The 230,686-nt window shown below is 51.9% G+C and carries 211 protein-coding genes, 6 tRNA genes, 2 other RNA genes and 1 other annotated feature (1 of these 220 cut by a window edge); of the genes, 88 read left to right on the top strand and 131 right to left on the bottom strand.

Translation table 11 applies throughout. From position 1 onward, the window contains the following. Window positions 1-1,653, top strand: the 3' portion of a protein-coding gene (mutS, locus tag BGL48_RS15370) for a DNA mismatch repair protein MutS (RefSeq protein WP_425589745.1). The gene continues 951 nt to the left of window position 1, outside the view; the window shows 1,653 of its 2,604 coding nt (coding positions 952-2,604); its start codon lies beyond the left edge, outside the window; its stop codon occupies window positions 1,651-1,653. Window positions 1,654-1,789: 136 nt separating this feature from the next. On the opposite strand, the gene rpoS is transcribed toward mutS, so the two are convergent. The 13 genes from rpoS to rlmD all read right to left on the bottom strand — a co-directional run bounded on the left by rpoS (window position 1,790) and on the right by rlmD (window position 15,568). Further along, window positions 1,790-2,764, bottom strand: a complete 975-nt coding sequence (gene rpoS, locus BGL48_RS15365) for an RNA polymerase sigma factor RpoS (protein ID WP_046074104.1) — start codon at window positions 2,762-2,764, stop codon at window positions 1,790-1,792. Window positions 2,765-2,865: 101 nt separating this feature from the next. Continuing rightward, window positions 2,866-3,768: a peptidoglycan DD-metalloendopeptidase family protein gene (locus tag BGL48_RS15360; protein ID WP_069363469.1), complete on the bottom strand. Its 903-nt coding sequence runs from the start codon at window positions 3,766-3,768 to the stop codon at window positions 2,866-2,868. Between the two features lie 34 nt (window positions 3,769-3,802). After that, window positions 3,803-4,423, bottom strand: coding sequence for a protein-L-isoaspartate(D-aspartate) O-methyltransferase (locus tag BGL48_RS15355; protein ID WP_069363468.1), 621 nt, complete (start codon window positions 4,421-4,423; stop codon window positions 3,803-3,805). An 85-nt stretch (window positions 4,424-4,508) separates the two neighbouring features. Continuing rightward, entirely contained in the window at window positions 4,509-5,246 is a 738-nt protein-coding gene (surE, locus tag BGL48_RS15350) for a 5'/3'-nucleotidase SurE (RefSeq protein ID WP_069363467.1), read from the bottom strand. Beyond that, window positions 5,230-6,264, bottom strand: a complete 1,035-nt coding sequence (truD, locus tag BGL48_RS15345; RefSeq protein WP_069363466.1) for a tRNA pseudouridine(13) synthase TruD — start codon at window positions 6,262-6,264, stop codon at window positions 5,230-5,232. The genes surE and truD overlap by 17 nt, the downstream gene beginning before the upstream one ends. Then, window positions 6,261-6,743: a 2-C-methyl-D-erythritol 2,4-cyclodiphosphate synthase gene (gene ispF / locus BGL48_RS15340; RefSeq protein WP_069363465.1), complete on the bottom strand. Its 483-nt coding sequence runs from the start codon at window positions 6,741-6,743 to the stop codon at window positions 6,261-6,263. The genes truD and ispF overlap by 4 nt, the downstream gene beginning before the upstream one ends. Further along, the gene (ispD, locus tag BGL48_RS15335; protein WP_069363464.1) at window positions 6,740-7,456 is read right to left on the bottom strand and encodes a 2-C-methyl-D-erythritol 4-phosphate cytidylyltransferase; all 717 of its coding nucleotides are present in this window, start codon (window positions 7,454-7,456) and stop codon (window positions 6,740-6,742) included. The genes ispF and ispD overlap by 4 nt, the downstream gene beginning before the upstream one ends. A 41-nt stretch (window positions 7,457-7,497) precedes the next feature. Continuing rightward, window positions 7,498-7,776 (bottom strand): cell division protein FtsB, encoded by a 279-nt coding sequence (ftsB, locus tag BGL48_RS15330; RefSeq protein WP_046074097.1) that lies wholly within the window; start codon window positions 7,774-7,776, stop codon window positions 7,498-7,500. A 158-nt stretch (window positions 7,777-7,934) separates the two neighbouring features. Beyond that, the gene (eno, locus tag BGL48_RS15325; RefSeq protein WP_069363463.1) at window positions 7,935-9,233 is read right to left on the bottom strand and encodes a phosphopyruvate hydratase; all 1,299 of its coding nucleotides are present in this window, start codon (window positions 9,231-9,233) and stop codon (window positions 7,935-7,937) included. 76 nt (window positions 9,234-9,309) lie between these two features. Further along, complete coding sequence (locus BGL48_RS15320; protein ID WP_069363462.1) at window positions 9,310-10,944, bottom strand: CTP synthase; 1,635 nt, start codon at window positions 10,942-10,944, stop codon at window positions 9,310-9,312. 151 nt (window positions 10,945-11,095) lie between these two features. Further along, on the bottom strand, window positions 11,096-11,893 hold the full coding sequence (gene mazG / locus BGL48_RS15315; RefSeq protein WP_069363461.1) for a nucleoside triphosphate pyrophosphohydrolase: 798 nt from the start codon (window positions 11,891-11,893) through the stop codon (window positions 11,096-11,098). 50 nt (window positions 11,894-11,943) lie between these two features. After that, window positions 11,944-14,160, bottom strand: coding sequence for a GTP diphosphokinase (gene relA, locus BGL48_RS15310; RefSeq protein ID WP_069363460.1), 2,217 nt, complete (start codon window positions 14,158-14,160; stop codon window positions 11,944-11,946). 82 nt (window positions 14,161-14,242) lie between these two features. Next, window positions 14,243-15,568, bottom strand: a complete 1,326-nt coding sequence (gene rlmD, locus BGL48_RS15305) for a 23S rRNA (uracil(1939)-C(5))-methyltransferase RlmD (protein ID WP_069363459.1) — start codon at window positions 15,566-15,568, stop codon at window positions 14,243-14,245. Between the two features lie 146 nt (window positions 15,569-15,714). On the opposite strand from rlmD, the gene barA reads away from it, so the two are divergent. After that, window positions 15,715-18,480, top strand: coding sequence for a two-component sensor histidine kinase BarA (gene barA / locus BGL48_RS15300; RefSeq protein ID WP_069363458.1), 2,766 nt, complete (start codon window positions 15,715-15,717; stop codon window positions 18,478-18,480). A gap of 85 nt (window positions 18,481-18,565) precedes the next feature. Here the strand turns inward: barA and acpS are convergent, their stop codons facing one another. From acpS to rpoE, 11 genes are all read right to left on the bottom strand, one after another. Further along, entirely contained in the window at window positions 18,566-18,946 is a 381-nt protein-coding gene (gene acpS, locus BGL48_RS15295) for a holo-ACP synthase (protein ID WP_069363457.1), read from the bottom strand. Further along, window positions 18,947-19,678, bottom strand: a complete 732-nt coding sequence (pdxJ, locus tag BGL48_RS15290) for a pyridoxine 5'-phosphate synthase (protein ID WP_069363456.1) — start codon at window positions 19,676-19,678, stop codon at window positions 18,947-18,949. It abuts the gene before it with no gap. Between the two features lie 2 nt (window positions 19,679-19,680). Then, entirely contained in the window at window positions 19,681-20,376 is a 696-nt protein-coding gene (gene recO, locus BGL48_RS15285) for a DNA repair protein RecO (RefSeq protein ID WP_069363455.1), read from the bottom strand. A 40-nt stretch (window positions 20,377-20,416) separates the two neighbouring features. After that, window positions 20,417-21,322 carry a GTPase Era gene (era, locus tag BGL48_RS15280; protein WP_069363454.1) on the bottom strand — a complete coding sequence of 302 codons (906 nt, stop codon included), beginning with the start codon at window positions 21,320-21,322 and terminating at the stop codon, window positions 20,417-20,419. Continuing rightward, a complete protein-coding gene (gene rnc / locus BGL48_RS15275) occupies window positions 21,322-21,993 on the bottom strand; it encodes a ribonuclease III (protein ID WP_069363572.1) in 672 nt (223 codons plus the stop codon). The genes era and rnc overlap by 1 nt, the downstream gene beginning before the upstream one ends. A gap of 12 nt (window positions 21,994-22,005) precedes the next feature. Then, window positions 22,006-22,902, bottom strand: a complete 897-nt coding sequence (gene lepB / locus BGL48_RS15270) for a signal peptidase I (RefSeq protein WP_069363453.1) — start codon at window positions 22,900-22,902, stop codon at window positions 22,006-22,008. A gap of 14 nt (window positions 22,903-22,916) precedes the next feature. Further along, the gene (gene lepA, locus BGL48_RS15265) at window positions 22,917-24,713 is read right to left on the bottom strand and encodes a translation elongation factor 4 (RefSeq protein ID WP_069363452.1); all 1,797 of its coding nucleotides are present in this window, start codon (window positions 24,711-24,713) and stop codon (window positions 22,917-22,919) included. A gap of 78 nt (window positions 24,714-24,791) precedes the next feature. Then, window positions 24,792-25,289, bottom strand: coding sequence for a SoxR reducing system RseC family protein (locus BGL48_RS15260; RefSeq protein ID WP_069363451.1), 498 nt, complete (start codon window positions 25,287-25,289; stop codon window positions 24,792-24,794). Then, on the bottom strand, window positions 25,286-26,269 hold the full coding sequence (gene rseB, locus BGL48_RS15255) for a sigma-E factor regulatory protein RseB (protein ID WP_069363450.1): 984 nt from the start codon (window positions 26,267-26,269) through the stop codon (window positions 25,286-25,288). Before rseB ends, BGL48_RS15260 begins: the two co-directional genes overlap by 4 nt. After that, complete coding sequence (locus BGL48_RS15250) at window positions 26,266-26,898, bottom strand: RseA family anti-sigma factor (RefSeq protein ID WP_069363449.1); 633 nt, start codon at window positions 26,896-26,898, stop codon at window positions 26,266-26,268. Before BGL48_RS15250 ends, rseB begins: the two co-directional genes overlap by 4 nt. A gap of 32 nt (window positions 26,899-26,930) precedes the next feature. Further along, on the bottom strand, window positions 26,931-27,512 hold the full coding sequence (gene rpoE, locus BGL48_RS15245; RefSeq protein WP_046074081.1) for an RNA polymerase sigma factor RpoE: 582 nt from the start codon (window positions 27,510-27,512) through the stop codon (window positions 26,931-26,933). A gap of 332 nt (window positions 27,513-27,844) precedes the next feature. Between rpoE and nadB the strand changes: the two genes are divergently transcribed. Continuing rightward, complete coding sequence (gene nadB / locus BGL48_RS15240) at window positions 27,845-29,461, top strand: L-aspartate oxidase (protein ID WP_069363448.1); 1,617 nt, start codon at window positions 27,845-27,847, stop codon at window positions 29,459-29,461. Between the two features lie 78 nt (window positions 29,462-29,539). Here nadB and BGL48_RS15235 read toward each other — a convergent pair whose 3' ends face one another. The 3 genes from BGL48_RS15235 to BGL48_RS15225 all read right to left on the bottom strand — a co-directional run bounded on the left by BGL48_RS15235 (window position 29,540) and on the right by BGL48_RS15225 (window position 32,122). Beyond that, window positions 29,540-31,372 (bottom strand): methyl-accepting chemotaxis protein, encoded by a 1,833-nt coding sequence (locus BGL48_RS15235; protein ID WP_069363447.1) that lies wholly within the window; start codon window positions 31,370-31,372, stop codon window positions 29,540-29,542. Between the two features lie 107 nt (window positions 31,373-31,479). Next, entirely contained in the window at window positions 31,480-31,806 is a 327-nt protein-coding gene (locus BGL48_RS15230; protein WP_069363446.1) for a hypothetical protein, read from the bottom strand. Between the two features lie 52 nt (window positions 31,807-31,858). Then, on the bottom strand, window positions 31,859-32,122 hold the full coding sequence (locus tag BGL48_RS15225) for a succinate dehydrogenase assembly factor 2 (RefSeq protein ID WP_069363445.1): 264 nt from the start codon (window positions 32,120-32,122) through the stop codon (window positions 31,859-31,861). Window positions 32,123-32,338: 216 nt separating this feature from the next. Here BGL48_RS15225 and ygfZ point away from each other — a divergent pair, with 216 nt between their 5' ends. The 5 genes from ygfZ to BGL48_RS15200 all read left to right on the top strand — a co-directional run bounded on the left by ygfZ (window position 32,339) and on the right by BGL48_RS15200 (window position 35,703). Further along, window positions 32,339-33,316, top strand: a complete 978-nt coding sequence (ygfZ, locus tag BGL48_RS15220) for a tRNA-modifying protein YgfZ (protein WP_069363444.1) — start codon at window positions 32,339-32,341, stop codon at window positions 33,314-33,316. A gap of 3 nt (window positions 33,317-33,319) precedes the next feature. After that, window positions 33,320-33,811, top strand: a complete 492-nt coding sequence (locus BGL48_RS15215) for an aminoacyl-tRNA deacylase (protein WP_069363443.1) — start codon at window positions 33,320-33,322, stop codon at window positions 33,809-33,811. Between the two features lie 20 nt (window positions 33,812-33,831). Next, a complete protein-coding gene (locus BGL48_RS15210; RefSeq protein WP_069363442.1) occupies window positions 33,832-34,803 on the top strand; it encodes a LysR family transcriptional regulator in 972 nt (323 codons plus the stop codon). Continuing rightward, a complete protein-coding gene (locus BGL48_RS15205) occupies window positions 34,803-35,339 on the top strand; it encodes a GNAT family N-acetyltransferase (RefSeq protein WP_069363441.1) in 537 nt (178 codons plus the stop codon). Before BGL48_RS15210 ends, BGL48_RS15205 begins: the two co-directional genes overlap by 1 nt. A gap of 118 nt (window positions 35,340-35,457) precedes the next feature. Beyond that, window positions 35,458-35,703 (top strand): DUF1107 domain-containing protein, encoded by a 246-nt coding sequence (locus BGL48_RS15200; RefSeq protein ID WP_069363440.1) that lies wholly within the window; start codon window positions 35,458-35,460, stop codon window positions 35,701-35,703. Between the two features lie 98 nt (window positions 35,704-35,801). On the opposite strand, the gene gcvH is transcribed toward BGL48_RS15200, so the two are convergent. The 4 genes from gcvH to BGL48_RS15180 form a co-directional block, all read right to left on the bottom strand. After that, window positions 35,802-36,191 (bottom strand): glycine cleavage system protein GcvH, encoded by a 390-nt coding sequence (gene gcvH, locus BGL48_RS15195; protein WP_321166657.1) that lies wholly within the window; start codon window positions 36,189-36,191, stop codon window positions 35,802-35,804. Between the two features lie 162 nt (window positions 36,192-36,353). After that, window positions 36,354-37,586: an FAD-dependent 2-octaprenylphenol hydroxylase gene (locus BGL48_RS15190; RefSeq protein ID WP_069363439.1), complete on the bottom strand. Its 1,233-nt coding sequence runs from the start codon at window positions 37,584-37,586 to the stop codon at window positions 36,354-36,356. Beyond that, window positions 37,583-38,773: a 2-octaprenyl-6-methoxyphenyl hydroxylase gene (gene ubiH, locus BGL48_RS15185; RefSeq protein WP_069363438.1), complete on the bottom strand. Its 1,191-nt coding sequence runs from the start codon at window positions 38,771-38,773 to the stop codon at window positions 37,583-37,585. The genes BGL48_RS15190 and ubiH overlap by 4 nt, the downstream gene beginning before the upstream one ends. A gap of 56 nt (window positions 38,774-38,829) precedes the next feature. Further along, the gene (locus BGL48_RS15180) at window positions 38,830-39,405 is read right to left on the bottom strand and encodes a UPF0149 family protein (RefSeq protein WP_069363437.1); all 576 of its coding nucleotides are present in this window, start codon (window positions 39,403-39,405) and stop codon (window positions 38,830-38,832) included. Window positions 39,406-39,888: 483 nt separating this feature from the next. On the opposite strand from BGL48_RS15180, the gene zapA reads away from it, so the two are divergent. The 5 genes from zapA (at window position 39,889) to serA (ending at window position 43,316) form a co-directional block, all read left to right on the top strand. Further along, window positions 39,889-40,194, top strand: coding sequence for a cell division protein ZapA (gene zapA / locus BGL48_RS15175; protein ID WP_046074068.1), 306 nt, complete (start codon window positions 39,889-39,891; stop codon window positions 40,192-40,194). Window positions 40,195-40,197: 3 nt separating this feature from the next. Continuing rightward, window positions 40,198-40,380, top strand: a non-coding RNA gene (gene ssrS, locus BGL48_RS15170) — 6S RNA. 33 nt (window positions 40,381-40,413) lie between these two features. Continuing rightward, the gene (locus BGL48_RS15165; protein WP_069363436.1) at window positions 40,414-41,013 is read left to right on the top strand and encodes a 5-formyltetrahydrofolate cyclo-ligase; all 600 of its coding nucleotides are present in this window, start codon (window positions 40,414-40,416) and stop codon (window positions 41,011-41,013) included. A 56-nt stretch (window positions 41,014-41,069) separates the two neighbouring features. Further along, window positions 41,070-41,729, top strand: coding sequence for a ribose-5-phosphate isomerase RpiA (gene rpiA, locus BGL48_RS15160; protein WP_069363435.1), 660 nt, complete (start codon window positions 41,070-41,072; stop codon window positions 41,727-41,729). 354 nt (window positions 41,730-42,083) lie between these two features. Then, entirely contained in the window at window positions 42,084-43,316 is a 1,233-nt protein-coding gene (gene serA, locus BGL48_RS15150; RefSeq protein WP_069363433.1) for a phosphoglycerate dehydrogenase, read from the top strand. A 69-nt stretch (window positions 43,317-43,385) separates the two neighbouring features. Here serA and yaaA read toward each other — a convergent pair whose 3' ends face one another. Together yaaA and BGL48_RS15140 are read right to left on the bottom strand one after the other, a co-directional pair. After that, window positions 43,386-44,159 carry a peroxide stress protein YaaA gene (gene yaaA / locus BGL48_RS15145; protein ID WP_069363432.1) on the bottom strand — a complete coding sequence of 258 codons (774 nt, stop codon included), beginning with the start codon at window positions 44,157-44,159 and terminating at the stop codon, window positions 43,386-43,388. Window positions 44,160-44,252: 93 nt separating this feature from the next. Beyond that, entirely contained in the window at window positions 44,253-45,677 is a 1,425-nt protein-coding gene (locus BGL48_RS15140; RefSeq protein ID WP_069363431.1) for an alanine/glycine:cation symporter family protein, read from the bottom strand. A gap of 242 nt (window positions 45,678-45,919) precedes the next feature. On the opposite strand from BGL48_RS15140, the gene BGL48_RS15135 reads away from it, so the two are divergent. After that, on the top strand, window positions 45,920-46,099 hold the full coding sequence (locus tag BGL48_RS15135; protein ID WP_046074061.1) for a DUF3545 family protein: 180 nt from the start codon (window positions 45,920-45,922) through the stop codon (window positions 46,097-46,099). 71 nt (window positions 46,100-46,170) lie between these two features. Here the strand turns inward: BGL48_RS15135 and ung are convergent, their stop codons facing one another. Then, on the bottom strand, window positions 46,171-46,854 hold the full coding sequence (ung, locus tag BGL48_RS15130) for a uracil-DNA glycosylase (RefSeq protein ID WP_069363430.1): 684 nt from the start codon (window positions 46,852-46,854) through the stop codon (window positions 46,171-46,173). A 586-nt stretch (window positions 46,855-47,440) separates the two neighbouring features. On the opposite strand from ung, the gene grcA reads away from it, so the two are divergent. After that, window positions 47,441-47,818: an autonomous glycyl radical cofactor GrcA gene (gene grcA / locus BGL48_RS15125; RefSeq protein WP_046074059.1), complete on the top strand. Its 378-nt coding sequence runs from the start codon at window positions 47,441-47,443 to the stop codon at window positions 47,816-47,818. A 95-nt stretch (window positions 47,819-47,913) separates the two neighbouring features. Here the strand turns inward: grcA and thrC are convergent, their stop codons facing one another. The 3 genes from thrC to thrA all read right to left on the bottom strand — a co-directional run bounded on the left by thrC (window position 47,914) and on the right by thrA (window position 52,639). After that, window positions 47,914-49,197: a threonine synthase gene (gene thrC, locus BGL48_RS15120; RefSeq protein ID WP_069363429.1), complete on the bottom strand. Its 1,284-nt coding sequence runs from the start codon at window positions 49,195-49,197 to the stop codon at window positions 47,914-47,916. Then, window positions 49,194-50,153: a homoserine kinase gene (thrB, locus tag BGL48_RS15115; RefSeq protein WP_069363428.1), complete on the bottom strand. Its 960-nt coding sequence runs from the start codon at window positions 50,151-50,153 to the stop codon at window positions 49,194-49,196. Before thrB ends, thrC begins: the two co-directional genes overlap by 4 nt. Window positions 50,154-50,155: 2 nt before the next feature. Next, complete coding sequence (gene thrA, locus BGL48_RS15110) at window positions 50,156-52,639, bottom strand: bifunctional aspartate kinase/homoserine dehydrogenase I (protein WP_255377424.1); 2,484 nt, start codon at window positions 52,637-52,639, stop codon at window positions 50,156-50,158. Next, window positions 52,639-52,755, bottom strand: a sequence feature (Thr leader region). (Overlaps the previous gene by 1 nt.) A gap of 165 nt (window positions 52,756-52,920) precedes the next feature. Between thrA and aceK the strand changes: the two genes are divergently transcribed. Together aceK and BGL48_RS15100 are read left to right on the top strand one after the other, a co-directional pair. Next, window positions 52,921-54,660: a bifunctional isocitrate dehydrogenase kinase/phosphatase gene (gene aceK / locus BGL48_RS15105; RefSeq protein WP_069363426.1), complete on the top strand. Its 1,740-nt coding sequence runs from the start codon at window positions 52,921-52,923 to the stop codon at window positions 54,658-54,660. Window positions 54,661-54,907: 247 nt separating this feature from the next. Beyond that, window positions 54,908-55,381 carry a hypothetical protein gene (locus BGL48_RS15100; protein WP_083238621.1) on the top strand — a complete coding sequence of 158 codons (474 nt, stop codon included), beginning with the start codon at window positions 54,908-54,910 and terminating at the stop codon, window positions 55,379-55,381. 13 nt (window positions 55,382-55,394) lie between these two features. On the opposite strand, the gene BGL48_RS15095 is transcribed toward BGL48_RS15100, so the two are convergent. Continuing rightward, entirely contained in the window at window positions 55,395-55,877 is a 483-nt protein-coding gene (locus BGL48_RS15095; protein WP_069363425.1) for a putative 4-hydroxy-4-methyl-2-oxoglutarate aldolase, read from the bottom strand. A 34-nt stretch (window positions 55,878-55,911) separates the two neighbouring features. Then, window positions 55,912-56,334 carry a DUF3293 domain-containing protein gene (locus BGL48_RS15090; protein ID WP_069363424.1) on the bottom strand — a complete coding sequence of 141 codons (423 nt, stop codon included), beginning with the start codon at window positions 56,332-56,334 and terminating at the stop codon, window positions 55,912-55,914. A gap of 434 nt (window positions 56,335-56,768) precedes the next feature. Here BGL48_RS15090 and arcA (BGL48_RS15085) point away from each other — a divergent pair, with 434 nt between their 5' ends. Continuing rightward, window positions 56,769-57,488, top strand: a complete 720-nt coding sequence (arcA, locus tag BGL48_RS15085) for a two-component system response regulator ArcA (RefSeq protein WP_069363423.1) — start codon at window positions 56,769-56,771, stop codon at window positions 57,486-57,488. A gap of 118 nt (window positions 57,489-57,606) precedes the next feature. Here arcA (BGL48_RS15085) and arcB read toward each other — a convergent pair whose 3' ends face one another. Together arcB and BGL48_RS15075 are read right to left on the bottom strand one after the other, a co-directional pair. Continuing rightward, window positions 57,607-59,961 carry an aerobic respiration two-component sensor histidine kinase ArcB gene (gene arcB, locus BGL48_RS15080; protein ID WP_069363422.1) on the bottom strand — a complete coding sequence of 785 codons (2,355 nt, stop codon included), beginning with the start codon at window positions 59,959-59,961 and terminating at the stop codon, window positions 57,607-57,609. A gap of 9 nt (window positions 59,962-59,970) precedes the next feature. Next, on the bottom strand, window positions 59,971-61,764 hold the full coding sequence (locus BGL48_RS15075; RefSeq protein ID WP_069363421.1) for a GGDEF domain-containing protein: 1,794 nt from the start codon (window positions 61,762-61,764) through the stop codon (window positions 59,971-59,973). Between the two features lie 614 nt (window positions 61,765-62,378). Here BGL48_RS15075 and gltB point away from each other — a divergent pair. From gltB to BGL48_RS15040, 7 genes are all read left to right on the top strand, one after another. Continuing rightward, window positions 62,379-66,845, top strand: a complete 4,467-nt coding sequence (gene gltB / locus BGL48_RS15070; protein WP_069363420.1) for a glutamate synthase large subunit — start codon at window positions 62,379-62,381, stop codon at window positions 66,843-66,845. A gap of 12 nt (window positions 66,846-66,857) precedes the next feature. Beyond that, window positions 66,858-68,270 carry an FAD-dependent oxidoreductase gene (locus BGL48_RS15065; protein WP_069363419.1) on the top strand — a complete coding sequence of 471 codons (1,413 nt, stop codon included), beginning with the start codon at window positions 66,858-66,860 and terminating at the stop codon, window positions 68,268-68,270. A gap of 129 nt (window positions 68,271-68,399) precedes the next feature. Next, a complete protein-coding gene (gene mtnN / locus BGL48_RS15060) occupies window positions 68,400-69,095 on the top strand; it encodes a 5'-methylthioadenosine/S-adenosylhomocysteine nucleosidase (RefSeq protein ID WP_069363570.1) in 696 nt (231 codons plus the stop codon). Window positions 69,096-69,107: 12 nt separating this feature from the next. Further along, window positions 69,108-70,067, top strand: coding sequence for a cobalamin biosynthesis protein (locus BGL48_RS15055; RefSeq protein ID WP_069363418.1), 960 nt, complete (start codon window positions 69,108-69,110; stop codon window positions 70,065-70,067). A 12-nt stretch (window positions 70,068-70,079) separates the two neighbouring features. Then, the gene (gene btuF / locus BGL48_RS15050; protein WP_077649202.1) at window positions 70,080-70,928 is read left to right on the top strand and encodes a vitamin B12 ABC transporter substrate-binding protein BtuF; all 849 of its coding nucleotides are present in this window, start codon (window positions 70,080-70,082) and stop codon (window positions 70,926-70,928) included. 20 nt (window positions 70,929-70,948) lie between these two features. Continuing rightward, the gene (locus BGL48_RS15045) at window positions 70,949-71,560 is read left to right on the top strand and encodes a TRIC cation channel family protein (protein ID WP_069363568.1); all 612 of its coding nucleotides are present in this window, start codon (window positions 70,949-70,951) and stop codon (window positions 71,558-71,560) included. Between the two features lie 105 nt (window positions 71,561-71,665). After that, window positions 71,666-72,229 (top strand): flavodoxin family protein, encoded by a 564-nt coding sequence (locus BGL48_RS15040; protein ID WP_069363417.1) that lies wholly within the window; start codon window positions 71,666-71,668, stop codon window positions 72,227-72,229. A gap of 113 nt (window positions 72,230-72,342) precedes the next feature. Here the strand turns inward: BGL48_RS15040 and tyrS are convergent, their stop codons facing one another. Next, window positions 72,343-73,530 (bottom strand): tyrosine--tRNA ligase, encoded by a 1,188-nt coding sequence (gene tyrS, locus BGL48_RS15035; protein ID WP_069363416.1) that lies wholly within the window; start codon window positions 73,528-73,530, stop codon window positions 72,343-72,345. A 244-nt stretch (window positions 73,531-73,774) separates the two neighbouring features. Here tyrS and BGL48_RS15030 point away from each other — a divergent pair, with 244 nt between their 5' ends. Then, window positions 73,775-75,097 carry a peptidoglycan DD-metalloendopeptidase family protein gene (locus tag BGL48_RS15030; RefSeq protein ID WP_069363415.1) on the top strand — a complete coding sequence of 441 codons (1,323 nt, stop codon included), beginning with the start codon at window positions 73,775-73,777 and terminating at the stop codon, window positions 75,095-75,097. Window positions 75,098-75,171: 74 nt separating this feature from the next. Here the strand turns inward: BGL48_RS15030 and erpA are convergent, their stop codons facing one another. After that, on the bottom strand, window positions 75,172-75,513 hold the full coding sequence (gene erpA, locus BGL48_RS15025) for an iron-sulfur cluster insertion protein ErpA (RefSeq protein ID WP_021022145.1): 342 nt from the start codon (window positions 75,511-75,513) through the stop codon (window positions 75,172-75,174). Window positions 75,514-75,726: 213 nt separating this feature from the next. On the opposite strand from erpA, the gene hemL reads away from it, so the two are divergent. Further along, window positions 75,727-77,019 (top strand): glutamate-1-semialdehyde 2,1-aminomutase, encoded by a 1,293-nt coding sequence (gene hemL / locus BGL48_RS15020; RefSeq protein WP_069363414.1) that lies wholly within the window; start codon window positions 75,727-75,729, stop codon window positions 77,017-77,019. A 120-nt stretch (window positions 77,020-77,139) separates the two neighbouring features. Here hemL and glsB read toward each other — a convergent pair whose 3' ends face one another. Then, window positions 77,140-78,060: a glutaminase B gene (glsB, locus tag BGL48_RS15015; protein ID WP_069363413.1), complete on the bottom strand. Its 921-nt coding sequence runs from the start codon at window positions 78,058-78,060 to the stop codon at window positions 77,140-77,142. Window positions 78,061-78,149: 89 nt separating this feature from the next. After that, window positions 78,150-78,866 (bottom strand): tRNA (guanosine(46)-N7)-methyltransferase TrmB, encoded by a 717-nt coding sequence (gene trmB, locus BGL48_RS15010; RefSeq protein ID WP_069363412.1) that lies wholly within the window; start codon window positions 78,864-78,866, stop codon window positions 78,150-78,152. A gap of 201 nt (window positions 78,867-79,067) precedes the next feature. On the opposite strand from trmB, the gene mutY reads away from it, so the two are divergent. The 7 genes from mutY (at window position 79,068) to BGL48_RS14975 (ending at window position 82,158) form a co-directional block, all read left to right on the top strand. Then, the gene (mutY, locus tag BGL48_RS15005) at window positions 79,068-80,156 is read left to right on the top strand and encodes an A/G-specific adenine glycosylase (protein WP_069363411.1); all 1,089 of its coding nucleotides are present in this window, start codon (window positions 79,068-79,070) and stop codon (window positions 80,154-80,156) included. Further along, entirely contained in the window at window positions 80,153-80,425 is a 273-nt protein-coding gene (locus tag BGL48_RS15000) for an oxidative damage protection protein (RefSeq protein ID WP_046074030.1), read from the top strand. The genes mutY and BGL48_RS15000 overlap by 4 nt, the downstream gene beginning before the upstream one ends. 100 nt (window positions 80,426-80,525) lie before the next feature. Further along, window positions 80,526-81,668, top strand: a complete 1,143-nt coding sequence (gene mltC, locus BGL48_RS14995) for a membrane-bound lytic murein transglycosylase MltC (protein ID WP_069363410.1) — start codon at window positions 80,526-80,528, stop codon at window positions 81,666-81,668. Between the two features lie 135 nt (window positions 81,669-81,803). Next, a tRNA-Phe gene (locus tag BGL48_RS14990) sits at window positions 81,804-81,879 on the top strand. A 45-nt stretch (window positions 81,880-81,924) separates the two neighbouring features. Further along, a tRNA-Thr gene (locus BGL48_RS14985) sits at window positions 81,925-82,000 on the top strand. Window positions 82,001-82,002: 2 nt separating this feature from the next. After that, a tRNA-Phe gene (locus BGL48_RS14980) sits at window positions 82,003-82,078 on the top strand. Between the two features lie 4 nt (window positions 82,079-82,082). Next, window positions 82,083-82,158 (top strand) — tRNA-Asn (locus tag BGL48_RS14975). A 96-nt stretch (window positions 82,159-82,254) separates the two neighbouring features. Here BGL48_RS14975 and BGL48_RS14970 read toward each other — a convergent pair. From BGL48_RS14970 to BGL48_RS14930, 9 genes are read right to left on the bottom strand one after another with little or no spacing between them, the layout of a single operon-like run. Further along, window positions 82,255-83,307 carry a protein-glutamate methylesterase/protein-glutamine glutaminase gene (locus BGL48_RS14970; protein WP_069363409.1) on the bottom strand — a complete coding sequence of 351 codons (1,053 nt, stop codon included), beginning with the start codon at window positions 83,305-83,307 and terminating at the stop codon, window positions 82,255-82,257. After that, window positions 83,307-83,954 (bottom strand): chemotaxis protein CheD, encoded by a 648-nt coding sequence (locus BGL48_RS14965; RefSeq protein ID WP_069363408.1) that lies wholly within the window; start codon window positions 83,952-83,954, stop codon window positions 83,307-83,309. The genes BGL48_RS14970 and BGL48_RS14965 overlap by 1 nt, the downstream gene beginning before the upstream one ends. Window position 83,955: 1 nt before the next feature. After that, window positions 83,956-84,798 carry a CheR family methyltransferase gene (locus BGL48_RS14960; protein ID WP_069363407.1) on the bottom strand — a complete coding sequence of 281 codons (843 nt, stop codon included), beginning with the start codon at window positions 84,796-84,798 and terminating at the stop codon, window positions 83,956-83,958. A gap of 2 nt (window positions 84,799-84,800) precedes the next feature. After that, window positions 84,801-87,194: a methyl-accepting chemotaxis protein gene (locus tag BGL48_RS14955; protein ID WP_069363406.1), complete on the bottom strand. Its 2,394-nt coding sequence runs from the start codon at window positions 87,192-87,194 to the stop codon at window positions 84,801-84,803. A 3-nt stretch (window positions 87,195-87,197) separates the two neighbouring features. Then, window positions 87,198-87,668 carry a chemotaxis protein CheW gene (locus BGL48_RS14950; RefSeq protein WP_069363405.1) on the bottom strand — a complete coding sequence of 157 codons (471 nt, stop codon included), beginning with the start codon at window positions 87,666-87,668 and terminating at the stop codon, window positions 87,198-87,200. A gap of 8 nt (window positions 87,669-87,676) precedes the next feature. Next, window positions 87,677-88,174 (bottom strand): chemotaxis protein CheW, encoded by a 498-nt coding sequence (locus BGL48_RS14945; RefSeq protein WP_069363404.1) that lies wholly within the window; start codon window positions 88,172-88,174, stop codon window positions 87,677-87,679. Between the two features lie 9 nt (window positions 88,175-88,183). Then, window positions 88,184-90,283: a chemotaxis protein CheA gene (locus tag BGL48_RS14940; RefSeq protein WP_069363403.1), complete on the bottom strand. Its 2,100-nt coding sequence runs from the start codon at window positions 90,281-90,283 to the stop codon at window positions 88,184-88,186. A gap of 21 nt (window positions 90,284-90,304) precedes the next feature. Then, window positions 90,305-90,664, bottom strand: coding sequence for a response regulator (locus tag BGL48_RS14935; protein WP_069363402.1), 360 nt, complete (start codon window positions 90,662-90,664; stop codon window positions 90,305-90,307). A 22-nt stretch (window positions 90,665-90,686) separates the two neighbouring features. After that, entirely contained in the window at window positions 90,687-90,944 is a 258-nt protein-coding gene (locus BGL48_RS14930) for an STAS domain-containing protein (protein ID WP_069363401.1), read from the bottom strand. A gap of 363 nt (window positions 90,945-91,307) precedes the next feature. On the opposite strand from BGL48_RS14930, the gene BGL48_RS14925 reads away from it, so the two are divergent. Continuing rightward, window positions 91,308-91,383, top strand: a tRNA-Phe gene (locus BGL48_RS14925). A 485-nt stretch (window positions 91,384-91,868) separates the two neighbouring features. Next, complete coding sequence (locus BGL48_RS14920; protein WP_069363400.1) at window positions 91,869-93,131, top strand: HD-GYP domain-containing protein; 1,263 nt, start codon at window positions 91,869-91,871, stop codon at window positions 93,129-93,131. An 11-nt stretch (window positions 93,132-93,142) separates the two neighbouring features. On the opposite strand, the gene panC is transcribed toward BGL48_RS14920, so the two are convergent. The 8 genes from panC to thpR form a co-directional block, all read right to left on the bottom strand. After that, a complete protein-coding gene (gene panC / locus BGL48_RS14915) occupies window positions 93,143-94,036 on the bottom strand; it encodes a pantoate--beta-alanine ligase (RefSeq protein WP_069363399.1) in 894 nt (297 codons plus the stop codon). Window positions 94,037-94,047: 11 nt separating this feature from the next. After that, window positions 94,048-94,842: a 3-methyl-2-oxobutanoate hydroxymethyltransferase gene (gene panB / locus BGL48_RS14910; protein WP_069363398.1), complete on the bottom strand. Its 795-nt coding sequence runs from the start codon at window positions 94,840-94,842 to the stop codon at window positions 94,048-94,050. 35 nt (window positions 94,843-94,877) lie between these two features. Beyond that, window positions 94,878-95,369, bottom strand: coding sequence for a 2-amino-4-hydroxy-6-hydroxymethyldihydropteridine diphosphokinase (folK, locus tag BGL48_RS14905; protein ID WP_069363397.1), 492 nt, complete (start codon window positions 95,367-95,369; stop codon window positions 94,878-94,880). Then, window positions 95,366-96,730 carry a polynucleotide adenylyltransferase PcnB gene (gene pcnB, locus BGL48_RS14900; protein WP_069363567.1) on the bottom strand — a complete coding sequence of 455 codons (1,365 nt, stop codon included), beginning with the start codon at window positions 96,728-96,730 and terminating at the stop codon, window positions 95,366-95,368. The genes folK (BGL48_RS14905) and pcnB overlap by 4 nt, the downstream gene beginning before the upstream one ends. A gap of 103 nt (window positions 96,731-96,833) precedes the next feature. Further along, a complete protein-coding gene (gluQRS, locus tag BGL48_RS14895) occupies window positions 96,834-97,718 on the bottom strand; it encodes a tRNA glutamyl-Q(34) synthetase GluQRS (RefSeq protein ID WP_069363396.1) in 885 nt (294 codons plus the stop codon). 186 nt (window positions 97,719-97,904) lie between these two features. Further along, the gene (dksA, locus tag BGL48_RS14890) at window positions 97,905-98,354 is read right to left on the bottom strand and encodes an RNA polymerase-binding protein DksA (RefSeq protein ID WP_046074011.1); all 450 of its coding nucleotides are present in this window, start codon (window positions 98,352-98,354) and stop codon (window positions 97,905-97,907) included. A 123-nt stretch (window positions 98,355-98,477) separates the two neighbouring features. Further along, window positions 98,478-99,200, bottom strand: a complete 723-nt coding sequence (gene sfsA, locus BGL48_RS14885) for a DNA/RNA nuclease SfsA (RefSeq protein WP_069363395.1) — start codon at window positions 99,198-99,200, stop codon at window positions 98,478-98,480. A gap of 19 nt (window positions 99,201-99,219) precedes the next feature. Then, on the bottom strand, window positions 99,220-99,771 hold the full coding sequence (thpR, locus tag BGL48_RS14880; protein WP_069363394.1) for an RNA 2',3'-cyclic phosphodiesterase: 552 nt from the start codon (window positions 99,769-99,771) through the stop codon (window positions 99,220-99,222). 65 nt (window positions 99,772-99,836) lie between these two features. On the opposite strand from thpR, the gene hrpB reads away from it, so the two are divergent. Both hrpB and mrcB read left to right on the top strand, forming a co-directional pair. After that, window positions 99,837-102,290, top strand: coding sequence for an ATP-dependent helicase HrpB (gene hrpB / locus BGL48_RS14875; protein WP_069363393.1), 2,454 nt, complete (start codon window positions 99,837-99,839; stop codon window positions 102,288-102,290). 8 nt (window positions 102,291-102,298) lie between these two features. Further along, window positions 102,299-104,638: a penicillin-binding protein 1B gene (gene mrcB, locus BGL48_RS14870; RefSeq protein ID WP_069363392.1), complete on the top strand. Its 2,340-nt coding sequence runs from the start codon at window positions 102,299-102,301 to the stop codon at window positions 104,636-104,638. Window positions 104,639-104,751: 113 nt separating this feature from the next. Here mrcB and BGL48_RS14865 read toward each other — a convergent pair whose 3' ends face one another. The 4 genes from BGL48_RS14865 to BGL48_RS14850 form a co-directional block, all read right to left on the bottom strand. After that, complete coding sequence (locus BGL48_RS14865) at window positions 104,752-105,522, bottom strand: ABC transporter permease (protein WP_069363391.1); 771 nt, start codon at window positions 105,520-105,522, stop codon at window positions 104,752-104,754. Further along, window positions 105,519-106,442, bottom strand: coding sequence for an ABC transporter ATP-binding protein (locus BGL48_RS14860; protein WP_069363390.1), 924 nt, complete (start codon window positions 106,440-106,442; stop codon window positions 105,519-105,521). The genes BGL48_RS14865 and BGL48_RS14860 overlap by 4 nt, the downstream gene beginning before the upstream one ends. 14 nt (window positions 106,443-106,456) lie before the next feature. Further along, on the bottom strand, window positions 106,457-108,109 hold the full coding sequence (locus BGL48_RS14855; protein ID WP_069363389.1) for a SulP family inorganic anion transporter: 1,653 nt from the start codon (window positions 108,107-108,109) through the stop codon (window positions 106,457-106,459). 341 nt (window positions 108,110-108,450) lie between these two features. Beyond that, the gene (locus BGL48_RS14850) at window positions 108,451-110,106 is read right to left on the bottom strand and encodes a SulP family inorganic anion transporter (RefSeq protein WP_069363388.1); all 1,656 of its coding nucleotides are present in this window, start codon (window positions 110,104-110,106) and stop codon (window positions 108,451-108,453) included. Window positions 110,107-110,319: 213 nt separating this feature from the next. Here BGL48_RS14850 and can point away from each other — a divergent pair, with 213 nt between their 5' ends. From can to secF, 4 genes are all read left to right on the top strand, one after another. Further along, window positions 110,320-110,994: a carbonate dehydratase gene (gene can / locus BGL48_RS14845; RefSeq protein WP_069363387.1), complete on the top strand. Its 675-nt coding sequence runs from the start codon at window positions 110,320-110,322 to the stop codon at window positions 110,992-110,994. Window positions 110,995-111,051: 57 nt separating this feature from the next. After that, the gene (locus BGL48_RS14840) at window positions 111,052-111,462 is read left to right on the top strand and encodes a hypothetical protein (protein ID WP_131825415.1); all 411 of its coding nucleotides are present in this window, start codon (window positions 111,052-111,054) and stop codon (window positions 111,460-111,462) included. Between the two features lie 107 nt (window positions 111,463-111,569). Next, a complete protein-coding gene (gene secD, locus BGL48_RS14835) occupies window positions 111,570-113,348 on the top strand; it encodes a protein translocase subunit SecD (protein WP_069363385.1) in 1,779 nt (592 codons plus the stop codon). An 11-nt stretch (window positions 113,349-113,359) separates the two neighbouring features. Beyond that, window positions 113,360-114,256, top strand: coding sequence for a protein translocase subunit SecF (secF, locus tag BGL48_RS14830; RefSeq protein WP_069363384.1), 897 nt, complete (start codon window positions 113,360-113,362; stop codon window positions 114,254-114,256). A 117-nt stretch (window positions 114,257-114,373) separates the two neighbouring features. Here secF and hpt read toward each other — a convergent pair whose 3' ends face one another. Then, window positions 114,374-114,904 (bottom strand): hypoxanthine phosphoribosyltransferase, encoded by a 531-nt coding sequence (hpt, locus tag BGL48_RS14825; RefSeq protein ID WP_069363383.1) that lies wholly within the window; start codon window positions 114,902-114,904, stop codon window positions 114,374-114,376. Window positions 114,905-115,251: 347 nt separating this feature from the next. Here hpt and BGL48_RS14820 point away from each other — a divergent pair, with 347 nt between their 5' ends. Continuing rightward, window positions 115,252-115,857 (top strand): TetR/AcrR family transcriptional regulator, encoded by a 606-nt coding sequence (locus BGL48_RS14820; protein ID WP_069363382.1) that lies wholly within the window; start codon window positions 115,252-115,254, stop codon window positions 115,855-115,857. A gap of 59 nt (window positions 115,858-115,916) precedes the next feature. Here the strand turns inward: BGL48_RS14820 and BGL48_RS14815 are convergent, their stop codons facing one another. From BGL48_RS14815 to BGL48_RS14790, 6 genes are all read right to left on the bottom strand, one after another. Then, window positions 115,917-116,963 carry an ABC transporter ATP-binding protein gene (locus tag BGL48_RS14815; RefSeq protein WP_069363381.1) on the bottom strand — a complete coding sequence of 349 codons (1,047 nt, stop codon included), beginning with the start codon at window positions 116,961-116,963 and terminating at the stop codon, window positions 115,917-115,919. After that, a complete protein-coding gene (locus BGL48_RS14810; RefSeq protein ID WP_069363380.1) occupies window positions 116,960-118,591 on the bottom strand; it encodes an ABC transporter permease in 1,632 nt (543 codons plus the stop codon). The genes BGL48_RS14815 and BGL48_RS14810 overlap by 4 nt, the downstream gene beginning before the upstream one ends. A gap of 63 nt (window positions 118,592-118,654) precedes the next feature. Further along, complete coding sequence (locus BGL48_RS14805) at window positions 118,655-119,671, bottom strand: Fe(3+) ABC transporter substrate-binding protein (protein ID WP_069363379.1); 1,017 nt, start codon at window positions 119,669-119,671, stop codon at window positions 118,655-118,657. A gap of 163 nt (window positions 119,672-119,834) precedes the next feature. Further along, window positions 119,835-121,064 (bottom strand): ammonium transporter, encoded by a 1,230-nt coding sequence (locus tag BGL48_RS14800; RefSeq protein WP_069363378.1) that lies wholly within the window; start codon window positions 121,062-121,064, stop codon window positions 119,835-119,837. Window positions 121,065-121,082: 18 nt separating this feature from the next. Further along, window positions 121,083-121,421, bottom strand: a complete 339-nt coding sequence (locus BGL48_RS14795; protein ID WP_069363377.1) for a P-II family nitrogen regulator — start codon at window positions 121,419-121,421, stop codon at window positions 121,083-121,085. 304 nt (window positions 121,422-121,725) lie between these two features. Continuing rightward, window positions 121,726-122,109, bottom strand: coding sequence for a YacL family protein (locus BGL48_RS14790; protein ID WP_069363376.1), 384 nt, complete (start codon window positions 122,107-122,109; stop codon window positions 121,726-121,728). A gap of 126 nt (window positions 122,110-122,235) precedes the next feature. Here BGL48_RS14790 and BGL48_RS14785 point away from each other — a divergent pair, with 126 nt between their 5' ends. Next, complete coding sequence (locus BGL48_RS14785; protein WP_069363375.1) at window positions 122,236-123,375, top strand: glycerate kinase; 1,140 nt, start codon at window positions 122,236-122,238, stop codon at window positions 123,373-123,375. An 81-nt stretch (window positions 123,376-123,456) separates the two neighbouring features. Here the strand turns inward: BGL48_RS14785 and acnB are convergent, their stop codons facing one another. Then, window positions 123,457-126,054, bottom strand: coding sequence for a bifunctional aconitate hydratase 2/2-methylisocitrate dehydratase (gene acnB, locus BGL48_RS14780; protein WP_069363374.1), 2,598 nt, complete (start codon window positions 126,052-126,054; stop codon window positions 123,457-123,459). Between the two features lie 554 nt (window positions 126,055-126,608). On the opposite strand from acnB, the gene BGL48_RS14775 reads away from it, so the two are divergent. Further along, entirely contained in the window at window positions 126,609-128,522 is a 1,914-nt protein-coding gene (locus BGL48_RS14775) for a methyl-accepting chemotaxis protein (protein ID WP_069363373.1), read from the top strand. Between the two features lie 133 nt (window positions 128,523-128,655). Here BGL48_RS14775 and lpdA read toward each other — a convergent pair whose 3' ends face one another. From lpdA to BGL48_RS14740, 7 genes are all read right to left on the bottom strand, one after another. Next, window positions 128,656-130,080, bottom strand: coding sequence for a dihydrolipoyl dehydrogenase (lpdA, locus tag BGL48_RS14770; RefSeq protein WP_069363372.1), 1,425 nt, complete (start codon window positions 130,078-130,080; stop codon window positions 128,656-128,658). A 186-nt stretch (window positions 130,081-130,266) separates the two neighbouring features. Beyond that, window positions 130,267-132,147, bottom strand: a complete 1,881-nt coding sequence (aceF, locus tag BGL48_RS14765; RefSeq protein ID WP_069363371.1) for a pyruvate dehydrogenase complex dihydrolipoyllysine-residue acetyltransferase — start codon at window positions 132,145-132,147, stop codon at window positions 130,267-130,269. A 12-nt stretch (window positions 132,148-132,159) separates the two neighbouring features. Further along, window positions 132,160-134,826, bottom strand: a complete 2,667-nt coding sequence (aceE, locus tag BGL48_RS14760) for a pyruvate dehydrogenase (acetyl-transferring), homodimeric type (protein WP_069363370.1) — start codon at window positions 134,824-134,826, stop codon at window positions 132,160-132,162. 89 nt (window positions 134,827-134,915) lie between these two features. Further along, window positions 134,916-135,689 carry a pyruvate dehydrogenase complex transcriptional repressor PdhR gene (pdhR, locus tag BGL48_RS14755; RefSeq protein ID WP_069363369.1) on the bottom strand — a complete coding sequence of 258 codons (774 nt, stop codon included), beginning with the start codon at window positions 135,687-135,689 and terminating at the stop codon, window positions 134,916-134,918. 236 nt (window positions 135,690-135,925) lie between these two features. Next, window positions 135,926-136,474 carry a 1,6-anhydro-N-acetylmuramyl-L-alanine amidase AmpD gene (gene ampD / locus BGL48_RS14750; protein ID WP_069363368.1) on the bottom strand — a complete coding sequence of 183 codons (549 nt, stop codon included), beginning with the start codon at window positions 136,472-136,474 and terminating at the stop codon, window positions 135,926-135,928. A 24-nt stretch (window positions 136,475-136,498) separates the two neighbouring features. Further along, a complete protein-coding gene (locus tag BGL48_RS14745; protein WP_069363367.1) occupies window positions 136,499-137,803 on the bottom strand; it encodes a diguanylate cyclase domain-containing protein in 1,305 nt (434 codons plus the stop codon). Then, entirely contained in the window at window positions 137,800-138,795 is a 996-nt protein-coding gene (locus BGL48_RS14740) for an ABC transporter substrate-binding protein (protein ID WP_077659064.1), read from the bottom strand. The genes BGL48_RS14745 and BGL48_RS14740 overlap by 4 nt, the downstream gene beginning before the upstream one ends. 160 nt (window positions 138,796-138,955) lie before the next feature. Between BGL48_RS14740 and nadC the strand changes: the two genes are divergently transcribed. The 8 genes from nadC (at window position 138,956) to yacG (ending at window position 145,980) form a co-directional block, all read left to right on the top strand. Then, complete coding sequence (gene nadC / locus BGL48_RS14735; protein WP_141698105.1) at window positions 138,956-139,861, top strand: carboxylating nicotinate-nucleotide diphosphorylase; 906 nt, start codon at window positions 138,956-138,958, stop codon at window positions 139,859-139,861. Window positions 139,862-140,108: 247 nt separating this feature from the next. Next, window positions 140,109-140,525 (top strand): pilin, encoded by a 417-nt coding sequence (locus BGL48_RS14730; protein ID WP_069363366.1) that lies wholly within the window; start codon window positions 140,109-140,111, stop codon window positions 140,523-140,525. 25 nt (window positions 140,526-140,550) lie between these two features. Then, window positions 140,551-142,233, top strand: a complete 1,683-nt coding sequence (gene pilB, locus BGL48_RS14725; protein WP_077520856.1) for a type IV-A pilus assembly ATPase PilB — start codon at window positions 140,551-140,553, stop codon at window positions 142,231-142,233. A gap of 9 nt (window positions 142,234-142,242) precedes the next feature. Further along, complete coding sequence (locus tag BGL48_RS14720; protein WP_069363365.1) at window positions 142,243-143,457, top strand: type II secretion system F family protein; 1,215 nt, start codon at window positions 142,243-142,245, stop codon at window positions 143,455-143,457. Window positions 143,458-143,521: 64 nt separating this feature from the next. Beyond that, window positions 143,522-144,391 (top strand): prepilin peptidase, encoded by an 870-nt coding sequence (locus tag BGL48_RS14715; protein WP_069363364.1) that lies wholly within the window; start codon window positions 143,522-143,524, stop codon window positions 144,389-144,391. After that, window positions 144,391-145,005 (top strand): dephospho-CoA kinase, encoded by a 615-nt coding sequence (gene coaE / locus BGL48_RS14710; RefSeq protein WP_069363363.1) that lies wholly within the window; start codon window positions 144,391-144,393, stop codon window positions 145,003-145,005. Before BGL48_RS14715 ends, coaE begins: the two co-directional genes overlap by 1 nt. Window positions 145,006-145,028: 23 nt before the next feature. After that, entirely contained in the window at window positions 145,029-145,769 is a 741-nt protein-coding gene (gene zapD, locus BGL48_RS14705; RefSeq protein ID WP_069363362.1) for a cell division protein ZapD, read from the top strand. A gap of 10 nt (window positions 145,770-145,779) precedes the next feature. Next, entirely contained in the window at window positions 145,780-145,980 is a 201-nt protein-coding gene (yacG, locus tag BGL48_RS14700) for a DNA gyrase inhibitor YacG (RefSeq protein WP_069363361.1), read from the top strand. A gap of 42 nt (window positions 145,981-146,022) precedes the next feature. On the opposite strand, the gene mutT is transcribed toward yacG, so the two are convergent. Together mutT and secA are read right to left on the bottom strand one after the other, a co-directional pair. Continuing rightward, entirely contained in the window at window positions 146,023-146,418 is a 396-nt protein-coding gene (gene mutT / locus BGL48_RS14695) for an 8-oxo-dGTP diphosphatase MutT (RefSeq protein WP_069363360.1), read from the bottom strand. A gap of 62 nt (window positions 146,419-146,480) precedes the next feature. Next, window positions 146,481-149,213, bottom strand: coding sequence for a preprotein translocase subunit SecA (secA, locus tag BGL48_RS14690; RefSeq protein WP_069363359.1), 2,733 nt, complete (start codon window positions 149,211-149,213; stop codon window positions 146,481-146,483). Between the two features lie 484 nt (window positions 149,214-149,697). Here secA and BGL48_RS14685 point away from each other — a divergent pair, with 484 nt between their 5' ends. Then, window positions 149,698-150,156, top strand: coding sequence for a DUF721 domain-containing protein (locus tag BGL48_RS14685; protein ID WP_069363358.1), 459 nt, complete (start codon window positions 149,698-149,700; stop codon window positions 150,154-150,156). A gap of 105 nt (window positions 150,157-150,261) precedes the next feature. Here BGL48_RS14685 and lpxC read toward each other — a convergent pair whose 3' ends face one another. The 17 genes from lpxC to rsmI form a co-directional block, all read right to left on the bottom strand. Further along, window positions 150,262-151,179 (bottom strand): UDP-3-O-acyl-N-acetylglucosamine deacetylase, encoded by a 918-nt coding sequence (gene lpxC, locus BGL48_RS14680; protein ID WP_069363357.1) that lies wholly within the window; start codon window positions 151,177-151,179, stop codon window positions 150,262-150,264. Between the two features lie 117 nt (window positions 151,180-151,296). After that, the gene (gene ftsZ / locus BGL48_RS14675) at window positions 151,297-152,472 is read right to left on the bottom strand and encodes a cell division protein FtsZ (protein WP_046073972.1); all 1,176 of its coding nucleotides are present in this window, start codon (window positions 152,470-152,472) and stop codon (window positions 151,297-151,299) included. 33 nt (window positions 152,473-152,505) lie between these two features. Continuing rightward, a complete protein-coding gene (gene ftsA / locus BGL48_RS14670) occupies window positions 152,506-153,762 on the bottom strand; it encodes a cell division protein FtsA (protein ID WP_046073971.1) in 1,257 nt (418 codons plus the stop codon). Window positions 153,763-153,773: 11 nt separating this feature from the next. Continuing rightward, window positions 153,774-154,550, bottom strand: coding sequence for a cell division protein FtsQ/DivIB (locus tag BGL48_RS14665; RefSeq protein WP_069363356.1), 777 nt, complete (start codon window positions 154,548-154,550; stop codon window positions 153,774-153,776). Window positions 154,551-154,767: 217 nt separating this feature from the next. Beyond that, window positions 154,768-156,225 carry a UDP-N-acetylmuramate--L-alanine ligase gene (murC, locus tag BGL48_RS14660; protein WP_069363355.1) on the bottom strand — a complete coding sequence of 486 codons (1,458 nt, stop codon included), beginning with the start codon at window positions 156,223-156,225 and terminating at the stop codon, window positions 154,768-154,770. A 10-nt stretch (window positions 156,226-156,235) separates the two neighbouring features. Then, window positions 156,236-157,300 (bottom strand): undecaprenyldiphospho-muramoylpentapeptide beta-N-acetylglucosaminyltransferase, encoded by a 1,065-nt coding sequence (gene murG / locus BGL48_RS14655; protein ID WP_369801986.1) that lies wholly within the window; start codon window positions 157,298-157,300, stop codon window positions 156,236-156,238. Then, window positions 157,290-158,495, bottom strand: a complete 1,206-nt coding sequence (gene ftsW, locus BGL48_RS14650) for a cell division protein FtsW (protein WP_069363353.1) — start codon at window positions 158,493-158,495, stop codon at window positions 157,290-157,292. Before ftsW ends, murG begins: the two co-directional genes overlap by 11 nt. Continuing rightward, the gene (gene murD / locus BGL48_RS14645) at window positions 158,492-159,844 is read right to left on the bottom strand and encodes a UDP-N-acetylmuramoyl-L-alanine--D-glutamate ligase (RefSeq protein WP_069363352.1); all 1,353 of its coding nucleotides are present in this window, start codon (window positions 159,842-159,844) and stop codon (window positions 158,492-158,494) included. The genes ftsW and murD overlap by 4 nt, the downstream gene beginning before the upstream one ends. A 2-nt stretch (window positions 159,845-159,846) precedes the next feature. Next, entirely contained in the window at window positions 159,847-160,929 is a 1,083-nt protein-coding gene (mraY, locus tag BGL48_RS14640) for a phospho-N-acetylmuramoyl-pentapeptide-transferase (protein WP_046073965.1), read from the bottom strand. Then, the gene (locus BGL48_RS14635) at window positions 160,929-162,296 is read right to left on the bottom strand and encodes a UDP-N-acetylmuramoyl-tripeptide--D-alanyl-D-alanine ligase (protein WP_069363351.1); all 1,368 of its coding nucleotides are present in this window, start codon (window positions 162,294-162,296) and stop codon (window positions 160,929-160,931) included. The genes mraY and BGL48_RS14635 overlap by 1 nt, the downstream gene beginning before the upstream one ends. Continuing rightward, on the bottom strand, window positions 162,293-163,759 hold the full coding sequence (gene murE, locus BGL48_RS14630; RefSeq protein WP_069363350.1) for a UDP-N-acetylmuramoyl-L-alanyl-D-glutamate--2,6-diaminopimelate ligase: 1,467 nt from the start codon (window positions 163,757-163,759) through the stop codon (window positions 162,293-162,295). Before murE ends, BGL48_RS14635 begins: the two co-directional genes overlap by 4 nt. Next, window positions 163,752-165,518, bottom strand: a complete 1,767-nt coding sequence (locus BGL48_RS14625) for a penicillin-binding transpeptidase domain-containing protein (RefSeq protein WP_069363349.1) — start codon at window positions 165,516-165,518, stop codon at window positions 163,752-163,754. Before BGL48_RS14625 ends, murE begins: the two co-directional genes overlap by 8 nt. Then, window positions 165,515-165,844: a cell division protein FtsL gene (gene ftsL / locus BGL48_RS14620; RefSeq protein WP_069363348.1), complete on the bottom strand. Its 330-nt coding sequence runs from the start codon at window positions 165,842-165,844 to the stop codon at window positions 165,515-165,517. The genes BGL48_RS14625 and ftsL overlap by 4 nt, the downstream gene beginning before the upstream one ends. A gap of 3 nt (window positions 165,845-165,847) precedes the next feature. Beyond that, complete coding sequence (gene rsmH, locus BGL48_RS14615) at window positions 165,848-166,798, bottom strand: 16S rRNA (cytosine(1402)-N(4))-methyltransferase RsmH (RefSeq protein WP_069363347.1); 951 nt, start codon at window positions 166,796-166,798, stop codon at window positions 165,848-165,850. A 16-nt stretch (window positions 166,799-166,814) separates the two neighbouring features. Further along, window positions 166,815-167,273 (bottom strand): division/cell wall cluster transcriptional repressor MraZ, encoded by a 459-nt coding sequence (mraZ, locus tag BGL48_RS14610; protein WP_069363346.1) that lies wholly within the window; start codon window positions 167,271-167,273, stop codon window positions 166,815-166,817. 252 nt (window positions 167,274-167,525) lie between these two features. After that, window positions 167,526-167,906, bottom strand: an RNA gene (rnpB, locus tag BGL48_RS14605) — RNase P RNA component class A. Between the two features lie 54 nt (window positions 167,907-167,960). Further along, on the bottom strand, window positions 167,961-168,818 hold the full coding sequence (gene rsmI / locus BGL48_RS14600) for a 16S rRNA (cytidine(1402)-2'-O)-methyltransferase (protein WP_069363345.1): 858 nt from the start codon (window positions 168,816-168,818) through the stop codon (window positions 167,961-167,963). 61 nt (window positions 168,819-168,879) lie between these two features. Between rsmI and BGL48_RS14595 the strand changes: the two genes are divergently transcribed. The 5 genes from BGL48_RS14595 to BGL48_RS14570 all read left to right on the top strand — a co-directional run bounded on the left by BGL48_RS14595 (window position 168,880) and on the right by BGL48_RS14570 (window position 174,520). Further along, on the top strand, window positions 168,880-170,730 hold the full coding sequence (locus tag BGL48_RS14595; RefSeq protein ID WP_255377422.1) for a penicillin-binding protein activator: 1,851 nt from the start codon (window positions 168,880-168,882) through the stop codon (window positions 170,728-170,730). After that, window positions 170,727-171,092 (top strand): YraN family protein, encoded by a 366-nt coding sequence (locus BGL48_RS14590; protein ID WP_069363343.1) that lies wholly within the window; start codon window positions 170,727-170,729, stop codon window positions 171,090-171,092. Before BGL48_RS14595 ends, BGL48_RS14590 begins: the two co-directional genes overlap by 4 nt. A gap of 3 nt (window positions 171,093-171,095) precedes the next feature. Continuing rightward, complete coding sequence (locus BGL48_RS14585) at window positions 171,096-171,686, top strand: phosphoheptose isomerase (protein ID WP_046073955.1); 591 nt, start codon at window positions 171,096-171,098, stop codon at window positions 171,684-171,686. 3 nt (window positions 171,687-171,689) lie between these two features. Beyond that, window positions 171,690-172,238 (top strand): BON domain-containing protein, encoded by a 549-nt coding sequence (locus BGL48_RS14580; protein WP_069363342.1) that lies wholly within the window; start codon window positions 171,690-171,692, stop codon window positions 172,236-172,238. A 329-nt stretch (window positions 172,239-172,567) separates the two neighbouring features. Further along, on the top strand, window positions 172,568-174,520 hold the full coding sequence (locus tag BGL48_RS14570) for a TonB-dependent receptor domain-containing protein (protein WP_069363340.1): 1,953 nt from the start codon (window positions 172,568-172,570) through the stop codon (window positions 174,518-174,520). Window positions 174,521-174,626: 106 nt separating this feature from the next. Here the strand turns inward: BGL48_RS14570 and lptG are convergent, their stop codons facing one another. Next, on the bottom strand, window positions 174,627-175,700 hold the full coding sequence (lptG, locus tag BGL48_RS14565) for an LPS export ABC transporter permease LptG (RefSeq protein ID WP_069363339.1): 1,074 nt from the start codon (window positions 175,698-175,700) through the stop codon (window positions 174,627-174,629). Continuing rightward, window positions 175,700-176,800: an LPS export ABC transporter permease LptF gene (gene lptF, locus BGL48_RS14560; RefSeq protein WP_069363338.1), complete on the bottom strand. Its 1,101-nt coding sequence runs from the start codon at window positions 176,798-176,800 to the stop codon at window positions 175,700-175,702. Before lptF ends, lptG begins: the two co-directional genes overlap by 1 nt. A gap of 191 nt (window positions 176,801-176,991) precedes the next feature. Here lptF and pepA point away from each other — a divergent pair, with 191 nt between their 5' ends. The 4 genes from pepA (at window position 176,992) to BGL48_RS14540 (ending at window position 182,671) form a co-directional block, all read left to right on the top strand. Then, complete coding sequence (gene pepA / locus BGL48_RS14555; protein WP_069363337.1) at window positions 176,992-178,503, top strand: leucyl aminopeptidase; 1,512 nt, start codon at window positions 176,992-176,994, stop codon at window positions 178,501-178,503. 147 nt (window positions 178,504-178,650) lie between these two features. Next, window positions 178,651-179,181 carry a DNA polymerase III subunit chi gene (locus tag BGL48_RS14550; RefSeq protein ID WP_083238619.1) on the top strand — a complete coding sequence of 177 codons (531 nt, stop codon included), beginning with the start codon at window positions 178,651-178,653 and terminating at the stop codon, window positions 179,179-179,181. Window positions 179,182-179,199: 18 nt separating this feature from the next. Then, window positions 179,200-182,058, top strand: a complete 2,859-nt coding sequence (locus tag BGL48_RS14545; RefSeq protein WP_069363336.1) for a valine--tRNA ligase — start codon at window positions 179,200-179,202, stop codon at window positions 182,056-182,058. A 229-nt stretch (window positions 182,059-182,287) separates the two neighbouring features. Further along, window positions 182,288-182,671 carry a DUF2061 domain-containing protein gene (locus tag BGL48_RS14540; protein ID WP_069363335.1) on the top strand — a complete coding sequence of 128 codons (384 nt, stop codon included), beginning with the start codon at window positions 182,288-182,290 and terminating at the stop codon, window positions 182,669-182,671. A 52-nt stretch (window positions 182,672-182,723) separates the two neighbouring features. On the opposite strand, the gene rraB is transcribed toward BGL48_RS14540, so the two are convergent. After that, a complete protein-coding gene (rraB, locus tag BGL48_RS14535) occupies window positions 182,724-183,104 on the bottom strand; it encodes a ribonuclease E inhibitor RraB (protein WP_069363334.1) in 381 nt (126 codons plus the stop codon). A 327-nt stretch (window positions 183,105-183,431) separates the two neighbouring features. Here rraB and arcA (BGL48_RS14530) point away from each other — a divergent pair, with 327 nt between their 5' ends. Both arcA (BGL48_RS14530) and BGL48_RS14525 read left to right on the top strand, forming a co-directional pair. After that, on the top strand, window positions 183,432-184,652 hold the full coding sequence (gene arcA, locus BGL48_RS14530; RefSeq protein ID WP_069363333.1) for an arginine deiminase: 1,221 nt from the start codon (window positions 183,432-183,434) through the stop codon (window positions 184,650-184,652). A 377-nt stretch (window positions 184,653-185,029) separates the two neighbouring features. Further along, window positions 185,030-186,178, top strand: a complete 1,149-nt coding sequence (locus BGL48_RS14525) for a DUF3103 family protein (RefSeq protein WP_069363332.1) — start codon at window positions 185,030-185,032, stop codon at window positions 186,176-186,178. A 69-nt stretch (window positions 186,179-186,247) separates the two neighbouring features. Here BGL48_RS14525 and BGL48_RS14520 read toward each other — a convergent pair whose 3' ends face one another. From BGL48_RS14520 to BGL48_RS14500, 5 genes are all read right to left on the bottom strand, one after another. Next, window positions 186,248-187,579 carry an ATP-binding protein gene (locus BGL48_RS14520; protein ID WP_069363331.1) on the bottom strand — a complete coding sequence of 444 codons (1,332 nt, stop codon included), beginning with the start codon at window positions 187,577-187,579 and terminating at the stop codon, window positions 186,248-186,250. A 709-nt stretch (window positions 187,580-188,288) separates the two neighbouring features. Then, window positions 188,289-189,695: a HipA domain-containing protein gene (locus tag BGL48_RS14515; RefSeq protein WP_069363330.1), complete on the bottom strand. Its 1,407-nt coding sequence runs from the start codon at window positions 189,693-189,695 to the stop codon at window positions 188,289-188,291. Next, window positions 189,688-190,023, bottom strand: a complete 336-nt coding sequence (locus BGL48_RS14510) for a helix-turn-helix domain-containing protein (RefSeq protein WP_069363329.1) — start codon at window positions 190,021-190,023, stop codon at window positions 189,688-189,690. Before BGL48_RS14510 ends, BGL48_RS14515 begins: the two co-directional genes overlap by 8 nt. Before the next feature lie 331 nt (window positions 190,024-190,354). Next, window positions 190,355-190,430, bottom strand: a tRNA-Ile gene (locus BGL48_RS14505). Window positions 190,431-190,584: 154 nt separating this feature from the next. Beyond that, window positions 190,585-190,803, bottom strand: coding sequence for a hypothetical protein (locus tag BGL48_RS14500; RefSeq protein ID WP_131825349.1), 219 nt, complete (start codon window positions 190,801-190,803; stop codon window positions 190,585-190,587). A 320-nt stretch (window positions 190,804-191,123) separates the two neighbouring features. Here BGL48_RS14500 and argF point away from each other — a divergent pair, with 320 nt between their 5' ends. From argF to pyrI, 3 genes are all read left to right on the top strand, one after another. After that, a complete protein-coding gene (gene argF, locus BGL48_RS14495; protein WP_069363328.1) occupies window positions 191,124-192,131 on the top strand; it encodes an ornithine carbamoyltransferase in 1,008 nt (335 codons plus the stop codon). 214 nt (window positions 192,132-192,345) lie between these two features. After that, on the top strand, window positions 192,346-193,290 hold the full coding sequence (gene pyrB / locus BGL48_RS14490) for an aspartate carbamoyltransferase (protein ID WP_069363327.1): 945 nt from the start codon (window positions 192,346-192,348) through the stop codon (window positions 193,288-193,290). Further along, window positions 193,287-193,754 (top strand): aspartate carbamoyltransferase regulatory subunit, encoded by a 468-nt coding sequence (pyrI, locus tag BGL48_RS14485; protein ID WP_069363326.1) that lies wholly within the window; start codon window positions 193,287-193,289, stop codon window positions 193,752-193,754. The genes pyrB and pyrI overlap by 4 nt, the downstream gene beginning before the upstream one ends. A gap of 140 nt (window positions 193,755-193,894) precedes the next feature. On the opposite strand, the gene sspB is transcribed toward pyrI, so the two are convergent. The 8 genes from sspB to zapE form a co-directional block, all read right to left on the bottom strand. Further along, window positions 193,895-194,422, bottom strand: coding sequence for a ClpXP protease specificity-enhancing factor (sspB, locus tag BGL48_RS14480; RefSeq protein WP_069363325.1), 528 nt, complete (start codon window positions 194,420-194,422; stop codon window positions 193,895-193,897). Continuing rightward, window positions 194,422-195,060 carry a stringent starvation protein SspA gene (gene sspA, locus BGL48_RS14475; RefSeq protein WP_046073932.1) on the bottom strand — a complete coding sequence of 213 codons (639 nt, stop codon included), beginning with the start codon at window positions 195,058-195,060 and terminating at the stop codon, window positions 194,422-194,424. Before sspA ends, sspB begins: the two co-directional genes overlap by 1 nt. An 87-nt stretch (window positions 195,061-195,147) precedes the next feature. Continuing rightward, window positions 195,148-195,885: a cytochrome c1 gene (locus BGL48_RS14470; RefSeq protein ID WP_069363324.1), complete on the bottom strand. Its 738-nt coding sequence runs from the start codon at window positions 195,883-195,885 to the stop codon at window positions 195,148-195,150. Then, window positions 195,882-197,150: a cytochrome b gene (locus BGL48_RS14465; RefSeq protein ID WP_069363323.1), complete on the bottom strand. Its 1,269-nt coding sequence runs from the start codon at window positions 197,148-197,150 to the stop codon at window positions 195,882-195,884. Before BGL48_RS14465 ends, BGL48_RS14470 begins: the two co-directional genes overlap by 4 nt. Beyond that, window positions 197,150-197,740 carry a ubiquinol-cytochrome c reductase iron-sulfur subunit gene (gene petA, locus BGL48_RS14460; protein WP_046073929.1) on the bottom strand — a complete coding sequence of 197 codons (591 nt, stop codon included), beginning with the start codon at window positions 197,738-197,740 and terminating at the stop codon, window positions 197,150-197,152. The genes BGL48_RS14465 and petA overlap by 1 nt, the downstream gene beginning before the upstream one ends. 379 nt (window positions 197,741-198,119) lie before the next feature. After that, the gene (rpsI, locus tag BGL48_RS14455) at window positions 198,120-198,509 is read right to left on the bottom strand and encodes a 30S ribosomal protein S9 (protein WP_069363322.1); all 390 of its coding nucleotides are present in this window, start codon (window positions 198,507-198,509) and stop codon (window positions 198,120-198,122) included. Window positions 198,510-198,522: 13 nt separating this feature from the next. Then, window positions 198,523-198,951, bottom strand: coding sequence for a 50S ribosomal protein L13 (gene rplM / locus BGL48_RS14450; protein ID WP_046073927.1), 429 nt, complete (start codon window positions 198,949-198,951; stop codon window positions 198,523-198,525). A 277-nt stretch (window positions 198,952-199,228) separates the two neighbouring features. Next, window positions 199,229-200,335: a cell division protein ZapE gene (gene zapE / locus BGL48_RS14445; RefSeq protein ID WP_069363321.1), complete on the bottom strand. Its 1,107-nt coding sequence runs from the start codon at window positions 200,333-200,335 to the stop codon at window positions 199,229-199,231. Window positions 200,336-200,611: 276 nt separating this feature from the next. On the opposite strand from zapE, the gene zapG reads away from it, so the two are divergent. The 3 genes from zapG (at window position 200,612) to degS (ending at window position 203,673) form a co-directional block, all read left to right on the top strand. After that, window positions 200,612-201,019, top strand: coding sequence for a Z-ring associated protein ZapG (gene zapG / locus BGL48_RS14440; RefSeq protein WP_069363320.1), 408 nt, complete (start codon window positions 200,612-200,614; stop codon window positions 201,017-201,019). Window positions 201,020-201,090: 71 nt separating this feature from the next. Then, complete coding sequence (locus BGL48_RS14435) at window positions 201,091-202,455, top strand: Do family serine endopeptidase (protein ID WP_106407507.1); 1,365 nt, start codon at window positions 201,091-201,093, stop codon at window positions 202,453-202,455. Window positions 202,456-202,602: 147 nt separating this feature from the next. Further along, the gene (degS, locus tag BGL48_RS14430; RefSeq protein WP_069363318.1) at window positions 202,603-203,673 is read left to right on the top strand and encodes an outer membrane-stress sensor serine endopeptidase DegS; all 1,071 of its coding nucleotides are present in this window, start codon (window positions 202,603-202,605) and stop codon (window positions 203,671-203,673) included. Between the two features lie 84 nt (window positions 203,674-203,757). On the opposite strand, the gene murA is transcribed toward degS, so the two are convergent. From murA to mlaF, 7 genes are read right to left on the bottom strand one after another with little or no spacing between them, the layout of a single operon-like run. Further along, window positions 203,758-205,017, bottom strand: a complete 1,260-nt coding sequence (murA, locus tag BGL48_RS14425) for a UDP-N-acetylglucosamine 1-carboxyvinyltransferase (protein ID WP_069363317.1) — start codon at window positions 205,015-205,017, stop codon at window positions 203,758-203,760. Window positions 205,018-205,026: 9 nt separating this feature from the next. Continuing rightward, the gene (gene ibaG / locus BGL48_RS14420) at window positions 205,027-205,296 is read right to left on the bottom strand and encodes a BolA family iron metabolism protein IbaG (protein ID WP_069363316.1); all 270 of its coding nucleotides are present in this window, start codon (window positions 205,294-205,296) and stop codon (window positions 205,027-205,029) included. Window positions 205,297-205,298: 2 nt separating this feature from the next. After that, complete coding sequence (locus tag BGL48_RS14415; RefSeq protein ID WP_069363315.1) at window positions 205,299-205,613, bottom strand: STAS domain-containing protein; 315 nt, start codon at window positions 205,611-205,613, stop codon at window positions 205,299-205,301. Next, window positions 205,610-206,284: a phospholipid-binding protein MlaC gene (gene mlaC / locus BGL48_RS14410; RefSeq protein WP_069363314.1), complete on the bottom strand. Its 675-nt coding sequence runs from the start codon at window positions 206,282-206,284 to the stop codon at window positions 205,610-205,612. Before mlaC ends, BGL48_RS14415 begins: the two co-directional genes overlap by 4 nt. Window positions 206,285-206,289: 5 nt before the next feature. Next, complete coding sequence (gene mlaD / locus BGL48_RS14405) at window positions 206,290-206,769, bottom strand: outer membrane lipid asymmetry maintenance protein MlaD (protein WP_069363313.1); 480 nt, start codon at window positions 206,767-206,769, stop codon at window positions 206,290-206,292. A 2-nt stretch (window positions 206,770-206,771) separates the two neighbouring features. After that, on the bottom strand, window positions 206,772-207,551 hold the full coding sequence (gene mlaE / locus BGL48_RS14400) for a lipid asymmetry maintenance ABC transporter permease subunit MlaE (protein ID WP_369801985.1): 780 nt from the start codon (window positions 207,549-207,551) through the stop codon (window positions 206,772-206,774). After that, a complete protein-coding gene (gene mlaF, locus BGL48_RS14395) occupies window positions 207,551-208,348 on the bottom strand; it encodes a phospholipid ABC transporter ATP-binding protein MlaF (RefSeq protein ID WP_069363311.1) in 798 nt (265 codons plus the stop codon). The genes mlaE and mlaF overlap by 1 nt, the downstream gene beginning before the upstream one ends. 460 nt (window positions 208,349-208,808) lie before the next feature. On the opposite strand from mlaF, the gene BGL48_RS14390 reads away from it, so the two are divergent. The 12 genes from BGL48_RS14390 (at window position 208,809) to mgtE (ending at window position 218,185) form a co-directional block, all read left to right on the top strand. Continuing rightward, on the top strand, window positions 208,809-209,771 hold the full coding sequence (locus tag BGL48_RS14390; RefSeq protein ID WP_069363310.1) for a calcium/sodium antiporter: 963 nt from the start codon (window positions 208,809-208,811) through the stop codon (window positions 209,769-209,771). Between the two features lie 12 nt (window positions 209,772-209,783). Then, the gene (locus tag BGL48_RS14385; protein WP_069363309.1) at window positions 209,784-210,758 is read left to right on the top strand and encodes a KpsF/GutQ family sugar-phosphate isomerase; all 975 of its coding nucleotides are present in this window, start codon (window positions 209,784-209,786) and stop codon (window positions 210,756-210,758) included. After that, a complete protein-coding gene (gene kdsC / locus BGL48_RS14380) occupies window positions 210,758-211,318 on the top strand; it encodes a 3-deoxy-manno-octulosonate-8-phosphatase KdsC (protein WP_069363308.1) in 561 nt (186 codons plus the stop codon). The genes BGL48_RS14385 and kdsC overlap by 1 nt, the downstream gene beginning before the upstream one ends. After that, a complete protein-coding gene (gene lptC, locus BGL48_RS14375; protein ID WP_069363307.1) occupies window positions 211,315-211,878 on the top strand; it encodes an LPS export ABC transporter periplasmic protein LptC in 564 nt (187 codons plus the stop codon). The genes kdsC and lptC overlap by 4 nt, the downstream gene beginning before the upstream one ends. After that, window positions 211,859-212,392, top strand: coding sequence for a lipopolysaccharide transport periplasmic protein LptA (gene lptA / locus BGL48_RS14370; RefSeq protein ID WP_046074202.1), 534 nt, complete (start codon window positions 211,859-211,861; stop codon window positions 212,390-212,392). Before lptC ends, lptA begins: the two co-directional genes overlap by 20 nt. 8 nt (window positions 212,393-212,400) lie before the next feature. Continuing rightward, window positions 212,401-213,126: an LPS export ABC transporter ATP-binding protein gene (gene lptB / locus BGL48_RS14365; RefSeq protein WP_046073911.1), complete on the top strand. Its 726-nt coding sequence runs from the start codon at window positions 212,401-212,403 to the stop codon at window positions 213,124-213,126. 172 nt (window positions 213,127-213,298) lie between these two features. Beyond that, window positions 213,299-214,774: an RNA polymerase factor sigma-54 gene (locus BGL48_RS14360; protein ID WP_069363306.1), complete on the top strand. Its 1,476-nt coding sequence runs from the start codon at window positions 213,299-213,301 to the stop codon at window positions 214,772-214,774. Between the two features lie 25 nt (window positions 214,775-214,799). After that, on the top strand, window positions 214,800-215,087 hold the full coding sequence (gene hpf, locus BGL48_RS14355) for a ribosome hibernation promoting factor (protein WP_046073909.1): 288 nt from the start codon (window positions 214,800-214,802) through the stop codon (window positions 215,085-215,087). A gap of 3 nt (window positions 215,088-215,090) precedes the next feature. Next, a complete protein-coding gene (ptsN, locus tag BGL48_RS14350) occupies window positions 215,091-215,534 on the top strand; it encodes a PTS IIA-like nitrogen regulatory protein PtsN (RefSeq protein WP_069363305.1) in 444 nt (147 codons plus the stop codon). A 25-nt stretch (window positions 215,535-215,559) separates the two neighbouring features. After that, window positions 215,560-216,411: an RNase adapter RapZ gene (gene rapZ, locus BGL48_RS14345; protein ID WP_069363304.1), complete on the top strand. Its 852-nt coding sequence runs from the start codon at window positions 215,560-215,562 to the stop codon at window positions 216,409-216,411. Next, a complete protein-coding gene (locus BGL48_RS14340; protein WP_069363303.1) occupies window positions 216,408-216,683 on the top strand; it encodes an HPr family phosphocarrier protein in 276 nt (91 codons plus the stop codon). Before rapZ ends, BGL48_RS14340 begins: the two co-directional genes overlap by 4 nt. Before the next feature lie 134 nt (window positions 216,684-216,817). Beyond that, window positions 216,818-218,185 (top strand): magnesium transporter, encoded by a 1,368-nt coding sequence (gene mgtE, locus BGL48_RS14335; RefSeq protein WP_069363302.1) that lies wholly within the window; start codon window positions 216,818-216,820, stop codon window positions 218,183-218,185. 68 nt (window positions 218,186-218,253) lie between these two features. Here the strand turns inward: mgtE and rpoD are convergent, their stop codons facing one another. The 4 genes from rpoD to rpsU all read right to left on the bottom strand — a co-directional run bounded on the left by rpoD (window position 218,254) and on the right by rpsU (window position 222,713). Continuing rightward, window positions 218,254-220,101 (bottom strand): RNA polymerase sigma factor RpoD, encoded by a 1,848-nt coding sequence (gene rpoD / locus BGL48_RS14330; protein WP_069363301.1) that lies wholly within the window; start codon window positions 220,099-220,101, stop codon window positions 218,254-218,256. A gap of 93 nt (window positions 220,102-220,194) precedes the next feature. Continuing rightward, entirely contained in the window at window positions 220,195-221,946 is a 1,752-nt protein-coding gene (dnaG, locus tag BGL48_RS14325) for a DNA primase (protein WP_069363300.1), read from the bottom strand. Window positions 221,947-222,029: 83 nt separating this feature from the next. Continuing rightward, entirely contained in the window at window positions 222,030-222,473 is a 444-nt protein-coding gene (locus BGL48_RS14320) for a GatB/YqeY domain-containing protein (protein WP_069363299.1), read from the bottom strand. 24 nt (window positions 222,474-222,497) lie between these two features. Beyond that, window positions 222,498-222,713: a 30S ribosomal protein S21 gene (gene rpsU / locus BGL48_RS14315; RefSeq protein ID WP_046073901.1), complete on the bottom strand. Its 216-nt coding sequence runs from the start codon at window positions 222,711-222,713 to the stop codon at window positions 222,498-222,500. A gap of 251 nt (window positions 222,714-222,964) precedes the next feature. Here rpsU and tsaD point away from each other — a divergent pair, with 251 nt between their 5' ends. Further along, complete coding sequence (gene tsaD / locus BGL48_RS14310; protein ID WP_069363298.1) at window positions 222,965-223,990, top strand: tRNA (adenosine(37)-N6)-threonylcarbamoyltransferase complex transferase subunit TsaD; 1,026 nt, start codon at window positions 222,965-222,967, stop codon at window positions 223,988-223,990. An 88-nt stretch (window positions 223,991-224,078) separates the two neighbouring features. Here the strand turns inward: tsaD and plsY are convergent, their stop codons facing one another. Further along, on the bottom strand, window positions 224,079-224,678 hold the full coding sequence (gene plsY, locus BGL48_RS14305; RefSeq protein WP_069363297.1) for a glycerol-3-phosphate 1-O-acyltransferase PlsY: 600 nt from the start codon (window positions 224,676-224,678) through the stop codon (window positions 224,079-224,081). Between the two features lie 170 nt (window positions 224,679-224,848). Between plsY and folB the strand changes: the two genes are divergently transcribed. The 3 genes from folB to BGL48_RS14290 are packed head-to-tail and all read left to right on the top strand — an operon-like array spanning window position 224,849 to window position 226,499. Beyond that, window positions 224,849-225,202, top strand: coding sequence for a dihydroneopterin aldolase (gene folB / locus BGL48_RS14300; protein WP_069363296.1), 354 nt, complete (start codon window positions 224,849-224,851; stop codon window positions 225,200-225,202). Beyond that, complete coding sequence (gene folK / locus BGL48_RS14295) at window positions 225,199-225,696, top strand: 2-amino-4-hydroxy-6-hydroxymethyldihydropteridine diphosphokinase (protein ID WP_069363295.1); 498 nt, start codon at window positions 225,199-225,201, stop codon at window positions 225,694-225,696. Before folB ends, folK (BGL48_RS14295) begins: the two co-directional genes overlap by 4 nt. 5 nt (window positions 225,697-225,701) lie before the next feature. Continuing rightward, window positions 225,702-226,499 carry an undecaprenyl-diphosphate phosphatase gene (locus tag BGL48_RS14290; protein ID WP_069363294.1) on the top strand — a complete coding sequence of 266 codons (798 nt, stop codon included), beginning with the start codon at window positions 225,702-225,704 and terminating at the stop codon, window positions 226,497-226,499. 67 nt (window positions 226,500-226,566) lie between these two features. On the opposite strand, the gene pmbA is transcribed toward BGL48_RS14290, so the two are convergent. Then, the gene (gene pmbA, locus BGL48_RS14285) at window positions 226,567-227,907 is read right to left on the bottom strand and encodes a metalloprotease PmbA (RefSeq protein ID WP_069363293.1); all 1,341 of its coding nucleotides are present in this window, start codon (window positions 227,905-227,907) and stop codon (window positions 226,567-226,569) included. A 128-nt stretch (window positions 227,908-228,035) separates the two neighbouring features. On the opposite strand from pmbA, the gene yjgA reads away from it, so the two are divergent. Next, on the top strand, window positions 228,036-228,563 hold the full coding sequence (gene yjgA, locus BGL48_RS14280) for a ribosome biogenesis factor YjgA (protein ID WP_069363292.1): 528 nt from the start codon (window positions 228,036-228,038) through the stop codon (window positions 228,561-228,563). A 35-nt stretch (window positions 228,564-228,598) separates the two neighbouring features. Here the strand turns inward: yjgA and tldD are convergent, their stop codons facing one another. Together tldD and BGL48_RS14270 are read right to left on the bottom strand one after the other, a co-directional pair. Beyond that, window positions 228,599-230,047 carry a metalloprotease TldD gene (gene tldD / locus BGL48_RS14275; RefSeq protein ID WP_069363291.1) on the bottom strand — a complete coding sequence of 483 codons (1,449 nt, stop codon included), beginning with the start codon at window positions 230,045-230,047 and terminating at the stop codon, window positions 228,599-228,601. A 66-nt stretch (window positions 230,048-230,113) separates the two neighbouring features. After that, window positions 230,114-230,686 (bottom strand): carbon-nitrogen hydrolase family protein (locus tag BGL48_RS14270; RefSeq protein ID WP_069363290.1); only part of this gene is annotated, 573 nt, incomplete at its 5' end.

Here is a 230,686-nt window from a genome sequence, read left to right as displayed (position 1 = left end):
CTCCATCAACCCCTGCGCGACCCTCAAGTGCTCAACCAACGTTTGGATGCGATCGGCGCGCTGCTTGATAGTGGCCTATACACCGAGTTAAGCGCCGCACTCAAACCGGTTGGCGACATCGAGCGCGTACTGGCTCGCTTGGCGATGCGCTCTGCTCGCCCCCGCGATATGGCAAGGCTGCGCACCGCATTGGCGCAGCTGCCTGAGGTACAAACGCTGCTCACCGAGCTAGATCACCGTGCGTTTTGCGATTACCAAACGGCCACCACACCGATGCCAGAGCTGCAAGATTTGCTCACCCGCGCGGTGGTCGAGAACCCGCCGGTAGTGATCCGTGATGGCGGCGTGATTGCGCCAGGGTACAACGCGGAACTGGATGAATGGCGTGACTTATCTGAAGGCGCATCACGCTACTTAGAAGAACTCGAAACCCGCGAGCGCGAGCAATATGGCATCGATACCCTGAAGGTGGGTTATAACCAGGTGCACGGCTTTTACATTCAAATCAGCCGCGCGCAAAGTGACCGAGTACCTGCACATTATATCCGCCGGCAAACGCTTAAAAATGCAGAGCGTTACATTATCCCCGAATTAAAAGAGCACGAAGATAAGGTCTTAAGCTCTCGGTCCAACGCATTAGCGTTAGAGAAACGGTTGTGGGAAGAGTTGTTTGATTTATTACTGCCACATTTGGCCCAACTGCAACATGCCTCTGAGGCATTGTCTGGCCTTGATGTGCTGTGTAATCTTGCTGAACGCGCTGAGACGCTCAATTATCATCGCCCAGTGCTTACCGACAAACCGGGCATCGATATCGAAGCGGGCCGCCACCCAGTGGTTGAGCAAGTCATGAGTGACCCCTTTATCCCTAACCCCATCGCCTTAAGCCCTGCGCGGCGGATGCTGATCATTACCGGGCCGAACATGGGGGGTAAATCCACGTATATGCGTCAGACGGCATTGATCACCTTGCTGAGCCATATTGGTGCGTATGTGCCCGCTGATCGCGCTACCATTGGGCCTGTTGATCGGATTTTTACCCGTATCGGCGCCTCTGACGATCTCGCTTCCGGGCGCTCAACCTTTATGGTGGAAATGACGGAAACCGCCAATATTCTCCATAACGCGACGGCAAACAGCTTGGTGTTAATGGACGAAATTGGCCGCGGCACCAGTACCTACGATGGTTTGTCTTTAGCATGGGCCAGTGCGGAATGGCTGGCAGAAAAAATTCATGCAATGACCTTGTTTGCCACCCATTATTTCGAACTCACCGAACTGCCAGGGCAAATGGAAGGCTTGGTGAATGTGCACCTTGATGCCATGGAGCATGGCGATGACATTGCGTTTATGCACGCTGTGCAAGAAGGCGCAGCCAGTAAGTCTTATGGACTAGCCGTCGCGAGTCTCGCAGGGGTTCCCAAACCGATAATACGGCGTGCTAAGCATAAACTGGCACAACTCGAGCAAAACGGCCAACATACCATTCATGCTGAACAAACGGTCGGTGATCCCGCGCCCGCTCAGCTCGCCTTACTGCCTGAGCCTAGCGAACTGGATAACGCGGTCGATGCCTTAAACCCCGATGAGATGACCCCACGGCAAGCCTTAGACGCCCTCTATGCGCTCAAAGCGTTACAGCAATCTCGCTAATCGACCACGCCATCATCCTGTGAGCCGTCATGCCAGCTTCGCTGGGCAAACAAAAAGGGACAGCCATCGCTGTCCCTTCATTAATATCTATGACTGTGATTCTCGCTCTATGAATGATGCGACATTAACAGGCTGATTATTGCTCTACGTTAAAGAGCGATTCGATGCTCAGCCCTTGATGCGTCAGCATGTCGCGCAGGCGGCGTAACCCTTCCACCTGGATTTGACGTACCCGCTCGCGGGTTAGGCCAATCTCACGTCCCACATCTTCCAGCGTTGATGCTTCATGGCCGAGAAGCCCGAAACGCCGTGACAATACTTCGCGTTGTTTTGGGTTAAGCTCTTGTAGCCACTGGACAATCGACTTTTTCATGTCATCGTCTTGTGTGGTGTACTCTGGGCCGTCTTGCTTCTCATCTGGAATGATGTCTAGCAAAGCTTTTTCCGAATCACCGCCAATGGGATTATCCACGGAGCCAATACGCTCATTGAGACGAAGCATCCGATTCACATCTTCTACCGGCTTATCGAGCTGCGCCGCGATGTCTTCAGCGGTCGGTTCATGGTCAAGCTTTTGTGCCAGCTCGCGCGCGGTTCGCAGGTACACGTTCAGCTCTTTGACGACGTGAATCGGCAGACGAATGGTGCGCGTTTGGTTCATGATGGCACGTTCAATGGTTTGACGAATCCACCAGGTTGCGTAGGTTGAAAAGCGGAAGCCGCGTTCAGGGTCAAACTTCTCCACCGCGCGAATCAAGCCAAGATTTCCTTCTTCGACCAAATCGAGCAGCGCTAAACCACGGTTAGAATAGCGACGTGAAATTTTCACCACCAAGCGAAGGTTACTCTCAATCATACGCTTGCGAGCAACCTCGTCACCGCGCAACGCTCGGCGCGCATAGAGCACTTCTTCTTCAGCGGTAAGCAGCGGTGAAAAGCCAATTTCGCTGAGGTAGAGTTGGGTGGCATCAGAGGCCTTTGAAGTGGCCGCTTGTTGCTGTACTGCCTCTTCGACTTCTTCGAGCACCTCGTCAGCTTGTGCTTCCACGGTGTCGAATTCAACGTCTTGGTTCAAGCCGTCCAGTTTCTTTGCGGTATTTGTTTGGCTCATAGCGCCTCCCTAATGACGTAGCAGCTAAGCAGAACTCATTTCTGCTTATACCGGCCCCGTCACATTGGTGGCTGCGGCGATATCACCTTGGTTACCCTGTGCTACCGCTTTGGCAGATAATGTAACGGATTGACCGATTTTCCTTTGTAGCGAATTTCAAAATGCAACCGAACACTGTTTGCACCAGAACTGCCCATGGAAGCTATTTTCTGCCCCTTTTTGACAGCTTGGCCTTCTGAAACATAAAACGAATCGTTGTGCGCGTACGCACTTAGATAATCATCATTGTGTTTCACTATTATTAACTTACCGTAACCTCGAAGTGCGCTTCCGGCGTAAACGACTTTTCCATCTGCCGCTGCCTGAATGCCCTGTCCTCGTTGTCCAGCAATATCTATGCCCTTATTGCCTCGCTCTGTGCTAGAAAATCGGGACACCATTCGGCCTCTGGATGGCCATTGCCAGCTGATCTGTTGGTTAGATGCGCTAGCGGTCCGCTTGTTAACAGCTTGTTTACTTTTGTCTTTAGGTTGACTGTACCTCGACGATGACCCCGATTCAACGCTTTTTGTGCGTTCACTCGCGGTTTTTGACTTCTTTTTTTCCTCGAATTTGCTAGATTTAGCGCCTTTTCTAGAAGAAGATGCTGCCACGCTCGCGCTTGCAGCTGACGCCGTGGCAGAGGCCACATTTGTCGCGCCTGATGTGGATTGAGCCACATCAGGACGTTGATAGGCGGGCTTCCACAGCGCCAGTGTCTGCCCGGGATAAATGGTATAGGGGGGCTGTAGATTATTGTGTTCGATGATGTCGTCGATATCACGATCCGTGATATAAGCGATATAGTAGAGGGTATCGCCCTTCTTAACTTCGTAATAGCTGCCGCGATAGCTGCCTCTATCGACGCTGGTATAGTCGGGTGTCACGCTGGATACCGGCGCCGGCCCTCGCCAAGAGCAACCAGATATAACCACTAGCAGTGAAAGAAAAAGCGCGATTTTCATCTGTTTTTAAACACAGCTCCATCTCTGAGACAGTTTATGCCAGCTCACCTGCCACCAGGGGAACAAACTTAACCGATTCAACCGTCTCGGTGTGAAAAGTGGTGCCTTGGCGAGTGACGCGCATCAATGTTTGCTCATCATCACCAATCGGAATCAAGATCACGCCGCCGTCATTAAGCTGATCGCACAACGCATCGGGCACGTGCGCCGCGGCTGCCGTTACCATGATCGCATCATAGGGGCCCTTCGACGGCCACCCTTGCCAACCATCTCCATGTTTTGTCGAGACATTATAAATATCTAGCTGCTTTAAGCGCCGTTTGGCTAGCATTTGTAGTGGCTTGATCCGCTCGACAGAATAAACATGATCCACCAAGTTAGCGAGGACCGCCGTTTGATAACCGGATCCGGTGCCAATTTCCAAAATGCGACTATCGCGTCGCAAATTGAGCAATGATGTCATCTTAGCCACGATATAAGGTTGTGAAATAGTTTGTCCCCACCCAATGGGTAACGCATTGTTTCCATAAGCTTGGTGGGTCATGGCTTCAGAGACAAATAAATGCCGAGGCACAGCCTGCATGGCGTTTAGCACATGGGTGTCAGTCACACCTTGTTGCTGCAAAAATTGAATAAGTGATTGCGCTTGACTCAACGTCTGCTTCCTTTATCACTGAGTATAAGTCTATTGAAACGGCCGCCGCCTCAATGCGGCTCACCAACGATGGCGTATCTGCCGCCTACTCGCTTAACCATTGTGAAAACACGCCCAGGGTATCATGCGCGGTTAAGTCTACCTGCAGTGGTGTTATAGAAACGTATTGCGCCGCAATGGCGTGAAAATCGGTTCCTGGTCCTGCATCTTGGGTTTGACCGGGCGCCCCCACCCAGTATATCGGTTTACCCCGTGGATCGCTTTGCTTTATCACATCTTCGGCGTGATGACGGGCGCCAAGGCGTGTCACTTTCCACCCCTCTAGGCTATCGATTGGCACATCGGGCACATTAATATTAATGAGGCGATGACTGGGCGCGGCATGGCGCTGGTTCTTGGCTAAGAATTGTTTCACGACGTGCGCAGCTGTCTCAAAGTGTTGGTGGCCACATAGTGAGACCGCAATAGCCGGCGCGCCCAGGAAAAAGCCCTCTGTCGCCGCGGCCACTGTCCCCGAGTAAAGCACATCATCACCGAGGTTAGCACCATGGTTAATCCCAGTGATCACAAAATCAGGCTCCCAGGGCACCAATTGCCGTAGCGCCAAATGCACCGAGTCTGTGGGGGTCCCCTGAACCGCATAACGCTGCGGTGCGAGTTCGCGCACGCGCAAGGGGTTTTCTAATGTGAGTGAATTTGACGCGCCTGAGCAGTTGCGATCAGGCGCGGCCACCACCACATCTGCAATGGTCGATAACGCCTCGGTCAAGGTTTGGATCCCTTGGGCGTGATAACCGTCGTCGTTACTAATCAATATTCGCATTGTGCTCTCCTTGTGGGGTCGCGACGACTAACTCTCGCATCACCGCGGTGGCAAATGCGCCCGCGGGTAAAAAGAAACGCACGGTTAAGGTGTCAGCATCGTGTGTCCAGGTCATCGCTTGCGGCAGTAAACACAGCACACGACGGTCATGACGCATGCGATTATCACGGATCACGCCTAATAGCTCAGGCTCTTTGTCGACCACCGCTTGCTCAAAGTCCTGTGCTTGCCCCTCGGTGGGTAACGCATTGTCGCCCGTTAAAGGGCCGGTAATGCCAGGCTGATGACGGCCTTCTTGCTCAACCAAGTGGGTTTGCTGTTGTTCATCGAGACATAGGTCGCCGCTCAGGGTAGAGGCAAAGACGCCCGTTTCTATCCGTGCAGACACCACCTGATTAAACAGCAGCGACCGGGCTGCTGAGAGATAAAAGCTGCGCTTGCTCTTGTCACGGACTTTTATTTCTCCACGCCCCCAGGCGCGCGCCATCTCGACATTATTGCCATCACGACCAAAGCGCTGCGCACCAAAGTAATTGGGCACGCCCTGCTTTGCGATAGCCTCTAGCCGCGGCACTAAAGCCTGTGGCGACGCCAGATCGCGAATACAGAGCGTGAACTGATTGCCGGTCAGATCGCCAGGGCGCAATTTATGCTGATGGCGGGCTGTCCATTCAATGCTCACAACGCCTGGGTGGTTTTCGACGAACGCCGCTAAGTCCGGATCCGCTTTGCCTGGCAGGTGAACACTGAACCATTGCTCAGTCACGGCGTGACGATCTTTAAGGCCCGCCCAGCTCACTTGTCGCGAGCTAACCCCACAGGCTTTTGCCAGCTCATTGGCCACGTATTTGGTATTTTCACCACGCTTTTTAATCCGTACTAAAAAGTGCTCGCCTTGACCTGATGGGGTGAAACCTAGGGACTCCGAGACAATAAAATCGTCCGGTGACGCTTTTAAGGTGCCTGGCTGTGTTGGTTGGCCATGTAAGTAAGCCAAGGGCGCGAGTAAGTCTGTCATACGGCCTCTTTGTTTAATAGCACCACCGCCTCACAGGCAATGCCCTCTTTGCGTCCGGTAAAGCCCAAACGCTCAGAGGTGGTGGCTTTGACGTTAACCGCATCTACCGTCACACACAAATCACTGGCGATGGCTTCACGCATGGCGTCGATATGTGGGCCCATTTTCGGCGCTTGGGCGATAATAGTGATATCAGCGTTACCTAATTGATACCCTTTTCGGCGTACTTTGCTGTATACATCGCGAAGAAGCACACGGCTGTCGGCACCTTTCCATTCGTCACTAGTGTCGGGAAAATGTTGACCGATATCGCCCGCCGCTATCGCGCCCAGCAGGGCATCACACAGTGCATGAAGCGCCACATCACCGTCTGAGTGCGCGACCAAACCTTGCGCATAAGGGACACTGACCCCGCCGATAATGACAGGGCCGTCTCCGCCAAATTTGTGTACATCAAACCCATGTCCAATTCGAATCATGATTTGCCTTCTTGTTGTGAAAGGTAAAACTCGGCCAAAAACTTATCCTCAGGGTGGGTGACTTTAATGTTGCTGGCACTGGCAGGGACCAGCACAGGCTTCCCCCCAAGCGCTTCAACGGCAGACGCTTCGTCAGTCACCTGATCTCCTGCCACATTAAGTGCCTGGATTAGCGTTTGGGTTAAAAACATTTGTGGGGTCAATGCATGCCAAAGCGCCTCACGCTCAACAGTGTGAGCCACCTGTCCTTGCGCGTCTGCACGCTTCATGGTGTCTCTAACCGGCGCGGCGAGCAAAGCGCCATCGGGGTGAGATTGCGCCTGTTTAATCAAGGCATCGATATCGGCATGCGACACGCAAGGGCGTGCGGCATCATGCACCATCACCCATTGCGTATTGACCACGTCGAGTCCAGCTTGCACCGACGCGGCACGCGTTGCTCCACCCAAGACCACACGCACATTTGGACGCTCACTCAAGCGAGTGTCCGCAAAGTAGCGATCGTCCGCACCAATGGCGATGATCACGTCAGCCACGGCAGGGTGAGAGAGCAAACGCTCAACGGTATGCTCAATCAGCATTTTGCCGGCGAGAGGGAGGTATTGTTTCGGGCAGCTAGCTTGCATCCTGCTGCCGACACCTGCGGCAGGGACCACGGCGCTTATTCCGGGTTGTAAAGCGGTGTTGTGCTGCAAAGGGGGTTGTTCGACCACAAGTTATCTTCTTTGGTTGTACCGCCAGCAACGGCTGTCAGTTACTGGGATTTATCGACTAATCGGAAAAATGTCTCGTCCGGCTTTATCATGCCCAGCTCATTGCGGGCGCGCTCTTCAATCGCTTCTTGCCCACGCTTCAAATCGGCAATTTCTGCGTACATTTGCTGGTTACGCTTAACGAGTTTTTGGTTGGCTTGTTGCTGTACGGCGACATTGGCTTCAATTTGCCAATAGTCTGTCACGCCATTTTTACCCAGCCACAGTTCATACTGCAGCCACACCAGCGTGAGAAACAGTGCAACCGATAGCAGCCTCATACCTGTACTCCTTCCAACATCGGCTCAGGGTATTCATACCCTGATTGACTAACCGCATAGGCTAGCGGATCCGCTGGCTGGTGTCATGGTTTTCCTAAATGAAAAAAGCCGCCCCGTTAAACGGGACGGCTTTTTGGTAAAAAGTGCTTACGTGCCGATTATTGGCCTTTCACTTCTTTTAGACCATTAAATGGTGCTTTTTCACCCAGCGCGTCTTCAATGCGGATGAGCTGGTTGTACTTAGCCACACGATCAGAACGGCTCATCGAACCGGTTTTGATTTGGCCTGCAGCCGTACCAACCGCCAAGTCAGCGATGGTGGCGTCTTCAGTTTCACCTGAACGGTGAGAGATCACGGCTGTGTAGCCTGCGTCTTTCGCCATCTTGATCGCCGCCAGCGTTTCGGTCAGAGAACCGATTTGGTTGAATTTGATCAAGATAGAGTTCGCAACCCCTTTGTCGATACCCTCTTTAAGGATCTTGGTGTTGGTTACAAACAGATCATCACCGACGAGCTGGAGTTTGTCACCCAGCAGTTCAGTTTGGTGCTTAAAGCCGTCCCAGTCAGACTCGTCGAGGCCATCTTCGATAGACACGATTGGGTATTCTTCAGCCAGTTTCGCCAAGTAGTGGTTAAACTCTTCTGAAGAGAAGGTTTTACCTTCACCCTTCATATTGTAGATGCCTTGCTCTTTGTCATAGAACTCAGACGCCGCACAGTCCATCGCGAGGGTGATATCTTTACCTAGCTCGTAGCCTGCTTGCTCGACCGCTTCTTTAATCGCGGCCAGTGCAGCGGCGTTTGAATCTAGGTTCGGTGCAAAACCACCTTCGTCACCTACGGCTGTGCTTAGGCCTTTGGCCTTCAGTACTTTTGCGAGGTTATGGAATACTTCCGCACCGATGCGCAGTGCTTCTTTCAGGGTTTTCGCACCCACAGGCTGGATCATGAACTCTTGGATATCAACGTTGTTATCCGCGTGCTCACCACCGTTAAGGATGTTCATCATTGGCAGAGGCATTGAGAACTGACCGGCTGTGCCGTTGAGTTCAGCAATGTGCTCAAACAAAGGCATGCCTTTCGCCGCCGCGGCTGCTTTCGCGTTAGCAAGAGACACCGCCAGGATAGCATTCGCACCAAATTTAGATTTGTTGTCAGTGCCGTCGAGATCGATCATCACTTGGTCGATATCGGCTTGGGCTTTCGCATCTTTGCCTTGTAGGGCTTCGGCGATTGGACCGTTAACCGCTTCAATCGCTTTTAGAACGCCTTTACCCATGAAACGTGACTTGTCACCATCACGCAGTTCTAGCGCTTCGCGAGAACCCGTTGATGCACCTGAAGGTGCTGCCGCCATACCGACGAAGCCACCTTCTAGATGGACTTCTGCTTCAACGGTTGGGTTACCGCGTGAATCAATGATTTCACGGCCTAGAACTTTAACGATCTTAGACATTGTGATTCCTCTCGTCTGTCATTGTTTTTAAAAATAAAAGCGGCTGCCCATTTTCAGGCGACCGCTCGAATCTCGTTTATAGCTCACCGCGCTGTTTTTTGCCTGCCGCCGCAACGAATCCGGCAAACAGTGGGTGGCCATCACGTGGTGTCGACGTGAACTCTGGGTGGAACTGGCACGCAACAAACCAAGGGTGCTCAGGGTTTTCAATGATTTCCACCAGCTTTTTATCCGCAGACAGGCCTGAGATTGACAGCCCCGCTTTTTCTAGCTGCGGACGCAATAAGTTGTTGACTTCATAACGGTGGCGATGACGCTCGTGGATTTGCGTGTTGCCATAAAGCTGATGGGCTTTAGAGCCTTCGGCAAGGTGGCAAAGTTGAGCACCAAGGCGCATGGTACCGCCAAGATCAGAGGTTTCACTGCGCTCTTCCACTTTCCCTTCTTCATCGACCCACTCAGTGATCAGTCCCACCACCGGGTATTTGCTCTCTTTGTTAAACTCGGTCGAGTTTGCCCCTTCCATCCCCGCGACATTGCGCGCGTATTCAATCAGAGCGACTTGCATACCGAGGCAGATACCCAAGTAAGGCAGTTTGTTTTCACGGGCATATTGTGCTGCCAGGATTTTACCTTCCACACCTCGGTCACCAAATCCACCGGGTACCAAGATAGCATCCAAATCTTGCAGCAGTTCTGAGCCGCGTGTTTCAAGATCTTGCGAGTCTACATACTTGATGTTGACGGTGAGACGGTTTTTCAACCCACCGTGTTTCAAGGCTTCGTTGACGGACTTATACGCATCCGGCAGCTCGATGTATTTGCCCACCATACCAATGGTCACTTCGCCCATAGGATTGGCTTCTTCGTAGCTAACTTGCTCCCACTCTGACAGGTCAGCTTCCGCCGCTTCAATGCCAAAACGATTACAAACCAGATCATCCAGGCCTTGAGAGCGAATAAGTGATGGGATTTTGTAGATAGAATCTACGTCTTTCATGGTGATCACGGCTTTTTCTGCCACATTACAGAACAGCGCAATTTTCGCGCGCTCATTAGCCGGGATCGGGCGCTCACTACGGCATACCAGCACATCAGGCTGGATACCAATTGAGAGTAGTTCTTTTACCGAATGTTGCGTTGGCTTGGTTTTCACTTCACCTGCTGCCGCCAGATAAGGCACCAAAGTCAGGTGCATAAACATCGCACGCTCGCGGCCAACGTCCACCGTCAGCTGGCGAATCGCTTCCAAAAATGGCAGCGACTCTATATCACCGACGGTACCGCCGATTTCCACAATCGCAATATCGTGACCTTCACCACCGGCGATGATGCGGTCTTTGATTGAATTGGTGATGTGCGGAATCACCTGAATGGTGGCTCCCAGGTAATCTCCACGGCGCTCTTTGCGCAGCACATCCGCATACACACGACCAGAGGTAAAGTTATTACGCTTGGTCATTTTGGTGCGAATAAAGCGCTCATAGTGACCGAGGTCAAGGTCGGTCTCTGCGCCGTCTTCCGTGACGAATACTTCTCCGTGCTGGGTAGGGCTCATTGTCCCTGGATCCACGTTAATATAAGGGTCGAGTTTCATGATGGTGACATTGAGGCCACGCGCTTCAAGAATGGCTGCTAATGAGGCTGCAGCAATACCCTTACCGAGGGAGGATACAACACCGCCCGTAACAAAAATGTAGTTCGTCGTCATGCTAAACCTGAGAGTTGGATTTAGAGGAAATTAATGAAGTTCTGGACGGGATATTATGATACCAGACCCCACTGACTCCCACAATGTGAAAGCTACCACACACCCTGGTGTTTTTAATTGTCACAAATCAATTATGCCAATTACAGGATATTTACTTATTCGCCTTTTTGACGGCCTGCCACGCCGATTCTAGTTCATCTAGCTGACATTGTTGAATATTTTTTTCATTATCACGTAAGTGCTTTTCAACACCACGAAAGCGAGCTTCAAACTTTTGGTTGGCACGGCGCAACGCGTGCTCGGCATCCGTCCCCAGATGGCGCGCCAAATTCACCACCGCGAATAACAAATCCCCGACTTCTTCATCCACACGCGCCTGATCAACAGAGGCTTGCGCCAGTTCTTGCTCAACCTCTGCAATCTCTTCCTGCACTTTATCTATCACAGGAGCCACCGTCGGCCAATCAAAGCCCACTCGTGCACAACGCTTTTGCAATTTGTGCGCTCTTGTTAAAGCGGGTAGTCCTTGAGTCACCCCATCCAGCACACTTTGCGGTTGCATAGAGGCTGCGCTCTCGGCGCGCTCTTGCGCTTTGATGCCTTCCCAGTCTGCAGCCATTAAGGGCTGTCCCTGCGGATCTTTGGGGCCAAAAACATGAGGGTGACGACGGATGAGTTTGTCACAAATGCCACGCACCACATCCTCAAAATCAAATTGGTTTTTTTCCCGCCCCAATTGACTGTAGAACACAATTTGAAAAAGTAAGTCACCTAGCTCATCTTTTAGGTCTGACCAGTTTTCACGCTCAATCGCATCCGCGACTTCATAGGCTTCTTCTAAGGTATGAGGCACGATGGTGTCAGCAGTCTGCGCCCTATCCCACTCACAGCCGTTGTCTGGATCACGTAAGGTGGTCATGATGGTCAGTAATTGCTCGATGGCTGCCATGAAAGAGTTCCTTCTAAAAAAACGCCCTGTCGAGACAGGGCGAGAAATAATTAGCGAAGACGTTTAGCCTCAACCACGTCTTTCACTTGTTCAAGCCGATTAACCACGCGGCTCAGGGTGTCGAGATCGGAGATTTCTAAATCAAAATCCATGATAGACATTTGCTTTTTGTAATCCACGCGACTTTGCATGCCCGCTACGCGTGCTTTCTCATTGCTCAACACGGTATTAATATCTTTCACCAATCCGGTGCGCTCATTAGCAGATAAGCGGATACGCACATGGTATTGGCCAATGTGCCCTTTGCCCCAAACCGTGGCAATAATGCGCTCGGGCGCGTGGTGACTCAGTTCGTTGAGTTGCTCACAGTCAGCGCGGTGCACAGAAATGCCTCGCCCTTGAGTAACAAAACCTTTGATCTCATCACCCGGTAGTGGCTGACAACAACGCGCCAAGTGAGTCATGAGGTTATCGACCCCTTCAACCACCACTGCATCACGGTGTGCCTTGCCCGTATTCGGCTTTTGCTCGCTTTGTTGTAGTTTTTCTAATAGCTGCTGCTCTTCTTCTTCCAAGCTTGGCTTGTTAATCAGGCCATTGATATGGTTAACCACCTGATTAATACGCAAATCACCGCTACCTATCCCAGCGTACAATTCATCTAAGGTATTCACGTTAAAGCGTTTTAGCGCCAAGTTTGCATCTTTACTGGTACCGCCAATCTTTTGCAGCTCGGTATCCAAGATCTCTTTACCCGCGGCAATGTTCTTGTCTTTATCTTGTTTGCGGAACCAGGCATTAATTTTGGCACGTGCCCGGCTGGAATTCACAAAGCCGTGGCTGGGATTTAGCCAATCTCGCGAGGGGTTGGGCTCTTTTTGGGTAATGATCTCTACCTGATCGCCCATTTGAAGGTGATAGGTGAACGGAACAATACGCCCTTCCACTTTGGCACCGATACACCGATGCCCGACCTCGGAGTGAATATGGTAAGCAAAATCCAACGGCGTGGCGCCGCTGGGCAAGTCCACCACATCACCGCGCGGAGTAAAGGCATAGACGCGATCGTCAAACACTTGGCTGCGCAATTCATCGAGCATTTCCCCCGAGTCTGACATTTCTTCTTGCCATGCCAACAGTTTACGCAGCCAGGTAATTTTCTCGTCGTACCCACTGCGACCACTGGCCGCCCCTTCTTTGTACTTCCAGTGTGCCGCAACCCCAAGCTCTGCATCATCGTGCATTTGCTTGGTGCGGATTTGAATTTCTACCGGTTTACCTTCCGGCCCTAACACCACGGTATGGATGGATTGATAACCATTCGGTTTCGGATTAGCGACGTAGTCATCAAACTCTTTGGGTAGATGGCGGAATTTGGTGTGCACCGCCCCCAATGCGGCGTAACAGTCTTGTAACTCTTCAGCGATGATGCGTACTGCACGCACGTCAAACAACTCGTCAAATTGCAGGTTCTTTTTCTGCATTTTGCGCCAAATACTGTAAATGTGTTTAGGGCGGCCATAGACTTGCGCATTAATGTTGGACGCTTCCATCGCCTGCTGCAGATCGTCGACAAAATCAGTGATGTAGTGTTCACGATCAATCCGCCTTTCCGCGAGTTGCTTGGCGATTTGTTTGTAGGTTTGCGCATGCTGGTAACGGAACGCGTAGTCTTCCAACTCCCACTTTAATTGGCCAATCCCTAACCGGTTGGCTAGCGGGGCGTAGATGTTCGCACTTTCTTTTGCCGCTTGTTGGCGAACCGATTCCGAGGCATCTTTCACCTCACGCAAGTAACAGATACGCTCCGCCAGTTTTATTACCACGCAGCGAAAATCTTCCACCATCGACAACAGCATACGCCTAACATTGTCGACCTGAGACGAGGTTGCTTCTGTCTCGGTTTGGGTGTTTAAGTGACGGATAGCGGCCGTCTGTTGCACCCCTTCAATCAGGGAAACGATCGACGTCGAATAGGTGTCAGCAAGGGTCTCTAGGCTGACGAGCTTGGCTTCCACCACGGGAAAGAACAGGGCAGCCAACAAGGTATCGGCATCCATGCTTAAGGTGACGAGAATTTCGATCATCTCTCGGCCACGCCACAATGGTTGGCTAAGATCTGACTCCTCCTCGCTCAATGCTCGGCAGTATTGGTAAGCATCCACCAGCGCTTGGGTGGTCGATGCGTCTTGCCCTAACCGCTTTACCCAAGTGCTGAGTTCAAACGCTTCGTTTTCATGTAGGTGGGCTTCTCGTACCGCAACCATAACCGTTCCTATCCTTATCTCTCAAACTGACCAGAGAGGCGTATCCGTATCGATCGGCCACAAGGGCCACGCTTATTGATGCCTATTTTTTCTTTACCGGCATAAACAAGGCCATCGACTCCATGTGTCCTGTTTGTGGAAACATATCCAACATACCCAGCTTCACTAACTGATAGCCGTTATCGAGCAGTACACGTGCATCACGTGCCAACGTGGCTGGATTACAAGACACATAAACAATATGTGAAGCATTAGATTGTGCCACAAAGTCTATGACACCAGCAGCCCCTGCGCGTGCCGGATCGAGTAAGATTTTGGTAAAATCCTGTTGCACCCACTCACCCATCAGCTGGTCGCTGTTTAAATCGGCTTGATAAAAAGAGGCGTTATCACACTGGTTGGCCGCTGCGTTATCCGCCGCTTGATTAACCATCGCCTGTACGCCTTCAACGCCAACCACTTGGTTAACATGCTGAGCCATCGGCACACTAAAGTTACCCAAGCCACAAAAAAGATCCAACACGCGATCGTCTTGCTCCAGTGCTAACCACTCGCGTGCCTGCGCCACCATTTGTTGATTGACCCTAGCGTTCACCTGAATAAAGTCACTGGGGGCAAATGCCAATTGGCAACCAGCCACTTGATAGTAGGGGGCTGGCCCCGTCAAACGCTCGGCATCCCTATCACCTTGGTGCAAATACAGTGTGCAATCTTGTGCCTGCGCCCATTCCATTAAGGTATGGCGGTCATCACTGTGTAAAACCTTGGTGGTGCGTAGCGACACCACACGCGTATTATCGGCTTCGATAAGATCCAAATGGCCTAAAATTCGGCGACCACGCAAGCTATCTAAACAGGCGCGTAATCCAGCCAAGATGTGATTTAATGGCTCGCTTAACACCGGGCAATGACTGACATCGATAATGGCGCTGCGCTGACGCGCACGAAAGCCCATTGCCAATGCGCCTTTTTTATCAACTTGTAAGCTGATACGCGCACGACGGCGATAATGCCACGGCGCATCCTCTATCGGCGTTGACAGCGTGATCTCATCACCGGCAAATTTTTGCATTAATTCATTCAGCGCTTGCTGCTTGTGCGCCACCTGCCCTTGATGACTCAAGTGCTGCAGGCTGCAACCGCCACATTGCTGATAGAGCGGGCAACCAGGCTCCACGCGCTGCGCCGCATGGCTATCCAACTTAATAAGCTGACCGCGCGCATATTGGCGCTTTTGCTCGGTCAATTGCACCAGGGCTTGCTCGCCGGGCAAGGTGCCTGGGACAAAAACAGGCTTTTTCTGCCAAAAACCGACGCCGTCACCATGATGATCCAGGCGTTTTATCGTCAGTAGTTGATGCTTTTGCTCAACCTTTTTCTTTTTCTCGGGCTTAAAAAAGCGCGCCATGATTTATTCCAGTGTTAAAAGCTTGTCATCAAGCCAGTCAAGAGATCCTGCCAGTGGGAGTTGTGATAGTTCGCTGACTATTTTGTGATTGAATCATGTACACTGGCGGCTAAATGTCGTGATTATTTTCCCATAGTTTATCTAGCATGACCAAATATGGCCTCCGCACCCGTGTCTCCGTTCTGACCATCGCTCCGACCCTCATTGTCGGCTTACTGCTGAGTGCGTTTTTTACCAGCACCCGCTACCAAGACCTCGAGCAACAACTCACTGTCACCGGCTCTGCGATCATTGAGCCGCTGGCGATTGCCAGTGAAGTGGGGTTAAAAAATGATAGTCGTGAAAATGTGCGTCGGTTGATTGGCTTTGCTCACCGCCAACACTCGCAATTTGTGCGCAGTATTGCGGTGTTCGATCGTCGCAATGAGCTGTTTGTCACCTCGAACTATCATCGCGATCTGGCCATGCTCTCGGTTGACAGTGGCCAACCCATCCCCACACAACTGCAGATAAGCCAACAGCAGGATACCTTGATTCTGCGCGCCCCCATTTTGGAGATTGGTCGGTTTACCCCCGGGCTCAATGTTGAGCGCCCGCTGGGCTATATAGCCATGGAGCTGGATTTAAGTTCGGTGCGGTTAAAGCAATACCAAGAGATGATCACTGCACTGGTGATGGTTGCTTTAGGCGGGATATTGTCGTGCTTTTTTGCCTATCGCTTAATTGCGGATGTCACCCACCCGATTGGTAACATGGTGACCTTGGTCGATAGAATTCGGCGCGGCCATCTTGATGTCCGGATTGAAGGTGAGCTACTCGGTGAGTTGGATACCTTGAAAAACGGCATTAATGCGATGGCGATTTCGTTGTCAGAGTACCACTTAGAAATGCAGCAAAGCATTGACCAAGCAACCTGTGATCTGCGCGAAACCCTCGAACAGCTAGAAATTCAAAACGTTGAACTCGATATCGCCAAGAAAAATGCGCAAGAAGCGGCGCGGGTAAAATCAGAATTTTTGGCCAACATGTCTCACGAGCTGCGTACCCCTCTAAACGGGGTGATTGGCTTTACCCGTCAAATGCTCAAAACTGAGCTCAGCAGCAGCCAGCGTGACTACTTGCTCACCATTGAAAAGTCGGCCAACAACCTACTCACCATCATCAATGACATCCTTGATTTCTCTAAGTTAGAAGCAGGTAAATTGCTGCTGGAAAATATTCCCTTTGATGTTCAGGACATGCTTGATGAAGTGATGCGCCTGCTTGCGCCAATGGCACACGAGAAAGGGTTAGAACTTACCCTACGCACCGATGCGCGCATTCCCACCGGAGCTGTGGGCGATCCACTCCGTATTCAACAAGTACTGATAAACCTGATTGGGAATGCCGCCAAGTTTACTGAACGCGGCAATATTGATGTCAGTGTCGATCTCAAGCAACTTCACGATGAAACTGTCGAATTACAGCTCATGGTGAAAGATACCGGTATTGGCATTTCCGAACGCCAGCAAGCACAGCTTTTCCAAGCCTTTAGGCAGGCGGACGCCAGTATCTCACGCCGCTATGGGGGAACCGGCCTTGGCCTGGTGATCACACAGAAGCTGGTCCAGCAAATGGGCGGCGATATTGGCTTTACCAGTCGTCTACACCAAGGCTCAAGTTTCTGGTTTACCCTGCAGCTCACCCAAACCGATTTGCCAGTGTCACAGCCGCTTGACATTGAACCCTTGGTGGGGCGCGACATCGTGATCGTTGAGCCGAATGCGCGTACCCGCGAGATTTTGCGCAAGCGACTGACGCAAGTGGGGCTGAATGTGGACACCGCATCTGGCACCAATGTGCTGACAGACCGTCATTATCACTTTGCCCTGCTCTGTTTCGATGCGGGAAGCATGCCGGATCTGGATGCGATGCAACAAGCGGTACAGGTCTGCGAGCAGCAAGCACAATCCGTGGTGGTGTGTTTGCCTACCACGGAACTAGAAGCCTCTGAGCATCTCTTAAAAGCCGGGGTAAGCGCTTGTATTGCCAAACCTATTCCACAACGTAAGCTGTTGGAGGCATTAATCGGCTCGCCTGACGCCACGCCGCTTCCTCTGCCCAAACCCAGTGCATCACAAAAAGCGCCTTATACGGTGATGACCGTCGATGATAATCCAGCCAACTTAAAACTGATCACTGCCTTGCTCGCCGAACGGGTCGAGAAGGTGATCACCGCAGAAGATGGAGTCAAAGCGGTCGCGCTTGCCCACCAGCAAGCGTTTGACATTATTTTGATGGACATCCAGATGCCAGAAATGGACGGTGTCACCGCCAGCCAAGAAATTCGTAAAGCGGGATTCAATCAACAAACACCGATTATTGCCGTCACCGCCCACGCGATGCCCGGAGAGCGTGAGCGACTGCTCGAGGCGGGAATGGATGATTATCTTACCAAGCCGATTGAAGAAGCCATGCTGGAGAGTACCCTCGCACGCTGGCTGCACCTTGATGACGCGGCTTCTCAAGCGCAGAGCGTGCCATCTCCAAGTCCTTCAGCGAGCCAAGACCAAAGTGCACGACACCTAGATTGGCAACGGGCACTGCATCAAGCAGCAGGGAAAACCGACTTGGCCAAAGAAATGCTCGCCATGCTGCTTGCCTCGTTTGAGTCGGTAAACGAGGCGGTTGAGCAAGCATTGGCGGGAGAGTTAGAGACGGATCCGTTATGGCACGCTATTCACAAGCTCCATGGGAGTTGCGCGTATAGCGGTGTCCCGCAGCTAAAAAGCTTATGTCATGAGCTAGAGACTCAATTAAAAGCCGGGGCGGATATTGCCACCATTGAGCCAGAGCTGTTAGAGCTGCAAGATGAAATTGCGCACATTGAGCAGTTGGCACCACAATACTTGGATGCTTCACAAAACGACTAAAAAAGGATGGCAGTGGGCCCGGAGAGGCCCACCTCAACACACCCAAAGTCACACCGCGTGAAGTGTCACCTTATAGGCAGTAAGATTATGCGCGCTCTAACACCACATGCGCGATAGCATACGCTTTTTCATCGGATAGCGTCAGCCAGTAATGTGCGATACCACGCGCCTGCGCCAGTTCCGCCGCGCGGCCCGAAAAGTGCAATGCCGGCTGGCCCGAAGCCTGATTGGTAATGGTAAAATCGTGAAATGTCACGCCGTTAGCAATACCGGTGCCCAGCGCCTTGGCAGCGGCTTCTTTGGCGGCAAAGCGCTTAGCCAGGAAACGGCCGGGCGCGTGATGGCACGCCAGATTGGCTTGCTCAGACTCGGTCAAGATCCTGGCGGCAAAACGTGGTTGACGCGCGAGCACTCTCTCAACACGCGCAACCTCAACGATGTCTGTGCCAATCCCTGCTATCGCCATTTATCGACGCGCCGCTTCCATGATCGCTTTCATGTCCGCGACGGCTTTTTGCAAACCATCAAACATGGCACGGCCAATGATGGCGTGACCGATATTCAGTTCATGCATTTCTGGCATCGCCGCAATCGGGGTGACATTATGGTAGGTTAAGCCATGACCGGCATTCACTTTGATCCCCAAATCGACCGCATAACTGGCGGCCGCGGAAATTTTCTTCAGCTCGGCTTGGCGATCATTGTCGGTCGCAGCATCGGCATAATGCCCCGTGTGTAGTTCAATAAACGGCGCTCCACACTGGTGAGCGGCTTCAATTTGCTTACGGTCAGCATCGATAAATAAAGACACTTTAATCCCTGCGTCCGTCAATGTTTGGGTCGCCGCTTTGACTTTATCCAGCTGGCCCGCGACATCGAGGCCACCTTCGGTGGTCAGCTCTTCACGTTTTTCAGGCACCAAACAAACAAATTCTGGCTGGGTCTCCAACGCTATCTCGACCATTTCATCGGTGACCGCCATTTCCAAGTTCATCCGGGTTTGCAAGGTTTCTTTGAGCAAACGAACATCACGATCAGTGATGTGGCGGCGATCTTCACGCAAGTGAACCGTGATCCCGGCCGCGCCTGCACGCTCTGCCAACTCAGCAGCATGAACCGGATCCGGATACGCGGTGCCACGCGCATTGCGCACGGTCGCGATGTGGTCAATGTTCACACCCAAGTAGATTTTATCCATGATTATTTCCTTCTAAACAATTCTCTGCTTTTGAGCGGCTTGGGGCCAAGGTAGGGCTTAAGCGCCATACGCGTAAAACGCTTGGCAGCACGTAGCTGTTCGACCGTCTCAAAGTGACGCATCGCTAATGCACGTAGATCGGCCCCCGTAAATTGTCGGTGTTGGCTTTTCATAATCGATGCCACAAAGCCTTGCTGCTCGCGATATAAGTACGTCATGTTATCGTTAATCGGGTCACCGCTGCCAGCACAATGAAGAAAATCAACCCCATAGCCCAATGCTTCTAACACCGCGAGCTCAAAACAACGCAGGGCTGGCTCGGGATTATTGTAGCGAGCCAGCTGGGTCAGTGCGGTCACATAGTCATGAAATAGCGCGGGATAAGGCGTGTGAGGCTCCAATACACGCATTACCAGCTCGTTGAGGTAGAAGCCGGAATACAGGGCATTGCCTGATAACGGCAGGGCGAGACCTGTGGCTTCGGCACTGCGTAAGGTGCGCAGTTCACCACGTCCGCCCCATTTGAGCAATAAAGGGGTAAAAGGCTGCAAGGCCCCTCTTATCGCCGAGCGTGGCCGACGTGCCCCTTTGGCAAGCAGAGTAACGCGCCCCTCGTGCTCAGAAAAGATATCCAAAAGCAGACTGGATTCACTGTAAGGGCGTGTATGCAATACAAAGCCGCGTTGAAACCCGTCCACTCAATCCCTCCTCGCATCGCGACTGGAATCCGTCGATCGCTTAGAGATCGTCAATATAGCCGAGGCTACGCAGGGCACGTTCATCGTCGGCCCAGCCTGACTTCACTTTAACCCAAAGCTCAAGATACACCTTGCGCTCATACAGCTCTTCCATATCTAAACGCGCTTCACGGCCAATGCGCTTGATCTTCTCACCGCCTTTACCAATGACCATTTTCTTTTGGCCATTGCGCTCAACCAAGATCAACCCATTGATATGAAAGCCGTCCGTTTCTGGATTGTAGTCAAAGCGCTCAATTTCGACGGTGACCGAGTAAGGCAGCTCTTCACCGGTAAAGCGCATCAGCTTTTCGCGGATAATTTCGGAGGCCATAAAACGCTGAGAGCGGTCAGTGATGTATTCTTCAGGAAAGTAAAACTCACTTTCCGGTAAAGCATCACGTACCTTCTGCTCAACCACATCGATATTGGTGCCGTGTTTCGCCGACACCGGGATCACGTCAACAAACGCCATCTTCTCCGACAAGGTTTGTAGGTGTGGAAAGAGCTCGGTTTTCTCTTTCACATTATCGACTTTATTAACCAATAAGACCGTTGGCAGACCAGAGCGTGCCAACTTGTTGAGCACCATCTCATCGTCTTTGGTCCAATGGGTGCCATCGACCAAAAATAACACCAGTTCAACATCGGTTAACGAGCTATTCGCCGCGCGGTTCATCAAGCGGTTGATCGCGCGCTTTTCTTCGATATGCAGCCCTGGGGTATCCACGTAGACCGCTTGATAATTATCACGGGTATCGACCCCCATGATGCGGTGACGTGTCGTTTGCGGTTTACGCGAAGTGATCGACAGCTTTTGCCCCACTAAGCGGTTTAGTAATGTTGATTTGCCGACGTTCGGCCGGCCTACAATGGCAATAAAGCCACAGCGCTGTGTATCAGTCATTATGTTAACTTCTGTAACGCGAGTTCTGCAGCCGCTTGCTCTGCCTTGCGACGACTGCTGCCTTTTCCAATCACAGAACACTCCAGTCCTGATACCTGGCACTCTACCGTAAATTCTTGGTTATGTGCCTCGCCGCGCACCTTCATCACCGTGTAGGACGGCAAGGGTTTGCGTTTACCCTGTAGGTGCTCTTGCAATCGGGTTTTCGGATCCTTTTGACTCGCGCCAGGTTCAATGGTCTCGAGACGGTGTTGATACCAATTTAAGATAATGGCTTGTACCCGGTTGATATCACTGTCCAAAAAGATCGCGCCAATCAAGGCTTCTACGGCGTCAGCGAGAATCGAGTCACGACGAAATCCGCCACTTTTAAGTTCTCCTGGGCCAAGTCGCATCACTTCGCCCAGAGAAAACTCGCGCCCAATCTCTGCCAAGGTGTTCCCCCTGACCAAGGTGGCCCGCATGCGGCTCATGTCGCCTTCGTCCACTTTCGGAAAACGGTGGTAAAGATCCTCGGCAATTACAAAGCTCAAAATCGAGTCGCCTAAAAACTCAAGACGCTCATTATGGGTGCCGTTGGCACTGCGGTGCGTTAACGCCAATTCGAGTAACGCAGCGTTGCTAAATTGGTAGCCGATATCACGCTGCAACTTATCTGTTAGTTTTGTCATCATAGTCCAGAATTAATCAATTCCACCAATACGGTTAAAGCGAATGCCTGTCGGTACCCACGATGGTAGCCAGCTATCACTGGAGCGCTCAAATTCAAAGCTGACCCAAATAGCGACGGCTTTGCCCACGAGATTGCGCTCAGGGACAAAGCCCCAGAAGCGACTATCGGCGCTATTATCGCGGTTATCTCCCATCATAAAGTAGTGTCCTTCTGGCACGACCCAGCGGTTGACGCCAGGGCGTGGCTGGTACGCACTCACGCGGTCACGTTTTTTCGGATGGACAAGGATCTGGTGAGACTGTTCACCCAGTTGCTCCTGTGCTTGTACCAAGTTAATGCCCGCTTGAACAAACGCGCTTGGCTGGATGTCGTCAATCGGCACCGGCTGGCACTGGGATTCGCCCTTGGGCTGAATACATAGGCGCTTGTCTTCATACACCACGGTATCGCCGGGCAGCCCCACCGCACGCTTAATATAATCAATATTGGGCTGAGGTGGGTATTTGAACACCACGATATCACCACGCTCTGGTTTGCCGGTTTCGACAATTTCAGTGTGGAAGGCAGGATCGCGTAAGCCATAGGCAAACTTTTCCACCAAGATGAAGTCCCCGACCAATAAGGTAGGCATCATCGAACCGGATGGAATTTGGAACGGCTCATAAATAAACGAGCGCAGCACCAATACCACCGCGATCACTGGAAAAATAGACGCCATATTTTCAACCCAGCTCGGTTGAGGCGCCACTTTAGCGACTTGTTCAGCATCCAGTTCACGCGCTGACACCTTGAGGGTTTCCCCTGCTGTCTGACGACGACGCGGTGCCCAGCGGTATTTATCTAACGCCCAAACAATGCCGGTGACCAAGGTCACCAGCACTAAAATCAAAGAAAACGTATTGGCCATAATGGAGTCCGTCGTTATTTATCTTTGCCCACGTGCAAAATGGCCAAAAAGGCTTCTTGCGGCAGCTCGACATTACCGACCTGCTTCATTCGCTTTTTACCTTCTTTTTGCTTTTGCAGAAGCTTCTTCTTACGACTCACGTCACCACCGTAACACTTCGCGGTCACGTTTTTGCGTAACTGTTTCACCGTCGAACGGGCAATAATATGGTTGCCAATCGACGCTTGGATAGCAATATCAAACTGTTGGCGAGGAATAAACTCTTTCATTTTTTCCACCAACTCGCGACCACGCGGCTGTGCGTGCGCACGGTGAGTGATAATCGCCAGCGCATCGACACGTTCACCGTTAAGGAGGATATCCACCCGCACCATGTCAGAGACTTCATAGCGCTCAAAGTTATAATCTAGCGATGCATAACCGCGCGACGTTGACTTTATCCGGTCAAAGAAATCGAGGACCACTTCAGCCATCGGAATATCATAGGTCAGTGCCACTTGGTTACCGTGATAAACCATATCAACCTGCACACCACGCTTTTCTACACACAGTGAAATGACGTTACCGACAAACTCACTCGGCACCAATATATTACAACGCGAGATCGGCTCACCAATCGCCTCAATATCATTGATTGGTGGCAGTTTGGATGGGCTGTCAACGTAAATGATCTCGCCATCATTTTGGGTCACCTCGTACACCACAGTCGGGGCGGTGGTGATAAGATCGAGGTTATACTCGCGCTCCAACCGCTCTTGGATGATTTCCATGTGCAGCATGCCAAGGAAGCCACAACGGAAACCAAAGCCCAGTGCCGCCGAACTTTCCGGCTCAAAGAACAAAGAAGCATCATTCAGGCTCAGCTTATCCAAAGCATCACGGAAGCTTTCGTAATCATCCGATGAAATCGGGAAAAGTCCGGCATACACTTGCGGCTTCACTTGCTGGAAACCTTCGATGCGTTTTTCACAGCCGTTTTTAGCATGGGTGATTGTATCGCCCACTGGTGCACCGAGGATATCTTTGATCCCGCAGATCACCCAGCCAACTTCACCAGTTTGCAGGCCATTAAGCTCTTTACGCTTAGGCGTGAAAATACCAATGCTGTCCACGTTCCATTCTTGGCCCGTGCTCATGATTTTCACTTTGTCGCCTTTTTTCAGCGAGCCTTCACGAATACGCACCAAAGACACCACGCCCAGGTATTTATCAAACCAGGAGTCAATAATCAGCGCTTGCGTTGGCGCATCAGGATCCCCTTCTGGAGGCGGGATCTGGCGTACAATGTCTTCAAGAACATCATCAACACCCATGCCGGTTTTCGCCGAGCAGCGAGTCGCTTCAATCGCTTCAATACCGACAATGTCCTCAATTTCTTGCGCCACGCGATCAGGATCGGCGGCTGGCAAGTCAATCTTATTCAGAACAGGTACCACTTCCAGGTCCATATCAATGGCGGTGTAGCAGTTGGCGAGCGTCTGTGCCTCAACCCCTTGTCCTGCATCGACCACCAGCAAAGCACCTTCACACGCCTTGAGCGAGCGTGACACCTCATAAGAGAAGTCAACGTGTCCTGGCGTATCGATGAAGTTGAGCTGATACACATTGCCGTCTTTGGCTTTGTAGTTCAGTGTCACACTTTGTGCTTTGATGGTGATACCGCGTTCACGTTCCAGATCCATTGAATCAAGAACTTGATCTGCCATTTCCCGGTCAGTTAGGCCGCCACATACTTGAATCAGTCGGTCAGAAAGCGTCGACTTACCGTGGTCAATATGGGCGATGATCGAAAAGTTACGAATATGCTTCATGTGTTGGTGTGACTTACTCGTTATCAATAAGAATGGGATCCTAAGATCAAGTGAGCGCGATTCTACCGAAAATAGTGGCTAGTCGCTATCCTGCTGTGTGGTATTTATGACGGACAAGTCTGAGACCGGCTCCCCCATCACGCGTAAAAGCAGAGGTTGTTGCTCATCTTGGGTACCGATACGCGGTGCGAGGTAACGGGCGAGCGCCACACCAACCGCGCCCAGCCCTAGACTTAATGCGATCACCCCGCCTTCTCCGCTGCCGGCAAGTGTGGCGAAGAAGAATTGCCCGAGCAATGCCCCTATTAGCATCATCGCCAGAGGGACCATGTAGACCAATAACGCGGAGCGTAACAAGGTCGCTTCACCCAAGCCGATTTCAACTAAGGTGCCGGCTGGCAAGGGTTTTGGCGCGCGCACTTTGAGGTGTTTAACCTTACCCGGAAGGGCTTTGGATACAATACCAGTGCCACATTGGCTTTGTGACTGGCAGCTACCGCAACTGGTTTGCTGCTGGCAGGCCAATGACAACCAACCATCTTGGTAGCTGGTGACTTCTGCCAATGCTTTGATCATGGTTGGACCTCCTGCTCTGACTGACTCGCGGGCATATCAATAATACGGACAGACTCCGCCACCCGTTTAGCGGTTTCAGGAGGAATATCGCCGACCACCGTAATTTCTGCATTGCCACTGGTCACGCTATGCAGTGTGCGCCGACCTTGGCGAACAATTTGCTTACGCACCGAGACATCATCGGCTTTAGCAAGATACACAGAAAAGCTGAATAGGCCATCACTAAACATCTGACTCTCCACCGCGCGCTTGGTCATCATCAAACGGTGGCGATTGCTGTACACAGGCTCAAATCCCTCGGGTAACGCAGTGACCTGCCAATCCAAGTCGGAGCGCTGCGTGGTTTGCGGCAAGGTCAGTACCGGTGGCAGAGCCAGCTCAGCCAGCTTTTGCATTGAGGTACTGATTTGTGACGAGACGACTAACGACAACGCACGATATTGCTCAAGCGGATCGCCATCACGGTCGAGCAAATCCGCTCTAACAGGGAGTTTGCTTTTCTCATCTAACCATAATACGTACGAATAGCGCTCCCCGTCTTTCGGTGTAATTCGAACTACTTGGCAATCCATCCCCGCTTCACGCGCGTGCCCCATAGAAACAAAATCATAATGGTTAGCCAGCACATCGATATCGGCTTGGATAAGCGTAGGCAAAGGCGCAACCATATGATCACTGGCAATGGTGAAAGGGTCGTAGCCGGGTTCAAAATAACTGATTTCACCGCCTCGACGGATCACTTCTCGCGGTGGGCCACTGAGATACATAAGGTGGCCATAAGCATCATCCCCAACTTGAGCATGACGAAAGCGAAGAGGTTCGAGGCTATTTTTACCTACCAAGATGTAGGACACTTCATAATCTAGGGTGTCGCTTGCGGTATCCATTTGATGTAACAAAGCCTCGGCAGAGGGTTCGGCCGAGGCTTGCGCAGACATCAAACTGACCAGCGCAAGCGCACCGATCAGAGTTTTTTTCATTGATTATTACTGCTTGTCGACGGTGCCATTGTCTGATGGTTAGACAGCCTATCCTTATTCAAGCGAAGCTGCAATTCATAGTCTTTGAGCATGGCATTGACGCGGCGACGCTGCTCCATCAACTCGGCCTCAGAAGGCGTGGCACGTAGATCGTCACGACTCAAACTCACGGGTTCAGCCGCCCCTGCAAAAGGAATGGTTTCGAGTACGGGCGGCTGGGTTTGCGTACTGGCCACCGGCGAACTCGCATCAGACTGATTATAGTGCTGCACACCCACGATCACGGCCAACGAGACACACGCGGCAACGCTTACCTGCGTCAGTTGCTGCAGCCACCCTGGTAAGTGGCGACGCGCCTTTTCCGGACGCGGCTGTGACTCGTGCATCGGGTGCACATTATTATCAAGATGATCGCCTTGATAAGCAGGTTCTGCTTCCAGCGCGGACGCTACAGAATCGGCAATGTGCCATTGCAACGAGCTGGGTGCCTCACCACGCATCACATCGCGAATGGTGCTAAAACGCCCCCAAGCCTGTTGCGCGTTATCATCTCGCTCAATCTCGTGGATCACTGACGTATCCACTAATTCGCCATCCAATAACGCTGAAATTTTTTCTCTATCCGTCATTCAAGTCACCGTCATGCAGCCAGTAAAACTCGTTACCGTTTCATCAGTGGCCGGATGCGTTTTTCAACCGCTTCACGCGCTCGGAAAATACGCGACCGCACCGTACCGACTGGACAATCCATTACCTGTGCAATTTCCTCATAACTGAGCCCATCGAGCTCCCGTAAGGTAATTGCGGTTCTTAAGTCGTCAGGCAGTGTTTCTATGGTCGAAAATACCACCTGTCTTAACTCATCTGACAACATCAAGTTTTCAGGGTTCGATATTTCTTTTAAAGACCCCCCACTTTCGTAATTTTCTGCTTCGTCGGCATCAATATCGCTGCCTGGCGGACGTCGTCCTTGCGCCACCAAATGGTTTTTTGCGGTGTTCACAGCAATGCGATACAGCCAAGTATAAAACGCACTCTCGCCCCGAAATCCCGGCAATGCACGATACGCTTTGATAAACGCCTCTTGCGCAATATCTGGGATATCGCCACTGTGTGTACCGACATAGCGGGCGATAAGGTTACATACCTTATTCTGATATTTGACGACTAACAGATTGAAAGCTTGCTTGTCACCATTCTGTACACGTTCTATTAGAACCTGGTCGGTTAGCTGCTCGCCCATTCGAGCGTTTACTCCTTGGTTGATCTTTCCGCCCGATTATCGAAATTCTAGGCCCGACGTTGTCAGAGCGCGGTTAAACCCGCTTGCGAGCTTTCGCACACGATTCGATAATCCAGCCGGCGAAAAGTTCCTCACCATGTTGGTTTTATTATGCGTTGAATCACATTACTGTGACGGAATGGTCAAAGACGGTCTCTTTGACTGAGGGCATTGTCGCCCGAACCATGCCATGGTTGCAAACTTTCACCCAAGCGGTACGGGATTTGATCTTACCGCGCGCAGCTACGTCAAATTGGTGTAACATTGGGTGCGCAGAAAGAGGATTAGGGATCATGACGACCACAACCCAGGAACATCAATGTGACGTGCTAGTTATCGGCAGTGGTGCCGCTGGCTTGTCACTGGCGCTCCGCTTAGCGCCAACCCACAAGGTGATTGTATTGAGCAAAGGCCCGCTCAGTGAAGGGGCCACGCTTTACGCACAGGGCGGTATTGCCGCGGTGTTTGACGAGCAAGACTCGGTCGAGTCTCATGTCGAAGATACCCAAATCGCGGGCGCAGGTATCTGCGATACCCAGGTCGTGGACTTTATTGCTCGCAATGCTAAAGATTGCGTGCAGTGGTTAATTGATGGCGGTGTTCCGTTCGATCAAGAAGATAGCGACGACGACACCCCTCGGTATCATTTAACCCGTGAAGGCGGCCATAGCCATCGCCGTATCTTGCATACCGCCGATGCCACCGGGATGGCCGTGCAAAACTCTCTGCAAGACAATGTCCGTCAGCACCCAAATATCACCCTGCTCGAACGGCACAATGCGCTGGATATCATCACCCGTAAAAAAGTCGGATTGGGTGGCGCTAACCACGTGCTCGGGGCCTACATCTGGAACCGAAACCAAGAAGTGGTTGAGACCGTGCGCACTAACTATGTGGTGCTCGCCACTGGCGGTGCTTCCAAGGTGTATCAATACACCTCTAACCCCGATGTGTCATCCGGTGATGGCATCGCCATGGCATGGCGGGCAGGTTGTCGCGTCGCCAACTTAGAATTCAACCAGTTTCACCCTACGTGCCTGTACCATCCAGACGCGCGCAACTTTTTGCTCACGGAAGCGTTACGCGGTGAAGGCGCACACTTAAAACGCCCAGATGGCTCACGCTTTATGTCAGACTTCGACGCACGCGGCGAGCTTGCCCCGCGTGATGTGGTGGCCCGAGCGATTGACTACGAGATGAAGCGCCTTGGCGCCGACTGCATGTATCTCGACATCAGCCACAAAGACCCTGACTTTGTGATCAAACACTTCCCCACCATTTACGAAAAGCTCAAACAATACGGCATCGATCTGACCAAAGAGCCGATCCCTATTGTCCCTGCCGCCCACTACACCTGTGGTGGCGTGATGGTGGATAAAAACGGCACCACAGACCTGCCCGGCTTATACGCGATTGGGGAAGTGAGCTACACCGGCTTGCATGGTGCCAACCGTATGGCCTCTAACTCGCTGCTAGAGTGTGTGGTGTATGCGTGGTCAGCGGCTGAACATATTAAAGCGCACTCAGACCATATCGAGCCCCATACCGCACTCCCCCCTTGGGATGAGAGTCAGGTCATTTGTTCTGACGAAGAAGTGGTGATCCAGCACAACTGGCATGAGTTACGTCTTTTTATGTGGGATTACATGGGGATTGTGCGCTCAACCAAGCGCTTAGAACGTGCTTTGCGTCGCATTGAGCTACTTAAACAAGAAACGCACGAGTACTACGCTAATTTTCGTGTCTCGAATAACTTGCTCGAATTACGTAATTTACTCCAAGTCGCTGAATTGATGGTGCGTTGTGCCATGCAACGCAAAGAAAGTCGTGGTCTACATTACACCATTGATTATCCTGAGCCTAACGAGCAATCCGGTCCCACCGTGTTAACCCCGGACCAGCCCTGCTAGTGGGTTTCGCGCCGTCTGCTGCTTTAACGATAAAGGCCAGCCTCACGAGGCTGGCCTTTTTACTGGATATCATCGTGGTTATTCGCTTTTAAACTCGCTCACTGCACGCTCAAGGTGCGCCGCTTCTTCGGCCACCTTGTGTGCCGCTTCGCGGTTCTGGTTGGCGCGTTCGGTACTGTTTTGCGCGATATCTTGAATGTTGTGCACGTTTTGGTTGACTTCTTTCGCCACCGAACTTTGTTGCTCGATCGCCGTGGCAATGTGGGTACTCATATCCATAATGTTTTGCATATCGGCCATGATTTGCGATAGCTCTTGCGAGGCCGCTTCCACTTTACCCACAGATGTTTCCCCATCTTCTCGGCTTTGCTCCATACGCTCAGACACCGACTGGGTTTGCTCTTGCAACGAGGTGATAATGCCAGAAATTTCATCGGTCGACTCACGAGTACGGGTCGCTAGCTGGCGCACCTCATCAGCGACCACCGCAAAGCCACGCCCTTGCTCACCGGCGCGCGCCGCTTCAATCGCCGCGTTAAGCGCCAGCAAGTTGGTTTGCTCAGAAATATCTTTAATCACATCTAATACTGAACCGATGGTTTCAGACAGCTTACTTAATTCAAGCACCTCGTTGCTGGTATTACTAAGCGTGTCTGCCAATGTCATGATCATTGCCTTGGTGTCGTCGACCACTTTTTGTCCATTTTCGGCCCGACTTAAACTGGTACGCGCATTCTCCGCGGCCTGATCCGTGTTGCCCGCGATATCGCGAATCGTACTTTCCATCTCATTCATCGCGGTCGCCGCATGGGTGGTTTCATCTAACTGGGTAGACAATGCGGACCCGGTAGCTTCAGTACGCGACTCAACTTGCTCTGCACTGTGGTTAAGCGCTTGTATGGCGCGACTCACGTCGACCACCATAGCCTGGACACTGGCGAGCATCTGATTGACATCTTTAGCCATCAATGAGATCTCATCACGCCCGTTTTCATCTGCTCTCAAGGTCAGATCCCGCTGCTTGGTGATGGCGGCCATTTGCTCACTGAACCGGTAAATACGCTGTTGAATGCCACGGTTCATCCACAAAGAAATCACTGTCATGATCAGTGCCAGTATCAATACCGCCGAGCCAGTAAACGTCACGGTTTGGCGCAATGCTTGCTCGATGGCCTGCTCATACTCTTGGCTTAGCACATCAAACATTTCTTCCACTTGGTGAGTTTTGCCACGAATTTGTCCGAGCAAACCTTTGTCCGCCGCTAACCCCAATGTCTTTTTCTGGGCAACAATTTGGTCCACTTGCGCCTGATGCGCTTGAAACAACGCCAGTAGGTCACCACGAAGGTAATCTTCAAGCTCTTGCATTTGGCTTTGATATTCATCGATGTAGTCAAGGTTACTGCTTTGCACAAACAGTTTGGCATCTGCGGCTAACAGGCGAGCGCTACTCTCCAGCACAATGTCATTTTGGGTCGCTGCCACCATTTTCTTGCTCGCGTTTTGCATTTGTCCGCGGATCCCCTGCTCAGGGGTTAACCCCAATGTTTGGTAGCCCTTACCCAGATCACGAAACCCACTAGCATATCCTTTCATCGCGCTTTTCACTTTATCAATGGTCGCGGTCTCTAACCCCAGAGAGGCACTGCGGGCGTGGAAATCACTCAGCAGCTGATTAAACGCATCAACATTATTATCAAAACGGGAGAGGTATTTAGGATCCATGCGCGCGAGAAAGTCTTTCTCATTGCGGCGTAAGTTGAGCAATATCACCTCAAGATCAGAGACTGTGGTTAGCTGATTGTGCATTTTTTGCAGTCGTGTTTCCGCCTTCCACGCAATCGCCGCCACCGCGAGGAGTGCCAACACCGACAGCAAGGTGAGTGACAAAAGTTTTTGTTTAATATTCATAGCGACCCTACAGCATTATCTGAGCAGAATGGATTTTATCCGTGTCCCTTGAATATCGGTGATAAAGTGAAAAAGTAAAGCCACGCAATCAGTTTGTCACAAATATGTCACGTTATATCCCGACCTTGCTGACAGCAGTGCCGATAAATCAGACGAAAATGATAATCTGGAAGGCCATGACGCCAAATATACACGTATTGCGCATCCACACGAGAGGTCAGCACCAGCAGCCATGGGGTCGCATAAACACAGGATAATTTTCGATACTGTCCATTGGGCATCACAGCCCAAGCGTCAGAGGAAAAGCGAAAAGGCCCCTCGCTACCGATGAGGTGAGCATGGAAAAAGCGCAAGTCTCGCACCGCCCAAAGGGTTAGCACAGCACGAGCACTTAAAGGAAGGGAAACATGCGCCATGGCCAGCCAAGTCACCATCGTTCCCAGCAAAACCAGGCAGACAGTGACATAACGCGGGCACTGTAGGTGACTATGTACGTAACTTACTGCGGTTATAAGCGACGACCTTATCGACAACAGACTTCATCTTGGGGTCGTCAGGTTTACCATGCCCCATCAACCACGCAAACAAATCCGGATCTGCGCTTTCCAAAAATGCGACAAAATCCTGCTTTTCTTGTTCATTTAGCGTGTCGTAGCAGGCTTCAAAATAAGGCATAACCAACACATCCAGCTCTAACATGCCACGACGACATGCCCAACGAATCCGCGCTTTATCCTCGGTGTTAACCATTGCTTACCTCTATCAATGATGTCAGTGCTTGCATACTATCAATGCCGCCATCAGGCGACTACTTTTGCCGGAAAACAAACGGTGAATCTGAGAGCTCTCTAGCGTTAATCAGCAAGACACCGTAATAGCCCTACAATACAAAGGCTGACAAGCTTTATCCTCCCTATTAGTATACGGGACAGAGTCTATATTTTCTCAACAGAGAGCGTGAGTGTTATGAGCGAATGGTATCAAACCGTGGCCTTTGAGCCTGCGGATACACACCCCAGTGACCCACAGCCTGAACTGGCGATAGTTGCTCTTGATAACTGGGCAATCACTAAAGTGAGCGGCGACGATACAAAAAGCTACTTACAAGGTCAGCTCACTTGCGACATTGCCAGCCTTGCAGAGGATAAATCGACCCTTGCCGCTCATTGCGATCCAAAAGGCAAAATCTGGTCGGTGCTGCGTTTTTTCCATTACCAAGACGGGCTCGCCATGGTGCAACCGGCCTCGATTGAAGCCACCCAAGTTCAAGAGGTGAAAAAATACGCCATCTTTTCAAAGATTGCGTTTGAAAAAGTCGATGCCGTACTGCTCGGTGTGATTGGCACGCAGGCAGACAAATGGGTGGCCGATCACTTTGGCCCGCAAGGTGACGTTCGCCAAGGGCAAGCGGGCACCGCCGTATACATTGAACCACACCGCTGGTTACTGGTGGTTGACCCGGCCAACGCCACAGCGCTTATCAATCAAGCCTCTGCGACCTTGCTCACCCATGAGTATTGGGATAAGTGGGATATTGATGCCGCATTACCCCGTATTGAGCAGGCCACCAGCGGCGAATTTATCCCGCAATCGTTAAACCTTCAGGCGCTGGATGCGATCAGCTTCACCAAAGGCTGTTACACCGGTCAAGAAACTGTGGCGCGAGCCAAGTATCGAGGCATGAACAAGCGTGCCATGTACAAACTCAGCGGCCAAGCCAAGCACACACCTGTTGCAGGCGATAAAATCGAACGCGCGGTGGGCGACAATTGGCGTTCAGGCGGGACAGTTATTGCTGGCTATCGCGATGTGAATGGTAATGCGAGCGTGTTAGCCGTACTGCCAAATAACCTGGACGACGACACCGCTTTCCGCCTGGCTGAGTCTCCCTCACATGCATGGCACCGTGAGCCACTCCCCTATTCACTCGAAGACGACGATTGAGCCGTGCACACGGATCCTCATTGGCAAACACCCGTGACTGCCGCACTCGATAGCGCCGATATTCGCTACCAAATACTGTGGCAGTCACGCGCGACCCAATCGATTGAAGACACCGCTGCACAACGGGGGATTGATCCTGCTCAGATGCTTAAAACCATGGTGTTGCGCGATATGGGCGGGCGTTATGCGGTGGCCTGCGTACCAGGCGACCAACAAGTGAGCCCGCCCAAAGTCCGCCAGCTGCTGGGATACCGACGAATGACGCTTGCCAGTGCACAACAAGTGCAAAGCACAACCGGCTACGCGCGTGGCACTGTCGCGCCATTGGGACTGTCACCGGATCTGGCGTTGGTGTTTGATGAGCAGATCTGGCGCTATGAAACGGTCACCATTAGCAGCGGTGATCCTCACGCCGGATTATGGGTGAGAGTGAAAGATCTTCTCGTACTTTGCCAGCCTCTGCGCGGCGACATATGCCGCGTTCAAGACGGTTAGATGTAGGAGTCACGCAACGGATGGCGCAAAAATACTGGCGGAAATACGATCTCAACTTGTTGGTGACCTTTGTCACTTTAATGGAAACCCGCAGTGTGACTGGGGCTGCAGAGCGCCTATCTCTGGGTCAATCAGCCATGAGCCACAGCTTGGCGCGTCTGCGTACGATGCTCGACGATCCCCTTTTTGAGCGGCGCGGACACCAAATGGTGCCCACCGCCCGCGCGCTCGATATCGCCCCTAAAATTGAGGCGCTACTCGACACACTCGCCACGGACGTGCTGACTCCGCCCGCTTTTGAACCTGCCCTTTTTGATGGTCAGATCCGCCTTGGACTCACCGACTACGCGGAGCTTATCTTCGCGCCGGCGTTGTTCGATACCCTCAACCAACAACTTCCTTTAGCACAACTTAGCTTACGGCCAGTCGATCGTCGCCACTGTCTGGATGCGATTAAAAATGATGATGTCGACGCGGTGATCGGCGTGATCCCGGAAAACAGCGATATTCTCGACAGCCAGGTATTATATCGCGAACAACACGTGTGTCTATTTGACCCTCAAAGTACAGGACTGGATGCCCCCATCAGCGTGGCCGATTTTGTCGCCACGCCGCACGCCTTGGTGAGCACTTACGGCCAGCTTTCTAGTCCGATAGATGCGCGTTTAGAAGCGCTAGGCTATCATCGACAAGTGGTGATGGGATCGCAGCGCTTTTTAACCGTAAGGCAGTTGCTAAAAGGGCGACAACTGCTGTGTACCGTGCCAGAGCTTATGGCGCGACTTGATACCTTTAACGATGCTAACCATCTGGCATTTAGCCCACCTCCTATTGATGTCCCAGGGTTTGATATTGGCTTGGCATGGCGACATCAAGCCAGCGGTCACCCCAAAATGCAGTGGCTCATTGGCCAGATAACCACCATTGTCGATAAGCGCGTCGCTTCCCTGAAAGCGTTATCTACCCAGCCTCACGCGCAAGAGGAAACCTAATGAACATCGTCTCTCTGTCGATCCTTAATCCTGCTTACGTTGCTCAACGGGTCAGTGAAACGTTCACGCATAGTGAGGGGGCCGATACCGGCGAAGTTATTCATCACTTAATCGATAAGCTGCTCGGTGAAACGCCTCGTGAAGACTGCCATGGTTGGGGGATGCTTGACGGTGAGCAGTTAGTGGGTGCTGTCTTTTTCTCACGATTGACCTACCCACATACGGACAAGGTTGCACTGCTCTCTCCGATGGCTATCTACCCTGATTATCAGCGCCAAGGACATGGAAAAGCATTAATCAACGCTGGACTCGAACAGCTACGTACATTGGGTTATCAAGCGGTGGTGACCTATGGCGACCCCGCTTTCTACACTCAGCTTGGGTTTCATCCAGCCGATCATATCGAGGTGGTGCCACCCCATACATTAAGCTACCCACACGGTTGGCTGGCGCAATCGCTGATTGATAGCGACTTACCGGCATTAGGCGCGAAACCGTGCTGCGTCGATGCCTTCAACCAAGCGGATTTATGGTAAGGATAAAGTGATTATTTCTTTAGGCAGTGTCATCACGGCGACATAAACCCACTTCACAATCGGTGCCGTTTTCACACCCCTATAGGGTGACAACCACTCACACCAGTAAGAAGAGGTTATGCGCGTTTTTAATCGCTATTCCCCCAAGCTTGTCGCCAAACATGTCACACGATTATTCTCGGGTCGCGTCTATATTGCAGGAAGAGGCCGATTTGATTTTGATAATGGTTGGTTAAAAGCACCGGATCACGCCACCATCTGTCACTACCGAACCGTGAAGGAAGTTAACGGGTTGATTCGAGATGTGTATCAGGACGGGCTTCGAGAGCCAGAACAAGCTGGCTCATTGCCGACCGCTTACTGACTTCGCCGTACCATACAAATAGGGGCTCGTCAGACGGGCCCCTGTTTATTATTTAGATAAAAAGGACAGGCATAGCATACGAGCTTACCCCTAACCCTTTAGTCTGCGTCTTGATCGCCTAACGTTTCTTCATAGCTTTGCGCATCGAGCAGGCTATCGATTTCAGACTCATCTGTCGCTTGAATCTGGAACAACCAACCATCGCCGTATGGGTCGCTGTTAACCAGTTCAGGGGCGCTATCTAACTCTTCATTGACGGCCACGACTTGACCAGAAATGGGCGCATAGATATCCGACGCCGCCTTGACCGACTCTGCAACCGCACAATCGTCACCCGCATCAAAAGTGTCATCTTCATCAGGCAAATCGATAAACACCATATCCCCCAGTAGGGCCTGGGCGTGATCAGAAATGCCAATGGTAAATAGGCCTTCCCCTTCAGGGCGAACCCATTCGTGTGTAGCGGTAAATTTTAATTCAGATGGGATATCACTCATAATCTTGTTCCTTGTTACACCCAATGACAACTCACACCGTCAATCGGTACATTCAACATCTCTCACAACCTGATCGCATGCCGACTCGGCAATGGTCTTTGTGCTATTTAGCATATTCTCTGTTTTTCGCCAATTTCAGCCATCACGCAATCATCAAAAAGTGGTCGTGCGCGTCGTAGGCTTTGCCAGATCAGGCAGGTTCCCCTCCAACCCTAACGCCCGCGCCATAAACGGCTGCTTGGCGCCGGGCAAATGATTGACCGCACGCATGCCCACGCCACGGACGAGCTTTTTCATCGGATTATCGCCTGCGAACAAGCTGCGGAACCCTTGCATCGCCGCAATCATCTGCACCGCTTCCGCTTTACGCCAACGCTCATACTGGCGTAAGCCGGCGTAATGCCCAATATCTTTCCCTTTGTCGGCGAGTGACGTCAGTGTTTGCGCCAAAGCGGCCGCATCGAGCATCCCCAGATTCACCCCTTGCCCAGCCAGAGGATGGATAGTGTGCGCCGCATCACCGACCAGAGCCAGGCGCTGCGCCGCAAAGTGTTGGGCATAACGCATGGTAAGAGGGTAACTGGCGCGTGGGCCTACTACCTCGCACAAGCCGAGTTGCACATCAAACGCAGCGGTTAAGGCACGGTTAAAGGACGCTGAGTCCACCGCGACGTAATCCGTCGCTTGTTCTGGGGGAACAGACCAAACAATTGAACATAAATGCGGGTCTGAAAGTGGCAAGAAAGCAAGGGGGCCGTCCGGTGTAAATACTTGTCGTGCAACGCCCTGATGCGGCTCCGCCGTGCGCACCGTCGCCACCACCGCATGATGACCATAGTCCCGCTGTACCAAAGGGAAGTCGGCTTGCTCACGCACCCAGGATCGCGCTCCATCAGCCCCCACGACCAGTTTCGCCGTCACGCCGTCCCCAGACGCGAGTTGTAACCAGGTTTCGCTCTCTCCTTGCAGCATGGTTTGGCATTGCGCCGGCATCAACACAGTCACATTGTCCTGCGTTTGCACTTTATCGAGCAAAGCCAACTGGATCACACGGTTTTCAACAATATGGCCGAGGTTTTGCTGGCCAAACGCCTGCGCATCAAAATGGATGTCGGCAAAACTGTCTTTCTCCCACACCCGCATCTGTTGGTAACAGGCCGCACGCCGTGAGGCGATGCCCGGCCAGACATCCAGGGTGCGCAGTATGTTTTCACTCGCTCGGCTCAAGGCAGAGACGCGGTTCTCTGGTACGTCGTTTAAGGTCGTTTCCGGCGCTTTACCTTCTATCACCACCACCCGCAAATCCGTGTCGGCTAGAGAGGCGGCAAGTGTGAGCCCCACCATGCCGCCACCGACAATGGCCACATCGGCATTGATCATTTTCATCTCGGTTCTACCCATCCTATGGTGCGTTGCACAAGCGGTTGTTTCATACTCTCTAATGCTGACATTAATCCTAACCCGGCATTACGTGCCCCCGCCAGAAGCGGGCTATCATTGGAAAAGAGGTGAACCAACCCTGATGTCAATGCCACTGTGGCATCTCGGTCTGGTGTTCGTTGTTTGGCGTACGCCATCAATGTTGGCATCGCACCGATATCATCACCACGCGATGCCGCCTCCGTCAGCGTGTGAGCCAACGTCATCACATCTCGCAAACCAAGGTTAAAGCCTTGTCCGGCAATCGGGTGTAGGCTTTGTGCCGCATTCCCCACCACGGCCACACGATGACTCACCGGGCGAACCACTTGGTTGAGCGTCAATGGATACGCATGACGCTCTCCAACGTGCAGCAACTTGCCTAAACGCCAGCCAAACACCTGCTGCAGGCGATGAAGAAACGCATCATCACTCACTTGCATCAGCCCTTGTGCTTGCTCGGCTGTCATACACCACACTAACGAGCAACGCCCTTGCGACATGGGTAACAGCGCCACGGGGCCGGTTTGGGTAAAGCGTTCAAAGGCGTGGCCTTGATGAGGCAGTGCGGTTGATACATTGGCAATCACTGCCACCTGACCAAAATCGTGTTGCTGACGCGGAATATTGAGCTGCTGGCAACAAGACGAGCGCCCACCGTCAGCCGCAATGAGTAGCGAAGCAGTTAGAGATTGTCCCTGCTTTAATCGCACCGTTACCGCCGCCGGCGTTCGCTCAATCGCCATCACGGCATCCGGGCAAAACACATCGATCGCCTCGCGGTGTTGCAACTTTTGGTGAAGCACCGCTCCGGCATCCGCCAACTCGATAACTTGGCCAAGATAAGGCACGCCCTGCGACTGTGCGTCAATATGGGTTTGTCCGGCGTGGCCACGATCAGACACATGAATATGCTGAATCGGCGTGCCAAAGGGGACGAGTGAGTCCCACAGCCCTAAGCTCGCAAAGGCTGCACAACTGCCTTGTGCTAATGCGATACTGCGTGCATCGTAACCTGGATGCTCGCGATGATCGGGCACCATCGCCTCGACCACGGCAATACGCAGTGTGCCGCCACTCAATGTGTCTAAGGCCAGTGCGGCAGTCGCCCCGGCCATTGCGCCGCCTGCGATCACTATGTCATAGGCTTTCATCCCACTCTTTCCTCACCCTGAGTCACTGACGCCTCAATCTGAACGCGTCATTGAGATTAATGCAATGTTTTAGGCGTATCGTCACTGTCCGGACGCGCCCCAAGTTCGGCATGCACCACCATGCTGCACACGCGCACATGTTCGACAACCTGCTCAAGCAACTCTGCTTGCTCTTGCATGTCGCCATCTTCATCGACACCCAGCTGCGCCACGTCTTTAAGATCGCCCAACGCTTCTGTCACATCCTTAGATAAGGTGCGACCTTTGGTTCCGATCAATCCCACACCGGCTAAAAACGCGTTGATCCACTCCACCAGTGCTTCGGCTCGAGCCACGACACCGGATTGCTCGTCGTCAGGGACATAAATCTCTAAATCAAGATCACTGCCGGTAAGCTGTGCTTTTAGCTGGTGATAGCTTTGCATGGCAAGTGTCTTAGACTCTGTTGGCCACCCCATCCCTTGATGGGTGTAATCATAAAGCATGGTTAGCCAGCTACCATCTTCCAGCTCTAGCCCGCCACTGAGCATGCCAGCGATTAAACCGTGCATTTCTGCAGGCGTTACCGCCAAACTATCAGCCCTCAGTGTGTCTGCTGTTGTCGCATAAGCGGGTAAACGGGTATCAGTCACAATCTTGCCCCTTGCTGTGCCATCAAAAATAAGAGGCTTAGTTTAGCATTTCACACCACTGGGCTGAATCACTGCGATTAAAAACGATCTCACGCCGATGCAACGGCCACGCGATACATTGCGTGTTGGGTGGCTGGTTGATAAGCACAGTGTAAAGGCATCAACCAGCCAATCACGATGACAAGGATCAACCCACACCGGCGGGAGGCTTTCCTCTTAGCGAGCCAATTCACAGTTCTGTCTAAAAGCTGAAACACTCAGTGAATGATAGGCACGGCTGCCGTCATATTATCGCCCTTAAAGGGTTGTTATTGTTAGACCTATGCGTCGTTTGAATACCACTTTTTGATTAAATTCGCGGCACCAGTGGCGGAGATGGTTTTCGATGTAGTGTATTCACCAGAATAATTGCTAGAATAGCGCCATATTATTGTGTACTGGGCCCTCGACAAATCGGGCCGTATGAGGAGCCAGCGTGGGACTATGAGCACACAACCGGTTGAAATTAAAATTCTAGATCGTCTTGTTCGCGTCAATTGTCCACCCGGGCAAGAGCAAGCGCTTAAAGATGCAGCAAGCGAGTTCGATCAACGGTTGCATCGGCTGGCTGAGCGCACTAAAGTAAGCAATACAGAACAGCTAATTGCCATTGCCGCTCTCAATGTTTGCCACGAATTAAATGATGCCAAACAGTCATTAGAGACACTGCAAGATCAGGTAACGCAACGGACCGCCCTGATGACATCACAACTCGATAAAGCAATGGCAGCGCAAGGATCGCAAGAATAACCCAATTCCCTGGGGTGTTTGTCAGCGGATCTACGTCCCTGAGCCGATAAGCAAAACTAAGGGTGCGTTGTTATAAGCTACTGAGCAAGCTCGGCATGCACCGAGAAGCCTACGGTTTATACTACCCACCCGCCTTGAACCAGCGGGTTCAAGGGCCATCGATCCCAACGGCACCCCGGGGTCCTCTTCACCACCCTTTGGCTAGCATCAAGGACAGTTATGCAGCCTAGACAACACATACGACACGCCATCCGTGACGCACGTCGTCAGCTCTCTGTTGAGCAACAAACGTTCGCCGCAGAGGCGGTGACCAAACGATTTATCGCGCTGGCTGATGTTGAACAAGCTACAAACGTTGCCCTGTACCTCTCTTTCGATGGCGAGTTAGATACAACACCTGTCATTGAGGCGTGCTGGAGGGCGAACAAAAATGTCTACTTGCCCGTCATTCATCCCTTTAGCCGTGGTCACTTACTGTTTCTCCACTACACCCCGACCACCCCAATGCAGATTAATGGTTATGGGATTGCTGAGCCCCAGCTCAATATTCGCACCTTGATACCGAGTAGAAAACTCGACGTGATTGCCACACCTTTGGTGGCGTTTGACGCTAAAGGACAGCGCCTTGGCATGGGAGGGGGCTACTACGACCGTACACTCGGCTTATGCGCACCGGATGCGGTCGCGGTTGGACTCGCGCACGATTGCCAGCAATGGCCCGCGTTACCGACCGAGCAATGGGATGTGCCTTTACCCCATATTTTGACCCCCAGCCAACATTGGCAATGGCCAACGCGTATTTCGCGACCTAAACCCTGACGCCATCTATTGGCTTCGCTATAATCACGCCCAATCCCCTAGATTCAGGAGTTAGCATGACCCAAGACGAAAAGAAAAAAGCCACGGGCGAAGCCGCGGTGGAATATGTCAAACCCGGCAGCATCATTGGTGTGGGAACGGGGTCGACCGTGGACTACTTTATTGATGCCCTCGAGCCAATTAAAGAGCAAATCAAAGGCGCGGTGTCTAGCTCAGAAGCCTCGACCGAGCGACTAAAAGCCTTGGGCATTGAGGTACTCGACGCCAATGAAGTGGCGAGTTTAGATATCTATGTTGATGGTGCAGATGAGATCAATGCGCGCAATCATATGATTAAAGGCGGTGGTGCTGCCTTGACGCGTGAGAAAATCGTCGCGGCAATCGCAGACAAGTTTGTTTGTATTATCGACGACACCAAACATGTGGATGTGTTGGGTGAGTTTCCACTTCCCGTTGAAGTGATCCCTATGGCACGCTCTTATGTCGCGCGTGAATTGCTCAAACTAGGGGGCGACCCGTGTTACCGTCAAGGTGTGATCACGGACAATGGCAACGTGATCCTCGACGTACACAATATGAAAATCCAAGATCCCAGAGGGTTAGAGGACGCCATCAATGCGATTCCTGGTGTGGTGACGGTTGGCCTGTTTGCCAATCGCGGCGCAGACATCGTGTTAACCGGTACCGACACTGGCGTGAAAAAAGTGGCAAACTGAGTGCATAACACAGCAAATCAAATGCTTACGCCCCACGGGGAATAACAAAAAAAGCCAAACGTTTGCGCTCAATGTAATCAATAAGTTAAAAGCACCTTTTTCAAGGTGCTTTTTTTATGGTCTAGAACGGATAATTCTTACCCCTTATGGGAATTTTTGTTATCTTGGTCACTGTTCTGATACCGGCACATCGCCTGCCCTGCGGTCTTTTGACGTAAAAGATCACGCTAATGACCAGGTCAATCAACCGCCACTCCTCTTCGCCACCCACGCGAGGGAATAAGGTACGATGCGCCCCGGCACTCAGGCGCAACATTGCTACCATTATTGTTTCTAAGGAAGAGAACAGCCCGCATGTCACACTATTCACTGGACAAGAATAAAATCAAAATCCTATTACTCGAAGGCGTCCATCCTACTGCTGTTGAAGCGTTCAAGCAGGCCGGATATACCAACATCGAGTACCACAAAGGTTCACTCACTGGTGAGGATCTCGAACAAGCTATCCAAGATGCACACTTTGTGGGGCTACGCTCTCGCACCCAATTAACGGAAGCTGTCTTTGCAAAAGCGAAGAAGCTGGTCGCGGTTGGCTGCTTTTGTATCGGCACCAACCAAGTCGATCTTGATGCTGCGGCTAAGCGCGGGATCCCCGTTTTTAACGCGCCTTTCTCCAACACCCGCAGTGTCGCAGAGCTGGTTTTAGGTGAGATCCTGCTGCTCCTACGCGGGATCCCCGAAAAGAATGCTAAAGCGCATCGCGGCGAGTGGCAAAAGTCTGCTGACCGCTCTTTTGAAGCGCGCGGTAAGGTACTGGGCATTATTGGCTATGGCCATATCGGTACCCAGCTGAGCATCTTGGCGGAAAACTTAGGGATGCGCGTGTATTACTATGATGTCGACAACAAACTCTCGTTAGGCAACGCGATTCAAGTTAACTCGCTCACAGAGCTGCTTAATCGCAGTGATATTGTCTCGCTCCATGTCCCCGAGACGCCAAGTACGCAGAATATGATTGATGCCGAGGCCTTTGCCCGCATGAAACCAGGGGCAATCTTTATAAATGCCTCACGCGGCACCGTGGTTGATATCGATGCCCTATGCGGGGCGCTAGAAAGCAAGCATTTGGCCGGTGCGGCGATCGATGTTTTCCCGGTTGAGCCAAAAACCAACAAAGACGCATTCAGCTCTCCGCTACAAGCGTTTGATAATGCGCTACTCACACCGCATATCGGTGGCTCAACGCAGGAAGCACAGGAAAATATAGGCTTGGAAGTCGCCAGTAAGTTGGTTAAGTATTCTGACAATGGCTCGACTCTGTCATGCGTCAACTTCCCTGAAGTATCACTGCCAGAGCATCAAGGCCGCTCGCGCTTGCTGCATATACACGCCAACCGTCCCGGGGTGCTGACCAAAATTAACACAACGTTCGCGGACGAAAACGTTAATATCGCGGCACAGTACTTACAAACATCGTCGCAAATTGGTTATGTGGTGATTGATGTCGAAGACAGTGACCATGCCTACAAAGCACTGAAAAAGCTAAAAGCGATCGAAGGCACCATACGCGCGCGGATCCTGCACTGATTCGTGCCAGAAACGAAAAAAGCCCCGACAGGGGCTTTTTGGATGCTTGCTTGTTATCCCTGGCAACACTTATTGCTCGTCGCGCAGAAATACCAACTCGTTGCCTTTTGAGTCCGCTTCACTGAAATAATAGCCTGCCACATTAAACGCTTTAATGTCTGCCACTGAACTCGCGCGCTGATCAATCAAATAACGCGCCATCATGCCACGTGCTTTTTTGGCATAGAAGCTGATCACCTTGTATTGACCGTTTTTATAATCTTTAAACACCGGGGTGATGATGTCGCCGTTAAGCACTTTCTTGTTAACCGCTTTAAAGTATTCATTAGAGGCAAGGTTCACCAATAGCTCACTGCCTTGCGCCGCCAAATCATCATTCAGTGCCTCTGTGATGATATCTCCCCAGAACTGATAGAGGTTATCACCGCGTGGCGTCGACAACTTGGTGCCCATCTCTAAGCGGTAGGGCTGCATCAAGTCGAGCGGCCGCAACAGGCCATACAAGCCGGATAACATACGAAAATGATCTTGAGCCCAATCGAAGTCTTGCTCGGACATTGAATTGGCATCTAGCCCTGTGTACACATCCCCTTTAAAGGCAAGCGCAGCGGGTCGTGCATTATTTGGGGTAAAAGAGGGAGACCATTCAGAAAAACGCACAGCATTAAGACTGGCGATTTTATCACTGACTTTCATCAGCGAGGCAATGTCTGCCGGCGTCAGCTGGCGGCAAACCTCAATCAACGCCTCTGAGTGTTCAGTCAGCTGAGGTTGGGTATAACGGTCTGTCGGCAATGGCGTTTCATAATCCAAGGTTTTTGCAGGAGAAACCACTATCAGCATGTTGCTCGCCCTTTTGTTAAATATCTTTGCTAAGCCTATCATTCCCGTATAAAAAAACCACCGCCCGCCACCGCACATCGCACTGACCGATGGCTAACGTTTGGGGAGTGGCCATGCCTTATCATCAAGCTGACTGTGCAGCTCAGGAAAACGACGACTGTCAAACACAGGCAGTCGCCCCAACGAACGTTGAGTGTGATAATCCTTTGCCAAACGCTTGACGATGCCCGATAACAAAAAAATCGCAATCATGTTTACCAGTGCCATCATCCCCATAGACGCATCCGCGAGGGTCCATACCAGCGGCAGTTCCGCCAGCGCCCCAAACATGACCATGCCTAAGACTAAGGCACGGAAGTACGGCAACGCCGGACGGCAACGCTGATTGATAAACAACAGGTTCGTTTCTGCATACGAATAATTGGCAATAATAGAGGTAAAGGCGAAGAAGAAAATCGCGACGGCCACAAACTGCTCCCCCCAGTCACCCACTTGTGCGCTTAACGCCCGCTGAGTCAACTCGACTCCCGTGATTTCGCCGCCGGGAATGTACTCACCTGATAGCAGAATAATCGCTACGGTAGCGGTGCAGATCACCAAGGTATCGACAAACACGCCGAGCATTTGCACATAGCCTTGCGAAACAGGATGAGGCGGATAAGGCGTCGCCGAAGCGGCGGCATTGGGCGCTGACCCCATGCCAGCTTCATTCGAAAACAAGCCGCGCTTGATGCCTTGAATCATGCCCTGTGCCAAGGTGTAACCCAATGCCCCCGATGCCGCTTCGTGAAGGCCAAATGCGCTCTTTACCACCAGCATGAATACCGCAGGTACCTGCTCAAGATGGGTGACGACCACATACACGGATAACGACAAATACAGGAGTGCCATCACGGGCACAATCACTTCGGCCGTGCGCGCGATTTGGCGTAGCCCGCCATATATGATCAATCCGCTGACCAGCACCAATCCCGCACCAACATAGGCCGGCGGCCATGAAAATGCCACCTGTGCCGCTTGTGAGATAGAGTTAGCTTGCACCGAATTAAACACCAAGCCAAATGCCAGGATCAGCAATATCGAGAAAAGCACGCCCATCCAACGCATGCCTAACCCATATTCCATGTAATAGGCTGGACCACCGCGAAAATAGCCGTCGGGATCCCGCACTTTATACACTTGTGCCAGCGTGCTCTCGGCAAACGCTGTGGCCATGCCGAGGAATGCCATTAGCCACATCCAAAAAATCGCCCCCGGGCCACCCAATGACAGGGCAACCGCCACCCCAGCCATATTGCCCGTCCCAACACGCGCGGCAAGCCCGGTACACAAGGCTTGGAAAGACGAAATACTGCTCCCCTCACGACGTCGACTATGACGCATAATCGAAAACATATGAGAAAAGTGACGAAACTGAATCCCCCCTAATTTTAAGGTAAAAAAGATCCCGCCACCGATGAGCACATAAATGAGCACCGAGCCCCAAATCAAATCATTAATAAAAGTGAGTAGGCTCAATGGACTGTCCCTCGTCGTGATTCAGTAAGGATAATAGCGATGCGGCGCAATCTTCGCGTGAACCACCGCCTAGGTCAATTCAAACCCATCACGGCTGGGGCAACAGTCACTGATTTTAAAAATCAGTGATTGCAGTCTCATAAAAACTTCATCTGACTGCCACAAATGAGAAATACTTCAATTTTACGTTAGGGGGAGCTGTGGTATTTAGAAACTGACCGCAAGGTGAAAAAGAGGTGACTATGGAAAACATTGCCTTTAACGATCTATTCGAGCAAGACAAGCCACAACGCAACGGACGCGCAAAACCAGTCAAACGTAAATGGAGAGAAATTGAAGCGCTGAAAGACAAACAGCGGCTAAAAAAAGAATTGGAAGAAATCGATATTTTTGGCGATTTCTCTCAACTGGACCTCGATTAACTCACCCTCAATATAGGATTGTTAAAAGGTGCTCATCGAGCACCTTTTTTATCCCCCATCAGCGACTTCGCCTACTCCGTCTCGAGATAAGGCTGCCAATCAATGGGCATTTTTCCCTGCGCTTGCAACAGCGCATTGGTTTGTGAAAAGTGCTGACAACCAAAAAAGCCACGATGCGCTGACAGTGGCGACGGATGAGGCGCGGTGAGTACATGATGGCGCTGACGATCAATCGCTTTGCCTTTTTTCTGGGCGTGCGCGCCCCATAATAAGAACACCACGCCTTGGCATTGTTGGTTTACCGCCTCAATGACACGATCCGTGAAGGTTTCCCATCCCAGTTTGGCGTGGGAGTGTGCCTTCCCTTGCTCCACGGTGAGCACGGTATTAAGCAACAACACACCTTGCTCTGCCCAGCTTTTTAAATACCCGTGAGAAGGTGGCGTAAAGCCTTCAATATCGGTGGCAAGCTCTTTGTAGATATTGACCAATGACGGTGGTGTTTTCACGCCTGGACGCACAGAAAAACACAGCCCGTGAGCTTGGTTCGGCCCGTGATACGGGTCTTGGCCCAGAATCACCACCTTGACGTCGCCCAGCTCAGTATAGCGAAAGGCGTTAAACACATCTTCTTTCGGTGGAAAAACCGTCACGCCATTGGCACGTGTTTGTTCAACATAGGCGAGGGTTTCGCGAAAGTAAGCTTGTTGTTTCTCATCAGCCAGCACTTGCTGCCACGTTTGCGCCTGAGTCATGGTTGCTCCTTTTGATCACATTGGCGCTATTCTAACGAGGCAGCTTGGCAAAATCAGTGTGTAGAACGATCTTTTGTTCGTTCGGTATGAGCGTGGTAATGACGCTGACAGCGGCCTTGTACCGCACGGTTGGGGGCCGGTAAGCTCGCACGAGTCATGGTTGGCTTCATCATGGTGCTTTCCTCATCATTATGGATTCATCGTAGACAATGAAATTTTAATGCCAACTTTACAAACGCAATAAAATCATACCATTAGCCAACACCCCGAACAGTATGAGCCGCAAAATGAGCACAAGTGGTGCAAATTTGCCTCTTTTTTGCGCACACACGACGCTTTCTTTTGTAATTTTATTACTACAATTTTCATTAAAGTATTGCGCAAGTGCTAGTCGGGAGGAAGGGCGCGTGCTACAGTAACCGCATTAGATAAATAAAGATTGATATAAGATAAATATCATAACGTTAAGAACACAATAAACTTGATTTAGGTCAATAAAACCCCACTCTAAAAAGGGTATATATAGACACTCAAAATGATGAAATCTTACATCATAAAAAGTCACTATCATAAAAGGGGATAGGCCATGATCACGGGTATTCAAGTAACCTCAGCAGCCAATGATGAACTCGTTAATTCTATTTGGTTGATCGATAAAGACACCGATCAAGCACGCTGTGTCTGTGCCAAACAAGGCTTTGAAGCGGATCAGGAAGTTGCCCTATCTTCTTTGGGTGAATTCGATTACCGCGAAGTGAATATCGAAACACAAGCGGTCAACGAAGGCGGTCAGCACCTTAATGTCAACGTACTCAAGCGTGAGACACTGGAAGACGCGGCTAAGCACCCAGAGAAGTACCCACAGCTAACGATTCGTGTCTCTGGCTATGCGGTACGCTTTAACTCACTGACGCCTGAGCAGCAGCGTGACGTAATCACCCGCACCTTTACCAGCTCCCTATAAGAAGCGGTTCAAGGCAAACCAGAGTGTGTGTCAAATAAAACAGCCCGCAATCGCGGGCTGTTGTTGTATTAATAATCGCGATAACTGGCTAAACCTTAACCATTCACTTCAAGCAGGTAGTCTCGTAGCGTTTGGAAATCAGGCTCTTGCTCGCGTGAAAGCAACGTCATTTGCGCATGCTTCGCCAGCGGCCCAGGTAGAGGAATATCTTTACCGAGGATCGCGTCAACCGATTCTTTAAATTTGGCCGGGTGGGCGGTGCACAAGAAGATCCCCTCTTCCCCTTCTTCAAGCTGCTCCGCCAGCAGCCGGTATGCAATCGCACCATGAGGCTCACACAAGTAACCGGCCTGAGAGAGCGACTTTAAGCTCTCAGCCGTTTCTTCATCATCAGCACGCCCTGAGGCAAGTTCACTCAGCCTCCACTGCTCACGGCGGAAAAGCTCTTCGATACGTGGCCAGTTGTTGGGCTGACTCACATCCATCGCGTTGGACAAGGTGGCGACCGTTTGCTGCGGTGCCCACTCGCCTGAATCGAGATACCGTGGCACCGTATCATTGGCATTGGTACCCGCAATAAAGCGCTTAATCGGCAGTCCCATCGCTTTAGCAAGCAACCCTGCGGTAAGGTTACCAAAGTTACCACTGGGCACCGATATCACCACCTGATCGCGTTTATGCGCAGGGAGCTGCGCCACCGCCTCGAAGTAGTAACAAATCTGGGCCATTAAGCGGCTAATGTTGATGGAATTCGCTGAATTAAGGCCAATGGCCTGACGCAGCTCGCTATCATCAAAGGCTTGCTTGACCATGCTTTGGCAATCATCAAAAGTGCCATTGATCGCGACCGTATGAATATTGCCGCCAAGTGTACAAAAGAGTTTTTCCTGCAGCGGGCTGATTTTGCCTTTCGGGTACAAGATGACCACGTCGATATTATCAATACCGTAGAAGGCGTGGGCAACCGCCGCCCCGGTATCCCCAGATGTCGCCGTGAGGATGGTGATCTTTTTACCATCCGATACCGCTGCCAGCGACTGCGCCATAAAACGGCCACCAAAGTCTTTAAAGGCCAATGTCGGACCATGGAAAAGCTCTAGCGCATGAATATGGTCATCCACTTGTTCAAGTGGCGCAGCAAAGCTAAACGCATTGCTAACCAGTTCACTCACTTGGCTTATTGGCAGTTCATCGCCAATTAATGCGGATAAAATCTTGCTACTGCGCGCCACCAAAGGCATGGCCAGTAATGCCTCGATATCGTCAAAGTAGGGCAAGCTTTCAGGAAAAAATAACCCTTGCCCGCGACCGAGCCCTTGCTGGACAGCTTGCGAGAATGACACAGTTTCACTGTGATCTTTGATGTTGTATAGCTTCATGCCTGACTTCCTATTTCTTTTGCGCCCTGTCCATCAATGCGACATACATGAACAAAGCCATCATTATTTTGTACATAGTGCTCTCGCAACCACTGCGCTAACCGCTCTGCCACCTGTCGATCATCACAAATGCTAAACAGCGTCGGTCCTGACCCCGAGATCCCTGTGGCTAATGCACCACAACTGGCGGCATAGTCGCGAGCGTCCGCAAATCCCGGTAACAGTTTTTGCCGATACGGCTCGGCAATCACGTCGCAAATTAAACTCGCCGCCAATTTAGGCTGTTGTGTGTGGCACGCGTGAATAAAGCCGCCGATATAGCGACCATGAGCGATCACATCTTGCCGACGGTACTGGGCGGGCAAGATGGTACGTGCTTCTGCCGTCGACACCTTGATGCCCGGATAGGCCATCACCCAATACCAGTTTTCAAAGTGCGGCACCGCTTGACTGATCACCCCTTGGCTTTCCAGCATGAGCTGAACGCCACCCAAATAACACGGCGCGACATTGTCATAATGTAAGCTACCGGAAATGGACGCTTCCATCTCTCCCATCAGCGCTAACATGCGGCTCTTATCGAGCGCATGGTCATGAAAGCGATTTAACGCATCGAGCGCGGCGACAATCGAGCATGCACTGGAGCCAAGTCCTGATCCAATCGGCATATTCTTTTCAAGCACCATCGCCACCGGCTTCACCGCCAAGTCACGGGTTTTAAGTACCTCGGCATAAGCCAGGTACGCTTGATAAACGATATTATCCTGCTCGTTCGCAGGTAGCTTATCGATAAATCGGCCTTGGCAGCGCAATGAAAACGCCTGGTTTCCACCGTCTGCCACTTCTACCACATCACCCAATAAACTGCCGTCGATAGGGCTCACCGCTGCCCCCAAGACATCAAACCCGACACTCACGTTACCAATCGATGCGGGTGCATAAACACGGACTGCCATGACTAGACTCCTAACTTCCAACCTAGGGTGCGCATTAAGTCCGCAAACACCCCAGCCGCGGTCACGGCGGTTCCCGCGCCATAGCCTCGCAGCACCAAAGGAATCGGCTGATAATAACGGCTATAGAAGGCCAACGCGTTCTCACCCTCTTTGATTTTATTCATAGGATCATCATCGGATACGGCTTGGATTTTGACAAAGCAACGTCCGTCTTCAATACCACCAATATACCGCAAGACTTTGCCTTCTTTGGCGGCTTCCTCTGACCATTGTTTAAAATAGTCATCGGCTTGCGGCAAACGTGCCATGAAACTTTCGACATCGCCAGATTGATCAAAGCCAGGCGGAAGCGCAGGTTCAACCTCAACATCGTCAAGCTCAAGTTCCATGCCGGCTTCACGTGCCAGAATCAAGAGCTTACGTGCTACGTCCATGCCCGACAGATCGTCACGCGGATCCGGCTCGGTAAAACCGTTTTCACGTGCGACCTGGGTCGCCTCGCTAAAGCTGGCGCCATCATCTAACTTGCCGAAAATGTGGGAAAGCGATCCTGATAAAATCCCAGAAAAGCGTGACAGCTCATCCCCGGCCGCAATCAAGTTTTGTAGATTTTCAATCACCGGTAAACCTGCACCCACCGTGGTCTCATACATAAATTTGCGGTGAGTCGCGCGGGCCGCCTGACGCAACTGGTGATAGTAAGCCATGCTACTGGTATTGGCTTTCTTGTTGGGAGTGATCACGTGAAAGCCTGCACGCAAGAAATCAGCATATTGCTCGGCGACCTGCTGATCGGCGGTGCAATCGATCAACACAGGGTTAATGATGTGATTGCGCTGAACCAGCTGGATCATCCCCGCGAGGCTAAACGTCGATAGGTGGTTGGGAAGTTCATCGCGCCAGCTATTCAAATCAATGCCTTGGCTATTCAGCCACATCCCTTTGCTGTTCGCTAAACCACAGACCCGCATCACAATGCCTTGTTGCTGGAGCTTGGCTTGCTGACGACGGATTTGCTCAATCAGCTCACCGCCCACGCCACCGACACCGACGATAAATACATCCAAGTGATGTTGGCTATTAAATAAGTTTTCATGACAGGCTTTAACCGCTTCAGAGACCCGCTCTGAAGGAACAACCGCAGAGATAGCACGCTCCGATGAACCTTGAGCAATCGCAACGATATTGACGTTTACCTCCGCCAACGAGGTGAAAAAGCGAGAGGCAACACCTTTCGAAGTGCGCATACCATCGCCTACCAAGGAGACAATCGACAAGTTATCCATAAACTCGACAGGCTCGAGCAGACCATCTTTCAGTTCAAGCTCAAAATGGTTACTCAGCACCTTATCGGCTTTTTCTTTGTCCCGGCTTTGAATACAAAAACTGATGCTGTATTCAGAAGAAGATTGGGTAATCAACACAATTGACACCCCCGCCGATGACATCGCACCAAACACGCGTGATGCCATCCCTACCATACCTTTCATACCCGGGCCTGATAGGTTGACCATACTCAGATCGCTTAACGTAGTGATCCCTTTAATGGCCAGCTTATCCTCACCACTGTCTTCGCCAATTAAGGTGCCTTCGGCTTGCGGGTTGGCGGTATTTTTGATTAAACAAGGGATGTGGAAGCGTGCGATGGGCGCAATGGTTTTGGGATGCAATACTTTGGCGCCAAAATAAGACAGCTCCATCGCTTCTTGATAGCTCAATGATTTAAGCAAGCGCGCATCCGGTACGAGGCGAGGATCACAGTTGTAAACACCGTCGACATCCGTCCAAATCTCGCAACACTCGGCACGTACACACGCCGCGAGTACCGCCGCCGAGTAATCAGAGCCATTGCGTCCAAGGGTCACCAGCTCGCCATTTTCGTTTCCCGCCATAAACCCTGGCATCAGGCCAATGTGCTTAGCTGGAACGGGTGATTGTTTGAAACGTTGCGATGAGGCTTCGATGTCTACTTCAGCACTTAGATGGCTCCCGGAAGCGGCAAAGTATGCCACTGGGTCGATATCAAATACCGCATAGCCACGCGCTTCGAGCAACGCATGCATTGCGGCGACTGATAAACGCTCGCCTTTGCTGACCACGCGCGCATAAGTGCTATCGGGACAAAGGCCCAACAAACTCATGCCATGCACATATTGACGAAGTTGGCCGAGACTACGCGTTAATTTATCGAAAAGTGGCTGGGTATCAAGGTTGGGCTGCCGCTCAGCAAGACCATGGAACAAATCGGCGAAAAGCTGCTCGAGCTCTTTAAGCGGCAACTCCGCTTCACCATGTTTGACCGTATTATCGACCACAGAAACGAGAATGTTTGTGACTTTCGCGGGGGCGGATAACACGGCAGATACATCGCTCTGCCCTTGGTTACTGACAATGATATCGGCAGCGCGGCTGAAGCGCTCAGCATCGGCAAGCGACGTGCCACCAAATTTTAAAACTCGCATCCGTTTGGAACCTCTCTCTACGATAAAAAAAAGCCCGTACCTGAGAAGGTACGGGCTTTTTTGGAAATTCTGTGCGTATCAGCCCGCACCAACACACGTTGTGCCAGTAATAATAATGGTGGTTGTGGTGGTCTGGGTGCTGATCGTTAGTTGCATGTGTGTTGCGTTTATCATTTGTTTTGTTTGATTCTCTCTAGGTGTATCGAATCATGTTGCTTAGGTCAACAAAAAAGTGATCCTGATTGCTTTTTCAACAAAACTCTGCGAGCTTGAACAAGGGAGCAACCAGATCGCAAGGAGCGCGAATGACCCAAGAAGCGATGGCTCAGTTAGTCGCCAATACCATTCTACAAGGCTCGGATGCTATGTATGGCCGGTTTCTCGATGTCACCTCCGGTGCGCAAGAGCGCTTTGAGCAACAAGACTGGAAAAGTGTTCAACAAGCGCTTAAAACGCGTATCCAGTTCTATGACCATCATGTTGCCCTTGTCAGTCAGCAGCTAGGTGCCATGCTGGGAAAAGAACATGCCACACGCTCCTTTCTAATGGCAGTCAAAGCCGCTTACGTCACCTTGCTTGATGACTACCCGAGATACGATATCGCCGAGAGCTTTTTTAACTCGGTTTATTGCCGGATCTTTGAACACCGCAACATCCGCCGCGATAAGCTATTCGTGCAAAGCTCCCAAGGGGGACGGATCCCTAAATACCCCACTCCCTTGTTAAGGCGCTTTCAATCGCAAGCAGGCATTTACGCCACTTTAGAGCGGATGCTCGATAGCACGCCGTTTACCCTACCTTGGCGGGATAAAAGTGGCGATCTCAAGCGTATCACCCAAATACTGCAAGCACGGTTTGGTCCGCAGCTTACCATGAGCTTTACCCTCGAGATGGTGCGTCAGCCTTTTTTCCGCAACAAAGGCGCTTACCTTATCGGTCGACTCGATATGGCTAACCAACGTCGACCTTTAGTGCTGCCGCTGGCGATTTCCGAGCAAGGGGAGCTGTACATCGACGCGTGTCTTACCGACAGTGATGATGTCAGCATCGTGTTTGGTTTTGCCCGCTCGTATTTCATGGTGTATGCCCCTGTCCCGGCGGCATTGGTAGACTTTCTTAACCAGTTGATGCCCAATAAAACACCCGCCGAGCTTTACACGGCGATCGGCTGCCAAAAACACGGTAAAACCGAGCTATATCGCGAATTTCTTTACCACCTAGATAACTCAGATGATTTATTTGATATTGCGCCTGGGGTTAAAGGGATGGTGATGTCAGTGTTTACCCTGCCTTCCTATGGGTTCGTGTTTAAAATCATCAAAGACAAATTCGCGCCACAAAAACAAATGACCCACGCCCAAGTCAGGGAAAAATACCGCTTGGTAAAAGAGCACGACCGAGTAGGACGCATGGCCGACACCCAAGAGTATAGCAACTTCATTTTTCCACGAGACCGTTTTAGCGATGCCTTGATTGACGAACTCCTCGAGGTGGCCCCCTCCTGCGTCAACGTCACCGACAACGAAGTGCGCATTCGTCACCTCTACATGGAACGACGGATGATCCCGTTAAATATTTATCTCGAGCAAGCCGAGCCGGACGCCATCACCCAAGCCGTACAAGAATATGGTGACGCGCTTAAAGAACTGGCCGCCGCTAATATCTTTGCTGGCGATATGCTGTTTAAAAACTTTGGCGTCAGTCGTCACAACCGAGTTATTTTCTATGATTATGATGAAATTTCTTACCTCACCGAGGTGAACTTTCGCCGTATTCCGCCGCCTCGCTACCCAGAAGATGAGCTGGCTGCAGAGCCTTGGTACAGTGTGGGCGACAATGACGTGTTCCCGGAAGAATTTCGCACGTTCTTACTGGTTAATCGCACCGTCGCCGACGAGTTTGACCGACTTCATCCAGAGCTGTTCGAAGCCGGTTATTGGCAGCAACTGCAAAGCCAGGTAAAGGCCGGGCATTTTCATGATGTTCGCCCCTACAGCGAAGAAAACCGATTAGGACATACGACGCTCTCAGCAAAAATGGCCTAATCGTTGCTTAGTCATCGTGTATTAACGGCACACGGGAGAGTTACCGTCTTTGTGCGCCAATACAATGGCGAATCGTCAATACATTGACATCTTGGTCTATCGACCCTCTTCGTGAGGCGTGAGGCGTGAGGCGTGAGGCGTGAGGCAAAATTCGGCAGCAGTCTCTATTTTTTGTCTACACTGATCGCAGCGAATCAGCATCTTCGTAAACTGCGCTACGCCTAAAAAGAACAATGAGGCACAAGATTTGAGTATAAAACAATTAGGACTGTTGACCCTCGTCTTGCAAGCTGTGGCAGCACCTGCGTGGGGCCATCCGTTCACTTGGCAAACGCTGCCGACAGGGATGTCTGATCACTTCTTTATTCAGTCTATCCCATCGGCGACACAAGGCTTTGACAGTTGGACCATTCAATCAGGTTATCGTTACCCACTCAGCAATGTGTCTGTTTATATGGGCACGCAACTGAAAAGCGAAAACGATCAACACACCACGCAACAGGGGTTATTAAGTGGGATTGAATACCGTTTTACCGACAAGCTGCGCCTTTCGAGCCAAATTAGCCGTGATAATGACGATACGCTGATCAACCAGTGGGGCGTAAGCAGTCGCTACCAGTTGAGTGAATCGATTGATGTCAATGCCGGGCTCGATGTCGAGTTTCGTCCCGAAAACTCCCCCGAATCGATTTACCAACTCGGGGTTGGATTGCACTTTTAGCTCGCGGCTCAGATTAGCCGGTCAGTGGCTCTGCACACACCACCACGCCATTAGCATCGGCGTATAGGTAATGCCCTGCCATCACTGATACCCCTTCAAGTGCCAACGCCACATCGACCTCACCTTGATCCCGTTTTTGTGTTTTAATTGGGCAGACACCCAAGGCTTTAATGCCAATCGGCAAGGTCGCTAACGTCGCCGCATCGCGAACCGGCCCAGCAATCACCACCCCTGCCCAGCCATTATCTACCGCACTTTGCGCGATAAGATCGCCCAGCAAAGCTCTATCCATCGCACCAGAGCCATCCACCACCAGCACTTGCCCTTCACCGCGGGTTGCCAGCATCGCTTTCACTTTGGAATTATCGTGATGGCAACGTACCGTGCGCACCCGCCCTTCAAAACAGCGCTTGCCACCATAGTCTTGCCACTGCACAGGTAGCCATTGCACCGCTTCTGGGTGGTTATCACATAAGTCCGGCAATTTATCGTCCATGATTCCTTTCTCCTTTTTTCGTCGTGAGGAAAATTTAGCGAGTGGGGGCCGTCAACAAGGATGAAAAACGCACGTTCAGTGATTGCGGTGTAAACGTATCCATCAAAACAGGCAACAACCACAAGCTATCATTCTCTACCCAATAGATAGCATTTTGCTGCCATTGTTGCGCCAATAACATCGCTTCGTGCTTATCTAAAGCAACCGCAAAACCCGGTTCATACCAACTCCCATCTGGCGCACCGCCATTCATTGGCCAATAGCGTATCCCTTGTTGCACCATGGCACTTTCCAGCTGATCATTACGCGATTGATTCTCTTTCTCAGATAAAGGTTGGCTACGCGGGTTAAATGCGGTAAGAATAGCAAATGCGTCGGCATCTGGCGCTTGAGGGGCGTGAAACGCGATCGATTGGTAAGTTTTCCACAATTCTTGCTGGTTATCAGGATCACACATTATTTACACCTGCTTGTGACTCATACTATGCTTAATGACTAATTATGCGCGAATATTCATAAAGTTAAGTTAAAACGCGTCGCTAACTGACACTTAACATGCTTTTGATTGGGGTCAATAAAGGATGAAAAAAATCATCAACCCTTATCCTAATATATTGTTAGCGTGCTGTTAAATGAATACAATTGGCGATAATTAATGGATATCAGAGTGATTGGCTTGGTGGTCAACGAACGCCGCCACGCCCCGTCTTAAGCTGGAACTCACGGTGCGTTGTCTAGCATCGACGAACACTTCTCTATGGATGGCGTACCATATGTTAGTTGCGAGGTTCGCGGTAGACACTCCTCGCATTTTTGTAAATTTTTTTCACAGGCTAGGCGGTCTAGACTGTGAAGAGCAACCGGATTCTATTTAGATATTAGGTATCGCCAATGCAAACCCCGCAAATTCTGATTGTAGAAGATGAACAGGTCACACGTAACACGCTGAAAAGTATCTTTGAAGCGGAAGGTTACAATGTGTTTGAAGCCAGCGATGGCGACGAAATGCATCAAGTCCTGTCTAACCACCATGTTCACCTAGTGATCATGGATATTAACTTGCCAGGCAAAAACGGCTTGCTGCTCGCACGTGAGCTGCGTGAACAAGGCGACATGGCGTTGATGTTCCTCACTGGACGTGACAATGAAGTTGATAAGATCCTCGGACTCGAAATCGGTGCTGATGATTACATTACCAAGCCGTTCAATCCACGCGAACTCACCATCCGTGCGCGTAACCTGCTCACGCGTGCCATGAGCAGTGTCAACGACAGCGACGAAAAGCGTAATGTCGACGTGTATGTCTTTAACGGCTGGACGCTCGACATCAATAGTCGCTCGCTCATTAACCCGGAAGGGGAAACCTTTAAGCTGCCTCGCTCTGAGTTCCGTGCCCTGCTTCACTTCTGTGAAAACCCAGGCAAAATTCAGACGCGTGCCGAGCTGCTGAAGAAAATGACGGGCCGTGAACTAAAACCGCACGATCGTACCGTGGATGTCACGATCCGCCGGATCCGCAAACATTTCGAATCGCACAATGACACACCTGAAATTATTGCGACCATCCATGGTGAAGGTTATCGCTTCTGCGGTGAAATTGAAGAGCAATAACTTGCCTGTTTGAAAACGTGCGGTGAACGCTCCGCAGGATGCAAATAGAGAGCGAAAAGGCGCCTACCCAGCGCCTTTTCTCTTTTTAGACGGGTGAGTGTACCCACCTCAATCCCGGTTACTCTTGCTCATCTAACCAGGCTTTAAGCACATCCAGATCGTGCTGATAACCATCTTTGATTTCATCAATCCAATCAGCAATGTTTTCCCACCAAGCAGGTAATTCGGGGGATTGTGCTTTCTGCGCCACTTTTTGAATATGCTTGAGTCCCACTGATCCCGCGGCACCTTTTATCTTATGCGCCTCAGAAACAATGCCCTCTTGATCTCTTGCCGTCATATTCGAGTCGAGAATGGCGATGTACTCTGGCATGGTTGACTCAAACATTTCAATGCTTTGCTTCACAGGGTCTACCCCTACTAACGCCACGTAACCGGTAAGCATGTCCATATCGAGCAGTCGCTCTGCTTGTTCATTCGCAATAGGACGACTGGGCACAGGATCACTCGCTGTCTCGACATCCGTCATCGTGGTGGATGATAGCGCATGCTGTTCAATCACCTGATTAAGTGCACTCACACTAATGGGTTTACTGATCGCATCGTCCATTCCGTTGGCGAGATAGCTATTTTTATCATTGATAACATTGGCAGTCAGTGCAACTAAAGGAGGCAATTGTACGTACTGCTCACGCCAAGTGGCCGCGATATCAAACCCAGTCATATCGGGCAATTGAATATCGAGCAACGCCAGATCGAACGCGTCAGGCGAGAACACATCTAACGCCGATTGCCCATCACGGGCGACGGTCACCTGATGCCCCAGACTTTCCAGTAAACTGGTGGCAACGGTAACATTGAGTTCAATATCTTCTACCAATAAGATGCGTAGCGTATTCTCCACAGGTGCCAATGCCGGGGTCTCGGCTTCCCCAGGATCGCTCAGTGGTACACGGAGTGTGACCGTAAAGGTACTCCCCTCGCCTTCTTCACTGTCGAGGGTAATATCTCCCCCCATCAAACGTGCTAATTTGCGCGAGACCGCCAAGCCAATCCCTGTACCAACGGCATGCAGGTTTTCTCCCGCCTGTTTGACTTGGTAATACATGGCAAAAATCTTGTCTTGTTCATCCGCGGGGATCCCGATGCCACTGTCTTCGACTTCGAAACATAAGTCGGCATGATCCCCTGTCACGTCAGCGCTGACTGTCACGATCACACAGCCTTGCTTGGTAAATTTGACCGCGTTACCGACGAGGTTCCATAGGATTTGTCGCAGCCGCGTGGTATCAACCGCCACATAGTCAGGCAACTCAGTGACCCGTTCAAGCTCAAAGCGTAAGCCCTTTTGCTCGGCCATTAACTCGGAAATATTGTCGATTTCGGTGACAAATTCATTGAAGTCCACGCTGGTGGGATGCAGAGACAGGCGCTTGCGATCGGATTTATCTAAATCAATGATATCGTTAAAAATATTGCCCAGCGTGATCGCACTGACATAAATCGTCCGCAGATAATTACGTTGCTTATCATCCAGGTTTGACTCCAGCAGCATGCGACTTAGACCAACAATCCCGTTAAGCGGGGTGCGTAATTCATGACTAATGGTGGAAATAAACGCGGTTTTTTCTCGGCTCGCTTTTTCCAGTGCATCTTGGTAACGCTTACGCTCGGTAATTTCTCGCCCAAACCCAAGCAGCCCAAGGTGCCGGCCATCTCGGGCAAAGAAAGGCACTTTGCGTAATTCAAAATAGGCTTTACGCCCGTCTTGATATTCAAGCCATTGCTCATAGGTTATCGACACATTGGCGTCAAACACTTGCTGGTCGGTTTCGACCACTTTTTCAGCAATATCTTCGCGATAAACGTCCCAAGGTGTCAGCCCTTTGAGTGTTTTCTCGTCATAACCGGTTAGCTCTTCCATCGCTCGGTTACAGCCCGAGAACTGGCCATCAGCATTGCGGTAATAAATCAAATCCGGAGACGCATCGATAAAAGAGCGTAGTAACGCGGTTTGCTCTGCTAGCTCAAGCTGTGCTTTTTCACGCTGATAGACTTCGTTTTCTAGATCTTTAATCGCCTGCTGGCGCGCACTTTCTGCTTTCTCTCGCTCTTCAATTTCCGAGTTGAGTTGCTCAATATTTTCGGTCAGTTGGCGGTTGAGGCGCATATCACGCGCGCGCATCTCTTCCAACTTGGAGACCAGTTTTGATAACCGCTGACGAGACTCTTCCAGCTGATCGACCACCACCGACAAAAAGTAGACTGCCCACGGCGTGATCACCAGGCCAAAGAAAACCGAGCGGATGATATCAATATTTTGAACCGTGCCCTCAAGGACTAAGGTGATCCCCACTTGCACCACCACCGCCAGCGCCACAAGCGCTAAAGCCAGTAGCATGCTAAAACGTACAATCCCTAATTTGACCAGTAAGTCGACGTAATATTGGGCAAGGACTTTAAGTTGTTTCATATAGGCTTATTAACCGCCAGGTTCGAAGTGAATAGATTCAGCCACCGAGGCTCGTTGCGTGGTTGATGGGCGTGAATGAGACGCACCTTGCCGCACACTCACACGATTGCGGCCATGTCGTTTGGCTTGATATAACGCGCGATCAGCAAATTGTACCAAGTCACCATAATCTTGTTCCGGCGCTGGGATCATACAGGCCGCCCCCAGGCTCATCGTTAATTGCTGGGTTGATGCCGCATCCAAGTGCTCGATGTTCGCCGCCAATATCGCTTGCCTCGCCCTTTCGGCCACATCCATCGCGCCATTTAGCCCTGTTTGTGGTAAGACAATCGCAAATTCTTCCCCCCCATAGCGGGCAACCATATCCATCGGGCGATGAACGGACGATTTGAGCGCCTTAGCCACTTGCTGTAAGGCCCAGTCACCTTGCTGGTGGCCATAGTGATCGTTGTAAAGCTTAAAATGATCAATATCGCAGAGAATAAACGCAAGCGGTGTCTGCTCTCTGGCGTGTGAGCGCCAGAGTGTGCTTAATTGCTCGTCAAGACTGCGTCGGTTAGCCACTTGCGTGAGACTATCAACAAAGCTGAGAGCTTGCAGTGCCATGATGGCATCGGCTAACTGTTGTTGTGTCTCTTTCCGCTCGGTAATGTCTCGTGCCATCAGCAGCACAGCCGGAGCCAAGGTCACTGGATCTTGAATGCGTGATTTGGTCACCTCATACCAAGTTTGCTCGCCCGAATCGGTTAAAATGACATCTTCATAGGTAATGGTTCCACCCGTTTCCAGCACCTGCTTATCGCGCGCTTTGTGCTGATCAAATATCTCCGGATCCACCACATGTTGCGCGGGAGCATTCTCGAGTGCGTCAATGGTGGTGCCAAGCGCATCCGCATACGCTTGATTGCAAGCAAGGTGGTAATAGTCTTGATCAAAAATGCCGATAGGGTCGACACTGGCTTGGAAAATCGCACTGAGCAAGTTACTTCGCTGCTCCAGCACTTGCTCAACCGAGTGACGTCGTTGTGCTTCTTTTTGTAACCGCTCCTGCATCTGGTGCCAATTGGTCACATCATGGCTGATACTCAATGTGCCTATCACTTCCTGCTTGTCATTTTTTAGCGTCGTAATATTGGTTTCCAACAAGCAGCTTTCATCGTGAGGTTGTGTCGCCCAGGTACGCACGGTTCGCGGCTCAGAGAGCGGTTCACCGGCTTGCCAAAGCACAGCCTCCTGCTCACGTCCTTGCCAGAAACGATCAAAGGCGGCGTTCGTGCCTACCACATTGCCCTCCACATCCTGAAAACAGACAAGCTCCGCCAAGGAATTAATCACGCTTAAAAGCACACCTTGTTCTTGTTGCTGCAGGTGCCATTGCGTGTTGGGTTCAGAGGCAGAAAGTGAAATAAGCCAGGCACGCTTACCACAACAGCGGATCGGCAAGCCAGATAAGGTCACCTCAACCCGCACCCGATTTTCGCCCGGGGCGCTTACCTTGGCTTCAACATTAGAAAACGGCTGAGGCCAGCGCTGCGCCACAATAAAGGCGCGCACCGCTCGCTGCTGCTTTTCATTGGCGGTTTTAAAGCGGTTATGGCTGCCTACCAGTGAAAAAGACGCCACACAAGAAGCGTTGGCGTACAAGATATCACCATCATCGGCCGCGACAATCGCATGCGGCGTGTCTAACCCAGCCATGTACACCCGCCAATCGGATAACGCCAATGTCGATCGACGCGCGCGCCACCCGTAACCGAGCAACATGCCTAACACTAGAACCAAGCTAAAACTAAAAAACCCCATGCCACTCCTGTCTGCCTAATGACTGTCCTTGATCGTATTGACGCAACGCCTCACCGGCGACGTATTCTGCCACAATTTTGATAGAACGCGTGATTGTCCTGTTCACAGCTTTGTGAATATCATTTGTTATTTTATTACATCAATCGACAGTGCTTTTTGCTATGAAAGAGAAGGCATATAACGCACCCTTCTTTATTTCTGCTCAAAGCTAGAATATCTACTCGAATTCACCTTTTATTTAATAATTATTTAACAAAATAGCATAATTGCGAATAGATATTATTTGGCAGAGTTTCGATAAAAAACACAATAATATCATCTGCTTATAATCAAGATATACGTTGATTGCTATGCATAAAGAATGCATATAAAAATTTGACCTTTGCAAGGTTTGCCGTTAATTTGGAAGGTCGCTGAATAGCGCTTTGCCCGTGCACTCTCTGTCAATCCATCGATAAAACAGTGAGTTAGGGAGTAAATGACCGACTTTTCTCGTTAAAAAATCACAACATAACGAGCGCAGAGTCACAAAGCGAAGCTGTTCAGAGTGGTCAGGAGGATCACGACAATAAATGCAATCACTGCGCGTAACGCAGTAGCAAGGGAGAATTGCAATGTCGCTGTACAACCCAATGTTGGAAAAAGATAACTGTGGTTTTGGCCTTATCGCCCATCAAGAGGGGGAGCCCAGCCACAAGCTGGTTCGTACTGCCATCGCTGCACTTGACCGCATGACCCACCGAGGTGGCATCAACTCTGACGGCAAGACAGGCGATGGTTGTGGGCTGCTGCTGCAAAAGCCCGACCGCTTTTTCCGCCTTATTGCTGAGCAAAACCAATGGAAGCTGAGCCGCCTGTATGCGGTCGGCATGATTTTTCTCAGTGCCGATCCGGCAAAAGCCCAACAAGCCAAACAACGCTTCGAGCAAGAAATCAACGCTGAAACACTATCAGTGGTGGGATGGCGGACCGTACCGACCAACCCAGATGTACTCGGAGACATCGCCAAACAGTCTCAGCCTGTCATTGAACAAGTGTTTGTTAATGGTCCAGCAGGCTGGCGCGCACGCGATTTAGAGCGACGCCTGTATATTGCGCGCCGCCGTGCAGAAAAAGCCCTGGCAGACGATGCAGACTTTTATGTCACCAGCCTATCCACACAAACCATTGTTTACAAAGGGTTGTGTATGCCAGCGGATCTACCACGCTTTTACACCGATCTCGCGGATCTGCGCTTAGAGTCATCAATTTGTTTGTTCCACCAGCGTTTTAGTACCAATACCCAGCCACGCTGGCCGCTCGCCCAACCCTTTAGATACCTTGCCCACAACGGCGAGATCAACACCATTGAGGGGAACCGTCAGTGGGCGCGTACCCGTGCATACAAGTTTAACTCCCCTCTGTTGCCTGACTTACATCAAGCCGCCCCGTTTGTGAATGAATCAGGCTCTGATTCCTCAAGCCTCGACAACATGATGGAAGTTTTTCTCGCCGGCGGGATGGACTTATTCCGGGCGATGCGCTTACTGGTGCCGCCCGCATGGCAAAATCATCCAGACATGGATGATGAGCTGCGTGCGTTTTACGACTTTAACTCCATGCATATGGAGCCTTGGGACGGGCCAGCCGGTATTGTCATGTCAGACGGCCGCTATGCCGCCTGTAACCTTGATCGCAATGGCCTGCGTCCAGCGCGCTATGTGGTCACCAAAGATAAGTTTATTACTCTCGCCTCCGAGATTGGGATCTGGGATTACGCGCCTGACGAGGTGTCAGAAAAAGGCCGCGTCGGGCCCGGTGAGCTTTTAGTGATCGACACCCGCGAAGGGAAGATTTGGCACTCGGGTGAAATCGATGATGAGCTAAAAAGCCGTCATCCGTATCGCGAGTGGTTAGATCAACATGTCCGTCGTCTTACCCCATTCGAAAACTTGGATCCTGATACCAGTGAAGGCAGCCGAAACCTTAAAGATGCCCAGCTTAAGACCTATCAAAAGCTGTTTGGGATGTCGAATGAGGAAGTGGACCAGGTCGTCAAAGTGCTGGGCGATATTGGCCAAGAAGCCACTGGCTCCATGGGGGATGATACGCCCATGGCCGTGTTGTCGTCGCGTCCACGCTGTGTCAGCGATTACTTCCGGCAAAAATTTGCCCAGGTGACTAACCCACCGATTGATCCTTTACGTGAAAACCACGTGATGTCTCTGGCCACCTGTATTGGCCGTGAAATGAATGTGTTCTGCGAAACCGATGGCCACGCTGAGCGGGTCGCGTTTAAGTCTCCGGTGCTTTTGTTCTCGGATCTGGTGCAACTGCTCGAGCTAGACGATACCTATTATCGCAACACCATTTTAGATATTAATTACGATCCGAGTGAGAAAGATCTTCACCAAGCCATCCTCGATTTATGCGATCAGGCCGAGCGCTGTGTCCGTGATGGGACGGTTTTGGTGGTGCTTTCTGACCGCAGCATCAATAAAGAGACACTTCCGATCCCTGCCGCCATGGCCGTCGGTGCGGTGCAAAAGCGCTTGGTTAACCAAAACCTGCGCTGTGATGCCAATATCATTATCGAAACCGGCAGCGCCCGTGACCCGCATCAGTTTGCGGTGTTGCTCGGGTTTGGTGCCACGGCGGTTTATCCTTACTTAGCCTATGAAACACTGGCGAATTTGGTCGATATTGGTGCCGTCGATAAGCCTTATCGCGATGTGATGGTCAACTTCCGTAATGGTATCAATAAAGGCCTTTACAAGATCATGTCAAAAATGGGGATTTCAACCATTGCCTCTTACCGTTGCTCACAGCTGTTTGAGGCGGTTGGCTTGCACCAAGATGTGATTGAGCTTTGCTTTAAAGGCGTGGCTAGCCGCATTCAAGGGGCCAACTTTGATGATTTCCAACAAGATTTGATCAACCTATCTCGCCGAGCGTGGATCAAGCGCAAACCGCTTGAGCACGGTGGTTTACTCAAGTATGTCCACGATGGCGAATACCACGCATACAATCCCGATGTGGTCACCAACTTGCAAAGCGCGGTGCGTTCTGGCGAGACCATGGACTACAAGACCTACGCCAACACCGTGAACCAGCGCCCTGTGGCGACCTTGCGCGATTTAATGCAACTGAAAAAAGCGGCCTCACCGCTCGCGCTCGAGCGCGTAGAGCCAGCCACGGAGCTGTTCAAACGGTTTGACTCGGCGGCGATGTCTATCGGTGCCTTAAGCCCGGAAGCGCACGAAGCGCTGGCCATTGCCATGAACCGTCTTGGTGGCCACTCTAACTCGGGCGAAGGGGGGGAAGATCCACGTCGTTTCAATAGCGAGCGCAATTCACGCATCAAACAGATTGCATCGGGGCGCTTTGGCGTCACCCCGCACTATCTGACCAATGCGGATGTGCTGCAAATCAAGGTCGCGCAAGGTGCCAAACCGGGTGAAGGCGGACAACTGCCTGGCCATAAGGTGACAGCAGAAATTGCTAAACTGCGTTTCTCCGTCCCCGGCGTGACCTTGATTTCGCCGCCGCCGCATCATGATATTTACTCGATTGAGGATTTGGCCCAGCTGATCTTCGATTTAAAACAAGTGAACCCACAAGCACTCGTGTCGGTCAAGCTAGTCTCAGAGCCCGGTGTTGGCACCATTGCCACTGGGGTCGCCAAAGCATATGCCGACCTGATTACTATCTCAGGGTATGACGGTGGAACAGGCGCAAGCCCGCTCACCTCGGTGAAATATGCCGGCAGCCCATGGGAGTTGGGTCTCGCTGAAACCCAGCAAGCACTGGTTGAAAACGGCTTACGCCATAAGATCCGTTTACAAGTCGATGGGGGGCTAAAAACCGGTTTAGACATCGTCAAAGCGGCTATCTTAGGCGCAGAAAGCTTTGGCTTTGGGACTGCCCCTATGGTGGCACTTGGCTGTAAATATCTTCGTATTTGCCACCTCAATAACTGTGCCACCGGGGTCGCGACCCAGGATGAAACCTTGCGTAGTGAGCACTTCAAAGGCCTTCCCGAGCAAGTGATGAACTTCTTCAAAGGCCTAGGGGAAGAAGTGCGCGAGCTACTGGCCGAACTGGGCGTGGAAAAGCTCACCGACCTGATTGGCCGTACCGACCTCCTGGAAGCCGTCGATGGCTTTACCGCCAAGCAACTGAAGCTTGATTTGAGCCATATTCTCGATGCGCCGACGCCATGGCCCGGTAAGACCTTGTATTGCAGTGAACCGAATACCCCATTTGATAAAGCCGAGCTGAACCAAGCGCTACTTGGTGAACTGGGTGAAGCCATTGCCGCTAACCACAGTGCCAGCATCTACAAATCGGTTCGTAATACCGACCGTTCAGTCGGTGCCAGCTTGTCTGGCGCAATTGCCAAACGTTACGGCAATACCGGGATGGCTGCCAACCCACTGGATGTGCAGCTGCAAGGGACCGCCGGCCAGTCTCTCGGAGTATGGAATGCCGCGGGGGTGAACATCACCCTTATCGGGGATGCCAACGACTACGTCGGAAAAGGTATGAGCGGCGGACAAATAGTGATCCGCCCGCCTGTCGGCTCAGCATTTGCCAGCCACGAGTCCACCATCATGGGTAACACCTGCTTATACGGTGCGACGGGGGGTAAATTGTTTGCAGCGGGTAAAGCCGGTGAGCGCTTTGCGGTGCGTAACTCTGGCGTCCATGCCATCGTGGAAGGCGCGGGCGACAATGCGTGTGAATACATGACGGGGGGTGTAGTGGCCATTCTCGGTCGCACTGGGGTCAACTTTGGCGCCGGGATGACCGGTGGTTTTGCCTATGTACTGGATGAGCAGGGCGACTTCCATGCCCATATCAATCCTGAATTGGTCGAGGCACTGTCACTTGAGACACTCACTATCCATCAAGAGCATTTACGTGGATTGATTGCGCAACATCTTGAGCTGACCGGCTCGGATCGTGCACAACAGCTGCTGGATGCGTTCGATCATTGGGTTCACCGCTTCTACTTGGTAAAACCCAAGGCGGCAGATGTGAACACGCTGTTAGGCCATCAAAGTCGCAGCGCGACCGAGTTGCGCGTTCAGGCGCAGTAAAAGGAGGGACCCATGAGCCAGAACATCTATCAGTTTATTGATGTACAACGCATTGACCCGCGTAAGAAAGCGATTGAAACGCGCAAAATTGAGTTCGTCGAAATCTACGAACCCTTCACCGAAAAGGAAGTATCAGCACAAGCCGATCGCTGCCTTGATTGCGGTAACCCGTATTGCGAATGGAAGTGTCCGGTACACAACTATATCCCTCAATGGCTGGAACTTGCCAACCAAGGGCGGATAATTGAAGCGGTAGAGTTATCACACCAAACCAATAGCTTGCCCGAGGTATGTGGCCGTGTCTGTCCACAAGACCGTCTGTGCGAGGGTGACTGCACCCTCAACGACGACTTTGGCGCCGTCACCATCGGCAATGTCGAAAAGTACATCACGGACAAAGCCTTTGAAATGGGCTGGAAGCCTGACATGTCACACGTCGAGTGGACAGACAAAAAGGTCGCCGTGATTGGTGCCGGCCCAGCGGGGCTCGCCTGCGCCGATGTGCTGGTCCGCAACGGGGTCAAACCCGTGGTCTTTGACCGCTACCCAGAAATTGGAGGCTTGCTCACTTTTGGCATTCCATCGTTTAAGCTCGAAAAAGATGTGATGCGACATCGCCAGCGCGTCTTTACCGAGATGGGCGTTGAGTTTCGCCTTAACACCGAAGTGGGCAAAGATATTGACATGCAAACCTTGGTTAACGACTACGATGCCGTTTTCTTAGGGGTAGGTACCTACAAGTACATGCGTGCAGGGCTGGCTAATGAAGATGCACCTGGCGTCTTTGATGCCCTGCCCTTCTTAGTCTCCAATACTTACAAGGTGATGGCACTGGATAACGCCCCACCGTTCATCGATATGGCGGGGAAACGTGTCGTGGTGCTTGGAGGGGGAGATACCGCGATGGACTGTGTCCGTACCTCAATTCGCCAACAAGCCGCCAGTGTCACCTGTGCCTACCGTCGGGATGAGGAAAACATGCCTGGCTCGCGCCGTGAGGTGAAAAATGCCCGCGAAGAAGGGGTGAACTTTATGTTCAACCTGCAACCGCTGGGGATTGAAGTTGACGGTAACGGCAATGTGAGTGGGGTTACTGTGGTAAAAACCCAGCTCGGAGCGCCTGATGCCGCGGGTCGCCGCCGCCCAGAGCCGATTGAAGGCAGTGAGCATGTGCTGGAAGCGGATGCGGTGATCATGGCCTTCGGTTTCCAGCCGCACGCAATGGAATGGCTAGAACCCTACGACGTCGCTCTTGATGAGCGCGGGCGAATCCAAGCGCCCGCCAAAGGGGATATCTTGTACCAAACTACGAACCCCAAAATTTTTGCCGGGGGCGATGCGGTGCGCGGCTCCGATTTGGTGGTAACGGCCATTGATGAAGGTCGCAAAGCCGCGGACGGCATCATGGACTACTTAGAAGTATAACGCGAGCGATACACCGTTTGATATCCTTCACGTAGACATCGATGTTATCGATCCAGAAGTGCCTCAAAGGAGGCACTTTTTTATTGCCTCATGTACACTAACGGCATTTACACTAACAGGGTTATCAGCATGAAAATCGGTATTATTGGCGCCATGGAGCAAGAAGTCACTCTACTGCGCGACAAGCTGGAAAATAGCGCCACTCATCAAGAAGGCGGCTGCACCTTTTATACGGGCACTTTGCAAGGCCATGATATCGTGTTACTTCAGTCTGGCATCGGTAAAGTTGCCGCTGCCGTTGGTACCAGTTTGCTGCTATCACAATTCAAGCCCGATTGGGTGATCAACACAGGGTCGGCCGGTGCGTTTGAGCCTTCACTCAATCTGGGTGATGTGGTGGTGTCTTCAAAAGTCTGTTATCACGATGCAGATGCCACTGCATTCGGCTATCAAATGGGACAAGTGCCGCAGCAACCAGCGGTCTTCGAGTCCGATGAAGCGTTAATGCAACTCGCGGAAAAAGCCGTGGACAGCCAAACACATGTGGTGCGTGGCTTGATCTGTACCGCCGATACCTTTGTCCACACCGAGGCCCACCGCCAACATATCCATACCCACTTCCCAGATGCGGTGGCCGCCGAAATGGAAGCGGCAGCGATCGCGCAAGTGTGTGCCCAGTTTGCCACGCCTTTTGTAGTGGTACGTGCTATCTCGGATGTGGTCGCCGAAAAAGAGTCACCCATGACCTTTGAAGAGTTTCTGCCGTTAGCGGCCAAAAGCTCATCGGCCATGGTGGAAAACATGGTCACAATGATCGACGCCTAATCGCACGCCCCCATGGATGATTTGCTCAATCCGCAACAATGGATGATCTACGCCGCCGACCAAGGACGCTTATGGGCATTGTGGTTGGCGGTATTCGTGCACTGGCTACTCCCATTGCCCGGTCAATACTCCCCGTTTCAATACTGGCGGCAGTATGCCGACTTGCTCGCGAGCCAAGTCAACAAAGACACATACCCTAAGCGCCAGCGTAAGCTTGCCGGTGCGCTCGCCTTAATCTTGATGGGTGGCACCCTCGCGATTTTTTTAATCGCCACCCGCGAGCTGGTGTGGTCGCGCCCCCTGTTCGATGCCATATTGCTCTGGCTCGCACTTGATTGGCGACCGATCGATAAGTTTGGCCATACCATCGCCCATGCAATAGACCAACATGACAAAGGCGCAGCGCGCGCGTTGCTCGCCACCCGCGTCAACCGTGAAACCGAGTCTCTGTCATTGATTGGAATAGGGAAAGCGGCAGCGGAAACACTGCTTCTCGGCACGGCGCGACACTGTGTTTGCGTGATATTTTATTATCTGCTGGCAGGCGGCGTAGGTGCCTTGCTGTACACCAGCTTAGTACACCTTCACCGCGTTTGGACCCCAAGCCGCTTAAGCTACTACCCATTTGGCTTGGCCAGTGCCCGCTTATTGAACCTGTTGGATATAGTGCCAATGGGGCTGTTTGCGATGATCGTGGCAATGAGCCGTCAACCGTGGTCACACCTGAAAACCGGCTGGCAGCAGGGCAGACGCTGGCGAACGCTTGGATCAGGTTGGCTACTCGCCTGCGCGGGCAGTCGCTTCCAGCTCTCTCTAGGCGGCCCAGCTGTCTATCAAGGCACCAAGACCTTGAGAACCAAAATTGGCTATGGTGTCACCCCTGCTTGTTATCACCTTTTATTGCTGCGCTTGAAGTTAACCCACAGTGTTTTAATCTGGCTCGGGTTATGCTCTTTGGTTTTAATCGTTTAAGGACACTGATTGATGCCGCGTTTTCGTGCCCTTTTTACCCTTTTTCGCTTGCAAGCTTGGTGGCTTGTCTTGGCGTTAATATGGATGCCTTTTGCACACGCCACCCCGCTGCGAGTGATTAGCCTCGCTCCCCATGCCACCGAGCTAGCTTATGCCGCTGGGCTGGGTCCTAATATGGTCGCCGCCAGTGCTTACAGTGATTATCCGCAGCCAGCGCAATCGCTTGAACGCGTGGCCAACTATCGGGGCGTCAAACTCGAGCGCATTATCGCCCTGCAACCCGATCTTATTTTAGCTTGGCGCGGCGGGAACCCACCCAAACCTCTGGAAGCACTGGCGGAATTAGGCTTTACCATCCGTTACCTCAACCCCAACACGCTCAGTGATATTAGTCAGTTTATTCGCGAGCTTGGCGATTATAGCGAGAGCCCAGACATTGCCACGCGCAATGCCAACGCCTTTGATCAAAAACTGGCGCAATTAAACGCCCAATACCGCGATGCAGAGCCCGTTCCCTACTTTTATTTACTCAGTGACACGCCACTGATGACCGCCAGTAACCGCGCTTGGCCGAGTCAGTTATTTCGCTTGTGTGGCGGGAAAAATATCTTCGCCGATAGCGCCGCCGCCTATCCACAAGTAAACATGGAGCAAGTCATCACACGTACCCCCAAGGTGCTTTTCCACACGGGCGAGCAGCCACCAGACAGTTGGGATTCGATGGCCGACTTGCTGCCTAATACGACGCACCAGTTTACTTGGCCACTTAACCCGGATTGGCTCACTCGCGCGACCCCTCGCGCATTAAACGCGGCCGAGCAAATTTGTACCGCCCTCGATAAAGTCCGTCAGGCGCAATAGGATTTAGCATGACTCAGACCATGATTTTGTATTTATTCGACTTATTCGGTACGGCCGTGTTCGCGATTTCCGGTGTGCTGGTGGCGGGTCGTTTGCGTATGGATCCCTTTGGTGTAGTGGTTCTCGCCTGTGCCACCGCTATAGGCGGCGGGACAGTCCGAGATATGGCAATCGGTGCCACACCGGCATTTTGGATTACCGACACCACCTATATTTGGGTGATATTGGCCACCTGTGTCGCCACTATGCTACTTATTCGTCACCCTCGTCGTCTTCCCTGGTACGTGTTGCCTTGTGCCGATGCCGTTGGGCTGGCGGTCTTTGTGGGTATCGGCGTCGATAAAGCCCTCAGTTATGGCGCATCTCCCTTGGTGGCGGTGATCATGGGCGTGATTACCGCGTGTGGTGGCGGCATTATTCGTGATGTGCTCGCACGCGAAGTGCCTATGGTGCTGAGAACAGAAGTCTATGCCACTGCCTGTATTGCCGGCGGTATCGTTCACACCCTCGCCGTTCAAGTCAGCCCAGGCACTGTCACGGCCTCTATTGTCGGTATGGTCACCACACTATTGATTCGCTTAGCGGCGATCCGCTGGCATTTATCGTTACCGCCGTTCGCACTAGACAGATAACGATAGCAATTATTGTTAAGGTGTAGCGAGATATAGCAGATAGTGGTTGAAGTATGGGCTACACAACCTAAGGTCATGGGTAACAGCCTCAATAAAGGAGCCACAATGATCAGCATTGCCATCATTTATCACTCTGTCAGCGATCATACTCATGCGCTAGCCACTACCATTGCCGAGGGCATTCATGCCGGCGATGCAGAACCTGTGGTTTACCGCATTGATCCTGAGATGATAGAAAACGGACGCTTTGTCGATGATAAGGTGTTTGAAAAGCTTAGAGAGGTCGATGCCATTATTTTTGGTGCCCCCACCTATATGGGTGGACCGAGCGCCCAATTTAAGGCGTTCGCCGACGCGTCTAGCCCAACGTGGGAAAACCAAGACTGGCGAGGAAAGTACGCGGCAGGCTTTACTGTAGGCACCTATCCAGGTGGCGATCAGCCCCAGACACTGCAGTATTTCCAAACTTTAGCCAGCCAGCATGACATGCTGTGGCTAAGCCTTGGTCGTGCCAATATCGGGGTAGAAAACATTAACCCAAGTGGCACAAGCCTTGGGGTGACGTCACACACTCCAGACGATGGCCAACTTAGCGAGGCCTGCCTACAAACAGCGTTTTACCTTGGTCAACACATGGTTCGTGCACTAAAAGGCGTTTGGCATACCTAGTCGCTAAGCACCTGTCCAACTATCGGTGGGGAATGATTGACATAAAAAACCCTCGCGTACATGCGAGGGTTTGATATGTTGGTGCCCGCTTACGGCGCCAGATAGGGTAGAGCTTAGCTGAGCGTCACCCGGGCAAACTTGCGCTTGCCCACTTGGTAAACGGCTTCACCGGCGGCCGGCACCAGCTTGGTATCTTCGACTTTTTCACCATCAATTTTCACCGCGCCTTGGCGAACCATACGCAGTGCATCCGAAGTGGAATTAACCAGCCCAGCTTCTTTTAACAGATTAGCAATCGCCATACCTTGCTCGAAGGTAAAGCTTGGCATCTCATCCGGCATTGCGCCTTTTTGGAAACGATTGACGAACGTTTGTTCAGCGGCATCAGCATCGGCGTCGGAGTGGAAACGCGCGATGATTTCTTTGGCTAGCAAGATCTTAATATCACGCGGGTTTTTCCCGGCTTGTACGTCTTGCTTAAACTGCGCCACCTCCTCAAGTGGGCGGAAAGACAGCAGCTCATAGTAATCCCACATCAGATCGTCAGAAATCGACATGATCTTACCGAACATGTCATCCGGGCGCTCGCTTACACCAATGTAGTTATGTGCTGACTTAGACATCTTTTTCACACCGTCTAATCCAACCAGTAGTGGCATGGTCATCACCACTTGCGGGCTTTGTCCTGCTTGTTTTTGCAGCTCGCGCCCCATCAGCAAGTTGAATTTTTGATCGGTGCCGCCCAACTCAACATCCGCTTCTAGCGCGACGGAGTCGTGCCCTTGAAGCAGTGGGTAGATGAACTCATGGATAGCAATGGCTTGGTTGCTGGTATAGCGCTTTTTAAAGTCATCACGCTCAAGCATGCGAGCCACGGTGGAGCTTGCTGCCAAACGGATCATGCCATCTGTGCCCAGCTCTCCTAGCCATTTCGAGTTGAATTCGATACGCGTTTTCGCCGGATCCAGAATTTTGAACACCTGCTCTTTGTAGGTCTCTGCGTTTTGCAGCACCTGCTCACGCGTCAAAGGCGGACGGGTTGTATTTTTACCACTTGGGTCACCTACCATACCGGTATAGTCGCCAATCAAGAAGATCACTTCGTGGCCAAGCGCTTGAAAAGCTCGCAGCTTATTAAGGATCACTGTGTGACCCAGGTGGATATCGGGTGCGGTGGGATCCGCGCCAAGTTTGATGCGAAGAGGACGATCCTCTTTCAGCTTCGCCACCAGCTCGTCTTCCGGGATTACTTCATCTACGCCACGTTTTAGCTCTGCTAGCGCGGCTTCCAGGCTCGCCATAGTCTCTTGCTCCTACCCAATAGGCAAAAATGTGATAAACCGACATATTACTCGAATAGCGACAGTTTTTGAAACCAGTTAAACTGATAGAGTGTGTACAAGGTGCGCGCAGCGGCTGCCGTCAAAAGATGTATGTGGTCTTTGTGTCAGCCGTGTCAAATCTACTTCAGGGCATCATCCCCAATAAAACCGATTGGGTGTCTGACTGTCATAACTTTATTCGTAGTGATTCAACATAGTCTTCATGCCGTTAAATAAACTCGCAGCCTTACCCAAGTTACATAAACTCGTTATCGGTGCATTAAGCGCATTCATTGTCTTGTTAATGTTGGTACCAGACGGCGCCGATACGCCGCGCCCTAAACCTAATTTCGAACCGGGAAAGCATTACCCTTTACCGGTTGAGGCCGTCTCACTCCTGCCTCCCAAAGATGAGATGCCCGCGCAGTTTAAGCGCAATATCCACTGGCAAACCTATGAAGTACAGCCTGGCGAGAGCATGGCGCTATTGTTTAGCCGTGCGGGGTTAAGCCCCACCACTCTCTATCGTCTCGTCAATGCCGACGAAAGAACGCAAAGTCTCGCTTACTTAAACCCAGGCGATGAAGTACGTCTAGGGGTTGATGATGACGGCGAGCTGGTGCAGCTCATTCAACCACGAGGCAGTAACGAAACCCTGATCGTGAATAAAATTGATGATAGCTATCAATCACGGCTGGAAACCAAGCACGTTGATACGCAGCTAAACTTTGCCCGTGCGACTATCAAGTCAAACTTTTGGCAAGCTGCTTCTGATGCTGGATTAAACCCAAATCAGATCATGCAACTCGCGGGGATTTTTGGCTGGGATGTGGATTTTGCCCTTGATATTCGCAATGGCGATAGCTTTTCAGTGCTGTACGAAGAAGAATTTGTCGAAGGAGAGCATATAGGCAGTGGCAATATCCTCGCCGCCACCTTCACCAACCGAGGGGATACCTTCACGGCAGTACGCGCCAAAAATGGCAAGTACTACACACCGAGCGGCAAGGCGATGAAAAAGGCGTTTTTGCGCTCACCGGTTAACTTCCGCTATGTCAGCTCAAACTTCAACCCACGTCGTTTGCACCCGGTCACTGGCCGTGTGAAGCCGCACCGTGGCACCGATTATGTTGCGCCAGTGGGAACCCCAATCAAAGCCGCCGGGGACGGCGTGGTGATGAAAGCCTCATACAACCGCTTCAACGGCAACTATGTGTTTATCCGCCACAGCTCGACCTATATCACCAAGTATTTGCACCTGACCAAGCGTAAAGTGAAAACCGGTCAGCGCGTCAAACAAGGGGATATTATCGGTACGCTAGGTTCAACAGGGCGGGTGACGGGTGCACACTTGCACTATGAGTTTCTCGTTCACGGTGTCCATAAAAACCCGCGGACGGTAAAACTGCCTGAAGCCAAGTCTCTTCAAGGTGAACAAAAGAAGGCGTTTGTGCGTTTGGCTGAGTCACGCATGGCTCAGTTGAGTAAGTTTAACCAGCTGTTGGCCACAGTTGGCAGCCTTAACCACTATAACCGTGGCGGCTAATCAGCTCTGCGGATCAAAAACGGCGCCTGCAGGCGCCGTTTTTGATTGTCGTCAGCGGTATCGCCACAACACGATTAAACGCTAAATGACGCACCACAACCACAAGTCGTTGTGGCATTAGGGTTATCAATGAAAAAGCGCGATCCTTCAAGGCCCTCGGTGTAGTCGACCTTCCCGCCCATCAGATACTGTAAGCTCATAGGGTCAACCACCAGCATCACGCCGCTTTTCTCGATCTCCATATCTCCTTCGTTGACGTTTTCATCAAAGGTAAAACCATATTGGAAGCCGCTACAGCCACCACCGGTGATATAGACGCGCAACTTCAGGTTGGGGTTTTCTTCTTCCTGAATCAGCGTCTTTACCTTGGTTGCCGCGGCCTCAGAAAACTCTAACGGCAAAGGTGCTTCGCTCATTGTTACCTCACATGCTCTTTGTGCTAATTATTCGATTATCCAATACCTGAGTAAAGTGTTCAAGTATTGCGCGTTTGATCGCAACTGTGATCAGTACGTATTAATTGCCAATCTTGTCTTAACGAAATCATACTCTACCTCGCCAGTGTTCCGTATCTTTGGTTAAAATACGCCAACGCAATTTAGGCCAAGCCTTACCAAACAGGATATGTCATGACCAAATCAGCACAACTTTTTCAACAAGCTCGACGCACCATTCCCGGTGGCGTGAATTCTCCCGTGCGTGCTTTTGCCGGTGTCGGCGGCGACCCTGTCTTCATGGAGCGTGCTGACGGCGCGTACATTTTTGATGCCGACGGCAAAGCTTATATCGATTTTGTTGGCTCTTGGGGGCCGATGATCTTAGGCCATAATCACAGCGCAATCCGCGAAGCCGTGGTGGATGCTGCTCAGCGTGGCCTCAGCTTTGGTGCGCCAACCGAGAGTGAAACAACCTTATCGGAGCTGGTAGCAGAGTTAGTGCCTTCGATGGAAATGGTACGCATGGTGAACTCAGGCACTGAAGCGACCATGAGCGCCATTCGCCTTGCGCGCGGATTTACCAAACGCGATAAGTTCATCAAATTTGAGGGCAACTATCACGGCCATGGCGATTGCTTGCTGGTCAAAGCGGGGTCTGGTGCCCTCACCCTCGGTGAACCCAACTCTCCAGGGGTGCCGGCCGACTTTGCCAAGCACACTCTGACCTGCACCTATAACGACCTAGACTCGGTGCGCCAAACGTTTGAGACCTATCCTGACGAAGTGGCGTGTATCATTGTTGAGCCGGTATCCGGCAACATGAACTGTGTGCCGCCGCAACCCGGCTTCTTACAAGGCCTGCGCGAACTGTGTGATGAGTTCGGTGCCTTACTGATTTTTGATGAGGTCATGACTGGCTTCCGCGTGGCATTAGGTGGCGCGCAAGCTTATTACGACGTCAAACCTGACTTAACCACATTAGGCAAAATTGTCGGTGGTGGTATGCCAGTGGGGGCATTCGGGGGACGTCGTGAGGTAATGGAATACTTGGCTCCGACAGGGCCAGTATACCAAGCGGGAACACTCGCCGGGAATCCCGTCGCCATGGCGGCCGGTCACGCCTGTTTGTCTGAGCTTCGCCAGCCAGGTAACCACGATTACTTGACCCATGTGACCCATCAGCTCGCAGAAGGGTTCAAATCCTTAGCTGACAAACACGGTATTGCGCTGACCACGAACCAAGCAGGCGCGATGTTTGGCTTCTTCTTCACCGAGCAAGAAACCGTCACCTGCTTTAAAGATGTGCAACAGTGTGACACCGAGCGCTTCAAGCGTTTCTTCCACTTGATGCTCGAGCAAGGCGTGTACTTGGCCCCTTCTGCGTTTGAGGCTTGCTTTACCTGCTTAGCGCATGGGCAAAAAGAAATTGATGCCACGCTCGCGGCCGCTGACCATGCTTTCGCCACATTGGCCGCTGACGCCTAGCTACTTGATGTTATCGCGGTATCGCCGTGATGCTAAAAAGCCCCACAGGTGAATGCGGGGCTTTTTGTACTCAAAGGTATTCATATTGCCCTTATCATGGGCGCAATATCGAGGTTTACCCTAAAATATCGAGCGGCCAATTCGAGCCGATAATAGCTCCAACGCAGCCGTTCCCGCTAAGGAATTGCCCGAAGGGTCTAGCTCCGGCGACCAGACGGCAATCGACATCTCACCAGGCACAACGGCAATAATGCCCCCGCCTACCCCGGATTTACCTGGCATGCCTACGCGATAAGCAAATTCACCCGCACCATCGTACAAGCCACAAGTCGCCAATAAGGCGTTCATCTGTTTGCTTTGTGTCGGGCTCAAGATAGCGGTGTCATCACTTAGCGGTGTCCCTTTATTGGCCAAGTAGAAAAACGCCTTTGCCAAGTCGACACAGCTCATCTCTAACGCACAATAATGAAAATAGTTGGTTAATACTGGCACCACATCATTATCAAAATTGCCAAACGCACGCATCAGATAGGCAATCGCTGCATTTCTGTCGCTGTGCAGCATTTCTGAATCCGCCACCGCCTTGTCGTAACACAAATGTGGATTACCCGCGAGGTGACGTACAAATTCAAGCATCCGTTGACGAGGCGCAGACTGGCGCGTGTGTAGCATGTCGCTGACGACCAATGCACCGGCGTTAATAAAGGGGTTACGCGGGATCCCTTGCTCCATCTCAAGCTGGATTAACGAATTAAACGCTTGTCCAGAGGGCTCTTTGCCCACACGCGCCCAGATTTCCTCAGCTTGATAGTTTTGCATCGCCAGTGTCAGGCTCAACACCTTGGAGATCGATTGAATAGAGAATGCCTCATCAGCATCACCGGCACGGATCACATCGCCATCGTTATAACATACTGCGATCCCGAGTTTGTGATTGGCCACATCGGCTAATGCGGGAATATAGTCAGCCACCTTGCCTTGTCCAATTAATGGCCGAACATCGTCAAGAATTTGCTCGAGTAATTGCGCACTGGGTTTCAAGGGCAGCTTCCTTCTACAACATAGGACAAAAAAGCCAACCTCAGGTTGGCTTTAAGTGCGTAACAGATGCTGAGTGACACACGCGTCTTTTAGGCGGTGCGCGTGTATTTGATATCCCAAACACCGTGGCCAAGGCGCTGTCCACGCTGCTCAAATTTAGTCAGAGGACGATCGTCAGGGCGTGGGACATAAAGCCCCTCTTGCGCCACGTTCTGATAGTGAGGCGCGGCTTCCATCACGTCAATCATATGTTCGGCATAGTTTTCCCAATCAGTGGCCATGTGGAATACGCCACCCACTTTCAGCTTGTCACGTACCATTTCAGCAAACGGTAGTTGGACAATGCGGCGCTTATGGTGACGTTTTTTATGCCAAGGATCAGGGAAGAACAGTTGCACGGTGTCGAGGCTGTCTTTTGGCAGCATTTGCTCAAACACCTCGACCGCATCGTGACACATCACACGTAGGTTGGTGACACCGGCTTCGCGCGCGGCCATCAAACAAGCACCTACGCCTGGGGTGTGGACTTCAATACCCACAAAGTTTTTCTCGGGGGCATTTTTAGCCATCTCCACCAAAGAAGCGCCCATACCGAAACCGATTTCCAGCACCACCGGATTGTCGTTGCCAAACACCTGCTGCCAATCCAGTTCGGTCGCCTCGAAGTCAATGCCCATGGTCGGCCAAGATTCGTTGAGCGCTTGCTCTTGGCCTTTGGTTAAACGGCCTTCGCGACGCACAAAGCTGCGTACTTTACGAATAACTTTGCCATCCTCGGTCAGTTCGGTTTTAGTGACTTCAGTCATGATTGAGTGCCTGTGATGCAGTGTTAGTGATGGTGGTGAAAAAGACCATCGATTGTTGGAAATCTAAACGGACTGCGCATTATGCAAAGTTTTCGCCATTGCGCAAGTTGGCCGCACTGATCCTATTAGTGTGCCTGCTCGTTAGTGTACCCTGTGACCTGCCTTTGTGCACGTGTGAGCAAAACAATAAGAGAGAGCACAGTGAGTCAATCTTTTTCCGACGCCATTTTAAACTGGTACGAGCAATATGGCCGTAAAACCCTGCCTTGGCAACAAAACAAAACCCCGTATAAGGTCTGGCTCAGCGAGATCATGCTGCAGCAAACCCAAGTGAGTACGGTGATCCCATACTTTGAGCGCTTTATGACGCGCTTTCCAACAGTCACCGCTCTCGCCAATGCCGAACAAGACGAAGTGTTGCACCTATGGACAGGACTTGGCTATTACGCCCGCGCCCGCAACCTACACAAAGCCGCACAAGTGATCGCCCGCGAGCACAACGGCGTGTTTCCTACCACACTCGAGCAAGTCATGGCGCTACCTGGTGTTGGGCGCTCAACTGCCGGCGCAGTGCTATCGCTATCGCTTAATCAGCCCCACCCTATTTTGGATGGCAACGTCAAACGCACCTTGGCACGCTGCTATGCCGTCGAGGGCTGGCCGGGAAAAAAGCCGGTAGAAAACAAGCTTTGGGAAATCGCTGAGGCACTCACGCCCGCCACGGATACCGATAAATACAACCAAGCGATGATGGATATGGGTGCCATGGTGTGTACTCGCAGCAAGCCTAAGTGCGAGCTTTGCCCGGTCGCAGACCGCTGTGAAGCGCGCGCGCAAGGCCGTCAGCTTGATTTTCCCGGTAAAAAGCCCAAAAAGACTTTGCCCGTAAAGCAAGTCAGCTTTTTACTTATTCAATACCAAGACGATATCTGGTTAGAGCAGCGTCCGCCCAGTGGGCTATGGGGCGGGCTATGGTGCTTACCGGAAGCATCAGAGCAGACACTTGATGTCGATATTGCCGACAAACTACAAGGGGTCAAACCGACTCACACTGAGGTGCTCACCGCGTTTAGACACACATTTAGCCACTTCCACCTAGACATTGTCCCCGTCAAGGTGTGTGTGAATCAGCGACCGCAAATCATCATGGAAGCGAACCAAGGGCTTTGGTATAACTTGTCGCAACCAGCAAAAGTTGGGTTAGCCGCACCCGTGAAAAAGCTGTTAACCTTATTAGAACACGAGCGCCAACAACACCTCACAGGCGATGACAAGGAGCCTAGATTATGAGCCGTACCGTATTTTGCCAACGTCTACAAAAAGAAGCCGACGGGCTAGATTTCCAGCTTTATCCCGGCGAGCTGGGCAAACGCATTTATGACAACATTTCCAAAGAAGCCTGGGCTGAGTGGCAGAAAAAACAGACCATGCTCATCAACGAGAAGAAACTCAACATGATGGATCCTGAGCACCGCAAGGTGATCGAAGAAGAAATGGTCAAGTTTTTATTTGAAGGCCAAGATGTGCACATCGACGGCTATGTGCCACCCGAGGCTTAATTAACGCGGTCCCACCCACACTCGGGCATCGTCAAGGCTACAAAACACCCGCATTGTGTTAGTCTCAGTGCGGGTGTTTTTTATACTAATGCAATAAACGATGACGCGAATACTTTGCTTGTTGGTGTGCTGCTTTAGCACCTTGCTGTCCGGTTGTAGCCGCGAAAGCGTAGAAAAATATGTGGGCGTGGATTACCAAACCACCAATCGGTTTGCCAAAAATCTAGCGCCCATCCCCGGCCAGTTCGAAAAAGACATCGACGCCCTTAATCAACTGATTAGCCAATTTACCGGCAACATTGAGGTGCGCTGGGGCGAAAACCAAGTGTTCGTGTCAGGCAAACGGGATTACGTCAAATACACAGACAATTACAAAAGCCGGGCGCGCATTGATTTTGAACGCGGTGTTATCCGCGTGGAAACCGTCGCCACGGATGCACCGAAGTCCCACCTCAAACAAGCCATTGTCACCACCTTGCTTACGCCAAGAGATCCGGCCTCCGTCGATCTCTATTCTGCGGCGAAAGTGCCGCTTACCGGCCGCCCTTTTCTCGAAGGCCAAGTGGTGGATCATGAAGGAAAAACCATTACTTGGGAGTGGCGCGCCAATCGCTTTGCGAATTACCTGATTGATAAGCGCTTAAAAAAGAAAAAAGTACGTTTTCAAAACATGTATTACGTCACCATTCCCATGGTCAAGGATCATGCCGCCAAGCGCAGCTATCAATATGCCGATATCGTCCGCCGTGCGTCCAAGCGTTATGGCATCTCGGAAAAGCTGATTTATGCGATCATCAAAACCGAAAGCAGTTTTAACCCTTATGCGGTGAGCTGGGCCAATGCCTATGGCCTAATGCAAGTGGTGCCCAAGACGGCCGGACGTGATGTGTTCAAATTAGTCAAAAAACGCAGTGGCCAACCTACCCCCAAGTACCTCTTTGATCCAGAGCGGAATATAGATACTGGCACCGCCTATTTTTATATTCTCAAAAACCGCTACCTTAAAGCCGTGCGCGATCCACTGTCTCTGCACTACAGCATGATTTCAGCCTATAACGGCGGGACAGGCAATGTGCTGCGCACATTTGATACGAATAGACGTCGGGCCATGCAGGATTTAAACAAGCTGCGCCCGAACCAAGTCTATTGGGCACTGACCCATCGCCATCCCTCTTCGGAGTCACGGCGCTACTTACAAAAGGTCACCCGCTATCAAAAAGCGTTTTCTAAACTCCCCCAATAAAGGGTGGTCAGCGCCGATTTTTGCCTGTTTTTGTCGCACTTCGCTGGGTTTTTATTCAAACAATGCGATATCAGCACTTTTTTCAAAAAAACAGTTGACGGTGAGACGGAAAATCCGTTTAATAGCGCCCCGTTGGCCCGGATAGCTCAGTCGGTAGAGCAGGGGATTGAAAATCCCCGTGTCGGTGGTTCGATTCCGCCTCCGGGCACCATATAATGAAATAATGGTGTGACACACAGTATTTCGCGATTTGTGTGCCGGCTTAGCTCAGTTGGTAGAGCAACTGACTTGTAATCAGTAGGTCGCCAGTTCGACTCCGGCAGCCGGCACCATTGCCTCGATAGCTCAGTTGGTAGAGCAGGGGATTGAAAATCCCCGTGTCGGTGGTTCGATTCCGCCTCGAGGCACCATTATTCCCCCATAGTTCAGTTGGTAGAACGCCGGACTGTTAATCCGTATGTCACTGGTTCGAGTCCAGTTGGGGGAGCCACTTTTAAAGAAACGCTAGCCAAAAGGTTAGCGTTTTTTTTGTTTGGCTACCGCCATGCCGTATTACTCGCCCACACTCTAAGTCGCGATAACGCACTTAGTCCCCATAAATGGCCTCTACTAAAAAATTCGCGACTTCCGTTAAACACAGGGTCTTTGCCGCTCCCCCTCGTTCAATTGCCACGCGAGGCATTCCCCATATAACAGAGCTGGCTTGGTCTTGCGCGGCAGTCAGCGCCCCCGCTTGGCGCATTTTCAATAGCCCAGTGGCGCCATCTCTTCCCATTCCGGTCAATATCACGCCAATCGACTGTCTGCCGACAGAGCCTGCGATGGATGAAAACATCACATCTACGGAAGGGCGATGACGCTCAACGGGAGCACTATCGGAGAGCTGACAGTACAAATGTCCTTGCCGGTTGACCACGGTGAGGTGTCGATCGCCGGGCGCGACATACACGCGCCCTTGCGCCAACAGCACTGTGTCTGATGTGACGGCTTCAACTTGCAATCGACATACGCGGTCTAATCGCTCGGCAAAAGGGCCACAAAACGCTGCTTTGATATGCTGTGTGACCACAATGGGTGGCATGTGCTTGGGTAAGCGCTCGAGGATACCACGTAGTGCCTCTGTCCCGCCCGTCGATGCCCCTAGCCCGATCACTTGATAGCCACTACGGTTGAAATGCTGGCGGTCGATGGTGACGTTCGGCGGTTTATTCCAAAGGTTTGTGTGGCCAACACTCGCCTGCGCCGCCATCTTCACTTTGCTGATCAGCTCCTCACGCTCACGGATCATGGCAGTGGCAAGGTTCAATGATGGTTTAGGTACATAATCCACCGCCCCAACCTCCAGTGCTGTCAGGGTGACATCTGCGCCATGCTGGGTCAGGGTCGACACCATGATCACTGGCATCGGTCGTAAACGCATCAGGTTTTTAAGAAACTGGATGCCATCCATTTTGGGCATTTCAACATCGAGCGTGATCACATCCGGGTTAAACTTTTTTATTTTTTCACGCGCCTCGTAAGGATCGGCAGCCAAGCCAACGACCTCTAACTCGCTGTCACTGTCTAAGCATTCCCTGATTAGGGTGCGATAGAGCAAGGAATCATCAACCACCAATACTTTGTAACGATATTGGCTCATCAGAATAGCTCCACGTCTTGCTCATCGGTGCCGTCCTCATAAGACTCTCGCAGCAAGCGCTGATTGTACTGGCTCTCTTCCGCCACCAATTGCTGACTCAGTGACTGGATTTTCTTCACCCAAGCCTTACCCGTGCGAGGATCGAAGAGCACTTGGCGCGGAAAGACCTGTCCAAGATCTTCCGACACCAAAAGAAGCTGCTCATTGGTGACATATTGACGAACAAAGTCGATATTTTTGCGGCCAATGGCAATATTTTGCCTCATAATGTTACCACCACCGAATAACTTCACTCTTAGCCGACTTTTTACCGCCCCTTGTTGAAGCAAAGAATTAATCAGTATTTCCATGGCGTAATTACCGTAACGGGCAGCATGAGACAAATACGGCTCCGCTGTCCAAGCACTCTCTGCCTCTTCGCACTTAAGAGGCAACATAAAATGGTTCATGCCGCCCACTTGGGACTCGGGATCCCAAATACACGCAGCAATACATGAGCCCAAGCCAGTGGCAATCAACTCATCATTAGCGCTGACATAAACATCGCCCGGTTGTAGCTTCACCATGTGCTTGTCGTGCTCAGGACTAAAAAAACGGGTGAGTGTTTTCTCTTGAGCATGCCGGTGTAATTCCAGGGCTTGGCGCATATCACTCCCGTTTACGGTATATGGTGTGACCTAAATTATCGAACTGCTCCGCCATCTTTCCGAGTCCTTCAGAATGGCCGATAAAAAGTACCCCCGCCGGTACTAACTGGTTCCAGAACCGCTCAAGCAGCCGTTGCTGTGTGGCGCGATCAAAATAAATCATCACGTTACGACAAAAAATCGCATCCATCGCTTGCTTATGAGGCCACTCTCCTTTCAGGTTAAGTGGCTCGAAACGGATCGCATCCCGAAGCTGGCGCTTGGCCTTGAATAGATCTTGCTTGACGCCTTTTCCTTTTAAGAACCCGTTTTGCAAATAAATTTCTGGAATCGAGTGGACAGCATCCAAACTGTAAAAGCCTTTGCGAGCCGTATTGAGCACATGGGTGTCTAAATCAGTGGCGAGGATTTGTACATCCCATTGCCTCTCTAACAACCCATGCCCTGCAAGTACAGCGGCAATGGTGTAAGGCTCTTCCCCCGTCGAGCAGCCCGCAGACCAAATCCGAATACGCTTTTGCTTAGCCGCTTGCCAATAGGGGATCAATTCGCGGGCTAAAAACTCGAAATGGTGGCGCTCACGAAAAAACTGGGTTTTATTGGTGGTCAGTGCATTAACAAACGCGACTCGTTCGTCTTTACTCTGCTCAACCAACGCGAAGTAGTCATCAAACGTCGCCATGCCTGTTCTACGTAGGCAACGCACCAGACGGCCGTACACCATATTTTTCTTTTTATCCGCAAGAAAAATTCCCGTCTCATTCGCCATAAACACTTGTACATATTTAAAATGACGCTGACTAAAATCGTAAGCACCAGATGACGCATTCACTGGCGCAGTCATGGTTAAAATTCCTCCCACTCATCGCTGACCTCATCACTCGAAGGCTTTTGATGACTGCTCACTTGGCGAGGCTCGTAGGCGGCTTCTCCATTGCGGTAATATTTCCCTCTTGCCTTGGAAACGGCTTTATTGGCGTGCTTGGGCGCGCTTTTACGTTGAGTGTGAGGAGGATGAAGATCCGCTAACTTTTCAGCATCGATGTCAACTTGAAAGAAACCAACCAGGTTGATTAACTCTGCACCTTCTTCCCGCATCGCCTGACTAGAAGCTGCAGCCTCTTCGACTAAGGCCGCGTTTTGTTGCGTCATTTGATCCATCCGAGCCACGGAACGGGTGATTTCATCAATACCTGTGGCTTGCTCTTGACTTGCCACATTGATCCTATCAATGAGCTGAGAGACCTCAGACACAGAGGCGACAATCTCTCCAAGCATCGCGCCTGAATCATCCACCAGCTTCGAGCCTTGCGCGACTTTTTCCACACTGTCCTTGATTAAGTCTTTGATCTCTTTCGCTGCGCCCGCACTGCGTTGTGCCAAGCTACGCACTTCACCCGCCACAACGGCAAAGCCACGTCCTTGCTCCCCCGCACGCGCCGCTTCCACCGCCGCATTCAAGGCAAGCAAATTGGTCTGGAAGGCGATTTCATCAATCACCCCAATAATATCGGCAATTTTCTTGCTGGCATCATTGATTTCCGCCATCGCTTCAATGGTTTCTTTGACTACATCACCGCCCTTGCTCGCTTTTTCACTGGCCTTACTCGACGCCAAATTCGCCGATGATGCGCTCTCGGCATTTTGCTTTACCGTCGCGGTCATTTGCTCCATGCTCGCCGCAGTTTCTTGTAAGTTAGCTGCCTGCTCTTCGGTGCGCTCACTGAGATCATTATTACCCTCAGCAATTTCGGCTGACGCTGACGCCACCCTTGCCGACGAGTGCGTGATCTTTTCAACCATATTACGAACATTGTTGATCGAGGTATTAATCGCTCGGCTGAGAACGTCAAAGTCGCCTTTGTAGTCTTCCGACATGGTCATTTTCAGGTCGCCTTTAGATACGCCCTGCATGACGCGAATAGACTCGTTCACCGGATCAATAAAGCTATCCAATAATTGATTGATACCGTTGCCGAGTTTCGCCATAGAGCCACGGTATTGACTGGTGTTCATTCTTGCAGTGAGGTTGCCTTCCGCAGCACTCGCAATCAGTCGTTCAACCTGGCGCTGGCCATCCATCTGCTCAGTGATATCTTCCCATTGCAACCCTGGCCCGATGTATTCCCCATCATCGTCATAAAGCGCAATACAACTCAACGCAAATTCGAGTTTCCCCAACGTGATTTCCGCTCGGTAAGGCATACAGTCTGGGTTGGCAATCACAGACTGTTGGTGCGCAGGATTTTTATGGAATTGATCAATACTGGACCCCACCAGCTTATCCACTGAGAAGTTGGGGAAGATTTCACGCATTTCACTCTCACGACTTTTGAATAATTTGGTCACAGCCGGATTGAGGTAACGAATAATGCCGTCTTTGTCGGCCAGCATGACATTGGTGGTCATTCCTTCCACAATGGCAGCAAGCAACGAGTGCTCTGACTCTTTTTTGCGCTTTATCGTGACATCACGCCACTCAATCGTCGTGCCGATATGCTTTCCATGACGGTCGTAGTTGGCGGTAGCATGAAACTCAAAACGCGCCTCTTTAAGGCGGATATCCCGGTTAATGGGCATTTTTTCAGGATTCAGAAAGGTTTCGCGCTGCAGTTGAGGGAATAAATAGTCAATGTATTTGCCAAGAATGTCGTCACGGCTGGCGGCAAAGGCACTATTTTTCGCGCAGAAGGCTTTCTCATACTGTTGGCACAATGTCACTGCCTGCTCATTCACATGCGTGATCTCACCGTGTGCTCCGAGTAAGACAAAGGCACTGTGGGTATGGTCCAGCGCCGCTTTAAGGCGTTTATGTTCTTCGGTTTGGTGGGCACGTGCCGTCACATCACACAGCTCAACACTGTAGCTGTCTCCATCAGCGACTTTACTGGCAGACACGCGCAACTTACCCGCGCCTAACTCAATGGTTTGGACGGATGGTTTGTCGTCGATAAGCTGCTCCCACTGTTGGTAGTCGACTACGTCAGTTGCGAGTATGCGGCTCATGGGTTGACCAACGAGTACCTCACTTTTCGCGATAAAATCCTCGTTGCCACGTTCGCGAATCGCAGCCTGGTAACATTGCAACAGTTGCAACGCACGCCGATTGATTAAGGTGACGTGCAGCTGACTATCAAGCATCACAAGTGCAGCAGGCGAGACATTCAGTGCCGCGAGAAGCTGCACATTCTGTTTGGTCTGTTGGTTGTCTTGCTTTGCTTCCCTTTTAAACCACGCCATATTCTAGTCCTCGTTTGCACTTTCCGGTTGTGCGCTTTGTTGTAACTGATCAAAGTCGAACAACTGCTCCAAATTAATTAATACCAGGTGTCTGTCATTCACCGCCGCAATGCCTTTCATATACCACTCATCCTGATGATGAAGCCCCGGAGGATCCTTAATTTGCTGCTCTTCCAAATTGTGTACTTCTGCTACCGCATCCACCACGATGCCAAGCGACACTCCTTGTTGGCTACGTACGATAATAATGACGCTCGTGGCGCTGATCGTTGCGGGGGGCATGTCAAAGCACTGACGAATATCCATAATCGGAATGTATTCTCCCCGTCGCTCCAGCACCCCTAACATGTGAGGCAGGGTGTTAGGGATACGGCGAACGTCCGACCACCCTCTTACTTCTTTCACATCGAGTATATGGACGCCGTATTCTTCATCTTCGAGTAAGAAACTTAAGTATTCTCGCGATTGCGTCATACTCTCTCCTATATCCATCGCTCGATACGCAACAGCTCATCGACATTCACCAATGACATCACCCGTTCGCCAACATTGAGTAAGCCGCTGACATAAGCAATCACTTGAGAATCACCGAGTGGAGGCATAATTTGTCCCTCCCCTTGGTCCACCACATCCGAGACGGCATCAACCACGACGCCCATAATTTTGCCATTGGCCATCTCGCTGGCTCGCAGAATCAGCACCACCGTCTCTCGATGATAGTCCACTTGAGAGGCTTGAAAGCGGATGCGTAGATCCATCACCGGCACGATCATCCCACGCAAGTTGATTACGCCAAGAATAAATGCCGGTGAGCGTGGGATAAGCGTGGGAGGCGACCAAACACGGATCTCTTCCACCATTTGAATGTCCACGCCATACAGCTCGCCATCGAGTTCGAAACTCAGATAATCACTGCCTTGCAGTTGCTCAACACGGTCATCAATATCAAGCACAGTGTCTGATTCCACTCCCGTCTGCATATCATCTCCTTATGCCGCGGCAATATGGCCGCTCGCATCACTGACACGGGCTAAAAACTGCGTGATCAAGCCTTGAATATCTAAGATGAGAGAAACAGAGCCATCGCCTAAAATGGTCGCGCCAGAAATACCCGGTACGCGAGCGTAATTGGACTCCAAGCTTTTAATCACCACTTGCTGCTGACCAAGTAGCTCATCAAGTAACAGGCCGACCTTTTTATCTCCCGCTTCCACCAAACACAGCAGTTGTTTATCGAGATCATCGTCAGTACTGCCCAAGCCAAATTCTTCTTTGAGTCGAAGAATGGGAATATTTTCTTCTCTCAAGCGATAGAGCTGCACACCGGATGCGGTCTTAATTTGGCGACTATCCACCTGAAGCGATTCAATGATAGAAATCAAAGGCACCACGTAGACTTCTTCTGCGATTTTCACCAGTTGACCGTCCAGAATCGCCAGTGTCAGCGGCAAGCTGATTTGGAAGGAACAGCCTTGATCTACCGTTGAGTGCACATCAATATTGCCACCTAACTGCTCGATATTGCGCCGTACCACATCCATGCCCACCCCACGTCCAGAAACATCAGACGCCTGTTCCACGGTTGAAAAGCCTGGGGAAAAAACCAGGTTAAATACATGGCTATCCGTCAATTCACAGAGCGGGATATCATCAGAAATCAGCCCTTTATCAAGTGCTTTTCGCCAAACCCTTTCTTTATCCAGACCTGAGCCATCGTCACTGACTTCAATGACAATCGAGCCACCTTGATGATAAGCGTTCAGATGCACCATCCCAGTTTCTGGCTTGCCTTTTTCCATGCGTACTGCCGGGGTTTCTAAGCCATGATCAACCGCGTTGCGAACCAAGTGAACCAGCGGATCAGAAATGCGCTCAAGCACGGTTTTATCGAGCTCGGTATTCTCCCCCTCAATCACTAACTCCACTCGCTTTCCCAATTGCAAGGATAGGTCGCGAATCAAGCGAGGGAAGCGGTTAAAAGCAAAACTGATGGGCAACATACGGATATTGAGCACGCTTTCTTGCAGCTCTTTAGTATTGAGCATCAGTTGCTCAAGGCCAGATTGCAATTGCTCAAGCCGCTCAGGGGAGAAGTCACTACTTAACTCTGCCAACATCGACTGCGTAATCACTAGCTCGCCCACGAGGTTGATTAGGTTATCGACTTTATCGATGTCCACGCGGATCGAGGAGACACTGGCATCACTTTTCGCCGCGGGTTTGTTAGCTTTCTTGACAGCGGGGGTTGGCTCGGAAGATGAGGTATTTTCCGACGTTTGTGGCTCAGTGACAGGCGCTTCCGCCGCAGTAGACGCGGCATCCATATCACTGGGCACGCTACGATGAATGGGGGTAATGGTGAGATCGCATTCGTCTTCAACCCATTCGAAAATCGCTTCGATTTCATCGCGTGGGACATGACCATCAACCTGAATATCCCACCGTAAATACAGCTTTTCTGGGTCTAGCTGCGCAAAGGTTGGTAGGTGGGTAGAGTCACAACGAACCTCCGCCCCACCAGGTAATGCATGTAACTCACGCAAAATCCGGACAGGATCATTGCCTGAAAATAACATCGCTGGATCCGGCACAAAGCAGATTGCCCACTTTTCGATATCTGAGCCGGCCGGCTCTTGCGGGGCCAGGTCAGTCGACAACGGCGCCGAGGAGAGATCGCTTGATGAGGAAGAGGCAGAATCATCACTATCCATGATCGCATTGAGGGCGGCATTGACTGCATCGGGTTCGCTTTTGTCGTACTCAGCGTCATTTTCGTAAGCCTCAAGCATCGTGAGAATGCAATCCACACCACGCAGGAGAATATCAATGGTTTGCCTATCGAGTTGTCGGTTGCCCTCGCGTGCCTCATCAAGCAAGGCTTCCATCACATGGGTGAAGTGGCTGATATCGTCAAGATTAAAAGTCGCCGCGCCACCTTTAATCGAGTGCGCGGCACGGAAAATGGTATTCATGGATTCAAAATTTGCTGCACCGAGGTCGAGTGCGAGCAGGCCTCTTTCGAGCACTTCAAGGTTCTCGCGACATTCCTCGTAGAAAATGCGTCGCAATTGATCCATATCCATGGCCATATCCCCCTCCGTTGATGTGCCTTACAGCACACGCTTGAGTGTTTTCAATAAGGTATCGGGGTTAAAGGGTTTGACGATCCATCCAGTCGCGCCCACCGCTTTCCCCGCCGACTTTTTCTCAGCAGAGCCTTCGGTGGTAAGCATCAAGATAGGCGTAAACTTATATTGCTGCACCTCTCTCACTTGTTTAACAAATTCAATGCCATCCATTACCGGCATATTGACGTCGGAGATGATCAAATCAAACGTTTTAGACTTTGCTTTTCGCAATGCATCGGCCCCGTCGTTGGCCGTCTCAACGTGATAACCTGCCTCCTTTAATGTGTGGCTCACCATTTGCCGAATGGATACCGAATCATCCGCTGCGAGTATATTTGCCATCCTCTTACTCCAACTCCGTCGATCAACTATGTAGTTTCAATAAGGTGGTCATGCCAGTCTGTTGCGCTGAGATACACAGGCAGTCAGGGACGTTCAACCACTCAACATCATCACAAGTCAGTACCCACGCCAATAACAACTGCAGGCCAGCACCATCGATTCGGCTCAGTTGGCTCGCGTCAATCACACATGAAGAGGCGTCCGCGACTTTCGCCTCCCAGTCCGCTTTGGCCTGCTGTACGTGAGAAACGTCGAGAGATTCTCCGAGTTCTATTTGCATGGCTGAACCGCCCTAAACGGTTGTCAAAAAAAGACATCTCATTGGCTTGTTGAATAAGTGTAGCAATAATCAATCGAACAACTTATATAAGGCCTTATTTTTGCTGAGGCGGTTTTGGTCAATGCCTTGTTTATGAATCAGCACCATCAAAAATAGAAATTAAAAAACAATAAGATAAGAAAATCAGGTGGGATAAATGACAAAGCAAAGACACCTTTATGTGGCTTTTTGTCAATGCAAATTAATGAATAAGATCACAAAAAGTCGATATGCCAGGCAGGAATTCAGGTTTATACCCATGGAATGCGTCAGTTAAATAGACTTTGACATTCTTAGGTTAATGCTATTAAATAGAGCACCTTAGCCCGGATAGCTCAGTCGGTAGAGCAGGGGATTGAAAATCCCCGTGTCGGTGGTTCGATTCCGCCTCCGGGCACCATACTTAAGAAAAATCCCTGCTCAAACGAGTGGGGATTTTTTTATGCCGACACCGTGTCGGTGACCTTGCAGCCCGCACCTTGCAGGCCGCAATCTATTCCACCTCCGGGCACCATATTTAAAAAATCCCTGCTCAAACGAGTGGGGATTTTTTTATGCCGACACCGTGTCGGTGACCTTGCAGCCCGCACCTTGCAGGCCGCAATCTATTCCACCTCCGGGCACCATATTTAAAAAAATCTCTGCTCAAACGAGTGGGGATTTTTTTATGCCGACACCGTGTCGGTGACCTTGCAGGCCGCACCTTGCAGGCCGCACCTTACTGCGACAGCGAATCCCCCCTACTCTGACACTTTTTGCTACCCTTTAAGTCAATTTTCGTTCAGTGCGATAGCGATTAGGCTTTTTACTCAATAGCGCCTGTTTATGGTAATCTATTGGTGGTTATTCTTGTCTTTTACCTCATGGATCGAGTGTCATTAACGCATGTCAGCCAGTAGCATTAAACTCTCAACAGAGCGACTTCAAGCGGGTCTTTATATCAAACTGCCGCTAAAATGGCGCGATCATCCATTTATGCTTAATCGTTTTCAAATAGAAAGCGAGGCACAAGCGAAGGTAATACGCTCGCTCCCAACAAGCTTTGTCTACTACTACCCAGATAAAAGTACGACAGTCCCCTTACCCGCGCTGACAGAAAAAAAAGAAAACCCGGATGAAGTCGATCCACATGCAGTCAGCCGAGAAAAAGCGGCGATGGAGCAGGAAAAACAACAGCGAATAGAAGAGCAACGCCGCTTTCGCGCACGCATTCAAAAAGTGCAGAAGCACTATCAACGTTCAATGGCACAACTGCGGGCGATCAATATGAAAGCGGCCAACCGTCCTCAAGCGGCGAACGAGGATGTCCGCATGCTCGTCGATAGCATGATGGTCTTTGGTAGCGAGTCGAATGTCACCCTGCACCTGATGGACGATCCGAGTTTGGCAGAAGACATGTATGCGCACTCACTGAATGTGGCCGTTCTCGCGCTGATGTTGGCACGCAGTAACGGGTACGACAATGACCAGCTTCGCTCGCTGATCACCGGCGCAGTGCTGCATGATATCGGTACCAAGAAGGTGCCGTCGGCCATCGTGCGAAAAAAGGAGCGACTGACAGAGCCGGAAATGAATTACTACCGTCAACATGTTAATTATGGGGCGGAGCTAGTAGCAGAAATGGAAGAGTGTACCCCTGAGGTCGAAACCATCATTGCCCAGCACCACGAGTTTGCTAACGGCAGTGGCTTCCCCAAAGGCCTATTGGGCGATGACATCGACGAAGCGGCGCAGATTGTCAGTATGGTGAACTTTTTTGACCGCTTATGTCGTCCTCAGTTTGGCGCATCCGCACGGATGCCTTTTGCCGCCTTGTCTCATCTTTTTAAAGACAATAAAGCCAAATTCAACCCGCGTCTGTTGGCACTATTTGTCAAGATGATGGGCGTTTATCCGCCAGGAACGGTGGTAAAGTTGTCGAATGACGATCTCGGCATGATTATCTCGGTGAACAGCTCTGCCCTGCTTAAACCCAATGTGATGATTTATGACCCGGATATTCCTTCCGATCAAGCCACCATCATTGACATGCGTGACAGTGAGCTAGAGATAGACACGGCTGTGCCTATCTCTAAACTGCCAGACGCGGTAAAAGAATACCTGAAGCCGCGCACCCGGATTTCGTATTTTATGGACGCTGACGGCTAAGCGACGACACATTAATCGCCACTAGGATCAGCTTTGTCCGCTTTCTCGACGGCTCGATGCAGCTCCACCGTCAGGTTATCAATAAGGCGTGTCGTACCAAGATAGGCGGCGACGAGAATCACCGCTTGTCGGCTGTTTTCATGCAATTGCGCAAGAGACGTGGCGTCACGAATATAAAATTCATCAGGCTGTAACCCCGCCGCACGCAGTTGATCGTGAGCATCTTCAATCAGATCATCGAGATCACGACGCCCATTACGCATTTGCGCACTCATCCAGCGCATGGTTTTCGCCAGCACTGGTGCACGTTGACGCTCATCGACGGTTAGGTTGTTATTACGAGAGCTCATCGCCAACCCATCACTTTCACGCACGGTAGGCACACCAATAATTTCAATCGGCATAGCCATGTCTGCCACCAATTTGCGGATCACCGCCAATTGCTGAAAGTCTTTTTCGCCAAAACAGGCCACCGCCGGCTGCACCAAATTAAAGAGTTTGCTCACCACAGTGGCGACACCACGGAAATGACCGGGGCGCGATGCCCCTTCTAACATAGTTGAAAGTCCTGGCACCTCAACTCTAGTGTGTGCATCCAGTCCGTGTGGATAGAGGGTATCGGCCGTTGGTGTAAACACCAACTCCACGCCCTCCTCACGCAACTTGGTCAAATCATCATCCAATGTACGCGGGTAGTTGGTTAAGTCGTCCGCGCGATCAAATTGCATCGGATTAACAAAAATGCTGACCACCACCACATCGCCTTGCTCCCGGGCTTTGCGCACCAAGGTTAAATGCCCTTGATGGAGATTCCCCATGGTCGGCACAAAGGCGATGCGCTTGGCCGCTTTTTGCCACTGATTAATGTGATCGCGCAGTGGCGCCACCTCAGAAATTACCTGCATACTCGGTCTCTCTATTTAAACGTGTGGGCGGAACCGGGAAATTCGCCACTCGCCACTTCTTGCACATACTTAGCCACTGCCGCACGCGCATCACCGGTCTCTGCCAAGTAGTTTTTCGAGAACTTAGGCATGTAATTTGCCGATACGCCGAGCATATCATGCATGACCAAAATTTGACCATCGGTGTCACCGCCCGCGCCAATCCCAATCACAGGCACAGACACGGTTTCAGTAATGCGCTTGGCCAGTGAGGCGGGGACGCATTCCAGCACAATGATCTGCGCGCCGGCTTTTTCTAGCGCGACCGCATCGGCTACCATTTGCTCGGCTTTTTCTTCCTCACGGCCTTGTACTTTAAAGCCACCAAAGATATTCACCGATTGCGGGGTAAGACCTAAGTGCGCACAAACCGGCACGGCGCGCTCAGTGAGCATTTTCACCGTATCAACCAACCATGATCCGCCCTCGACTTTGACCATATTGGCGCCCGCTTTGATCAATGCTGCGGCATTGGTGCAGGCTTGCTCAGGGGTGGCACAGCTCATAAATGGCATGTCGGCCATTAGCAAACTATTTGGACTCCCTGCTCGGACACAGCGGGTGTGGTACGCCAGCTCGTCAACCGATACCGACAAGGTATCGCTTTTACCTTGCAGCACCATGCCTAACGAATCGCCAACCAATAAAACAGGCACATCCTGCTGCTCAAACAATTGAGCAAAGCTCGCATCATAGGCAGTCAAGGACGCAAATTTCTGTCCTTGCTGCTTCCAAGTGATCAGATCGGTAATTGTGATTTTTTTCATTGTGTCTCCCAAAGCCTGAAACTGGGGCCCACCGATTAAACGTGATCGCAAATACGAGTTAAACCATTGCGATCAACGCGCGTCAGGCACGCGGCGAGGGTGCTGCCATCAGGCAAGCACAAGTCGGGGGCGATATCGGCAAGTGGATAAAGCACGAACTCACGCACTTTCATGCCATAATGTGGCACCGTCAGTCGCGGCTCGTCGATGACGCGATTGCCATAGAGTAGAATATCAAGGTCCAAGGTTCTTGGTCCCCAACGCTCTGCTTTGCGTTCCCTGCCATAATCAAGCTCAATCGCTTGTGTTGCATCCAATAGTGTCAGAGGGTCAAGCTGAGTGTCCAGCGCCGCGACGGCATTAACATAATCGGGCTGATCGGCCGGCCCCATGGGTTTGCTGGTATAAAGGGCTGACGCTGCCACAAAATGACTCTGCGGCAGTGACTTTAACGCAGCAATCGCCTGTTTGGCTTTTTCTACAGGATCACCGAGATTGCTGCCAATGGCGATATATACCCGATTCATGCGTCTGAATTTGACTGCGGTTTACGCCGACGTGGCGGCCCTTTACGTCGACGAGACTTGGGTTTACGCGTATTATGAGCTTTATTGATCGCACGCACCATTTTTTGGCGGCCACTTTGATCCGCACGCTGAAAGTCTCGCCACCACGCACACAGCGCTTCTGTCTCTTCACCTTCTACCGCACCGCGCATCTCAAGCAAATCAAACGCGGCACGGAATTTTTTCTCGTCCAACGTTTTAAACGCACGCGCCCCGGTGCGACGCGTCATGCGCATTTGCAATTGCCACACTTCACGTATCATGGCGGTGAAGCGCCGCGGAATGGCGATGGTCTTCACTTGCTCATCCACAATATCACTGGCGGCCACCATGAAGGCGTCGTAGTAGCTCAAGCCACTTTCAAATGCCATTTCTTCTGCCCGTGTCACCAAGGGATACCACAGCATGGCGGCAAATAAGAAAGCCGGGTTAATGCGTTGTTCGTTGACCACCCGCTTATCGGTTGAGCGTAATACCTGCTCTAGCATTTGCTCTGTTTGGCTGGTTTGTGTCTCGGTAAAGTGTGCGGCCACTGCCGGGAAGAGTTGCTGAAATAAATTGTACTCGCGCAACATTTGATATGTCGCGACCCCTTGACCGGATTGCAACAACTTCAAGCTTTCTTCAAACATTCGAGCGGCTGGGATATCTTGCAATAACGGCGCAAGCTCGACAATCGGCGCGGCGGTCGCGCTGTTAATCGTCATATCGAGCTTAACCGCAAAGCGCACCGCGCGTAACATCCGTACTGGATCTTCACGGTAGCGCGTTTCAGGATCACCGATCAGGCGGATAACGCGGTTATTGAGATCATCAAGCCCCCCTGCGTAATCCCGAATAGAAAAGTCGGCGATATTGTAATACAGCCCGTTCACCGTAAAGTCACGGCGCTGCGCGTCTTCATCGATGGTGCCATATACATTGTCACGCAATAGCATCCCATCTTCTGAGCGAGCCGTTTGCTTATCTTTCTCGCCTTTGCCGTGGTGGCCTCGGAATGTGGCCACCTCAATCACATCGCGGCCAAATAGGATGTGGGCAAGACGAAAACGCCGCCCAATGAGTCGACAGTTACGAAACAGCTTTTTGACTTCATCTGGGGTGGCATCGGTGGCAATATCAAAGTCTTTGGGTTCACGCCCCAATAAAAGGTCTCGCACACCGCCACCAACGAGGTACGCTTCAAAGCCCGCTTTGTGCAGGCGATAAAGCACTTTCAGCGCATTTTCGCTGATACCTTTGCGCGAAATGCCATGTGCTTTGCGGGGGATAACTTCCAACTTAAGATCCTCAATTGCGCGTGTTTTACTATCACGATTCAGAACCTTACGGCAAAAGCTGGTCACTCGATTAAAGATAGCTCACCTCGTATTTAATTGTTCGGGCCATGAAACAGCGGCATATAATATATCAGGGTGGGCCATTTTAGAATGCTGTCGTCACTTCCGTTTTTCTCGGTATCTGTGCCAACGACCAACGCTTAACCGCCAGGTCTAATAATTGGGTGGGACTCTCCACCTCTTGCTCAGCCACTCCATGCAAACCAAGAAACGTCATCGCTGCGCGTAAAGCTGGAAGCGGCGCTTGATTATCAATGGCAGGGGCCCGGTTTTGCTTAGAAAGCTTATGTCCCTCTGCATTGACAGCCAGAGGCAGGTGTAAATAACGCGGCACGGGTTGGCCGAGTTGTTGGTACAACGCGATATGGCGCCCTGTCGGCATAATCAAATCCGCCCCACGCACGATATCGGTCACGCCTTGATCGATATCATCGAGTACCACCGCAAGATTATACGCATACAAGCCGTCGCGTCGTTTAATGATAAAGTCTTCATTGGCAAGGTGCGCATCAAGACCAAGCGTACCATGCAACCTGTCCTGAAAAGCGAGTACCTCGACAGGGCTTTTTAGTCTCACCGCCGCCGCTTGCGCCCCTTTATCTTTATCACGACACCAACCTGGGTAAACGCCACCCGCCTCTTTGATTTGCCGCCGGGTACAGGTGCAATAATACGCCTGCCCAGCGCTTAACCAAGCGTCAATCTGCGCTTGATAATCAGAAAGGTGCTGGCTTTGGTAACGCACCTCTCCGTCCCACGCAAAACCAAACGCCTCCAGCGTGCGCAAAATGTCACTCGCGGCGCCCGGCTGCTCGCGAGGCGGATCGATATCTTCAATCCGAACCAGCCACTGCCCATGGTGTGCGCGCGCATCTAAATACGAGCCAAGTGCCGCCACCAATGAGCCAAAGTGTAGCGGGCCCGACGGGGAAGGGGCAAAACGGCCAATATAAGCGGTCTGCGAAGTCATGATAAGCGCATAGACAGTAGTTGCGACGCCTGCAGCGAGAGTGAATAGCGCAAATTGTACGGGGATCTTGCGCTAACACAAGCACCCTAAAACACAAAAAGGGAGCCGAGGCTCCCTTTTTTCTGTCTGCTTTCTCTCTGCCAACCACGGCGAGCGAACAATGAGTGCAAATATAACGCGCCAGCGTTAGCCAGCCATTTGCTTTTCTTTTAGCTCAGCCAGTGTTTTACAATCAATACACAACTCTGCTGTTGGGCGAGCTTCTAAGCGGCGCACCCCAATTTCGATACCACACGAGTCGCAAAAGCCGAAGTCATCATCTTCGATACGCTGCAATGTCTTATCGATCTTCTTAATCAGCTTGCGCTCGCGATCGCGGTTACGCAGCTCTAGGTTGAATTCCTCTTCCTGTGCTGCACGATCGACAGGATCGGGGAAATTGGCCGCCTCATCTTTCATATGATTCATGGTGCGGTCGACTTCTTCCCTGAGCTGATTACGCCACGCATTGAGGATTTTACGGAAATGCTCAAGCTGAGCCTCTCCCATATACTCCTCTCCAGGTTTCTCCTGGTATGGCTCTAATCCGGCAATGGCCAGGATGCCCAGCGATTTCTTTTCTTTGCTTTCTGGCATTCAGCTTCTCCTAAAAAACCTTGACATGACCCGTGTCTGTCAAATGAGGGCGCTATCTATAGCAGAAAGCCTTTAGGGTGGCAATCTTTGATTTACGCCGCGCAACGCCCAATGTGAACATGCTTACACTTTTGCAGTATGACCAACAAAAGGTACGGAATTAACCAGATTTAGCTCACTCGGCGACATCTGAGCCTGATAGCAGATCACTTCTACCCCTGACGCCAGCGCCTGATTTAATAACTGGTTATAATCCGGGTCGATATGGGGGGCGCCTGTGACTTTTTCAATCCCTGAGTGCAAAACAACGAATAATAAGACCGCACGATGTCCTTGCTCTGCCATCGCCATCAATTCACGCAAGTGCTTTTGCCCACGCTTGGAGACAGCATCCGGAAACGCCCCCCAGCCGTCTTCCTCCAATAATGTGACACTCTTTACTTCTATATAGCAGTCAGGTTTGTCATCGTCACGTAATAGTAGGTCTATGCGACTGTTTTCGCTGCCATAGCGTACTTCCGTCTGTAATTGTCGATACCCCACTAGTTCAGGAATACTACCTGCCTGCACCGCTTCAACCGCTAAGGGGTTAGCACGCGCCGTGTTGACACAAATCCAGTGTCCCTGCTGGGTATGATTGAGCTCCCAACTATGCGGGTATTTACGTTTGCTATTATCGGAGGTGGAATACCAAACCGTATCGCCTGGCGTCGCACAACCGGTCATCGCCCCGGTATTGGCACAATGCATGGTCAGCGACTCGCCATTAGCCAGCGTGACATCGGTTAAAAAACGTTTGTAGCGGCGTACTAAGGTTGCCGACGCCAATGGTGGGGAAAACTGCATCTGCCGTTCCTGCTGGTGATTAACAAAGGCTGAATTGATGCAGGCATTGGTATAACGCCCGCCCCTCATTATCTCGCGGTATCGATTCATCCGACGCGGAGGAAGGCGAAGCATATAACCCAAACCGTTGACAGGCAAATGTCTGTGTTGGCAGAGGTGGTAGGTGTAAAGCTTGTTGATGCTTGACGCCACGACGCAAGGTAATATGCGGCGTAAACGCATGACTGTCCGCTTTTGCGTGCCAAACGGGTAAGGTTTGTAAGTGATGGGCTAGATCAAACAATACCGGCGGGGGGTGGTTGAAGGTTACACACGCAATTTTCGGCTGCTCCCATACTTCAACACCTGAGGTTGTGAGAGAAAACGCAGGCAGAGCCAGGTTACTTGCCGCGGCTTGGAGCGCAGGGAGTTTGGTATCAGGGACCTCACCTAAAAACGCCAAGGTGAGGTGTAAGTTCTGATCGGGCACCGCGCGCCCCTCACCACAAAGATGATGGTGGTAGCGAACCAGTTGCTCCCGAGCGGCTTGATTGGTTTTCTCGTCCAAACCTAATGCGAAAAATAGTCGCATGGGCTCTCCTTTTACGCTCAGTCCGTTAAAATAGTCACTTTGATTCTGACACAAAGGGCGAATTCTTGTCTCAGCTTCCCATTGATGCCGTGATACCCGACCTGATAGACGGGCTCGCGACCTATCCGCAGATCCTCTTATCCGCACCACCGGGCGCGGGTAAGTCGACGCGCTTACCCCTTGCGTTGCTTGAGCAGGCCTCACTGCCGGGAAAAATCGTGCTACTAGAGCCCCGTCGGCTCGCCGCGCGCAATATTGCCCGCTTCCTCGCCCAGCATCTGGGTGAGCCGATAGGCCAAACCATCGGTTTACGCATGCGGGGAGAGACCAAAGTCAGTGCTCAAACGCGTGTAGAGGTGGTCACTGAGGGGGTGCTGACACGTTTGCTGCAAACCGACCCCATGCTTGATGGCGTGAGTGTGGTCATGTTCGATGAGTTTCACGAACGCAGCCTGCATGCCGATCTCGCGCTCGCCTTGAGTCTAGATTGCCAAGCTGGCTTGCGAGATGATCTGCGTCTGATGGTCATGTCTGCGACCTTAGATAACCACGCCTTGGCGCAACATTTACCCGACGCCCTGACCCTGACAACTGAAGGGCGCAGCTACCCGATTCATTATCACTATCACCCACTGTCACGGCATTCACAATGGGCCAGCGCAGTGGCTAGCGCCAGCCTTGATTTTATCGCTCAACACGCGGGATCGGCCCTACTCTTTCTCCCCGGTGTGAGCACGATTAGACAGGTTTATGCTGCCCTAGAAGGGCGCCTCCCTGATGACATGGATTTGCATCGTCTTCACGGTAGCCTTGACGCCTCGGCGCAACACGCCGCGATCGCCCCTCCTTCTCCTGGGAGGCGTAAGTTAGTGCTCACAACTAATATCGCTGAGACCAGTTTAACCATCGAAGGGATCCGGTTAGTGATCGATGCGGGACTTGAGCGGATGGTTATCCATCAAGCACAAACGGGTATCGATAAGCTAGTAACACGGCAGATCACACGCAGTGCTGCCATTCAACGCGCAGGTCGCGCCGGTCGCCTTGAGGAAGGACAGTGCCTACGCCTATACAGCGAAGAGCAGTTTCAACGCTTACCAGCCACTCCTACCGCGCCGATCTTACGAGAAGACTTAACCGATCTTGCCCTCAATGTCATCCAGTGGGGCTGTGATGTGAAAGATTTACATTGGCTTGACGTGCCGCCCACCAAGCATTGGCAAGCGGCCTGTATCAGGCTGACACAATTGGGGCTGATTGATACGCGCCAAGGACTCACCGCGCTGGGGCAACGTGCCATTCAATTGGCGGCTAGCCCACGCGCTGCCGCCATGTTGGCTCGGGCTGAAAAGGAGGACACCTCTGTGTTATCCACCGCCTGCTGGCTCGCCGCCTGGGCCGACAAGCCCATGACCTCAAGATCATCGCTGGCGCTGGTTGACCAATTACAATCGGTCATGGCTCACAAAGACTATCAAGACCGCGCCCAATCACTGGCACGGACACTTGGGATAAGATTGCAACGCTCCCTCGATGAAGCCATGTTGCCACTGCTGGCCGCCAACACCTGGCCAGATAGAGTCGCATTGAGACGGGGAAAAACGGGACGCTTTATGATGGCCAATGGTCACGGCGTGACACTCGATAGTCAAGACGCACTCAGTCACGCTGAGGCAATCGTGGTTTGTGATGTGATGGCCGGCGAGCAACACGACAGCCGCGCCTACAGTGCCATGGCGCTTTCACTGGACACGCTACAACAGATGCGCCCCGACTTATTACGTCAACATGAGGTCGTACAATGGGACGACCATCGCGGCACGCTAAAAGCAGAAAAACAGCAACGCCTCGGCGAATTAGTGCTTTATCGTGAGCCACTGAATACACTCAGTGCTGAGCAGCAGGCGCAAGGATTATTAGACGCCGTACGCCAAAAAGGCATTGATGCGTTGAACTGGCAACGCAGCAGCCAGTCCTTGCTCACCCGCGCCCGCTGCGCGCAAGCCTGGGGACTAGATATTATGCTACCGCCACTTAGCGACGACGACTTATTGGCATCGCTCGATACCTGGCTCGCGCCATTTATTCACGGCATGTCGCGCTGGCAAACCCTGCAGCAGCTAGATCTCAAGCCCGTGTTAGAAGCTTGGTTCGGCTTTGCGGTCACCCAACAATTGAACGCGGCGCTGCCCACACATATGACCGTCCCAACGGGCTCACGTTATCCTTTGCGCTATACGCCAGACAGTGCGCCCGTCTTAGCGGTGAAAATGCAAGAGATGTACGGGCAGGCCCAAACGCCCACCCTGGCGTACGGCAAGGTGACGGTACAAGTAGAGCTACTTTCCCCCGCTGGACGCCCGCTACAAATTACCCAAGATCTGGCGGGCTTTTGGCAAGGCAGCTACAAAGAGGTGCAAAAAGAAATGAAAGGGCGCTACCCTAAACACCTTTGGCCTGATGATCCGGCCAACCATGTGCCAACCCGAAAAACCAAGCGCCATTTTAATCAGAGTTAAGCTATTGTATGGCAGAGAAAAAAACACGCTCACGCCCGAGCAATAAAAAACGTTCATCACCCAAACGCCAGCCCAAGAAGACGCCGACCAAACCAAGTTGGGGGAAACGCCTGTTAGGCTTAGGGCTAAAGTGCAGCCTCGTCGGGATTGCCGCCGTGGTCATGTTAGGGATCTATTTAGATGGCAAAATCCAAGACAGATTCAGCGGCCAGATTTGGCAGCTTCCTGGGGTCGTTTATGGCCGAGTCATCAACCTGTCTCCTGGTAGCGATTTTTCCCTCTCACAGCTACGACAGCAACTGGATGCGCTTAATTATCAGAAGGTACGCACCCCAAAACGCCCTGGCGAGTACTCGGCGTCAAGCACCCGGCTTGAGATCATTCGTCGTCCATTTGATTTTGAAGATGGGCCCGCGCCGGCACGTCATGCGATGTTGAGCTTTGCTGACGGCCAAGTGGGTAAAATCACCGAGGTAAGCAGCCAACAACCGCTGGGGTTATTGCGTATCGAACCCAAGCTATTGGGCATGATGGAGTCCGGCATTCGTGAGCAACGCTTATTCTTGCCACGCGAGCGTTTCCCTGAGTTTTTAGTTGAAGCCTTGATCACCACGGAAGACAGAGACTTCTATCATCACGAAGGCGTTTCGCCTACGGGTATTTTGCGTGCCTTGGTTGCCAATATTCGCGCAGGGCGCACCGTGCAAGGAGGCTCGACGCTGACTCAACAGTTAGCTAAGAACTTGTTCCTTACCCGTGATCGCACCTTGTGGCGTAAGGTACAAGAAGCTTACATGGCACTGATCCTGGATTTTCGCTATAGCAAAGACAAAATTCTTGAGGCCTACCTCAATGAGGTTTACCTCGGCCAAAACCGTGGTGAGCCCGTACACGGTTTTCCTTTAGGGGCGCGCTTGTATTTCGGTCGTCCTATCAGTGAGCTACGTGTTGATCAACTCGCGCTACTGGTTGGCATGGTAAAAGGGCCATCTTATTACAATCCCTTCCGCCACCCTGAACGCGCGAAAACACGACGCGACCTGGTGCTGCGCTTGATGCTCGAGCAAAATCTGCTCACCAGTGCCAATTATGATGCCGCCGCCAGTCGTCCGCTCGATATTCAGGCCACCCCCACACTATCGCGTCCCCAGCCCGCCTACTTTGATCAGCTCAAAGAAGAGATCCGCCACAATGTCGGGGACAAATATGCCGCGGGCGAAGGGCTGCGTATATTTACCACGCTCGACCCTGTCTCACAGCAAGCGATTGAAGGCGCAGTCGTCGATAAGGTCAAGGCACTTAAAGGCCGAGCAGGTAACAAGCTTGAAGCGGCAGCGGTGATTGCCGACCGCCGCAGCGGTGAAGTCCGTGCCATGGTCGGCGGTGCACGCCCGGGCTTCGCAGGCTTTAATCGCGCATTAAACGCCAAACGCCCCATCGGCTCACTGTCAAAACCGGCGGTGTATCTGACCGCGTTGAGCCACCCGGAACGTTTCCAGCTCACCAGCAAGATTGACGATAAACCCATTCGTTTAGAAGGCAGTCAAGGCAGTCGCTGGCAACCGCGCAACTATGACCGCCAATACCGAGGCCGTGTGTCCTTACTCACCGCTCTTGCCAAGTCTTATAACGTCCCGACGGTAAATCTCGGCATGCAGCTGGGGTTAGATGAGGTGATCAAGACCTTCGGCAAACTGGGCGCCAATACCGAGAATATCCCTCAGGTACCGTCTTTGCTTCTTGGCGCGTTTAGCATGAGTCCGTTCGACGTTACCCAAATCTACCAAACGCTCGGCAGTGGTGGGCAACGTGCCCCCTTAACCGCCTTACGTGCGGTCACCACCAAAGAGGGACAAAACCTTTATCAAAACTGGCCAAAAGCAGAGCGTGTCGTGCCTCAGCAAGCTGGCTGGCTAACGCTATACGCGATGAAGCAGGTCGTTCAGCAAGGGACGGGACGCTACTTGACGCGTCGCCATGGCAATGTGGCACTCGCGGGCAAAACTGGTACCACAGATGATAACCGCGATAGTTGGTTTGTCGGTATCGATGATAAAGAAGTCACCACGGTGTGGCTTGGCCGCGACGATAACCAATCAACTGGGCTCACCGGCGCTTCAGGGGCATTGCGTGTCTATGATGATTATCTCAGTCGCCGAGGCGCCAGTGCGCTGACGTTATCATGGCCGGCTAACGTCACCACAGTCGCCGTGACCCAGCAAGGCAGTCAGTACCAGCTGAATTGTCGTGGTGAAATGTCGCTACCGATTTGGGACATTGATGGGCAGTTTGCCAAACGCTGTGGTCAGTCAGACCCGGTCGGGTGGCTAAAAGGTTTGTTTAACTAAGCGTCAGCACACCATCAGGCGTCATTGTTCAAGCCAGCAATAAAAAGCCCCGGCCATGATGGCCGGGGCTTTTGTATCCGGTATCAAACCGAATTATTGGTACTGCGAGGTCGTTAACTACGCAAGCCTGTTCCTTTGGAAATCAAGCCCCACGCCAGGGCATACAGCCCGATGATGAACAGCATCAGCACCCCAAACGATGTCATGATGCCGACATCTGACACGCCAAGAAAGCCGTACCGGAACGCGTTCACCATGTACACAATCGGGTTCAGTTTTGACACGCCCTGCCAAAACTCAGGCAGCAGGGAGAGCGAATAAAACACCCCCCCTAGGTAAGTTAGTGGCGTCAAGATAAAGGTAGGGATCAGGCTAATATCGTCAAAGGTTTTGGCGAAAATAGCGTTAATCAGTCCACCCAGTGCAAACACCGCCGAGGTCAACACCACGGTGGTAATCACAATCAGCGGATGCGCTATCTGCAAATCGACGAAGAACAGGGAGGTCATGGTCACCAAGGCGCCGACCGCTAACCCCCGACACATGCCACCACCAATGTAGCCGGCAATGATCACGTAGTTTGGAATGGGGGCGACCAACAACTCCTCAATATTATGTTGGAACTTGGCACTAAAGAAAGACGATGCCACGTTCGAGTACGAGTTAGTGATCACCGACATCATGATAAGCCCGGGCACGATATACTCCATGTAGGAGAAACCTTCCATCTGGCCAATCCGCGAGCCAATAAGATTACCGAAAATAATAAAATAGAGGCTCATGGTAATCGCGGGCGGCACCAAGGTTTGCACCCAGATACGGGTAAAGCGCGCCACTTCTTTATGAATCAGGGTGCGAAAGGCCACCCAATACAAAGCATTCATGCACGCTCCTCCCCATTTTGCTGAATTAAGGTGACAAATAACTCCTCAAGGCGGTTTGCCTTGTTGCGCATCGACAGCACCTGCACCCCTTGTTGCGACAACTGGTCAAAGACAGGGGTCAATCCGACTGACTTATTCACTTCCACTTCCAAGGTATTGGTATCGGTTTTCTGCCAATTAACACCGTCTAAGGTGCTCAGTTTATGCCCCGGCTGTAAATCAAGGATAAACGTCTCTGCGTCCAGCTTCGCCAGCAAGGCCTTCATGGAGGTATCTTCCACCAGCTCTCCTCGATTGATAATACCGATGTTGCGACACAAGGTTTCGGCTTCTTCAAGGTAATGGGTGGTAAGAATGATGGTGATCCCTTGCCGGTTTATCTCAGTGAGAAAGTCCCACATGGAACGACGCAGCTCAATATCGACACCGGCGGTTGGCTCGTCCAAAATCAACAGGCGAGGCTCATGCATCAACGCGCGGGCAATCATTAAGCGACGCTTCATGCCCCCCGATAAATTACGGGCAGGCTCATGGCGCTTATCCCATAAATCGAGCTGCGAGAGATATTTTTTCGCGCGTAATTTGGCTTGGTCGCGGGGCACACCATAGTAACCCGCTTGGTTCACCACGATTTGTTCCACTTTCTCAAACTGGTTAAAGTTAAACTCTTGTGGCACCAGTCCGATCTGCTTTTTGGCCTCCACCTTTTGGGTATCGAGATCGTAGCCAAAAATGCTCACCTGCCCCTGGGTTTTATTCACCAGTGAGCTCAAAATGCCAATGGTGGTGGATTTACCCGCCCCATTTGGCCCCAATAGCGCATAAAAATCGCCCTCCTCGACAGAGAGCGATACCCCTTTTAGCGCCTTAACACTGGTCCCATAGGTTTTGACCAGGTCTTTGATGTCGATGGCTTTCATAAGCTCCCGTTCTTTTAAGGCATGACCTCGGTCACTCGGTGCGCGGCACGGAGTGCGTCATAACGGCTATCAAAAGTATGATCGTCGGTGAGCCAATTTTTAACATGCAAGCGCTCAAGCTGATCCCGTGTTTTTTGATGGGGGCAGAGCAGAAAAACTTGGCAATTGGCATCAACCGCATCTTTGATCGCATTTTCCAGCGCGAGGCCGACGGTCATATCAATCATGGGCACGTCACTGAGGTCTAAGATCATGACATCGAATTCCTCAATTTTACTGTGCTGACGTGCAATCGCTTTCGAGACACTGAATATCATTGGGCCTGAGAGATAGAAAAACAACACTTTTCCGTTGGCGCTATCTAATAAAGCCCTTTCCATCTCACTCAAGGGGACGTCATCTTCATCCGCATCACTGATCGCTTTGACCTGCTTTTCTTGCTCACGGCTTAAGTGTTCAATGGCAATAATATTGGCAATAAACACGCCCACACCCACTGCCACAATTAAGTCCACCAGCACGGTCAATATCATCACCCCATACATGATCACGGTTTGATGTAAGCTGACTTTGTGGGCACGTTGGATAAAGGTGCGGTCAAGGATATTGAACCCCACATAAATAGCGATACCCGCCAGCACCGCCATCGGGATGGGCTCAGTCAAAAAGCCTGCGACCAAGATCACCGCCGCTAAAATAAGGGCGCGCACAATGGCCGCAAAGGGTGAACGTCCGCCCACTTGCACATTGACCACCGTGCCCATGGTGCCACCCGCGCCCGGCAAAGCGCCAAATAATCCCGCCACCATGTTGGCCAGTCCCTGCCCGCGCAGTTCTTTATCCGAATCATGCTCTTCGCGCGTCAACGAGTCAGCGATGACCGCAGAGAGCAAGGTATCAATGCACCCCAAGGTCCCCAACACTAACGCATCCACCATCATGGTGGTGAGTACCTCACTGTCAATGTGTGGCAGCATCAAAGTGGGCAAGCCGGTGGGAATCACACCAATACGGCGAATCGCCTCAAGATCAAACCACCACATTGACAACAAAGTCACCACCACCAAGGCAACGAGTTGCACCGGCATATAACGGCGATATTTTTGTGGGAAAGAAAAGAGGATCCCCAGCGTCAGTAGTCCTAATAGCAGCTCACTTTGTTGGGTATGCGCGATGAGATCGGGCAGCGCTTGCAAGGTCCCGAGTACGCCACCGTCAGGGGTGCCTTGCCCCAGTAAAGGCGGCAACTGCAAAATGATCAAGATAACGCCAATGCCGGACATAAAGCCCGATATCACGCTGTATGGCATTAAAGTGACGTACTTTCCAAGCTTCAAGGTTCCTAAGATCACTTGGAATAAGCCCGCCATCATCACCACGGTAAAGCCCATTGCCATGCCCCCTTCGGGGTAACGTGACACCATGGTGGTGAGTACCGCGGTCATGATCACTGTCATCGGGCCGGTCGGCTCTGAGATAAGGGTTGAAGAGCCACCAAACAACGCAGCAAACAGGCCTACTAAAATGGCCCCCCACATGCCGGCTTCGGCACCGGCACCTGACGCTACCCCGAAGGCCAGCGAGAGGGGCAAAGAAATAACCGCCGTGGTGACGCCCCCAAACAGGTTCCCTTTCAGGGTCCAGTTCTTGAATCGTTCGAATTTCAAAACAGCTGATCCTTTCAAGTCGTATGCAGTATCACGGCCATGACGGCTTTACTCACTGGCACGGGGGTCCCCCAGTGCGCGCGCCAGTATATAGGAATGTGCACAAGATCAAATCAGGAGGGGAAACGCATGGTCAGTTTTCAACCAAAAAGAATAAAATGATGAGAAATGTGGCAAATATTCACTAAATATCTTGTATTTAAGTGATCGTGATGGGGTGTTTTTGGCTAGTCGGGAAACGCGCGGATCCCTCTAAAAAGCCATGACAGCACACAAACCCGCTCATGACGCCAGTTTGCGAGTTTGTGTGTATCAAGGTGTAAGAGACGTTGAACAGTGCGCTATGGCATCACTTCTACTAAGCGGTTGGCCGCCTCTAATGCTGGTTTGCGTGTGGTAAAAATATGCGCGTCTCTGACCCAATCACCGATGTGAAGGCGCTGCAGCTGCTCACGTGTCTCATCGTGCGGGCACAGTAAAAACACCGTGCACTCAGCCTCACGCGCATCTTTAATCGCGTTCTCTAACGCCAAGCCAACCGTCATGTCTAACATGGGCACATCGCTTAAATCCAATATCATCACACGGAACTCGTTGATGTGCGCATGCTGGCGTGCAATCGCTTTCGAGACACTGAAAATCATCGGCCCGGAAAGATAGAAAAACAACACTTGGCCATTGCTGGCATCAAGCAGCGCACGCTCTTCGTCATCAAGCGGCACTTCATCATCTTCGGCATCACTGATGGCCCGCACTTGCTTGGCTTGTTCTCGACTTAGGCGCTCAATCACCAATAAGTTGGCAATGAATACCCCCAAGCCAACGGCAACAATCAAATCGACAAATACCGTCAGCGCCATCACGCCATACATGATCCCCGTCTGCTGTAAGCTGATCTTGTGGGCACGATGCAGAAAGCTCCAATCGAGGATATTAAAACCGACGTACAAGGCGATGCCCGCCAATACTGCCATCGGGATGGGCGCGGTCAGCGCACCGGCGACCAATACCACCGCGGCTAACATCGCCGCCCGCAAAATTCCCGATAAGGGAGAACGCGCGCCTACTTGTACATTCACCACGGTGCCCATAGTCGCCCCCGCGCCAGGGAGCGCACCAAATAACCCGGCAATCATATTGGCGACGCCCTGTCCGCGCAGCTCGCGATCAGAGTTGTGTTCTTGCCGCGTCAGTGAGTCAGCAATCACCGCGGTTAATAAGGTATCAATACACCCTAAGGTACCCAGCACGAGGGCATCAATCACCATCGCAGTAAAATGCTCAGCCGTGATATGCGGAAGCACTAGCGAGGGTAAGCCAGTGGGTATTTCCCCAATACGACGAATGCTGTCGGTATCAAACAGTACCATAGAGACTAAGGTGATACTGACGAGTGCGACAAGCTGCGCAGGAATAAAACGACGATATTTCGCCGGAAAATAAAACAAGATGCCAAGGGTGAGTCCCCCGAGGAACACCTCTTTAAAATCGGCATTAGCGAGTAAGTCAGGCAATGCTTTGAGGGTGCCAAGCGCCCCGCCAGAAGGTGCGGCTTGCCCCAATAACGGCGCTAGCTGGAGCAAAATCAAGATCACCCCAATCCCTGACATAAAGCCTGACACCACACTGTAGGGCATCAAGGTAACGTATTTACCCAGCCTTAAACTGCCAATCAGAACTTGGAACGCGCCAGCCATCATCACCACGGTAAACGCCATGGCAACGCCTCCTTCCGGATAGCGAGCCATCATCGCGGTTAGCACCGTGGTCATGATCACTGTCATCGGCCCAGTGGGCTCGGAGATCAACGTTGATGAACCACCAAATAGCGAGGCAAACAACCCGACTAGAATCGCGCCCCATAGCCCCGCTTCCGCGCCAGCGCCTGAGGCGACACCAAATGCAAGCGCCAATGGCAATGAGATAATCGCGGTAGTGACCCCACCAAACAAATCCCCTTTTACTGTCAGCTGCGCAAATCGTCCTTTATCAAACACGCACTACCCCTACTGCGGTTAAGATCATGATAGAGCGAACAGTATACGAATTTTCTTGGATTAACCTATCCGAGCAGTGGTGTTGCAGGTAAACAGCGTGATCCATTGGACGCGAAAGGTGTAAAAAAATGTGAAAATTGATCTCAGTATATTTCAAGCCCCCTCATTGCGGTATAGTGGCAATTGATAACTTTGCCAAAAGACTGAGTGGATATGGCCCAAATCAAAGCGTTGTTCGCCAACAATAAAGCCTGGTCAAAAGACATTCGTGATACCAACCCACAATTTTTTGCCGAGTTGGCGAAAGAACAACATCCAGAATATTTATGGATTGGCTGCGCCGATAGTCGCGTCCCCGCAGAGCGCCTGACTGGCTTAGACTCGGGCGAGCTTTTTGTTCATCGTAATGTCGCCAATCAAGTGATTCATACCGATCTCAATTGTTTATCCGTGGTGCAGTACGCCGTCGACGTGCTGCAAATCAAACACATTATTGTCTGTGGCCACTATGGTTGTGGCGGGGTACATGCAGCGATTGAAAATCCTGAGCTGGGTTTAATTAACAACTGGTTACTGCATATTCGTGATCTCTACCTCAAGCACAAAAGCTATCTTAGCCAACTGCCCGCACAAGCCCGTGGTAACCGGCTGTGTGAGATCAATGTCGCCGAACAGGTTTATCATCTGGGCAATTCAACGATTTTGCGAGCGGCCTGGGAGCGCGGCCAAGATGTGAAGGTCCATGGCTGGTTTTACGACACCACCGACGGGATCTTACGGGATCTAGGGATGACCGCCAATAGTCAGGCATCACTGGAAATCAACTATCAATCGGCGATGAGTCATCTGGTGCCCAACTCTGCTGCACCGGTTTCTTACGAGAATTGACACAGCGCTGACACAGTAACGCTTGTGATCGCGGCGTAATCGTCGTACAACACCGCCATGACTCCGATCGCGCACGCTTCATCATCAACAACGCACCGCTCTCCGCTCACCCTGTGGCTGATGGCGGGTCTGATGCTGTTTGCGGTGCTGGTCAATGTGGCGGCGCAAGCGCAGGTTTCACCGTTTCAACAAAGCAACCAAGTCCATGCCTTTGAGCAAACTCCGGCGCTCGTTTCTACCGCGAGAGCCAGCGTCGCCTTGCCTGCTGCATTGCCTGATGACGACACCCAACCGCCACATTTAGCCGCGATTCTTCCTCCCCCGCACATTCGCCTGACTTGGCACCTGATTGCCTTTTTGTGCGCACTTGGGGTATGTCTACCACGCCAGTATCTTGCCTTTTCGCTCCCCCGCCTCGGTGGCTGGCGAGAACACAACCTGCAATATCGCTTTATTCATTCGCGTTAATCGTTCGCTGTCCTAAAGGCCGTCGCGCCTTTTCCCCCTAATCACAATATCGAGCTGGCGCTCGGTATTCGGTTTTGCTGTGCGTGATGCACAGCCAAGGAGAACGAATGAATAAATTATCCCCCGCCAATCGGTATTCTTTATGGCACTACGCCGCATTGGTGCTGATGTTAATCGTCCTGACCCTGCAGGCGTTGCCAAGCTTTTTTGGCGACCACCCGGTGGTGAGCGTGTCTCATCACTCGCATCAAGCACTGCAAAACTGGCTAAAAGCCCATCCTGAGACCGTGAGTGAAGTGCGTTATGACTCGCAAGGGACGGTGACCTTAATCACGCCCGATATTAGCCAGCAACAGAACGTACAACAGCAATTAAAAGGCGCCCTAGGGACCGATGCGGAGATCACCCTCGATTATTTATCCGCAGCACCCACATGGCTATCGCGCCTCGGCGCCGAGCCGGTAAAACTAGGGCTCGATCTGCGCGGCGGTGTGCAATTGTTGCTTTGGGTTGATACCGACCAAGCACTCGCCCATCAAGCCGAGGCGTTAGTGCAAGGCCTCAACCTTTGGTTAGACAGCCAGCACTTACCCGCTAACGCCACGGTCAATACCAAAGATAAAACGACGGTGCGCTTGCCGATGCTCAATGCCAGCGATCGCAGTAAAGCCGGCGCTTGGTTTACCGAGCATTATCCGCAATGGCGATTCAATCGCGCCGCAAATGGCTGGCAGATGACCGATACCGAGCAAGACGCGATGAGCCATCAAGCCGTGCGTCAGAATATCGATATTCTTCGCAAACGTATCGATGCCTTAGGTGTGGCTGAGGCGAGTGTGCAACGTCAGGGTACAGACTATATTCGTATCGAACTGCCCGGTGTGCACGATCCCAAGCAAGCTAAAAATGTCATTGGCGCGACAGCCTCACTCGCGTTCTATGCCCTTGACGCCACCAGCCCGAAGCGCCTGTATGACGCGCAGCACAATGCGGTACCGTTAGCACGCCATGCCATTTTGGGTGGGGGACACATTATTGATGCGCGCACCAGCGTTGATGAAATGCGTCGTCCACAAGTGGATATTCGCTTAGATGGCCCCGGTGGCGAAACCATGTTGGCCTTTACCCGACGTCACTTAGGTGATCCCATGGCCACTGTGTACCGTGAGTATCAAGCCAATGAGCAGGGTGAGCTGGTTGCCAATGAACGGGTGATCAACGTCGCGACGATTCAAAGTGCGCTCAGCGATCGATTTCGGATCACGGGCCTGTCGAGCCCAGAAGAAGCCCGCAACCTCTCGATGTTGTTACGCGCTGGCGCACTCACCGCACCGATTAAAATCGTTGAAGAACGCGCGATTGGCCCGACCTTGGGGGCCGATAATATCAAGGCAGGGTTTTCTGCACTGGCCGTCGGCATGATAGGTATGGCTATCTTTATGGTGCTTTGGTATCGCCGCTTTGGCTGGGTCGCGATTGTCTCGCTGGGTGCCAACTTGATGATGCAAGTCGGTCTACTCGCGCTGCTGCCCGGCGCAGTCCTGACCCTACCGGGGATCGCCGGCTTGGTATTAACCGTGGGGATGGCGGTCGATACCAATGTGCTTATCTTTGAGCGTATTCGCGACCGCTTGCGCGCGGGGAACAGCCTTGCCAATGCTATTGATACCGGTTATCGAGCGGCCTTTAGCACCATCTTTGACGCCAATATCACCACCTTAATTTCCGCGGTCTGCTTGTATGCGGTCGGCTCAGGACCATTACAAGGGTTTGCCACCACACTGATTCTGGGACTATGCGCGAGCATGATCACCGGCATTGTCGGCACGCGAGCCATTATCAATCCAATTTGGGGACGCGACCGCCGCCGCGCCGTGACCATTTAAGGAGCCTGTTTATGAAACTGACACACGTCCGCTATGCCAGCTTAGCGCTCTCGGGACTGCTTATCCTGATCAGCCTCTGGGCGATCGCTTATTATGGCCTAAACTTGGGCATCGATTTTACCGGCGGTATCGTGATTGATTTCGCCCTCCCTAGCCTAACTGGCAGTGAACCGCTGATCGCCGCCCTGCACAGTCAGTTTGGCGAGTTGGCAGCACTCACGCCAAGTACCACTCAGGGCGAATGGCAACTCATTTTACCTCATGCGTCCCAATGGCAAGATCCGCAACAGGTCATCGCCCAAATCAGCCGCGCGCTCGCCATGCCCGTCACTTTAGTTCAAGCGAACGTCGTCGGCCCTCAAGTGGGGCAGGTGCTGTTTGAACAAGGCGGGTTAGCACTGCTGGTTGCCTCGTTAGCCATCATGCTTTATTTGGCCATTCGCTTTGAATGGCGTCTCGCCCTGGCGGCGGTGGGAGCGCTGGTGCACGATGTGACGCTTACCTTGGGCCTACTCGCAATGCTTGCGGTGCCGATGGATCTCAATGTCATTGCCGGGCTTCTCGCCGTGATCGGTTACTCGCTCAATGACTCCATTGTGATCGGCGATCGGCTGCGCGACGTGCTCAGAGCCAAACCGAACCAATGTGTGTATGTCAGCACCAATATTGCGGTCTGTGAGACATTCTCGCGCACCTTGATCACCGCTGGCACCACTCTATTTACTATCGGATGTTTGTTGGTATTAGGTGGCGATGCCTTGTATGGCTTTGCGCTGACGCTCTTTGTTGGCGTACTCACTGGCACTTGGTCATCGGTCGCGGTGGCGTCTTGTCTACAAGAAATGCTGGGGTTATCCCCTGCGCATTATCAGCGCGCGCCGGCTCCCGAGCGAGAAGGCGCTTACTGACTCACCCTTACTGACTCCCATAGGCACAAAAAAACCGAGCGACCGCTCGGTTTTTCATTGCTCGTGAGACGCCCTGTCGCTCTGCGCGATGATCAGCGTTGCCAATCACCGTGAAAATTAATCCAACGGAATCACTTTACCAACGTACGGCAGATGGCGATACTTTTGCGCATAATCAATGCCCACACCGACCACAAATTCATCTGGAATCGTAAAGCCCAACCAATCAACCTTAACGTCAACTTCTCGGCGCTCTGGCTTATCTAATAAGGTACAAATACGTACTGAATTTGGCTCGCGCAAAGACAGGATTTCACACACCTTACTTAGCGTATTGCCGGTATCGATGATATCTTCGACTAAGAGTATGTCTTTGCCTTTAATATCATCATCCAAGTCTTTCAAAATACGCACATCACGCGTACTTTCCATGCTGTTGCCGTAACTTGATGCGGTCATAAAGTCGACCGCGTGCGGCATATCAATCGCACGGCATAAATCCGCCATGAAAACGAACGAGCCACGCAGCAGCCCCACTAATACCAACTCCGATGAGTCTTTATAGTGCTCGCTGATCTCGGCGCCCAAGGCTTTGACTCGCGCCTGTACGTCCTGCTCTGAAATCATCACTTCAACGGTGTGTTTCATATCTGCCCCGATGGTTGTCTCTCCACAAAAGGGAGGTCACTAACAAAGGTGGCATAGTCTAGCACTAAATCGATTGCGGATCCCAGCGAGTGCGTTTTTGCCGCTTATGCACCTACACACTAGTTGGCTATCACGCTGATTGATAAGAAAAAATAATCCCTGCCTGCGTTTTTTGTAATGTATGACTTTTTTTGCAGGCAAAATTACATTTTTAAGGCCTAGATCAGGCTTCTAGCCGTTGTCAGGCCATAAATGGCTGGTATAAACTCGATCTCGCTAATAATAAAATCATTAGCACAAACAATAATTAATTTGTACAAACCAAAAATAAGTTGGCAGGTTTTAGGATGGCTCAATCAAATGAGAGAACAAGGACGCGGCTATCGCCCGAGCGCCGCAAAGAGCAGTTATTAGGGTGTGGCTTAGATGTGTTTGCGAAACGCGGGATTGGTCGTGCCGGACACGCCGATATTGCCGAAATGGCAGACGTCTCTGTCGCGACCGTATTTAACTACTTCCCAACCCGTGAAGACTTGGTGGAAGAGATCTTGGCCCAGACCGAGAAACACTTCATAAAACTCATTAATGAGTGCACCGAGCAAGATCAATCAATGCGAGCATCGCTAAACTGCATTACCTCGCAAATTATCGACACGGCACTGGCAGACAAAGCTTGGATGAAAGTCTGGTTTGAATGGAGTACCTCTATTCGCGAGGATATTTGGCCACGCTTTGTCAAAGGCAGTCGAGATGCGATGGATCAGTTCGAGTACGTGTTCGAGAACGGGATGGCAAAAGGTGAAATGGTCGACCGTTATCAACCGCGTGAGCTTGCCAGTATGTTAGCTGGGGTGTGCTATGTGCTGTTTTTACAGGCGCACCAACAACCAGATAAAACGGCTTTAAACGCCATGGCTCAGCACTATATTGATGTACTGTGCCAACAAAGCTAACCAGGTGGTCAACCTAGTAGAAAGCCAACCCCTCGGTTGGCTTTTTTAGTTCTGCCGTATTAATCATCAATAAAGCTCGGGCCATCATTGAACAGGACGGGCTCGTGAGGGCGAATATGTAAACTGACTTTATCCCCAACCAATAGCGGCTCGCGCGCGTGCACCGATAGTTTTTGACCGTGGATATCGATGGTGTAACGGCTGCTGTCCCCCATAAACTGCTGAGACAGTACCTGCCCTTCCCCCTTCTCATCAGCACGAATGCTAAGAAACTGCGGTCTCAGTAGCCACCAATGCGGGCCTGGATGACAATGCACCGGACGAGGCCAAGGGCCGAGCGGTGTCTGCATTTGTTCTTGCGACGAGACCGTTACCGGCACATAAGAGCCCTGGCCAAGAAAATCAGCGACGAAGCGGCTCGCAGGTTGGTAATACACCTCAGTGGTATCACCATACTGCTCAATGAGTCCCTGGTTCATCACGGCCAGCTTATCGGCAAACGCGAATGCTTCCTCTCGGCTATGCGTCACCAGGATCGCCGTGACACCTTGGGATTTAAAAATGCGTCGGATTTCTTCAATTAAATCATGGCGAACCTGGGTATCAATATTTGAAAAGGGCTCATCAAGCAACAACAAATCCGGCTCATAGGCTAGCGCGCGCGCTATCGCCACCCGCTGTTGTTGGCCGCCCGAGAGCTGATGAGGATAGCGGTCTCCCAGCTCCGCCAGACGCACCAACTTGAGCATCTCAGCCACTTTCTCACTGCGCGCCGCCGCGCTGAATCCAGACAGACCAAACCCCACGTTGTCTGCCACCGTAAGGTGTGGGAACAGCGCATAGTCTTGAAAAATCATCCCAATATTGCGTTGCTCTGGCGGGATTGAATGCTGAGTATCATCCATGAGTTTGCACCCAATCGATAGTTTTCCTGACGATAATGGCATTAATCCAGCCATCGCTTTTAGCAACGTCGTCTTCCCGCAGCCACTGGCACCGAGCAAGCACACAATCTCTCCCGGCGCGACTTGCAGCGACAAATCCTTTAAAACAGGCGTACCGTTATAACTGCAGGTCAAATTCTCTATCGCGAGCGCACACTTCATTGATATTTTTGCTCCAATGACCGGTTAATCAGGATAAGGGGAACCAAGCCAACCACGACCAACAAAATGGCAGGTAAGGCGGCATACTCCAAGTGCTCATCCGAGGTAAAGTTGTATACATACGTGGCCAGTGTTTCGAAATTAAAAGGGCGTAGTAGAATCGCTGCATTGAGCTCTTTCATCGACTCAATAAACACCAACAGCATCGCAATGAGCGAGCCCCGCCGAATTAAGGGTAAATGCACTCGGCGAATCACCCCTGTGGTGGTGCATCCCATGGTTCGCGCCGCCATATCCAGTGACGGAGGAATTTTGGCCATGCTTGATTCAATACTGCCAATGGCGACGGCACTGAACCGCACGACAAACGCGACCAATAAGGCCACCATGGTGCCAGATAATAGGAGGCCAGGCCGTCCCCAGCCGTAATGCGTGGCAATATCGTTAATGAAGTGATCACCGCGGGTCAGTACTAACATCACACCAATAGCAAGCACCGTCCCCGGCACCGCATAGCCCATCGACGCCAACCGCATGGGGGCAACACTGACCCCATGCCCACGCAGGCGGCGATACACATTCACGGTCCACGCAATACCCACCGCGATCAGAGCCGCCAAACTGGAGGTATAAAAGCTGTTATAGCTAAAAGTGGCAAACTCGCTGACCGCATTTTTTTCGTAGTAGTGCCATGCATAAACTAACAGCTGTAGCAGGGGTAAAATAAACGCCAGTGACAATAAACTCCAGCACCAGGCTAACACCCCCACTTTACGCCAGCCTGTTAAGGGCATTTTCTCAATCGCATCACTGCTCGAGCTTGGACTAAATTGCGCTTGTTTGCGTCGCCCATAACGTTCCGCACTGATCAAAAGGAAGATAGCCACCAGCATGATCGCTGAGATTTTAGCGGCAGCGGTTAAGCTCGAATAGCTCAACCAAGTATCATAGACCGCGGTCGTAAGAGTGCTGACCGCAAAGTAATTGACCGTACCAAAATCGCCTAGTGCCTCCATTGCCACCAAAGAGGCACCTACCGCAATCGCCGGCCGTGCTAACGGTAAAGAAATGCGCCGAAAGCTTTGCATCGGTGAGCAACCGAGCAAACGCGCTGAGTGGGTCAAGGTGACACTCTGCTCCATAAACGCGGCACGGGTGAGCAAGTAGATATAGGGGTAAAGCACTAGCGCCAACACAAAACACGCACCTGGCAAGGTACGCATATCGGGAAACCAGTAATCATGTACCGTTTGCCACTCAAACAATGCCCGCAGGCCGCGTTGCAATGGGCCGGCGTAATCGAACCAGTCAGTGTAGATATACCCGATGATATAACCCGGCATCGCAAGCGGGAGCACCATTGCCCATTGTAGCTGCCGGCTACCCGGCACCTGATACATGGCCAGCATCCACGCGGTGGGAACCCCGAGGATAATCGCAATCGCCACCACGCCAGCCACTAATAAGCTGGTATTCAAGGTGTAAGTCGGTAGTACGGTCTCGAACAAATGGGGAAAAATATCCCCGGTATCGCCCACCGCGGTATAAAAGATCGCTAAGATCGGCAAAACCAGCAACAGAGCTAAGCTCCAACTGCTGGTTTTTATCATGGGTAATCTATCTCGCATGGCCTACTACATTAAGGCGTCAGAGAAAGACAACAGGGGCGGCAGCCGCCCCTATGCAATGGCTTACAGGTCGAACTGAACTTCATCCAGCAGTTTCACTGACTGGCTGTAGTTATCCGCAATCGCCTCAAGCGGCATTGGGTCATGCTTGTAGTCGCCCCAAGACGCCACCAGCTCAGACTGCTCAACACCCGGCTTCACCGGCTCTTCGAAGTTCACCTCAGCATACATATGCTGTGCTTTGTCTGACGTTAAAAATTCCATTAGTTTTAGCGCGTTTTCTTCGTTCGGTGCGTACTTCGCCATCGCCATGCCACTCACGTTCACGTGCGTACCGTAAGCATTCTGGCCTGGATAGTTCAAGTAAACCGCTTCCGCCCACGCTGTTTGTTCTTCGTCGTTCAGCATTTTTCCCAGGTAATAGCTATTACCTAGTGAGACGTCACACAGGCCTTCTTTGATCGCTTTCACTTGTGCACGATCATTGCCTTGTGGTTTACGTGCGAGATTGTCTTTTACGCCCTCAAGCCACTCTTTGGCTTTCGCTTCACCGTGGTTTTCGATGATAGCTGACACCAGAGAAACATTGTATGGGTGTTTGCCTGAACGGGTGCAAATCTTGCCTTTCCATTCTGGTTTTGCCAAGTCGAGATAATCAAAATCGTCACCCAGTTTGCCGACACGCTCGCGAGAAGAGTATACCGCACGTGCACGCGTGGTTAGCGCGACCCACTTATCTTCACTATCACGGAACTGCTCAGGCACGTTTTGATCGATGAGATCGCTTTGCACAGGCTGCACTACGTCTTGGTTTACCAGCTCTTTAAGGCGCGAGATATCAACGGTTAGCAGTACGTCAGCCGGGCTGTACTCTCCTTCTTGCTTGACCTTTTCCGCCATGCCTTTTTTAGCGAACTTAACATTCACTTCAATGCCGGTCTCTTCGGTAAACGCATCGAACATAGGCTCAATCAAGAAAGGTTGGCGATACGAGTAAACATTGACTTCTTCGGATGCGACCGCGGCGCTGGTTCCTAATAGACTTGCGGTAATAGCCGAGGCAATCAGTAGTTTTTTCATCGTGGCAGTCCTTAAATATGATGATAAATGATAACGAATCTCAGTTTCGTTAGTATACAACTAATAACCTGGTGCTCAATATGATCCGAGGCAAAAAGAAAAAAACCTTACATTAAAAATGTAAGGTTTCGTTTCAGAGTCTAATCGAATTGCGTGTAACTGACTATTTTACGCTGACAAATTCGGGATATGCATCAATACCACAGTCGTGTAGATCCATCCCTGACATCTCCTCTTCTTCGGTGACACGGATCCCCATGGTGTTTTTCAGTACTAGCCACACGAGGAAACTTGCCGCAAACACCCAAGCAAAAATTACCGCCGCGCCCAGAAGCTGCGCACCAAACGTCGCTCCGGTGTTACTTAAAGGCACAACCATCAAGCCGAAGAAGCCACACACACCGTGCACGGAGATCGCACCGACAGGATCATCCACTTTTACCTTGTCTAGACCGATAATACTGAATACGACAATCACACCTGATACCGCACCGATAATCAGCGCTGCCACGGGTGAAGGCGATAAAGGATCCGCCGTGATAGCCACTAAGCCGGCTAACGCACCGTTAAGCACCATGGTCAAATCGGCTTTTCCCCAAAGGGTTTTACACACCAGCAAGGCTGCTATCGCACCGGCCGCCGCCGCCGCGTTGGTATTCAAGAAGATTTGTCCGACCGCCGTAGCGTTTTCAAAATCCGAGACCATCAGTTGTGAGCCACCGTTAAACCCAAACCAGCCGAACCATAAGATGAAGGTACCGAGTGTGGCCAGAGGCAGGTTTGAGCCAGGGATGGGATTGATTTTGCCATTTTTGCTGTATTTCCCTTTACGCGCCCCCAAGAGCAAGACACCTGCTAGGGCCGCAGCGGCACCGGCCATGTGAACAATCCCGGAGCCTGCGAAGTCGCTAAAGCCTGCTTCTGAAAGAAAACCACCGCCCCAGGTCCAGTAACCTTCAACCGGATAAATCACCGCGGTTAAGACGACAGAGAACACCAGGAATGCCCACAGCTTCATACGCTCAGCTACCGCGCCTGACACCACAGACATCGCGGTTGCCACAAACACCACTTGGAAGAAGAAGTCTGATTCAAGCGAGTGATCCGCGTCTGCCCCTTGCGTACCAATCAAGGTCCCAAAAGAAGGGACAAAGCCACCGCCACTGTTATCCACGTACATGATGTTATAACCCACCAACAGGTACATAGTGCACGCGATGGCGTAGAGGCAGATATTTTTGGTCAGTATCTCAGTGGTGTTTTTCGAGCGCACTAGGCCTGCCTCTAACATGGCAAAGCCAGCCGCCATCCACATCACTAACGCACCAGATAAAAGAAAGAAAAAGGTGTCGAGCGCGTAGCGCAATTCAGTCACCGTGTTTACCAGTTCCATTGTCTTTACTCCCTGTTTTTAAATTGCTTCCAGATCCATCTCGCCAGTACGGATCCGCACCGCCTGCTGAAGATCAAAGACGAAGATCTTCCCGTCGCCGATCTTGCCGGTTTGTGCGGCTTGAGCGATCGCATCCACCACACTGTCGACATGTTCGCTCTGCACAGCGATTTCTAATTTTACTTTGGGTAAAAAATCGACCTGATACTCAGCACCACGGTATAACTCTGTGTGCCCTTTTTGGCGGCCAAAGCCTTTCACCTCTGAGACAGTCATGCCGTCAATGCCAGCATCCGCCAACGCTTCACGTACGTCATCAAGCTTGAACGGCTTGATAATGGCGCTAATCAGTTTCATATCCTTCTCCTGCGTCCTTGTGTTTGCATCATCATCTAACCATCAAGAGCCGTGCCAACATTTAAATCATTTAAAATCAACAATTTAAACTAAAAACACATATAAAGGCATTCATTTGCACCATTTAAGTGCGAATTATTCACCAACACCGCGCATGCCAAGGGGAGCGATAGACAATTGCACCAATGGGGAACATCGATACGAGAATGAGGAGAAAAAAACGAGGGGGAGATCTATCTATTCAAAGCACGCATAGGGGAATACGTGCTCATCCATGCATCGCTCACTCAGTGAACCTCAGCACTTAACGTCGACCGTAACGGGCAATGAAGTCTTGGTAAGCGTCCAACATCACTAAAAAATCTTGGTAACCACACGCCGCGTAACTTTCTTCATCGTAAAAGGTCAGCGCCTGCTCATTGAGCGTGGTTTGCGCATCATCCGAGGCAGGTTGCAGCATGGCATTCGCCACCACCACGACCTCATCACGATTGGCGGTAAGCGTGAACGTATGCCCTCGCCACTGCTGCTCTGATTCAAGTTGCTGCAGAGTATGTAGACAGGATGTCACTTGAGCGAGCTCAGTGCCGAGTTCATCCAATAGCCAACGTCCTATGGCTTCATGTCCCATAGAAAAAACAATCCGGTAGCTGTCATCAAAACTGTTGCGAGAAAATTCGTAATCCACACTGACCTCCAAATTTGGCACGCTATTGTCCTGCTTTTTGCCAGAATTGCCAAGCCGGGGCTGTCATCCAAATGTCACTTCAACCATACTTAAATGGAATAACAGTAGGCAGCAAAGGATAGGCAAATGCATATCGTGATCGCACCGGATTCATTTAAAGAAGGCCTTAGTGCTCGCCATGTTGCACAGGCGATTGAGGCTGGCATGGTGCCTATTTTACCTAACGCCCGTTTCTCGCAACTGCCAATGGCGGATGGTGGTGAGGGCTTTGCACAAAGCTTTCTCGACCAGCTTGGTGGCGAGCGCTATCACTGCGAGGTCACTGGGCCTGACTTTCGCTCGGTGACCGCCGAATTTGTTATCAATCGCGAACATCGTCTGGCCGTTATCGATGTTGCCAGTGCTTCAGGCCTTCCCTTAGTGCCACAGCACGCACGCCATCCTCGTCATACCACCAGCTTAGGGACCGGCGAACTGATTCGTGCCGCGCTTGACCATGATATTGACGAAATCATTATCGGCTTGGGGGGCAGTGCCACCAATGATGCCGGTGCAGGGATCCTAACCGCCCTCGGCGCCAAGCTTCTTGATGGCACAGGCAAACCAATACCGCCTACAGGAGAGGGGCTGGGCGCGCTGATGACTCTGGATCTTGACGGACTGGATGCTCGCCTTAACACGGTCAAACTCACTGCCGCCTGCGATGTCGATAACCCCTTATGTGGACCACATGGTGCCACTACCGTCTTTGGACCACAAAAAGGCGCCCGGGAAGAAGATATTCGAGACTTGGAGCAATACCTGCACCGCTTTGCCAGTATTTGCCACCTGCAATTAGGACAGTCCATTTGCCACTTTGCAGGCGCTGGCGCGGCTGGCGGGATGGGTGCAACACTCGGCGGATTACTTGGCGCGCAGCTCGAGCCCGGTGTCGACTTATTGCTCTCACGCACCCATGCCCACCACGTGTTAGCGCAAGCCGATTGGGTGATCACGGGCGAAGGCCGTGTCGATGGACAAACGCAGCACGGCAAAGTGCCGGCTGCTATCGCCAGAATCGCACATGCCGATGATGTCCCCGTCATCGTGCTCGCCGGCAGTGTCGGTGACGATTGCGAAGCGCTTTATCAGACCGGCGTCACCGCAATCTTCCCCATTCAAGCGGGCCCTTGTGAATTGAGCGACGCGCTGATGAATAGCAAGAAAAACCTCATGCGCACCGGTGAAAACATAGCACGATTGATCCGATTAGCCGGTTACACATGAGCGTTACCTAAAGGTTAAACCCAAAAAAAAGCGCCCCCTAACAACGGGGGCGCTTTCTGTGAGCCTGCGAGTAAAAGACGCCTATACCGCGGCTTTAATAATCACATCATCCGCTTTTTTGGTGTAGGCATCCATTTGATGGAAGTTGAGGTAGCGATAGGTATCGCTAGCGGTCGCATTAATTTGCTCCGCGTACTCAAGGTACTCCTCCCTGGTCGGAATACGGCCAAGGATCGCGCCGACAGCAGACAACTCCGCTGATGCGAGATAAACATTGGCGCCTGTGCCCAGACGGTTCGGGAAGTTGCGCGTCGAGGTCGACAGTACGGTAGACTTTTCTGCCACACGCGCTTGGTTACCCATACACAACGAGCATCCTGGCGTTTCTATGCGCACCCCTGCCCGGCCATAAATGCCGTAGTAGCCTTCGGCGGTGAGCTGATCTCTGTCCATCTTCGTCGGTGGTGCCACCCACATACGGGTAGATAAACTCCCTCCAAACTTGTCCAGCAGTTTACCCGCCGCGCGGAAGTGACCAATGTTGGTCATACAGCTGCCGATAAAGACTTCATCAACACTGTCGCCTGCCACATCTGACAAACTACGCGCATCATCGGGATCATTCGGCGCGCATAGAATTGGCTCTTTGATGTCAGCCAGATCGATTTCAAGCACATGCGCATACTCGGCATCTTTATCTGCTTCCATCAAGCTTGGGTTTTCCAGCCACTGTTGCATGGCTTGAATGCGGCGCTCGATGGTACGGCGATCGCCATAGCCCTCAGAGATCATCCACTTAAGCATCACAATGTTCGACTCTAAATACTCAGCCACAGAGTCTTGCGACAACTTAACGGTACAGCCAGCGGCTGAACGCTCCGCTGATGCATCTGACAGCTCAAACGCCTGCTCAACCGTCAGGTGCTCAACCCCTTCGATCTCCAAAATACGGCCAGAGAACTCGTTAATCTTGCCCGATTTCTCCACCGTCAGCAGCCCTTTTTGAATGCCAAAGTAAGGGATAGCATGAACCAGGTCACGCAACGTCACCCCGGGTTGCATTTCGCCTTTAAAGCGTACCAATACGGACTCTGGCATATCCAAAGGCATGACCCCAGTTGCCGCGGCAAACGCGACCAAGCCAGAGCCTGCCGGGAAAGAGATCCCGAGGGGGAAGCGAGTATGTGAATCACCACCAGTACCTACGGTATCAGGCAGCAGCATACGGTTGAGCCATGAGTGGATCACACCGTCACCGGGACGCAGCGCCACACCACCACGGTTCATAATAAAGTCTGGCAACGTATGGTGGGTTTCCACATCCACCGGCTTTGGATAAGCCGAGGTATGGCAGAACGACTGCATGGTCAAATCAGCGGTAAAGCCAAGGCAGGCCAAATCTTTCAGCTCGTCGCGAGTCATTGGCCCGGTGGTATCTTGCGAGCCCACGGTGGTCATTTTTGGCTCACAATAGGTGTTCGGGCGCACGCCCTCAACGCCACACGCTTTGCCCACCATTTTTTGTGCCAAGGTAAAGCCTTTGGTGGAATCAGCCACCGGACGTGGGCGACGGAACACCTCAGAGGGCTCAAGCCCTAAGCTTTCGCGGGCTTTATCGGTCAGCCCTCGGCCAATGATCAAGGGGATACGTCCGCCCGCACGCACTTCATCGTACAGGATGTCCGTTTTTAGTTGGAAGGTAGATAGGACATCATCGGTGCCGTGCTTGCACACTTTGCCGTCGGCCGGATACAGGTCAATCACATCGCCTATGTTGAGCTTGCTAACATCAAGTTCAATCGGCAGAGCGCCCGCATCTTCCATGGTATTAAAGAAAATAGGCGCGATTTTGCCACCTAAACAAAAACCACCTGAGCGCTTGTTAGGGACGTTAGGAATATCGTGCCCCATAAACCACAACACCGAGTTAGTTGCCGACTTACGAGACGAGCCAGTACCGACCACATCACCGACATAAACCAGTGGATGACCTTTTTCTTCCAGCTTTTTCATTTGCTCGATCGGGCCAATCTCTCCCGGTTTGTCCGGCTGAATACCCTCGCGCTCGTTTTTCAGCATCGCAAGAGCATGTAAGGGAATATCTGGACGTGACCAAGCATCTGGCGCGGGTGACAAGTCATCGGTGTTGGTTTCACCCGAGACTTTGAACACCGTCAGTGTCACTTTTTCAGGAATTTGTGGTTTTTCCAGGTACCACTCAGCGTTCGCCCACGACGCCATCACCTGCTTAGCGTAGGCATTGCCTGCTTTCATTTTGTCTTCAACGTCGTAAAACGCATCGAACATCAATAAGGTATGCGACAGCACTTTCGCCGCAATGGGCGCAAGCTTGTCATCATCGAGTAAGGTGATCAGTGGTTCGATGTTATACCCCCCTTGCATGGTGCCAAGTAATTCAGTGGCACGCTCGGGGCTAATCAAGGGTGATTGCGCCTCGCCTTTAGCTAGGGCGGCAAGAAAGCCAGCTTTCACATAAGCGGCTTCATCCACACCAGGTGGGATTCGGTTTTCCAGTAAATAAACGAGGGTTTCTTCTTCGCCAGCGGGCGGGTTTTTCAGCAGTTCTATCAAACTGGCGGTTTGCTCAGCGTTAAGCGGTTTAGGCACAATACCCTGAGCGGCACGTTCTTCGACGTGTTTACGGTAGGCTTCAAGCACGACTATTTCCTCTTTTCTCGGTCAGATCGTGTGATCCAACATCCTTGGAAAGTGTTAGTACTCGTATCACGCTTATCCGGCGAAGTTTATTAAAATTTTCCAGCAAGACGAGGGTTCGAGCACGTAACCGCTGCGTGAGGATAGCATTTTTAACCTAAAATTAAAATCTACTCGTTTTGTGAAACATAATACTTAGGTCGTAGTGACGCGGTACGCTACTCCACACCTCTAGGTATAAGTTACCCAGAGCCTGTCGCGGTTGTCACTGATTCTACACCGCTTTTCGCCATCGCGCAGTGATCCGACTACCATTGCTTTGCGCCCTATCTCCCGCAAACGACGATGCACTTTTTACCGCTTTATGTTGAAAGCGCGAGTAAAGTGTCATTTTTATCAATAATCCTAAGCAAAGGCTTCAATTTTATTGTTTCATGGTCGATACATAACCAATCATTCACACATATCTGCTAACTTAGATGTTAGTGCCATAAACATCATCACATTTTTGTCACGCTAACCTATCGTCTGTTAATAGACCCAATAGAGAGAAGGGCATGAAGCTAAAGCAACTCACGATCAAACAAAAACTCGTGTTGGCATTTGTCTCCGCGGTGATCGCCTCCACCGCCATCATCAGTTATATGAGCTTAAGCCAAGCACGCGACATCATGGAAAAGCGCCTGTTAGAAAACGAGCTTCCCACCACCCTCACCCAGTTTAGAGATACCATTGATAGTGAGGTAAACCAGCTACAATCGGCCGCACGTCAGCTGGCTTCTAACCCGGTGATGCTAGATATCATCAACCAAGATATTACGTCTGCAGAAGAAACCCGCGTGATCAAACAGCTCAACGTATTACGTGAGCAATACGATTTGAATGATGCCTCCATTGCCAACCGCAACACCGGGCAGTATTGGAATCAGAACGGATTTTTACGGGTGTTAACGCGTGAAAAAGACAGTTGGTTTTACAACTTCCTCGACAGTGGCAATGCCACCATGGCCCAGGTATTCCAAGAGGATAATGGCGAGCTCAAACTGTTCGTCAACTTTCAACAGCTTAACGGTAAAGGATTAGCCGGTTTTTCACGCTCGTTGGAGGACATGACCCGCTTTTTGAATCAATTTAAAATTGAACAATCGGGTTTTGTCTTCTTGGTCAACGCTGACGGCCTAGTGCAACTGCACCGCGACACCAATCTAATGGGTGAGCAAACCCTGAGTGATATTTATGGTGGGCAAGCGCGCAGCTTGCTGCAAAAAGGCGATTTTAACCTGCTCGACACCCGTATTAATGGTGAAGAAGTCCTGCTGGCATCCAGTTATGTGCCCTCCATGGATTGGTTTGTTATCGCCGATGTCCCTGCCGAAGAGGTTTACGCGCCTCTCAATGAAACGCGCAATCAAATCTTGATGGTATCGGTCGTCGTCGGTCTCATTTTTATCGTCGTTGCCGTCTGGCTTGCCGCGACCATTACCAAACCCATCCAATATGTCGCCAACGTGTTCCGTGAAATTGGTGAAGGTGAAGGGGATCTGCGCCAACGCGTGGATATCAACAGCCAAGATGAGATTGGTCAACTTGCCTCTGGCTTTAATAGCTTTGTGGAGAAAATCCATCGTTTAGTCTCAGACGTTGCCCGTACCGGTGGTGAGTTGCGTAGTGCGGCCGAGCAAGTGTCATCACAAGCTGGCGCCACCCAATCACAAAGCGAGTATCAGCGAGATCGCACCGTGCAAGTGGTGACCGCCATCAATGAAATGGGGGCGACCGTTAATGAGATTGCAGGCAACGCCGCCAGTGCTGCCAGTGCCGCCAACCAAGCCTCTGATGATGCAGCGAGTGGTCAAGGTGTGGTGACCCAAGCACGAGATACCATCGCTCGCCTGGCTGATGACATGGAGAATATGTCGAAAGTGATCAGCGCCTTGGCTGAAAACACCGATTCGATTGGCGGTATTTTGGATGTGATCCGCGGTATCTCTGAGCAAACCAACTTGCTGGCGCTGAATGCGGCGATTGAAGCGGCGCGAGCCGGTGAGCAAGGACGTGGCTTTGCAGTTGTCGCCGATGAAGTACGTAGCTTGGCCAGTCGCACATCTGACTCCACCGACGAAATCCAGACTATGATTGACCGCCTGCAGCAAGAAGCGCGCAACGCGGTAGATGCCATGGAACAAAGCCGCACCATGACCGCCGAAGGGGTCAATGCTTCCGATGAGGCGTCACAATCGCTCAATGCAATCAACGAGCAGATTGTACAAATCTCGGACATGAACACTCAGGTGGCCACCGCGACTGAAGAGCAGTCCACCGTGGTCAACGATATTAACCAAAATATCGAAGAGATTAACCACAGCTCACAGCAAACCGCTGATACCGCCAACACCATGGCAGAAGCGAGTGAGTCACTGCGCGATCTTTCCCAACGTCTTGATACCTTGGTTGGGAGCTTTAAGCTCTAAACCATTGCGATGCTACCGACTGACGCACGAAGCGGGCCTTGGCCCGCTTTTTTTGTTCACGATCCGCACGGGTTCACAGATATAAAAAAGCCCCGCATAGCGGGGCTGAGTCAGAAAAATATAAACGCGTGGTTTATTTCTTTTTCTTCGCTTTCGGGTTAGGCATATCAGTGATTGAGCCTTCAAACACTTCTGCAGCCAAACCAACCGATTCGTGCAAGGTAGGGTGAGCATGAACCGTCAGCGCGACATCTTCGGCATCACAACCCATCTCGATAGCAAGACCAATTTCACCCAGCAGCTCACCGCCGTTGGTACCCACGACAGCACCACCGATCACACGGTGCGTATCTTTGTCGAAGATCATCTTGGTCAGACCGTCTGAACAGTCAGACGCAATCGCACGACCTGAAGCGGCCCATGGGAAGGTTGCGACTTCGTAGTTAATGCCTTCTTCTTTACACTCTTTCTCAGTTTTACCGACCCACGCCACTTCTGGCTCAGTGTACGCAATCGATGGGATCACTTTTGGATCGAAGTAATGCTTCTTACCTGAGATAACCTCTGCGGCCACATGGCCTTCGTGTACACCTTTGTGCGCCAACATAGGTTGACCCACGATGTCACCGATCGCATAGATGTGCGGCACGTTGGTGCGCATCTGCTTATCAACATTGATAAAGCCACGATCGTCAACTTCAACGCCAGCTTGGCCCGCATCAAGCAGTTTGCCATTCGGGCTACGGCCGATGGCAACCAAAACAGCGTCATAGCGAACAGGCTCTGCTGGGGCTTTTTTGCCCTCCATGGTGACGTAGATGCCGTCTTCTTTGGCTTCTACCGCGGTCACCTTGGTTTCCAGCATCAGGTCCATCTTCTTGCTGATGCGCTTGGTAAAGACTTTGATCACGTCTTTATCTGCCGCAGGGATCACCTGATCGCACATTTCTACCACATCAACCTGTGAGCCGAGTGCATGGTAGACGGTGCCCATCTCTAGGCCGATGATACCGCCACCCATTAGCAGCATTTTCTCAGGCACTTCTTTGAGCTCAAGGGCGTCGGTAGAGTCCCAAATGCGTGGATCATCATGCGGGATAAATGGCAGCTCGATTGGACGAGAGCCAGCCGCGATGATGGCATTATCAAAGTTGATGGTAGTGCTTTCTTCCCCTTCGACTAACAGGGTGTTGGCGCCAGTGAAACGGCCTGTGCCATTGACGACTGTCACTTTACGCTGCTTGGCCATACCGCCTAAGCCACCCGTCAGTTGGCCAATGACCTTATCTTTCCAAGAGCGGATCTTGTCGATATCGGTTTGTGGCTCACCGAATACCACGCCGTGCTCGGCCATGGCTTTGGCTTCTTCAATCACTTTGGCAACGTGAAGTAGGGCTTTAGATGGGATACAGCCGACGTTTAGACACACACCGCCAAGGTTGTTGTAACGTTCAACCAATACGGTTTCCAAACCTAGGTCGGCACAGCGGAAAGCGGCGGAGTATCCAGCAGGACCAGCGCCAAGGACGACGACTTGCGCTTTGATTTCTTTACTCATTCTGACCTCGTTATAGTCTTATTCCCTGACAGGCTAAGAGCGGTAATTTTTTTATTGTTGTGGGTATCTGGGAGCCACAGTTTACAGCCATGTTAATGGGCTGAAAAATAAAAACCCATAGCCTGTGAGCTGCACAACAATTCCCGACCGACCTTTGACCGGCCAGTCGGGTTGTTGGTATTGCGATTAGAGTACCAAACGGCGAATATCAGACAGTAGGCCGTTGAGGTAGCTAATAAAGCGCGCACCTTCGGCACCGTCGATCACACGGTGGTCGTAAGACAGTGACAGCGGCAGCATCAGGCGAGGTTCAAAGTCCTTACCGTTCCATACTGGCTTCATTTCTGACTTAGACACACCCAAGATAGACACTTCTGGCGCATTAACGATTGGCGTAAACGCCGTACCGCCAAGGCCACCTAGGCTAGAGATGGTAAAGCAACCACCTTGCATATCAGAGGCCGTTAGCTTACCGCCACGGGCTTTCTTCGATACCACCATCAGCTCTTCAGATAGCTCGTGAATGCCTTTCTTGTTCACGTCTTTAAAGACAGGCACGACCAGACCATTTGGCGTGTCAACCGCGATACCGATGTTGACATACTTCTTCATGATCAGGCTTTCACCGTCTTCAGACAGTGACGCGTTGAATGAAGGGAAAGCTTCCAGCGCTTTAGCAGCCGCTTTCATGATGAACACCAATGGGGTGATCTTCATGCCTGACTCTTTCTTCTTCTCGATCGCGTTTTGCTCTTTACGGAACGCTTCCACTTCAGTGATATCGGCGTTATCCCACTGCGTCACGTGCGGGATCATCACCCAGTTACGTGCCAGGTTCGCCCCCGAGATCTTCTTGATGCGAGACAGTGGTTTTTCTTCCGTTTCACCGAACTTGCTGAAGTCCACTTTCGGCCAAGGGAGCAGGCCAAGTGCACTGCCGTCGCCAGAGCCAGACGCGGCGCCAGATTCAAGACGTTTAAGCGCCTCTTTCACATAGCCTTGTACGTCTTCTTTCAGTACACGTCCTTTACGACCGGTGCCTTTGACTTTCGCCAAGTTAACACCGAATTCACGCGCGAGACGACGAACAACAGGTGACGCATGCGCGTATTCTTTGTTTTCAACAAACTCGTCTTTACCGGCGTCGGCTTTAGCTGCTGCAGGTGCTTCCGCTTTTGGTGCGGGTGCAGATTTTTCCTCTGCAGCAGGTGCAGATGCCGCTGCTGGTGCCGCAGGTGCACTACCCGCCACCTCGAACACCATGATGTGCGAGCCAGTAGACACTTTATCGCCCGCGGCGATTTTGATTTCTTTCACTGTGCCCGCAAACGGTGCCGGCACTTCCATTGACGCTTTGTCGCCTTCAACGGTGATCAAAGATTGCTCTTCTTCAACCGTATCGCCTACAGCGACCATGATGTCAGTCACTTCGACTTCATCACCGCCAATGTCAGGAACGTTGACATCTTTTGCTTCTGACGCAGCAGGGGCCGCAGGTGCAGCCTGGGCAGGTGCCTCGGCAGGGGCACTGCTGCCGACTTCAAACATCATGATCAAAGAGCCAGTTGATACCTTGTCACCTGAAGCAATTTTGATCTCTTTAACAGTGCCCGCAAACGGTGCCGGCACTTCCATTGACGCTTTGTCGCCTTCAACGGTGATCAATGATTGCTCTTCGTCGACGCTGTCGCCTACCGCCACCATGATGTCGGTCACTTCAACTTCGTCACCGCCGATATCAGGCACGTGCACTTCTTTGATTTCTGATGTAGCCGCTGGTGCTGCAGCAGGGGCAGTGGGAGCCGCCTCTTCCGCAGGGGCGCTTGGTGCGGCACCTTCCGCTTCAAAGATCATCATCAAAGAGCCGGTGGTGACTTTGTCACCCTCGGCAATTTTAATTTCCTTGACCACACCCGCTTGTGATGCAGGGACTTCCATGGATGCTTTATCACCCTCAACGGTGATTAACGACTGCTCTTCTTCAACCTTGTCACCCACGCTGACAAGGATCTCAGTCACTTCTACTTCATCCGCACCGATGTCAGGTACATTAATCTCGATTGACATTATTTCAGCCTCTTACGCGAACAGCGGGTTTACTTTGTTGGTATCGATGTCGAATTTCTTGATCGCTTCTGCGACCACTTTCTTGTCAACATCGCCACGCTTAGCCAGCTCATTAAGTGCCGCTACAACCACATAGCCTGCGTTCACTTCAAAGTGACGACGAAGGTTTTCACGGCTGTCTGAACGGCCAAAGCCGTCAGTGCCCAGTACTTTGTAAGATTCAGCTGGGACAAACGCACGAACTTGGTCAGCATAGTTCTTCATGTAGTCAGTCGCAGCAATCGCTGGCTCTGTGCCCATCACGGTTTGGATGTAAGGCACTTTGCTTTCTGCATCTGGGTTCAGCATGTTGAAACGATCGACATCTTGACCGTCACGTGCCAGCTCGTTGAACGAGGTCACGCTGTATACGTCAGACGCCACACCGAACTCATCGCTCAGCAGTTTCGCCGCTTTACGCACTTCGGTCATGATGGTGCCAGAGCCCATTAGCTGGACTTTCGCTTTGTCGCCCGTATAGGTTTCCAGCTTGTAGATACCTTTACGGATACCTTCTTCCGCGCCCTCAGGCATGGCTGGCTGATGATAGTTTTCGTTCATCAGCGTCAGGTAGTAGTAGATGTTTTCTTGGTCAGGACCGTACATGCGACGGATACCGTCTTGCATGATCACCGCCACTTCGTACGCGAAGGTTGGGTCGTAAGCGACACAGTTAGGTACCGTGCTTGCCAAAATATGGCTGTGACCGTCTTCGTGTTGTAGACCTTCACCGTTCAAGGTAGTACGACCGGCAGTCGCACCTAATAGGAAACCACGCGCTTGCTGGTCACCCGCCATCCACGCCATGTCGCCAACACGTTGGAAGCCGAACATTGAGTAGTAGATGTAGAATGGGATCATGGGCAGATCATTAGTGCTGTAAGAGGTCGCCGCGGCTACCCACGATGACATCGCGCCTAGCTCGTTGATCCCTTCTTGCAGTACTTGGCCGCCTTCGTCTTCTTTGTAGTAAGACACCACACCGCGATCTTCTGGGGTATAAGTCTGACCCTGCGGGTTGTAGATACCTACTTGACGGAACAAGCCTTCCATACCGAATGTACGCGCTTCGTCGGCAATGATTGGCACAATGTTCTTGCCAATGCTCTTGTCTTTCAGCAATACATTCAAAGAACGTACAAACGCCATGGTGGTAGAGATATCACGTTTCTGCTCAGACAGTAGCGCCGAGAAATCGTCCAGTTTTGGCAATGTCAGTTCTTGCGTAAATTTCGGCAGACGCTGTGGGGTATAACCGTGTAGTGCCTTACGACGTGCGTGCAGGTATTCGTACTCGGCAGAGCCTTCTTCCAACTTCAGGTACTTCAGATTTTGTACATCGTCGTCAGACAACAAGTCTTGTAGGCCAAGACGATCACGCATCGCGTGAACATGGGTCATGTCCATTTTCTTGACTTGGTGCGCGATGTTTTTCCCTTCAGCCGCTTCACCCATGCCATAACCTTTAACGGTTTTCGCCAAGATCACGGTTGGACGGTCATTGCACTCTTGTGCTGCTTTGAAGGCAGCAAACAATTTAGATGGCTCGTGGCCACCACGCTTAAGCGCAAAGATCTCTTCGTCAGTCATGTCTGCAACCAAGGCTGCCGTTTCTGGGTACTTGCCGAAGAAGTGTTCGCGGACGTAAGCGCCGTCTTTCGATTTGAACGTCTGGTAATCACCGTCGATGGTTTCATTCATCAACTGCAGCAATTTACCTGAGGTGTCTTTCGCCAGCAGTTTGTCCCAGCCAGAGCCCCAAACCACTTTGATCACGTTCCAGCCAGCGCCTTTAAAGAGGCCTTCCAGCTCTTGAACGATTTTACCGTTACCCATTACAGGACCATCAAGGCGCTGCAGGTTACAGTTAATCAAGAAGCAGAGGTTATCCAGGTTTTCACGGGCTGCGAATGACAGCGCACCGCGTGACTCTGGCTCATCCATCTCACCGTCACCCAGGAACGCATAAACACGCTGCTCAGAGGTGTCTTTTAGGCCACGACCGTTGAGGTATTTGAGGAAACGCGCTTGATAGATAGACGCAAGCGGAGCTAGACCCATAGATACGGTGGGGAACTGCCAGAACTCAGGCATCAGTTTCGGGTGCGGATATGAAGACACCCCTTTTCCATCGACTTCCTGACGGAAGTTGTCGAGCTGCTCTTCGCTCAAGCGGCCTTCAACAAAGGCACGTGAATAGATACCTGGAGAAATATGACCTTGATAATACACCAGGTCGCCACCGTCTTTCTCGTTAGGCGCACGGAAGAAGTGGTTAAAGCAGGTTTCATAAAATGCCGCCGAAGACTGGAATGATGCCATGTGGCCACCCAGCTCTAAATCCTTCTTGGACGCACGCAACACGATCATGATTGCGTTCCAACGAATGATAGAACGGATACGGCGTTCCAGATTCACATCACCTGGGTAAGCAGGTTCTTGATCAGCAGGAATGGTATTTACATAGTTGGTGGTCACGCCCGTTGGCATGTCAACACCGTCCAAACGTGCTTGCCCTAATACTTGCTCCAGAAGGAACTGGGCACGTTCTACACCTTCTTCACGAACGACTGACTCAAGAGCTTGCAACCACTCTTGTGTTTCAAGTGCGTCCACGTCATGTTTCATGACTTCAGACATGGCGATCTATCCTTTCGTTGATTGACTCGTACAAAACAAACGTTGTCGCAGCTGCAGTGCCCTTCGCGTTTCTATCGGTGCGAATAAGGCTACTCCAACTCGTCCTTGCGTTGTTGAATTCGACGTAGAGACCGTTCGCGACGGCTTTCTTCTCGACCAAGATCCAACAGAGTTTCCTCAATGTAAGCCAAGTGTGCATGCGACGCTTGTCTGGCTTTTTCTGGTTCACCAGCGGTAATCGCATCCACTATCTCAGCTCGGTGTCGGCTGACGTTTTCCACCGTCTCTTGACGGCGATAAAGTAGCTCAAAATTTTGCAAAATATTCTGTTCCAGTAACGGCGCGAGACTGCGCATGATGTGAAGTAACACCACATTATGCGCCGCTTCCGTTACGGCAACGAGATACTGCATCACAGCCGAGGCTTCTGCCTCTAAGTCCCCACTTTGCTGCGCTTGGCGAATGGCGTCATGACAGTCTTCAATGCGAGAAAAATCCTCTTCTGTTCCCCGTAATGCGGCAAAATAAGAAGAAATCCCCTCTAAAGCATGCCGTGACTCCAATAAGTCAAGCTGGGTTTCTGGATGGTCCGCCAATAACTCTAGCAATGGCTCAGAGAAGCGTTGCCAAAGGCGTTCACTGACAAAGGTGCCGCCACCTTGCTTGCGCGTCAGTAGCTTTTTGACTTCAAGCCGTTGAATCGCTTCGCGCACTGACGGGCGAGACACATCAAATTGCGTCGCTAACTCTCGTTCAGGCGGTAACTTCTGGCCTGGAGACAAGGTCCCTTCCAGAATTAAGCCCTCGAGCTCTTTTTCAATTACATCCGAGAGTTTAGGTTGACGAATTCGCTGATATGCCATTGTATTTATTGACCATCTGCCCCCCAAGCTTGGCGCTTAGCTACAGAGATTGACTGATTGTAAATTGGTAAGACCAATTACTTTATTGATCCCTAAAGTTACCAGACAGCGGGTATTCTGTCCACCTGAACTTTGATTGACATCATGGAAACCTGTGTATTTTTAGCCTGACAGCCATGAATATCCCGCCCCTTTAAATTGGTCAGACCATTTAGTTCAGTCAATGCAATAGGCATCTAAATCAGTGCGTGTAACTTTTTCCAGTCAAACGCTACCCCAGGATCCGTTTTACGGCCTGGGGCAATATGTTGGTGTCCTGTGATTCGATCACGAGTAATGGCTGGGTAGGACTGCATCAGCGTCTGCGTGATCGCCGCTAACGATTGGTACTGCTGATCGGTGTATGGATGTGTGTCTGTGCCCTCTAGCTCAATACCGATAGAAAAATCGTTACATTGCTGCCGACCGTCAAAACACGAAGCGCCAGCATGCCATGCACGCGCACTGAATGGTACAAACTGGATCACACTTCCATCTCGTCGGATCAGTAGGTGGGCGGAGACGCGAAGCGATGCGATCTCGGCAAAGTAAGGATGTGCCGAGGGGTCGAGATGCCCCTGAAAAAACTGCTCAATATAGGGACCGTCGAACTGACCGGGCGGCAGACTGATGTTGTGGATCACCAGCAAGGAGATATCCTTGCTATCTGGGCGTTGGTTATGATGAGGAGACAGACAAGCGCGCGCGCCTACCAACCAATGATTGTCAATCTGTGAAAAAGACATATCCGATCCACTTGAGCAAAATCGCTACTTTATCTGGTCAGTCGGAAGATTGGAATACAAGCAACAACGCGCTTCAGGGTGATTTTTGGCGTAATACATGGCGGCATCGGCTTGATTCATCATTTGCTGTAGCTCGAGCCCATCCGTGGGGAAGCAACTTACGCCGATGCTAATGGTCAGTGACAAGGAGGTATCGGCAACCTGTATTGGCGCGTGCATTTCGTCTTGGATACGGGTGATCACTTCATTCAGCGCCGATTTATCCGCTAATAAGTCCAGCCAGACAATGAACTCATCTCCCCCCAAGCGGCCAACCAAATCAGAGCGACGCACGCATTGTTTCAAGCGATGACCGACCACTTTGAGAAGCTCATCACCGACCCCATGTCCGTAGGTGTCATTGACTTGCTTAAAATCATTTAAATCAATGAATAATAACGCCGCATTGGTTTGGGCGCGATTGGCCCGCATCACCGCCACCTCCACATGTGATTCAAACGCACGTCGGTTAAAGAGGCCCGTCAACTCATCGCGTTCAGCCAGGAATTTGAGTTGATGCTGCTGCTCACGAAGCTGTTGCGTTTGCCGTGCGACTTCTTCGCTCAACTGCTTTTTGTCCACCATGGTGTGGCTCAGTGCTCGCTTCATCTCATCAACATGATCAGCTAGCTCAGTCAGTTCATCCTTGTCAGTTAAGGTTAACTCCGTGGTCAGATCACCTTGCTTTATTTGCGTAATGGTCGAATGCAATACCTTTAGGCGACGAGTTAGTCGCCGCCGTAAGCGGGTCACGAAGATGGTCACCAACAAGGCTAAAACCACCAGCACGCCGCCATGCACAACCAACAGTTTTTTCTGTTGTTGTCCAGATTGGTGAATCACCTGCTGCCGTACCGAAAAGGCCGTTTCACTCATCGCCTGTAGCAACACATTGAAACGTGAAAACAGCATCAAACGCCCTTCATCCACGGAAGGAGCAACGCTTAACTGCCCGGCTGTTACTGACAATAGGCGGTCAATACTATTTGCCGCGAGCCGGATTGACTGCGCGGACTGCGGCGGTAACGCAAGTTCATCGCTGTCTAACTGCGCACGCAATGCATGGGTCGACTGATTCACATCTTGGCGCGTTTGCGCACTGGGATATTGACGATACAACCATAGACGGCCACGCAGGCTATCAATCTGAGAGTGTACCGCCATGATGCTGTCTAACCGTGACTGAATTTGATTTTGTTTATAAAAAAGTTCAACCGTAATTAACAGCGTAATAAAGGTGAGCGCCGTACAGGCATACACAACTATACTGAGCTGCTGACCGATCTTCATTCTAATAAACTCACTTTTTGCGTGGCCTCAACCAAGGGGCCCGGGTTGAGTATATGGCGGAATGACGGCGTGCTCCCTTCCACTAAGCCCGCTTCTTGCGCCCATCGCGCTTGGTTTTTTAACCGCAGTAGTAACGAATCATTCAATGAAAGGCGGAATAAGTAATCTTGCCATAGCCAGCTGAGTTTATCGTCTGACATGTCAAGATACGCGGAAACCTGTACTTTAGCCCGCTCTGGATGTTGATGAATAAAGTTCACCGCGTCATCTAGCGCACTGACAACCCGTTGCATGTCCTGGTGCTGCTTGTTGACTAACAAGCGATCACTGACTAACAGAAAAGAGAGGCTGTGCAGACCTTTACTATCAAGCGAATGCACCGGCTGGTTGGACTGCTTGAGGAGCTGATAGCCGTAGGGCTCCCATATGGCTATCACATCCACCTTCTCGTCGAGAAGCGCTTTGGGCAGTGCTTCGGGAGGATAGCCAACTTTTTCCACCCGCTCTCTCGGAATGTCGTGCAATTGCAGCAAGGAGTCAAAGAAATACTCACTGGCACTCGACGCAACAATGCCCACGCGTGCATTGTCGAGCGCGTGCGCCAACGATCCGCTAATCTCACGGTCAATAGACCAGAGTTTGACATCGTTATCTGACTCGACAAAGCTGGTTAGCACATTAAAATCATCGCGCTCAAAACTGTTAAACATCACCACCGTCTCTGAGGTAGTCGCTAAGTCCACCTCTCCTGACATTAAAGTTTGAAAACTCTTTACCCCGCCATGGACAGGCTTAAGCGTCATCGCAATACCATGCTTTTTAAATAGTCCCTGCTCTTTGGCCACAATAATCGGGGCAGACAGGGGGGTGAGCGAAACCGCAATAGCCAGTGATGATAATGGTTCGGACACTGGCGGCCTGAGTTGCTGCCACGTACGGAACCCAATAAACGCGATCGCTATCATGGCCACCAGCGCTAACCCTCGCTTCATGGCATCACCTCTTTGACTGTTCCTGCCTAAAGTGTAGACAAGTTAAAAGACAGAATATGAATAAAAAGATAGACGAATACGGGGAAACGAGAGAGAAAAGCTGCATTTCGTTATCACCAGCGTTATCATTCGACCACTTTTTTGATGACCGCGGTAAGCCATGATGACATCGACCCCTTTTCATGCTGTCCATGACAGCGAGCGCCGCCTGGCCTATCTCACCTCTCACCTCCGCGCCGACGTGACCCGCGCGGTGACCGACGCACTGCGAGAAGATCTGGATGGCGACATCGACGCCAGCAAAGACATCACCGCTAGCCTGATCCCGGCCGACTCGGTATCCACCGCGACACTGATCACCCGAGAAGATGGCGTTTTCTGTGGCCGTGCCTATGCGGATGAAGTTTTTCATCAGCTCGGTGGCGACGTCACCTTGACGTGGCATGTTGCCGATGGCGACGCCATCACCGCCAATCAATCGCTGTGTACCTTACAAGGCCCCTCGCGTGTTTTGTTGACCGGTGAACGCAATGCGATGAACTTTATCCAGACCTTGTCAGGCTGCGCCAGTAAAACGGCAACCTATGTAGCAGCGCTCAACGGCACCCACACCAAATTGCTCGACACGCGTAAGACCATTCCGGGACTGCGCAGTGCACTCAAATATGCTGTCGCTTGTGGCGGCGGACACAATCACCGTATTGGTGTGTTTGATGCGTATTTGATCAAAGAAAATCATATTCTCGCCTGTGGCGGGATTGCCAATGCGGTGCAAGAGGCTCGTCGTCTGAATCCAGATAAACCGGTGGAAGTAGAGACAGAAAATTTGGATGAGCTAAAACAAGCCATTGAGGCGGGTGCCGATATTGTGATGCTGGATAACTTTAGCGTGCCGATGATGCGTGAGGCAGTAGCCTTAAATCAAGACCGTGTGGCGCTAGAAGTCTCGGGGAACGTCACGCTCGAGACGTTGGCAGAATACGCCGCCACCGGAGTGGATTATATTTCCGTGGGCGCGCTTACCAAGCACGTGACCGCGCTCGATTTATCCATGCGTTTTCAATAACACGTACGCTCACTCAGCGTCGACCAGGCCGCCCACGATGGGCGGCCTTTTTATCACTCTTTCGTGACAAAAAATTTGTGGTGAGTCGAACACTACCTTAGAAAAAAATACTGTTACATCCAGCTTTTATCCTTCAGTCTCAAACTCATCTCTCCCCTCTTTTTTGCGCCACGCTCACAAGCGTAAAGTCGCTGCACTCGCGGCCACCACGTTGGCGGCCGACCATCATTGAGAGGAGAGATATAGGATGCAAAAGCAACACGGGTTTAGTTTGATTGAGTTACTGGTGGTATTAGGCATTATTGGCGCCCTAACTGCCATCGCCATTCCGCAATACCAAAAGTATCAAGATAAAGCCAAAGTCACTGCCGCAATTGCCACGTTAACCAATATGCGCTCCGTGGTAGAAGCGCATATTATGGAAGAGGGTAAGTTCCCAGAAAGTGATAAAAGAGGCGACCTTGGTATTCCTGATGATGTAACGTTCACTGAGACTAGTGGCGTTAAGGGAAACATGAACATAGCCGTGCAGGGGATGCCGGAAGGTAATAAAGTCACACTCTTACGGTCCCCTGAAGGCAAGTGGACGTGCGAGCAACCGGCAACAAATATTAAAGTCGATGGTTGCAGCAGTAAGTCGGGTACCAAAAAGCCAACACCTTAAGCGAATATAAAAACAGGGACTCACGATGATCCCAACCGCTCAGTTGTATCAAGCCGGTTTATTGACCGATGCCCAGCGCCATGCGTTGGGCATTGGCGATGGCACACCGCTTAGCGTCTCCCGTTTACTCGATGCCGGGGTTGACCCCACCGCGCTCGCCCACACCCTCGCGAGTCAGCATCACCTGCCTTTTTCGGAAAGCCATCAGTACCCGTTTAAAGACACCTGTTATGCCCTAGATAGGCGCGATTTGATTCAGCGCCATCAGGTGTTGCCGCTGGCCCAGCAAGGCCAAGAGCTGTTACTCGGTGTCAGTGACCCAGACAACACAGAGGCGGTCGCCGACTTTCGCTTTTCTACTGGGCTCAATGTCCGTTTAGTGGTGCTCAGTCAGCCGGATTTGGATGCCGCGCTGCGTCACTTGTACGGCGCAGATATCGATGGCACCGGCGATGGCATCACCATCAGTGATCAAGACTTAGCCGCCCTGACCGTCACCGATAGCCCACAAGAAGACAGCGCTGAGCTACAAAGTGATCAGGCACCGATCAGTCGTTACATTCAACAGATATTGGTGGATGCGGTGCGTAAAAACGCCTCCGACGTACACTTCGAGCCCTTTGAACATCACTACCAAATTCGCTTTCGCCAAGACGGTTTATTGCATACCTATGCCCACCCTCCTGCGGGAGTCTCGCGGCGGCTGTCGACTCGACTCAAAATCTTGGCCCAACTCAATATTGCCGAACGACGTTTACCACAAGACGGGCGCATTAAGCTGACCCTCACTGCCGATCACACCGTCGATATGCGCGTATCCACCTTACCGACCGTTTGGGGCGAGAAGGTGGTGGTTCGCTTGTTGAATAATGGCCAGCAGCAACTGACGCTACATGATTTAGGCTTAACCGAATGGCAGCGCCAGCACTATCAAGACGCATTGGATAGGCCGCAAGGGATGGTTTTGTTTACCGGCCCAACGGGAAGCGGCAAAACCGTCTCTTTGTATAGTGGGCTCAGGTATCTCAATCAGCCGCAGCGTAATATTGCCACCGTCGAAGATCCGGTTGAGATCCAGCTAGAAGGCATCAATCAAGTCAATGTTAATCCTAGCATCGGTTTAGATTTCGCCACCGCACTCCGTGCCTTTTTGCGCCAAGATCCCGATGTGGTGATGGTGGGAGAAATACGCGATCTCGACACCGCTGAGATCGGGATCAAGGCCGCGCAAACCGGTCACCTGGTGTTATCAACGCTGCATACCAATTCGGCGGCCGAAAGCATCACCCGTTTATCCCACATGGGCATTGCCCCCTACAATCTTGCCAGCTCTCTAACTTTGGTGGTGGCTCAGCGTTTGGTACGTCGTTTATGCCCTGTTTGTAAACAGCCGCACCCGTCTGATGACCCACGCCTTCAGTACTTAGCCAACCTCTATCCAAGCTTAACCCCAAGCACGCTCTACCAAGCTAATCCCCACGGCTGTTACCAGTGCTATCAGGGTTATCAAGGACGGACTGGGGTGTACGAAGTGCTCCCCGTGACAGAAAAGATTACCAGCGCCATTTACCGAAATGCCAGCGCGGTGGAACTCACTCAACTGGCCACCGAAGAAGGTATGTGGCGATTGGCCGAATCTGGGGTTGCCAAACTCAACCAAGGGATCACCAGCATCCAAGAGCTTACCCGCGTTATTCAGCTTGCCTAAGGAGTCTGCATGGCCAAATCCACCCTGTTTATCTTTCATTGGCGTCAAGCCGCCGCCCGTGGTGAAAAAAAAGGGCAGGTGTTCGCCTACACAGAACGAGACGCACGCCAAGAGCTAGCGAACCAATCTATCGTCCCCAGCCGCCTCATACGCCGCCGGCTATCGAGCTTTCAGCAGCGTCGTCATAAAGCCAAGGCAGCGGATATCACCCAGTTTTCACGTGATCTCACCACCTTGCTTGAGTCTGGGATCCCTATCGTACAAGCCCTGAACCTCATGGCGCTCAATCAGGTCAAAGCCGAAATGCGCTTGCTGGTGCGTCATATTCGCCAGCAACTGGAGGCGGGCACCAATTTGAGTGAGGCGCTAGCGCACGCGAGCCCCTTGTTTGATCGCTTTTATTGCGATTTGGTCGCAACGGGTGAGCAAACCGGGCAACTGCCGGAGATTTTTGCTCGCTTAACCCTATACCGTGAAAAGCAGGCGTTACTTCGCAGTAAAGTCATCAAAGCCATGATTTATCCCAGCATCGTGGTCAGCGTGGCCTTGGGCGTTAGTGCCTACCTGCTGGTGTCCGTGATCCCGAAGTTTAAACGTATTTTTGATTCCTTCGGGGCCGATTTGCCTTGGCTGACCCAACAAGTGCTCGCCTTATCCGACATTGTGAGCCAGCACGCGTTGACCATCACGCTGATCGTGGCGGGTCTTGCCGCCGCGCACCAGTTGCTACAGCGTAAAAACACGACCTACCAATATCACTATCATCGCTGGCTACTCCGACTGCCCGTCATTGGTGAAGTGGTGAGCAAAGCCTGCATCGCCAAGTTTTCCCGTACCCTAGCCACCACCTTTAGTGCCGGTATTCCGTTACTCTCTGGCTTACAAGCCGCGACGAAATCCATGACCAACGCGTATTATGTCCACGCACTCAAGGCGGTGTATCAGCACACGGCCACTGGTATTCCGCTTTATCAAGCCTTGCGTGACAGTAACAGCTTCCCCGTGATGGTGACGCAAATGGTGATGATTGGCGAAGAGTCGGGGTCGCTCGATAATATGCTCAACCGCATCGCACAAATCTATGAAGCCGAAGTCGACAACACCGTAGACAACCTCGGTAAAATCATCGAGCCCCTGTTAATTTTAGTGCTCGGGCTATTGATTGGCGGCTTAGTGGTGGCCATGTACTTACCCATTTTCAATCTGATGTCTGTTCTTGGCTAGCCAAGATAGAGTCTGACACCGCAAGGCGCTATGATGCGCACAAGGTTAATGCCCAGAAGGTCCCATGTTGATATTCTCATCACCGTTATTCATTTTTTTTGCTGGCTTATTTGGCCTGATTATCGGTAGCTTTTTAAATGTGGTCATCGCACGCGTGCCCATTATGATGGAACGCCGTTGGCGTCAAGAATGCTTGGCGACGTTTCCCGATGCTGACATTGACGCGCCTGATGCGCAGCGCTTTGATTTGTGTTTTCCCGCCTCACACTGCCCAAAGTGCCAGCAGCCGATTGCGTGGTACGATAATATTCCTTTGCTCAGTTGGCTGATGTTAAAAGGCCGCTGCCGTCAGTGTGGCACGGCGATCAGTCCACGCTACCCACTGGTCGAGGTCACCAGTGCTATTGTCTGTGTGTTACCGGCATGGCTTATTTCCTCACCGGCATGGGCCATCGCGGTGATGGCGGCCAGTCTCACCTTGCTGGCGCTGACTCTCATTGATTGGGAAACCCTGTTGCTGCCCGACCAACTCACCTTACCCTTAATGTGGGCCGGAATCGGCCTCGCTCTCTGCGGCATCAGTCCTATCACCCTCAGTGAAAGTGTCATTGGTGCTATGGTCGGTTATGTCAGCCTTTGGAGCCTCTTTTGGGCCTTTAAACTCACCACTGGCAAAGAAGGCATGGGCTATGGTGATTTTAAACTGTTTGCGGCACTGGGCGCTTGGGTCGGTTGGCAAGCTTTGCCGCTACTGATTTTATTCGCCTCACTCAGTGGCGCCATCGTTGGGGGGGTATTGCTTCGCCAACAACAAAAGAGCCTGCAGCACGCGTTTGCCTTCGGCCCCTTTATTGCCGTCGCAGGCTGGCTAAGTCTGCTTTGGGGCGATAGCCTGTTACACTGGTATCTTTCACACATTCTAGGAGTGCGCTAATGGCCGTTGTGGTCGGGTTAACCGGAGGGATTGGCAGTGGTAAAACCACGGTTGCCAATCGTTTTGCCGCCAAGGGCATTGATATCATTGATGCCGATGTGATCGCTCGTGAGGCGGTTGCGCCCGGTAGTGACGGTCTGGCCGCGATTGTCGCGCGTTTTGGCACACCAGCATTAAACCCAGATGGCAGCCTAGATCGTGCCTGGCTTCGTGAGCGGGTGTTTAGTCATCCAGACGACAAGCAATGGCTCGATAACCTGCTTCACCCCATGATCCGCCAACACATGATCCAAGCCTGTGCGCAGGCCAGTTCAGCGTATTGTTTGCTTGTGGTGCCCTTGTTAGTAGAGAATAACCTAACGTCATTGGCGCAACGAGTGTTGGTCGTCGATGTGGACGAGCAAACACAAATCGCGCGCACGCTCGCCCGTGATCACGTGAGTGAACAACAAGTTCACGCGATTTTGGCCGCACAAGCCAGTCGCTCACAACGCCTCGCCGTCGCCGATGATGTGATCGATAATACGCAAACCGAAGCGGAACTTGATCGACAAGTTGATGCCTTACATCACACGTACTTAACCTTGGCAACCCAGGCAAACGCCGACCTATAGTCGGACAGGACAGCTAAACGCTTATGACCAGCCTCACCTTGTATGAACACCCACTCAATGAACAGGTGCGAATTTACTTGCGCCTGGAGTACCTGCTCTCTCAACTGGACGAAGTGAGCGGGCTTTCCGCACCCTGTCATCATATTCAATTTTTCCGCAGCCTGTTTGATCTGCTGGAGATTTTAGATCAAGTGCAAGTAAAAGCGGATCTCGCCAAGGATTTGGACAAACTCAAGAAAAAACTCAAAGCCTGGGCTGACGTACCCCAGGTTGATCAGGCTCAGCTCAACCAGTTGCTCGATCAACTCGCCGCGCACCAGCGCGCGGTATTACAGGCCAAACGCTTCGGCCAAGCGTTAAAAGAAGACCGTTTTTTAACCAGTATCAAGCAGCGCTTTTCGATTCCAGGGGGGAGCTGTAGCTTTGATCTCCCCAATTTCCACTACTGGCTCCATCAACCACTGGCCGCACGGCAAAGTGCGATTCAAACCTGGATGGAAAACCTGGCACCATTACGTCACGCTTTGGCGTTCTGGCTGCAACTCACACGTGAAAGCGCACATGGCGGCACCGCGACGATTCAACAAGGTTTCTACCAACAAGAAGCGGATGGCGCCTGCTTAATTCGGCTTAAGATATCCCCTGATCTCGGGGTTTATCCGTTAGTATCTGGGCACAAAAACCGCTTCGCGATCCGCTTTATGCCATTTGACGACGATCACGAGGTCGCCGACAATATGTCTGTTCATATCAGTGTTTGTTAAGGAGATCCACGTGAGTGATGCCCCTACCGTTGTCAAATGTCCAACATGCCAACAGCCTGTGGTTTGGGGAGAGGTTAGCCCGCATCGTCCATTTTGCAGCAAACGCTGTCAGTTGATTGATTTGGGCGAATGGGCCAGTGAAGAAAAAGCCATCCCTGGTGCCCCTGACCTTTCGGATGATGACCTCTGGTCAGAAGGGCAGCACGAGTAAACGTCCTGCCCTATTCCCTGTTCTACGATGTTTTTCTCGCGCTCAGAATCGAGCGCGAATTTTTTCTAATACCGCATCGTTGGCGTCGGGAAACGGATAATGATCCAATTCGGCAATCGGTGCCCAAACGCCCTCTTGTCCTTCACAGCCTTGGGGCTCGCCCTCAAAGTCAGAGACCAAGAAAAAATCCAAACTTAATGCTTTGTCGGGAAAGTCAAAGTCTAACGATATAAAGGGGCTGACCGCTTTTGCCGTAATCCCAACTTCTTCGTTTAATTCACGCAGCAATGCGCGTTGCGGGGTTTCACTCCCTTCAATTTTTCCGCCAGGGAACTCCCACTTTCCCCCTTGATGGGCGTGAGCATGACGGCGAGTGATAAAGACTTTGTCTTGTGTCGGATTAACAATAATGCCAGCGGCAATACTTACCCGTTTCATAGTCTCTCCTGATAATAAAAAAAGGCCGATAAACGGCCTTTTTGATAACGCATGGTCAGGGCTTAGATTCTACCGTGACATTGCTTAAATTTCTTCCCTGATCCACAAGGACAAGGCTCATTACGGCCGACTTTACGTCCATCGCGCACCACGGTCTCGTTGCCGCTACCACTCTGTTCGGCGCTGTCGCTATCGTCAAACTGATTATCAGCTTGCGCATGGTTAACTTGCTGCTTTTGCGCGGCCTGCTCAGCACGGGCTTTGCGCTCAGCTTCCATACGCTCAACGTCGTCCGGCTGTTGTACGCGGACACGGCTGAGCGTTGTCACCACATCGGTTTTTAGCGCTTCCAGCATGCCCTCAAACAGCTCAAACGATTCGCGCTTGTACTCTTGTTTTGGGTTCTTTTGTGCGTAGCCACGTAAGTGAATACCTTGACGGAGATGATCCATCGCCGCGAGGTGCTCTTTCCAAAGCGTATCCAAGGTTTGCAGCATCACCGCTTTTTCAAAGTTACGCAGGGTTTCTGCCCCAACCGCCTCTTCTTTGCCTTTATAAACCTCGATCAAGGCCGTCAGAATGCGCTCGCGCAGTAACTCTTCATACAGCTTGTCGTCCTCATCCAGCCATTGCTGAATCGGTAATTCGAGATCAAAGTCCGCTTTAAGCCGTTTTTCCAGCCCTGGCACATCCCACATTTCTTCCAGCGACTGAGGCGGAATGTATTGGTTAACAATGTTATTAACCACATCCTCGCGGTTGTGCTCGATCATTTCGCTGATATCTTCAGAAACTAGGAGCGCATCACGTAGCTCGTACACCACTTTACGCTGATCGTTGGCAACATCATCAAATTCAAGCAGTTGCTTACGAATGTCAAAGTTACGCCCTTCCACTTTGCGCTGCGCGTTTTCAATGGCTTTGTTGACCCAGGGATGCTCAATGGCTTCGCCTTCCGCCATCCCTAATCGTTTCATCATGTTAGAAACTTTTTCTGAGGCGAAGATCCGCATCAAAGAATCTTCCATCGACAAATAAAAGCGGGTTGAGCCTGGGTCACCTTGACGACCGGCACGACCACGTAGCTGGTTATCAATACGACGGGACTCATGACGCTCAGTGCCAATGATATGCAGACCACCCGCTTCAACGACCTGGTCATGAAGCTGCTGCCATTTTTCTTTTGCCGCTTCTACTTGCGCTTCCGTCGGGTCTTCGACATCACCCAGCACTTGTTTCCAGCTGCCACCCAGCACAATGTCAGTACCGCGACCGGCCATATTGGTGGCGATTGTCACCGTGCCTGGGTAACCGGCTTGCTCAACAATATCCGCTTCATGGGCGTGGAATTTAGCGTTAAGCACCTGGTGCTTGATGCCGTCTTTTTGCAGCGCATTGGACAGTAATTCAGATTTTTCAATCGATACCGTTCCGACCAATACCGGTTGGCCGGCTTCGGCGCGCGTTTTGATGTCTTCCGCAATCGCGGCAAACTTTTCTTTTTCGGTCATATAGACCTGATCGGCGTGATCTTTACGCACCATTGGCCGGTTAGTCGGGATAACCACGGTGTCTAGGCCATAGATAGACTGAAACTCAAACGCCTCGGTGTCCGCGGTCCCGGTCATGCCTGAGAGCTTGTCATACAAACGGAAGAAGTTTTGGAAGGTGATCGAGGCCAGCGTTTGGTTCTCGTTTTGAATTTTCACCCCTTCTTTGGCTTCCACCGCCTGGTGTAAACCTTCCGACCAACGACGTCCCGGCATGGTGCGTCCGGTGTGCTCGTCCACGATGATCACTTCATCGTCTTTGACAATGTAGTCAACGTCGCGCTCAAACAAGACGTGGGCGCGTAATGCGGCATTAATATGATGGATCAGGCTGATATTCGCCGGTGAGTACAAGGTGTCGCCGTCTTCCATCAAGCCGTTTTTCTTGAGCAAGTCTTCAACGAATTCTTGACCATTTTCGGTCATGTACACTTGCTTGGCTTTTTCATCAACCGTGAAGTGGCCATCACCTTGATAGTCTTCGGTATCTTCTTGCTCTTGCTGTTTCAGGCTTGGGATCAAGGCATTAATACGCTGATACATCTCAGAGCTGTCTTCCGCTGGCCCAGAAATAATCAGTGGCGTACGTGCCTCATCAATGAGGATCGAGTCAACCTCATCGACAATCGAAAAATAGCGATCGCGTTGCACACGATCTTCTGCGCGAAACGCCATGTTGTCACGCAAATAGTCAAAGCCGAACTCATTGTTGGTACCGTAAAGTACATCACACGCGTAAGCGGCTTTTTTCGCCTCCGGCGGCATGTTGGGGACATTGACGCCCACCGTCATTCCTAAAAACTCAAACAACGGACGGTTGGTTTCGGCATCACGTTCCGCCAAATAATCATTCACCGTCACGATGTGAACCGCCTTTCCAGTCAAGGCGTTCAAATAAGAAGGTAGCGTCGCGGTCAGGGTTTTACCTTCACCGGTGCGCATTTCCGCAATCTGACCGTTGTGGAGCACGATACCACCGACCATTTGCACGTCAAAGTGGCGCAGGCCAAATACACGCTTAGAGGCTTCTCGTACAGTGGCAAAGGCTTCAGGAAGGAGATCATCAAGCTCGGCACCTTGATCAAGGCGCTCGCGGAATTCAACGGTTTTCGCTTTCAGCACATCATCATTCAATGCTTCAAAATGGGGTTCGAGTTTGTTGATTTCATCAACAACTTTTCTCAGCCGACGCAAGGTGCGGTCATTACGGCTTCCGATAACTTTAGTCAGGACTTTCGATAACATGGCGTTGCCGGTACTCTTTTTAATGGTTTTCCCACATGGGCGGCCGCTACACTGCCTCTATGCTGGCGTGTTTCAGTTCAAACGCGGGTTGGCTTAAGCTCATCGATTCAACACAAGATGCCAAAACGCATCTACCTTAAGTGGAGCCAAATCGGACAGAATTCAAGGGCGATGACGCCACTTCACAACGATTTCCACGTGACTGAATGTAAATGTGGTAGATGGCACGGAAAAAATACGCCACCATCGCCTTACCCATGCGACACTTACCTGTGAATGGTTTTTTCACTCTCTGGTGATCACCTCAGGACATACCGGTATATCAACGCGGTAGGCTACATGCCGAGGTGGAGCATCTATGATAAGGTAAATTACTTTCACATCCTATGACAAATCCAATACTCAAGGGATCAATTAGCGAAAATTAGACGCTGTGCGCCCGTTCAGGCGCCGAATTGATGACAAAAAAGGCAGTTATTGCGCGATGAGAGACCACCGTCCCCGCTCTACCCTCCATCTGTTGGAGAGCGACCCCAATAATATTGCTCAGCGAGCGGTTGAGCTTGCCAAGCTAAACAAGCTGATCTTAGCCTTGTTACCCGGTGAAACATCAAAAGCCTGTCGCGTCGCCAATTATCGTGATGGCGTATTGGTGGTAGAAGCAGGCAGCGCCGCCTGGGCGATGCGACTGAACTACGAGCGACAGCATTTATTGTCGGTATTGCGTAACAAAGGCTTGGCCAGCCTTACCACCATTGAAGTGAAGATTAACCCGGCACTCGCCGCTGCCGACCGAGAAGACAAAGAAGCAGCGCCGCCCCGCCACCTTAGCCAAGCCTCGGGTGAGTTACTGCGTGCGCTGGGTGAAGGCGCTTCGCCTAAGCTAAAAGCACGGTTCGAGGCGTTGGCTAAACTCGCCGAGGATCAAAAAAAGCCAGAGTGAGCTCTGGCTTTCTATCTATCAATCTCTGGGTATTAGCGGTTTATTCTGCCTTAGTGTGGTGCATTGCGCTGTTACCGTGCAACCGCCTACCGTATCAGACAGGGCTTAGGCCAAGACCATCCCCGGTTCGGCAAATGCCACTGGAGAAGTCTCTGTTTCTTCAAACGTCACCCACTCCCACGCTTCTTGATCGGCCAAGACCGCGCGCAACAGTTTGTTGTTCAGTGCATGGCCCGATTTGTACGCGCGCATCTCACCGAGGATACTGTGGCCACACATGTAAAGGTCACCGATAGCGTCCAACACCTTATGCTTGACCAGTTCGTTGTCAAAGCGCAGGCCTTCTTCATTCAAGATACGATAATCGTCCAGCACGATGGCACAGTCAAAGCTACCGCCCAGACACAAATTTTGTGACTGCAGGTACTCGATGTCACGCATAAAACCGAAAGTACGAGCACGGCTCAAGTCTTTAATAAAAGACTGGCTTGAAAAATCTAGCACCAGGTTTTGTTGCTCAGATTCAATCGCAGGGTGGTCGAATTCGATAGCAAAATCAAGGCGGAAGCCGTTGTATGGCAGCAACTCCGCCCATTTGTCATCGTCTTCAATGCGAACAGGCTTTTTAATGCGAATGAACCGTTTTGGCGTGTTTTGGACGTCGATACCCGCAGACTGCAGCAAAAAGATGAACGGGCTTGAACTGCCATCCATAATTGGAATTTCTGGCGCGTCCACTTCGATAATAATGTTATCGATCCCCATGCCTGCAATCGCTGCACTGAGATGCTCAACGGTTGAGATGCGAACACCCGCGTCATTGACTAAGGCGGTGCACAACATGGTGTCGCGCACATCCTCAGGGTTAGCCGGAAAATCTACCGGTGGCTCCATGTCTGTGCGACGGTAAATCACACCGGTATTGGCAGGAGCCGGACGCAGAGTAAGCGTAACCTTACGCCCGGAGTGGAGACCCACACCAGTCGTTTGGACCATACTTTTCAATGTTCGCTGTCTAATCATCGGCTTATCTCAACTTTTTCTCAAAAAAGTGTGCTCTGCGTCACTCATTACCCTGTCACCTTAGACAAGGGGAGCGTGATGGTAGCACATCACTGGCTACAAACCAAGCAATTGCGATTAGTCAGCTTGTTTACGCAAAAACGCAGGAATATCGAGATAATCATGCTCGGTCTGCGATTTTGGTGCTGCATTCGAAGACGATGCAGCAGGCTGCTCTTTCGCCGCAGGGTTTGCACTTGCCGCCTGAGGTTTCTCTTGCAAAGGCTGTGCCTTTTTCGGCTCTGCCTGTGCTTGCCCAGACTGTGAGTTGGTCACCAAGGTGATATCTGGCTTACGCTCATTACCAATTCCGGTGGCCACCACAGTCACACGCAGCTCGTCGCTCATTTCTGGGTCCATCGATGTCCCGATCACCACAGTCGCATTGTCTGATGCAAACGCTTTGACGGTGTTACCCACGGTCTCAAACTCATCAAGACGCATATCAAAGCCTGCGGTAATATTCACCAACACACCACGCGCACCAGCTAAGTCGATGTCCTCAAGAAGCGGGCTAGAAATGGCCATTTCTGCTGCCTCTTCCGCGCGATCTTCGCCGGTTGCCACGCCGCTGCCCATCATCGCGTGTCCCATCTCTGACATCACAGTGCGGACATCCGCAAAGTCGACGTTGATGTGACCTGGGCGCGTGATTAACTCGGCGATCCCTTGCACGGCGTTGCGTAGCACGTCGTTTGCTTTGGCAAAGGCATCGAGCAATGTAATCCCACGACCTAGCACTTTAAGCAGTTTTTCGTTCGGGATCGTAATCAGCGAGTCAACATGTTTTGACAGCTCTTCGATACCTTGCTCTGCAAACGCGAGTCGCTTTTTACCCTCAAAGCTGAATGGTTTAGTGACCACAGCAACGGTCAGGATTCCCATTTCTTTCGCGATTTCCGCGATAATGGGGGCTCCGCCGGTTCCTGTACCACCGCCCATTCCGGCTGCGATAAATACCATATCGGCACCTTCGAGCTCAGCTTTAATCGCATCGCGATCTTCAAGGGCAGAATCTCGACCTACTTGTGGGTTAGCCCCCGCGCCTAGGCCTTTAGTGATATCACCACCAATTTGAATAACCGTGCCTACGCTGCTTTTACGCAGTGCTTGGGCATCCGTATTAATGCTAATGAAGTCAACCCCTTCGATTGACTCACGCACCATATGTTCAACGGCGTTACCACCGCCACCGCCAATGCCGACGACCTTAATCACCGCATCGTCAGACATTTCCATCATCGGTTCAAACATGAGTTCTCTCCGTCCTTCCTGTTCGCATCAGGGTTAAAATTCTTTCTTAAACCAGCTACTCAGCTTGTTTATCCAGCTAGCCACAGCCCGCTTTTGTTCTGGTTCACTCGTTTCTGTCAGCAAGCTTTCTTTACCGTAGTGTAAAAGCCCAACCGCGGTTGCATAACAAGGTGCTTGCACATAGTCGGTCAATCCGGTGACATTCACCGGTTGTCCCACTCTCACTTGGTTTTGGAAGACGCGTTCTGCGCATTCTACCAAGCCGTGCATTTGTGATGCGCCCCCGGTGAGCACAATTCCCGCTGCCATTTGATGTTTAACACCATCGCTACGCAGCTTTTCTTGGATAGCGACCAGTTTTTGGTTCACCAGTCCTAAAAGCTCTGAGCAACGCGGCTCAATCACCTCTGACAAGGTTTGTCGCTGCAATGTCCTTGATGGGCGTCCTCCCACACTTGGGACATTCACTTTGGCGTCCTTGTTCACCAGCTCACTCAATGCACAGCCATATTTCACTTTAATGTCTTCTGCATCAGCCAGTGGTGTGCCAAAGGCATAGGCAATATCACTGGTAATCACATTGCCCGCATACGGGATCACCTCGGCATGGCGGAGGGCACCGCCTGTCCACACAGCCAGATCCATAGTGCCGCCGCCGATATCGACGACACAGACACCCAATTCTCGCTCATCCGGTGTGATCACGGCATGGCTTGCTGAAAGCCCGGAGAAAATCAGTTGATCAACACTAAGACCACAACGTTCGACTGCTTTCTCAATATTTTTTGCGGTGTCATTGTGACATGTGATGAGGTGCACACTTGCTTCCATCCTCACCCCGGATAAACCGAGCGGGTTTTTGATCCCTTCTTGATAATCAATTTTGTATTCTTGTGGGATCACATGCAGCACGCGCTGCTCATCACTGATTTTGACCGACTTCGCAGTGTGAATCACATTGTCTATGTCGTCTTGGGTAACATCTTCATCCGATATTGTCCCCATCCCTCTCTCAGTTTGGCAGTGAATATGCTTCCCTGACAAAGAAAGATAGACAGAGCTGATTTGGCAATCTGCCATCATCTCGGCTTCATTCACCGCACGCTGAACAGATTTAACCACAGACTCTAAGTCGTTAACGCCACCTTTATCCATTCCGCGAGAGGGACTACTGCCCACCCCCAGCACATTGATGGTGCCATCTGGCAGCACTTCACTGACCAAGGTAGACACTTTGGACGTCCCTATATCGAGCCCAACTATCAGTGACTTGTCTGTCGTTTTATTCATTCAACCATCTCTTAATTTTGGCGATTCGCGTCGTCTGCCTCTGTTTTCCAGCCTACCGCTGCCCCGGTGTCATAACGTAAATCGACATACGCAATGGCTTTATTTTGTGCCTTTATCCGCGGATATAAATGGACCAGTCGCGCTAGCCTTTCTTGTCGCGCCTTTCGCCCTAACTCAATCCGTACGCCATCTCGTGTCACAATACGCCATGAGCGCCGCATGTTGAGTGATAACGCCTGAATCGATAAGCCAATTCGCTGTAATTGACGTTCGAGCTCTCGACTCGTGTGCAATACTTCTGCCGACGTGCCGGTATTACCGTGTAGCGACACCAGCTTTTTATCAGCGACATCTTGCGGGGCACCATTGAACACCGCCCCGTCTGGCGTTAGCAATTTTTGCCCATTCCAAATCGCGCTCGCCCGGTATTCGGTGATATGTACCTTTAAGGTATCGGGCCACTGCTTTCTTACCGCGACCTGTTTCACCCACGGGAGCGCCTCAATGTTCGCTTGGATGCGATTCACATCCTGCAGCATAAAGCTTTTTAGCTCGCCGCCTGATAACACCGCTTTGCGCACTTGTGCCGCGGTCACATGTGTCTGGTCACCTTCCATCACCAGCTGCGATAAGGGGAGCTGCTGCTCATCACTCATCCAATCAATCACACGTATCGCCCCCAGCAACATCAGAGTGATCACCCCAACCAGGAATGCGAGTGATGCGCCTGTTTGCCGATCCAGTTTTATCACTGTTTGTACGCGTGTCAGGGCATTGACCATGCTCATACCTATCTTATCGCCTTGTGTCGATATGACTTGACACTCACTGCGAAAAAACCGACTGATTATAGCGATCCCGCGTGACGCTCTCCAACCTAGACGTGCACTTTCATCACTAAGTTGAGATCGATTGCGCGCCATTTTCCCACAAAGACGATAAAAACCGATGTTTATTCTGGTAACCACCGATATTGACCGCTCTTTTTATCTCGTCAGCGACGTTTTATTGCGCCATTTTAGCCTTGTCTAGCTGCTTTGCCGCTAAATTTTTTGCTATTTTACCAATATCACCCGCGCCTTGTGTTAAAACCAAGTCATTAGGTTGCAGCACGTTAGCCAATGCCGAAGGTAAGGCCTCTGCATTAGGCACAAAAATAGGATCTAGCTTACCGCGCGCGCGAATGCTCCGACACAAACTTCTACCATCAGCCCCTGCAATCGGCGTTTCCCCCGCTGAATACACATCCAACATCAGCAACACATCCACTTTTTCCAACACATTGGCAAAGTCATCATAAAGATCGCGCGTGCGGCTGTAACGGTGTGGCTGAAAAATCATCACTAAACGGTGATCTTGCCAGCCTGCGCGTGCCGCTTTAATGGTGACGTCCACTTCACTGGGGTGATGTCCATAATCGTCCACCAGCAGGGCGGTCCCCTCATCCACGGCAAACTCACCGAGTTGATCAAAACGCCGCCCTGTGCCAGCAAAATTGGCCAAGGCACGTAAGATTGCGTCATCATCGACACCATCTTCCGTGGCAACCGCAATCGCCGCTGCCGCGTTGAGCGCATTATGTTGGCCGGGTGTATTCAAACGTATGGTTAGCGTTTCCCGATGAGGGCGTGTCACTTTAAATACACCACACTGCCCATGCTGTTGGTAATCATGTAAACATATATCGGCATCGTGCGAGAACCCGTAGGTGATCACTTGGCGTCCAATCGACGGGATCAGCTCACGAACGATCGGGTCATCGATACACACCACCGCCACCCCGTAGAACGGCAGATTATGGAGAAAGTCGATAAACGTCTGTTGCAACTTTGCGAAGCTACCACCATAGGTATCCATATGGTCTGCTTCTATGTTGGTGACAATCGCCACCATTGGCTGCAGGTGTAAAAAAGAGGCATCACTTTCATCCGCTTCGGCAATCAAATAACGACTGCTGCCTAACCGCGCATTGGTGCCTGCACTTTTTACCAATCCCCCATTGACGAAGGTGGGATCTAACCCTGCCTCAGAGAAAATTTGTGTGACCATCGCGGTCGTCGTGGTTTTGCCGTGGGTACCGGCAACGGCAATGCCGTGCCGATAGCGCATTAATTCGGCAAGCATTTCTGCCCGACGCACCACAGGAATGCGCGCCGCCTTTGCCGCTTCCACTTCCGGGTTATCCTGTTTAATGGCTGTCGACACCACCACAACACTGGCTTGTTCGACATGGCTCGCTTGATGCCCGATAAAAATCTGCGCCCCCATGGATGCCAATCGCTCTGTGACGATATTCTGTGCAAGATCCGAGCCGGTTATTTGGTAACCTTCATTAATCAGCACTTCAGCAATACCACACATGCCTGCACCGCCGATCCCCACAAAGTGGATCCGCTTAACCCGGCGCATTTCCGGGATCATGGTGCGAATTTTTTCCAGCTGCTGATTATCCAATTTACCCATTCTCTATTCTCTATTTGTTGGCGTGCGTGACGATAACGTCCGCGACACGGGCATCTGCATCAATGATGGCCGCCTCTCTAGCCGCCCTTGCCATCGCTAACAAGCGTGGGCGGTCAAGCTGGTTGATTGTCTCAGCCAATGTGCTCGCTGTCAGTGATGGCTGTTCAATCATTAAAGCCGCACCGCGGGCGACTAAGTAATCACCGTTGAGTGCTTGTTGCCTATCGGCATGCATAAAGGGGACGAAAATCGCCCCAACGCCAGCCGCCGCCAGCTCAGACACCGTCAATGCTCCGCTGCGGCAAATCACCACATCCGCCCAAGCATAAGCCTCGGCGACATCATCAATAAACTCACTGACTTCGACGTCACTGACACCGGCTTGTTGGTACGCATCGCGTGTCGGCTCAGCGTTGTGCTTGCCTGCTTGGTGGCGAATCGTGACCGCTTGCTCGGTGAGCGCAATCGCCTCTGGAACCGTTTGATTAAGGATCCGCGCGCCCTGACTGCCTCCCATGACTAAAACGCGCAAGGCGCCTTCTCGCTCACTAAACCGTTGCTCGGGGGCAGCGATATCACACACATCTCGACGTACAGGGTTACCGACCACTGTCTTGCCATCGAATGCGCCTGGAAACGCTTGTAACACTTGTTTGGCGACTTTCGCCAGCCAGCGATTGGTTAGGCCTGCCACCGCATTTTGTTCATGCAAGATCACGGGCACGCCACTTAACCACGCGGCAATACCACCTGGGCCACTGACATAGCCCCCCATGCCTAATACAGCGTCGGGTTTAAAGCGCTTGATCACTTGCCGCGCTTGCCAAATCGCACTGACAATCATCCAAGGGGCTCGTAGCTTGCGCATCAGCCCCGATCCAATCAAGCCTTTAACGCGAATAAATGCGATCTCGATACCATATTTAGGCACCAAATCGGCCTCCATGCGATCCGCCGTCCCTAACCAGCAGATCTCCCAGCCTTGATTTTCTAAATACTTAGCGACCGCGAGCCCTGGAAAAACATGGCCACCAGTTCCCCCTGCCATCACTAATAATCGTTTTTTACTCATTATTCTGTTCTTTACCTTGATAAGGGTTTCTTTGGTGCGCTTGCGACGTGGCTAAGCGGTACTCGTGGTCAATGCGCAATAGCAGTGCCACTGCCACCGCCATGATGACCAGACTGGAGCCCCCATAACTGATCAATGGCAAAGTCAAGCCTTTGGTCGGGAGCATACCAGCGGCAGCGCCTACGTTGACCATGGTTTGGAACGCAAACCAGATCCCAATCCCGAAGGCAAGAAAACCGCCAAAGAGTTGGTTTTGCTCAAGGCAACGCTTACCAATAAATAAGGCTTTAAACACCAAGTAGAAAATCAAACACAAAATGACGCTGACACCCACCAAGCCAAGCTCTTCAGCAATCACCGCAAACACGAAATCGGTATGCGCTTCTGGCAAATATTCCAGTTTTTGAATGGAATTACCGAGCCCTTGTCCAAACCAATCCCCGCGACCAAATGCCATCAAAGACTGGGTTAGCTGATAGCCACTGCCAAACGGGTCTTGCCAGGGGTCTAAAAAGGCAGTGACACGGCGAACTCGGTAAGGCTCAGCGACAATCAAGCCCCCGACCAAGGTCAACCCGGTGATCAGCAGTGCAATAAACTGCCACAGCTTGGCCCCTGCGATAAATAACATCCCCACGGTGGTGACAAACATCACCACCACCGAGCCTAAATCAGGTTGCGCCAACAATAAGCTTGCGAAGAACAACAGCACCGCCAAGGGCTTAGCAAAGCCACGAAAATGTTCACGCACCTCACCATGGCGGCGCACCAGATACCCGGCTAAAAAGACAAATAGGGATAACTTGGCGATCTCCGCTGGCTGAATATTGATCCCAGCCACAGAGATCCAGCGCGCGGCACCATTGACAGACCGACCCACGGCAAGCACCGCCAGTAACAATAGCGACGAGAGCAATAACATATAGCCGCTATAGCGCTGCCACCAATGCACGGGGATGTACATCACTAGCACGGCGGCGGCGATGGCGACCGCCAGATAAAAGGCATGACGTTTGGCAAACAAAAAAGGCGCATCCGCCAGCCTAAGCCCCACTGGCAAGGAGGCCGAGGTCACCATGACTAACCCAATAACCATTAACAGCAGCGACGTCCAGACCAATTGGCGGTCATACAACACGCCCGGAGACGGCGTCCGAAGCCACTGCCAGCAGTATTGAGGAAGTCGGCTTACAGTCATGTCTGCCTCGCGATCATCGATTCTACCTCGGCGATAAAAGCATCCCCACGGGCAGCAAAATTAGTGAACTGATCCAAACTTGAACAAGCGGGTGATAACAGCACCATGTCGCCGGCACAGGCTTGGTAAGCCGCTGCATCGACCGCTTGGTGCAGCGTTTCCACACACTGCGCCGTGTTATCGAGCGCCGCCAACTGTCTTTTATCTTTGCCAAAGCAGTAAAGCGACACGTCCAGCGTCGCCAAAACAGGTTGCAACAGACTAAAGTCGGCGCCTTTACCATCGCCCCCGACCAACAGGTGTAACCGCCCTTCAATATCTAGGCCATCGAGTGCGGCCAAGGTGCTGGCCACATTGGTAGCCTTTGAATCATTGACCCACAGCACGCCCTGATGCTCGGCGACTTTTTGACAACGGTGCGGAAGGCCAGCGTACGTACTGAGTGCTGCTTTTTGCCCTTGCTGAGTAATGCCGACACTGTCAGCCAGCGCCATGGCCGCCAGCCCATTCGCCACGTTGTGACGGCCCACCAGTCCCAGTGAAGAGACGGGAAGCAGTGGCTGGCCGTGTGCCGCTAACCACGCCTCACCTTGGTCGGTGATAAGGCAATAGTCACCTTGATGAAAACCAAATAGACGCATGGAGGAGGCGGTGTTCGTTTGCAGATCATCGTGCGTTTGCGGATCATCGGCATTGGCGATCAGGGTAGTCGCATGGGTGAAAATACGGCACTTGGCGGCACGATAATCGGCCAAGCTGTCGTACCTATCCATATGGTCTTCAGAGAAGTTCAAAAAGGCCGCGCCATCTAGAACCAGCGAGTCGGTGGTTTCGAGTTGAAAGCTCGACAGCTCCAACACATACAGTTCGTGACCGCGGTCGAGCAAATCCAACGCCGCGACACCGATATTGCCACCCACTCCGACGTCAATCCCGCTCGCTTTCGCCATTTCGCCCACCAGCGCTGTGACGGTGCTTTTGCCGTTGGAGCCAGTGATCGCCACTACCGGCTTATCGCAGTACCAGGCAAATAGCTCAATGTCTCCCACAATAGGCGTTCCTGCTGCATGGACTGGCGCCAACGCTGGCGTCTGCAGCGATATCCCTGGGTTAGTAACGACCAAATCGGCATCGGCTAACCACTGCGCCTGCCAACTGCCTGTATGCAACTCGACGTTATCTGGCAGTTGGTCTTGCCCCGGCGGCTGCGTGCGCGAGTCCATCACGCGGATGCATGCCTTAGGGTGATGGCGCGCAATAAAACGCACCACCGACAGGCCAGTTACGCCCAAGCCCATCACGACAATATGGCGAAATTCGGTTAATGAATGCTGGCTCTCGGCTGGCATGATTAGCGTACCTTGAGTGTGGCCAGCGCAATCAGCACCAGCATCAACGAAATGATCCAAAAGCGCACGATCACTCGCGGCTCCGGCCAGCCTTTTAGCTCATAGTGGTGATGAATCGGTGCCATGCGGAAAATGCGCTGACCACGCAATTTATAAGAACCGACCTGTAAGATCACCGATACCGTTTCCATCACGAACACCCCGCCCATGATGATCAGTAGCAGCTCTTGACGCACCAATACCGCGATGGTGCCGAGCGCGCCGCCTAATGCCAGCGAGCCCACATCCCCCATAAACACTTGCGCCGGGTAGGTGTTAAACCACAAAAAGCCCAGCCCCGCCCCGACAATCGCAGCACATACCACTACCAGCTCACTGCTGTATTGGATATACGGAATATGCAGGTAGCTGGCAAAGTTGACGTTCCCGGTTGCCCACGCAATAAAGGCAAACCCACCGGCGACCATCACGGTGGGCAAAATCGCTAACCCATCGAGGCCATCCGTCAGGTTCACCGCATTGCTGGTGCCGACAATCACAAAGTAGGTAAAGACCACATAAAACAGGCCAAGCTGCGGCATCACGTCTTTGAAAAACGGCACCACCAACTGAGTGGCTGCGGTGTCCTTGCCGTGCGCATACAGGGCAAACGCCACCCCTAACGCAATGGCGGATTGCCAGAAATACTTCCAGCGCGCGACCAAGCCATCGGTATTTTTGCGCACCACTTTGCGATAATCATCGACAAAGCCCACCGCGCCATAGCCGAGCAGGACAACCATCACCGCCCACACATAAGGGTTAGCCAAGTCCGCCCATAAAAAGACGGTTAAACTGATGGCAGCAACAATCAGCACCCCGCCCATGGTCGGCGTACCACGCTTGCTAAAGTGAGATTCAGGGCCTTCTTCGCGCACCACTTGGCCAATTTGCATCGATTGTAGGCGTTTAATCAAACGCGGCCCGGCCCATAGCGAGAACAATAGTGCGGTTAAGGCACTCACAATCGCTCGGAACGTCAGGTATTCAAACAACCGCATCGAGGGTAAAAGGTTTTGTAGCGCCTCCGCTAACCATAAAAGCATTAGCAAGCCTCCTTGATAGCGGCAACAACGGCTTCCATCGCCATCCCGCGAGCGCCTTTAATTAAAATTGTGTCAGGTGTCTGTATGTTTATCATGGCTACTACGTGCGCAATGAGCGCCTCTTTACTATCAAAATGGTCACCGCCACAGCATTCGCTGATCACACGGCTATCGTTTCCGGTCGTGAACACGCGGTCTAACTGTGCTTTTTCAGCATGCTCTCCCACTTCACGGTGCATTTGTTCACTGTATTGCCCCAGCTCGGCCATATCGCCCACAATAAGCCAACGCTCCCCTGGGTAGCTGGCCAGCACATCAATCGCGGATTTCATTGCCGGCACACTGGCGTTATAGGTGTCATCAATCAACCTCAAGCCTGGTCGAGGCTCAGTGACCTGGGTGCGCCCCGCGGCATTTTCCATCGCTGCTAAGCCGCTCACCACATAGTCTAACCCCACGCCCGGCAGCTGCATCGCCGCGCAGCCGGCCATCAGTGCATTAGTGATATTGTGCACCCCGGGTAATGGCAAGGTGACCGTTTTTTGCATCTGGCCATCATTTAAGGTGATTTGATAACAGCCGGCATCGGTGAGCGTGCTATCTATCAACTTCAGTGGCGCCGCTTCGGTGTCAGTGACGGGGATCACCTGCTTGTCGGCCAGCACCGCTTGCCACTTTTCGTCGCCGTGGCTATGTTGATTCACCAGTGCAATGCCACCTTCTGGCAAACCTTGGTAGATCTCACCTTTGGCAATCGCCACTCCTTCCATTGAGCCAAACCCCTCAAGATGCGCGGCGGCAAGGTTGGTTACCATAGCAATATCCGGTTTCACCAACGACGCGGTGTAGGCGATTTCGCCAATATGGTTCGCCCCCAGCTCAATCACTGCATATTGGTGCTCAGGGGTCAGTCGAAACAGGGTCAATGGCACCCCAATGTCATTATTAAAATTGCCCGCAGTAGCTAGGGTCGGGCCTTTTTGTGCCAGAATAGCCGCCAGCATTTGCTTTACCGTGGTTTTGCCACAGCTGCCGGTGATGGCAATGGTGGGTACCTGACACTGGCTTTTTACCCACGCCCCGAGTTGGCCAAGGGCAATACGCGTGTCATCCACCCGCAATTGGGGTATCGCGACATCCAGCGGACGATCGACCACTATCGCCGCTGCACCAGCCGCTTTTGCTTGCTCTGCAAAGTCATGGCCATCAAAGCGCTCCCCTTTTAAGGCAACAAACATCGCCCCTTCGCCAAGCTCGCGGGTATCTGTGGTGATCGCCCCAATCTGGTCATCTTCAGGCACAAGCTCTCGATGCAATATCGTCGCGTTCACCGCATGCGCAAGCGTATCGAGTGAGGTCCGAATCATGATAACTCCTTTAGTTGTGCCGCCACCGTCTCTCGGTCGGAATAATGCACCTTGCCGTGCGCCAAAATTTGGTAATCTTCATGACCCTTGCCTGCAATCAGCACAATGTCATCAGTGTTCGCTTGTTGAATAACCTGAGTCACCGCGTCGGCACGATCATGCTTCACCCACACGTGCTCTGGCGCCAGCATCCCCGTAAGCATGTCTTGGGTAATGGACTCGGGGTCTTCACTACGTGGGTTATCATTGGTCAATACCACATGATCGGCGTGCTGCTCCGCCAAACGAGCCATTAACGGCCGCTTGCGTTTATCCCGATCGCCGCCGCAGCCAAAGATGCACCACAGCGCGCCTTTACAATGACGTCGCAACGCAAGCAGCGCTTTCTCCAGCGCATCGGGCGTGTGAGCATAATCAACCACAACGGTCGGTTTGTCAGCAGCGAGAAAAACCTCCATCCGCCCTGTGACAGCTTGCAACTGCGGGGCCACCGCCAATAACGGCGCTAATGGGTAGCCCAGCCCCAATAAGGTCGCCAAGCTCACTAGCAAATTGCTGACATTAAAATCTCCCACTAATGCGGCATGGATCTCGCCTTGTCCCCAGGATGAGTCGATCTGCACCCGCACACCGTCGCTGGCATAGGCCACCGAGGTCGCGCGCACAAATCGGCCTGGGTGGGCTTCCAGTGAAGCCGCGTCCATGGCGACCGCGATAGCCTCTGGCCATTGCTTGAGCCAGGTGCGACCAACACTATCATCCGCATTGATGACTTTAAGTGGCGAGCCTAACGCAAACAGTTGCTTTTTCGCCTCGGCGTAGGCGTCGAGGGTGCCGTGATAGTCAAGGTGATCATGACTTAAATTGGTAAATACCGCGGCATCAAAGGCAAGGCTGGCCACGCGCCCTTGCACCAAACCGTGCGATGACACTTCCATCGCCACATGGCTGGCCCCTTGCTGAACAAAATCGGCTAATTGCGCTTGAATACTAATCGCGTCCCCAGTGGTGTTGTCAGCGGCTTTCAGCGCACCAATAAAGCCGTTGCCCGTGGTACCCATCACCGCCGTTCGTTGATCGAGCGCGTCAAGCCACTGAGCAATCAGTTGCGACACCGTGGTTTTGCCATTGGTTCCGGTGACACCAATCAACCCGAGGTGTTGCTGAGGATCCTGATAAAAGCGCGCCGCCATCGCAGAGAGCGCATGAGGTAACGCGCGCAAGCTGATCACTGGCACTTGATCGCGCCAGGCTATCTGGTCGTTTTCACCTTGTTGCACCACGGCCACCGCGCCTGCCTCAATCGCAGCCTGAATAAACTGGCGACCATCGACCTGATGGCCTTGCACCGCCACAAACACATCTCCATCACCGACGCAGCGACTGTCGAGTGTCATCTGCTTGACTGGGACGCTCGGCGCATCGGCCAGCCACGGACTCAGCCATTGGTTTAAATCATTCATTCTGGTTCACTTCACTTGCATACTTAGCCACTTGCAACTCAGGGCCTGTGCCCGCATCCGGTGCAATGTTTAAGATCTGGAGCGCGCTTTTCATCACATCAGAAAACACCGGCGCCGCCACTTGGCCACCATAATACTTGTCGCCTTGTGGCTCGTTGATCACCACCACCATCGCCAGTCTGGGATCACTAATCGGTGCCAGGCCCGCGGTATAACCGATATACTCATCGCCATAACCGCCCGCTACTGCCACTTTCGCGGTACCAGTTTTAGCCCCGACTCGGTAACCGTCCACCGCAGCACGGCGCGCGCTCCCGCCTTCTTGGGTCACGCCCTCTAGCATTTGCAGCACTTTATACACATTTGCACGCGAGGCGACTTGTTTCCCTTCAGTCACTCCCTCGCGCTTTAAAATACTCAGCGGTCGATTGATGCCCAGCGAGCCGAGCGTGGCATAGGCACGCGCCAGTTGCGCCGGCGTCACTGACAAGCCATAGCCAAAGGCCAGCGTCGCCCGTTCAAAGTCTGACCAGCGGCGGCGTGAGGGGAAGTGCCCTACCGATTCACCCACCAACTCGACGCCAGTACTTGCCCCGAGGCCAAAGCTACCGTATTCGCCCAACAGGGTCTCCACGGGCATCGCCAACGACAGCTTACTGACACCGATGTTGCTCGACTTTTTGAGGATCCGTGCGAGATTGGCTTTACCCACTTTAGACACATCCCGCACGCGACTGCCCCCGATTTGCATGATGCCATTACCGGTATCTATTACAGTGTCCATATCGGCAACACCGTTTTCTAAGGCAGTGAGTACCACAAAAGGCTTCATGGTTGAGCCCGGTTCAAACACATCAGTGATCGCGCGGTTACGCATATTAAAGCTTTTCAGCGAGCTGCGATTGTTAGGGTTATAGGAAGGGGCATTCACCATGGCCATCACTTCGCCGGTTTTGACATCCACCATCACCAACGAGCCAGACGTGGCGCGATAATCAGCCACCGCTTGCTTAATTGCACGATAAGCGATGGCTTGCAAACGCTGGTCGATACTGAGCGTGAGCGATTGACCTTCCTTTTTGTCTTCTGTGGCAATATGTTCAACCACACGGCCAAATCTGTCTTTGCGCACGGTGCGCTTACCATGCTCTCCGGCCAGCCAGTCATCAAACCGGCGTTCAATCCCTTCCAAACCATGGCCGTCAATGCCTGTCATCCCCACTAAGTGGGCACTTACCTCAGCACTAGGATAAAAACGGCGGGACTCGGCTTTAAGACCCACGCCGGGCAAGTCGAGCTTGTTTACATACGCAGCCATTGCGGGGCGTACTTGGCGCTGCAGATAAACAAAACGCCGCTTGCGATTCGCTTGAATTTTGTCAATCAGCGCCTGGCGGTCTAGGCCCAGTACATCAGCCAGCGCGTACCAGCGTTCAACGTTGTTGAGCCCTTGGTGTTTAAACACCGTCACCGGATCGGCCCACACCGCTTGCACGGGGACACTGACCGCCAACGGCTCACCTTGGCGGTCTTCAATCATCCCACGCGCGGAATGCACTTGTTCAACCCGTACTGAACGCAAATCCCCCTCATGACGCAGCCTGTCGGGCTCAATCACTTGGATATACGCCGCACGTGCCACCAGTGCGACCAAGGCCAAGGCGATAAACGCGCAAATAAGGCCAAAGCGCCACTGTATCAGCACAGGTGGCGCTTTCGGTGTACGGCGATTGGCAGGCTTGCTAGAACGTTTTTTCACCGGCTATTACTCAAAGATCGTTTGACGATCACTTCGTTATCACTGGTTGGTCGAATCATGCCAAAATCCTCACGCGCAACGGCCTCCACATGGCTATGTTCAGATAACGCGTTTTCTTCCAGCAATTGATTTCGCCACTCCACTTCAAGGGTTTCGCGCTGCTCAAGCAGCGCATCTTGTTTGGCTATCAAACTACGGGTCGATTGCGTCATCGACACCACAGCAATCGCTGATAGCAACACCGCCACCAACAACCCCAACGGCAACTTACCGATGGCCAGCACGTCCTGACGAATCTGTTTGGCAAGGCTGGGGCGCGGCTCCATGATTTACCCTAGTTTCTCCGCGATGCGTAATACCGAACTACGCGCACGTGCGTTTTTCGCCACCTCATCAGCTGACGGTTTAATTGCCTTGCCAATGGGCTTCATCGCCGCCGAGCCAAGCTCCGCGATCTGCGCTTCAGTCAAAGGCACGCCTTTGGGCACGTCTGGGCCTTTACTTTGTTTGCGAATAAAGCGCTTCACCATTCGATCTTCTAACGAGTGAAAGCTGATCACAGACAAACGGCCACCGGGGGCGAGGCTTGCCAGCGCCCCTTGCAGTGCTTGCTCAATCTCATCCAATTCACTGTTGATATAAATGCGGATCGCTTGAAAACTGCGCGTTGCCGGGTGCTTTTTCTTTTCTCTAAACGGCACCGCATGATCAATCAGCTTCGCCAGCTGGTTAGTGGTAGTAAGCGGTGTCGCTTCTTCGTCCTCACGATGACGCACAATCGCGTTGGCAATCCGGCGAGCAAAACGCTCTTCACCAAACACTTTTAACACCCAAGCAATGTCGTCTGGGCTAGCGGTTGCTAACCACTGCGCTGCTGACTGGCCGCTACTGGGATCCATGCGCATATCTAAAGGGCCGTCATGCATAAAGCTGAATCCACGGCTAGGATCGTCCAGCTGCGGAGACGACACGCCCAGATCGAGCAAGATGCCATCCACTTTTTCACTCAAGCCCCGGTCACGCAGATAGGCCTCGATATCAGAAAAAGGACCATGAATAATTTGAAAGCGAGGATCGTCAATGGTGCTGGCTTCTTCAATCGCGCGAGGGTCGCGATCAATGGCGTACAAACGCCCGTTTTCACCCAGCTGCGATAAGATATGGCGAGAGTGACCGCCGCGACCAAAGGTGCCATCGACATAAATGCCGTCTGGCTTTATCGCGAGGCCGTCTACCGATTCGTTCAATAGGACGGAAACATGGGTATACTGTTCTGACATAAGTTCACTTCATTATTTACAGAGAGAGGTCAGCTAACCGCTCACTGATCATCGGGGTTGATTCCGCCTGTGTGTCCATATCCTGGCGAATTTGTGCCTGCCATGTTTGCTCATCCCAAATCTCAAACTTGTTGAGTTGGCCCACCAGCATCGCTTTGCCCTCAAGCCCGGCGTACTGGCGCAGCGCCGCGGACAGCAATAGCCGGCCTTGGCCATCCATCTCACAATCAAAGGCATGACCGAGTAACAAGCGCTGTAAACGCCGCTCTGCCGGCTGAAAGCTCGATAGCTGTGCAAGCTTGTCTTCAATCACTTCCCACTCAGGCACAGGATACAAGGCCAAACAAGGGAGCTGGTGATCGATCGTGCACACAAATTGGCCGTCACAATGGGTAATTAAGCCATCGCGATAGCGAGTGGGTAGGGCGAGTCGCCCTTTCTTGTCGACCGATATGGCACTGACGCCGCGTAGCATGGCGCTATTTTCCCTTTTTCACCAAGATTATCCACTTTACACCACATTTTCCCACCCAGAAGTGTACGTAGCAGGTAAAAAGAAAGTCAAGCAAGCCATGACAGTGACAAAGATCACACTTAGGGAGATTAAACAAGATATTTCAGCGGGTTAATCAGTCGCTAAGCCAACCGATCACATCAGGTTATAACCAAATCGTCTGATTCAAACGCTGAAAAAGAGAGGGCGAGCCCAAAAGGCTCGCCCGATAATGAGGTGAGTTGGCCTGTAAGCCGGGTTCTGTACCGTAAAAACGGCGGTAACCATTCGTCTAGGCCTGCAATCGCTCACAGGCTCCAGCAACCTACCCGTCCCCAAACGCGGGCCGCGCCAATAGGGACCTATTTGGTCTTGCTCCGGGTGGAGTTTACCGTGCCACGCACTGTTGCCAGCCGCGCGGTGCGCTCTTACCGCACCCTTTCACCCTTACCTGTGCTCCGAAGAGCCATCGGCGGTCTACTCTCTGCTGCACTGGTCGTAGGCTCGCGCCTCCCAGGCGTTACCTGGCACCCTGCCCTGAGGAGCCCGGACTTTCCTCCCCTTCATCAGTCTCCCGTGGGACATCAATAAAGCAGCGGTTACCCGGCCAACTCGAGCGGGGGAGTATATAGAAGAATCACCACGCAAGCCAGTGTAAATCACGCTTAGCTACAGATTCTCCAAGCCCCACTTATAGAGTGCGTTCTTTTTAACCGAATACAATTCCGCGACTAATGCTGCCGCCTTTTTCAGAGGTAGCTCAGCGGCCAATAAACCTAGTGCATAACACGCCGCCGAGGGCAACGCGCTTTTATCGGCACGATAACCCGCTACCAATAACACCATTTCACCGCGTAGCCGGTTGGCATCTTCATTTAACCACGCAATCAGTTCGCCTAACGGTGCCCCATGAATGGTTTCAAAGGTTTTGGTCAGCTCACGCGCCAATACCACGCGCCGATCCTCACCCAACACTTCACGCATATCCGCTAAACTGTCGCGAATCCGGTGCGGCGATTCATAGAAAATCAAGGTACGAGGATCATCAGCCAAGGTGCGGAACGTATCCTGACGTGCTTTTGTCTTAGGCGGTAGGAACCCTTCAAAACTAAAGCGGTCTGAAGGCAAACCAGAAGCACTTAATGCGGTCACCACCGCGCAAGCGCCTGGCAGAGGCACCACGCGCACACCCGCTTCACGGCATTGCGTGACCAGATGGTAGCCAGGGTCGCTAATCAGAGGCGTCCCCGCGTCCGAGACTAATGCAACTGACTGGCCTTGTTGCAAGCGCGCTAATAATGCCGCCGCTTTTTGCTGCTCGTTATGCTCATGTAAGGCAAAGGTCTTCGCATTGATAGAAAAATGCGAGAGCAATCGTGCGGTGTGACGCGTGTCTTCGGCAGCAACCAGATCCACGCTGGCTAACACATCGAGTGCACGCTGGGTAATATCCGCCAAGTTGCCTATCGGTGTCGGCACAATATATAGCGTGGGGTGAGCATGGTCGGATAGATTTGCATCAGTCATTTGTTTAACAACCCTTCGGCGATTAAGATAGGGGCAACGTTGTCACGGTTGAAACATGTTCATGGTTAAACTTACCCAGAAGCGTCAAAGTGTAACACGACTTATCACCCCTGTAGCCCTAGCGTTAGCGCTGGCTGCATGTAGTGCACCGACGTCTACGCCAACGGCGCGTGATGTCATCAGTCAGCCGGCAACGGAGAATTCGACATTTTATCTGTTGCAAGCAGAAACCAGCCAAGGTGAGAAGCAAAACGACTGGTATCTACTGGCGATCAAAGCACTCATCAACGAGCAACAGCTAAACCAAGCCGACGTGCTATTGCAGCGCTTGTCGGAGCGCCAACTCAACACCGAGCAACGTATTGAGTGGACCTTGGCACGTGCGCGGCTTTTCGCACAAACCGGCCAACTCACCCAAGCCGATCAGGTACTGGCGCTTTCTCCCAGCTGGCAGCTTACAGATAGCCAGTATGTGCGTTTTTACCAGCAAAAGGCCAAGATTGCCCGCCAGCAAGACAATGCGCTTGGTGCGGTGAAAAACCAATACCAATTAGCAAATTATGCCAACGCCGATGACGCGCAGCAGGCATGGAATACCTTGTGGCAAGATTTACAGTTACTGAGCCAAAATGAAATCAAACAGCTGCAAAACAGCGATGATGACATTCTCGCCGGCTGGGTTGCGTTACTTGATATTGCCCGTCGTTACACCGGCGATGTTGCTGAGATGCAAAGCCAGTTGGATGGCTATTTAGCGTCGCACCCTGCGCATCCCGCCAACCAGTATCTCCCAGATAACTTAGCCGACATTCAAGCGTTGACTATCACCCAACCGACCCGTGTTGGCGTGATGTTGCCATTGACTGACAAATTCTCCGAGCAAGGGGATGCGATTCGCGATGGTTTTGTCGAGGCCATGCTGGATGCTGATAGCGAACAACGCCCTGAGGTCCGTTTTTATGACACCAACGCGTTAGACGTTAACACGCTCACTCAGCGCATCACTGATGACGGCGTCGATTTTGTCGTCGGGCCTTTGCAAAAACACAAGGTAGCCGCCGTCAGCAACGCCATTGCCGGACAAGTGCCAGTGTTAGCGCTCAATGAACCAACGGATGATCGCTACCAGCAAGGGGTATGTTATTTCACCTTGTCCCCCGAACAAGAGGCAGCGCAAGCGGCCGATCGCTTACACCAACAGGGATATCAATTCCCGCTGGTGCTCTATCCCGACTCTGCCTTTGGACAGCGAATGCGCGACGCCTTCTCCGCGCGCTGGCAATCATTGACGGATACAGACGTAGAGCGCGCACCGTTGGGTGATCGTGATAAGATGCAAGCGCGCATCCGTGATATTTTCGGCTTAGACGCCAGTCAACGTCGGATAGCCCAAATGAAGCAGCTCACCGACTTGCCGTTGCAATCACAAGCACGGAGTCGTCGGGACATTGATGCCGTGTATATGGTCGCCGGTGCCGCCGAGCTTACCTTGCTCAAACCCTTTATCGAAGTGGCCATTAATCCGGATGTGCAGCCACCCAAGCTGTACGCCAGCTCACGCAGCAACAACCGCGCAGACGGCATGGGGCAATTGGCCGAACTGCAGGGCATCGAGTTTAGTGATATTCCGCTGCTGATTAGCACCCAAAGCGCAGCGTATCAGCAATACCAGCAGCGCCATCCTTCGCCGAGCAATAACACCACGCGTTTACACGCGCTGGGGATGGATGCATACGGCCTGCTGAAAGGGTTACCGCAAATGCAGGCACAACCTGGCTACCAGTTTAGTGGCCAAACAGGCCAATTATCACTGGCGGAACACTGTGTTATCCATCGACAACTGGACTGGGCGCGGTTTGGCAAGACAGACATCGAGCCCATTACTAACCAAACCACGCAGGATGCGCAGTGATACGTCCTCAGCCTAGAGCGAAAGGACAAGCTTACGAGGCACACGCTTGCCAGTACCTAGTGCGACACGGGCTCCGCGTTTTAGATAAAAACGCGCACAGTCGCCGCGGGGAAATCGATCTGGTGATGCAAGACGGCACCTGCTTGGTGTTCGTCGAAGTCCGTTTTCGCCGCGGACAAGATTTTGGCGGCGCAGCGGCCAGTATTACCGCCGCTAAGCAAAAGCGTTTAATTCTCGCGGCAGAGCGCTGGATGCAGTGCCACGGGGTAAAAAGTACACAAACAGAATTTCGCTTTGACGCCGTCACCTTTGATGGCAGTGTTGAGGCGGTCAACTGGATTAAAAACATTGTTCAAGGGTAAGTCATGCTAGAGAGCATCAAAGAGAGCTTTACCGAAAGTATTCAAACCCAGATAGCTGCCGCTGAGGCAATTCCTGAGTACCTGTCACAATCGGCTCAGGTGATGGTACAAAGCCTGCTTAATGGCAATAAAATCCTGTGTTGCGGTAACGGTGGCTCAGCCGCCAATGCCCAGCATTTCGCGTCTTGCTTGCTGAATCGCTTTGAAACCGAGCGCCCCAGCCTGCCAGCGTTAGCACTGACCACAGACACCACCACCTTAACGGCGGTGGCCAATGACTATAGCCATGATGAAGTGTTTTCTAAGCAAGTACGTGCCTTGGGGCAAGCTGGCGATATCTTGCTGGCGATTTCCACTAGTGGTAACAGCAAAGACATCATCAAAGCCATGGAAGCGGCGGTGACCCGTGATATGACTATTATTGCGATGACCGGCAAAGACGGTGGCGAAATGGCCGGATTGCTCGGGCAGCGCGATGTCGAGATCCGCATTCCGTCACAACGCACCGCACGGATCCAAGAAGGGCACTTACTCACCGTACACTGCTTGTGCGACCTTATTGATCAGGTGCTCTTCCCCTCTCACGGAGAATAAACCATGCGCCTGATAATCACCTTGATGTTTGCGCTTGCCTTGCAAGCATGCTCTACCGTGTACTCCTCCGACCCACGCACCACCGGCGAGGAGTGGCAAGACACACAAATTGGCCTAAACACCGCTGGGATTGTTAATAAACCGCCGTTTAGAAACAAAATTCGTGCGAAAGCGGCCGCTTTTCAAGGGCAAGCACTGTTAGTGGGGCAAAGCACCGATCCGGCTCTGACCGAGCAATTGGTTGAGCGCATTCGCGCATTGGACAATGTCGACGTCGTCTATAACGAAGTGCGCGACGCGCCGATGATTGGCCTTGCCGATATTAGTACCGATGGCTGGCTCACGACCCGCGTCAAAGCCGCATTTGTGGCGGACGATCAGTTGCGTTCGGTCAACATCAAGGTGCTCACTGAAGCCAGAGAAGTGTTTTTAATGGGTGCCGTCACCCAAGCGCAGGCAGACAAAGCGGTAGATATCGCCCGCAATGTGCGTGGCGTCGAGCGCGTAATCAAAGCCTTCCAGTATGTAGGTGACGACAACTCATCACAGTGACACACCTAACACTCACGACAAGCGACTCACCTATAAGCCGACCTCTGTGGTCGGCTTTTTGACGTCAGTACGTATTCGTCTGCTTCACCATCCGCGTTTCCCCACACTTTATCTTGTCTTTGGCAATCGCATTGCCTTCTCTTTACCCTTTTCTTTCTTTTTGATCTTCACGAAAAAACATAATCGCAACATCTATCTCTTGATCACATACAAAATAGATACAAAAACTCATGATAATGATTTTTATTAGTTTTTTGTTGGTGAATACTTTTTGTGCCTGATATAGTCTCACAACAAACAAATGATAACTATTTGCATAGGAGTATGACATGCATTTACGTTTAAATCCGCTTACCCTCGCGCTCGTCACCGCGGGCACCCTTAGCCTCCCCGCACATGCCCAAGAGACACAACCTGTCGAAACGGTGACCGTCACCGCCGATAGCCTGCAAGGCAATATGGCGGTCAGCGCTGAGGAGCTTGAAGCCCGTCAGGCGCAAGATCTGGAAGACATGTTCCGAGACAACGCCAGCATCAATGTCGGTGGTGGCGTCGGTGCCGGACAGAAAGTCTATCTGCGCGGGGTGGAAGATACTAATCTCAACATCACCGTCGACGGTGCCGCACAAGGGGGTTACTTATTCCACCACCAAGGCCGTTTAAATATTGAACCCGAGCTTCTCAAGCGAGTCGGGGTCGAGTCAGGCCCCGCCAGTGCCGACAGCGGGCCTGGTGCGCTGGGCGGCAGTGTGCGCTTTGAAACCAAAGACGCACAAGACATGCTACGTCCCGGCCAAACCATCGGAGCTCGCCTCTCAGGCGGCCTTGAAAGCGCAGCCAATGCCACCTCTGGCAGCTCTGCCGTCTATGGCCGCTTAGGTGAATCCTTGGGGATTCTTGCCTACATGAAAGGCCGCAATAGTGATGACTATCGTCACGGCGGCGGAGATCTGCAGCCAGCCACAGCGAGCCAACAACGTAGTTATCTGCTGAAGTTGTCACTGCTCAATCACGGCGATCACGATGTCCGTGTCAGTGCCGAGCGTCGTACCGATCAGGGCGATTACTTTGTCCGTGCTCATATGCCCTACTTCAGCCGTCAGTCACGCAGCTATCAAGAAACCGAGCGCGAAACCTTATCGTTCCAACACCGCTGGGCGCCGGATTCCGACTGGATTGAATTGACCACCAAACTATACCAAAACACCTTGGATCTGGATCGGATTGAAAGTGAAACCTTTAGCCGTGCCCGGAATATCGGCGGCGATATTCGTAACCAGATGCGCTTTGATACTGGCGTGGTGCAACATGCGCTCACCACGGGCGTCGATATGTTCGAGCAAAAAACCGAAAATATCGATTACGATGAAGCCAGCGGTGCCAACAACCAAGATAAAGCACGTAATATCGGCCTGTTTTTACAAGATAGAATGACAGTCGGTGATCTTGGCATTGCATGGGGCGCACGCTTTGATGATTACCACACCGACTATGGCCAAGCCGGCGAAGTCGATGGCAGCGAGATATCTCCTAACTTGCAGCTGAGCTATCAAGCCACTGACAATCTGCGCCTGCATGCCGGCTACGGCGAAGCCGTGCGCGGTGCCAAAACGCGGGAAGTATTGTTGATTGGCGGTGACGTTGAGGTAGAAAAAGGATTAAAACCCGAACAGGCTAAACAAGCAGAAATCGGTGTTGAGTGGCAAGGCTATGGCATGTTGACCAAGCAAGACACCCTGAATCTAGCGGTCACCGGTTTTAATACCCGAATAGAAAACTTCCAGGCGTATGATCGCCGCAGTGACCCGCACTACCTTTACAACCTCGAGGATGAGGTCACTAGCCAAGGCATCGAGGCGCGCGTGGGTTGGGCGCTCAATCAGTTCGATACACAGCTCAGTTATAGCCATGTCGACATGGAAGATGAAAACGGTGAGCCATTAGGTGACGCCATGGCAGTCGGCGCATCAGTCGGTAATACTTGGGTGTGGGATACACAATATCAGCTGGTCGATACGGATGTCAGCTTAGGCTATACCCTGACTGGCGTTGAGCGCTTGACCGATGTGCAAGACGGCGATCACGAGAAGCCCGGCTATGTGGTGCATGACGTGCGCGCGCAGTGGCAGCCAGCGGCCTACCAAGGGCTCACGGTTTCATTAGCGGTCAACAACCTGCTCGACAAGGAATACAGCGAGCACAGCTCGTTTACCTTAAGCAGCGGCAGCAGCATGCCTGAGCCAGGACGAGACCTACGTTTAGGCATGAGCTATCGCTTCTAAGCGTTTACTGTTCCCTCCGTGATACACAAAGGGCCAACAGCATGTCGGCCCTTTTTTGATCCTTTTCTAGCGCTCGCTATTCAAGCGACAGTTTGCTCCTGACGAGTTACAACTTACGCCGGAGAAGCAGCAAGGTGATCACCAAGAAAATCACACTTGGGGTAATGGCACCAACCGCTGGTGGTAATTTGTATACTAAGCTCATTGGCCCAAAGACTTCATTGGCAATGTAAAAGCCAAATCCAAAGATCACCCCCGACAATACGCGCGCTCCCATGGTGACGCTCCGCAGTGGACCAAACACAAAACTGAGCGCCAGCAACATCATGACCGCAATCGACAAGGGCTGGACCGCTTTACGCCATAACGCAAGCTCATAGCGAGAGGCATCCTGCTGCGAGGCTTTCAGATAGGTGACGTAACTGTACAAGCCCGATAAAGATAACTCCTCGGGTTTCACCGTTACGACCGCCAGTTTGTCGGGCGTGAGGGTGGTTTTCCACACCAATTGATCTTGCGTCACATTCGAAATCGCTTCGCGCTTTTGCATCCGAGTAATGGTGACGTCTTTGAGCATCCAACTGTCTTGATTGAGGTAGTCAGCGCTTTCGGCAAACACCACATTGGTCATGTTTTGCTGATCGTCAAACTTCCAGATACTCACCCCAGTCAGGTTGTCTTGCTCATCGGCGCGAGCAATATAAATAAAGTCATTGCCGTCTTTCGCCCATACGCCGCGCCTCACCGACATCACATTGCCGCCTGATTTAGCGATAGCACGCAACTCACGCGCCGCTTTTTGCGCATCAGGCGCGCCCCATTGACCCAGCACCATCACGATGAGCATCAAGGGGATCGCGGTTTTGAGCACCGACATACCGATTTGCAGCTTAGAAATGCCCGCCGCCTGCATCACCACCAGCTCGGAGCTGGATGCCAGCATCCCTAAACCAATCAAGGCACCCAGCAATACCGCCATTGGGAAAAACATTTCAATGTCACGGGGGACACTCAATACCACGTATAAAATGGCTTTACCCATGGTGTAGGTGCCATCACCCACCGAGCGCAGCTGCTCCACAAATTTGATGATCGCTGACAACCCCACCAAGGTCGCTAAGCACAAAGACGAGGTGCCAATCAGCGTGCGACCGATATACCAATCAAGAATGCGAAACATCAGGCAGATCCTTTTAAGCTAGCTTTGAGTTTTCGCACCGGTAGCGAATCCCAACCGGCAAGCACCACAGCCAATAACAAGGCAGCGATATTGACACTCCAAAGCCCAATTTGAGCGGGGAGATCGCCATCTTCAACCGCGGATTTGGCGGCACTGATTGACAAAAAGTACGCCAGATAAATCAAAATAGCGGGGAATAGCTTAGCAAACCGCCCTTGGCGTGGATTCACCGCCGACAATGGCACCACAATCATGGTCATCAAAGGAATACACAATACCAAGGAGATACGCCACTGCAGTTCGGCGCGCGCTTTCAAGCTCGACTCGCCAAACAATTGCAGCGTTGGCACCGCATCCCAATCGCGGCTTTTCTCGCGCACTTCGCGTTGACCAATCAACACCTGATAGTTCTCGTAGGTGGTCACGCCATAATTAAGCTGGGTCGGCAGCCCCTCTGTGCGAGTGCCATCGACCAAGTCTAGTACTTGGCGGCCATCGGTTAACTCTGAGACATAGCCTTTATCCGCCACCACCACATTGGGCAACAAGGAGTCACGCGGCACTGGCTGGGCAACAAATACCTGATTGAGGGTTTGGCCATCATCTTCAATATTATCGACAAAAATGACCGCCTCACCGGAAGGGGCGCTTTGAAATTGGCCTTGCACCAGCAGCTCCAGCCCTGATTTGGCTTCCAGCTGCTCCATGACTTCTAACTCTTGGTTATTGGCCCACGGTGTTAGCCAGAGTGCATTGAAAGCGGCCACCGAGCCGGTAATGATCGCCAAATAAAGCGCCGCGCGGATCAGAAATTCATTGCCGATCCCGGTGGCGTTCATCACGGTGATCTCACTCTCGGCATATAAGCGGCCAAAAGTGATCAAGATCCCGATATACAAACTGAGGGGCAACATCAACATCGCCATCGACGGCATGTATAAACCCACTAAGGTAATAATTTGATCACTCGGGATCGATCCCTCCGTGGCATTGGCCAGCACACGGATGAACTTTTGGCTGAAAAAGACCAGAAATAACACAAATAAGACTGCAACTTGTGTCTTAACCGTCTCCCGGATCAAATATCGAACAATTATCAAAGCGAAGGCACCTATGGAAAACTTGTTTTTTTACTCAAATAACTATAGTTTCTGGTTTAATTAGTTGTTTTCTAATCTTTCGGCCATTTGTTGACCGCCGGCTGATCCGGGCGCATGAAGAGCGTTCAACAACATAGAGGCGGCATTATCCAACATTTGGTCTCAATTGTCTTTAGGATCTAGGAGTACAAATGGAGTTCAGTGTAAAGAGCGGTAGCCCCGAAAAGCAACGCAGTGCCTGTATTGTCGTCGGTGTGTTTGAGCCTCGCCGCCTCTCCCCTGTGGCCGAGCAGCTTGATAAAATCAGCGATGGTTACATCAGCGCCTTGTTGCGCCGCGGTGATCTGGAAGGTAAACCCGGCCAGGTGCTCCTGCTGCACCATGTCCCGAATGTCCTATCAGAGCGCGTACTGTTGGTCGGCTGCGGTAAAGAACGTGAGCTGGGCGAGCGTCAGTATAAAGAAATCATTAAAAAAACCATCAACACCCTGAACGAAACCGGGTCGATGGAAGCGGTCTGCTTCTTAACCGAACTGCACGTTAAAGGGCGCGACACCTACTGGAAAGTCCGCCAAGCGGTTGAGAGCACCAAAGATAGCCTGTACACCTTTAACCAATTCAAAAGCGTTAAGCCAGAAATTCGCCGCCCACTGCGCAAAATGGTGTTCAACGTGCCAACACGTCGTGAACTGAACCTGGGTGAGCGCGCTATCGCGCACGGCTTGGCGGTTGCCTCTGGCGTTAACGCCTGTAAAGACTTGGGTAACATGCCACCGAACGTGGCCAACCCGGCGTACCTTGCCTCGCAAGCGCGTCGCCTTGCCGACGACTATGAAACGGTCACAACCCGTATCATCGGCGAGCAAGAAATGGAAAAGCTGGGCATGCATTCTTACTTGGCGGTTGGCCGAGGCTCAAAAAATGAGTCGATGATGTCAATCATGGAGTACAAGAACAACCCAGACCCAGACGCCAAACCGATTGTATTGGTGGGTAAAGGCCTGACCTTTGACTCAGGCGGTATTTCCATCAAGCCTGGCGCCAACATGGACGAAATGAAGTACGACATGGGTGGCGCTGCCTCCGTGTTTGGGGTAATGCGCGCGCTGGCCGAGCTCAACCTACCGATTAACGTTGTTGGAGTGCTGGCAGGCTGCGAAAACATGCCAGACGGTCAAGCCTATCGCCCGGGTGATATTCTCACCACTATGTCAGGCCAGACAGTAGAAGTGCTCAACACCGACGCCGAAGGCCGCTTGGTACTGTGTGACGCCCTCACCTATGTCGAGCGTTATGAGCCAGAGTGTGTGATCGATGTGGCGACCTTAACGGGCGCGTGCATCATGGCCTTGAGCCACCACATCAGCGCCTTGATTGCCAACCAAAACCCATTGGCACACGATATTATTAACGCCTCAGAGCAAGCCGGTGACCGAGCGTGGCGTCTGCCAATGACTGACGAGTTCCAAGAGCAGCTCGACAGCCCGTTTGCCGATATGGCCAATATTGGCGGTAAAGGTGGCGGCACCATCACCGCCGGGTGCTTCTTGTCGCGCTTTGCCAAGAAATACAACTGGGCACACCTAGATATTGCCGGTACCGCATGGAAAAGCGGCGGTAAAGAAAAAGGCTCGACCGGCCGCCCCGTGCCATTGTTGGTTCAATTCTTACTGAATCGCTCTGGCCTGGAAGTGGAAGAGTAAGGAGAAGGAGGCCAATCGGCCTCCTTTTTTGTTCAGGCTTTATTCAATACTGGTGTCTGCGCGCGCAATCGGCTATGTTGTTGGGCTCGCGCGACCCGGACACCCTGCTTTTGGGACGGAGGCCGTTTCTCATATTTAGGAGCGTATATGCCCACCGCCACCTTTTATTTGCTATCGCCGCCTGATGCAACCGACGATACCGAACGCCCGGGGCTAGCACCCGAACAGCAAGCGCGTGAAAACAAAGACAGTGACACGCAAACGCGTGACACACAAATCATAGTAGCAACCGCTATCGAACTGGCTTTTTACTACTATCAACAAGGGCAACGCATTTACCTGGCCGCGCACGACCAAGCCCAAGCACATCAACTCGATGATCTGCTGTGGCAACGTGACCCAGATGTATTTTTGCCCCATAACTTGGTCGGTGAAGGGCCGCGAGGCGGCGCACCGGTGGAAATCGGCTGGCCTGGCGTACGCCATACGGGCCATCGCAGTGTGCTTATCAATTTGGCGACAGAGCCATCAAATTTTGCGCCTTCGTTTGCACAAGTGGTAGACTTCGTCCCTTGCAATGAGACGCTCAAACAGCACGCGCGTCACCGATATAAAGCATACCGACTGGCAGGCCTGCAACTTCATACCCTGGCCATCGACCAATCGCCCAAACCTTGACGATCTTTCAAGAGCGCTATGGAAAAGACATATAATCCACAATCAATCGAAAAAGCGCTGTATCAGCGCTGGGAAGAGGCGGGCTATTTCCGACCTCATGGTGATACCAGCAAAGATGCGTTCAGCATCATGATCCCACCCCCTAACGTGACCGGTAGCCTGCATATGGGCCACGCGTTCCAGGATACCATTATGGATACCCTGACCCGTGCCGCACGGATGAAGGGCAACAATACCCTATGGCAAGTGGGAACAGACCACGCCGGTATCGCGACACAGATGGTCGTGGAGCGCAAGATCGCCGCCGAAGAAGGCAAAACCAAACACGATTACGGTCGTGAGGCCTTTGTTGACAAAATTTGGCAATGGAAAGGCGAATCCGGTGGCACCATTACCCAACAGTTGCGCCGCTTAGGGGCCTCTGTCGACTGGGATCGCGAACGCTTCACCATGGATGAAGGCTTTTCTAATGCGGTGAAAGAAGTGTTTGTTCGCCTGCACCAAGAAGACTTGATTTACCGCGGTAAACGCTTGGTGAACTGGGATCCTAAGCTGCATACGGCGATTTCCGACTTGGAAGTGGAAAACAAAGATAAGAAAGGCCACATGTGGCACTTCCGTTATCCACTCGCTGATGGCGCTCAAACCGCTGAAGGCAAAGGCTACATCGTGGTGGCGACCACCCGTCCAGAAACCATGCTGGGCGATACCGGTGTTGCGGTCAACCCAGAAGACCCGCGCTATAAAGACCTGATTGGCAAGCACGTGTTACTGCCTGTGGTTAATCGTCGCATCCCAATTGTGGGCGATGAGCACGCCGACATGGAAAAAGGCACCGGCTGTGTGAAAATCACCCCCGCACACGACTTTAACGACTACGAAGTCGGCCAGCGCCACCAGCTACCGATGATCAACATCCTGACCTTGAACGCCGACATTCGCGATCAGGCAGAAGTGTTTGATCATAAAGGTCAGCCAAGCGATGCCTTCGATGGTGCCCTGCCAGAAAACTACCAAGGCCTAGAGCGTTTTGCCGCACGTAAAGCGATCGTCGCCGAATTTGATGCGCTGGGTTTATTGGATGAAATTAAAGATCACGATCTGACTGTGCCATATGGCGATCGCGGCGGCGTGGTGATTGAGCCAATGCTCACCGACCAGTGGTATGTGCGCACCGCGCCATTGGCAGAGCCGGCGGTAAAAGCTGTCGAAGACGGCGATATCCAATTTGTGCCTAAGCAGTACGAGAACATGTACTTCGCGTGGATGCGTGATGTGCAAGATTGGTGTATTTCACGTCAGCTTTGGTGGGGTCACCGCATTCCTGCCTGGTACGACGATCAAGGTAATGTCTATGTGGGCCGTGACGAAGACGAAGTGCGTCGCGATAACCAGATTGGCGACGACGTCGCACTGCGCCAAGACGAAGACGTGTTGGATACTTGGTTCTCATCCGCGCTTTGGACCTTCGGCACCCTAGGCTGGCCCGAAAACACCGATGCACTGAAAACCTTCCACCCCACCGATGTGTTGGTGTCAGGTTTTGACATCATCTTCTTCTGGGTGGCACGCATGATCATGATGACCATGCACTTCATCAAAGATGAAAACGGCAAGCCACAAGTGCCGTTTAAGACCATTTACATGACCGGTCTTATCCGCGATGAAAGTGGCGCCAAGATGTCAAAATCCAAGGGTAACGTGCTCGACCCGCTCGATATGATTGACGGCATCAGTGTTGATGATTTGGTTGCCAAGCGCACCGGCAACATGATGCAGCCAAAGCTAGCAGAAAAGATTGAAAAGGCGACCCGTAAAACCTTCGAGAATGGCATCGAGGCCCACGGCACCGACGCACTGCGTTTTACTCTCGCGGCATTGGCCTCAACCGGCCGTGACATCAACTGGGACATGAAGCGCCTTGAAGGGTATCGCAACTTCTGTAACAAGCTATGGAACGCCAGCCGTTATGTGCTGATGAACACCGAAGAGCAAGATTGCGGCATGAGCGGCGGCGAGATGCAATTCTCATTGGCCGATCAGTGGATCGAGTCTCAGTTCCAGCAAGCGGCGAAAGACTTCAATACCCATCTCGACAACTATCGCCTCGATATGGCGGCAGGCGTGTTGTATGAGTTTATCTGGCACCAGTTCTGTGACTGGTACTTGGAGCTGACCAAGCCTGTACTGTGGAAAGGTGACGACGCACAGCAACGTGCTACCCGTTACACCCTGATCACCGTCTTGGAAAAAACCTTGCGTCTCGCGCACCCTGTGATCCCCTACATCACGGAAGCGATTTGGCAGAGCGTCAAACCATTGGTTGACGGTGTCCACGGCGACACCATTATGAACCAGCCGTTGCCGCAATTTGATGCCAGCCGTGTTAACGCGCAAGCCTCCGAAGACATTGAGTGGGTGAAGCAGTTTATCGTCAGCATCCGTAACCTGCGCGCAGAATACGACATTGCCCCAAGCCAGCCGCTTGAAGTGATGTTAAAAGCCGCAGATAGCCGTGATGCAGAACGTGCCACCCGCAACCGCACCACCTTAAATGCGCTGGCGAAACTCGGCAGTTTCACCGTGCTTGACGGTAGCGAAACCTTGCCTGCGTGTGCCTCTGCGTTGGTCGGCAGCTCGGAGATCTTGATCCCGATGGCAGGTCTGATTGATAAAGACGCCGAGTTGGCACGTCTGGATAAAGAAATCGCTCGCGTCGAAGGTGAAATCAAGCGTGTTGAAGGCAAGCTCGGTAACGAAAGCTTTGTCGCCAAAGCACCTGAAGCCGTGGTGGCGAAAGAGCGTGAAAAGCTCGATGGTTACCGTGAGAGCCTCACCAAGCTTGGTGAGCAAAAAGCGACGATCGCGGCGCTATAACCCTCCGCTCACTCAGCCTATCAAGCCACACCGCTCGGTGTGGCTTTTTTTATGCCTCCAGCACAAAATTAGCTTGGTCAGTTTCTCAACGAGTGTTATACCCATCACTGATCGCCTTTGATAGCTCTGCTCTATGTAAAAGATAGTGAGAACCGTTTTTATTTATCGACAGTCTCTGTGCATACTGTCAGTGTTGATTAAACGCGTGTTGCCAATAAGGAGCTACACCATGAAGAAGACACTCAGTTTTGCTGCTATCCACTTTTCTATCGCCTTTACCGTCGCCTATGTGCTGACCGGCGATATCATCATTGGCAGCCTGATTGCGATGACCGAACCCACCGTCAATACCGGGGCGTTTTATCTTCATGAAAAACTCTGGCAGCTTAGCCGCCAAGCGCGCCCTGCGGTCAAAACCGCCAGCTTTGCGGTGATACACTTTAACGTTGCCTTTTTGGTGGGCTATTTAATCAGTGGCGATTGGTTGGTCGGTGGCGCACTGGCACTGGTTGAGCCAAGCATCAACACCTTGGCGTACTTCTTCCACGAAAAGGTGTGGCAGCGTCGTCATGCGGTAAAATCCGCACCGCTTCACTTGGGGCATCATCATTAAAAAAAGCCACGTTTTCGTGGCTTTATACTCAGTTGTTCAGCCGGGTCGCGCGTTACTCGCCCTCTGGGCCTTCTTCTTCATCCGACTCGAAGTAAGTGCCCCAGCCGTCGTAATCAATATTGTGCTTATCAGCTAACGTCACCAGCTTTTCGACTTGCTCATCAATGCGCTCAGCATTCAAGGCCGTTTCCATCACCGCGTCAAAGCAGACGATAGTGCCGCCCTCTTCCAGCTCAAGCTCTTCAGCTTCGGCCACATCAAAGCCCATTTTAAAAGCTTCTACCGCCGCATCTTCCAGCGCTTCAAAGGTATCAGCACACAGGTGATGCTCAATGGTATATAGCGCATCAGGATCACTGCCATCGGCAAGAAGCTCCTCGATGATCATCCGCGTTTCTTGGTGTTGTTGTTCGATAAGTTCAGCCTGTGACATAGACGCGACTCCAGAAAATGAATACGGGCGCAATATGGCACGGTTTGGCAAAAAATGCCACGTTCCATCACAGTGTCATTGATGAGAAAACCGCCAAGTTAATGAATTTTCTGTGACCTTGCTAGTCCGGCGAGATTGTTAGTGATTTGTAACATTGACCTCCCCCGAGAAGGTTGTCATTATTCGAGCATCCAAGGAGGAGATGAGACACGCCCACCCTGTGCAAACGGCCTGCATTCCCACCTAACCGGTGAGCACACCGCCCGTGTGTGCAACACGCTGTTTGTCTCATTACCTGGCCCGTATTAAGGAAAAAGAGGACCTACCATGAGTGAGTTTTACGTTGGATCTGAAGTTGGGCAACTGAAGCGTGTACTGCTTCACCGCCCTGAACGAGCGTTGAACCACCTGACGCCATCTAACTGTCATGAACTGTTGTTTGATGATGTGCTGGCTGTTGAGCGCGCGGGCGAAGAGCATGACATGTTTGCCCGCACCCTCACCGACCAAGGCGTCGACGTGTATCTGCTCCACGATTTACTGGTCGAAACCCTGGCCGTGCCCGAGGCCAAACAGTGGCTGCTCGACACCCAGCTCAACCACTACCGCCTCGGTTATCAATTCGCCAGTGATGTACGCGCCTACTTGGCAGACATTGACCACAACACCCTGGCTGACATTCTGCTCGGTGGCTTAAGCTATATCGACTTGCCCGTGCAATCATCCTCAATGATGCAGGCCATGCACGATAAAACCGACTTTGTGATTGAGCCGCTGCCCAACCATCTATTTACTCGCGACACCTCGTGCTGGGTGTATGGTGGCGTATCACTCAACCCCATGGCGAAACCGGCGCGCCAACGTGAAACCAACCATCTGCGCGCGATTTACCGCTGGCACCCGGAATTTGCGGGCAGCGCGTTTATTAATTACCTCGGTGATGAAGTGCGTGACTACGACAACGCCATGATTGAAGGCGGCGATGTGCTAGTCATTGGCCGTGGTGCGGTGTTAATTGGCATGTCCGAGCGCACCACCCCACAAGGGGTTGAGCAACTGGCACGTAGCCTGCTGTTCAGTGGCCAAGCCAAAGAAGTGATTGCAGTGCAACTGCCGAAAAACCGCTCGTGCATGCACCTAGATACCGTGATGACCCACATGGACGTGCACACCTTCTCGGTTTATCCCACCGTGATGCGCCCCGACTTGCCATGCTGGCGCCTGACCCGCAAAGGCGAAGACGGCCTTAACGTAGACGCGCAGTCTTGCTACCTCACCGCGATTGAAAAAGCACTCGACGTCGGGCCGTTAAACATCATTACTACCGGCGGCGACAGCTATGCCGCCGAGCGTGAACAATGGAACGATGCCAACAACGTGCTCACGGTCAAACCTGGGGTGGTGATTGGTTATGAAGGCAACACCTACACCAACGAGAAATACGACAAAGCCGGTATCAAGGTGTTGTCCGTCCCCGGCGACCAGCTAGGACGAGGCCGTGGTGGCGCGCGCTGTATGAGCTGTCCGCTCGAGCGCGACGGTATCTAAGGCTCTCCGGTTTAACGTTAGCCGCTGCCTCGCCAGCGGCTTTATTTTACCGTCTACTGTTATGTTTACTGGCAAACTCCTACATTCACGCCCGCCAACCGAAATTTAAGCCGCATCATCACTTCTTCATCATTATCAGGATGTTATTAAAGCTCGGCCGAAGAATCGGTTAAGAGGCCTCATTCTACTGTCATACTTTTTGATGAGTGAGCATTTACTCTAGTACCAGAAATAATTAACGTCGCCACAAGGTGACACGTTTTTTGTGAACGGTACTCTCACCTCGGCGCTTTACACATAGCGTGTTAGGACAGAGACATCGCACTATACAAACGTTAGTCCGCTAACGTCAGTTGAAGTACACAAGAGGACATGCGATGAATAAGAAAATACTGATTTCGCTGCTATTAGTCGGCTTTACCCACACTTTTACCCCCGCTTTTGCCGGCAATGCAGACAACCGAGTGGTCACAGTCAAGCGCGACACCGCCAAACAGCTTAGCCGAGACTATGCGCAAATCGCCCCAACGCTACAGCGCAACATTAATAGTTATGGCTTAAATGCCCCCTTGTCGGCACTGACAAAGCCTGAAGCGCGCAGCTCACGCAGCAAACGCAGCCTGGATACTCAGCTACACAGCGCTGACCGTGCGTTGCGTGAAGCGCAAGGCGTCGAAGACGTCGCCGACCAACTGCTCGAAGTACGCTTAGCCGACCCCAGTATGCTGGCGCGCTGGCAGGCCGGCCAAGCGCCTTTGTTTGCTTTTGAACCGGCAGGCGATGAAAAGACCTGGACCCAAATCGAAGCATTTGATATCAAAGGCAACACCCATTGGCTAGACGTCTATCAAATGCCAGACCGCCCGGTATTGGTGGTGGATACCAATGGTAAGGCGTCTCTTAAAGCTGGCCTAGAAGTGATGCGTCGCACCTTGGCCGAGCAGAACCCTGCCCCACGGATGCGCCGAAGTGCGCGCATGATGGCACAAGAGCCCGCGGAGCCGATTGATACCACGGTGCTAAAAACTATTCGCCTTGAAGATGACAAAGAACCGTGGATCTCCGGCGCGGCAGAAGTGTATGCGATTGTCACCGGCGTCAACCCTAGCCGCGACGAACCCACGCTCGATATTGTCGATATGCCTTATTTGGATTACGACAAAACCACCTATCACCCCAACCAGGTGATGATCCACTGGGACCGCTATCGTTGGGGCGCGGCAGACGTGATCTTAATGGAGCAAGACGACGGCACCAACTACAAAGAGCTGGCGCTGAAACTTAACGAAGTGGCGAACGACATCCTGGCGGCAATCCCAGATTTAGAAGTGCAAGCCTATGGCGTGATCACGCAAATCACCGGCAAAATCATCGAAGCCATCCCCGACGGCTGGCTCACCAACGATGATGACTTTGTGGACGTGTACTACACCCTCCTCAAAGACCGCGAATACCGCGACCACCCCAGCGCCGGCGGCAACACCACCGCCACCTGGGAGCCACTGACCATCGAACCGACAGAATAATGATGGACTGGAGATAGAAAGCCATGACGCAGCCGTGGGGCTGCGTTTCTTGTGTCGGAGTTGACTCACCTAGCCGTGGTCTCGATCGCTCAGATGATCAAGTAAGTACTCAGTATAATAAAGTGGCATCACGACATGCTCTTGCTCGGTTGCTGGCGAGCCTTGCGTGCCTGTAAGTTTGATCGTCTTGTGGGGCTTGCACTTGTCGATGTAAGACTGCAATGATTTTGCACGGGTTCGCTTACCGCTCTTCACTTCGACAGGCACGATACGACCTAGGTCATCCGCGATGATGAACTCTATCTCCGCTCTTGCATCCCCCCAAGAAAAGCTTGGCTCAATACCTAATGCAGCGGTTTCCTGCTGAACATAGTTCTCGGCGACATATCCCTTGTATTCATAGCCTTGCTGTTTAATTTCACGGTACCCGGTGCCGAGCATATGGTTTAATACCCCGACATCAAAGAGGAATAGTTTAACCGTATTGTCCTTCTGGTAAGCCGCTAAAGGCGAACGAGGCCGTCCTTCAATCGGATAATTCTTTAACGCAAGCCGACACTTGTGAAGCCATGTGATCGCACTTTCATATTCCGCATAGCGGGACTTGCGTTCGTGAACGCCCTTAAATTTGAACCGCTTTACGGAGTCGTCGTAGACCGAAGATAGCTGAGCAGGAATGCTTCGAAAGACAGACTCGATTAACTGCGCATCCACTTTGCCAGCGTACTTCCCGAAATCCCGCATGTAGCCCTCGATTAAGTTTCGATGGACTGCAGAGACGGCATCAATGCGTTCAAGAATGCTGCGCTCTGCGTCTTCGAACCACGAGTTCACGGCTTCAGGCATGCCGCCAACGAAGTAATAATCGGTTAGCAGCTCGATTAACTTGGAATGAGCCGCAGAAGAATTCAGCTTTTGAGCAAACGCTTTTTGCAGTGCTTGTTCTCCCGAGGCCCACAAAAACTCCCGGAAAGTCAGTGGCCTTAAGTAGTGCTGCTCAACTTTTCCAACGGGAAAGGAGGTGAGCAATCCGATGTTTGAGCCACTGGCAGCCACATAGGCATTAGGCGCCTTTTCTGCAAAGTACTTAAGCGCGGTAACCGCTCTTGGGCATTCACCAATTTCATCTAAAATAAGAAGATCGGTTGATAGCTCAACGTTCTGTCCGGTTAGGAGTTCAATGTTGGTGATGATGTCGTCGGGGTTAAGAGATCCTGAGAAAGCGTCCATTAACTCCGGGCTTTCGAGAAAATCGAGTCTGACGACCTTGTCGAAGGTGGCGCCTAACAGTTCTTGCAATAGGAAGGTTTTGCCCGTTTGTCTCGCACCGTCAATCAGTAAAGGCTTCCTATTCGGCTTGTCTTTCCAAGCAAGGAGGTTTTCAAGTAGTGCTCGCTTCATCTAACCACCTCAGTTTAAGCGCTCATCTGATTGGTTGTTTATTACACAAAAACGCGCAACAAAATGCAAGATAAAACATTTTTACGCGCATAAAAGTGTATGAACCAACACTTTTATGCGCGTTATAGTGCTGTTAGAGAGGAGAGGGATGAGAGTGGGCATCACACTGGATTGGTAAATTCTGCTCGTTCCCACGCTCCCGCGTGGGAATGCATACGAAACTCGAAACCTGAACAGTAGTCGTGACAAAACTATCGAATCGTACTTGTCGAATTTGGTTGCTTTGATTCTGCTGAACGGATCTCTGTTCTTACACGCTCTAACACCGTGGCCAATTTGGGGCAGCTAAAACAATGACAAAATCTATACATCGATGGTGCCATTGGCGTAGGTGACACAAGCCCCTGCAAGATGCCAACTATGATGCATTATGCCACCTGGGCGCCTGTCACGTTTGGCGCCAAATTTAACATCGAAGTTAATCTTTGGCTTTAATGTCGGATGGCGCGCGGCGGAAATCACACCAAGCTTGCGCGATCGAGAAGGCGCTTATGCCGACCTACGCGATATTCAGGATTTTTGAATACAGAATGCTTTACTCGTTCCCACGCTCCCGCGTGGGAATGCATACGGAACTTAAGCCATCACCAGAGATCGTGACAAAATCATCAGGCCGCACTTGTCGAGTTTGGTTACTCTGCATTCGCCATTAAAGAAGCTTGCTCATTTCTGGCACACCGTCGGCTTGCGTTAGCAAGTATGCACACTCTGTTTGGATGAGTGACACACATAGCTCTATGTGTTCACGCTCTCCATCATCTATTCCTTGAGCATCGGTAAGCTCAACCGCTTCCTTCAGGGCATTTTTTATAGCACCAACGGTTTCTACCATTATGGAAGCCATTTTGGTGCCTGAATAACCGAGCAGAGCAGCGAACTCGGCTAAATCATAGCTGGTGATTGGACGTTGGAAGTTGCCTTTCGGCGGACTTTGAAAGCCTTCACTTTCCCAATCGCCAATCGACATTGCAAAATATTGAGGGATACTGGCGGCCCGCCCCTCATCAGCAGACAACTTACCGCTTCGCGAATTGCGCTTTGCTCCCTCTTGAGCAATGGCTTCTATGTTCACTAAGTCATAAAAAGGGGTCAGCTCTAGGCCTTTAGGGGTGACGAAGAAGCTAATATTTTTACCATGAGCGTCATAGTTTAGCGTTGCGAGATTAAAGAGCATCCATTGGGTAAGTTTTAGATTGGTGGTTACCGTGTCTATGGTTTTGACGCTCAGTAGACGCGGGAAAGAAACGCCATCACGCATATACACGCCATCGCCTTCATCCCCATTCTGACGCTCGTATTTGTAGCCTGGCGGTAAGTCAGTTGCCTGACAACCATCAATCACATGCTTTCGTTGAACGACATCACGAGTCGCGATATAGGCTCGATCGAACCGCTCTATGCTCAGTGTCCTCGTCTTCCCAATGCGAGTTAACTCAACATTAGCGACGTCCAAACCAGCTAGCTTGGCTAATGTCATGCAGAAGAACTCATTAACAGCAATGCACGGTGCTTTACCGCTTTCAAACTTCAGAATGTAGTTTGAACTTAATTTGCCTTCCCCAAACCCCCATTCATCGCCGCGCTTAAGTACGTTTAACTTATTTTGCACACCTGCAACCGAAAGGCGAACCTTACCGTCCCAATAAACCAATGGCGCGAAGTTACGCTCTAATCGGTCTACCAACTCCTCATTAGGTACAGGTCTAAAGCTGGTTTCTTGAGGCTCCGAACCTGGCACTCGAAAAGATAATGCACCAGATGTTTCTGCACCAAGCTTACGAATCAGCCCGAACGTGTTGCTTTTGGAGATAGTGGTGTTTTGTATCATCTCCTCAAAGGCTTCTCCTTCAGGAAGGAGATTTCTGAGATAGTTCTCGATACTGCGTGGCGAAGCCTGATCAACGAAAGGGATGTGTGGTGAAATCGGGAACCCCGTGTGTTTCCATTCATCTTCATAGATGAATGAGAACTCTGTTTCTGTTCCGACGGGGAGAATCAAACGACCAATTTTGGTATTCGTACCGATAAACACGTCTAACTGTTGTAACTTACTCATACCAACCGTCCTCACTGCTTATCACGCTGTTTTTAGCCTGGGAGGTTATTTGGCTATGTGGACGAGCAAATAGGTTTAGATCGATAAGGCGTAAAGACAGCCCTAAGATGTCCATGAGGACAAGTACATTGGCAAAGGTGACACTGGTATCGCCTTTTTCTACCTTCATGACAGTTCTGCGAGATAAATTGGCTTTTGAAGCGAGATCATCAATACGCCAGCCTCTATCGGTGCGCTTTGAGCGAATAGCGCTCCCCAGCGTTTTCATACTGAACTCGGTATTCAAATCAGGCATAGGTTGTGCCTTTACACTCTTACCTTTTTTCATAAGTGCCTTTTAATGTACTTTTGTCACTATCGAGTTAGCCTCACCACATAAGTTCACTATAAATCACTTTTGTAGTGACTGTAGAAGAAATTATCTATAAGTGCAATTTAAGTTACTTATGATTGGTTTGCGAGTTCAATCCATCTTTGTGCTCTATGGGAGAGATTTATTCGCCAAAAGGACACATTTGGCAACAGCGCAGTATTCGGATTAGTACTGGGAGGAGACAGAGAAGAGTGCGTGATCGGGGCTTACCTGACCCATTACCTGATCCAAAATCGTCAGGTAAAAAAAGGTTAGTAAACACTACGCTTACTAACCTTCTAGAATTTGGTGGCCCCTCCCAGACTTGAACTGGGGACCAATCGATTATGAGTCGACTGCTCTAACCACTGAGCTAAGGGGCCGAATGGAATGGGATTATAGGGGAAGGCTCACAGGGTGTCTAGCTGTAAGGGGGGCGAATTCAGTATGCTTTTTGAGCACTTAGCGTGTGGCACGATAAACAAGCGCCGCCAATGTGGCGGCACTCACGCTTTGCTTGCTTAGGAGGTTACCGCCTTATTGCATAGCGGGGTCTTGGCTGTCTTCCGCCGGCCAGGTGCTGTTGTCGTCTTCTGGCATTGGCTGCGTGTCACAATCCGTGCCGCCGTCTGGGCAGGTTACCACGGGCTGGTCGCCTTGCGGTTGGCTGGCTTCGTTGGCCATCGCGGGACCGGCGAGACCAACCATCATCATGAGTGCGCTAAGAGTCAGTGCTTTGTTTTGTGTTTTCATCATCTTCTCCTTCCTAGTATTGTCGTTTGCCCTTGAGGACATGAACACTATCTCGCACTCATCGCGCGGCCCTGTCATTCTCTTGCTATAAGGCGGTAAAAGGATTGTCTAGTTTGTCGCCAACTTATCAGCATTGTCAGCGCTTGATTAAATCCCTCTTTCGCGGTCATAAAACCATCAAGACGGTGTGTTGATGGTTAATTGATGGCCTTTACGCTCGGTTTTGTCGCTTGCATCTTGCTGGCACGCGCTTTACCATCAAAGAATAACTAAACACAAATATCGACTTAATATTCAATTTGGCGCGTTATTTAGGGATAGATATGAAAAGCGACCTCTACCAGCAATCACTGCTCACCTTACTCGACTTATCACCTCAGCAAATCTACGATCTGATTGATGATGCCGCTGCACTAAAAGCGGCCAAAGCCCGCGGAGAGGAAACCCCACAGCTAACGGGCAAAAACATTGCGCTAATTTTTGAGAAAACCTCGACCCGTACCCGCTGTGCCTTTGAGGTGGCGGCGTTTGATCAAGGTGCGCAGGTCAGTTACCTCGGCCCTAGCGGCACCCAGATTGGCCACAAGGAAACCATGAAAGACACCGCGCGGGTGTTAGGGAGAATGTATGATGGCATTCAATACCGTGGCTTTGGCCAAGAAGTGGTCGAGACGCTCGCCGCGCATGCCGGGGTTCCGGTGTGGAATGGCTTAACCGATGATTTTCACCCCACCCAAGTGTTGGCTGATCTGCTCACCATGCAAGAGCACAGTGACAAGCCGCTTAATCAAATCGCGTTTGCGTATGTGGGGGATGCGCGCAATAACATGGGTAATTCGCTATTGGTCGGCGCGGCGAAAATGGGGATGGATCTGCGCCTGATTGGCCCTAAAGCCTATTGGCCTGAGGCCGATTTGATCGCGACCTGCCAAGATATCGCCGCCAATACTGGCGCAACGCTCACCTTAACCGAAGACACCGCAGCGGTGAACGGTTGTGACTTTGTGTATACCGATATCTGGGTGTCGATGGGTGAACCCGAATCGGCCTGGGCGCAGCGCGTGGCTGATCTCATCCCTTATCAGGTGAATCCAAGCTTAATGGCCGTCACCGCAAACCCACATGCTAAGTTTATGCACTGTTTGCCTGCCTTTCATAACGATGAGACTGGCGTAGGAAAACAAATTGCCGATCAATACGGGCTCAATGGGCTGGAAGTGACCGACGCGGTGTTCGAATCTGAGCAGTCGATCGTCTTTGATCAGGCAGAGAACCGACTGCATACCATCAAGGCTGTGATGGTTGCCACACTCGTCAACGCAAGCACGTAAACGATTGCACTTTTGCTTGCACGACATAAATAGGGGCGTATAATTCGGCCAGATTTCATTACACGGCCAGACGTTATGTTGGTTATTCCACCTACAAACAGCGATTTATCCGCCCCATTGCGGGACGGTATCCGCATTGGTCGTGATCGTAAAAACCTCCGTTTCGGAGGTTTTTTTTTGCCTGTAGCACACTGCAAAGAAAGGGACTCGCGTTATGGCCAATACGCTTTATAACAAACATATTATTTCCATTCCCGAGCTCAGCCGCGACGAGCTGGCGTTAATCGTCGCCACGGCGGGCGAGCTAAAAGCGCGCCCTAACCCGACGCTATTAAAAAATAAAGTGATTGCCAGCTGCTTTTTTGAGGCGTCGACGCGTACACGCTTGTCGTTTGAAACCGCGATTCAGCGCCTGGGCGGCTCGGTGATCGGCTTCCCCGACGGCGGCAATACCTCGTCAGGCAAAAAAGGCGAAACCTTGGCCGACTCAGTCCGGGTGATTTCCTCGTATGTCGATGGCTTTGTAATGCGCCATCCAAAAGAAGGTGCCGCGCGGTTGGCCTCGGAGTTCTCTGAAGGTGTGCCGGTAGTCAACGGCGGTGATGGTGCTAACCAGCATCCAACCCAAACCCTACTCGATCTGTTCTCAATTTACGAAACCCAAGGCCGGCTCGATAATCTCAATATTGCCATGGTGGGCGATCTGAAGTATGGCCGTACCGTGCATTCGCTGACGCAAGCCTTGTCAAAGTTCGAGGGGAACCGCTTTTTCTATATCGCCCCAGATGCGCTGGCGATGCCTGAGCATCTGCTTGATGAGCTGACTGCCGCGGGCCACCCGTATAGCCTTCACAGTAGCATCACCGATGTGGTGCCTGAGCTGGATGTGTTGTATATGACACGAGTGCAAAAAGAGCGATTTGATGAATCAGAATACGCGCATATTAAAGCGGCGTTCATTTTAAATGCGGCCATGTTGCGTGATGCCAAACCCAACATGAAGGTGATGCATCCGCTGCCACGCGTGGATGAAATTACCGTGGATGTCGATAAAACCCCACACGCCTATTACTTTGAGCAAGCCGAGAACGGCGTCTATGCCCGAGAAGCCCTGCTGGCACTGGTGTTAAACGAACAGGTTGAAGGAGTTGCACAATGAGCACGGATAACAAACTACAAGTTGAAGCCATCTGTCACGGCACAGTGATCGATCATATCCCGGCGCATATTGGCTTTAAGATCTTAAACCTGTTTCAAATGCACGGCAGCGATCAGCGGATCACCATTGGTCTGAACCTGCCCTCGTCGGCGTTGGGCAGCAAAGATCTGATCAAAATCGAGAATGTGGTGATCAGCGAAGATCAGGCCAGTCAACTCGCACTGTATGCACCACAGGCGACCGTGAATCAAATCGAAGACTATCAAGTAGTGGCCAAGCTGCCACTGACCTTGCCGGAAGTGATTCAAGGCGTATTCCGCTGCCCAAACTCTAACTGTATTACCCACGGTGAGCCAGCGGTCGATAGCTCATTCCGCGTGCTAAGTGAAGCAGATGATGTGAAGCTGCGCTGCAAATACTGTGAGAAAGTATTCTCACGCGAAATCATGACTGAGCGTCACTGATACCCCCGCAGCGGATAAAGGCGTCGTGAGGCGCCTTATCTTCACCATCTGTGCGGCGGACACAGCGCCTAGGCATAAAAAAACCAGCACATGCGTGCTGGTTTTTTGTGTCTCACCTTCAAGGAGAACGTGCGATGCGGTTATTTCACCACGGTGAGCGTCGGCTTGCCTTTTTTGTTTGGCGTGGCCGGCGTGTCGTCTTCGTCATCGGCTTGCGGCAGCGCCTCAGGATCGTCAACGCTGTCGACTGATACTAAAGACGGCTCTTCGTCGTCTTCTCCCTCGCTGGATGGGGCGGTTTGTTCAAACATCTCCTCATCATCAGCGTGGGCGTAGGCTGGCTCCATATCAAACATGGTGCCCGCGCCATTTTCACGTGCGTAGATGGCGAGCACCGCCGCCATAGGCACCAGCACTTGCTGGGGCTTGCCGCCAAAGCGCGCGTTAAAACACACGTGCTCGTTGCTCAGTTCCAAGTTACCGACCGCGCGCGGGGCGATATTGAGGACAATTTGCCCGTCTTTAACGTAGTCAAACGGCACTTGTACGCCCGGCAAGGTCGCGTCCACCACCATGTGGGGGGTGAGATCGTTATCTAATAACCAGTCGTAAAACGCACGCACTAAATACGGGCGGCGTGGTGTCATCGCAAATTCTGATGTAGACATTATTGACCTGTTAGTCGCATTTCACGTTCAGCTTCTGTCAGTGAGGCGAGAAACGAATCACGCTCAAACAGACGCGTCATGTAATCTTTTACTTGCTTCGCACCTGGGCCAGTTAGCTCAATGCCTAGCGCAGGCAAACGCCACAGCAGCGGCGCTAAATAGCAATCTACCAGGCTAAACTCTTCGCTTAAAAAGTATGGATCTTCGGCGAATACCGGTGCCAGCGCCAGAAGCTCTTCACGCAGCTGCTTACGCGCTTTATCAGCGTCGTCAGCACTGCCTTCCATAATTTGGTCAACCAAGGTATACCAGTTGCGCTTGATGCGATACATCATCAAACGGCTTTGTGCACGAGCAACAGGGTATACCGGCATCAATGGCGGGTGAGGGAAACGCTCATCCAAGTATTCCATGATGATATCCGCGTTATATAACGCTAACTCACGGTCTACCAAGGTTGGAACAGAGTTATAAGGATTTAAGTCAACCAGGTCTTCTGGCAGATTATTCGGATCCACCAGCTCGATTTCTACACTGACACCTTTCTCTGCGAGGACGATGCGTACCTGATGACTATAGAGATCAGATGCGTCAGAGAATAACGTCATCACCGAGCGTTTATTGGCAGCAACAGCCATCAACCCCTCCAGGATGTTCAATATCAATAGAAAGCAATGGGGACCTAAAGTCCCCATTGCGGATTAGCAACACACTAGATTAACCGATCAGTGCACATCGCGCCAATATTCTTTCTTGAGGAAGTACGCCAAAATCAAGAATACCACGAAGAAACCAATCACCCACCAGCCTAACTGCTGGCGCTCTAGCTTCACAGGTTCCCCTGAATATTCAAGGAAGTTAACCAGATCGCGCACCGCATTATCGTACTCACTGGCACTGAGTTCGCCATTGCCGTCAGATTTAAGGCCAACAAACTCTTCCACCGGCTCACCGTCCACCATACGTGTTTCGTACACTTTACGGGGTGTGCCTTGAAGCTCTTCAAGCACGTGTGGCATACCCACGTTCGGGAACACGGTGTTGTTCACGCCAAATGGGCGAGATGGGTCGACGTAGAACGAACGTAAATAGGTATATAGCCAATCCACGCCACGTACACGTGCCACCAAGGTTAGATCAGGTGCCGGTGCACCAAAGTACTGCGCGCCCGCCTCTTGCGTCATGGCGTTTTTCATCAACTCGCCGTAATCGGCATTCTTATCGACAATCAGGTTGTCTTCCATCAAGTCTTTAGGAATATTGAGATCTTCGGCCACACGCTGATAACGCTGATACTGCGTAGCATGGCAACCAAAACAGTAGTTCATGAACAGTTTGGCGCCACGTTGCAATGAGGTTTTGTCCGTCAAATCATTGTTGGCTTCGTCCAAGTGGACATTACCACCGGCGGCCATCGCCAAAGAGGGCAACAGCGCGCACAAGATTACAATCCATTTTCTCATTTGAATGTCACCCTCTCTGGTAGCGGTTTTGTTGCCTCATTTTTGCTGTAGAAGAACAACAGCACGAAGAACATGAAGTAACAGAAGCTGAAGATCTGCGCCAGCAAGGTGTAGGTTGGGGTTGCTGGCAACGCACCCAGAATACCCAGAGCAATAAAGGCAATCACAAATTGGACGATGTTCGCCAAGTGCAGCTTGCTGCGGTAGCGGTATGAGCGCACACGGCAGCGGTCAAGCCACGGCAGGATGAACAGCATCACAATCGACGCGCCCATGGCAATCACACCAATTAGCTTGTCTGGGATCGCACGCAAAATCGCGTAGAACGGCGTGAAGTACCAAACAGGGGCAATGTGCTCAGGGGTCTTCAGCGGGTTAGCCGCTTCAAAGTTGGGTGGCTCAAGGAAATAGCCGCCCATTTCGGGATTAAAGAAAATCACGTAGGCAAACAAGATGCCGAACACACCCACACCAATCAAATCTTTCACTGTCCCGTAAGGGTGGAAAGGAATCGAATCAATGATCTTATATTTCTTGGTGTAGTCAGGGTGGAACTTGAACTGTGACTGCTGACCATCGTCGTCCGCCTCACCTTTCGGCAGTTTAGTGTCAATACCATCCGGGTTATTGGAGCCCACTTCGTGCAGTGCAAGTACGTGCAACGCCACGAGCAGCAAGAGCACAATCGGTAGTGCAACCACGTGAAGCGCAAAGAAACGGTTCAAGGTCGCGCCAGAGACAACGTAGTCGCCACGGATCCATAGCGTCAAATCATCACCAATAACTGGGATAGCCCCGAACAAGGAGATGATGACCTGTGCCCCCCAGTACGACATTTGCCCCCATGGCAGCAGATAGCCCATAAAGGCTTCAGCCATCAGCACCAGGAAGATCAGCATACCAAATAGCCATAACAGCTCACGTGGCTTTTGGTAGGAGCCGTAAATGAGGCCGCGGAACATATGCAGGTAGACCACCACAAAGAAGGCCGAGGCCCCAGTGGAGTGCATATATCGGAGGAGCCAACCGTACTCCACATCACGCATGATGTATTCAACAGACGCAAACGCGCCTTCCGCTGACGGTACGTAGTTCATCGTTAGCCAAATCCCAGTCAGAATTTGGTTAACCAGAACCAGCATTGCGAGCACACCAAACATATACCAGAAGTTGAAGTTCTTCGGCATGGGGTACTCAGTCATGTGTTTGCGATACGCATTCATCGCTGGAATGCGTTTCTCAACCCAGTTCAGCAAGTTTTCCATTACGCAGTCCCCTCATCTTGTCCCACGAGTACCCGTTTGTCGTCCAAGTACATGTAAGGTGGAACGACCAGGTTCAGTGGTGCAGGTACGCCTTGGAATACGCGTCCTGCCATGTCAAATTTAGAACCATGACACGGGCAGAAGAACCCGGCTTTCACCCCACTCACTTGCTCACTGAAGCTGTCAGGCAGATAGGTTGGCGAGCAACCTAGGTGGGTACAGATACCAACCGCGACAAAAATTTCAGGTTTAATAGAGCGGGTCTGGTTGGCTGCGTATTCTGGCTGTTGCGGCTGTGCCGAACCGGGATCACGAAGCTGGTCCTCGAAGCTAGACAGCTCTTCGACGACCGCATCACTGCGACGCACGATCCATACAGGTTTTCCTCGCCACTCAACACGGATCATTTGTCCGTCTTGTAGCTTGCTGATATCGACTTCGACAGGCGCGCCCGCCGCTTTGGCTTTCGCGCTTGGGTTCCAAGACTTAATAAAAGGTACGGCAACTGCTACGGCCCCTAAACCGCCAACAACTGACGTCGTCGCAGTCAGGAAACGGCGTCGGCCGGTATTCACTGGCGCATTGCTCATCCAACATTCTCCCATGTGCTCCCGCTTGGATTTTTATTGTGTCCTTTGCGTCCATGGAGCGTACGGCTTACTTAAAAACGAATATGTAATAACGGCTGACTGGGATCAGTTCGATTAAATCTTAGCTGCTATTACGTCGGCTAGATGATAGAGAAAACCCTACTTTTTGACAAGATAAAGCTACCTTTTTGTAACAAATGTGAGCGGTGTGCACAGAATTGAGGAAAGGGTAATAAAAATGTTGGAAAGTGAGTGCTTATACACTGTTTTGAAAGGAAATAAATGAGTATTACACGCGAGAATGCTGGTTAAATTGATGAATAAAAAAAGCCTGGCGTTGCCACCAGGCTTTTTGCAGCAAATCTGACTGAAACGTCGATTAACGCTTCGAGAACTGCGGGCTGCGACGTGCTTTGCGTAGGCCAATTTTTTTACGCTCAACGCGACGAGCGTCACGCGTAACAAAGCCAGCTGCACGTAGCGCAGGACGTAGTGACTCGTCATACTCCATCAGGGCACGAGTAATGCCGTGACGGATTGCGCCAGCTTGACCAGAGATACCACCACCAGAAACGGTGATGTACAGGTCTAGCTTCTCGGTCATTTCTACCAGCTCAAGCGGCTGACGAACGACCATGCGAGCGGTTTCGCGACCGAAGTAAGTGTCGAGAGAACGCTTGTTGATCTCGATGTTACCGCTGCCTGGCTTGATAAAGACACGCGCTGCGGAGCTTTTGCGACGGCCGGTGCCGTAGTATTGTTCTGCCATTGCTTTATTCCTCTTAGATGTCTAGTACTTGCGGTTGTTGTGCCGCGTGCTTGTGCTCAGAACCTGCGTAAACTTTCAGTTTACGGTACATAGCACGACCTAGAGGACCGCGTGGCAACATACCTTTAACGGCTTTTTCAATAACCAGTTCAGGTTTTTCCGCGATCAGTTTTTCAAAGCTGATTGACTTGATGCCACCAATGTAGCCAGTGTGGCTGTAGTACATCTTGTCAGACTTTTTGCGGCCAGTAACAGCCACTTTCTCAGCGTTGATAACAACGATGTAGTCACCGGTGTCAACGTGAGGAGTGTATTCTGGCTTGTGCTTGCCACGCAGACGCGTTGCAATTTCAGTGGCCAGACGGCCCAGCGTTTTGCCTTCAGCGTCTACAACGAACCAGTCGCGTTTTACAGTTTCTGGTTTAGCAACGAAAGTTTTCATGCTAATGATTACCCGATTAATAAGTTTCACTTCAGGAGCCTAAGCTCCCACTGTTAAGCGCCCATACATCACCCCTTCGAGTGGTGGTACACTCGGCCTAAGCCTTTCAACAGTAACGGTGGGTCGCGAGATTATAGGGAAGAGTGGAGAAAAAATCACCTCCTTTTGGCGAAAAAATTCGATGGATTTTTTCAGTTGGTGATTGTTTGGCTACTGCACGCCACTGTAGGGCGGGACACGCACCATCAGAACGCTTGCGCCCCGCTTTTTATCCTATTTAGGGCAAGTGCGGCAAGGCGAGGTAGTCATGGCTTTGCATCTCAATAAGGCGTGATTGGCAGCGCTGAAATTCAAACGCCAACCGCTCGCCTTGATAGAGGCTATCCATGGGTACCGCCGCCGAAATAATTAGCTTCACGCTGCGCTCATAAAACTCATCCACCAAGGCAATAAAGCGCCGTGCAGCGTCGTCTTGCAAGCCAGTCAGCTGAGGCATATCAGCAACCAACACGGTATGATAAAGGCGTGCCAGCTCCATATAGTCACTCTGGCTACGTGCTGATTGGCACAGCTCAGCAAAATCAAAATGCACCACCCCATCACCGTTTTCGATGGTGTGCAGCGGTCGATGGTTCACCTCGATCACATCCTGCTTCAACCCGCCCTCGCCATTGAGCTTCTTAAAATACGCGTGCATTTGCGCGGTCGCAGCATCACCTAAAGGGTGGTGAAAGATCTCGGCTTGCTCCAGCGTGCGTAAGCGGTAATCGACGCCTGAGTCGACATTGACCACGTCACAATGCTGGTTAATCAAGGCGATCGCAGGCAAGAAACGGGCACGTTGTAGCCCATTCCAGTAAAGCTCATCCGGCACAATGTTAGAGGTGGCCACCAAGGTAATGCCACGCGCAAACAAGGCTTCCATTAACGTCCCCAAGATCATCGCGTCGGTAATGTCAGAGACAAAAAACTCATCAAAGCACAGTACTCGGGTTTCTTGGGCGAACTTGTCGGCAATTTGAGGCAAAGGGTCAACCTCGCCATCCAAGGTTTTCAGCTCTTGGTGCACGCGATGCATAAAGCGGTGAAAATGCATCCGCATCTTGTTTTCGAACGGCAAAGCGTGGAAAAACGTATCCATTAGGTAGGTTTTGCCGCGCCCCACCCCGCCCCAGAAATATAAGCCTTTTACAGGGGTCACAGAAGCCGGCTCGCGCTTACGCCAAGGCAGCCAGCTGCGCTTTTCCGGCGTGGCGGGAACAATGGGGTTGGCAACTAAGCGATGGTAGAGATCATCGAGTTTCTCTACTGCCATACGCTGCGCGGGATCTTCAATAAAATCGTTGTGGGTCAGATCGTTATTATAATGCTCGAGTGGCGTCATTCCGTGAAAGCCTCATTGATTATCGCCTCGCACGCATAGTAACACGCCCGATACAAAACGTAACATATCCGCCAAACCGGAGAGGACTCGCCCCAACCTACAATCCGTCCGCTGCCAGTACCGCAAGGACGCATCGACGTGTATAGTAAGCGAATCCCCCTTGCTGAGCTATTGGGGAATGTACGATATTATTAGGTAGGCAAGTGATTTTACTTGTCTTGACTGACCCGCCAGTGGTATCTGTGGACAGTCAACTTGTGACTACAAGGAGCAGTTATGGCCTGGATTAATAGCCTGATCTTTCTCGTCATCGGTATCGCGGTAGGCTTCTTCATTGCCCGCATGACGACACGCGATCTCAAACAACAAAAAAACATGAAAAGGGAGCTAGAAAAGTCACGTTACGAGCTGGAGCAATATCGCCAAGAACTGGTTGATCATTTTGCCCAAAGCGCGGAGCTGCTCGATACCCTTTCCAAAGATTACAACAAGCTCTATCAACACATGGCAAAGACCTCGACTGATTTGATGCCCAACTTGCCCGATCAGGATAATCCGTTTGCCAAGCGGCTGGGTAAAATCACTGAAGTGAAAGCCGAGACAACCAGTGAGCCGCCAAGAGACTACTCAGGCAGCGCCTCTGGACTGCTCAAAAGCGGCGAAGGGTCACGCGCGACAAGTTGATGGAGGATTGAACTTTTTCAGATAGCCCCCACTCTCACTTCATACCTCGACAATCGGAGTGTGAGTCTATGATGAAGAAGTCTTTACTAGCGATGAGTATCGCCGCGCTGACTCTTGGCGCGGCTTTTTCCCCTCTCCCGAGCCACGCAGCCTTGCCGCAAACCGTTAACGGTGAGGCGATGCCCAGCTTAGCGCCCATGCTAGAGAAGGTGTCTCCTGCGGTGGTGAGCATTGCCGTTGAAGGCAATAAAGTCGCCAAGCAGCGTATTCCAGAAGCCTTTCGTTTTTTCTTCGGCCCCAACATACCGCCAGAACAAGCCCAAGAGCGCCCATTTCGCGGGCTCGGCTCAGGGGTGATTGTCGACGCGGATAAGGGCTATATTGTCACCAACCACCATGTGATTGATGATGCCGACCAAATTCGCGTGCAGCTCAAAGACGGACGCGAGTACGATGCCACCTTGATTGGCAGCGACGAAATGTCTGACATCGCCCTTCTTCAGCTCGAAGAAGGTGCCGATAACCTGACCCAAATTCCGCTCGCGAACTCCGACGAACTGCGCGTGGGCGATTTTGCCGTGGCGATTGGTAACCCGTTTGGGCTTGGGCAAACCGTTACTTCGGGGATCATCTCTGCACTAGGGCGCAGTGGTTTGAATTTGGAAAACTTTGAGAACTTTATTCAAACCGATGCGGCGATCAACAGTGGTAACTCGGGCGGTGCCCTGGTTAACCTTAATGGCGAGCTAATGGGGATCAACACCGCTATTTTAGGCCCAAATGGCGGTAACGTCGGGATTGGTTTTGCGATTCCAGTCAATATGGCGAAAAGCCTGGTCGACCAAATTATCGAATACGGCTCAGTGCGCCGCGGTATGCTGGGGGTAACCGGTCGCGAGCTAACATCGGAGCTGGCCGATGCCTTTGGCCTTGCCACAAAACACGGTGCCTTTGTCAGCCAAGTCATGCCTGAATCTGCAGCAGAAGAGGCAGGCTTGGAAGCCGGGGACATCATCGTCTCGGTTAATGGCAAGAGCATCCGCAGCTTTGGCGAGCTACGCGCTAAAATTGCCACCTTGGGCGCGGGCAAGCCAGTGACCTTGGGGGTTATCCGCGACGGTGAAAACCTAGAAATGGACACCACCCTTAAAGAGGCTAGCCAAACGCAAACCAAGGCCGACAACTTACACAAAGCCCTCACCGGTGCTGAGCTGAAAAACCACGACACCGAGCCCGCTGGGGTAGAAGTGACGGCGATTGAAGAAGGTTCACTCGCCGCACGCTATGGGCTGCGTGAAGGGGATGTGATTGTCGGTCTTAATCGTCACAAGGTTGAGAACTTAGGCGATCTGCGCAAACTGCTGGAAGACAAACCCAGTGTGCTGGCGCTCAATATCGTCCGCGACAACAGCTCCTTGTACCTGGTGATCCGCTAGTCCGCGAACAGGCCTAGCGTTCATCGATTGATGCCTGCCTTCTCGGCAGGCATTTTTTTGGTCAGACCGCGGTGATGATTTCCCCAACCCTCGCTGACAATGCTATTCTCTAGCTCCGCGTTAAGTTGCTTGAGGATGGCATTATTTATGCTGGCGTTATTGATTCGCTCTGTGATTATTGGCTTGGTGACGGCTGCTTTATTGTTGGTAGCGGTGCCAGACTTACGCTCGGGTCTGCTATCCGGCTTTTCAATGGCAGACAGCATCGAGGACGATCCCGTGGAGCTGGTGTCGTTCAATTACGCGGTTAAGCGCGCGTCGCCGGCAGTGGTCAATATTTACACCCGCAACTACACCGGTAACGAACGATTAGCCCTCAACACTCAGGGGTTAGGCTCTGGGGTGATCATGAGCGCTAAGGGCTATATTGTCACTAACTATCACGTGGTCGCCGAGGCCGATCAGGTGATTGTGGCGTTGCAAGATGGCCGTATTTTCACCGCCCAGATGGTGGGTAAAGACCAGCGCACCGACTTAGCGGTGATCAAAGTACAAGCCGATAACTTACCCGTGATCCCGGTCAACGAGCGCTATCAGCCCGCGGTGGGCGATACGGTGCTCGCAATTGGTAACCCCTATAACCTCGGCCAAACCACCACTTATGGCATTATTTCCGCGACCGGGCGTACCGGGATGAGCTTTTATGGCCGCCAAGACTTTTTACAAACCGATGCCGCGATCAACCGAGGGAACTCTGGCGGCGCTTTGGTCAACAGCCGCGGCGAATTGGTGGGCATTAATACCGCCTCATTCCAGCAAGCCACCGATTTGGAAACCTATGGCATCTCCTTTGCTATTCCCTACGGGTTGACTGAAAAAATCATGAATAAACTGATTGCCGATGGCCGTGTCATTCGGGGCTATATCGGGATTGATGGTCGTGATGTGAATCCGGTAATGGCGCGCCTGCTGGATGCCGAGCAGCAACGAGGAGTGATGGTGTCTGGAGTTGACCAAGGAGGTCCTGCCGATAAAGCCGGCATCAAACCGCAAGATTTAATTATTAAGATTGATGGGCAAGCGGTACGTGGCGCGCGCAGTGCCATGGATATGGTCACCGATACGCGCCCAGGCTCCACGCTAGATGTGACCCTTATTCGTGATGGTGAGACCCTGACACTGCCGGTCAAGGTGGGCGATGAAAGGCAGCGCCGCTAACGCTGTCGGTCTCTGCGCTTATCACTTCACGCCATCAAAAACGCCAGCTGGGTGCTGGCGTTTGTGTGTCGAGTGCAGACGAGGTTACGCCGCGTCAATCCGCTCTATTTTCGCGCCCAAGGCTTGAAGTTTATCCTCGATACGCTCATAGCCTCTATCGATATGATAAATGCGATCGACAATGGTCTCGCCCTTGGCGATACAACCCGCAATCACGAGGCTCGCCGAGGCGCGCAAATCGGTCGCCATCACTTGCGCCCCGCTTAAGCTGTCGGTGTCACCACAGATCACGGTATTGCCCTCAATTTCTGCATGAGCGCCCATGCGCTGCAGTTCAGGCACATGCATAAAACGGTTTTCAAAGATGGTTTCGGTGATAATGCCCGTGCCCTTGGCCACCAGATTAAGCAGGCTAAACTGGGCTTGCATATCAGTCGGAAACCCGGGATGCGGTGCGGTGCGTACATTCACCGCTTTTAGCTCGCGGTCGGTCATATCGAGTTCGATAAAATCATCACCGGTGACGACCTTCGCTCCCGCCTCTTCGAGCTTGTGCAATACCGCTTCGAGTAACTCGGGCGAAGTATGGCGACAAATAATATGACCGCCAGACACAGCCGCGGCCACCAAGAAGGTGCCGGTTTCAATCCGATCGGCCACCACTGAGTGCTTGCCGCCGCCGAGGCGTTCTACCCCCTCAATTTCAATCCGATCCGTGCCTGCACCTGATACCTTGGCACCCAGCATGTTGAGGAACTTGGCAGTATCCACGATTTCTGGCTCACGCGCCGCGTTTTCAATCACTGTGGTGCCGTCAGCCAGAGTGGCCGCACTCATGATGGTGACCGTCGCGCCGACGCTGACTTTGTCCATCACAATATGCGCCCCTTGCAAGCGGCCATCCACGGTCGCACGCACATAGCCTTCATCCAAGGTAATAGTGGCACCCAGCTGCTCAAGGCCATTGATGTGCAAGTCGACCGGGCGGGCACCGATGGCGCAGCCGCCTGGCAATGACACTTCGCCTTTACCAAAGCGTGCTACCAATGGCCCAAGCGCCCAAATAGACGCGCGCATGGTTTTGACTAAATCATACGGCGCACACAGCTCGGTGATGTCACTGGCATCCACATGGACAGAGCCGTTGCGGCTCACCTTGGCACCCAGGCGAGATAACAGAGCCATGGTGGTATCTATGTCACGCAGTTTAGGGACATTCGCCACCTCGACCGGCTCTTCAGCGAGTAATGAAGCAAATAAAATCGGGAGGGCGGCATTTTTCGCGCCGGAAATGGCCACTTCACCTTTTAGCGGGCCATTGCCCGTCACTCGAAACTTTTGCATCAGACCCTCTTACAACTGCATCAGCTTTTTATCGCGTGCCCACTCAGCTGGTGTCATCGCTTTAATGCTGACCGCATGAATATCATTACGCGCAATGTGGTCCGTTAGCGGACCATAGATCGTTTGTTGCTTTTTCACACGTGACATCCCGTCAAACAGCTCTGCCACAGCAATCACTTCAAAGTGGCTGCCATCGCCTTTGACGTGCAGCTCGTCCACTGACAAAGCCTTTTCCGAAAAAGCGGCCTCTAAAATGGCTTTAACTTCGCTTGCTTCCACGTTTAAACCCCTTCTTGATGCTCAGCATCGTCAAAAAATGTGTCTAAATTACTCAGCGTTAACAACAGCTTAAGTTGCTCGGGCACCCCTTGATAACGCACCTGTTGCCCCTGGCTACGTAGTTGCTTATCAAGGTGTAGCAACATCGCCATACCGGCGGAATCGACGCGTGACAACGCGCTTAAATCCAGGCTAAAGGCGGTGTCGGCGGGGAGCCACTGGTCACGTTGACGCCAAAAGTCAGGCACTGTGTCACGATCTAATCGCCCTGACAAGTGATACTGTTGCCCCTCCCCGGCGGTTAAGCGGATGCTCATGAGGCGTCCTGTTTTTGCTTGTCTTCGCGACGGATGGGGCGCTCTGCCAAGGTTTTTAATTGTTCGATGACCGAATCAATGCCATCACGACGTAGCGGCGCTTTCCACTCCGACTGCTTAGACTGGATCATACTCACCCCCTCAGCGGTGACGTCATAGGCTTGCCAATTTCCTGTCCGAGAATTTTTACGTAAGCTAAAATCAAGGCGAATTGGCGGTCGTGATGGGTCGGTAATGTCCACCCGCACTTTGACAATTTTATCGTCCGGGGCAATCGGCTGATCTTTTTGTACCTCGACGGCCTGGTCATCATATTCGAGCAGGATTTGGGCATAAGAAGCAATCATGTATTCAGTGAAGGCCTCGGTAAAGGCATCACGCTGCGCCGGTGTCGCTTTGCGATAATACTGCGCCCCTAACACCAACGATGCCGCATACCGGGTATGGATATAAGGCAGCAACTCGTCTTTCACCACATCTCGCAGCAAGTCCGGATCGGCGCGGAATAAGGTGCGATCTTTACGCAAGCGACTAAACGTGTTGTCCGCAACTTGCTCAATCAGCTGATAAGGGTTGGATTGATCAACCGGCTCACTGGCCTGCGCCACAGAACTAAGGCTAGAAACCATTAAGCAAATGGCGCTACCCAGTGCGATCAATGTCTTCTTCATGCTGTTTACTCCTTGTCACCCATGCTGTAGAGGAATTGACCGATCAAGTCTTCTAGCACCAGTGCCGATTTGGTGTCCTGAATTTTATCTCCCGCCTCGAGATAGCCAATGCCGAGGGCTTCATCCACGAAACCTGGGGTAATACCAATGTACTGCTCGCCCAATAACCCCGCTGTATAAATCGAGGCCGAACTTGATTCCGGAAAGCGCCCGGCGTCCGCGTTTATTTGCAAGGTGACCTGAGGGACATACGTCTCTGCATTCAAAGAAATATCGGTGACCTGGCCGACCGTCACGCCGCCCACCTTGACGGGTGAGCGTACTTTCAAACCACCAATATTGTCGAACTCAGCGGTTAAGGTATAGGTATCCGCCCGCCCCCAACGTTGGACGTCTGCCACTTGAAACGCCAAGACCAATAACGCTGCAATGCCCGCAATGACAAAGCAGCCTACCCAAAATTCTGTTTTACGACTCTGTTGCATGATTAATTCCCAAACATGAGTGCAGTAAGGACAAAGTCAAGGCCAAGCACGGCCAACGATGAATGTACCACAGTACGTGTAGTGGCGCGGCTGATCCCTTCCGATGTCGGCGTGGCATCATAGCCGTTAAAAAGCGCAATCCAGGTCACAGCCACCGCAAACACCACGCTTTTGATCAGGGCGTTGCCCACGTCATAACCCAGATCAACCGACGCTTGCATCACTGACCAGAAACTGCCGTGATCAATGCCTTTCCAGTCGACGCCAACTAACTCGCCGCCCCAAATGCCCACCAGCATAAAAATCACGGCCAGCAGTGGCATGGCGATTACGCCCGCCCAAAAACGCGGGGCAATCACTCGGCGTAGCGGGTCGACCGCCATCATTTCAAGGCTAGAGAGCTGCTCGGTGGCTTTCATCAAGCCTATTTCGGCGGTCAGTGCTGACCCGGCGCGTCCGGCAAACAGCAAGGCGGTCACCACGGGGCCAAGCTCACGCAGCAGCGACAAGGCCACCATTTGCCCAAGGCTGGTTTCCGCGCCAAAGTCTGACAACACCAGATAGCCTTGCAAGCTCAGTACCATGCCAATAAATAAGCCGGACACCATGATGATCGCCAGTGAGCGCACGCCTACCGAATAAAGCTGTTTGACCAACAATGGAAAGGTTTTGCTTGGCTGCGGACGGCCAATCAGTGCGCCTGCCATCACAAAGGTTGCACGGCCCATGGACTCGGCCACACGCATCGCCCGGCGGCCCACATCTTCAATTTGTGTTCTGATCACCGGAAAATCTCCTGCGTTAACTCGCCAGCGGGGTAGCGAAAAGGCACAGGGCCATCGGCATGGCCTTCTAAAAATTGTTTGACCCAAGGATCAGGGTTGTCACGCAGCGACTGGGGCGAGCCACTGGCGATAATGCGGCTATCGGCCAGTAAATAAACCTGATCGGCAATGCTCATCACCTCAGGGACATCGTGTGAGACCACCACACAGGTCAACCCTAGTGCTTGGTTGAGTTGGCGGATCAAGGTGACCAGTACGCCCATGGTAATCGGGTCTTGGCCGACAAAGGGCTCATCAAACAAAATCAGTTCAGGATCGAGGGCTATCGAGCGTGCGAGTGCTGCACGACGTGCCATGCCGCCAGACAGATCACTGGGCATTAAGTCGTGTGCACCACGCAGCCCCACCGCTTCTAACTTAAGCATCACGACGGTGTGGATCAATGACTCGTCTAAATCGGTATGTTCGCGCAGCGGAAAGGCGACATTGTCAAACACCGACATATCGGTAAACAGCGCCCCTGATTGGAACAGCATACTCATACGCTGACGGACTTCAAACAACTTGCGTCGTCCCAAGGTAGGAATGGCGTGACCATCAAACACAATCTCGCCCGCATCCGGTTTAAGCTGACCGGCAATCAAACGTAGCAAGGTGGTTTTGCCAATGCCTGATGGCCCCATGATCGCGGTTACCTGGCCACGTGGCACTTGCAAATCAATATTGTCAAAAATGCATCGATTGCCCCGTGAGAAAGTCATCCCACTGATATCTATCAGGCTCTGTGCTGCCATGGCCGCATCTCATGGTTATAAAGGAACAAAATGAAGTGGCTGATAATAAGGCGTCACCCACCCTAACACAAGCCACGCCGCACCTCAGCGCCCGCAGGACGTGACTTATCCCTGATAATAGCAGCTTCTTTTCGCTTTTCGTGTCAGACATCGGTCAGCTTACGTCCGGTAAATGTAACGCCAAGTACGCCCAGGTATTGCCAAACGCGATCCCGGTCAGCCAATAATCACTGCCGACAGCCTCTGTATGGCTAGCCATCCTTTCGTGGCTATCGTTTTATCGTGTTCTTTCATGGCGACCATTTCATGGCGACCGTTTCACGGCGACAACTCTCATGTTGATGAATGAAATCGCTGATTTCATCGCTAAACCACGGGCTTTTCGCTTCACATTTACCCCGTTAGCCGTCAGAATTGCACCTCATTTGAACCCAATCAATAAACGCAAAGGATAGGTGTCATGGTCATAGCGGTTGCCATACTCATTGTTGGACTCATCGTGCTAGTGTGGAGTGCCGACCGATTAGTGTTCGGCGCGGCAGCAATCGCGAAAAACTACGGCGTCTCTCCGCTGGTGATCGGGATGACTATTCTGGCCATGGGCTCCTCCGCCCCCGAGATGATGGTATCGGCCAATGCTGCCTTAGCGGATAAAACCGACACCGCCGTAGGAAATGTGTTGGGCTCGAATATCGCCAACATCGCGTTAATCCTCGGCTTTACCGCGTTGATCAAGCCCCTTTCTATCGGCTCGACCATTATTCGCCGCGAGCTGCCTTTGATGCTAGGGGTCACCGTATTGGCTGGGGTGCTGCTTTGGAACAACCACCTAGGCTTTTTTGAAGGGGTGGGACTGTTCACCTTATTTGTGATTTTCATCTTAATGATGCTGAAAATTGGCAAAGATTCTGGCGGCACTGATCCGATTCTTGCCGACCAGCAATCGGATATCCCTAATGATGTCAGCAATCTAAAAGCCGTATTGTGGATCATTATCGGCTTACCGTTACTGCTCGTCTCCTCGGATCAAGTGGTCGACTCGGCGGTGACCATTGCGCAGTACTTTGGCATGAGCGATTTAGTGATTGGCTTAACCATCATCGCCATTGGTACCAGCTTGCCTGAGCTCGCCGCGTCGATAGCCGGGGTTATGAAAGGGGAAGATGATTTGGCTGTCGGCAACATCATCGGCTCGAACGTGTTCAATATTCTCGCGGTGATGGGGATCCCAGGGTTACTCAATCCCTCGGCGATCAGTGAGTATGCCATGAGCCGCGATTATTATATTATGTTGGTGCTGTCTATCATGTTGCTGGTGTTTGCACTCGGCAAATCACGCAGTATCAACCGCATCGAAGGCGCTGTTTTTCTCCTTTGCTATATCAGCTATCAGGGCTACCTGTTTGTGAATGCGGCAGCCTAAACGGACACAAGTATGAGTGATTACAGTTTTGATTTTCGCCGCGCCGGACTTGATGTGCTCAACATTGAGCAGGACGCGATTGCGCAACTAAAAACGGCAATTGATGCTCACTTCGAGGCCGCATGCGAGCTTATTTTGCACGCCACCGGCAAAGTCGTGGTCATGGGCATGGGTAAATCCGGTCATATTGGTAAAAAAATTGCCGCGACATTGGCGAGCACGGGCACACCGGCGTTTTTTGTCCACCCAGGGGAAGCCAGCCACGGCGATCTGGGCATGATTCACCAAGGTGATGTGGTCCTTGCTATTTCTAACTCGGGTGAGGCGGGTGAAATTTTAACCCTGCTGCCCGTGATTAAGCGCCTCGGGATCCCACTGGTGTGTATGACCGGCAACCCCAATTCCAGTATGGGCCAGCTGGCAAAGGTCAACTTGAACATTCATGTACCACAGGAGGCCTGTCCATTGGCCTTGGCCCCTACCTCCAGCACCACGGCGACCTTAGTGATGGGTGATGCCCTTGCGATGGCATTAATGCAAGCCAGAGGCTTTACCGCGAACGATTTCGCCCTCTCCCACCCCGGCGGTGCACTGGGGCGTAAGCTATTATTACGTATCAGTGATTTGATGCACCAAGACGCGCGCTTGCCCATGGTAAAGGAAACCGCCACCGTCCGTGATGCACTTTTAGAGGTGTCGGAAAAAGGCCTGGGTATGACAGCGATTGTTGATAGTCATGGGCAACTCACGGGCGTGTTTACCGATGGTGATTTGCGCCGCTTGCTGGATATGCGCATTGACCTGCACACCACCACCATCGGTTCGGTGATGTCGAAAAATCCGGTCACCATTGAGCCGGAACTGCTGGCGGCAGAAGGACTCAAACTCATGGAAGAGCGTAAAATTAACGGGTTGCTGGTTGCCAAAAACGGCCAGCTGCTTGGCGCCCTTAACATGCATGACCTTTTAAAAGCCGGAGTAATGTAATGGCTTCCACTGTGATTGACACCCTTTATGGCCCTGTAGCCGCCGACGTATTTCAACGTGCCGCGGCGATAAAGTTGCTGATTTGTGATATTGATGGCGTGTTCTCCGATGGTCGCGTTTACATGGGCAATCATGGCGAAGAGCTCAAGGCGTTCCACACCCGTGATGGGTATGGCATCAAATCGATCATGAATGCCGGCATTGAGGTCGCGGTGATCACTGGCCGCCAATCGCAGATTGTCGCGAACCGCATGCAGGCGCTCGGTGTCCAACATGTGTATCAAGGACAAAGTGATAAACTTTCGGCGTATCAAGACTTGTGCCGCCATGTTGATGTTTTACCCGCCCACACCGCCTATATGGGCGATGACTTAATTGATTGGCCGGTGATGGAGAAAGTCGGGCTTGCCTGCTGTGTCGCGGATGGTCATCCACTCCTTAAGCGTCGCGCGCACTTTGTCACGCAAACAGGCGGTGGCTTCGGCGCCGTGCGTGAAGTGTGCGATCTCATGTTAGAGGCGCGTGGTGAACTCGACCAACACAAGGGCTTGAGTTTATGATCCGGCGGCTTGGCCTGCTTCTATTGGTCGTGCTTTGTAGCGTAAGCGGTTACTATCTATTGGTTCAGCATGGCTGGCAGCAAGTACAACAGGTTACCCCTGATGCCGAAAAGCCGCTTTTTACTGGCGAAGCGATCCAAACTGTGCAATATGATGCGGATGGTGTGCGCAGCTACACCGTACACGCCAAGCATCTTGAGCATTATGCCAAGATTGATGAAACCCACTTTAATGAGCCCGTTCTGTGGACGTACAAAGCAGGCACAGAGGAAGAGTGGCGGGTGAGTGCAGACTACGCAATATTGTCCGATGACCATCTGTTGACCATGACGGGCAACGTGCGCATTTTTAACCTACTACCGAATGCACAAATAGATTCGGTAGCCACTGATTCGGTGACCTTGAATCTCACCACGCGAGATTTTTGGTCTGAGAGTCCGACGACGATCACCGGCACCCGTTTTCAAACCAAAGGTCAACGAGTGAAAGGAAATTTCGGTAACCACCAGATGGAATTGTTAGACGATGTTAGAGGCCGATATGAAACGACCCCTCGTTAAAGCGCTGGCAGGTGCCATGTTGCTACTGTCGCATTACTCACTGGCTCTTAGCAGTGATACTGAGCAACCTATTTATATAGAGTCAGAAAGCCAGCACCTGGATATGGCCACCAACACGGTGACCTTTACCCAGAATGTGGTCCTGACCCAAGGCAGCATTAAAATCTTGGCTGATAAACTGATCGTGATTCGCCCGGAGGGCCAAGAGGGAGATGAAACCATCGAAGCCTATGGCAAGCCGGCCACGTTTGAGCAAACCATGGACGATGGCAAAGAGATTCATGGCGAAGCCAACAAGCTGCGCTACGAAGTAGGCAATGAATTTCTTAAAATGTCGACCAATGCGATGCTTGAGCAAAGTGGCAATCAGGTGGAAGGCAACGTGATCACCTATGAAATCGACAAGCAACAGCTTGTGGCAGAAAGTGATAGCACCAAACGCGTCACCACGATTTTGCAGCCGAGCACCAAGTCGTCATCCTCTCAGGATGCATCCACGTCAGACGAGCAATAAGAGGCGACATGGCAACACTCACAGCGGCCAATCTGGCCAAAAGTTATAAAGGGCGAAAGGTGGTCGCCGATGTCAGCTTAGAAGTGAAATCCGGTGAAATTGTTGGTCTTTTAGGCCCTAACGGTGCGGGTAAAACCACCTCGTTTTACATGATTGTCGGCTTGGTCGCTCGTGACGAAGGGGCCATCTATATCGATGACAAAGACATCAGCATTCAGCCGATGCATAACCGCTCACGCTTGGGGATCGGCTACTTGCCACAAGAGGCGTCGATATTTCGTAAGCTGAGCGTCTACGATAACCTGATGGCTGTGCTACAAACCCGTAAGTCGCTAAGCAAAGAAGAGCGCCAAGACAAGGCAGAAGATTTGCTCGATGAGTTTAATATCCAGCATATCCGTGACAGCTTGGGGATGGCCTTATCCGGCGGTGAACGCCGTCGGGTAGAAATCGCGCGTGCATTGGCCGCCAATCCGAAATTTATTTTGCTGGATGAGCCCTTTGCCGGGGTCGATCCGATATCGGTGATCGATATTAAGAAAATCATCGAGCATTTACGTGATCGTGGCTTAGGCGTATTGATCACCGACCACAATGTGCGCGAAACGCTCAGTGTCTGTGAACATGCTTACATTGTCAGCCAAGGACACTTGATTGCACACGGCACCCCTGATGAAGTGCTTAATGATGAGCATGTCAAACGGGTCTATTTGGGTGATCAATTCAAACTCTAGTGCGCCCGATCATGCCAGCTTGGTGAGCGTGTTCGGATAAAATATAGTGGACTGGCTCACGCTACAAACTGCCAATCAAGGCTATAGTTACTAAAGAGCGCTTGCCCTGTTAGCCAGAGCAAGCGTTTTTAACCTCTTCGGTCGTTGAAATAAGGAAAGGTGTACCGCCTCTATGAAACCCACGCTTCAGCTTAAGCTTGGACAACAACTCGCAATGACACCGCAGTTGCAACAGGCGATCCGCCTGTTGCAACTATCGACGCTGGACTTGCAACAGGAAATCCAAGAAGCGTTGGAAAGTAACCCGCTGTTGGAGCATGACGAGGGCCAAGAGCAAGAGGCCACTCAGCACGAGCCATCCCATGATAAAGACGCGGACGCACAAGAAACTGCAACCGCCAGCGCGGACACCATGGAAGCCTCTGACGCGTTTGAAAAGAACGAAATGCCAGACGATCTCCCGGTCGATACTACCTGGGATCATCTCTACTCGGCTGGCACGGGCAACACGGGCGCAGGTGCCAGCGGATACGACGACCAACCAGTTTATCAAGGCGAAACCACCCAAACGCTTTACGACTACTTAAAATGGCAGCTCGAGCTGACGCCTTTTTCGGAAAACGATCAGGTGATTGCGATGGCGATCATTGATGCGGTGGACGATCAAGGTTACCTGTCAGTGAGTACCGAAGAGATCCTCGATAGCTTAGGCAGCGAAGAGATTGAGCTTGACGAAGTCGAAGCGGTGCTCAAACGCGTGCAGCATTTTGATCCCCTAGGCGTTGCCTCTCGCACACTGCAAGAGTGCTTGATGCTGCAACTGGCAACCTACGACGCCGATACCCCTTGGCTGGACGACGCGCGGAAGGTGCTCACCGAACACATGGACTTGCTCGCCAACCGTGATTATCGCCAGTTGATGCGTGAAACCCGGCTAAAAGAGCCTGAGCTTAAATCCGTGATGCAATTGATTCATAGCCTCGAGCCACGCCCAGGTAACTTGATTGTGACCAACGAGGCCGAATACGTCGTCCCTGATGTCTCCGTGTTTAAGCATCAAGGTCAGTGGGTAGTTCAAATCAACCCAGATAGTGTGCCCAAACTAAAAGTGAATGAGCAATACGCCGCCTATGGCCGTAATGGGTGTAGCCCTTCTGATAGCCAGTTTATTCGCTCACACCTGCAAGAAGCCAAGTGGCTGATCAAAAGCCTCGAGAGCCGCAATGACACCTTGCTGAAGGTAGCGCGCTGTATTGTCGAACATCAGCATGACTTCTTTGAGTATGGGGAAGAGGCCATGAAGCCGATGGTACTTAACGACATCGCCTTGGATGTCGATATGCATGAATCGACCATCTCCCGTGTGACCACCCAAAAGTTCATGCATACGCCACGCGGTATTTTCGAGCTGAAATACTTTTTCTCTAGTCATGTCAGTACCGACAATGGCGGCGAGTGCTCATCCACGGCGATTCGCGCACTGATCAAAAAATTGGTCGCTGACGAGCCGGCTAACAAACCGCTCAGCGACAGTAAGATTGCCACATTGCTGGCCGAGCAAGGCATTAAAGTTGCACGACGGACCATTGCTAAATACCGAGAATCTCTAGGTATTGCACCGTCAAACCAGCGTAAGCGTCTACTATAGGCGCCTCAACAGAAGGAAAGTGTGTATGCAAATCAATCTGACCGGACAGTCTGTCGACGTCACGCCACCACTACGCGAGTATGTGGAGACCAAGTTTGCTAAACTCGAGCGCTTTTTCGAGCACATTAATAATGTCCATGTTGTACTGAATGTCCAAAAGCTCGACCAGATTGCAGAAGCAACGCTCCACGTCAACAACGGGGAGATCCATGCAAAAGCACAATCGCATGATATGTATGCGGCCATCGATGGGCTGACCGATAAGCTGGTCAAGCAACTGAGTAAACACAAAGAAAAGCTCAAACAGCACTAAGCTATGGAACTTAAAGAAGTACTGTCAGTGGACTGCACCCGCAGTGCCGTCCACTGCTCTAGCAAGAAACGCGCACTGGAAATTATCAGCCAGGTTGCTGCGGACAAGCTAGGCACCAACGCACAAACCTTGTTTGAATGCATGCTAAGTCGCGAAAAGCTGGGGACGACCGGCATAGGAGCGGGGATTGCCATTCCCCATGGTCGCACACTCGATAGCCAACATGCCGTGGGGGTGCTGCTACAATGCGCCCAGCCCATTGAGTTTGATGCGGTGGACAAACGGCCTGTCGATCTGCTGTTCGCGCTACTGGTGCCCGACGAACAGTGTAAGGTACACCTGCAAACCCTGTCCGCGATTGCCGAGAAGTTGAATGACAAAAAGCTGTGTCGTCAACTGCGCAATGCTAATTCAGACCAAGAGCTGTACAATATCATTACCCAATAATGGGCAATGCTGACGGGAGCGAACTATGATGCTAAAAATTGTTAGTGGCCGTTCCGGCTCAGGAAAGTCAGTGGCATTGCGGGTGCTGGAAGATCTTGGCTATTACTGCGTTGATAACCTGCCCGTCAACTTACTGCGTGACTTTGTGGTCTCTCAAGACGATGTGGACGCCAAGATTGCGGTCAGTCTCGATATTCGCAATTTCCCTAACGCTAAAGAACCGGTTGCCGACACCTTGGCTGCGCTGCGCGACATCTGCGATGTTACTGTGTACTATTTAGACGCCGACGATAAAGATCTGATTAAACGCTTCAGTGAAACGCGTCGGTTGCATCCACTGTCTCGCCAAAACCTTTCTTTAGAGCAAGCCATTTTGGCCGAGCGTCAGCAGATGGCGCCGATTAAAGAGCACGCGGATCGGGTGATTAACACCACGGGCTTGTCGATTCACGACTTAAGTGAGTCCGTACGTTCATTGGTGCTAGGTCGCACCAGTAGTGATTTGGTGATGGTGTTTGAATCTTTTGGCTTTAAACATGGCTTGCCTGCCGATGCCGATTATGTGTTTGATGTTCGCTTTCTCCCCAATCCACACTGGGAGCCCGCGCTCCGCCCTCATACTGGCTTGGAAAAACCGGTGCGTATGTTTCTTGCCGCCCAGCCTGACGTGGCCATGTTAGTGGCGCAGATTAAAGGGTTTCTCGAGTCTTGGTTACCTGCGCTTAAAAATAACAACCGTAGTTATGTCACCGTGGCGATTGGCTGTACTGGGGGCAAACACCGCTCGGTGTATGTCGCGCAATACTTATCGGATTATTTTCAGGAGCTGGGCGAGCAAGTGCAAACACGTCACCGTACCTTGGAGCAAAAACAGTGACCTCGATATCGGCTCAAGTGTGTATTCGTAACCGCTTAGGCTTGCATGCGCGCGCGGCGATCAAATTAGTGGAACTGATGCAAGATTATGATGCTGATGTGATACTGCAAAGCGCGGATAAATCCGCGACGGCCGACAGTGTGATGGCGATGCTGATGCTGGAATCGGCGCAAGGTGAAACCATTACCGTTTCAGCCACTGGCCCACAAGCATCGCCTGCTCTCGATGCCGTGAAAGCATTATTTGAAGCCGGCTTCGACGAAGACAGCTAATCGTCTCCCCTTCTGTGCCACTGCGCAGACCAGCGCGTTGAATCGCGCTAAATCCCGCCGATAACCGATTTGTCATGCGACAGACTCCCCTGATTGGGTTAGAATTTTAGTCATTGCATTTGGGGGAGTGGCCGATGGCAGAAACACTAGAACAAGAACAAAGTAACCTAACCCACCAACGGCTCCAAGAAGTCACTCAATTGCTCGAGCAAGGGATGTTCGTTCGCGTACGCCGTATGCTCGAGGACATGGAGCCAGAAGACATAGCACACCTTTTAGAGGCCTCTCCACCGAAAGGCCGTCTAGTGCTTTGGCAGCTCACCGATCCTGAAGATCAAGGCGAGATCCTTGATGAGCTATCAGAAGATGTGAAAGACGGCATCATGGTTCGCATGGCCCCTGATCAGCTCGCGGCAGCGACGGAGGGGATGGAAACCGATGATGTGGCTTACTTGCTCCGCAGCCTACCGCAAGACGTGTCCCAAGACGTGCTGGCGGAAATGGACGCCCAAGACAGGACGCGGGTACAGCAAGCCCTTTCTTACCCCGAGGAGTCCGCTGGCGGGATCATGAACACGGACGTCATCACTATCCGTGATGATGTCACCGTGGATGTGGTATTGCGCTATTTGCGGATGCGCGGTGAGTTACCCGACACCACAGATACCCTGTATGTGATCGACCCCAACGGCCGCTTGATTGGTAACTTGCCGATCAGTGCCCTGTTGGTTAACCAGCCGGATACCGATATCGCTGACATCATGGATGCCCCGGATGAAGCGATCAGTGTCACCATGGACGACGGGGATGTCGCCAGCTTGTTTGAACGCCGTAATTGGGTCTCTGCGCCCGTGGTGGATGAGCATAATCACTTGGTTGGCCGGATCACCATTGATGATGTGGTGGACATTATTCGTGAAGACGCTGAACACTCGATGATGAGCATGGCAGGTCTTGATGACGAGGAAGACACCTTTGCCCCCGCGTTTAAAAGTGCGCGTCGCCGTAGTATTTGGCTAGGGATCAATGTGTTGGCAGCGTTAACCGCGGCCTCGGTGTCCAACATGTTTGAAGGGACCCTGGATAAAATGGCGGCGATTGCGGTGTTGATGACCATTGTCCCCTCCATGGGCGGTGTGGCCGGTAACCAGACCGTCGCCTTGGTGATTCGCGGCCTGGCTGTGGGCCATATTGGTGATTCCAACACCCGCTGGCTATTGGCCAAAGAAGCCACTGTTGGCATGATTAACGGCCTAGTGTGGTCGATGATCATTGGCGGTGTGGTGGTGTTATGGAAAGGCAATATTGAGCTAGGCTTGATCATCTCAGGCGCGATGATGGTTAACCTGTTTGTCGCAGGTATTGCTGGGGTAGCGATACCGACGTTGCTGAAAAAGTACAATATCGATCCGGCACTGGCAGGGGGCATGGCGCTGACCACGGTCACCGATGTGGTTGGCCTGCTCGCCTTTTTGGGGCTGGCTACCTTATTTATTACTTAGCCTCTGTCGCATAAAAAAGGCGAGCCGTCTGGCTCGCCTTTCTCATTGAGTTGCTTGAAACCGCGTCATTACTCGTCCAAGAAACTACGCAATGTCTCAGAGCGGCTTGGGTGACGTAACTTACGCAGCGCTTTCGCCTCAATCTGGCGAATACGCTCACGGGTCACATCAAACTGCTTACCCACTTCTTCCAGGGTATGGTCGGTATTCATTTCAATACCAAAGCGCATACGCAGGACTTTCGCTTCACGCGGTGTCAGACCGGCCAGCACATCATTGGTTGCCATCTTAAGGTTGTTCGACGTCGCCGAATCCATCGGTAGCTCCAAGGTGGTGTCCTCGATAAAGTCACCCAGGTGTGAATCTTCGTCATCACCGATTGGGGTTTCCATCGAGATCGGCTCTTTAGCGATCTTCAATACCTTGCGAATTTTATCTTCCGGCATCAACATCCGTTCAGCCAGCTCCTCAGGCAACGGCTCTCGGCCCATTTCCTGCAGCATCTGACGCGAAATACGGTTGAGCTTGTTGATGGTCTCAATCATGTGCACCGGAATACGGATGGTTCGCGCTTGGTCCGCAATCGAGCGCGTGATTGCCTGACGGATCCACCAGGTCGCATAGGTTGAGAACTTATAGCCACGGCGATATTCAAACTTATCGACCGCTTTCATCAAGCCAATGTTACCTTCCTGGATAAGGTCCAAGAACTGTAGGCCACGGTTGGTGTATTTCTTAGCAATCGAAATAACCAGACGTAGGTTGGCCTCAACCATTTCTTTTTTCGCACGGCGTGCTTTCGCTTCACCGATAGACATGCGACGGCTGATGTCTTTGATCCGCTCGACCGACAAGCCCGTCTCTTCTTCGATGATCTTCAGCTTCTGCACACAGCGGCGAAGATCTTCTTCATAACGCGCCACACGCTCTGCGTAAGGCTTGCCAGAGTTTAGCGCTTCGTCAATCCAGGCATCCGATGACTCATTGCCCGCAAACAGTTGCACGAAGGTTTTCTTCGGCATTTTGGCCTGATCGACACAAAGACGCATCACCAAACGCTCTTGGGTGCGCACCTTGTCCATGGTTTGACGCATGTCATTAACCAGACGATCAAACTGCTTGGGGATCAGACGGAACTGCTTGAATGTTTCAGACAGCGCATCGATCGACGCTTTAGTGCGTTCATCATAACGACCGTACTGTTGGATCGCGGTTTCCATCGCCGCATAGGTACGACGAAGCTCGCTGAACTTCTCACGCGCCAGTTCAGGATCGATACCAACATCTTCATCACTCTCATCGTCTTCGTCGGTATCGTCTTTTTCTTCGTCTTCATCATCTTCGTCATCAAGCTCTTTTTCGCTGAGCTCGGAGCCGATATGGGTCGCCGTGGGTGCGACGTCATCCTGGTCTGGATCGATAAAACCAGAAATAATGTCGGTTAAGCGAAGCTCTTCCGCTTCCACTTTATCGAACTGATCAAGCAGTGAGGCAATCGAGGCCGGATATTCTGCCACCGAACACTGCACCTGGTTGATGCCGTCTTCGATACGCTTGGCGATATCGATCTCACCCTCACGGGTCAACAGCTCAACCGTGCCCATTTCTCGCATATACATGCGAACAGGATCCGTGGTGCGACCGATTTCACTCTCCACGCTAGAAAGTGCCGCCGCCGCTTCTTCGGCTGCGTCTTCGTCGGCCACGGTTTCTGACATCATTAGCTCATCGGCATCAGGGGCGGATTCCACCACTTGAATGCCCATGTCGTTAATCATCTGAATGATGTCTTCTATTTGGTCGGAATCGACAATGTCTTCCGGGAGGTGGTCATTAACTTCGGCATAGGTCAGATAGCCTTGCTCCTTGCCTTTTGCGACAAGCAACTTCAGCTGTGACTGCGGATTTTGATCCATAGACGATATCCAACTTCGGGTCTGAGTGAAGAATTTAGTATGCGGAAACGCAAACCGCCAATTTTAACAAATGTCACCTTTGCTGGCTACTTTCTAAACGGACTGGCTCTGTATCAGTAGCATCAGTTCCCGCTTCTCTTCGACTGATAAGCCGACGGTATTTGACTTCGCTTGCAACTTGGCTATTTGTTGTTCGACACACTGGGCGAGTATTTTATCCAGTGAATCGCAAAAAAGTTCTGACGCATTTTCATCGTCAACATGTAGATCCCAGCCAGCCAACCGGGCTAGCAAGGCTTCTTGCTTGGTTCCCCGCCAGTGCTCTAGCAACTGACCGGTAGTGATATGGGGGCGCTGTCGGCAAATCTCAAGGATGGGGTTTAACAACGCTAACCCGGGTAAATCAATGGTATCGGCCGATGGCAACGGCGGCACTTCTTGGCCGAGTTTGGGGTACTGCACTAACAGCGCAATCACCTCACGCATCGGCGTGCGCTTAATGTCCTGTTGACCATGCACTTTCACCGGCTGACCCTGACGACGAATCAGGGTATCAAGCTGATGATCATCCATAATCCCCAGCTTCTGTCCTAGGGTATTACGCAAATAAAGCCGCAAGGTATCACCCGGCACCTTTTCAATCAGCGGCACCGCCAAATTCGCCAGCTTGGCTTTCCCCTCTTGGCTACTGGTATCCACCTGCTTGAGCAAGGTGGTAAACATAAAGGTCGATAAACTCTGCGCCTCGCCCAGACGCTGCTCAAACCCTTCTTTGCCTTCTTGGCGGATGATAGAGTCCGGGTCGTCACCGTCAGGCAAAAACATAAATTTTAACTGGCGGCCATCGTGGATATAAGGCAGCGCTTGCTCCATCGCCCGCCAAGCGGCATCGCGTCCCGCTCTATCGCCGTCGTAGCAACACAGTATAGTACCGGTTTGCCGGAAAAGGGTTTGAATATGTTCGCCCGTGGTCGAGGTGCCCAAGGAGGCCACCGCATAATCTACGCCAAATTGCGCCAACGCGACCACGTCCATGTACCCTTCTACCACGAGTATACGCTCGGGATGGCGATAGCGTTGCATCACCTCATACAAGCCGTATAGCTCACGCCCTTTATGGAAAATCGGCGTTTCTGGCGAGTTAAGGTATTTGGGGGTGCCATCCCCTAATACACGGCCACCAAAACCGATTACTCGCCCACGGCGATCACGGATTGGGAACATCACGCGGCCACGGAATCTGTCGTAGCTATGGCCGTTATCGTTCTCAATCAACATGCCAGCGGTGAGCAACTGACGAATATCAGCTTGATTGCGACCAAAGCGGCGCTTAATGGTGTCCCATTTATCCGGGACAAAGCCAATACCAAATTGCTTAACTACTTCGCCGGATAGACCACGCTGTTTTAGGTAATCAATGGCTACTTGCCCCGCATCAGTGCGTAGTTCGCCACTGTAGGTACGCGCAATGGCTTCCATCATCTCGTAGATCTGACGCTTGTCATCACTGGGCATACTCGGACGCGTGTTGCCGCCCCCGGTTTGCTCACGAGGTACCTCTAAGCCTAAGGTGCTGGCGAGCTCTTCGATGGCATCAGGAAACTCCAGTCGCTCGAATTCCATCACAAAGTCGATAGCATTGCCGTGCACACCACATCCGAAGCAGTGATAAAACTGCTTGTCTTGGCTTACACTGAATGAAGGCGTCTTTTCGTTATGGAAAGGGCAACAGGCACTGTAGTTTTTGCCTTTTTTCTTGAGCTTGACCCGTGCATCAATGATCTCAACGATGTCGAGACGTGAAAGCAAGTCATCAATGAATGCGCGCGGGATTCTGCCTGCCATAACCTGAAATTTATAGGGAGAGAAGCAAACAAGCCGCGCCGTCCAAATGAGGAAAGCACGGCTTGTTATAGAGTGGAAAAAGACTAGCCTAGGTGTGCTTTAACACGCTGGCTTACTTTTCCCATATCAGCACGGCCTTGAACCTGAGGTTTTAATACCCCCATGACTTTGCCCATGTCTTGCATTGACGATGCACCGGCTTTCTCAACCGCTGCTTTCACCAATGCATCGACCTCGTCATCGCTTAACGGTTGGGGTAGAAATTCTTCTATCACCGCAATCTCGGCAAGCTCTGTCTCGGCAAGATCATCACGACCGGCTGCTTGGTACTGGGCTACGGAATCACGGCGCTGCTTCACATTTTTGGTCAGCACAGCCAGGATAGCTTCGTCGCTAAGCGACTGACGGGTATCCACTTCTTGCTGTTTAATCGCTGCCATCACAAGGCGAAGCGTCCCGAGACGCGCCTTGTCTTTTTGTTTCATCGCCGTTTTTTGGGCGTCTTTTAGACGTTCAAGCAATTCCATAGCACCTTCCTGAATCTGTCTTTATTAGTACAGACGTACGCGGCGTTGGTTTTCGCGGGCCAACTTCTTCAGGTGACGCTTCTGAGCGGCAGCTTTAGCGCGTTTGCGAACGGTCGTTGGCTTTTCATAGTTCTCACGACGACGAACTTCAGAAAGAATACCGGCTTTCTCACAAGAGCGCTTAAAGCGACGCAGTGCTACGTCAAATGGTTCGTTTTCACGTACTTTAACTACTGGCATGTGCCTTTCACCTCGGGGGTTGTCAGTTACTGCTGGCGAACAATTGGCCAGCCTTGATTAAAAATGGTGCGAAATTCTAATCCGAATAGGGGGTGATTGTAAAGCGCATCTGGCGAATTACTTCTAAGCCATGTAAGATTGCGCGCACGGTCAGCCTGCGCTGACACTGTCTTCTTCGCTTTGGTCATCACAATAATACGTGAAGCATGACTGTAAGCACTCCATCTATCGGCTGTTATTCTGAGGTTATGATGCGCATTCTAGGCATAGAGACATCTTGTGACGAAACCGGCGTCGCCATCTACGACGACCAAGCGGGCCTTCTGTCACATAAACTTTACAGCCAAGTCAAGCTTCACGCTGATTATGGTGGCGTGGTGCCTGAACTTGCCTCGCGCGATCATGTTAAAAAAACCTTGCCGCTGATTAAAGCGGCCATGGCGGAGGCAAACCTCACCCCCGCTCAGATTGATGGAATTGCTTATACCGCGGGCCCCGGCCTAGTCGGTGCCTTGCTGGTTGGCTCAACCATTGGACGCAGTCTGGCCTATGCATGGCAAGTCCCCGCGGTGGGCGTTCACCATATGGAAGGTCACCTTCTCGCCCCGATGCTAGAAGATAACCCGCCGCCGTTTCCATTTATTGCTTTATTGGTCTCTGGCGGACATACACAGCTGGTCGAAGTGAAAGGGATTGGTCAATATCGCATTCTTGGTGAGTCAATTGACGACGCCGCCGGTGAGGCGTTTGATAAAACGGCCAAACTGATGAATCTCGATTATCCCGGCGGCCCCTTGCTGTCGAAATTGGCAGAAAACGGCACCCACGGCCGTTTTACTTTTCCACGCCCGATGACCGATCGCCCCGGGTTAGACTTTAGCTTCTCCGGCTTAAAAACCTTTGCCGCCAATACCATCGCCGCTAATGAGACGGACGAACAAACGCGCGCCGATATTGCTTATGCGTTTCAAGATGCCGTGGTCGATACCTTAGCTATTAAGTGTAAGCGAGCGCTCGATCAGTGCGGTCTGAATCGCTTAGTGGTCGCGGGCGGCGTGAGTGCCAACCGTCATTTACGGGAAAAGCTGGAGGCGCTGACGCAAAAGCGCGGCGGCGATGTGTTCTATCCTCGTCCTGAGTTTTGTACCGATAATGGCGCAATGATCGCTTACGCGGGCATGCAGCGGCTTAAAAACGGCGAGCATCTGGGTCTCGGTGTAAAAGCCCAGCCACGTTGGCCACTCGACACGCTTGCCGCGGTCGAAACCGACGCATAGTCGTTGGTCAAACCAGACAGACAAAAGGCAGCCTGAGGCTGCCTTTTTTGCTGCGAACGCGCTAGCGTAACCTGCCCCTCACCCGTCGCTAACGTCGCCACCAACCAAGAAGCACGGGTTTTTCATCACCATCCAGCAAGCGCCGGATATTGTCGTAGTGACGAAACAAAATCAAACACGAAAGCATGGCAACGGGCATGGTAAATTGCGGCTTTATCCACCAGGTAAATAGCGGGGCGACGATCGCTGTCACAATCGCACTGAGTGACGAGTAGCCCGTCAACACAAGCACCACCCCCCAGGTCACCACTAGCAGGCCAGTTAAGCTCAAACCAATCGGGGCCATGGCGCCCAGTGCGGTCGCCACCCCTTTGCCGCCACGGAAATGGAAAAAGACCGGGTAAATATGTCCTAGACAGGCCGCAATGGCGATAAGGCCCAGTAGAAATGGATTAATGCCAATCAGGTAGCTTAGCCAAACGGGGATCATCCCTTTTAGCATGTCACACAGCAGCACCCAGGCCGCAGCAAAGCGCCCACCGAGACGATAAACGTTCGTCGCCCCTGGGTTTTTCGACCCTTGATCTCTTGGGTCTGGCAAGCCAAACGCGCGACAAACCAACACGGCACTGGACACAGAGCCAAGTAAGTAGGCAGCGATGATGATGGCAATGGCCAGTGCAGTCATGTGAAATCCCTAGAGTTTGTGCCGCATTCGTTGCTATAGTGCGCCGACGTTCATCGATAAACCTATCATGGATCGGAACGCATTGCGTATCCATCTGTCAATGAACACATCCAATAATACGAACTTTCTTACCACAGTGGTATCCGACCTGTCACGGAGTGTGAAAAAACATGGATTCCGTATTCATAGAGCAACTCGACGTGTACACCACTATCGGTGTCTACGATTGGGAACAAACCATCCAGCAAAAGTTGGTGTTCGATATTGACATGGCGCACGATAATCAACCCGCCGCCCAGCAGGATGACGTGGCGCTAGCGCTTGATTATGCCAGTATCAGTGAGGCGGTTATCGCCCATGTACAGGCCAGCCGCTGTGCGTTGATCGAACGCGTGGCGGAAGAGGTTGCTCAATTAATTCAAACCCAGTTTGGCGTCAGCTGGATTAGAGTGCGGGTGGCCAAGCCAGGCGCAGTCGCTCAGGCTCGTAACGTGGGTGTAGTCATAGAGCGAGGCACACGGTGACACAAGCATTACTTAGTATCGGCTCTAATATCGAGCGCGATTATCACATCGAACAGGCCGTTAAAGCCTTGCGCCAGCTTGACCCACACTGTCGCTTTTCCCGCATTTTTGAAGCCGAACCAGTCGGGTTTGAAGGCCCTCACTTTTACAACCTGATTGCCGAGCTTCACACCTCGCTTCCGTTGCACGACTTTTGGCAAGCCGTTCGTGACATTGAATCGCAACAAGGAAGAGAGCGCAACGACCCCAAATGCCGCGATCGCACCATAGACATAGACCTACTCACCTTTGGCGAACACTGCCAGGCAAAAGGGCCAACGTTGCCACGCAATGATATCTACAAATTTGCCTTTACCCTGTGGCCACTCGCCGAGCTCTGCCCTGACCAAGCCATTCCTGGCGATGGCCGGACGTTCGCCCAGCTTTGGCAGACCTTTGACCAAGACCAACCACTATGGCCGATTGAGACGCCAACGTATTTGAAGGATATTTAAGCACCATGAGCCTCTTTGAAGCCTTTTTTTTGGCCTTGATTCAAGGATTAACCGAGTTTCTTCCTATTTCTAGCTCCGCGCACCTTATTCTGCCTTCACAGCTTTTTGGCTGGGCCGATCAGGGCCTTGCCTTTGACGTTGCTGTACACGTCGGCACACTGGCGGCAGTGGTGGGGTATTTTCGCCGTGAAGTGTGGAATCTCCTTAAAGCCTTTTTTGCCTCTCTCAAGGGTGAGCACAGCTCGGATAGTCAATTGGCATGGATGATCGTCTTAGCCACGATCCCAGCGTGTGTGGCCGGTTTGTTTTTAAAAGACGTGATCGAGCTTTACCTGCGTACGGCCTGGGTAATCGCGGCAACCACACTGATTTTTGGTGGCTTATTGTGGTGGGCGGATCGCAAAGCGACCCAAACATGCGATGAGTATCAAACCACGCCCTACCGCGCCGTACTGATAGGTGTGGCGCAAGCCCTTGCCTTGATTCCTGGGACGTCGCGCTCAGGCGCCACCATCACTGCGGCATTAATGCTCGGTTATACGCGCGAAGCCGCGGCACGATTTTCGTTTTTGATGTCGATTCCTATCATTACCCTCGCTGGCTCCTATCTGGGGCTGCAATTGGCGACCAGCCCAGAGCCGGTGGCCATGGATGCGATCGGTGTTGGGCTATTGGTGTCGTTTGTCAGTGCTTACGCGTGTATTCACGCCTTTTTAAAGCTGGTGACACGGGTGGGCATGTTACCCTTCGTGATCTACCGCTTGGTATTGGGTGTGCTGTTACTGGCCTTTATCGCCGGATAAAAAAACACCAAGCACGATACACGTGCTTGGTGGTCTCTCCGTCAGGAATGGGTGGCTGACCGAGGCGTTACTCTCCGGCCACCTTCATGCCATCAATGATCACTGAGCCGGTTTGAATTTGGCTGCGCGTCTCGATATCGGTACCAATCGCGACAATGTTAGCAAATATCTCATTAAGATTGCCGGCAATGGTGATCCCGCTCACCGGGTATTGGATCTCGCCATTTTCCACCCAAAAACCAGCGGCACCGCGTGAGTAATCGCCAGTCACTGGGTTCACTCCTTGTCCCATCAACTCAGTCACCAATAACCCCGTGCCTAAGGTTTTTAGCATGGCATCGGCATCTTGGCCGGTGTGGCTCACGTACCAGTTGTGAATGCCGCCGGCATGGCCGGTTGGTTCCATGCCTAGCTTACGCGCGGCATAACTGGTGGCGAGATAGGTGTTTAATACCCCCTTTTCAATGATGCGCCTGTCTTGTGTGATCACTCCTTCACTATCAAAGGGTGCACTCGCGGCGCCTTTTCGTACATGGGGTAACTCGTTGATGGTGAGCCAATCTGGGAAGATCTGCTCGCCTTTCTTATCCAATAAGAAAGAGGACTTGCGGTAAAGCGCTGAACCGCTGATCGCCATCACCAAATGGCCAAACAGCCCAGTAGCCACACTGCGATCGAACATCACTGGCACTTGGCATGTCGCCACACTGCGTGGGTTTAAGCGCGCCACAGCGTGTTTGGCCGCTTCGACTCCCACAAAGGCCGGTGTCCATAAGTCCGCTTTGTCCCGTGCCACCGTGTAGCTCATGTCACGCTCCATCCCTGCGTCACTCTCCGCTATCACTGAGCAGCTTAGCGCTTGGCGGCTCGAGGGATAACTGCCGAGCATGCCATGACTGTTGCCATACACACGCACCCCATAGTGGCTGTCATAGCTGGCACCATCGCTGAACTTGATTCGGCTGTCATGGCTCAGTGCCGCTTGCTCGGCTTCAATCGCCAACGCGGCGGCGGTATCCGGCTCGGGCTCATCGGGATAGAATAAATCGAGGTCAGGATAGTCAAAGGCCATTAACGCTTTAGGTGCTGGGCCTCCGAAAGGATCCGGCGAAGTATAGCTTGCGATCTCAAGCGCCGCTTCAACGGTTTTCGCGATCGCTTTGTCCGACAAATCAGTGGTGGATGCGCTGCCTTTGCGCTGATCCCGGTAAACGGTGATCCCAAGGGCACCATCTTGATTGAACTCCACGTTCTCGACTTCGCCCATCCGCGAGCTGACGCTGATGCCGGTACTTTTGGTAATCGCCACTTCCGCCTGGTCACTTTTGGCCGATGCCATGTCGAGCGCACGGCTGACAGCTTGACGAAGTTGCTGCTCTTGCTCGGCGACTTGTTGTTTCACACTCATAGTTGACCTTTTTGATTCGCATTCAAGTTCGACACACTCAGCGCCACGCGCCTATGATAAAAAAGCCCGCGTTTGGGCGCATTTCTTGTTAACATACGTGTCATTGCACATTCTCACTGAGGTTGAACATGGGCCGTAAAAATAAACCCGCTCCCTGGGAGGAAGAGGAAGAGATCATCTGGGTCAGCAAGTCCGAGATGAAACGCGATATGCTTGCCTTGCAAGAACTTGGCGAAGCACTGGTCAAACTCAAACCAGCCGTGTTAGAAAAATTCCCGCTCGACGATGACTTGCTCAGCGCGATTACAGACGCCCAACGCTTGAAGAACGAAGCGCGCCGTCGCCAACTACAATATGTTGGCAAGCTTATGCGCTCTCGTGACCCTGAGCCGATTCAGGCAGCGCTTGATAAGTTGCAAAATAAGCATGCTCAGCAAACGGTCGAGCTTCACAAGCTTGAGCAACTGCGTGACCGCATCATTGACCAAGGCGACAGTGCGATTAGCGATGTGCTGTTGCTGTACCCTGATGCCGATCGTCAACGTTTACGTCAGCTAGCACGCCAGGCTAAAAAAGAGCAGCAGCAAAACAAACCGTCCAAGGCGTATCGCGAGATTTTCCAGTATCTCAAAAGCTTTTACGACCAAAGCCTATAAAATGCCACGCCAGTGCCCCGCACTGGCGTGCAGACTTAGGACTCAGTGCCTCCGACTGTCATCGCATCCAGCTTCAAGGTCGGCTGGCCAACCCCCACTGGAACACTTTGTCCGGCTTTACCACACACCCCGACACCGGGGTCGATGGCCAAATCATTCCCCACCATAGAGACTTGCTGCATCGCTTCGACGCCGCTGCCAATTAAGGTCGCCCCTTTCACTGGCGTGGTCAGTTCACCGTTTTCAATCAGGTAAGCCTCTGAGGTGGAGAAAACAAACTTACCCGAGGTAATATCGACCTGACCGCCGCCAAAGTTTGGCGCGTATAAGCCACGCTCCACGCTGGCAATCATCGACGCTGGCGAGCTTTCACCGCCTAGCATGTAGGTATTGGTCATCCGCGGCATCGGCAGATGCGCATACGACTCACGACGGCCATTACCGGTGGGTGCGACGCCCATGAGGCTGGCATTGTGCTTATCTTGCATATAGCCTTTGAGCACACCCTTTTCGATTAACACATTGTACTGACCCGGCACCCCCTCATCATCGATGCTCATTGAGCCGCGGCGATCATTCATGGTGCCATCATCAACAATGGTACACAGCGGTGAGGTGACCTGCTCGCCAAGGCGACCGGTAAATACCGATGACTCTTTTCGGTTAAAGTCTCCTTCTAAGCCGTGTCCGACCGCTTCATGCAATAAGACGCCTGGCCAGCCGGCCCCCAACACCACGGGCATGGTCCCTGCCGGTGCCGCGTCGGCGCGCAGGTTTACCAGGGCTAGGCGAATCGCTTCATCGGCAAACTGCAGCGCGCGTGACTTACCTGCATCCTCTTGCAAGAATACGTCATAGCCATAACGGCCACCGCCCCCCGCACTGCCGCGTTCACGGCGTCCATCTTGTTCAACCAATACAGAAACCGACAAGCGAACCAATGGACGAATATCGGCGCCATAGGTGCCATCGGTGGCGGCCACCAGCACTTGCTCATAAAGGCCGTTTAGGCTGGCATTCACTTCTTTCACCCGTGGCTCTTTGGCACGGATGTAGCTGTCTATTTCTTTGAGTAGAGCGATTTTTTGCTCGCGGGTTAGGCTCGCGAGCGGATCAATGGGACCATAGTACGGCCTTGCTTGCACCGCAGAAAACGCGCTCACTTTGCCGTGCCCGCCAGCCGGGGCAATCCCACGTGCTGCAGTGGCACTTTGCATCAAGGCATCGGGGGTGAGCTGATCCGAATAGGCAAATCCGGTTTTTTCACCGCTGATCGCTCTCACACCGACCCCGCGGTCGATATTAAATGAACCGTCTTTAATGATGCTGTCTTCCAAGGCGAGGGATTCATGCCAGGTGGATTGGAAGAAAATATCACCGTAGTCAATCTGACGACCGCTCAGGTGCGCCAGTGTCGCATGCAGTTGCGACTCACTCACGCCCGCCGGGCGCAGCAAGGTTTCTTCGACCTGTTCCAGACTCATTCGTTTACTCTTGGTTGTGGCTGCCGAGCCGGCAGCCGAGAAAAAAGATAACGCGCCGAGGGTGCGCTATTTCAGTTGGCTTTGCAACCGGGTATGAGACAGTACGGGCATCTTATGCCGAATGGATTCCCCCATGCTTAAATCAAGCTCAGCCCAGGTCACGCCGGGCTCACTCCCCAGCGACGCCACGACCTGTCCCCAGGGATCGATGATCATCGAGTGCCCCCAGGTTTGGCGTCCTTTACTATGCTCACCACACTGCCCTGCCGCAATTACCCAGCATTGGGTTTCTATTGCTCGCGCCCGCAACAAGGTTTCCCAATGCGCTTGACCGGTCACGCGGGTAAAGGCCGCTGGCACGGTTATGATATCGGCACCTTGGGCGCGTAGCGCTTGATACATGGGTGCAAAACGAACATCGTAGCAGATACTTAATCCAAGGCAGCCAAAGGGCGTATCGAGTGTGGCGAGACGGTCACCGGCCTCAAAGTAGTCAGACTCGCAATACCGTCCGTGGGCATCGGCCACTTCTACATCAAATAGGTGCAATTTGTCGTAACTGCCGCGCAAGTGTCCGGCGTTGTCAAACACCAAGCTCGTACTGCTTAACATGCCATTGTCGTTTTGACTCACTACAGA

The sequence above is a fragment of the Salinivibrio sp. SS3 genome (genome assembly GCF_001722105.1).
GTDB classification, from domain to species: Bacteria; Pseudomonadota; Gammaproteobacteria; order Enterobacterales; family Vibrionaceae; genus Salinivibrio; species Salinivibrio kushneri.
This window is presented reverse-complemented; position numbering and strand designations above follow the sequence as displayed.

What these genes read in the sequence shown, in the direction of transcription:
- BGL48_RS14940 (WP_069363403.1), bottom strand. Translation starts at nt 90,283, where the DNA reads ATGGCCATGGATATGGATCAATTGCGACGCATTTTCTACGAGGAATGT.
- BGL48_RS15190 (WP_069363439.1), bottom strand. Translation starts at nt 37,586, where the DNA reads ATGAAAATGATCAATGCCGATGTGGCCATTGTCGGTGGCGGCATGGTG.
- thrB (WP_069363428.1), bottom strand. Translation starts at nt 50,153, where the DNA reads ATGGCAGTCCGTGTTTATGCACCCGCATCGATTGGTAACGTGAGTGTC.
- erpA (WP_021022145.1), bottom strand. Translation starts at nt 75,513, where the DNA reads ATGAGCGAAGCACCTTTGCCGTTAGAGTTTTCTGAGGCCGCGGCAACC.
- BGL48_RS15260 (WP_069363451.1), bottom strand. Translation starts at nt 25,289, where the DNA reads ATGATCAAAGCATTGGCAGAAGTCACCAGCTACCAAGATGGTTGGTTG.
- murA (WP_069363317.1), bottom strand. Translation starts at nt 205,017, where the DNA reads ATGCAAAAGTTTCGAGTGACGGGCAATGGCCCGCTAAAAGGTGAAGTG.
- rlmD (WP_069363459.1), bottom strand. Translation starts at nt 15,568, where the DNA reads ATGGCGCGCTTTTTTAAGCCCGAGAAAAAGAAAAAGGTTGAGCAAAAG.
- mraZ (WP_069363346.1), bottom strand. Translation starts at nt 167,273, where the DNA reads ATGCTACGCGGCGTCAGTGCCATATCGGTCGACAAGAAAGGGCGACTC.
- BGL48_RS14815 (WP_069363381.1), bottom strand. Translation starts at nt 116,963, where the DNA reads ATGAAGTGTGCGCTCGCGATAGAGAATTTGACCTGCAGTTATAACGGT.
- plsY (WP_069363297.1), bottom strand. Translation starts at nt 224,678, where the DNA reads ATGACTGCACTGGCCATTGCCATCATCATCGCTGCCTACTTACTTGGC.
- barA (WP_069363458.1), top strand. Translation starts at nt 15,715, where the DNA reads ATGACCAAATATGGCCTCCGCACCCGTGTCTCCGTTCTGACCATCGCT.
- BGL48_RS14775 (WP_069363373.1), top strand. Translation starts at nt 126,609, where the DNA reads ATGAAGCTAAAGCAACTCACGATCAAACAAAAACTCGTGTTGGCATTT.
- ispF (WP_069363465.1), bottom strand. Translation starts at nt 6,743, where the DNA reads ATGATTCGAATTGGACATGGGTTTGATGTACACAAATTTGGCGGAGAC.
- BGL48_RS14435 (WP_106407507.1), top strand. Translation starts at nt 201,091, where the DNA reads ATGAAGAAGTCTTTACTAGCGATGAGTATCGCCGCGCTGACTCTTGGC.
- gluQRS (WP_069363396.1), bottom strand. Translation starts at nt 97,718, where the DNA reads ATGACTTCGCAGACCGCTTATATTGGCCGTTTTGCCCCTTCCCCGTCG.
- secA (WP_069363359.1), bottom strand. Translation starts at nt 149,213, where the DNA reads ATGTTATCGAAAGTCCTGACTAAAGTTATCGGAAGCCGTAATGACCGC.
- BGL48_RS14290 (WP_069363294.1), top strand. Translation starts at nt 225,702, where the DNA reads ATGAGCCTCTTTGAAGCCTTTTTTTTGGCCTTGATTCAAGGATTAACC.
- rpiA (WP_069363435.1), top strand. Translation starts at nt 41,070, where the DNA reads ATGACCCAAGACGAAAAGAAAAAAGCCACGGGCGAAGCCGCGGTGGAA.
- serA (WP_069363433.1), top strand. Translation starts at nt 42,084, where the DNA reads ATGTCACACTATTCACTGGACAAGAATAAAATCAAAATCCTATTACTC.
- petA (WP_046073929.1), bottom strand. Translation starts at nt 197,740, where the DNA reads ATGAGCAATGCGCCAGTGAATACCGGCCGACGCCGTTTCCTGACTGCG.
- BGL48_RS14930 (WP_069363401.1), bottom strand. Translation starts at nt 90,944, where the DNA reads ATGCAAATAGAACTCGGAGAATCTCTCGACGTTTCTCACGTACAGCAG.
- BGL48_RS15095 (WP_069363425.1), bottom strand. Translation starts at nt 55,877, where the DNA reads ATGGACGATAAATTGCCGGACTTATGTGATAACCACCCAGAAGCGGTG.
- ftsZ (WP_046073972.1), bottom strand. Translation starts at nt 152,472, where the DNA reads ATGTTTGAACCGATGATGGAAATGTCTGACGATGCGGTGATTAAGGTC.
- BGL48_RS14595 (WP_255377422.1), top strand. Translation starts at nt 168,880, where the DNA reads ATGGTTAAACTTACCCAGAAGCGTCAAAGTGTAACACGACTTATCACC.
- acpS (WP_069363457.1), bottom strand. Translation starts at nt 18,946, where the DNA reads ATGGCGATAGCAGGGATTGGCACAGACATCGTTGAGGTTGCGCGTGTT.
- aceF (WP_069363371.1), bottom strand. Translation starts at nt 132,147, where the DNA reads ATGTCAATCGAGATTAATGTACCTGACATCGGTGCGGATGAAGTAGAA.
- BGL48_RS15230 (WP_069363446.1), bottom strand. Translation starts at nt 31,806, where the DNA reads ATGGTGACTTGGCTGGCCATGGCGCATGTTTCCCTTCCTTTAAGTGCT.
- BGL48_RS15200 (WP_069363440.1), top strand. Translation starts at nt 35,458, where the DNA reads ATGCGCGTTTTTAATCGCTATTCCCCCAAGCTTGTCGCCAAACATGTC.
- can (WP_069363387.1), top strand. Translation starts at nt 110,320, where the DNA reads ATGGCCCAAATCAAAGCGTTGTTCGCCAACAATAAAGCCTGGTCAAAA.
- BGL48_RS14840 (WP_131825415.1), top strand. Translation starts at nt 111,052, where the DNA reads ATGACTCCGATCGCGCACGCTTCATCATCAACAACGCACCGCTCTCCG.
- BGL48_RS14950 (WP_069363405.1), bottom strand. Translation starts at nt 87,668, where the DNA reads ATGACGCAATCGCGAGAATACTTAAGTTTCTTACTCGAAGATGAAGAA.
- ftsB (WP_046074097.1), bottom strand. Translation starts at nt 7,776, where the DNA reads ATGAGGCTGCTATCGGTTGCACTGTTTCTCACGCTGGTGTGGCTGCAG.
- rpsI (WP_069363322.1), bottom strand. Translation starts at nt 198,509, where the DNA reads ATGGCAGAACAATACTACGGCACCGGCCGTCGCAAAAGCTCCGCAGCG.
- BGL48_RS14665 (WP_069363356.1), bottom strand. Translation starts at nt 154,550, where the DNA reads ATGAGCATGGTCAATGCCCTGACACGCGTACAAACAGTGATAAAACTG.
- rpoE (WP_046074081.1), bottom strand. Translation starts at nt 27,512, where the DNA reads ATGGGCGAGCAGCTAACCGACCAGGTTCTAATAGAACGTGTACAGAAT.
- lepB (WP_069363453.1), bottom strand. Translation starts at nt 22,902, where the DNA reads ATGGCCAATACGTTTTCTTTGATTTTAGTGCTGGTGACCTTGGTCACC.
- BGL48_RS15205 (WP_069363441.1), top strand. Translation starts at nt 34,803, where the DNA reads ATGAACATCGTCTCTCTGTCGATCCTTAATCCTGCTTACGTTGCTCAA.
- murC (WP_069363355.1), bottom strand. Translation starts at nt 156,225, where the DNA reads ATGGGTAAATTGGATAATCAGCAGCTGGAAAAAATTCGCACCATGATC.
- coaE (WP_069363363.1), top strand. Translation starts at nt 144,391, where the DNA reads ATGGCCGTTGTGGTCGGGTTAACCGGAGGGATTGGCAGTGGTAAAACC.
- rapZ (WP_069363304.1), top strand. Translation starts at nt 215,560, where the DNA reads ATGATGCTAAAAATTGTTAGTGGCCGTTCCGGCTCAGGAAAGTCAGTG.
- mltC (WP_069363410.1), top strand. Translation starts at nt 80,526, where the DNA reads ATGACGCGAATACTTTGCTTGTTGGTGTGCTGCTTTAGCACCTTGCTG.
- murE (WP_069363350.1), bottom strand. Translation starts at nt 163,759, where the DNA reads ATGAATGATTTAAACCAATGGCTGAGTCCGTGGCTGGCCGATGCGCCG.
- mazG (WP_069363461.1), bottom strand. Translation starts at nt 11,893, where the DNA reads ATGGCAGCCATCGAGCAATTACTGACCATCATGACCACCTTACGTGAT.
- BGL48_RS14965 (WP_069363408.1), bottom strand. Translation starts at nt 83,954, where the DNA reads ATGCGCCAAGCCCTGGAATTACACCGGCATGCTCAAGAGAAAACACTC.
- aceK (WP_069363426.1), top strand. Translation starts at nt 52,921, where the DNA reads ATGACCCAAGAAGCGATGGCTCAGTTAGTCGCCAATACCATTCTACAA.
- BGL48_RS14570 (WP_069363340.1), top strand. Translation starts at nt 172,568, where the DNA reads ATGCATTTACGTTTAAATCCGCTTACCCTCGCGCTCGTCACCGCGGGC.
- rsmI (WP_069363345.1), bottom strand. Translation starts at nt 168,818, where the DNA reads ATGACTGATGCAAATCTATCCGACCATGCTCACCCCACGCTATATATT.
- tldD (WP_069363291.1), bottom strand. Translation starts at nt 230,047, where the DNA reads ATGAGTCTGGAACAGGTCGAAGAAACCTTGCTGCGCCCGGCGGGCGTG.
- BGL48_RS15075 (WP_069363421.1), bottom strand. Translation starts at nt 61,764, where the DNA reads ATGGGGTTTTTTAGTTTTAGCTTGGTTCTAGTGTTAGGCATGTTGCTC.
- BGL48_RS14580 (WP_069363342.1), top strand. Translation starts at nt 171,690, where the DNA reads ATGCGCCTGATAATCACCTTGATGTTTGCGCTTGCCTTGCAAGCATGC.
- dksA (WP_046074011.1), bottom strand. Translation starts at nt 98,354, where the DNA reads ATGCCAGAAAGCAAAGAAAAGAAATCGCTGGGCATCCTGGCCATTGCC.
- eno (WP_069363463.1), bottom strand. Translation starts at nt 9,233, where the DNA reads ATGTCTAAGATCGTTAAAGTTCTAGGCCGTGAAATCATTGATTCACGC.
- sfsA (WP_069363395.1), bottom strand. Translation starts at nt 99,200, where the DNA reads ATGCAGTTTTCCCCACCATTGGCGTCGGCAACCTTAGTACGCCGCTAC.
- lptC (WP_069363307.1), top strand. Translation starts at nt 211,315, where the DNA reads ATGATCCGGCGGCTTGGCCTGCTTCTATTGGTCGTGCTTTGTAGCGTA.
- BGL48_RS14390 (WP_069363310.1), top strand. Translation starts at nt 208,809, where the DNA reads ATGGTCATAGCGGTTGCCATACTCATTGTTGGACTCATCGTGCTAGTG.
- murD (WP_069363352.1), bottom strand. Translation starts at nt 159,844, where the DNA reads ATGCCAGCCGAGAGCCAGCATTCATTAACCGAATTTCGCCATATTGTC.
- rpoS (WP_046074104.1), bottom strand. Translation starts at nt 2,764, where the DNA reads ATGAGCCAAACAAATACCGCAAAGAAACTGGACGGCTTGAACCAAGAC.
- BGL48_RS15320 (WP_069363462.1), bottom strand. Translation starts at nt 10,944, where the DNA reads ATGACGACGAACTACATTTTTGTTACGGGCGGTGTTGTATCCTCCCTC.
- rseB (WP_069363450.1), bottom strand. Translation starts at nt 26,269, where the DNA reads ATGAAAAAAACTCTGATCGGTGCGCTTGCGCTGGTCAGTTTGATGTCT.
- BGL48_RS14585 (WP_046073955.1), top strand. Translation starts at nt 171,096, where the DNA reads ATGCTAGAGAGCATCAAAGAGAGCTTTACCGAAAGTATTCAAACCCAG.
- BGL48_RS14745 (WP_069363367.1), bottom strand. Translation starts at nt 137,803, where the DNA reads ATGAAGATCGGTCAGCAGCTCAGTATAGTTGTGTATGCCTGTACGGCG.
- hpf (WP_046073909.1), top strand. Translation starts at nt 214,800, where the DNA reads ATGCAAATCAATCTGACCGGACAGTCTGTCGACGTCACGCCACCACTA.
- mtnN (WP_069363570.1), top strand. Translation starts at nt 68,400, where the DNA reads ATGAAAATCGGTATTATTGGCGCCATGGAGCAAGAAGTCACTCTACTG.
- BGL48_RS14510 (WP_069363329.1), bottom strand. Translation starts at nt 190,023, where the DNA reads ATGAAAAAAGGTAAGAGTGTAAAGGCACAACCTATGCCTGATTTGAAT.
- gltB (WP_069363420.1), top strand. Translation starts at nt 62,379, where the DNA reads ATGTCGCTGTACAACCCAATGTTGGAAAAAGATAACTGTGGTTTTGGC.
- sspA (WP_046073932.1), bottom strand. Translation starts at nt 195,060, where the DNA reads ATGGCTGTTGCTGCCAATAAACGCTCGGTGATGACGTTATTCTCTGAC.
- btuF (WP_077649202.1), top strand. Translation starts at nt 70,080, where the DNA reads ATGCCGCGTTTTCGTGCCCTTTTTACCCTTTTTCGCTTGCAAGCTTGG.
- rpsU (WP_046073901.1), bottom strand. Translation starts at nt 222,713, where the DNA reads ATGCCAGTAGTTAAAGTACGTGAAAACGAACCATTTGACGTAGCACTG.
- BGL48_RS15360 (WP_069363469.1), bottom strand. Translation starts at nt 3,768, where the DNA reads ATGAAAATCGCGCTTTTTCTTTCACTGCTAGTGGTTATATCTGGTTGC.
- BGL48_RS14525 (WP_069363332.1), top strand. Translation starts at nt 185,030, where the DNA reads ATGAATAAGAAAATACTGATTTCGCTGCTATTAGTCGGCTTTACCCAC.
- lptB (WP_046073911.1), top strand. Translation starts at nt 212,401, where the DNA reads ATGGCAACACTCACAGCGGCCAATCTGGCCAAAAGTTATAAAGGGCGA.
- zapA (WP_046074068.1), top strand. Translation starts at nt 39,889, where the DNA reads ATGAGCACACAACCGGTTGAAATTAAAATTCTAGATCGTCTTGTTCGC.
- zapD (WP_069363362.1), top strand. Translation starts at nt 145,029, where the DNA reads ATGACCAGCCTCACCTTGTATGAACACCCACTCAATGAACAGGTGCGA.
- rplM (WP_046073927.1), bottom strand. Translation starts at nt 198,951, where the DNA reads ATGAAAACTTTCGTTGCTAAACCAGAAACTGTAAAACGCGACTGGTTC.
- secF (WP_069363384.1), top strand. Translation starts at nt 113,360, where the DNA reads ATGAAACTGACACACGTCCGCTATGCCAGCTTAGCGCTCTCGGGACTG.
- ygfZ (WP_069363444.1), top strand. Translation starts at nt 32,339, where the DNA reads ATGAGCGAATGGTATCAAACCGTGGCCTTTGAGCCTGCGGATACACAC.
- BGL48_RS14385 (WP_069363309.1), top strand. Translation starts at nt 209,784, where the DNA reads ATGAGTGATTACAGTTTTGATTTTCGCCGCGCCGGACTTGATGTGCTC.
- mlaF (WP_069363311.1), bottom strand. Translation starts at nt 208,348, where the DNA reads ATGGCAGCACAGAGCCTGATAGATATCAGTGGGATGACTTTCTCACGG.
- BGL48_RS15000 (WP_046074030.1), top strand. Translation starts at nt 80,153, where the DNA reads ATGAGCCGTACCGTATTTTGCCAACGTCTACAAAAAGAAGCCGACGGG.
- arcA (WP_069363333.1), top strand. Translation starts at nt 183,432, where the DNA reads ATGAGTGAGTTTTACGTTGGATCTGAAGTTGGGCAACTGAAGCGTGTA.
- rsmH (WP_069363347.1), bottom strand. Translation starts at nt 166,798, where the DNA reads ATGTCAGAACAGTATACCCATGTTTCCGTCCTATTGAACGAATCGGTA.
- pyrI (WP_069363326.1), top strand. Translation starts at nt 193,287, where the DNA reads ATGAGCACGGATAACAAACTACAAGTTGAAGCCATCTGTCACGGCACA.
- BGL48_RS14865 (WP_069363391.1), bottom strand. Translation starts at nt 105,522, where the DNA reads ATGAATGCTTTGTATTGGGTGGCCTTTCGCACCCTGATTCATAAAGAA.
- zapG (WP_069363320.1), top strand. Translation starts at nt 200,612, where the DNA reads ATGGCCTGGATTAATAGCCTGATCTTTCTCGTCATCGGTATCGCGGTA.
- nadB (WP_069363448.1), top strand. Translation starts at nt 27,845, where the DNA reads ATGACGACCACAACCCAGGAACATCAATGTGACGTGCTAGTTATCGGC.
- lptG (WP_069363339.1), bottom strand. Translation starts at nt 175,700, where the DNA reads ATGTTTCGCATTCTTGATTGGTATATCGGTCGCACGCTGATTGGCACC.
- BGL48_RS14715 (WP_069363364.1), top strand. Translation starts at nt 143,522, where the DNA reads ATGTTGATATTCTCATCACCGTTATTCATTTTTTTTGCTGGCTTATTT.
- BGL48_RS14960 (WP_069363407.1), bottom strand. Translation starts at nt 84,798, where the DNA reads ATGACTGCGCCAGTGAATGCGTCATCTGGTGCTTACGATTTTAGTCAG.
- lpdA (WP_069363372.1), bottom strand. Translation starts at nt 130,080, where the DNA reads ATGAGTAAAGAAATCAAAGCGCAAGTCGTCGTCCTTGGCGCTGGTCCT.
- pmbA (WP_069363293.1), bottom strand. Translation starts at nt 227,907, where the DNA reads ATGAGTGTGAAACAACAAGTCGCCGAGCAAGAGCAGCAACTTCGTCAA.
- BGL48_RS14320 (WP_069363299.1), bottom strand. Translation starts at nt 222,473, where the DNA reads ATGGAATTGCTTGAACGTCTAAAAGACGCCCAAAAAACGGCGATGAAA.
- aceE (WP_069363370.1), bottom strand. Translation starts at nt 134,826, where the DNA reads ATGTCTGAAGTCATGAAACATGACGTGGACGCACTTGAAACACAAGAG.
- grcA (WP_046074059.1), top strand. Translation starts at nt 47,441, where the DNA reads ATGATCACGGGTATTCAAGTAACCTCAGCAGCCAATGATGAACTCGTT.
- BGL48_RS14730 (WP_069363366.1), top strand. Translation starts at nt 140,109, where the DNA reads ATGCAAAAGCAACACGGGTTTAGTTTGATTGAGTTACTGGTGGTATTA.
- BGL48_RS14470 (WP_069363324.1), bottom strand. Translation starts at nt 195,885, where the DNA reads ATGAGAAAATGGATTGTAATCTTGTGCGCGCTGTTGCCCTCTTTGGCG.
- BGL48_RS14515 (WP_069363330.1), bottom strand. Translation starts at nt 189,695, where the DNA reads ATGAGTAAGTTACAACAGTTAGACGTGTTTATCGGTACGAATACCAAA.
- BGL48_RS14465 (WP_069363323.1), bottom strand. Translation starts at nt 197,150, where the DNA reads ATGGAAAACTTGCTGAACTGGGTTGAGAAACGCATTCCAGCGATGAAT.
- ung (WP_069363430.1), bottom strand. Translation starts at nt 46,854, where the DNA reads ATGACTCAGGCGCAAACGTGGCAGCAAGTGCTGGCTGATGAGAAACAA.
- BGL48_RS14545 (WP_069363336.1), top strand. Translation starts at nt 179,200, where the DNA reads ATGGAAAAGACATATAATCCACAATCAATCGAAAAAGCGCTGTATCAG.
- BGL48_RS14415 (WP_069363315.1), bottom strand. Translation starts at nt 205,613, where the DNA reads ATGAGCATCCGCTTAACCGCCGGGGAGGGGCAACAGTATCACTTGTCA.
- BGL48_RS15065 (WP_069363419.1), top strand. Translation starts at nt 66,858, where the DNA reads ATGAGCCAGAACATCTATCAGTTTATTGATGTACAACGCATTGACCCG.
- BGL48_RS15225 (WP_069363445.1), bottom strand. Translation starts at nt 32,122, where the DNA reads ATGGTTAACACCGAGGATAAAGCGCGGATTCGTTGGGCATGTCGTCGT.
- thpR (WP_069363394.1), bottom strand. Translation starts at nt 99,771, where the DNA reads ATGCGACTATTTTTCGCATTAGGTTTGGACGAGAAAACCAATCAAGCC.
- BGL48_RS14795 (WP_069363377.1), bottom strand. Translation starts at nt 121,421, where the DNA reads ATGAAACTGATTAGCGCCATTATCAAGCCGTTCAAGCTTGATGACGTA.
- mgtE (WP_069363302.1), top strand. Translation starts at nt 216,818, where the DNA reads ATGGCAGAAACACTAGAACAAGAACAAAGTAACCTAACCCACCAACGG.
- ftsW (WP_069363353.1), bottom strand. Translation starts at nt 158,495, where the DNA reads ATGACTGTAAGCCGACTTCCTCAATACTGCTGGCAGTGGCTTCGGACG.
- BGL48_RS15165 (WP_069363436.1), top strand. Translation starts at nt 40,414, where the DNA reads ATGCAGCCTAGACAACACATACGACACGCCATCCGTGACGCACGTCGT.
- arcA (WP_069363423.1), top strand. Translation starts at nt 56,769, where the DNA reads ATGCAAACCCCGCAAATTCTGATTGTAGAAGATGAACAGGTCACACGT.
- BGL48_RS15250 (WP_069363449.1), bottom strand. Translation starts at nt 26,898, where the DNA reads ATGACGGATAGAGAAAAAATTTCAGCGTTATTGGATGGCGAATTAGTG.
- BGL48_RS15235 (WP_069363447.1), bottom strand. Translation starts at nt 31,372, where the DNA reads ATGAATATTAAACAAAAACTTTTGTCACTCACCTTGCTGTCGGTGTTG.
- ftsA (WP_046073971.1), bottom strand. Translation starts at nt 153,762, where the DNA reads ATGAATAAAACGACAGACAAGTCACTGATAGTTGGGCTCGATATAGGG.
- BGL48_RS14920 (WP_069363400.1), top strand. Translation starts at nt 91,869, where the DNA reads ATGTCAGCCAGTAGCATTAAACTCTCAACAGAGCGACTTCAAGCGGGT.
- dnaG (WP_069363300.1), bottom strand. Translation starts at nt 221,946, where the DNA reads ATGGCAGGCAGAATCCCGCGCGCATTCATTGATGACTTGCTTTCACGT.
- BGL48_RS15045 (WP_069363568.1), top strand. Translation starts at nt 70,949, where the DNA reads ATGATTTTGTATTTATTCGACTTATTCGGTACGGCCGTGTTCGCGATT.
- pilB (WP_077520856.1), top strand. Translation starts at nt 140,551, where the DNA reads ATGATCCCAACCGCTCAGTTGTATCAAGCCGGTTTATTGACCGATGCC.
- pdhR (WP_069363369.1), bottom strand. Translation starts at nt 135,689, where the DNA reads ATGGCATATCAGCGAATTCGTCAACCTAAACTCTCGGATGTAATTGAA.
- yjgA (WP_069363292.1), top strand. Translation starts at nt 228,036, where the DNA reads ATGGGCCGTAAAAATAAACCCGCTCCCTGGGAGGAAGAGGAAGAGATC.
- ampD (WP_069363368.1), bottom strand. Translation starts at nt 136,474, where the DNA reads ATGTCTTTTTCACAGATTGACAATCATTGGTTGGTAGGCGCGCGCGCT.
- kdsC (WP_069363308.1), top strand. Translation starts at nt 210,758, where the DNA reads ATGGCTTCCACTGTGATTGACACCCTTTATGGCCCTGTAGCCGCCGAC.
- rnc (WP_069363572.1), bottom strand. Translation starts at nt 21,993, where the DNA reads ATGACAAAACTAACAGATAAGTTGCAGCGTGATATCGGCTACCAATTT.
- BGL48_RS14785 (WP_069363375.1), top strand. Translation starts at nt 122,236, where the DNA reads ATGCATATCGTGATCGCACCGGATTCATTTAAAGAAGGCCTTAGTGCT.
- thrC (WP_069363429.1), bottom strand. Translation starts at nt 49,197, where the DNA reads ATGAAGCTATACAACATCAAAGATCACAGTGAAACTGTGTCATTCTCG.
- pepA (WP_069363337.1), top strand. Translation starts at nt 176,992, where the DNA reads ATGGAGTTCAGTGTAAAGAGCGGTAGCCCCGAAAAGCAACGCAGTGCC.
- sspB (WP_069363325.1), bottom strand. Translation starts at nt 194,422, where the DNA reads ATGTCTACATCAGAATTTGCGATGACACCACGCCGCCCGTATTTAGTG.
- mutT (WP_069363360.1), bottom strand. Translation starts at nt 146,418, where the DNA reads ATGAAACGGGTAAGTATTGCCGCTGGCATTATTGTTAATCCGACACAA.
- folB (WP_069363296.1), top strand. Translation starts at nt 224,849, where the DNA reads ATGGATTCCGTATTCATAGAGCAACTCGACGTGTACACCACTATCGGT.
- BGL48_RS14810 (WP_069363380.1), bottom strand. Translation starts at nt 118,591, where the DNA reads ATGCGAGATAGATTACCCATGATAAAAACCAGCAGTTGGAGCTTAGCT.
- ubiH (WP_069363438.1), bottom strand. Translation starts at nt 38,773, where the DNA reads ATGAAAGCCTATGACATAGTGATCGCAGGCGGCGCAATGGCCGGGGCG.
- BGL48_RS14540 (WP_069363335.1), top strand. Translation starts at nt 182,288, where the DNA reads ATGAAGAAGACACTCAGTTTTGCTGCTATCCACTTTTCTATCGCCTTT.
- BGL48_RS14720 (WP_069363365.1), top strand. Translation starts at nt 142,243, where the DNA reads ATGGCCAAATCCACCCTGTTTATCTTTCATTGGCGTCAAGCCGCCGCC.
- pyrB (WP_069363327.1), top strand. Translation starts at nt 192,346, where the DNA reads ATGGCCAATACGCTTTATAACAAACATATTATTTCCATTCCCGAGCTC.
- BGL48_RS14860 (WP_069363390.1), bottom strand. Translation starts at nt 106,442, where the DNA reads ATGAAAGCCATCGACATCAAAGACCTGGTCAAAACCTATGGGACCAGT.
- BGL48_RS14740 (WP_077659064.1), bottom strand. Translation starts at nt 138,795, where the DNA reads ATGAAGCGAGGGTTAGCGCTGGTGGCCATGATAGCGATCGCGTTTATT.
- ptsN (WP_069363305.1), top strand. Translation starts at nt 215,091, where the DNA reads ATGGAACTTAAAGAAGTACTGTCAGTGGACTGCACCCGCAGTGCCGTC.
- mrcB (WP_069363392.1), top strand. Translation starts at nt 102,299, where the DNA reads ATGGCAGAGAAAAAAACACGCTCACGCCCGAGCAATAAAAAACGTTCA.
- panB (WP_069363398.1), bottom strand. Translation starts at nt 94,842, where the DNA reads ATGAAAAAAATCACAATTACCGATCTGATCACTTGGAAGCAGCAAGGA.
- panC (WP_069363399.1), bottom strand. Translation starts at nt 94,036, where the DNA reads ATGCAGGTAATTTCTGAGGTGGCGCCACTGCGCGATCACATTAATCAG.
- BGL48_RS14945 (WP_069363404.1), bottom strand. Translation starts at nt 88,174, where the DNA reads ATGCAGACGGGAGTGGAATCAGACACTGTGCTTGATATTGATGACCGT.
- hemL (WP_069363414.1), top strand. Translation starts at nt 75,727, where the DNA reads ATGACCAAATCAGCACAACTTTTTCAACAAGCTCGACGCACCATTCCC.
- hpt (WP_069363383.1), bottom strand. Translation starts at nt 114,904, where the DNA reads ATGAAACACACCGTTGAAGTGATGATTTCAGAGCAGGACGTACAGGCG.
- zapE (WP_069363321.1), bottom strand. Translation starts at nt 200,335, where the DNA reads ATGACGCCACTCGAGCATTATAATAACGATCTGACCCACAACGATTTT.
- trmB (WP_069363412.1), bottom strand. Translation starts at nt 78,866, where the DNA reads ATGACTGAAGTCACTAAAACCGAACTGACCGAGGATGGCAAAGTTATT.
- BGL48_RS14820 (WP_069363382.1), top strand. Translation starts at nt 115,252, where the DNA reads ATGGCTCAATCAAATGAGAGAACAAGGACGCGGCTATCGCCCGAGCGC.
- BGL48_RS14550 (WP_083238619.1), top strand. Translation starts at nt 178,651, where the DNA reads ATGCCCACCGCCACCTTTTATTTGCTATCGCCGCCTGATGCAACCGAC.
- surE (WP_069363467.1), bottom strand. Translation starts at nt 5,246, where the DNA reads ATGCGAATATTGATTAGTAACGACGACGGTTATCACGCCCAAGGGATC.
- lptA (WP_046074202.1), top strand. Translation starts at nt 211,859, where the DNA reads ATGAAACGACCCCTCGTTAAAGCGCTGGCAGGTGCCATGTTGCTACTG.
- BGL48_RS14805 (WP_069363379.1), bottom strand. Translation starts at nt 119,671, where the DNA reads ATGAAAAAACTACTGATTGCCTCGGCTATTACCGCAAGTCTATTAGGA.
- truD (WP_069363466.1), bottom strand. Translation starts at nt 6,264, where the DNA reads ATGACAGACTTACTCGCGCCCTTGGCTTACTTACATGGCCAACCAACA.
- rraB (WP_069363334.1), bottom strand. Translation starts at nt 183,104, where the DNA reads ATGTCACAGGCTGAACTTATCGAACAACAACACCAAGAAACGCGGATG.
- folK (WP_069363397.1), bottom strand. Translation starts at nt 95,369, where the DNA reads ATGAATCGGGTATATATCGCCATTGGCAGCAATCTCGGTGATCCTGTA.
- ftsL (WP_069363348.1), bottom strand. Translation starts at nt 165,844, where the DNA reads ATGGAGCCGCGCCCCAGCCTTGCCAAACAGATTCGTCAGGACGTGCTG.
- BGL48_RS14955 (WP_069363406.1), bottom strand. Translation starts at nt 87,194, where the DNA reads ATGGCGTGGTTTAAAAGGGAAGCAAAGCAAGACAACCAACAGACCAAA.
- secD (WP_069363385.1), top strand. Translation starts at nt 111,570, where the DNA reads ATGAATAAATTATCCCCCGCCAATCGGTATTCTTTATGGCACTACGCC.
- BGL48_RS15135 (WP_046074061.1), top strand. Translation starts at nt 45,920, where the DNA reads ATGGAAAACATTGCCTTTAACGATCTATTCGAGCAAGACAAGCCACAA.
- BGL48_RS14800 (WP_069363378.1), bottom strand. Translation starts at nt 121,064, where the DNA reads ATGGAACTGGTAAACACGGTGACTGAATTGCGCTACGCGCTCGACACC.
- BGL48_RS15090 (WP_069363424.1), bottom strand. Translation starts at nt 56,334, where the DNA reads ATGTGTGATCCTGATAACCAGCAAGAATTGTGGAAAACTTACCAATCG.
- yaaA (WP_069363432.1), bottom strand. Translation starts at nt 44,159, where the DNA reads ATGCTGATAGTGGTTTCTCCTGCAAAAACCTTGGATTATGAAACGCCA.
- BGL48_RS15030 (WP_069363415.1), top strand. Translation starts at nt 73,775, where the DNA reads ATGCCGTTAAATAAACTCGCAGCCTTACCCAAGTTACATAAACTCGTT.
- era (WP_069363454.1), bottom strand. Translation starts at nt 21,322, where the DNA reads ATGACTGATACACAGCGCTGTGGCTTTATTGCCATTGTAGGCCGGCCG.
- BGL48_RS15210 (WP_069363442.1), top strand. Translation starts at nt 33,832, where the DNA reads ATGGCGCAAAAATACTGGCGGAAATACGATCTCAACTTGTTGGTGACC.
- BGL48_RS14635 (WP_069363351.1), bottom strand. Translation starts at nt 162,296, where the DNA reads ATGATTCGGACCTCACTCGATACGCTTGCGCATGCGGTGAACGCGACG.
- nadC (WP_141698105.1), top strand. Translation starts at nt 138,956, where the DNA reads ATGATGACATCGACCCCTTTTCATGCTGTCCATGACAGCGAGCGCCGC.
- degS (WP_069363318.1), top strand. Translation starts at nt 202,603, where the DNA reads ATGCTGGCGTTATTGATTCGCTCTGTGATTATTGGCTTGGTGACGGCT.
- mraY (WP_046073965.1), bottom strand. Translation starts at nt 160,929, where the DNA reads ATGCTTTTATGGTTAGCGGAGGCGCTACAAAACCTTTTACCCTCGATG.
- BGL48_RS14500 (WP_131825349.1), bottom strand. Translation starts at nt 190,803, where the DNA reads ATGATGAAAACACAAAACAAAGCACTGACTCTTAGCGCACTCATGATG.
- lpxC (WP_069363357.1), bottom strand. Translation starts at nt 151,179, where the DNA reads ATGATTAGACAGCGAACATTGAAAAGTATGGTCCAAACGACTGGTGTG.
- tsaD (WP_069363298.1), top strand. Translation starts at nt 222,965, where the DNA reads ATGCGCATTCTAGGCATAGAGACATCTTGTGACGAAACCGGCGTCGCC.
- BGL48_RS15040 (WP_069363417.1), top strand. Translation starts at nt 71,666, where the DNA reads ATGATCAGCATTGCCATCATTTATCACTCTGTCAGCGATCATACTCAT.
- BGL48_RS14520 (WP_069363331.1), bottom strand. Translation starts at nt 187,579, where the DNA reads ATGAAGCGAGCACTACTTGAAAACCTCCTTGCTTGGAAAGACAAGCCG.
- relA (WP_069363460.1), bottom strand. Translation starts at nt 14,160, where the DNA reads ATGGTTGCGGTACGAGAAGCCCACCTACATGAAAACGAAGCGTTTGAA.
- BGL48_RS14360 (WP_069363306.1), top strand. Translation starts at nt 213,299, where the DNA reads ATGAAACCCACGCTTCAGCTTAAGCTTGGACAACAACTCGCAATGACA.
- BGL48_RS14935 (WP_069363402.1), bottom strand. Translation starts at nt 90,664, where the DNA reads ATGGCAAATATACTCGCAGCGGATGATTCGGTATCCATTCGGCAAATG.
- arcB (WP_069363422.1), bottom strand. Translation starts at nt 59,961, where the DNA reads ATGAAACAACTTAAAGTCCTTGCCCAATATTACGTCGACTTACTGGTC.
- BGL48_RS14970 (WP_069363409.1), bottom strand. Translation starts at nt 83,307, where the DNA reads ATGAGCCAATATCGTTACAAAGTATTGGTGGTTGATGATTCCTTGCTC.
- pdxJ (WP_069363456.1), bottom strand. Translation starts at nt 19,678, where the DNA reads ATGGATAAAATCTACTTGGGTGTGAACATTGACCACATCGCGACCGTG.
- BGL48_RS14685 (WP_069363358.1), top strand. Translation starts at nt 149,698, where the DNA reads ATGAGAGACCACCGTCCCCGCTCTACCCTCCATCTGTTGGAGAGCGAC.
- tyrS (WP_069363416.1), bottom strand. Translation starts at nt 73,530, where the DNA reads ATGGCGAGCCTGGAAGCCGCGCTAGCAGAGCTAAAACGTGGCGTAGAT.
- rpoD (WP_069363301.1), bottom strand. Translation starts at nt 220,101, where the DNA reads ATGGATCAAAATCCGCAGTCACAGCTGAAGTTGCTTGTCGCAAAAGGC.
- lepA (WP_069363452.1), bottom strand. Translation starts at nt 24,713, where the DNA reads ATGAAGCATATTCGTAACTTTTCGATCATCGCCCATATTGACCACGGT.
- BGL48_RS15055 (WP_069363418.1), top strand. Translation starts at nt 69,108, where the DNA reads ATGGATGATTTGCTCAATCCGCAACAATGGATGATCTACGCCGCCGAC.
- argF (WP_069363328.1), top strand. Translation starts at nt 191,124, where the DNA reads ATGAAAAGCGACCTCTACCAGCAATCACTGCTCACCTTACTCGACTTA.
- mlaD (WP_069363313.1), bottom strand. Translation starts at nt 206,769, where the DNA reads ATGCAACAGAGTCGTAAAACAGAATTTTGGGTAGGCTGCTTTGTCATT.
- mlaC (WP_069363314.1), bottom strand. Translation starts at nt 206,284, where the DNA reads ATGAAGAAGACATTGATCGCACTGGGTAGCGCCATTTGCTTAATGGTT.